At 41.8% G+C, this 190,837-nt stretch carries 175 protein-coding genes, 10 tRNA genes, 1 other RNA gene and 2 pseudogenes (1 of these 188 cut by a window edge); 91 read left to right on the top strand and 97 right to left on the bottom strand.

The annotated features are described in order from the left end of the window. Positions 1-443: 443 nt before the first annotated feature. The 6 genes and pseudogenes from rluB to FTT71_RS02750 all read right to left on the bottom strand — a co-directional run. Positions 444-1,316 (bottom strand): annotated as a pseudogene (gene rluB / locus FTT71_RS02775) (23S rRNA pseudouridine(2605) synthase RluB); the annotation flags it as partial. Between the two features lie 41 nt (positions 1,317-1,357). After that, positions 1,358-1,951 (bottom strand): SMC-Scp complex subunit ScpB, encoded by a 594-nt coding sequence (scpB, locus tag FTT71_RS02770; protein WP_168525103.1) that lies wholly within the window; start codon positions 1,949-1,951, stop codon positions 1,358-1,360. Further along, the gene (locus FTT71_RS02765; RefSeq protein ID WP_180158696.1) at positions 1,948-2,742 is read right to left on the bottom strand and encodes a ScpA family protein; all 795 of its coding nucleotides are present in this window, start codon (positions 2,740-2,742) and stop codon (positions 1,948-1,950) included. Before FTT71_RS02765 ends, scpB begins: the two co-directional genes overlap by 4 nt. Before the next feature lie 219 nt (positions 2,743-2,961). After that, entirely contained in the window at positions 2,962-3,243 is a 282-nt protein-coding gene (locus FTT71_RS02760; protein WP_004972337.1) for a hypothetical protein, read from the bottom strand. 68 nt (positions 3,244-3,311) lie between these two features. Continuing rightward, the gene (locus tag FTT71_RS02755) at positions 3,312-3,929 is read right to left on the bottom strand and encodes an L-threonylcarbamoyladenylate synthase (protein ID WP_004972336.1); all 618 of its coding nucleotides are present in this window, start codon (positions 3,927-3,929) and stop codon (positions 3,312-3,314) included. Between the two features lie 91 nt (positions 3,930-4,020). Continuing rightward, complete coding sequence (locus FTT71_RS02750; protein WP_154320993.1) at positions 4,021-4,683, bottom strand: elongation factor P hydroxylase; 663 nt, start codon at positions 4,681-4,683, stop codon at positions 4,021-4,023. Between the two features lie 98 nt (positions 4,684-4,781). On the opposite strand from FTT71_RS02750, the gene FTT71_RS02745 reads away from it, so the two are divergent. The 6 genes from FTT71_RS02745 (at position 4,782) to lysM (ending at position 8,564) form a co-directional block, all read left to right on the top strand. Then, positions 4,782-5,339 (top strand): DUF177 domain-containing protein, encoded by a 558-nt coding sequence (locus FTT71_RS02745; protein WP_131260705.1) that lies wholly within the window; start codon positions 4,782-4,784, stop codon positions 5,337-5,339. Positions 5,340-5,415: 76 nt separating this feature from the next. Continuing rightward, a complete protein-coding gene (gene rpmF / locus FTT71_RS02740; RefSeq protein WP_004972331.1) occupies positions 5,416-5,598 on the top strand; it encodes a 50S ribosomal protein L32 in 183 nt (60 codons plus the stop codon). 204 nt (positions 5,599-5,802) lie between these two features. Then, positions 5,803-6,789 carry an ACP S-malonyltransferase gene (fabD, locus tag FTT71_RS02735; protein WP_096902067.1) on the top strand — a complete coding sequence of 329 codons (987 nt, stop codon included), beginning with the start codon at positions 5,803-5,805 and terminating at the stop codon, positions 6,787-6,789. After that, positions 6,786-7,520, top strand: a complete 735-nt coding sequence (fabG, locus tag FTT71_RS02730) for a 3-oxoacyl-ACP reductase FabG (RefSeq protein WP_004972328.1) — start codon at positions 6,786-6,788, stop codon at positions 7,518-7,520. The genes fabD and fabG overlap by 4 nt, the downstream gene beginning before the upstream one ends. 83 nt (positions 7,521-7,603) lie before the next feature. Continuing rightward, the gene (gene acpP / locus FTT71_RS02725) at positions 7,604-7,840 is read left to right on the top strand and encodes an acyl carrier protein (protein ID WP_001279871.1); all 237 of its coding nucleotides are present in this window, start codon (positions 7,604-7,606) and stop codon (positions 7,838-7,840) included. Positions 7,841-8,090: 250 nt separating this feature from the next. Beyond that, on the top strand, positions 8,091-8,564 hold the full coding sequence (gene lysM / locus FTT71_RS02720) for a peptidoglycan-binding protein LysM (RefSeq protein WP_004972325.1): 474 nt from the start codon (positions 8,091-8,093) through the stop codon (positions 8,562-8,564). Between the two features lie 341 nt (positions 8,565-8,905). Here lysM and FTT71_RS02715 read toward each other — a convergent pair whose 3' ends face one another. The 4 genes from FTT71_RS02715 to FTT71_RS02705 all read right to left on the bottom strand — a co-directional run bounded on the left by FTT71_RS02715 (position 8,906) and on the right by FTT71_RS02705 (position 13,631). Then, entirely contained in the window at positions 8,906-10,189 is a 1,284-nt protein-coding gene (locus FTT71_RS02715) for a ribonucleotide-diphosphate reductase subunit beta (RefSeq protein ID WP_178319240.1), read from the bottom strand. A 139-nt stretch (positions 10,190-10,328) separates the two neighbouring features. After that, the gene (locus FTT71_RS13285; RefSeq protein WP_004972322.1) at positions 10,329-10,463 is read right to left on the bottom strand and encodes a hypothetical protein; all 135 of its coding nucleotides are present in this window, start codon (positions 10,461-10,463) and stop codon (positions 10,329-10,331) included. A gap of 62 nt (positions 10,464-10,525) precedes the next feature. Next, positions 10,526-10,720 (bottom strand): hypothetical protein, encoded by a 195-nt coding sequence (locus FTT71_RS02710; RefSeq protein ID WP_179988535.1) that lies wholly within the window; start codon positions 10,718-10,720, stop codon positions 10,526-10,528. Between the two features lie 88 nt (positions 10,721-10,808). Next, on the bottom strand, positions 10,809-13,631 hold the full coding sequence (locus FTT71_RS02705) for a ribonucleoside-diphosphate reductase subunit alpha (protein WP_180051977.1): 2,823 nt from the start codon (positions 13,629-13,631) through the stop codon (positions 10,809-10,811). 589 nt (positions 13,632-14,220) lie between these two features. Between FTT71_RS02705 and bfmR the strand changes: the two genes are divergently transcribed. Both bfmR and bfmS read left to right on the top strand, forming a co-directional pair. Next, the gene (bfmR, locus tag FTT71_RS02700; RefSeq protein WP_096902057.1) at positions 14,221-14,937 is read left to right on the top strand and encodes a response regulator transcription factor BfmR; all 717 of its coding nucleotides are present in this window, start codon (positions 14,221-14,223) and stop codon (positions 14,935-14,937) included. A gap of 62 nt (positions 14,938-14,999) precedes the next feature. Continuing rightward, positions 15,000-16,667, top strand: a complete 1,668-nt coding sequence (gene bfmS, locus FTT71_RS02695; RefSeq protein ID WP_096902056.1) for a sensor histidine kinase BfmS — start codon at positions 15,000-15,002, stop codon at positions 16,665-16,667. A 99-nt stretch (positions 16,668-16,766) separates the two neighbouring features. Here bfmS and putP read toward each other — a convergent pair whose 3' ends face one another. From putP to FTT71_RS02670, 5 genes are all read right to left on the bottom strand, one after another. Then, positions 16,767-18,257: a sodium/proline symporter PutP gene (gene putP / locus FTT71_RS02690; RefSeq protein WP_154320988.1), complete on the bottom strand. Its 1,491-nt coding sequence runs from the start codon at positions 18,255-18,257 to the stop codon at positions 16,767-16,769. 221 nt (positions 18,258-18,478) lie between these two features. Next, positions 18,479-19,336: an SPFH domain-containing protein gene (locus tag FTT71_RS02685; protein ID WP_004972306.1), complete on the bottom strand. Its 858-nt coding sequence runs from the start codon at positions 19,334-19,336 to the stop codon at positions 18,479-18,481. 1 nt (position 19,337) lies between these two features. Then, a complete protein-coding gene (locus FTT71_RS02680; RefSeq protein WP_096902094.1) occupies positions 19,338-19,823 on the bottom strand; it encodes an NfeD family protein in 486 nt (161 codons plus the stop codon). Between the two features lie 129 nt (positions 19,824-19,952). Continuing rightward, the gene (locus FTT71_RS02675) at positions 19,953-20,870 is read right to left on the bottom strand and encodes a patatin-like phospholipase family protein (RefSeq protein WP_096902052.1); all 918 of its coding nucleotides are present in this window, start codon (positions 20,868-20,870) and stop codon (positions 19,953-19,955) included. A 62-nt stretch (positions 20,871-20,932) separates the two neighbouring features. Further along, entirely contained in the window at positions 20,933-21,586 is a 654-nt protein-coding gene (locus FTT71_RS02670; RefSeq protein WP_180158695.1) for a 1-acyl-sn-glycerol-3-phosphate acyltransferase, read from the bottom strand. A gap of 227 nt (positions 21,587-21,813) precedes the next feature. Between FTT71_RS02670 and FTT71_RS02665 the strand changes: the two genes are divergently transcribed. Continuing rightward, entirely contained in the window at positions 21,814-23,097 is a 1,284-nt protein-coding gene (locus tag FTT71_RS02665) for an MFS transporter (protein WP_180158694.1), read from the top strand. A 270-nt stretch (positions 23,098-23,367) separates the two neighbouring features. Here the strand turns inward: FTT71_RS02665 and FTT71_RS02660 are convergent, their stop codons facing one another. After that, positions 23,368-24,045 (bottom strand): YetF domain-containing protein, encoded by a 678-nt coding sequence (locus FTT71_RS02660; protein WP_131260696.1) that lies wholly within the window; start codon positions 24,043-24,045, stop codon positions 23,368-23,370. Between the two features lie 149 nt (positions 24,046-24,194). On the opposite strand from FTT71_RS02660, the pseudogene FTT71_RS02655 reads away from it, so the two are divergent. Beyond that, a pseudogene (locus tag FTT71_RS02655) lies at positions 24,195-24,582 on the top strand (endonuclease domain-containing protein). A gap of 148 nt (positions 24,583-24,730) precedes the next feature. Here the strand turns inward: FTT71_RS02655 and FTT71_RS02650 are convergent. Then, a complete protein-coding gene (locus FTT71_RS02650) occupies positions 24,731-25,306 on the bottom strand; it encodes a hypothetical protein (protein WP_136144609.1) in 576 nt (191 codons plus the stop codon). 64 nt (positions 25,307-25,370) lie between these two features. Further along, positions 25,371-28,265 (bottom strand): valine--tRNA ligase, encoded by a 2,895-nt coding sequence (locus FTT71_RS02645; RefSeq protein WP_180160685.1) that lies wholly within the window; start codon positions 28,263-28,265, stop codon positions 25,371-25,373. A 251-nt stretch (positions 28,266-28,516) separates the two neighbouring features. On the opposite strand from FTT71_RS02645, the gene FTT71_RS02640 reads away from it, so the two are divergent. From FTT71_RS02640 to FTT71_RS02630, 3 genes are all read left to right on the top strand, one after another. Next, positions 28,517-29,185 (top strand): hypothetical protein, encoded by a 669-nt coding sequence (locus FTT71_RS02640; protein ID WP_004972289.1) that lies wholly within the window; start codon positions 28,517-28,519, stop codon positions 29,183-29,185. Positions 29,186-29,227: 42 nt separating this feature from the next. Then, a complete protein-coding gene (locus FTT71_RS02635) occupies positions 29,228-30,034 on the top strand; it encodes an SDR family NAD(P)-dependent oxidoreductase (RefSeq protein ID WP_096902729.1) in 807 nt (268 codons plus the stop codon). A gap of 114 nt (positions 30,035-30,148) precedes the next feature. Continuing rightward, the gene (locus tag FTT71_RS02630) at positions 30,149-30,883 is read left to right on the top strand and encodes a hypothetical protein (RefSeq protein ID WP_096902728.1); all 735 of its coding nucleotides are present in this window, start codon (positions 30,149-30,151) and stop codon (positions 30,881-30,883) included. A gap of 27 nt (positions 30,884-30,910) precedes the next feature. Here the strand turns inward: FTT71_RS02630 and FTT71_RS02625 are convergent, their stop codons facing one another. The 8 genes from FTT71_RS02625 to sdsA all read right to left on the bottom strand — a co-directional run bounded on the left by FTT71_RS02625 (position 30,911) and on the right by sdsA (position 41,627). Beyond that, positions 30,911-31,372 (bottom strand): YbjQ family protein, encoded by a 462-nt coding sequence (locus FTT71_RS02625; RefSeq protein WP_180160684.1) that lies wholly within the window; start codon positions 31,370-31,372, stop codon positions 30,911-30,913. Positions 31,373-31,403: 31 nt separating this feature from the next. Further along, positions 31,404-31,760, bottom strand: a complete 357-nt coding sequence (locus tag FTT71_RS02620; protein ID WP_004972285.1) for a YbjQ family protein — start codon at positions 31,758-31,760, stop codon at positions 31,404-31,406. A gap of 152 nt (positions 31,761-31,912) precedes the next feature. Beyond that, a complete protein-coding gene (adeK, locus tag FTT71_RS02615) occupies positions 31,913-33,358 on the bottom strand; it encodes a multidrug efflux RND transporter AdeIJK outer membrane channel subunit AdeK (protein WP_180072285.1) in 1,446 nt (481 codons plus the stop codon). Then, positions 33,358-36,537, bottom strand: coding sequence for an efflux RND transporter permease subunit (locus FTT71_RS02610; RefSeq protein ID WP_004972283.1), 3,180 nt, complete (start codon positions 36,535-36,537; stop codon positions 33,358-33,360). The genes adeK and FTT71_RS02610 overlap by 1 nt, the downstream gene beginning before the upstream one ends. A 13-nt stretch (positions 36,538-36,550) precedes the next feature. Next, positions 36,551-37,795, bottom strand: coding sequence for an efflux RND transporter periplasmic adaptor subunit (locus FTT71_RS02605; RefSeq protein ID WP_167845836.1), 1,245 nt, complete (start codon positions 37,793-37,795; stop codon positions 36,551-36,553). A gap of 21 nt (positions 37,796-37,816) precedes the next feature. Next, positions 37,817-38,434, bottom strand: coding sequence for a phosphatase PAP2 family protein (locus tag FTT71_RS02600; RefSeq protein ID WP_004972280.1), 618 nt, complete (start codon positions 38,432-38,434; stop codon positions 37,817-37,819). 142 nt (positions 38,435-38,576) lie between these two features. Next, on the bottom strand, positions 38,577-40,637 hold the full coding sequence (locus FTT71_RS02595; protein ID WP_167845837.1) for a site-specific recombinase: 2,061 nt from the start codon (positions 40,635-40,637) through the stop codon (positions 38,577-38,579). 12 nt (positions 40,638-40,649) lie between these two features. Beyond that, entirely contained in the window at positions 40,650-41,627 is a 978-nt protein-coding gene (gene sdsA / locus FTT71_RS02590) for an All-trans-nonaprenyl-diphosphate synthase (protein WP_104853134.1), read from the bottom strand. 472 nt (positions 41,628-42,099) lie between these two features. Between sdsA and rplU the strand changes: the two genes are divergently transcribed. From rplU to FTT71_RS02555, 7 genes are all read left to right on the top strand, one after another. Continuing rightward, complete coding sequence (gene rplU / locus FTT71_RS02585; protein ID WP_004972275.1) at positions 42,100-42,411, top strand: 50S ribosomal protein L21; 312 nt, start codon at positions 42,100-42,102, stop codon at positions 42,409-42,411. 19 nt (positions 42,412-42,430) lie between these two features. Continuing rightward, positions 42,431-42,685, top strand: a complete 255-nt coding sequence (rpmA, locus tag FTT71_RS02580) for a 50S ribosomal protein L27 (protein WP_004760935.1) — start codon at positions 42,431-42,433, stop codon at positions 42,683-42,685. A gap of 230 nt (positions 42,686-42,915) precedes the next feature. Further along, positions 42,916-43,614, top strand: coding sequence for an outer membrane lipoprotein chaperone LolA (gene lolA, locus FTT71_RS02575; protein ID WP_096902723.1), 699 nt, complete (start codon positions 42,916-42,918; stop codon positions 43,612-43,614). A gap of 459 nt (positions 43,615-44,073) precedes the next feature. Continuing rightward, entirely contained in the window at positions 44,074-44,871 is a 798-nt protein-coding gene (locus FTT71_RS02570; protein WP_131260689.1) for an RsiV family protein, read from the top strand. Between the two features lie 120 nt (positions 44,872-44,991). After that, positions 44,992-46,263: a serine--tRNA ligase gene (serS, locus tag FTT71_RS02565; RefSeq protein WP_179996285.1), complete on the top strand. Its 1,272-nt coding sequence runs from the start codon at positions 44,992-44,994 to the stop codon at positions 46,261-46,263. 63 nt (positions 46,264-46,326) lie between these two features. Beyond that, complete coding sequence (gene cysG, locus FTT71_RS02560) at positions 46,327-47,697, top strand: siroheme synthase CysG (RefSeq protein WP_004972262.1); 1,371 nt, start codon at positions 46,327-46,329, stop codon at positions 47,695-47,697. 92 nt (positions 47,698-47,789) lie between these two features. After that, positions 47,790-48,269 (top strand): tRNA (cytidine(34)-2'-O)-methyltransferase, encoded by a 480-nt coding sequence (locus FTT71_RS02555; RefSeq protein ID WP_136144597.1) that lies wholly within the window; start codon positions 47,790-47,792, stop codon positions 48,267-48,269. A 196-nt stretch (positions 48,270-48,465) separates the two neighbouring features. Here the strand turns inward: FTT71_RS02555 and FTT71_RS02550 are convergent, their stop codons facing one another. From FTT71_RS02550 to rpoD, 6 genes are all read right to left on the bottom strand, one after another. Then, a complete protein-coding gene (locus FTT71_RS02550) occupies positions 48,466-49,860 on the bottom strand; it encodes an APC family permease (RefSeq protein ID WP_004972258.1) in 1,395 nt (464 codons plus the stop codon). Positions 49,861-50,127: 267 nt separating this feature from the next. Next, positions 50,128-51,312, bottom strand: a complete 1,185-nt coding sequence (locus tag FTT71_RS02545; RefSeq protein WP_104853139.1) for an iron-containing alcohol dehydrogenase — start codon at positions 51,310-51,312, stop codon at positions 50,128-50,130. A 1-nt stretch (position 51,313) separates the two neighbouring features. Beyond that, the gene (locus tag FTT71_RS02540) at positions 51,314-51,847 is read right to left on the bottom strand and encodes a hypothetical protein (protein ID WP_026438100.1); all 534 of its coding nucleotides are present in this window, start codon (positions 51,845-51,847) and stop codon (positions 51,314-51,316) included. A gap of 75 nt (positions 51,848-51,922) precedes the next feature. Further along, positions 51,923-52,579 (bottom strand): lipoyl(octanoyl) transferase LipB, encoded by a 657-nt coding sequence (gene lipB / locus FTT71_RS02535; RefSeq protein ID WP_004972253.1) that lies wholly within the window; start codon positions 52,577-52,579, stop codon positions 51,923-51,925. Between the two features lie 152 nt (positions 52,580-52,731). Then, positions 52,732-53,025 (bottom strand): YbeD family protein, encoded by a 294-nt coding sequence (locus tag FTT71_RS02530; protein ID WP_019837061.1) that lies wholly within the window; start codon positions 53,023-53,025, stop codon positions 52,732-52,734. 113 nt (positions 53,026-53,138) lie between these two features. After that, positions 53,139-55,025, bottom strand: coding sequence for an RNA polymerase sigma factor RpoD (gene rpoD, locus FTT71_RS02525; RefSeq protein ID WP_004972247.1), 1,887 nt, complete (start codon positions 55,023-55,025; stop codon positions 53,139-53,141). Between the two features lie 373 nt (positions 55,026-55,398). Here rpoD and FTT71_RS02520 point away from each other — a divergent pair, with 373 nt between their 5' ends. Further along, positions 55,399-55,608 carry a PA3496 family putative envelope integrity protein gene (locus FTT71_RS02520; protein WP_004972246.1) on the top strand — a complete coding sequence of 70 codons (210 nt, stop codon included), beginning with the start codon at positions 55,399-55,401 and terminating at the stop codon, positions 55,606-55,608. Between the two features lie 68 nt (positions 55,609-55,676). Continuing rightward, positions 55,677-56,201, top strand: a complete 525-nt coding sequence (locus FTT71_RS02515) for a YecA family protein (protein WP_004972244.1) — start codon at positions 55,677-55,679, stop codon at positions 56,199-56,201. Between the two features lie 105 nt (positions 56,202-56,306). On the opposite strand, the gene FTT71_RS02510 is transcribed toward FTT71_RS02515, so the two are convergent. From FTT71_RS02510 to FTT71_RS02490, 5 genes are all read right to left on the bottom strand, one after another. Then, the gene (locus tag FTT71_RS02510) at positions 56,307-56,849 is read right to left on the bottom strand and encodes a hypothetical protein (protein ID WP_096901027.1); all 543 of its coding nucleotides are present in this window, start codon (positions 56,847-56,849) and stop codon (positions 56,307-56,309) included. A gap of 225 nt (positions 56,850-57,074) precedes the next feature. Next, positions 57,075-57,491 (bottom strand): ABZJ_00895 family protein, encoded by a 417-nt coding sequence (locus FTT71_RS02505; protein ID WP_004972241.1) that lies wholly within the window; start codon positions 57,489-57,491, stop codon positions 57,075-57,077. 48 nt (positions 57,492-57,539) lie between these two features. Beyond that, the gene (locus tag FTT71_RS02500; RefSeq protein ID WP_004972240.1) at positions 57,540-58,154 is read right to left on the bottom strand and encodes a DedA family protein; all 615 of its coding nucleotides are present in this window, start codon (positions 58,152-58,154) and stop codon (positions 57,540-57,542) included. A 75-nt stretch (positions 58,155-58,229) separates the two neighbouring features. Then, a complete protein-coding gene (locus FTT71_RS02495; protein WP_180043592.1) occupies positions 58,230-58,517 on the bottom strand; it encodes a hypothetical protein in 288 nt (95 codons plus the stop codon). 342 nt (positions 58,518-58,859) lie between these two features. Next, the gene (locus FTT71_RS02490) at positions 58,860-59,792 is read right to left on the bottom strand and encodes a rhodanese-related sulfurtransferase (protein WP_004972236.1); all 933 of its coding nucleotides are present in this window, start codon (positions 59,790-59,792) and stop codon (positions 58,860-58,862) included. Positions 59,793-60,010: 218 nt separating this feature from the next. Here FTT71_RS02490 and FTT71_RS02485 point away from each other — a divergent pair, with 218 nt between their 5' ends. After that, positions 60,011-60,496, top strand: coding sequence for a DUF1289 domain-containing protein (locus tag FTT71_RS02485; protein ID WP_180160683.1), 486 nt, complete (start codon positions 60,011-60,013; stop codon positions 60,494-60,496). 106 nt (positions 60,497-60,602) lie between these two features. On the opposite strand, the gene panD is transcribed toward FTT71_RS02485, so the two are convergent. The 11 genes from panD to FTT71_RS02430 all read right to left on the bottom strand — a co-directional run bounded on the left by panD (position 60,603) and on the right by FTT71_RS02430 (position 66,702). Continuing rightward, complete coding sequence (gene panD / locus FTT71_RS02480; RefSeq protein WP_168418022.1) at positions 60,603-60,983, bottom strand: aspartate 1-decarboxylase; 381 nt, start codon at positions 60,981-60,983, stop codon at positions 60,603-60,605. Between the two features lie 145 nt (positions 60,984-61,128). Further along, positions 61,129-61,710 (bottom strand): aminoacyl-tRNA hydrolase, encoded by a 582-nt coding sequence (pth, locus tag FTT71_RS02475; RefSeq protein WP_180160682.1) that lies wholly within the window; start codon positions 61,708-61,710, stop codon positions 61,129-61,131. Between the two features lie 18 nt (positions 61,711-61,728). Beyond that, positions 61,729-62,025: a 50S ribosomal protein L25 gene (gene rplY, locus FTT71_RS02470; protein WP_168418024.1), complete on the bottom strand. Its 297-nt coding sequence runs from the start codon at positions 62,023-62,025 to the stop codon at positions 61,729-61,731. 101 nt (positions 62,026-62,126) lie between these two features. Beyond that, positions 62,127-63,080 (bottom strand): ribose-phosphate pyrophosphokinase, encoded by a 954-nt coding sequence (locus FTT71_RS02465; RefSeq protein ID WP_004972226.1) that lies wholly within the window; start codon positions 63,078-63,080, stop codon positions 62,127-62,129. A gap of 36 nt (positions 63,081-63,116) precedes the next feature. Further along, positions 63,117-63,191: transfer RNA gene (locus FTT71_RS02460), tRNA-Gln, on the bottom strand. Between the two features lie 93 nt (positions 63,192-63,284). Further along, positions 63,285-63,359: transfer RNA gene (locus tag FTT71_RS02455), tRNA-Gln, on the bottom strand. Between the two features lie 19 nt (positions 63,360-63,378). Further along, positions 63,379-63,453, bottom strand: a tRNA-Gln gene (locus FTT71_RS02450). 27 nt (positions 63,454-63,480) lie between these two features. Next, a tRNA-Gln gene (locus FTT71_RS02445) sits at positions 63,481-63,555 on the bottom strand. After that, positions 63,554-64,384: a 4-(cytidine 5'-diphospho)-2-C-methyl-D-erythritol kinase gene (gene ispE / locus FTT71_RS02440; RefSeq protein WP_131260682.1), complete on the bottom strand. Its 831-nt coding sequence runs from the start codon at positions 64,382-64,384 to the stop codon at positions 63,554-63,556. Before ispE ends, FTT71_RS02445 begins: the two co-directional genes overlap by 2 nt. Before the next feature lie 19 nt (positions 64,385-64,403). Then, positions 64,404-64,982 carry a lipoprotein insertase outer membrane protein LolB gene (lolB, locus tag FTT71_RS02435; RefSeq protein WP_180061199.1) on the bottom strand — a complete coding sequence of 193 codons (579 nt, stop codon included), beginning with the start codon at positions 64,980-64,982 and terminating at the stop codon, positions 64,404-64,406. A 7-nt stretch (positions 64,983-64,989) separates the two neighbouring features. Next, positions 64,990-66,702, bottom strand: coding sequence for a tetratricopeptide repeat protein (locus FTT71_RS02430; protein WP_180061198.1), 1,713 nt, complete (start codon positions 66,700-66,702; stop codon positions 64,990-64,992). A gap of 78 nt (positions 66,703-66,780) precedes the next feature. Here FTT71_RS02430 and hemA point away from each other — a divergent pair, with 78 nt between their 5' ends. Further along, positions 66,781-68,055: a glutamyl-tRNA reductase gene (gene hemA, locus FTT71_RS02425; protein ID WP_179996888.1), complete on the top strand. Its 1,275-nt coding sequence runs from the start codon at positions 66,781-66,783 to the stop codon at positions 68,053-68,055. Positions 68,056-68,118: 63 nt separating this feature from the next. Here the strand turns inward: hemA and FTT71_RS02420 are convergent, their stop codons facing one another. Continuing rightward, the gene (locus FTT71_RS02420) at positions 68,119-70,089 is read right to left on the bottom strand and encodes a DNA primase (RefSeq protein WP_180061197.1); all 1,971 of its coding nucleotides are present in this window, start codon (positions 70,087-70,089) and stop codon (positions 68,119-68,121) included. 198 nt (positions 70,090-70,287) lie between these two features. Then, entirely contained in the window at positions 70,288-71,268 is a 981-nt protein-coding gene (locus tag FTT71_RS02415) for an outer membrane protein assembly factor BamD (RefSeq protein ID WP_180061196.1), read from the bottom strand. Between the two features lie 71 nt (positions 71,269-71,339). On the opposite strand from FTT71_RS02415, the gene rluD reads away from it, so the two are divergent. From rluD to FTT71_RS02400, 3 genes are all read left to right on the top strand, one after another. After that, a complete protein-coding gene (gene rluD, locus FTT71_RS02410; RefSeq protein WP_004972212.1) occupies positions 71,340-72,392 on the top strand; it encodes a 23S rRNA pseudouridine(1911/1915/1917) synthase RluD in 1,053 nt (350 codons plus the stop codon). A gap of 71 nt (positions 72,393-72,463) precedes the next feature. Further along, the gene (pgeF, locus tag FTT71_RS02405; RefSeq protein ID WP_167845845.1) at positions 72,464-73,207 is read left to right on the top strand and encodes a peptidoglycan editing factor PgeF; all 744 of its coding nucleotides are present in this window, start codon (positions 72,464-72,466) and stop codon (positions 73,205-73,207) included. A gap of 39 nt (positions 73,208-73,246) precedes the next feature. After that, positions 73,247-73,816, top strand: coding sequence for a flavodoxin family protein (locus FTT71_RS02400; protein WP_179988548.1), 570 nt, complete (start codon positions 73,247-73,249; stop codon positions 73,814-73,816). Positions 73,817-73,894: 78 nt separating this feature from the next. Here FTT71_RS02400 and smpB read toward each other — a convergent pair whose 3' ends face one another. Further along, positions 73,895-74,371 (bottom strand): SsrA-binding protein SmpB, encoded by a 477-nt coding sequence (smpB, locus tag FTT71_RS02395; protein ID WP_004972209.1) that lies wholly within the window; start codon positions 74,369-74,371, stop codon positions 73,895-73,897. Between the two features lie 179 nt (positions 74,372-74,550). Between smpB and coaD the strand changes: the two genes are divergently transcribed. The 4 genes from coaD to FTT71_RS02375 all read left to right on the top strand — a co-directional run bounded on the left by coaD (position 74,551) and on the right by FTT71_RS02375 (position 75,862). Next, on the top strand, positions 74,551-75,042 hold the full coding sequence (gene coaD, locus FTT71_RS02390) for a pantetheine-phosphate adenylyltransferase (RefSeq protein WP_004972207.1): 492 nt from the start codon (positions 74,551-74,553) through the stop codon (positions 75,040-75,042). 1 nt (position 75,043) lies between these two features. Further along, a complete protein-coding gene (locus FTT71_RS02385) occupies positions 75,044-75,307 on the top strand; it encodes a YfhL family 4Fe-4S dicluster ferredoxin (RefSeq protein ID WP_004972206.1) in 264 nt (87 codons plus the stop codon). A 27-nt stretch (positions 75,308-75,334) separates the two neighbouring features. Next, positions 75,335-75,712: RNase P RNA component class A (gene rnpB / locus FTT71_RS02380), an RNA gene on the top strand. A 73-nt stretch (positions 75,713-75,785) separates the two neighbouring features. After that, positions 75,786-75,862 (top strand) — tRNA-Met (locus tag FTT71_RS02375). 38 nt (positions 75,863-75,900) lie between these two features. Here the strand turns inward: FTT71_RS02375 and FTT71_RS02370 are convergent. Then, the gene (locus FTT71_RS02370) at positions 75,901-76,314 is read right to left on the bottom strand and encodes a hypothetical protein (protein ID WP_180061193.1); all 414 of its coding nucleotides are present in this window, start codon (positions 76,312-76,314) and stop codon (positions 75,901-75,903) included. 193 nt (positions 76,315-76,507) lie between these two features. Here FTT71_RS02370 and FTT71_RS02365 point away from each other — a divergent pair. After that, positions 76,508-76,584 (top strand) — tRNA-Met (locus tag FTT71_RS02365). 143 nt (positions 76,585-76,727) lie between these two features. Here FTT71_RS02365 and FTT71_RS02360 read toward each other — a convergent pair. The 3 genes from FTT71_RS02360 to gltA all read right to left on the bottom strand — a co-directional run bounded on the left by FTT71_RS02360 (position 76,728) and on the right by gltA (position 80,695). Next, the gene (locus tag FTT71_RS02360) at positions 76,728-78,353 is read right to left on the bottom strand and encodes an NAD+ synthase (RefSeq protein WP_004972204.1); all 1,626 of its coding nucleotides are present in this window, start codon (positions 78,351-78,353) and stop codon (positions 76,728-76,730) included. A 355-nt stretch (positions 78,354-78,708) separates the two neighbouring features. Next, positions 78,709-79,224 (bottom strand): hypothetical protein, encoded by a 516-nt coding sequence (locus tag FTT71_RS02355; RefSeq protein WP_004972203.1) that lies wholly within the window; start codon positions 79,222-79,224, stop codon positions 78,709-78,711. A 196-nt stretch (positions 79,225-79,420) separates the two neighbouring features. Continuing rightward, positions 79,421-80,695 carry a citrate synthase gene (gene gltA / locus FTT71_RS02350; RefSeq protein ID WP_004972202.1) on the bottom strand — a complete coding sequence of 425 codons (1,275 nt, stop codon included), beginning with the start codon at positions 80,693-80,695 and terminating at the stop codon, positions 79,421-79,423. A gap of 1,154 nt (positions 80,696-81,849) precedes the next feature. Between gltA and sdhC the strand changes: the two genes are divergently transcribed. From sdhC to sucD, 9 genes are all read left to right on the top strand, one after another. Next, positions 81,850-82,248, top strand: coding sequence for a succinate dehydrogenase, cytochrome b556 subunit (sdhC, locus tag FTT71_RS02345; RefSeq protein ID WP_143228670.1), 399 nt, complete (start codon positions 81,850-81,852; stop codon positions 82,246-82,248). After that, positions 82,248-82,613, top strand: coding sequence for a succinate dehydrogenase, hydrophobic membrane anchor protein (sdhD, locus tag FTT71_RS02340; protein WP_096901012.1), 366 nt, complete (start codon positions 82,248-82,250; stop codon positions 82,611-82,613). Before sdhC ends, sdhD begins: the two co-directional genes overlap by 1 nt. A 12-nt stretch (positions 82,614-82,625) precedes the next feature. After that, complete coding sequence (locus FTT71_RS02335) at positions 82,626-84,524, top strand: FAD-binding protein (RefSeq protein ID WP_004972199.1); 1,899 nt, start codon at positions 82,626-82,628, stop codon at positions 84,522-84,524. Between the two features lie 14 nt (positions 84,525-84,538). Continuing rightward, on the top strand, positions 84,539-85,249 hold the full coding sequence (locus FTT71_RS02330) for a succinate dehydrogenase iron-sulfur subunit (protein ID WP_004972196.1): 711 nt from the start codon (positions 84,539-84,541) through the stop codon (positions 85,247-85,249). Positions 85,250-86,133: 884 nt separating this feature from the next. Beyond that, positions 86,134-88,956 carry a 2-oxoglutarate dehydrogenase E1 component gene (locus FTT71_RS02325; protein WP_180160689.1) on the top strand — a complete coding sequence of 941 codons (2,823 nt, stop codon included), beginning with the start codon at positions 86,134-86,136 and terminating at the stop codon, positions 88,954-88,956. Positions 88,957-88,972: 16 nt separating this feature from the next. Further along, positions 88,973-90,187 (top strand): 2-oxoglutarate dehydrogenase complex dihydrolipoyllysine-residue succinyltransferase, encoded by a 1,215-nt coding sequence (gene odhB, locus FTT71_RS02320; protein WP_004972191.1) that lies wholly within the window; start codon positions 88,973-88,975, stop codon positions 90,185-90,187. 60 nt (positions 90,188-90,247) lie between these two features. Then, on the top strand, positions 90,248-91,681 hold the full coding sequence (lpdA, locus tag FTT71_RS02315; protein WP_004972188.1) for a dihydrolipoyl dehydrogenase: 1,434 nt from the start codon (positions 90,248-90,250) through the stop codon (positions 91,679-91,681). 174 nt (positions 91,682-91,855) lie between these two features. Beyond that, the gene (gene sucC, locus FTT71_RS02310; RefSeq protein WP_180160681.1) at positions 91,856-93,022 is read left to right on the top strand and encodes an ADP-forming succinate--CoA ligase subunit beta; all 1,167 of its coding nucleotides are present in this window, start codon (positions 91,856-91,858) and stop codon (positions 93,020-93,022) included. 11 nt (positions 93,023-93,033) lie between these two features. Then, positions 93,034-93,927, top strand: coding sequence for a succinate--CoA ligase subunit alpha (gene sucD, locus FTT71_RS02305; protein ID WP_179994691.1), 894 nt, complete (start codon positions 93,034-93,036; stop codon positions 93,925-93,927). Between the two features lie 594 nt (positions 93,928-94,521). On the opposite strand, the gene trpS is transcribed toward sucD, so the two are convergent. Then, the gene (gene trpS / locus FTT71_RS02300; RefSeq protein WP_004972183.1) at positions 94,522-95,535 is read right to left on the bottom strand and encodes a tryptophan--tRNA ligase; all 1,014 of its coding nucleotides are present in this window, start codon (positions 95,533-95,535) and stop codon (positions 94,522-94,524) included. Between the two features lie 206 nt (positions 95,536-95,741). Here trpS and FTT71_RS02295 point away from each other — a divergent pair, with 206 nt between their 5' ends. The 3 genes from FTT71_RS02295 (at position 95,742) to FTT71_RS02285 (ending at position 98,028) form a co-directional block, all read left to right on the top strand. Further along, a complete protein-coding gene (locus FTT71_RS02295; RefSeq protein ID WP_004972181.1) occupies positions 95,742-96,668 on the top strand; it encodes a DUF808 domain-containing protein in 927 nt (308 codons plus the stop codon). Between the two features lie 34 nt (positions 96,669-96,702). Continuing rightward, a complete protein-coding gene (locus FTT71_RS02290) occupies positions 96,703-97,608 on the top strand; it encodes a neutral zinc metallopeptidase (protein ID WP_096901006.1) in 906 nt (301 codons plus the stop codon). An 84-nt stretch (positions 97,609-97,692) separates the two neighbouring features. Continuing rightward, entirely contained in the window at positions 97,693-98,028 is a 336-nt protein-coding gene (locus FTT71_RS02285) for an MGMT family protein (RefSeq protein ID WP_004972177.1), read from the top strand. A 155-nt stretch (positions 98,029-98,183) separates the two neighbouring features. On the opposite strand, the gene FTT71_RS02280 is transcribed toward FTT71_RS02285, so the two are convergent. The 6 genes from FTT71_RS02280 to carA all read right to left on the bottom strand — a co-directional run bounded on the left by FTT71_RS02280 (position 98,184) and on the right by carA (position 104,858). Continuing rightward, entirely contained in the window at positions 98,184-98,624 is a 441-nt protein-coding gene (locus FTT71_RS02280) for a universal stress protein (RefSeq protein ID WP_004972175.1), read from the bottom strand. Between the two features lie 189 nt (positions 98,625-98,813). Next, positions 98,814-99,452 (bottom strand): CatB-related O-acetyltransferase, encoded by a 639-nt coding sequence (locus FTT71_RS02275; protein ID WP_096901002.1) that lies wholly within the window; start codon positions 99,450-99,452, stop codon positions 98,814-98,816. Positions 99,453-99,587: 135 nt separating this feature from the next. After that, positions 99,588-99,800, bottom strand: coding sequence for a hypothetical protein (locus FTT71_RS02270; protein ID WP_004972171.1), 213 nt, complete (start codon positions 99,798-99,800; stop codon positions 99,588-99,590). A 113-nt stretch (positions 99,801-99,913) separates the two neighbouring features. Continuing rightward, positions 99,914-100,390 carry a transcription elongation factor GreA gene (greA, locus tag FTT71_RS02265; RefSeq protein ID WP_004972169.1) on the bottom strand — a complete coding sequence of 159 codons (477 nt, stop codon included), beginning with the start codon at positions 100,388-100,390 and terminating at the stop codon, positions 99,914-99,916. 82 nt (positions 100,391-100,472) lie between these two features. Beyond that, positions 100,473-103,703 carry a carbamoyl-phosphate synthase large subunit gene (gene carB, locus FTT71_RS02260; RefSeq protein WP_004972166.1) on the bottom strand — a complete coding sequence of 1,077 codons (3,231 nt, stop codon included), beginning with the start codon at positions 103,701-103,703 and terminating at the stop codon, positions 100,473-100,475. 15 nt (positions 103,704-103,718) lie between these two features. Beyond that, positions 103,719-104,858, bottom strand: a complete 1,140-nt coding sequence (carA, locus tag FTT71_RS02255) for a glutamine-hydrolyzing carbamoyl-phosphate synthase small subunit (protein ID WP_154320968.1) — start codon at positions 104,856-104,858, stop codon at positions 103,719-103,721. A gap of 323 nt (positions 104,859-105,181) precedes the next feature. Between carA and FTT71_RS02250 the strand changes: the two genes are divergently transcribed. Continuing rightward, a complete protein-coding gene (locus FTT71_RS02250) occupies positions 105,182-105,664 on the top strand; it encodes a hypothetical protein (protein WP_180160680.1) in 483 nt (160 codons plus the stop codon). A gap of 125 nt (positions 105,665-105,789) precedes the next feature. On the opposite strand, the gene FTT71_RS02245 is transcribed toward FTT71_RS02250, so the two are convergent. Together FTT71_RS02245 and yhbY are read right to left on the bottom strand one after the other, a co-directional pair. After that, positions 105,790-106,329, bottom strand: a complete 540-nt coding sequence (locus tag FTT71_RS02245) for a DOMON-like domain-containing protein (RefSeq protein ID WP_154320967.1) — start codon at positions 106,327-106,329, stop codon at positions 105,790-105,792. A gap of 6 nt (positions 106,330-106,335) precedes the next feature. Then, a complete protein-coding gene (yhbY, locus tag FTT71_RS02240) occupies positions 106,336-106,659 on the bottom strand; it encodes a ribosome assembly RNA-binding protein YhbY (protein ID WP_004972158.1) in 324 nt (107 codons plus the stop codon). Positions 106,660-106,956: 297 nt separating this feature from the next. Here yhbY and rlmE point away from each other — a divergent pair, with 297 nt between their 5' ends. The 4 genes from rlmE to FTT71_RS02220 all read left to right on the top strand — a co-directional run bounded on the left by rlmE (position 106,957) and on the right by FTT71_RS02220 (position 111,067). Next, the gene (gene rlmE / locus FTT71_RS02235) at positions 106,957-107,607 is read left to right on the top strand and encodes a 23S rRNA (uridine(2552)-2'-O)-methyltransferase RlmE (RefSeq protein ID WP_004972157.1); all 651 of its coding nucleotides are present in this window, start codon (positions 106,957-106,959) and stop codon (positions 107,605-107,607) included. A gap of 136 nt (positions 107,608-107,743) precedes the next feature. Beyond that, entirely contained in the window at positions 107,744-109,633 is a 1,890-nt protein-coding gene (ftsH, locus tag FTT71_RS02230) for an ATP-dependent zinc metalloprotease FtsH (RefSeq protein ID WP_004972155.1), read from the top strand. Between the two features lie 174 nt (positions 109,634-109,807). Next, positions 109,808-110,662 carry a dihydropteroate synthase gene (gene folP, locus FTT71_RS02225; RefSeq protein WP_218946016.1) on the top strand — a complete coding sequence of 285 codons (855 nt, stop codon included), beginning with the start codon at positions 109,808-109,810 and terminating at the stop codon, positions 110,660-110,662. 90 nt (positions 110,663-110,752) lie between these two features. Beyond that, positions 110,753-111,067 (top strand): DUF5713 family protein, encoded by a 315-nt coding sequence (locus FTT71_RS02220; RefSeq protein ID WP_131260668.1) that lies wholly within the window; start codon positions 110,753-110,755, stop codon positions 111,065-111,067. Positions 111,068-111,092: 25 nt separating this feature from the next. Here the strand turns inward: FTT71_RS02220 and FTT71_RS02215 are convergent, their stop codons facing one another. After that, positions 111,093-111,518: a hypothetical protein gene (locus FTT71_RS02215; protein ID WP_167845853.1), complete on the bottom strand. Its 426-nt coding sequence runs from the start codon at positions 111,516-111,518 to the stop codon at positions 111,093-111,095. A gap of 119 nt (positions 111,519-111,637) precedes the next feature. Further along, positions 111,638-111,723: transfer RNA gene (locus tag FTT71_RS02210), tRNA-Leu, on the bottom strand. A gap of 209 nt (positions 111,724-111,932) precedes the next feature. Between FTT71_RS02210 and FTT71_RS02205 the strand changes: the two genes are divergently transcribed. Next, positions 111,933-113,705: an alkaline phosphatase gene (locus tag FTT71_RS02205; RefSeq protein WP_180043626.1), complete on the top strand. Its 1,773-nt coding sequence runs from the start codon at positions 111,933-111,935 to the stop codon at positions 113,703-113,705. Positions 113,706-113,775: 70 nt separating this feature from the next. Here FTT71_RS02205 and FTT71_RS02200 read toward each other — a convergent pair whose 3' ends face one another. The 3 genes from FTT71_RS02200 to FTT71_RS02190 all read right to left on the bottom strand — a co-directional run bounded on the left by FTT71_RS02200 (position 113,776) and on the right by FTT71_RS02190 (position 114,791). Then, positions 113,776-114,507, bottom strand: a complete 732-nt coding sequence (locus tag FTT71_RS02200; RefSeq protein WP_096900995.1) for a hypothetical protein — start codon at positions 114,505-114,507, stop codon at positions 113,776-113,778. 109 nt (positions 114,508-114,616) lie between these two features. Beyond that, positions 114,617-114,702 (bottom strand) — tRNA-Leu (locus tag FTT71_RS02195). Positions 114,703-114,717: 15 nt separating this feature from the next. Beyond that, a tRNA-Cys gene (locus FTT71_RS02190) sits at positions 114,718-114,791 on the bottom strand. A 152-nt stretch (positions 114,792-114,943) separates the two neighbouring features. On the opposite strand from FTT71_RS02190, the gene folD reads away from it, so the two are divergent. Next, positions 114,944-115,792 carry a bifunctional methylenetetrahydrofolate dehydrogenase/methenyltetrahydrofolate cyclohydrolase FolD gene (gene folD / locus FTT71_RS02185; protein ID WP_004972142.1) on the top strand — a complete coding sequence of 283 codons (849 nt, stop codon included), beginning with the start codon at positions 114,944-114,946 and terminating at the stop codon, positions 115,790-115,792. A gap of 270 nt (positions 115,793-116,062) precedes the next feature. Beyond that, the gene (locus tag FTT71_RS02180; RefSeq protein ID WP_004972140.1) at positions 116,063-116,731 is read left to right on the top strand and encodes a methyltransferase; all 669 of its coding nucleotides are present in this window, start codon (positions 116,063-116,065) and stop codon (positions 116,729-116,731) included. A 39-nt stretch (positions 116,732-116,770) separates the two neighbouring features. On the opposite strand, the gene FTT71_RS02175 is transcribed toward FTT71_RS02180, so the two are convergent. Together FTT71_RS02175 and FTT71_RS02170 are read right to left on the bottom strand one after the other, a co-directional pair. Beyond that, positions 116,771-117,205, bottom strand: coding sequence for a hypothetical protein (locus FTT71_RS02175; RefSeq protein WP_131260784.1), 435 nt, complete (start codon positions 117,203-117,205; stop codon positions 116,771-116,773). Between the two features lie 293 nt (positions 117,206-117,498). Then, entirely contained in the window at positions 117,499-119,328 is a 1,830-nt protein-coding gene (locus tag FTT71_RS02170; protein WP_180160679.1) for a phosphoenolpyruvate carboxykinase (GTP), read from the bottom strand. A 417-nt stretch (positions 119,329-119,745) separates the two neighbouring features. Here FTT71_RS02170 and FTT71_RS02165 point away from each other — a divergent pair, with 417 nt between their 5' ends. The 5 genes from FTT71_RS02165 to FTT71_RS02145 all read left to right on the top strand — a co-directional run bounded on the left by FTT71_RS02165 (position 119,746) and on the right by FTT71_RS02145 (position 125,027). After that, entirely contained in the window at positions 119,746-120,684 is a 939-nt protein-coding gene (locus FTT71_RS02165; RefSeq protein WP_180095982.1) for a diacylglycerol kinase family protein, read from the top strand. Beyond that, a complete protein-coding gene (locus FTT71_RS02160; RefSeq protein WP_180158684.1) occupies positions 120,665-121,438 on the top strand; it encodes a metallophosphoesterase in 774 nt (257 codons plus the stop codon). The genes FTT71_RS02165 and FTT71_RS02160 overlap by 20 nt, the downstream gene beginning before the upstream one ends. 185 nt (positions 121,439-121,623) lie before the next feature. After that, complete coding sequence (gene groES, locus FTT71_RS02155; RefSeq protein ID WP_004972131.1) at positions 121,624-121,914, top strand: co-chaperone GroES; 291 nt, start codon at positions 121,624-121,626, stop codon at positions 121,912-121,914. A gap of 59 nt (positions 121,915-121,973) precedes the next feature. Beyond that, entirely contained in the window at positions 121,974-123,608 is a 1,635-nt protein-coding gene (groL, locus tag FTT71_RS02150) for a chaperonin GroEL (RefSeq protein ID WP_154320958.1), read from the top strand. Between the two features lie 267 nt (positions 123,609-123,875). After that, positions 123,876-125,027, top strand: a complete 1,152-nt coding sequence (locus tag FTT71_RS02145) for a LuxR C-terminal-related transcriptional regulator (RefSeq protein WP_154320957.1) — start codon at positions 123,876-123,878, stop codon at positions 125,025-125,027. Between the two features lie 38 nt (positions 125,028-125,065). Here the strand turns inward: FTT71_RS02145 and FTT71_RS13280 are convergent, their stop codons facing one another. Then, the gene (locus FTT71_RS13280; RefSeq protein WP_257221874.1) at positions 125,066-126,934 is read right to left on the bottom strand and encodes a hypothetical protein; all 1,869 of its coding nucleotides are present in this window, start codon (positions 126,932-126,934) and stop codon (positions 125,066-125,068) included. A 282-nt stretch (positions 126,935-127,216) separates the two neighbouring features. Here FTT71_RS13280 and FTT71_RS02135 point away from each other — a divergent pair, with 282 nt between their 5' ends. The 3 genes from FTT71_RS02135 to FTT71_RS02125 all read left to right on the top strand — a co-directional run bounded on the left by FTT71_RS02135 (position 127,217) and on the right by FTT71_RS02125 (position 132,554). Further along, positions 127,217-130,318, top strand: coding sequence for a multidrug efflux RND transporter permease subunit (locus tag FTT71_RS02135; RefSeq protein ID WP_180160678.1), 3,102 nt, complete (start codon positions 127,217-127,219; stop codon positions 130,316-130,318). Positions 130,319-130,482: 164 nt separating this feature from the next. Continuing rightward, on the top strand, positions 130,483-131,817 hold the full coding sequence (gene mgtE, locus FTT71_RS02130) for a magnesium transporter (protein WP_180160677.1): 1,335 nt from the start codon (positions 130,483-130,485) through the stop codon (positions 131,815-131,817). A gap of 146 nt (positions 131,818-131,963) precedes the next feature. Further along, positions 131,964-132,554, top strand: coding sequence for a DUF4112 domain-containing protein (locus tag FTT71_RS02125; RefSeq protein ID WP_004972119.1), 591 nt, complete (start codon positions 131,964-131,966; stop codon positions 132,552-132,554). A 111-nt stretch (positions 132,555-132,665) separates the two neighbouring features. Here the strand turns inward: FTT71_RS02125 and htpX are convergent, their stop codons facing one another. Together htpX and FTT71_RS02115 are read right to left on the bottom strand one after the other, a co-directional pair. Further along, entirely contained in the window at positions 132,666-133,571 is a 906-nt protein-coding gene (gene htpX, locus FTT71_RS02120; RefSeq protein WP_004972117.1) for a protease HtpX, read from the bottom strand. Between the two features lie 189 nt (positions 133,572-133,760). Continuing rightward, entirely contained in the window at positions 133,761-134,648 is an 888-nt protein-coding gene (locus FTT71_RS02115; protein ID WP_096900985.1) for a lytic transglycosylase domain-containing protein, read from the bottom strand. A 557-nt stretch (positions 134,649-135,205) separates the two neighbouring features. On the opposite strand from FTT71_RS02115, the gene ttcA reads away from it, so the two are divergent. Next, positions 135,206-136,126: a tRNA 2-thiocytidine(32) synthetase TtcA gene (gene ttcA / locus FTT71_RS02110; RefSeq protein WP_104853169.1), complete on the top strand. Its 921-nt coding sequence runs from the start codon at positions 135,206-135,208 to the stop codon at positions 136,124-136,126. A gap of 248 nt (positions 136,127-136,374) precedes the next feature. Further along, a complete protein-coding gene (locus FTT71_RS02105; protein WP_004972111.1) occupies positions 136,375-136,758 on the top strand; it encodes an SCP2 sterol-binding domain-containing protein in 384 nt (127 codons plus the stop codon). A gap of 163 nt (positions 136,759-136,921) precedes the next feature. Here FTT71_RS02105 and FTT71_RS02100 read toward each other — a convergent pair whose 3' ends face one another. Next, a complete protein-coding gene (locus FTT71_RS02100; protein ID WP_004972108.1) occupies positions 136,922-138,037 on the bottom strand; it encodes a transglycosylase SLT domain-containing protein in 1,116 nt (371 codons plus the stop codon). A 363-nt stretch (positions 138,038-138,400) separates the two neighbouring features. Here FTT71_RS02100 and greB point away from each other — a divergent pair, with 363 nt between their 5' ends. Further along, on the top strand, positions 138,401-138,898 hold the full coding sequence (gene greB, locus FTT71_RS02095; protein WP_004972106.1) for a transcription elongation factor GreB: 498 nt from the start codon (positions 138,401-138,403) through the stop codon (positions 138,896-138,898). A gap of 86 nt (positions 138,899-138,984) precedes the next feature. After that, positions 138,985-139,074, top strand: a tRNA-Ser gene (locus tag FTT71_RS02090). Between the two features lie 104 nt (positions 139,075-139,178). Here the strand turns inward: FTT71_RS02090 and FTT71_RS02085 are convergent. Then, positions 139,179-139,601, bottom strand: coding sequence for a hypothetical protein (locus tag FTT71_RS02085; protein ID WP_179988560.1), 423 nt, complete (start codon positions 139,599-139,601; stop codon positions 139,179-139,181). A gap of 65 nt (positions 139,602-139,666) precedes the next feature. Here FTT71_RS02085 and FTT71_RS02080 point away from each other — a divergent pair, with 65 nt between their 5' ends. Beyond that, complete coding sequence (locus FTT71_RS02080) at positions 139,667-140,725, top strand: restriction endonuclease (protein ID WP_228291708.1); 1,059 nt, start codon at positions 139,667-139,669, stop codon at positions 140,723-140,725. Positions 140,726-141,050: 325 nt separating this feature from the next. On the opposite strand, the gene metH is transcribed toward FTT71_RS02080, so the two are convergent. Beyond that, the gene (gene metH / locus FTT71_RS02075; RefSeq protein ID WP_180160676.1) at positions 141,051-144,740 is read right to left on the bottom strand and encodes a methionine synthase; all 3,690 of its coding nucleotides are present in this window, start codon (positions 144,738-144,740) and stop codon (positions 141,051-141,053) included. 497 nt (positions 144,741-145,237) lie between these two features. On the opposite strand from metH, the gene FTT71_RS02070 reads away from it, so the two are divergent. Then, on the top strand, positions 145,238-146,854 hold the full coding sequence (locus FTT71_RS02070; protein WP_004972047.1) for an inorganic phosphate transporter: 1,617 nt from the start codon (positions 145,238-145,240) through the stop codon (positions 146,852-146,854). Positions 146,855-146,982: 128 nt separating this feature from the next. Here FTT71_RS02070 and FTT71_RS02065 read toward each other — a convergent pair whose 3' ends face one another. The 3 genes from FTT71_RS02065 to FTT71_RS02055 all read right to left on the bottom strand — a co-directional run bounded on the left by FTT71_RS02065 (position 146,983) and on the right by FTT71_RS02055 (position 149,912). Next, positions 146,983-148,530 (bottom strand): hypothetical protein, encoded by a 1,548-nt coding sequence (locus tag FTT71_RS02065; protein ID WP_004972044.1) that lies wholly within the window; start codon positions 148,528-148,530, stop codon positions 146,983-146,985. A gap of 252 nt (positions 148,531-148,782) precedes the next feature. Then, on the bottom strand, positions 148,783-148,977 hold the full coding sequence (locus tag FTT71_RS02060) for a hypothetical protein (RefSeq protein WP_004972042.1): 195 nt from the start codon (positions 148,975-148,977) through the stop codon (positions 148,783-148,785). Between the two features lie 317 nt (positions 148,978-149,294). After that, complete coding sequence (locus FTT71_RS02055) at positions 149,295-149,912, bottom strand: rhomboid family intramembrane serine protease (RefSeq protein ID WP_004972041.1); 618 nt, start codon at positions 149,910-149,912, stop codon at positions 149,295-149,297. 157 nt (positions 149,913-150,069) lie between these two features. Between FTT71_RS02055 and nfuA the strand changes: the two genes are divergently transcribed. Further along, positions 150,070-150,708 carry a Fe-S biogenesis protein NfuA gene (gene nfuA / locus FTT71_RS02050; protein WP_096900978.1) on the top strand — a complete coding sequence of 213 codons (639 nt, stop codon included), beginning with the start codon at positions 150,070-150,072 and terminating at the stop codon, positions 150,706-150,708. A 73-nt stretch (positions 150,709-150,781) separates the two neighbouring features. On the opposite strand, the gene FTT71_RS02045 is transcribed toward nfuA, so the two are convergent. Further along, a complete protein-coding gene (locus FTT71_RS02045; protein ID WP_180060790.1) occupies positions 150,782-151,795 on the bottom strand; it encodes a hypothetical protein in 1,014 nt (337 codons plus the stop codon). An 18-nt stretch (positions 151,796-151,813) separates the two neighbouring features. Then, the gene (locus FTT71_RS02040) at positions 151,814-152,875 is read right to left on the bottom strand and encodes an alpha/beta fold hydrolase (protein ID WP_026438298.1); all 1,062 of its coding nucleotides are present in this window, start codon (positions 152,873-152,875) and stop codon (positions 151,814-151,816) included. A 299-nt stretch (positions 152,876-153,174) separates the two neighbouring features. Between FTT71_RS02040 and FTT71_RS02035 the strand changes: the two genes are divergently transcribed. Next, positions 153,175-153,789, top strand: coding sequence for a carbonic anhydrase (locus FTT71_RS02035; RefSeq protein ID WP_180160675.1), 615 nt, complete (start codon positions 153,175-153,177; stop codon positions 153,787-153,789). Positions 153,790-153,828: 39 nt separating this feature from the next. Here FTT71_RS02035 and FTT71_RS02030 read toward each other — a convergent pair whose 3' ends face one another. Next, on the bottom strand, positions 153,829-154,458 hold the full coding sequence (locus tag FTT71_RS02030) for an arylesterase (RefSeq protein ID WP_004972029.1): 630 nt from the start codon (positions 154,456-154,458) through the stop codon (positions 153,829-153,831). Positions 154,459-154,470: 12 nt separating this feature from the next. Between FTT71_RS02030 and FTT71_RS02025 the strand changes: the two genes are divergently transcribed. Then, the gene (locus tag FTT71_RS02025; protein ID WP_004972026.1) at positions 154,471-155,220 is read left to right on the top strand and encodes an ABC transporter ATP-binding protein; all 750 of its coding nucleotides are present in this window, start codon (positions 154,471-154,473) and stop codon (positions 155,218-155,220) included. A gap of 1 nt (position 155,221) precedes the next feature. Further along, positions 155,222-157,711 (top strand): ABC transporter permease, encoded by a 2,490-nt coding sequence (locus tag FTT71_RS02020; protein WP_180160674.1) that lies wholly within the window; start codon positions 155,222-155,224, stop codon positions 157,709-157,711. 46 nt (positions 157,712-157,757) lie between these two features. On the opposite strand, the gene FTT71_RS02015 is transcribed toward FTT71_RS02020, so the two are convergent. Next, the gene (locus FTT71_RS02015; RefSeq protein ID WP_004972022.1) at positions 157,758-158,573 is read right to left on the bottom strand and encodes a rhomboid family intramembrane serine protease; all 816 of its coding nucleotides are present in this window, start codon (positions 158,571-158,573) and stop codon (positions 157,758-157,760) included. Positions 158,574-158,649: 76 nt separating this feature from the next. On the opposite strand from FTT71_RS02015, the gene mtgA reads away from it, so the two are divergent. After that, positions 158,650-159,324 carry a monofunctional biosynthetic peptidoglycan transglycosylase gene (mtgA, locus tag FTT71_RS02010; RefSeq protein WP_004972019.1) on the top strand — a complete coding sequence of 225 codons (675 nt, stop codon included), beginning with the start codon at positions 158,650-158,652 and terminating at the stop codon, positions 159,322-159,324. Between the two features lie 133 nt (positions 159,325-159,457). After that, positions 159,458-161,539, top strand: a complete 2,082-nt coding sequence (gene ppk1 / locus FTT71_RS02005; protein WP_180095997.1) for a polyphosphate kinase 1 — start codon at positions 159,458-159,460, stop codon at positions 161,537-161,539. 110 nt (positions 161,540-161,649) lie between these two features. On the opposite strand, the gene FTT71_RS02000 is transcribed toward ppk1, so the two are convergent. The 5 genes from FTT71_RS02000 to rubA form a co-directional block, all read right to left on the bottom strand. Continuing rightward, positions 161,650-162,285 (bottom strand): LuxR C-terminal-related transcriptional regulator, encoded by a 636-nt coding sequence (locus FTT71_RS02000; RefSeq protein ID WP_180095999.1) that lies wholly within the window; start codon positions 162,283-162,285, stop codon positions 161,650-161,652. A gap of 363 nt (positions 162,286-162,648) precedes the next feature. Next, a complete protein-coding gene (gene oxyR / locus FTT71_RS01995; protein ID WP_096900971.1) occupies positions 162,649-163,554 on the bottom strand; it encodes a LysR family transcriptional regulator OxyR in 906 nt (301 codons plus the stop codon). Between the two features lie 13 nt (positions 163,555-163,567). Next, positions 163,568-164,506 (bottom strand): alpha/beta fold hydrolase, encoded by a 939-nt coding sequence (locus FTT71_RS01990; RefSeq protein ID WP_207973523.1) that lies wholly within the window; start codon positions 164,504-164,506, stop codon positions 163,568-163,570. Positions 164,507-164,562: 56 nt separating this feature from the next. Next, positions 164,563-165,741 carry an FAD-dependent oxidoreductase gene (locus tag FTT71_RS01985; protein ID WP_096900969.1) on the bottom strand — a complete coding sequence of 393 codons (1,179 nt, stop codon included), beginning with the start codon at positions 165,739-165,741 and terminating at the stop codon, positions 164,563-164,565. Between the two features lie 72 nt (positions 165,742-165,813). Then, the gene (gene rubA, locus FTT71_RS01980) at positions 165,814-165,978 is read right to left on the bottom strand and encodes a rubredoxin RubA (protein ID WP_004972007.1); all 165 of its coding nucleotides are present in this window, start codon (positions 165,976-165,978) and stop codon (positions 165,814-165,816) included. A 484-nt stretch (positions 165,979-166,462) separates the two neighbouring features. On the opposite strand from rubA, the gene FTT71_RS01975 reads away from it, so the two are divergent. Continuing rightward, the gene (locus FTT71_RS01975) at positions 166,463-167,005 is read left to right on the top strand and encodes an adenine phosphoribosyltransferase (RefSeq protein ID WP_004972003.1); all 543 of its coding nucleotides are present in this window, start codon (positions 166,463-166,465) and stop codon (positions 167,003-167,005) included. A 110-nt stretch (positions 167,006-167,115) separates the two neighbouring features. On the opposite strand, the gene FTT71_RS01970 is transcribed toward FTT71_RS01975, so the two are convergent. After that, positions 167,116-167,622: a YqiA/YcfP family alpha/beta fold hydrolase gene (locus FTT71_RS01970; RefSeq protein WP_026438299.1), complete on the bottom strand. Its 507-nt coding sequence runs from the start codon at positions 167,620-167,622 to the stop codon at positions 167,116-167,118. A 316-nt stretch (positions 167,623-167,938) separates the two neighbouring features. Here FTT71_RS01970 and lysS point away from each other — a divergent pair, with 316 nt between their 5' ends. Beyond that, on the top strand, positions 167,939-169,465 hold the full coding sequence (lysS, locus tag FTT71_RS01965; RefSeq protein WP_096900968.1) for a lysine--tRNA ligase: 1,527 nt from the start codon (positions 167,939-167,941) through the stop codon (positions 169,463-169,465). A 73-nt stretch (positions 169,466-169,538) separates the two neighbouring features. Here lysS and FTT71_RS01960 read toward each other — a convergent pair whose 3' ends face one another. The 3 genes from FTT71_RS01960 to FTT71_RS01950 form a co-directional block, all read right to left on the bottom strand. After that, positions 169,539-169,820 (bottom strand): HigA family addiction module antitoxin, encoded by a 282-nt coding sequence (locus FTT71_RS01960; protein ID WP_004971994.1) that lies wholly within the window; start codon positions 169,818-169,820, stop codon positions 169,539-169,541. Then, the gene (locus FTT71_RS01955; protein WP_096900967.1) at positions 169,817-170,125 is read right to left on the bottom strand and encodes a type II toxin-antitoxin system RelE/ParE family toxin; all 309 of its coding nucleotides are present in this window, start codon (positions 170,123-170,125) and stop codon (positions 169,817-169,819) included. Before FTT71_RS01955 ends, FTT71_RS01960 begins: the two co-directional genes overlap by 4 nt. A gap of 126 nt (positions 170,126-170,251) precedes the next feature. Further along, positions 170,252-170,782: a hypothetical protein gene (locus FTT71_RS01950; RefSeq protein ID WP_096900966.1), complete on the bottom strand. Its 531-nt coding sequence runs from the start codon at positions 170,780-170,782 to the stop codon at positions 170,252-170,254. Positions 170,783-171,136: 354 nt separating this feature from the next. On the opposite strand from FTT71_RS01950, the gene cysD reads away from it, so the two are divergent. Together cysD and cysN are read left to right on the top strand one after the other, a co-directional pair. Continuing rightward, positions 171,137-172,045 (top strand): sulfate adenylyltransferase subunit CysD, encoded by a 909-nt coding sequence (gene cysD, locus FTT71_RS01945; protein WP_180043369.1) that lies wholly within the window; start codon positions 171,137-171,139, stop codon positions 172,043-172,045. A 144-nt stretch (positions 172,046-172,189) separates the two neighbouring features. Then, entirely contained in the window at positions 172,190-173,806 is a 1,617-nt protein-coding gene (gene cysN, locus FTT71_RS01940; protein WP_180043363.1) for a sulfate adenylyltransferase subunit CysN, read from the top strand. Between the two features lie 102 nt (positions 173,807-173,908). On the opposite strand, the gene FTT71_RS01935 is transcribed toward cysN, so the two are convergent. Continuing rightward, positions 173,909-174,376, bottom strand: coding sequence for a GNAT family N-acetyltransferase (locus FTT71_RS01935; RefSeq protein WP_167845868.1), 468 nt, complete (start codon positions 174,374-174,376; stop codon positions 173,909-173,911). 281 nt (positions 174,377-174,657) lie between these two features. On the opposite strand from FTT71_RS01935, the gene FTT71_RS01930 reads away from it, so the two are divergent. The 5 genes from FTT71_RS01930 to FTT71_RS01910 all read left to right on the top strand — a co-directional run bounded on the left by FTT71_RS01930 (position 174,658) and on the right by FTT71_RS01910 (position 177,507). Next, positions 174,658-175,134 carry a hypothetical protein gene (locus FTT71_RS01930; protein ID WP_167845869.1) on the top strand — a complete coding sequence of 159 codons (477 nt, stop codon included), beginning with the start codon at positions 174,658-174,660 and terminating at the stop codon, positions 175,132-175,134. A gap of 157 nt (positions 175,135-175,291) precedes the next feature. Next, positions 175,292-175,870, top strand: coding sequence for a nicotinamide riboside transporter PnuC (gene pnuC / locus FTT71_RS01925; RefSeq protein WP_004971981.1), 579 nt, complete (start codon positions 175,292-175,294; stop codon positions 175,868-175,870). Positions 175,871-175,882: 12 nt separating this feature from the next. Then, positions 175,883-176,167 carry a hypothetical protein gene (locus FTT71_RS01920; RefSeq protein ID WP_096900962.1) on the top strand — a complete coding sequence of 95 codons (285 nt, stop codon included), beginning with the start codon at positions 175,883-175,885 and terminating at the stop codon, positions 176,165-176,167. 165 nt (positions 176,168-176,332) lie between these two features. After that, complete coding sequence (locus tag FTT71_RS01915) at positions 176,333-176,830, top strand: DUF2505 family protein (protein WP_004971978.1); 498 nt, start codon at positions 176,333-176,335, stop codon at positions 176,828-176,830. Positions 176,831-177,087: 257 nt separating this feature from the next. Continuing rightward, positions 177,088-177,507, top strand: a complete 420-nt coding sequence (locus FTT71_RS01910) for a DsrE family protein (protein ID WP_004971976.1) — start codon at positions 177,088-177,090, stop codon at positions 177,505-177,507. Between the two features lie 60 nt (positions 177,508-177,567). On the opposite strand, the gene mobR is transcribed toward FTT71_RS01910, so the two are convergent. Then, entirely contained in the window at positions 177,568-179,241 is a 1,674-nt protein-coding gene (gene mobR / locus FTT71_RS01905) for a phenol degradation transcriptional regulator MobR (RefSeq protein WP_180160673.1), read from the bottom strand. Between the two features lie 417 nt (positions 179,242-179,658). Here mobR and FTT71_RS01900 point away from each other — a divergent pair, with 417 nt between their 5' ends. From FTT71_RS01900 to FTT71_RS01860, 9 genes are all read left to right on the top strand, one after another. Next, positions 179,659-179,952, top strand: coding sequence for a phenol hydroxylase subunit (locus FTT71_RS01900; protein WP_004971972.1), 294 nt, complete (start codon positions 179,659-179,661; stop codon positions 179,950-179,952). A gap of 19 nt (positions 179,953-179,971) precedes the next feature. Beyond that, the gene (locus FTT71_RS01895; protein WP_004971970.1) at positions 179,972-180,976 is read left to right on the top strand and encodes an aromatic/alkene monooxygenase hydroxylase subunit beta; all 1,005 of its coding nucleotides are present in this window, start codon (positions 179,972-179,974) and stop codon (positions 180,974-180,976) included. 11 nt (positions 180,977-180,987) lie between these two features. Continuing rightward, positions 180,988-181,254: an MmoB/DmpM family protein gene (locus tag FTT71_RS01890; protein WP_004971969.1), complete on the top strand. Its 267-nt coding sequence runs from the start codon at positions 180,988-180,990 to the stop codon at positions 181,252-181,254. A gap of 92 nt (positions 181,255-181,346) precedes the next feature. Next, positions 181,347-182,873 (top strand): aromatic/alkene/methane monooxygenase hydroxylase/oxygenase subunit alpha, encoded by a 1,527-nt coding sequence (locus FTT71_RS01885; protein ID WP_004971966.1) that lies wholly within the window; start codon positions 181,347-181,349, stop codon positions 182,871-182,873. Positions 182,874-182,990: 117 nt separating this feature from the next. Then, positions 182,991-183,353: a phenol hydroxylase subunit P4 gene (locus tag FTT71_RS01880; RefSeq protein ID WP_096901043.1), complete on the top strand. Its 363-nt coding sequence runs from the start codon at positions 182,991-182,993 to the stop codon at positions 183,351-183,353. A gap of 68 nt (positions 183,354-183,421) precedes the next feature. Then, positions 183,422-184,483 carry an NADH:ubiquinone reductase (Na(+)-transporting) subunit F gene (locus FTT71_RS01875; protein ID WP_004971960.1) on the top strand — a complete coding sequence of 354 codons (1,062 nt, stop codon included), beginning with the start codon at positions 183,422-183,424 and terminating at the stop codon, positions 184,481-184,483. Between the two features lie 200 nt (positions 184,484-184,683). Beyond that, entirely contained in the window at positions 184,684-185,604 is a 921-nt protein-coding gene (catA, locus tag FTT71_RS01870) for a catechol 1,2-dioxygenase (RefSeq protein ID WP_004971957.1), read from the top strand. Positions 185,605-185,759: 155 nt separating this feature from the next. Further along, positions 185,760-186,632: a transporter gene (locus FTT71_RS01865; protein ID WP_004971953.1), complete on the top strand. Its 873-nt coding sequence runs from the start codon at positions 185,760-185,762 to the stop codon at positions 186,630-186,632. Between the two features lie 240 nt (positions 186,633-186,872). Continuing rightward, on the top strand, positions 186,873-187,928 hold the full coding sequence (locus FTT71_RS01860; RefSeq protein ID WP_373424807.1) for an ArsO family NAD(P)H-dependent flavin-containing monooxygenase: 1,056 nt from the start codon (positions 186,873-186,875) through the stop codon (positions 187,926-187,928). 138 nt (positions 187,929-188,066) lie between these two features. On the opposite strand, the gene FTT71_RS01855 is transcribed toward FTT71_RS01860, so the two are convergent. Further along, positions 188,067-188,759, bottom strand: a complete 693-nt coding sequence (locus FTT71_RS01855) for a pirin family protein (RefSeq protein ID WP_004971950.1) — start codon at positions 188,757-188,759, stop codon at positions 188,067-188,069. 202 nt (positions 188,760-188,961) lie between these two features. Further along, positions 188,962-190,206: a L,D-transpeptidase family protein gene (locus tag FTT71_RS01850; RefSeq protein WP_004971948.1), complete on the bottom strand. Its 1,245-nt coding sequence runs from the start codon at positions 190,204-190,206 to the stop codon at positions 188,962-188,964. A gap of 272 nt (positions 190,207-190,478) precedes the next feature. On the opposite strand from FTT71_RS01850, the gene hemE reads away from it, so the two are divergent. Further along, a protein-coding gene (hemE, locus tag FTT71_RS01845; protein WP_104853196.1) for a uroporphyrinogen decarboxylase crosses the window boundary here: on the top strand, positions 190,479-190,837 show its 5' end (the start). 712 nt of this gene lie beyond the right edge of the window; 359 of the gene's 1,071 nt are visible here — the first part of the coding sequence; it begins with the start codon at positions 190,479-190,481; its stop codon lies off the right edge, out of view.

Below are 190,837 nucleotides of genomic sequence, written 5' to 3'. Positions count from 1 at the left end.
TTGCTATAGACCACATTTAAGTTTAAATATGAACACCCCGAATCAGATGTATGAGCAAACTAAAACCGAGCTAATTGCTTAACTCGGTTTGAAGTGGAATACTGTCAATCTATTTCAGGACAAGACATTAAGTTTTCAGTTTTGATATAGAAAGCTTAAAACTTTTTAAAGCTTTTATTGCCAAATGGTTTACGTGGTGCATTTTCTTCACGGCGTTCACGGTTGCCAAAACTGTTACCGTCTTGGCGCTGTTCACGATTGCCGTAGCTGTTGCCGTCTTGGCGACGTTCACGGTTGCCGTAGCTATTACCTTCTTGACGATAGTCACGGTTACCGTAGCTGTTGCCATCCTGACGGCGTTCACGCTGAGCATATTGGTTGCCTTCACGACGCTCACGGTTGCCGTAACTGTTACCTTCTTGGCGTGATTCACGTGGTGCAAAACCTGTGTTTTGTGCAGCTTCTTCGGTGTCACGACGTTGCTGACGCAAGAAACCACCACGACGTGCTGCTAATGGTTTTTCCTGCATACGTTCATTGCGGCGTTTTGCCATGCCATACAAACCTGTGCCTTGACGTGGTTTAAGTTCTACCGCTTTGGCAAGGTTGTCGATGTCATTTTTATCTAATTCCATCCAGCGACCTGTACGCAATTCACGCGGTAAAATGACGGTACCGTAACGAGTACGTAATAAGCGGCTGACTTTCAAACCTTGTGATTCAAAAATACGGCGAACCTCACGGTTACGACCTTCTTTAACCACCACTTGATACCAGCGGTTAATACCATCACCGCCAATTTCAGAGAAAGATTCAAACTTGGCAGGGCCGTCATCTAGCACGACACCGCGCAGCATGTTGTTTTTCAGTTGTGGCGTCACTTCACCCATAACGCGAACCGCATATTCACGTTCAATTTCGTTAGATGGGTGCATTAAACGGTTGGCGAGTTCACCATCATTGGTAAATAACAATAAGCCTGTCGAGTTAATATCCAGACGACCAACCATCACCCAGCGATCATTTGCAATTGCAGGTAGGTTGTCAAATACAGTTGGGCGCTGTTCTGGGTCATTGCGTGAGCAAATTTCGCCTTCTGGTTTGTAATAAATCAGAACACGACGACGAATTTCATCTTCAATTTGGAACTGAACTTTACGACCATCGATGCGAAGCTCATCACCTGGTTCGATTCGTTCACCCACTTGGGCAACTTGGCCGTTGACACTCACACGACCAGCGGCAATGACTTCTTCCATATAACGGCGAGAACCCAAGCCTACTCGTGCGAGTACCTTTTGCAACTTTTCACTCATGACAGCACAACCTTAGAAATGATCATCAACAGTTTACCTATTCAAGACACAGACGCAGATGCATCGAGTGCCATGAAAGCTTCCTTGGCATCCTGTAGGGGAGGCAATTGGCTTAAGGAATTCAAGCCAAACGCATTTAAAAATTGGGGCGTTGTAACTAACAACGCAGGTCTTCCTGGGAGTTCTCGAAAGCCAGATTCCTTAATCCAGTTCCAGTCAAACAATGTACGTAAAATTTGACTATTGTTTGATACTCCGCGAATTTGTTCAATATCTGCACGGGTCACAGGCTGGTGGTAGGCAATCACGGCCAATATTTCCAGCATAGAGGGTGAAAGTCTAGTCGGACGTTCAGGCCACACCTGTGTAATAATTGTACGATACTTTGCCCGTACCTGAAAACGAAAACCTTGAGCGGTTTCGATCAGTTCAATCGAGCGACCATGTTGTAGCATGGCAAGTTGTTGTAAAAACTGACGTAATTGTGTTTTGCTATATTTATCCTGAAAGGCTTCTTTTAGGCGCGCCAAAGACACTGCGCTATCACTGGCAAAAATAATAGCTTCAAGTTGCATTAGCAATTCATGCTGTTGCTCACCTTCAGACAGGTTTGAAACAATCTGTTCTGAGTTCATGCCTGCGCCCCTTGAATACTCAATGGTGCTTCAATACCACTGCTCACAATGCATACCTTCTGCTGGCGAGTCAGTTCTAAAATCGCCATAAAGGTCACAACCATGCCCATGCGTCCCTGACTTGGTTTTAGCAACGCATCAAAACTCAGTACTTCACCCGATGCGAGTTTGGCTTCAATAAATGCAATCCGTTCTTCAAGTAAAACAGGTTCTTGCAAAATTTGATGGGTGACAGGTTCAGGACGATTAAAAATGCAGAACAAGGCATCACGTAATTGATCGGCTGCATAGCCAACATTATTGACTGCGGTATGCCCTAAGCTAACATTGGTAGCAAAAGTATCGCGTTCTAAAACAGGCATTTGCCCCAAGCGTTCAGCTGCTTGTTTGACTCTTAAATAGGTTTCTAAACGGTCAATCAGCTCTTGTTTTGGGTCTTTTTCAATGCTGCTGATACTGGCAGGTTTAGGCAACAATAGGCGGGATTTTAAATCGGCCAGTAATGCCGCCATCACCATATAATCGGCAGTCAGTTCAATATTTAGCGATTTCATGGCATCCATATACGACAAATATTGCGATGCAATCGGGGCAATATCTAACTGAAGTAAATCGAAGCCATTTTTTTGAATCAGGTAAATTAAAAAGTCGAGTGGTCCTTCGAAATGCTCTAACAGAATTTCAAATGCTGCAGGAGGAATATACAAATCCTCAGGAATCGACTCTTGCCACTCATCTAACACACGAATGTGTTGGGCAGGTTCCATCGCATTGTGGAGGGATTGATTCATTACAGTGTTGGGCCACGCGAATTTTCAAAAGCATGCAAATGCTATTTCCGCTTCAGATAAGAAGGAGATGGAGAAATAGCTCAGAATTAATAGCGGCTAGTCTAAAGGATATCGTGATTGAAATAAATCTGTTCTACGACCAAATATCAAAAAAAGCCTAAAATAAATCGGGATTGAGGGAGATTTAAGGCAAGTTGTAAAAATTAACTCATTCAATCTTTAAGTATTTATTTCTGTTTTATTCTGTAATGCGTATTCAATCATTGCCATGCAGCTGTCTTGTAAACACAGATTACGAGTTTGCGATTGCGCTAAAAGTGCTTTACATAGTGCTGCATCTAAAAAGTAAGTATAAGAATCGGGAGGTTCAGGTATTGTTGCTGTGAATGCAGTTTGGGAACACACGATTGCATCGGACTCTAGCGTCCACGGATGTTGCACATAAATGTGCATCTCATCCGAAAACTGCTGCAAATTTAACAATACCTGAAATAAAGTCATGGGTTTAATTCGTGCAAGTAAGGCTTTTAAACCGTAGTGCTGTCAATCGCTTTGCAGGTGGTGAATGCTTATTCAAAAGCACTCACATCTCCCACACCACGACGCACAATTTGCGGGTTGTCGCCCGATAAATCAATAATACTGGTGGTGCTGAGTGTGCCTAAGCCACCATCAATCAGTACATCAATACGTTTGTTGAGTTGTAGATCAATCTCGTATGGATCATCTAAAGGGTCTTCTTGCCCCGGTAAAATCAGGGTGCTGGTCAGTAAAGGTTCGCCTAATTCTTTAAGCAGCATGCGACAAATGGGGTTGCTTGGAATACGCAAACCAATGGTTTTTTTATTGGGATGCATCAAGCGACGCGGAACTTCACTGGTCGCAGGTAAAATAAATGTGGTGACCGCAGGCGTATTGTTTTTCAGCAGACGATACATGGCATTGTCCACTTTGGCGTAGGTGGCAATATCCGATAAATCGGCACAAATAATGGCGTATTGGTGTTTTGCGCCTAAACCACGAATTTGTGAAATGCGCTCCATCGCGTTTTTATTACCAATTTGGCAACCAATCGCATAAGCAGCATCGGTTGGATAGACCACCACATCGCCTGCGCGTATGCGTTCAACCGCTTGGCTGATTAGACGCGGCTGTGGATTTTCAGGATGTACTCTTAAATGCAACATATGAATTCCTCAGTAGCGTAAATGTGACGTTAGGCTCATTATGAAAGGGGATTGATGTCAGTTGCAATCATTGCCTTGTGCTTTATTACATTTAATCCAAATTTTTTCGTTCAAACTCTGCAATTTGTAATGTTTTGCCACCTCGGGTGCAGTAACAAATACATTCAATAAAGCGTTTTGCATCGCGTGGTAATTTGGCTTCTCCGTTAAAATAACGCTGCACTTGGGCAAAGACATTGTCTTTAAATGTGCGGCCATCTCCACCTTCACCGGTCAGGTTATCTAAAGATACACGGAATTTTCGTCCAAACGCTTGAGCAAACAGCCATTCAATGGCTTGAGGTTTAATTTCAACCTGTTCAAATAAGGCTTGTTGTTCCTGAGTACGACCATCGGGAGCATACCAATAGCCTAAGTCTGGCAGTAAACGTCGTTGTTCGCCTGCGATGCTCCAATGGCTAATTTCATGTAAAGCGCTATTAAAGAAACCATGTGCAAATTGAATACGTGCAGGCTGTGTTGCCGTGGCAGGAAAGTACTCAGGTTCAAAATCACCTTTGACCAAGTTCACATTTAGGTGGGAAAACCAGTGATTAAAGTGTAAGATGAGCCAGTCCACCTGTTCCGTTTCTGTATTGAGTTTTGCCCAGTCCGAGAGTTGCACTTGGGGGGGCGAAGTGTCAGAATTGGTGGTTGGAAGTGTGCTCACAAGTGATGAAAAATTCACTTCTGTTTGCGGCTGCAACAGATGCATGACTGTGTTACCCAAAATTGGTCTGTCTAAATAAGTACAAAATTGTATCTTAATCTTTGACAGAGTACTGATGAATTTGTAGAATTGCCGCCTTAATTATGTCAGCAAATACCTTTCCGGCACAGATTGAGCCGTTTAAATGGGCTGAACAGGGCTTTACATGGTCAGGTAACCTGCCATTGTCTCGCTTTGCTCGTATCGCCCGTGAAGCTGTTGGATCAATTGATGATCAATTGGTTAACATAGACTGTAAGCTATCAATGGATGCGTATCATCGCATTGTATGGCTAGATGGTCATATTGAAACGAGAGTTCCAATGGAATGCCAACGCTGCTTGGGTTCTGTAGAAATAGACCTCGTTTCAGATTTTCATCTAGCTCTTGTGGATGATGAGTCACTGATAGAGCGCTTGGATGAGGATGCTGATTTCATTGTATTAGGTGAAAGTGAAGCCACCACCAAAGGCGATTATGATTCGCCTGCGACGGCTAATTTACTGTCACTTATAGAAGATGAATTGTTATTGTTGTTGCCTTTATCTCCTAAGCATGACGCTTGCGAGCATAAGCATCAACCTGCCATTCAGAACATTGCCGAAGAAAAACGTGATAATCCGTTTGATGTTTTGGCAAGTTTGAAAGGTAAACTTAACTGAAAATTATGTTATAATTTTTAGTTAAGACAACTCAATTTGTTCTGATCCATTTTTTCGATCTTTGTAAGGAGCCATCATGGCCGTTCAGCAAAACCGTAAAAGTCGCTCTCGCCGTGACATGCGCCGTTCACATGACGCTTTAACCGAGAATGCATTAACTGTAGACCAAGCTACTGGTGAAACTCATCGTCGTCACCACGTAACTAAAGATGGTTTCTACCGTGGTCGTCAATTATTCGCTAAAGCAGATGCTGAATAATTGGTGATGTATTAAGCGTCAAGCTTAGTAGAAAAAATGGGAGCGTAAGCTCCCTTTTTTTGTGCCCGATTTTTGTTGTATTTGGCAATTACTAAAAACAAAATTAAGTGTTAAATTTCCGCTCCATAACTGAGCTTACATGAGAAGGTGTGGGTTGTAGCTGCAAAAAACTACAATTTGCGCATCTTAATTAAAGGATTTTTTATGTCTGCTAAACGACTCGAGCAAGCAGCTCAAGCCACTAAAACTGCATTTGTCTTTCCTGGTCAAGGCTCACAAAAAGCCGGCATGTTGGCTGAGCTTGCAGAACAGTTTAGCGGTGTGCGCGAAACATTTGCAGAAGCCTCTGAAGCGATTGGCTTTGACTTATGGCACATTGCACAAAGTGGTGAAGGTTTAGACCAAACAGAATTTACTCAGCCTGTATTACTCACTGCAAGTATCGCTTTATGGCGTGTGTGGTTAGAGTTGGGTGGTGTTGCACCAAAATATTTGGCAGGACACTCATTGGGCGAATACAGCGCATTAGTAGCTGCAGGCAGCTTGAGCTTGGGCGATGCCGTTAAACTGGTAAACTTGCGCGGCAAATTAATGCAAAACGCTGTGCCACAAGGTCAGGGCGCAATGGCTGCCATTTTAGGCCTTGAAGATGCCAAAGTGCTTGAGCTATGTGAACAAGTGAATGTGCAAGGTCGTGGCTCGGTAGAAGCAGCCAACTACAATGCACAAGGGCAAGTGGTTATTGCAGGCGATAAAACTTTAGTCGAAGCAGTAATGGCATTGGCCAAAGAAAATGGCGGTAAAGCCATTGCCCTGCCTGTATCTGTACCTTCACACTGTTCATTGATGAAACCTGCTGCCGAACAGTTTGCACAAGCTTTGGAACAAACTGCCATTGAGCTACCGCGTATTCCTGTAATACAAAATGTCAACGCTGGAATCGCGGCAGATGTTGCGCAATTAGGTCAGGCACTCACTGCGCAATTGTACCAATCGGTGCAGTGGACACAAACCATGCAATACCTACAAGATCAGGGTATTGAATATATCGTGGAATGTGGCCCAGGCAACGTATTGGCGAATCTTGCGAAACGTTTACCGAATATCGAAAAAGCATTCCCACTCGACACACAAAGTCGTATGGAAGATGCACTAAATGCCATTTTAGTGGCAGAAGGGAAAATTGCATGACACAAGAACGTAAAGTTGCATTAGTCACAGGTGCAAGCCGAGGGATTGGTGCAGCCATCGCTCAGCAACTCATTCAAGACGGTTTTTTTGTGGTAGGTACTGCCACTTCTGAAGCGGGCGCAGAAAAATTATCGGCAAGTTTTGCAGAAAACGGTGCAGGTAAAGTATTGGATGTCCGTGATGGTGCAGCCATTGATGCATTGGTTTCTGAAATTGAACAAAGCTATGGTTCAGTTTTGGTTTTAGTTAACAATGCGGGCATTACCAAAGATAATTTGTTACTGCGTATGTCAGAAGATGATTGGGATGACATTCTCAACATTCACTTAAAGGCAGTTTACCGTTTATCTAAACGTGTCTTGAAGGGCATGACCAAAGCACGTTTTGGACGCATTATTAATATTAGTTCTGTGGTAGCACATTTTGCGAACCCAGGACAAGCGAACTATTCTGCGGCAAAAGCCGGTATTGAAGCATTCAGCCGTAGCCTTGCCAAAGAAATGGGCAGTCGTCAAATTACAGTAAACTCGGTTGCTCCGGGCTTTATTGCAACTGAAATGACAGATCAGCTAAGTGAAGAAATTCGCAAAAAAATGAGTGAGCAAGTGGCATTAAACCGTTTAGGTGATCCACAAGATATCGCAAATGCAGTGAGTTTCTTGGCTTCTGACAAAGCTGGTTACATCACTGGTACAGTGTTACACGTAAATGGTGGTTTATACATGAGCTAAGCTCAAGTATAAACTTTCAAAATTTTATAGATTCAATTAAACTAACGGCATTAAAAACGCCACAAGCAATGAGGAGAATTCCTGTGAGCGATATCGAACAACGCGTTAAACAAGCGGTTGCAGAACAACTTGGTCTTAAAGCTGAAGAAATCAAAAACGAAGCATCTTTTATGGATGACTTAGGTGCTGACTCTTTAGACTTAGTAGAGCTTGTAATGTCTTTCGAAAACGATTTTGACATCACAATCCCAGACGAAGATTCTAACGAAATCACAACAGTTCAATCAGCAATCGACTACGTAACTAAAAAACTTGGTTAATTGTTGATTTCAGCTCTGCTGAAATGAAAGCCACCGCAAGGTGGCTTTTTTATGCGCTGTCGTTTTTACAATCGAATATGAAAAAGGCGCATTTTGTTAAATGTGTGATGTAGCTTACATTTTGTTACCAGGCTAGTGTCTAATCACAACCGAAGTCGCTTATTTTTTTAGTTATAAATGAATGAGAACAGAAACGTGCTTATGTAAGTGAGCGACGCTTTATAACAGCAGAAAAAAATAGGAGTACCTCATGGGTCTTTTTGATTTTGTAAAAGGGATTGGTAAGAAAAATACAGCACCTGCAGAGCCACAAGCTGCACCAAGCACACCTGCAGAACCATCAGCACAAGAAATTGCCAATAAACTTTTGGGGCATGTGAAAAGTTTAGGCTTACCTGTGACAGGTTTATCGGTGAGTTATAACGCAACTACTGACTTAGCGACAGTGCGTGGACAGGTCAACAGTCAGGCAGACCGTGAAAAAATTATTCTTGCAGTGGGTAATATTGACCATGTTGCACAAGTAGATGATCAACTCACAGTTGCAACCCCAGAACCAGAAAGCAAGTTCTATACAGTAAAATCAGGCGATACCTTATCTAAAATTTCTAAAGAATTTTATGGGGATGCCAACCAATACAACAAAATCTTTGAAGCTAACCGTCCATTACTAAAAAATGCCGATGACATTTTCCCTGGTCAAGTGTTGCGTATTCCTGCTTAAATGTGAGCAGTCTGAATAAAAAAGGCGCGTGATGCGCCTTTTTTTATTTTGTTTTTTGTCGTTTTTGGGGTGTTAGATTATTGTCCTATTCTCATAATGAACAAAAGAAGTAAAAAAAGACTTTGTTGTATAAATATTTTGTAAGATAACGATTTTTAAAAGTTTGTGGAAATTTTAAAAAATAAATAAATTAAATAAAGCATAGTGTTATGTGTTTGTATAACCAAGCCATTAAATACTAGGTCGAATCTTTAAAAAAACCGCCATGAATGGCGGTTTTCTCAATGACAACTCATGTGTCGCACAATGACAGCATATGTATCGAGTGACGCAGCGCTGTATTACCAGCTCAACGCACCGCCCGTCTGATAATCAGTCACACGCGTTTCAAAGAAGTTCTTCTCTTTACGCAAGTCCATCATTTCAGACATCCATTGGAACGGGTTGTTTACGCCAACAAACTGTTCAGGTAAACCGAGCTGACTTAAACGACGGTTACAGATGAATTTCAAATATTCTTCCATCATACCTGCGTTCATGCCCAATACACCACGTGGCATAGTGTCACGTGCATATTCAATTTCAAGCATCGTGCCTTCAAGAATCATTTGAATCACTTCTTGCTGGAATTCTGCAGTCCACAAGTGCGGGTTCTCAATCTTGATTTGGTTAATCATGTCGATACCAAAGTTCAAGTGCATAGATTCATCACGTAAAATGTACTGGAATTGCTCTGCAACACCATTCATTTTGTTACGACGACCCATCGACAAGATTTGGCTGAAACCGCAGTAGAAGAAAATACCTTCAAGTACACAATAGAATGCGATTAAGTTGCGTAGCAAAATTTGGTCGTTTTCAGGTGTACCTGTTTTGAAAGTAGGATCGCTTAAAGATTGCGTGTACTTCAAGCCCCATGCTGCTTTACGTGCAACCGATGGTACTTCGCGGTACATATTGAAGACTTCGCCTTCATCCATACCTAAAGATTCGATGCAGTACTGGTAAGCGTGAGTGTGAATCGCTTCTTCAAAGGCTTGACGCAAAATGTACTGGCGGCATTCTGGGTTGGTAATGTGGCGATAAATAGCCAATACCAAGTTATTAGCAACCAATGAGTCTGCGGTAGAGAAGAAACCAAGTGAACGCATAACAATGGTGCGCTCATCTTCAGTTAAGCCATTTTCAGACTTCCACAACGCGATGTCGTGGTTCATGTTGACTTCTTGCGGCATCCAGTGGTTTGCACAACCATCTAGATATTTTTGCCATGCCCATTCGTATTTGAACGGTACAAGCTGGTTTAAGTCTGCACGACAGTTGATCATGGCTTTATCATCAACCTGTACGCGCGATGCACCCATTTCCAGTTCTTCAAGACCAGGAGCAACGTCCAATTGATCTAGAGCGTTAGATGCTCTTGCCAACGGATCGGTTGAATCTGTTGTTCTACTTCTAGGGGCTGCAGCGGGTTGTGCAGCTGCCACAGTCGTCTGTGGTTGCTCTGCATGAGATACCATCTGCGTATCATGCGCTTTTTGCGGCTCGACGGGCGCAGACTTGTGTTCAGGAGCAGCCGGTTTTTGCGAATCATCTTCGAAATCGTCCCAACTTAGGATAGACATATCAATTCTCTCTTCGTTGCTTTATATCTTTTATGGACATCCAGCTACGCTGAGATGTCTTAATATACGCTTAATTTGTGAAAGCAAAATTAAGTTTTGCTCATCTTGGTCTGAAAAATGTACATTCCGACCAATTTGCTCACGACTTATTTTGCTTTCGTTGTTGTTTTGCCGCTTGTACCCAAAAGTAAGCAATCGGTGCGTAAAACAACACTACAAAGGAAACCAGCAAGACCGCGAGTCCTAACATATAGTTGTGGGTCATGTGTGGCATGGTGATTTCCTTGGTTATTCAACTGGATTGGTTGCCCTAAGTTTTAAGACAACCAAAAAATCTTATAAATTAAAAGTTGAACTCAATAATTTTGTTACTAACTCATTCTCTAACAGAATATTAATCGCTAGCAAAAGGCTTGATGTTGCTTCTACTAAATTTGCACAACTGTTTAAAATATCAGCTAAAGCTAGTAAAAATGTAATGATTAATAAGCTCACGATAGCTCCATTTATATTGTAAGAAGCTACTTTCATGGCGATGTGCTAGTAAAAACATCTACTAGAGTCACATTATTTGCCACGTAGGTAGCTAATAATGTTTTCTGACTTCTAGTTATTTATTTTACTGACAAGCCTCACAATCAGGATTATCAATACTACATGCCATTGGCACTGGTGCTGCTTGAGCAAAATCTTCATCAACAGCTGCAGACGCTTCTGGTGTAACGGCTGCCACAGGGGCTGCTGTTACTGTTGCAGGTTTTACTGCGTTCAATGCGCCCGTGTTAATGGTCGATTTCTCTGCAGACGTTGCACCCAATGCACGTAGGTAATAAGTCGTTTTCAGACCACGTAACCATGCCATTTTATAAGTCAGGTCAAGTTTCTTACCGTTTGCACCTGCAATATACAAGTTCAACGATTGCGCCTGATCAATCCATTTTTGACGACGTGATGCTGCATCTACAATCCAGCGTGGTTCAACTTCAAACGCAGTCGCAAAAATCGCTTTCAATTCTTCAGGAATACGTGAAATTTTTTGTACTGAACCTTCAAAGTGTTTCAGGTCATTCACCATCACAGAATCCCACAAATCACGCTCTTTCAATGCACGAACGAGGTAAGGGTTGATTACTGTAAATTCACCAGACAAGTTCGATTTCACATACAAGTTTTGGAATGTCGGCTCAATAGACTGAGAAACGCCACAAATATTTGAAATGGTTGCAGTCGGAGCAATCGCCATCACGTTTGAGTTACGCATACCATCTTTTTGAACTTTGGCACGTAAGCTGTCCCAATCCAAACGCTGTGTACGGTCTACTTCAAACATACGTTCTGGACGCGATTTCGCCACAATGTCTAAAGAGTCAATTGGTAAGATGCCTTGATCCCACAATGAACCTTTAAATGTTTCGTAAGTACCACGCTCAACCGCTAAGTCGCTAGACGTTTGAATCGCGTAGTAGCTGATCACTTCCATAGATTCATCGGCAAATTCAACTGCAGCATCTGAACCATAAGCCAAGTTCATCTCATAAAGCGCATCTTGGAAGCCCATGATGCCCATACCTACAGGACGATGTTTCAAATTTGAATTGCGTGCTTGTGGTACAGCGTAGTAGTTGATGTCGATGACGTTGTCGAGCATACGTACTGCAGTTTTAATAGTACGTGCTAATTTTTCACGGTCTAACACACCACCTTGAACGTGTTGCACAAGGTTGATTGAACCCAAGTTACATACCGCAATTTCATCTTGGTTAGTATTGAGGGTAATTTCAGTACATAAGTTAGATGAGTGCACTACGCCAACGTGTTGTTGCGGTGAACGTAAGTTACATACGTCTTTGAATGTGATCCACGGGTGACCTGTTTCAAACAACATTGACAACATTTTGCGCCATAAGTCCTTCGCACGAAGTTTTTTATGCAGCATGTTAGTTTCTTTGGCAATGCTTTCGTAGTACGCATAACGCTCAGCAAAAGCTTCGCCCGTCAAGTCGTGCAAGTCTGGTGTTTCAGATGGCGTAAACAATGTCCATTCTGCATCTTCAAAGACACGTTGCATGAACAAGTCAGGTACCCAGTTGGCTGTGTTCATATCATGGGTACGACGACGGTCATCCCCTGTGTTTTTACGCAGCTCTAGGAATTCTTCGATGTCTAAGTGCCAAGTTTCTAAGTACGCACATACCGCACCTTTACGCTTACCACCTTGGTTGACCGCAACAGCTGTATCGTTAGCAACTTTAAGGAACGGAACAACACCTTGAGATTTACCGTTTGTTCCTTTGATGTATGAGTTCAAAGCACGTACTGGCGTCCAGTCATTGCCTAAACCACCTGCCCATTTAGACAGCATTGCGTTGTCACGCATTGCACCATAAATGTTGTAAAGGTCATCAGAAATTGTAGTTAAGTAACAGCTTGATAACTGTGGACGTAGCGTACCTGAGTTAAACAGGGTAGGCGTAGAAGCCATGTAGTCGAAGCTAGACAATAAGTTATAGAACTCGATTGCACGTGCTTCACGGTCATCTTCATTAAGCGCCAGACCCATTGACACACGCATAAAGAACAATTGTGGAAGTTCAAAGCGTACGCCATCTGAGTGAATGAAATAACGGTCAAATAAAGTTTGCAGACCTAAATAGGTAAACTGGTTTGAGCGTTCAGGCTGAATCGCTGCAGCAAGTTTGGCAAGGTCAAACTCAAGTAAGTCTGCAGAAAGCAAATCAAGTTCTACACCTTTTTTCAGGAAAGTTTCTAATGCTTCGCCTTCAGGTGTATCTGTTGCCAAACCTAAAAATTCTAAGCCTGTTGCTACCAAGTCATTACGCAATAAACGCGCAGTCACATAGGTATAGTTCGGCTCTTGCTCAATACGGGTACGAGTCGCCATCATCATGGTGGTTGAGATGTCAGACTCTTTTACACCGTTGTAGAGGTTTTTCACGGTTTCATCAATGATGGCATCTACATCAATGCCTTCTAAACCTTCTGCCGCTTTATTCACGGTTGCTTTTAACGCACCTAAATCTAGTGGTTTAAGCTGACCGTTTGCATCAGTCACTTGTAACGTCGGGTGATGGTTTTCACCTGCTTGCTTACGCGCTTCTGAGCGTTGTTCACGGTAGATGACATAAGCACGAGCAACTTTTTGCTCGCCTGTACGCATGAGCGCAAGTTCAACTTGGTCTTGAATTTCTTCAATGTGAATAGTTCCGCCAGACGGTAAACGGCGGTTGAATGTGTTCAACACCATTTCAGTCAGTTGTTCGATCCGATCATGAATGCGGCTTGAATCGGCGCTTTGTTGACCTTCTACAGCCAAAAACGCTTTGCCAATTGCAACTGCAATTTTTTCAGCATCAAAAGCGGCAACATCACCAGTGCGTTTAATCACTTGTAATTGACCAGGGGTTGAGGTGATTACGCTCATGTCAGCATAGCTCCATTGTCATCTATTGTTATGTTTATGGACCATTAAACTGGGCAAAACTTAGGCCGCAGTGATTGAGGAATAAACACAAGACTTAGTGGTTTAAAATTGAATTGAACACAAGATACGGGAAAATTGAGGGTAGATCAATATTGACTTTTTCTTTTAAATTTTGACTGATTTGGAATTAAGATTGTTCTCAAAAATACCGTTTTTTGTCCTTTGGGCTATAAGCCTTATCGGGCAAGGGCATAGCATAGCAAAGCTCGGAAAAACTGCTTATAGATAACCTTGTGGATAACTTGAAAAGTTAGGAGATAATTTTTCCAAAGGCGGCAAAGGCTTGATCTAGTGCAAAAAATACCCATTTTGTAACTTTATATTTCTTAAATATGTTTAAAAATCACCAAAACTAGAAAAGTGCTATAAATTCAATGCTTAATAAAAATATAACAAAATAATACGCAGATGTATCAGTTTGGTGAACAGTATCTTGTTTACAATGTAAACGTGTGTATATTGCAAATTATATCAAGACCTATCTCTCAGATTTTAAAAGGATAGGTCGAATCCAATAAAGGGACAGGTTATGAGTCAAGAAGAAAAGTTACCAAAAATTTTAATTGTTGAAGATGATGAACGCCTTGCACGACTTACGCAGGAATACTTAATTCGCAATGGTTTGGAAGTTGGGGTAGAACCAGATGGCAACCGTGCGATTCGCCGTATTATTGCCGAGCAGCCCGACCTTGTGGTGCTTGATGTGATGTTACCAGGTGCCGATGGTTTAACCATTTGTCGTGAAGTTCGTCCACATTATCATCAACCGATTTTAATGCTGACTGCGCGTACTGAAGATATGGATCAGGTGCTAGGTCTGGAAATGGGTGCAGATGACTATGTTGCAAAACCTGTGCAGCCGCGTGTGTTGTTGGCGCGTATTCGTGCTTTATTGCGCCGTACCGACAAAGTGACTGAAGATGAAGTGGCACAGCGCATTGAATTTGATGATTTAGTGATTGATAACGGTGGTCGTTCTGTAACTTTAAATGGTGAATTGGTTGATTTCACCAGCGCAGAATATGACTTGTTATGGTTATTGGCTTCAAATGCAGGGCGTATTTTATCTCGTGAAGATATTTTTGAGCGTCTACGCGGCATTGAATATGATGGTCAAGACCGTTCAATTGACGTGCGTATTTCACGTATTCGTCCAAAAATTGGCGATGATCCTGAAAATCCAAAACGTATTAAAACTGTGCGCAGTAAAGGTTATTTGTTCGTTAAAGAAACCAACGGCATGTAATACGCTTTTTTCTGAGTCAAATACTGGCTCACATATAAAATAAGTCACATAGGACGGATTTTGTGCTTAAACACAGTATATTCTTGCGCATATATGCAGGATTGGTGATCTTAGTTGCAGTAGTTGCCATTTTGGCGTACTTATTGGTGCAAATCATCAACTATCAGCGTGCGCAAGAATATCGTGAGTCTTTAACTGATGGTATGGCTTATATTATTAGTGAAGGGATTGCACGACAGCAAAACGAACAGCAAAAGAAAGACTGGATTTCTGATGCATCCGATTTGCTGGAATTGCCCATCTACTATGTGCAGGCAGACAAAGTAGATTTGTCGCGCGCAGAGCTTAGACGGATTAAAGAACGTAAAGCGGCTGTGCGCTATAATGCCGAAAATATGATTGCCTATATTATTTTGGGTATGAAAGATGATCCAAATCATTATTTATATATCAAGGCAGATAAAATTACAGAACGGCAAATGAAAGCTTTGCCGATTTTTGTTTTAGATTATTTGGTGTATTACCCGGGTCAGGAAAAAGAATATCTAGCCAAAATTCAGCAGCACTTTTCTTATCCGGTCAATATTAAAAATATTCAGGAACTGCCACTCGATTCTGAACAGATTGGGCGTTTAAGACTCGATCACAGCATTATTTTATATCGTGACAATGCCACCGTGCGTGGTACAACCATCTCGATTGTGTCACCGATGCCAAATTCACCCTCAGAAGTCTTGGTTTTAGGGCCTGTGCCGTTATTTAACTGGATGCCATTCCAGTTGGCAGCAGGCATTACCTTGCTCAGTATGTTTATGTTGAGCTTGGGGGTTTATGGTTTGATCTTGCCTATGCAACGTAAGATCCGCCAAGTGAACTATGCCTTAAACCGCACCAAATCGGGTGATTTAAACATGCGTTTGCCTGTAGATGGCACAGATGAAATGGCAAGTTTGGCATCTAGCTATAACAGCATGTCTGACCATATTCAGCGTTTGATTGAAGCGCAGCGTGAACTGATGCGCGCTGTATCGCATGAGCTGCGCACGCCTGTGGCACGTATTCGTTTTGGTATGGAAATGCTGGCAGAAGAAGATGATTACGAATATCGCTTACAGCAAGTCGAAATGATTGATAAAGATATTGAGGCTTTAAACACCTTGATTGATGAGATCATGACCTATGCCAAACTTGAACAGGGCATGCCATCTTTAGAAATTGAAAAGATCGTTTTGGTTGAAGTGCTAGAGCAGGTGGCTACGGAAACAGAAGCATTGAAAACCCAAAAAGATATTCAATTGCTTGCCCCACCTGTGACTTTGGAAGTGGAAGCTGAACGCCGTTACTTGCACCGTGTGGTACAGAACTTGGTGGGCAATGCAGTCCGTTACTGTGACCATAAAGTCTTGATCAGTGGCGGTATTAACGAACAAGGCATGGCCTATGTTTGTGTGGAAGATGATGGGCCGGGGATTCCCGAACAAGACCGAGAACGTGTATTTGAAGCCTTTGCTCGTTTAGATGACAGCCGCACCCGTGCTTCAGGTGGTTATGGTTTAGGTTTATCTATTGTGAGCCGTATTGCTTATTGGTTTGGTGGGAAAATTGAAGTCGATCAGAGTCCAAACTTGGGTGGTGCACGTTTTATGATGGTTTGGCCTGCCAAACGGTTTAGTAAGGCAAGAAAAAAAGTCGCAGCAGAGAAAGAGAAAACTACAGATTCATTGACTTGATTTGAGTGTACTAAAACTTTTCTCAGACATAAAAACCAGTGCAGTTCAAGGCACTGGTTTTTTATCGCTTTTTTATCTCTATGCAGATCAATCTACAGCTTAGTGCGATTCTTTATATTGCTGATCGGCCTGTTCAAAACGGTCTGTCACTTCATGACTTGGCGCTTTACCCAATAAACTCACCACGACAATCGCAATCCAAGAACAGACAAAGCCCGGAATAATTTCATAAATACCCGTATCTGCCCAAAGGTTTTTCCAAAGAATGACCATAAGTGCGCCGACAACCATCCCCGCCAATGCACCATTTAAAGTCATGCGTTTCCAGAACAAAGACAAAATGATTAGTGGACCAAATGCTGCACCGAAGCCTGCCCAAGCATAAGAAACCAATCCCAAGACTTTTGATTCAGGATTACCCGCCATCCAAATAGCAAGCAGCGCAATCATGAGTACCATGCCGCGTCCGACCCACACCAATTCATTTTGTGAGGCATTTTTACGCAGGAACGATTTGTAAAAATCTTCGGTTAAAGTACTTGAACAGACCAAAAGTTGACAGCTTAGGGTACTCATCACAGCAGCTAAAATTGCAGCCAGTACCACACCTGCCACCCACGGATTAAACAGGATTTTGGTCAATTCCATAAATACTGTTTCAGGATTGGCATTGACCACACTTGCCAGTTCAGGATGTTGCTGGAAGTAGGCGATACCAAAAAAGCCCGCAGCCACCGCACCGCCTAAACATAAGGTCATCCATGTCATGCCAATACGACGTGCATTCGGAATAGACTTGACTGAATCAACTGCCATAAAACGCACTAAAATATGTGGCTGTCCAAAATAGCCTAAGCCCCATGCCATGAGGGAAATGATCGCGACCCAGCTTAAATCTCCGACTAAATTCAGCGCCTGCGGACGAGCCGCTTCTAAAGCAAGTGTGACTTGGCTTAGGTCAGAAAAGCTGAGTAGGGTAATGATAGGGGTCAGCAAGAGCGCAAAAATCATCAAGCCAGCCTGAATGGTGTCCGTCCAGCTGACTGCCAAGAAACCACCAATAAACACATAGCTGATGGTGGCAATAGCACTAATCCACAATGCAGTGCTATAAGGCAGATCAAACATACTTTCAAATAAGCGCGCACCTGCAACCATGCCCGAAGCACAATAAATCGCAAAGAAAATTAGAATTACGCAGGCAGATACAATCCTTAAAATTTTTCTTTGATCATTAAAACGGTTAGAAAAATAATCAGGCAAAGTCAGTGCATTGTGCTGTACTTCGGTGTGTACTCGTAAACGACCTGCCACCAAAAGCCAGTTTAGCCATGCGCCAATAATCAGACCAACGGCAATCCACATTTCAGACAAACCTGAAAGATAAATGGCACCGGGTAAGCCCATCAGCAACCAGCCACTCATATCGGATGCGCCTGCAGAAAGTGCAGTGACAAAACTGCCAAGGCGACGACCACCTAAAATGTAGTCCGAGAAATTTCGAGTCGCGCGATAAGCTAATAAACCAATGACAATCATGGCGACAATATAAAACAGGAAAGTAATAATGGTGGGGTTGAGTGCGCTCATACAGTATCCATTTGGGTTTTGGACAGTCGATGAAAATACAGACTGCTGCTAGACGTGAGTCACTCAATTTTGTGAGTGCAGAGATCTCATCTGCGGTGCTGATTTCATCAAGAAACGCGAAATTTAACCATACATTAAAAAATATTTCAGATTTTTTTCTGAATGGGCATAAAATAGGCAGCTTGAAAGCTGCCTATCATCTTGATGTTTATCTGATTTGCTTATGGATTATTGCGACCCATAACACCACGAATGGTATTCAGGACATCTGCAGGTAAGACCACAGTTTTGGCATTGTTGGATTTCGCCATATCTTGCATGGCTTTTACATATTGCTCACCCAATAAGTACGCCACAGGAATTTCTTTATCACCTACCGCAGAGCTGACCATTTCAATGGCACGTTGAGAAGATTCTGCCAATACAACTTGCGCTTCTGCATCACGACGTGAAGCTTCCAAACGACCATCGGCTTCTAAAATAGCCGCTTGTTTTTCACCATCGGCTTTGGTTACGGTAGCACGACGCTGACGTTCTGCTGCAGCTTGTTCTTCCATAGCTGCCTGCATGGTATGCGATGGTTTAATATCCTGAATTTCTACAGTTTTAAGGGTAATTCCCCAGTCTGAAATATCATCAGAAATGGCTGCTTTGAGTTTGGCTTTGATGTGATCGCGCGAAGACAAGGCATCATCCAAATCCATTTCACCCACAATAGAACGCAATGAGGTTTGAACAAGGTTTTGAATCGCCCAAGTATAGTTTTCAATGCCATACACTGCTTTTTCAGGAGTCGTGAGATTAATGTACGCTACCGCATTCATGAGCAGAACTGCGTTGTCACGGGTAATGACTTCCTGAGATGGAATATCTAATACAATATCTTTGGTGGTGACTTTATAGGCCACTTCATCGACATAAGGAATGACGAAGTTAAGTCCCGGTGCAAGTGTGGTGTGGTATTTACCCAGACGTTGCACAATCCACTTATAACCTTGCGGAACAATTCGCACGCCTTTAAAAATGGTAATTCCAACAAAGGCTAAAATCGCTAAAACAATAATAGATCCACCAGACATTTTAATTTCTCACTTTTTCGTTGTCATGTGCGCTGTGATGCGGCTGCACCACCAAATCATTACCCAAAATATCAATCACGCGAATACGATCTCCCACTTGCACAGGGCTTGTGGTGCGGCAGTTCCATTCGTCTGAACCAAGTACGGGCATCGGGAAACGGACTTTAATTTGATCATGTTCCAAGTTGGTTTGAATAACCATGCCAATTTGTCCAATAGTGGCTTCGCGTGACAAGCCTGCTTTGGTTTTATCGGTAGATAAGGGTTTGATAAATTTAAACCACGCCAAGGTACACAGTACCGACAAGATAATCCACATCACCAATTGGGTGGTGGTACCCATCATGGGGAACATCCAGTATAAAATACCGACCATGACTGCCCCAATACCAAACCATAAAGCGGCAAACGCAGGCAAGACCAGTTCTGAAAGCATTAACAGAACGCCTAGTACAAACCAGTGCCAAGGTTCAAGAACGAATTCCATACATCTACTCGCGTATTTTTACGATTGGTTAATTCTAATTGCTTAGAGAAACGCATCGACTTAAAAAGATGCGCTCTCATCACTTTAACAGATCAATAAGTTTATGAATATTAAAAAAATCACTGAATCCTAAAATTTCGGACGCGGTGCAGGTTTCAGCGCGGCAGGTGATTTTTTAAAGTTATTGATGGCTTGCAGAATTGCTTTGACCTGTAATTGTGCGGCTTTTTCACCTTCTAAAATGGTTTGGTTACTGGCTTTTAAATCTAGAGTACCAATATGTCCAACTTTAGGTTGAATCACGATATTGGCCTGCGCCAATTCCTGATTGATGCTTTGCTGCCCCATAATATTGAGGGTTTGATCGAGTAAGCCCCACATGCTGACAGGTTGATTGCCTGTCGGACGTGCAGAAATATCCACTGCAATGACTAAGTCGGCACCCATCGCTTTAGCCGTCTGTACGGGAATTGGGCTGACCAAGCCGCCATCCACATATTGTGTTCCGCCAATGGTGGCAGGTACAAAAACATTCGGAATACTGCAAGAGGCACGTACGGCTTGACCAGCATTGCCTTTAATAAAGTCGGCTTTACGTCCATTATCTAAACGTGTGGCAACGGCAGCAAAACGAATTGGAAATTTTTCAATCGGTTTATTTGCCACGTGTTGATTGACAAAGTCTTGTAACTTTTGACCTGCAATAAAACCCTGACGGTTTAAGGTTAAATCACGAATGTCGGATTCTTTAAAGGTTAGGGCAATATGTTGGAGCTGATAAGGACTTTTACCACTGGCGTATAAACTGCCGACAAAGCTGCCTGCACTGGTGCCTGTGACAATTTTTGGTTTAATCCCGTGAGACTCTAAAACTTTAATGACGCCAATATGTGCAAAACCTTTAGCACCACCGCCACCCAGCGCCAGTGCAATTACAGGTTCACGTGCTTGGATAGGTGTGGTGCTTGGCGGTGTTTTTGTTGTTTTGTCGCAGCCAGCCAAAGTTAGAGCTAGTACGCCCACTAAAGAATAACGAATCAGTTGCATATCAAATCTAAATTTAGATCAAAGAATATTGCGCCCATCTGAACAAAAAATAGAAACTTTGACTAGCCCTTTTTCAAAAGCTTTTGTAACGGTTTTGCCAACCAATGTGGATTTTTAGCCGAAAACTTGCCGTGATATTGCGTATAAATTGCATCTAAATCTTGAGCATAATCGCCCGTAGGATGAAACACGCCCAAAATATGAATGGTTTTGTGTGCATAATCAAAAGAGAACATCACAATTGGGATATTGGCGCCGTAGGCAATATGGTAAAAGCCACTGCGGATATTTTCGGCTTGTTTACGTGTGCCTTCGGGCGCCATACCAATCCAGATTTTTTCTTTTTTTCGTACAATATCAATAATATCTTGGGTATGTCCTTGAGGAGAATGGTGCACCACAGGAATTACCCCAATCCAGTTTAAAAGTGGCTTGAGTGGGGTTTCAAATAAAGTGTGCTTACCAAAAATAGTAATTTGAATACCTAAACCGAGTAGGGCGGTAAAACCATGCCACGCATCAATATTTGACGTATGCGGTGAGATAATAGCAACTGCTTTGGGCAAGTTGGGAAATTCGCCCACCATTTGCCAGCCTTGCGCCAAAAAAATATTTTTAAATAAAGCACGACTGCTGGCTGTTCCACGTTGTGGAACTTGGTCGGGTAACTGTGGAAATTGCCGTGCACTGCGTGCAAAAGGATTGGTGATTTTCATGAATGCGATGTCATCCTGACGTGCGTGATTAACAACAATAAATACCCAATATCATGACGCATGAATCTAAATCTATTCAAGATATTAGACTTTCGCTTTGTCTGATTCATTGGCAAAATAGTCGAAATCTGAATGTGAAAGTGATGAAAAATAACAATCCATTATTCAAAATTTTAGTGTAGTACTGCGTTTTTTTGATCTTTTGCCCATATCTAAATTGAGATGCTATGCCCAATTTGCGCCAAACTTATTTGTTGTTATTTTCTCTGTATTGGGCGCAGGGCTTGCCTGTTGGTTTTATGACCCATGCCTTGCCTGTGATTTTACGTGCGCAAGGTGTGTCTTTGGCACATATTGGCGGTTTCGGTTTGTTAATGCTGCCATGGTCAATCAAAGTGTTTTGGGCACCTTTGGTGGATCGCTTTGGACATTCATATTTTGGGCATTATCGTAGCTGGATTTTGCCGTGCCAGTGGCTGAGTGTTTTGGTGCTGATTGGGCTGTCCTTTTTACCGATTGAGTCCTTAAATCATCCTATATATTTGTGGGTGTTTTTTGTGGCTTTGCTCGGTATGAACTTGGTCGGTGCAACCCAAGATATTGCCACCGATGGTTTGGCGGTCAATATTTTACAAGCCAAACAGCAACATTGGGGTAATATCTTTCAGGTGGTTGGTTCACGACTGGGCTTTATTGTGGGTGGTGGTGCAATTCTGTGGGCATTGGATTGGCTAGATTGGCAAAAAACTTTCTTAATTTTAGCGGGATTGGTGTTTTTAAATACCTTGCCAATTTTAATGTTTAAAGAGCCACAACATGCTGCTAAACAAGTGCTTGTTCAAGCTCAAAGTAAAATGTCATTTCACGCACGTCTTGCTGCGATTCGTGAATATCTGCGCTATTTTGTGGAAACGCCTGTACTGTACGCATGGCTATGGGTGTTACTCAGCTTTAAAATTGCCGATGGTTTGGCTGGCCCTTTATTAAAACCTTTAATGGTAGATTTAGGCTTAAGCTTTTCTCAAATTGGCATTTATGTGACCATGTTGGGAGCAATGGCCGCTTTGTTGGGTGCAGGCATCGCAGGGTTGATGCTGAAATGGTGGTCTAGAGCGCATGCCCTCATCATTTTTTCTGTGCTTAAAATTTTGAGTTTAGTGGCCTATGCTTATTTGGCTGAATTGTATGAACAGCAAGTTGATGTTGCACACTGGCTGATTTATAGCATTAATGCTGCAGAAGATTTGTGCTCTGCCATGTTACTTGTGGTGATGCTGACCTTGATTATGCAGTACAGCCGTAAACAATACGCAGGGACCGACTTTACATTTCAGGTTGCGATTATGGCGACTGTGAGCGGGGTACTTTATACCCTGAGTGGAATCTTAGGCGATGCTTTAGGCTACGCGAATTATTTACTGTTGATTTGTATTGTTGCGATTCTATGCTTTGTACTGATCTGGAAATGGGCAAAGCTTGCGAAAAGCGTTCAATCATCAGCACTTGAATAACAAGGTAGATCATCAAGACAGGATGACAGACCTAAACCACGTTAAAAAGTCATTGCGTGGAAAAAATAAAAGCGACCTTTAAAGAGTCGCTGGAGTATAAAAGGTATCCACATTAAAGCCAATACCGACCTCGTTTTTGTATTTTCAAAAATTATTATTTGCGCTTTCAGTGCTTCTCTTCTGCAGCGCAGGCAGTATAACGTTAAATTATGACAATCCTGCGACAATTTAAGTCGCATAGAGGTGTGTTGCAGCTAAAATCAACATATTCTAGCTGCGATATGCAGTATTGATTGCCAGTGTCCATTGTTGGTGATTACAACGCGGACAGACTTCATTGGCGTGTTCAAGTAAACGGACATGCCCACAATACATGCAGGCATAATACGTGTTTGGAGTTGTGCGGTTCACGGGTTGGTAAGCTTTAGGGAATAAGGGTAAACCATAGCGTGTGGCACCGCCATGAAAAAACAACATGCTGAATTTTCCATCACTTTCTAGTAAGCCAACACGTACTTGCCCTAAATGCTCCACGCCTTGTTGGCGCATTTCGGCAAAGAATTCATCATGCGACATTTTACCGTACTTAATTTTTTCTAAGACCAATTCACCATCTTCTACAATATATAGCGATTTACCTTCAATCAAATCTTCAAAGGGTTGGTATTTCATCATGAGCCATGTGGTCAGGCGATACATCCCAATCACCACTGTCATCACCACCAAGGCATGTACCAAGGGTAAATCTTCAGTGAACATAGGGTCGCCCGCAATAGAACCGAGCGATAAAATAATGGCCAATTCAAAAATAGAAAGCTGGCGTACTCCGCGTTTTCCTGTGAGGCGTAAAAATAGAATAATCATGCCAAACATGAGTGCAGCACGAATCATTAATTCTGCAACAAATGTCCATGTGGTGTCGTGAATGAAGATGGTGAACCAATCCATAGATTGTCTATTTTGTTATTTTGATGCTTGATACTATGCTTAAATTGAGTGGGTAAAATAGTGGTTTTGAGTAAAGAACTGCAATTATTTTAGTGGTTTAGAAACATAGAAATTTGTTATATTGCCTAAAAACTATAAATACAAAAATAATGAATCAGAAGATGAATTCACAACTATTACAATTTGCCAAATCTATGCGTCATGCTGCTACGGATGCTGAAAATTTGCTGTGGCAACTACTTAGTGCAAACGCTTTATGGTGCTCAAATTTAGACGTCCGTAGATGATTGAACCGTATATTGTAGATTTTTACTGTCATGAGATTGGCTTGGTCATTGAGTTGAATGGCGGTCAGCACAATACGGAAAATGGTCAGGCTTATGATGTCGAGCGCACTCAGTTTTTGAGACTTTGGGCTTAACTGTCGTGCAGTATTGGAATTCTGATGTGTTGGGAAGGGTGGATGTGGTGTTGGAGGATTTGTGGCAGGTGTGTTCTGAATTGAAAAATACCTCTTTTATTAAAGAGGTATTTTGAAAATTATCGACGATTGCTTGATTCAAAATCTACACGGGGATCAGCACTTTCCGTAGTTACTCTGTAATTTGACGGTAAATTAACAGAATCTTTAACCCATGTAGGTCTAGGACGGCTAGAAGCTGTTAGGGTTGTTAAAGTATTTTGATTATTTCTTGATGTAGAGTTTTGAGAGTTCTGTGTATGTCTGGACATTGCATTCTCCCGTTAACCATAAAATTAATAGATATAGACATAATATGCTAAAAATAGCTGCTGCACAATTAATCTCTGAATAAGCTTTTTCTAAAGCAATAACTTTGTCTTCAAGCATTTGGGCATTTCGAGAAATTAAATCCTGATAAATTTCTCCCATATACCACAGGCATGTTCTTTCGTCATTATCCATAAAAGTGTTAATTAAATTGGTGTCATCCAACGGAACTTTTTCTAGTGCAGAAAGACTAAGTACTTTTGCAATTTTATACCAACAGCTTAGAATTGCTATAAACAAGATTACACATAAAATATATAAAATCCATTTAGTTAATGAAGTGCAAGCATAAGCAGTAAAAGTTTCTAACTTGGTTAGTGCTGCTGAGTAGGCAACTATCACAATACCAACCATTGTTGAATATTTAATTGCTTTATCATCCAGTGATTTACTTCTATCGATCTCTAGTTGATATTCATGCTTGGAAACTTCAAATAGAATTTTATATTTATTGATGTCATCTTGGCTCATATTGAAAAACAAAGGGCTGAATAATCAGCCCTTTATACACAAATTAGATCAAACTAACAACACATTAAAGCGCTGCAATCTGCTCCATATTCGCTTTAATTTTCGCTAACTGATCTGCAAATTCAGCAAGTTTCACTTTCTCGCCTTCAACCACAGCCGCAGGGGCTTTCGCCACAAAACCTTCATTTGCAAGTTTAGTTGCAATTTGGTCATGCTGCTTTTGAACCTTGTCTAAGTCTTTTTGTAGACGACCCAATTCTGCTTTCGGGTCAATCAAACCCTTCATTGGAACGAATACAGACACGTGACCGACTACAGAAGAAGAAGACAATGGTGGTTGTTCACCATCTGCCAAGAAGGTAATGCTTTCAACTTTCGCCAATGCTTTAAACAACGGTTCAATACGAGAAATTTGTGCTTTTTCTGCTTCAGTCGTGTTCTGTAAAAGTACAGGCAATAAACGTGCATTACCTAGACCCATTTCACCACGAATGTTACGCACCGCACCAATCAAACCTTGTAGCCATTGCATATCTGCTTCGGCTTGTTCGTTGATTTTGGCTTCATCTGCAACAGGGTAGTTTGCCAACATAATGGTTTCGCCACCCAAGCCAATCATTGGCGCAAGGGTTTGCCAAATTTCTTCAGTTAAGTACGGCATGATTGGATGAGCAAGACGTAAAGAAGCTTCCATCACCGCAAGCAATACACGACGAACTTCGGCTTTGCGTTCTTCAGAAACAGACTCATCATTCAGAACAGGTTTGGTTAGCTCTACATACCAGTCGCAGTATTCATTCCAAATAAAGTCATAAATCGCTTGCGCAGCCAAGTCTAAACGGTAAGTTGCAAACGCTTGATGAACAGCTTGCTCTGCCTTTTGTAAACGGCTCACAATCCACTGTTCAGGCAATTCCCAAAGGTCTTGACGTGCCTCTTGACCAACCGTTTGACCTTCAACATTCATCAATACAAAACGGGTAGCATTCCAAATTTTGTTGGCAAAGTTACGATAACCTTCCACACGTTTCATATCAAACTTGATGTCACGACCTGTATTTGCCAATGCGCAGAAGGTAAAACGAACCGCGTCTGTGCCATAAGCCTGAATCCCTTCTGGGAATTCTTTGCGGGTCGATTTTTCAATTTTCGCTGCTTGTTTCGGGTTCATCAAACCCGTCGTACGTTTCTGTACTAAAGTTTCAAGATCTACACCGTCAATCAAGTCTAATGGGTCAAGCACGTTGCCCTTAGACTTCGACATTTTTTGACCTTCGCTGTCACGTACCAAACCGTGAACGTAAACTGTTTTGAACGGTACTTGTGGCGTGCCATCTTCATTCTTCATGAAGTGCATGGTCATCATGATCATACGCGCCACCCAGAAGAAGATGATGTCGAAACCAGTGACCAATACATCTGTTGGATGGAAGGTATTTAAGAAGTAGTTAGCTTTGTCTTTTTCAGCATCGCCTGTCCAGCCTAAAGTTGAGAATGTCCACAGACCTGATGAGAACCATGTATCGAGTACGTCTTCGTCTTGGTTCAATTCAACGTCAGCGGGGATGTTGTTTTTCGCACGAACTTCTGCTTCGTCACGACCAACGAATACGTTACCTTCAGCATCGTACCAAGCGGGAATACGATGCCCCCACCACAATTGACGCGAGATACACCAGTCCTGAATGTTGTTCATCCACGCCATGTACATGTTGCTGTATTGTTCAGGCACGAACTTGATGCGACCATCTTTCACTGCTTCAATTGCAGGCTGCGCCAACGGTGCAATTTTGACATACCATTGGTCGGTCAATAATGGCTCAACAATCACACCTGAACGGTCACCGCGAGGTGGTTTTAGCGTGTACGGTTGGATCTGATCTAACCAGCCTTCAGCTTCCGCTTGCTCAACCAGTTTCTTACGTGCTTCAAAACGCTCTAAACCGATGTAATCTGCAGGTGCAGGAATGGTTTTAGAAATTTGTTCGCCGGCTTTTGCGATATATTCAAACTCAGCCAATACTTCAGCATTTTTGTTGAAGATATTGATGATTGGCAATTCGCAGCGTTTACCCACTTCATAGTCATTGAAGTCGTGTGCAGGGGTAATTTTTACACAACCTGTACCGAATTCTTTATCGACATACTCATCTTTTACGATTGGAACGGCACGACCTGTAATTGGGAGGATGATGTTTTGACCAACAAGGTGCGAGTAACGCTCATCATCAAGGGCAACCGCAACCGCAGTATCACCCAGCAATGTTTCAGGACGAGTGGTTGCCACTACAATGTGATCTTTACCATCGTGAGTGCGTAGTGATTTATCTTCAAAGAAATATTTGAAGTGCCACAATGAACCTTGTTCTTCTTTATCCGACTCAACTTCTAAGTCAGAAAGGGCAGTTTGTAATTTTGGATCCCAGTTTACAAGGCGTTTGCCGCGGTAAATTAAACCTTCTTCGTGTAATTTCACGAAAACTTCTTTCACCGCATTCGATAAGCCTTCGTCCATAGTGAAGCGTTCACGTGACCAATCTACCGAAGAACCTAAACGGCGGATTTGACGGGTAATGTTACCGCCAGATTGTTCTTTCCATTCCCAGACTTTTTCGATGAATTTTTCACGACCTAAGTCATGGCGGCTGATATTTTGTGCGCCCAATTGACGCTCTACTACCATTTGTGTGGCAATACCCGCGTGGTCTGTACCCGGTTGCCATAAAGTATTTTTACCCGACATACGGTTAAAGCGCGTGAGGGCATCCATAATGGCGTTGTTAAAACCATGACCCATGTGCAAGCTACCTGTGACGTTTGGCGGCGGAATCATGATACAGAATGATTCGCCTTTTTCAGACGGCTTAAAGTAGCCGTTTTCTTCCCAAGTCTTGTACCATTTTTTCTCGATCTCGGTAGGATCGTAGGTTGTAGCAATATTTTGCGCTGAATCAGTCATAGTAAGAACAGGTTAAAAGTGAATAAAAAATTGCAACTATTGTAGCAAAAAAATTGCCCGCTAAGCGAGATTCAACTCAGCCAAACTTATCGCAATTGGCAGTTGGGCAAACTCATCGTATGATGGGCGACAAGTATGATAAAAACTTCAAGTTCTCCGTTGCCTGTAACACTGTTTTAAACTGGGTTTAAGCAATGGATTTTAAAATAGATGAAAACACATCAATACGGTCAAAATAGGCAAGTTCAGTTATGACTTATGCTGTATCTTTAAAATTAAAACCAGAAACATATCAAAGATTTCAACACATTCATCAACAACTCAATGCAGGTGAATCGGAAAGTTTATCTAAAGCTTTGGGGGCGGTACTGACCGATATTTCTTGTGAAATTATTGAGCAACTTTTTGGTGAATTGTCACGTTCTAGTCATTCACTGGATGGTGAATCTGAAAAAATTATTCAGCAAGTCATACAAACCATGCAAAAATATATGCCATGGTCGGTGTCGTTTTTTGGCAATGAACGCTTAACGCCTATGGTGAATTATCTGGCAAGCATGATGTATCAGCAGGAAGGGCAAGGTTTTGTGACTTATCCTGTCGATAGTATTGTTATGAAAGAAACGTTGGGTTGTATTGAGCAAATTCGGCAGGGCAACAGTGCATGTATTGCGCCTGCATTTAAAGGGTTTACTCAAATTATTGATCAGGGCGTGGGTTATTTAATTCGTGATCCGAAAAAAATGCTGAAATTTAATTTGGTGGTCGATAAAACTTTAAACGGCGTGATTCATTTGACTACGCAACTGGGGTATAAACGCCTAGAAAAAATGGGTGCGCAATTCGATTTGGAAAGTGCAGAGATATATTTAAACCATTTTCTTGGGTTTTTGCAGCATCCTGCAAAACCTAAGACTTAAATTTTGATGACTTAAATTTTTAAATAACGCGGACAAACGGTTATGGCAAAACGGGAAAACTTGGAACATAAAGTGGTGTGGATTACAGGTGCATCTTCTGGCATTGGTAAGGCATTGGCAAAAGAGTGTGCTTTACAAGGTGCACAAGTGATTTTAACCGCACGTCGTTATGAAGAACTTGAAAAAGTACGCGTGAGTTTGCTGAATCCTGAACGTCATCTTTCTGTATGTGCAGATATTACCAATGAAAGTCAGGTGTTACATGCGTATGAACAAGTTTTGGCACGTAAAGGACGCATTGACTGGCTAATTAATAATGCAGGTTTAAGTCAGCGCGCTTTAATTGCCGATACCACTATGCAGACTGAACGCACCATTATGGAAGTGGATTATTTCTCTCAGGTCTTTCTGACCAAAACTGTCTTGCCGACCTTTTTACAGCAAAAACATGGTCGCATTATTTTTGTATCTAGTGTTGCAGCATTATTGGGTACGCAATATCGCGCGTCATATTCTGCAGCGAAAAGTGCCATTCACATGTGGGCGAATAGTTTGCGTGCAGAAGTAGCAGAGCAGGGCGTACAGGTTTCAGTTGTTTTCCCAGGATTTGTGAATACCAAGGTGTCTTTTAATGCGTTGAATGGTGAAGGCAAACCACAAGGACATCAAGATGAAGCCATTGAAAATGGTTTAGATGCCGATGTTTTTGCTAAAAATACAGTTAAAGCACTCATGGCAGGCGATGAATATATCGTGGTCGGGGGCGCTAAAGAAAAACTGGGCGTGTTGGTGTCGCGTTTATCGCCAAGTACTTTATATAAAATGATTCGTAAAACCAAAGTGAAGTAATTTTTAATCAAAGTGACTTCAAAATAAAATAATAAAAACAAAAAGAAGGATGAGCCATGCGTTTAATAATGAAAGGTTTTTTTTATCAGCGCGTGGCTTTTCGCTTTCTTAGGGATGACTCAAACGACATTTGCCAAATTACAAACAAACGATGATTCGTTGTGTAAACAACCTGAATATATTGAAAAGATTTTACGACAGCACACAAATACAACCACAGTGAATGAGGACTTTTTGGCTTGTGCAGATTTCCCCAATGTTACTGAACAAACTTTAATTGCTTATGCTGAAACTCAGACAAAAGATGATCAACCTGTAGATGATTATCAGCTGACTTTTTTAACCGTAAATAGTAAAACGCAAAAGCTTCATTCAATCTATCACGTGAAAGAGCTTTTGCCTTCAGATGCAATTGAACTGCGTTCTATCCATTTAGATTTGGCGCCGTATCAAGTTTCTGAAAGCTTAAGGGCAATTGGTTTAAGAAGGAATTATGCAGGACGTTCAAGTGCCAATCCTTTTTCGGCGCAAGTACTCGATTTATATGATTTACAACATAACAAGAAAATTTTAAACGGCTTAATCGTAGCGCGCTATCAGGCAGAAACCGATACACGTTGTAATGCCAAAGTAATAGAAAGCAAAGCTATTTTAATGATCTTGCGAAATACAACTCGACAATATTTTGATATGCAATTACGTGATCGTATTCAACATTATGAAATGTCGGGCGATTTAGAAAATTGCAAAGAAACTAAACGAGTGTCTACTCAACAGCGTTTCACTTTAAAATTTGATGGTCGGCAATATCAAATTCCTCAGCCTTATCGAGATCAGTATTTATACTAAATTCTTTACAAACGCTGAAAGATGTACTCAGCGTTTTGCAGAGAATTGACTAACGCTATTTTGAACCGCAGTTCCATAAGCAAAGACTTCGACCATGCCGCCTTGCACCCCCAATTCTGTGGTGCTTAAACGCAGCCCCATAATATGATTTGCGCCCATTTTTTCAGCTTCTAATTTTAAACGGACGATGGCTTCACGACGCGCCCGCTCGACAATACTTTCATAACTGGTCAAACGCCCGCCAAAGAAGTTCTGAATATTGGCAATCACAAACTTAAAATAATCGTGAGAAATGACCACATTACTATGTATCAATTGCCCAAAATTGGGACTGGTCTGGAAGCGGTTATTATCAATCTGAATATAGCTTAAACGCAGTTCTTGCTCGGCTAAATATTTGAAATGCTTGCGTTCGTTGCGTCGCCCAAAACCAAAGCCTACAGCAAATAAAATCGCAAAGACAACAATTTGCAGAATTAAATTATCCATGTGATGTTATTCCTGTCCAATAATCTTTACTTTAGTGTGATGCTGGAAATGGGTCTGGAAGTTTAGGAATATCTGCCTCGACCACCACTGCTGTACCGTAAACAAATAATTCCGAAGCACCTTGGGCAATGTTCGAGGTAGAAAAGCGAATCCCAACAATAGCATTGGCACCTAAACCACGTGCTTTTGCAATCATACGATCCATCGCTTCTTGGCGTGATTCTTCTAGTAATTCGGTATAAGCCGTTAATTCACCACCGACAATATTTTTGAGTCCTGCCAAGAAGTCACGCCCCACATGCTTACTGCGTACGGTGCTGCCATAGACCACATCAATTTGCCGTGAAATACGATGACCTGGTACAGATTCAAGATTACTGAGCAACATAAGATTCTAATATTTAAAAACAAGACGTATTGAAGATATGAAATGTACTGGCAAAAAGCAATAAAAAAGCCCACCGAAGTGAGCTGATTTAGTCTGTATGTGTCTGTATGTATTGAGCTGTTAAGCAGCAAATTTAAGGTAGACGCAAAGGCTTATTGCGCTTTACGTTCTGCCGATGATGCAGGTTGCAAAGTAGCATCTGAAGTGTTGGCTTTCACACCGCCACCCAAAGATTTATACAACTCCACCTGATTGTTCAAATTGGCTTGTTCCAACAACAATAAACCTTGTTCTGCTGCATAAGACGTACGCTGTGCATCCAACACGGTTAAATAGTTGTCAATGCCTGCGCGGAAGCGTGCATTAGATAATTTATAAGTGGTATTGGTCGCATCAACCAAGCGTTTTTGTGCCGCTAAACGATCACCAATATTTTGACGAACTGCCAAAGCATCATTCACTTCACGGAATGCAGACTGAATTGATTTTTCATAGTCAGCCAAAGCAATTTGTTGATCCGTTTCTGAAATTTTGATGTTGGCTTGGCGTGTGCCCCAATCAAAAATTGGCAAGTCGATGCTCGGGCCCACTGCCCAAACAAAACTGCCTGATTTAAACAAATCACTCAAGTCAGTTGATGCATAGCCTGCATTGCCCGTGAGGCTAATGCTTGGGAATAAACGTGCTTTTGCTGCACCAATATTGGCACCCGCAGCCGATAGTCGATACTCTGCAGTACGAATATCAGGACGGTTATTCAGCAAGTCACTTGGTAAACCAGCGTCAATTGCGGTAGTTTTGGTAATGCGCGTCACACGTTGCGTTGGCAATAACGCACTTGGAACTTGTTCGCCCACCAACAAGTTCAGCAAGTTTTGTGCTTGCGCGACTTGGGTTTTGTAGTTGGCGACATCATTACGTGCAGTTTCAACTGAAATTTGTGCCTGACGGACAGGTAATTCACTATCAATGCCGACATCAAAACGCTTTTTGTTGAGGTTATAAGACTCAAGCTGTGTTTTTAAGGTTTGGTCTGCCAGTTTTAAATTGGCATTGGCAAAAGAATAGTTGAGCCATGCTTGCGCCACCTGACCAATCAAGGCAATTTGTGTGGCATCACGCGAGCTTTGAGTTGCCAAGAAGTTATCTAATGCATTGTCTTTTAAGCTGCGTACACGACCCCAAAAATCTAGTTCGTAGGCAGTTACACCTAAACCAACGTTATAGCGTGTGTGTGTGCCTAAAGCAGTACCTTGATCTTGACGCAGTACGCCACCGCTAGCACCAATGGTAGGTAACTGGTTGTTTTCGGTAATTTGATAGGCTTGTTGGGCACGTTGGATATTCAGCGTCGCTGTGCGTAAATCACGGTTATTGTTCAATGCCATATCCAAGACTTGTAATAAGCGTTGATCGGCAAAGAAATCTTTATAACCTTGTTCAGCCACTGAAGTACCCGATGCAGCAGCAGTATAGCTGCTTGGAATACTTGTCTGAGCGACGGGCTCTGGCCCACGCATACTTTGACAGGCTGTCAAAGCAAGCGCGAGGGCAGAAACCGCAATACCACGGCCTGTATGCGACCATAAGTTTTGCATCACGATACATGCTCCTGATTATTTTGTTGTTTTGGTTTGTATTTAAAGATACTTCTAATCCAGACATAGAATACAGGAATAAAGAAGATCCCTAACAAGGTTGAGCTAATCACACCACCTAAAACACCATAACCGACCGAGTGTTGGCTACCTGCACCTGCACCTGAAGAAAGTGCAAGCGGCAATACACCAAAACCAAAGGCTAAAGTGGTCATAATGATTGGACGTAAACGCATTTTTGCAGCATGCAAGGTCGCTTCAAACAGGTCTTCACCTTTTTCTTGTAGCTCTTTGGCAAACTCCACAATCAAAATCGCGTTTTTGGCAGATAAACCAATCACGGCAATAATCGCCACTTGGAAGTAAATGTTGTTGGATAGGTTCGGGTTTTTGAACAAGATCATGCCCCCGAAGGTAAGCAATAATGCTCCGACAATACCCAACGGTACCACCAACAGCACCGAGAATGGAATAGACCAGCTTTCATACAAGGCTGCCAAACACAAGAATACAATCAGTAATGACAGTGCATAGAGGAATGGTGCCTGATCGCCCGATTCACGTTCTTCAAGTGATAAACCTGTCCATTCATAGTCAAAGCCGTTTAAGCCCATAGATGGAAGTTTTGCGACAATTTCTTCCATCGCTTGCATGGCTTCACCAGAGCTGACACCTGGCGCAGGTGCACCCTGAATGTTCTTGGCAGATACGCCGTTATAGCGTTCCAAACGAGGTGAACCATAAGTCCATTCACCTGTTGCAAAGGCAGAGAATGGCACCATTTCACCACGGTTGTTGCGGACATACCACTTGTTCAGGTCTTCAGGCATCATGCGTGAATCAGATTCGGCTTGCACATAGACTTTTTTCACGCGACCACGGTCAATAAAGTCATTGATGTACGAACCACCCCAAGCCATGCCCATGGTGCTGTTGATTTCAGCAATGCTGACACCTGCCGCACCTGCTTGCGCTTGGTCAATAATAATACGGTACTGTGGTGTATCTTCTTGACCATTTGGACGTACGCCCATTAAGCGAGGGTCTTTAGATGCTTCACCCAACACAATATTACGTGCCATGGTGAGTTTTTCATGACCATTGCCCGCAGCATCTTTTAGTTGCAAGTTAAAGCCTGAGCTGACACCTAATTCTGGCATCGCAGGAAGCTGTAATGGCATGATGTAAGTGGCATCTTTCACAATCATGTTCAGTGCCATACCACGCTGGATAATTGCACCAACTTGAGATTCAGGGCTTGTACGCTCACTCCAGTCTTTTAACTTAATGAACGCCATACCTGCGTTTTGACCAACGCCTGAGAAAGAGAAGCCTGAAACACTAAATACCGACTGCACATGCTCTTTTTCATTTTCTCTGAAAAAGTTGGTCATGCTGGTCATGGTGGCGTCAGTACGTTCCAAAGTTGCATTTGGTGGGAGTTGTACCAATGTCATCACCACGCCCTGATCTTCATCAGGCAAGAATGATGATGGTAGTTTTTGGAACACTAGCACAATAATGCCCAGTACCACTGCATATAAAACCCCCGAGAAGATTTTATGATGCGTCATGCGGTTAACACCACCTTGATATTTAACCGAGAGCTTATCGAAACTGCGGTTAAACCAGCGGAAGAAACGCGCAAAAATACCGTTGCTTTCAGGCTTGTTTGGATCGTGTTGTTTAAGAATCGTGGCACATAGGGCAGGGGTAAAGGTCAACGCTACGACCAGTGACAACACCATTGCAGTCACAAGCGTAATTGAGAATTGACGATAAATAACGCCTGTAGTCCCACCAAAGAATGCCATAGGTACGAATACCGCAGACAATACCGAGGTAATCCCGATCAGTGCGCCTGAAATCTGTTTCATCGACTTTTCAGTCGCCGCCACAGGGTCAAGATGTTCTTCGACCATGACACGTTCTACGTTTTCCACCACGACAATTGCGTCATCGACCAATAGACCAATCGCCAGTACCATGGCAAACATGGTCAGGGTGTTAATCGAGAAGCCAAACATGTTGATCACGGCAAAGGTACCCAGTACCACCACAGGTACGGCCATAGTTGGAATAATTGTGGCGCGCCAGTTCTGCAAGAACAGGAACATCACAATAAAGACCAAAATGATCGCTTCAATTAAGGTTTTAACAACACTCTTAATCGAAAGTTCAATAAATGGCGTGGTATCAAAAGCCAACTCATCCTTTAAACCCGCAGGGTAGTTAGGACGTAATTGCTTGAGGCGTTCTTCCACAGCAGCAGCAGTATCTAGGGCGTTAGCACCTGTAGATAATTTAATTGCGACACCGCCCGCAGGCTTGCCGTTGTATTTAGAAATAAACTGATAGTTGTCTGCACCAAGTTCAATTCGTGCCACATCACCCAAGCGCACTTGAGCGCCTGAAGCGGTATTTTTTAGAAAAATATTGCTGAATTGTTCAGGTGTTTGCAGCAAGCTTTGCGCAGTTACTGTAGCATTCAAAGCCTGACCTTGAATTGCAGGTGCGCCGCCCAATTGACCTACCGCAACCTGTGCGTTTTGGGTACGAATCGCTTGAGCAATATCACTTGGTGTGACTTGCAAGCTCGCCATTTTGGCAGGGTCCATCCAAATACGCATCGCGTATGAGCCACCAAAGACTTGTACTTCACCCACACCTGCAACACGGCTCAGCGGTTCAGAAATGTTAGAGTTAACATAGTCTTTAATATCATCGGCAGACAGGCTTTCATCAGGTGAATAAAAAGCGAGAACCTGTAAGAAGCTCGCTCCTGATTTGGTCACTTTCACGCCTTGACGTTGCACATCATCAGGCAAGAGCGCCGTAGCAGATTGCAATTTGTTCTGTACTTGAACCTGTGCAATATCTGGGTCGATACCTTGTTCAAAGTTTAACGTAATGGATGCAGAACCGTTCCCCGCACTGTTGGATGAAATATAGCGCAGACCATCCAAGCCGTTCATTTGTTGTTCAATAATTTGCGTTACTGTGTTTTCCACAGTTTCAGCAGATGCACCCGGATAGGTTGCAGCAATGGTGACCGTTGGCGGTGCAATGGTCGGATATTGGGCAATTGGCATATTGGTGAGGGTAATAATCCCCGCCAACATGATTACCAATGAAATCACCCATGCAAAAATGGGGCGATGAATAAAAAAGTGAGCCATTAACGTCTACTCCTTATGTATTTGAAGTAGCTTTTGATTCAGTTGCTTGGGCTTCTGAGGCTGGTTTGGCATCCCCCGATTTTGCTGGTGCAGCAGCGCCTTGCGGTTGATACGGCTTAGCGACCACTTGCTGTTCAGGTTTTACTTTGGCAATACCTTCGACAATCACTTTATCGCCAGTTTGCAAACCTTCAGTCACAATCCAGTTGCTGCCTTGCGTACCAACTGTGGTCACAGGACGCGGTTCAACAATACCTTTGGCATTCACAATCATTGCCATTGCCTGACCTGTTGGGGTACGGCTAATCGCAGCTTGTGGAATTAAGATTGCGTTAGGAATCACACCTTGCACAATTTGCGCAGTGGCAAACATACCCGGCAATAATAAATGATTTGAATTTGGGAACACGGCGCGTAAAGTCACGGTGCCTGTTTCTGGGTTCACGCTGGCATCAGAAAAAGCCAAACGACCTTCAACAGGGTAGTAGCTGCCATCTTCAAGTTTTAATTTTACTTTGGTGTTGTTGCTGCTATTTAAACTACCTTGGCTCAATTGCTGACGTAAACGTAGTAACTCTGCGCTGGACTGATTGATGTCTACATAAATTGGGTCTAAGCGTTGAATCGTCACCAACGGTTCCGCCTGACTAGCCGTAACCAATGCACCTGCAGTCACAGTAGAGCGGTTAGTTTGCCCTGAAATTGGGGCACGTACAGTCGAATAGCCTAGGTTAATTTCGGCATTGCGTACTTCTGCTTGAGTCGCAGCAACATCGGCTTCGGCAAGTTTTACCTGTGCCACAATGTCATCATATTCTTGTTTAGAGATTGCATTGCTGCCTACCAACTGACGGTAACGACCTTCTTTAATGCGTAACACATTCAATTGCGCTTGCTGGCGGGTGAGTGCTGCACGGCTACTGTCTAGACTGGCACGGTTGGTACGTGAGTCAATTTCATAAAGCGCCTGACCCTCACGCACGTAGCTGCCTTCGGTAAATAAACGTTTCAGAACCACACCACTGGTTTGTGGGCGAACTTCTGAAATTTCAAAGGCTGTGGTACGTCCAGACAGTTCTACAGACTGTTCCACGCTTTGTGGCTGTGCCACCAGTACGCCAACCTCAGTCGGTGGCATTTGCTGAGCTGCACCTGCTTGCTGTGCATCTTTTGGATCTTTGCTACAACCCACAAGTGCTAAACTTGTGGCTAATGCGCAAGCAGTCAGGGCAGGAGCCCAAAGCTTTGCAGACATCATTCTTTCACCTCTATTAGATTTTTATCTAAACTTATGTATTGGTTTGTCTTGCAGATATTGAGCGCAAAACAGATACCACAATGTGATCCAAATAAAACTTATGCTCCAACCAGAGAGGACATCTGAAGGATAGTGCACTCCCAGATACACACGGGAAATGCCCATCAGCAACATCCATAACCACGCGCACACAGACAAAATTTTATGCGCTGGATGTTGCAAACTCAGGTAAATCACCAAACAACCTAAAGTTGCAGCATAAAAACTATGAGCGCTTGGAAATGATGCGCCAAAAGTTTCCACCAAATGCAATGCTTCAGGCGGGCGAGGTCGCGCGAATAGGTATTTGAGCAGCCATGAAAGCGCAATACTTACGACCAGTCCTACACTGATAAAAACAATTTTTGTGTATTTTTTATACCATGCCAAATAGAAACACCATAGGCAGGTTAAAAATAATACAAATGGCATGCCACCTAATACAGAAAGTGTGATTGCCAATTGATTCAAATGTGCGGTGCGCTGGGTACTTAAAAACTCCACACTGGCAACATCAAATTGTTGCCAACTTGGAATGTTTAGCACTAACACACTGATTATAAATAGTAAACTACCGAGATAAAGCAGTATTTTAGGCATGCTAAAAATCCCTGTAAGTTTAACCGATTTGAGCACGGTTGATGAATGGAATAAAGTGTACTAGTCAGTACACTTTATTTCAAGCCAATGTAAATGAGAAGAATTTCTTTTTTTGTTACTTTGTGCGCAATGTAAATGTGCACTAAATTTTAGCATTTCGTTCAGTATTTGAGGATGCATCGTCATCCACTGTAATTGGTTGTTTCGGTGGCCAAAAGAAATCACTTGGACGGGTTAAGAAGTGAGTCAGCACCAATTTTGCCAAAGGTTTCCACTGTTCAAAACGTACCCGACGCGCACGCAATGCCACAATAATGGTTAAAGTAAAGCTGACAAATAAGTTGGTTAAACCAATTAGCAGTACGCCTAAAAAGGACACAATAATCAGGCCAATTTCAGGTGAGCCATTAATATTCATTAAACCCTGAATAAAGTTGGCAGAAGCGAAGGCAATGTGGCGAATATCAATCGGTAAACCCAAAATATAACCCAGTGTGGCGGTACTGCCGAGCATAATCCCGAACAGGAAATTACCTGCCAAAGCCCCTAAGTTTCGTTCTATATAATTGGCAAATATATTGAGACGTTCTTGCCCGAGTAGCTTTTTTAAATGCAGATGGGCTTTTAGGCGTGGCCCGACTTTACGATACACGGCCATGTTATCGAAATAACCTGCAATCAAACCAGACAGAAATAAAAATACCCCTGCAATGGCGGCATGTGGAATGGCAAGTGAAGTAAACGGATTCAAGTCGTGCAGCATATTGGATGCTTTGGCATGTGACATCAACGGTTCATGCAACATGGCATCCCAACTAAAAGCAATTAAGGCTGCGACTGGAATGGCAATCGAGATATTGCCCAAAATGGCGACGAACTGCGTGCGGATAATATTAATAATTAAGGCAGCAAGTTCGGCAATTTGTGCCATTTTAGAGCCTTTACGATGCTGTACCGTAGAAGCCAATGCTGCAGCAGTCATTGCGGGTTGTTTGGTGGCAACAGTAAAGTGCAAGACATGAATCAGCATAAAACCAAATGAATAAATCATGCTGTTGATGATGGCCTGCATCATCGGAGCGAGCACTAAACGCGAGGCGAGGGTTTTTAAAGTCGCCATCGTGGCAATTAAAACACCTGCACCTGCCGCAGCTTTATACATGCCCCAAAAGCCGTCTTTGTCGGTACTTACATAATGCTCACCCGTTTTACTAGCATTTTCAGTGACTTGTAAGGCAATTAACTCACTGTTTTCTGCAAGCAAGGAGCGTACACTGCGTTCGCTATACAATGCCGCAGTTACATCTACCAGTAATTGTCCTGCCGAAACATAACGGACTTTGTCTTGCGCCACGATTAAATTCAGCAACAGTTCAATCCGCTCTAAACATTGTTCAAGTAAAGACAATAAGTAGGTCAGACTGATGCTGACGCCAGTTCGTTTGGTGGCACGACGAATTTTACTGCTGACATCATGACATTGGTCAATCATCACCAAAGCTTGAGAGGCATCGGGTGGTTGAATGGCACTGATTTGATCGTGTTGTTGATCGGCAACTTTATAAAGCTGAATAAACTCGTTGATTTCGCGGTTTTGTGCCAAAAAAGGTGAATCATATTCACTTAGTTCAGGATAGGCACTAATAAATTCAGGATATAAACCAATGCCGCTGACCCGATATGACAGCACTGTTAGAGCTTTAATAATTTCACTGCGAATCAGGCGTTTTTGTGTTTGTCCGCCATGTCCGCGATTCAGTAAAGTAAATAATTGCTGCCATTCGGTATCTTCAATATTGTCGAGCCAGTATTTATCACTACGTAGTGGAAAAACTCGACGGACTAAATCTTGCAGTTGGCTTTCATCATTAATCAGCGGTAAAAAGTGCGCGCCCAAACGCTGAAACAACTGATTCCAAAAACCATCGAGCGATAAAATTCCCGTGTCGGCATATAAACTGGTTTGTTTGTATTGATTGATTAGACGTAAAACAAAATGTTGCAAGGTTGAGCTGGCATCGGGTGTCAGCAGCAAGGCTTGTAAGAAAGCTTGAAACTTTTGATGAGTTTCTTCTAAATCTTGAGTGTCACTTGGACGGATACGATTGACCAGTTCAATCAGCAGATTTTCATCCAGAACAGCTTTTGGTGTATCCAGCTGTTCTTGCATTTTTCTAAATAAATCGTTGAGTTTTATATGCATAAGCTGCTTAAATTATTGAATGCGATGTAAAGCCAATAAGGCTAAATTCTTTAAGGCCTGACGATACTCCGAGTCTGGCAGTGCTTCTAAAGCGGCAATAGCGGCTTCTGTTTCTTCTGTGGCACGTTGGCGGCAATAATCGAGAGCGCCAGAGGACTGCACAATGGCAATAACCTGATCGAGGTCAGAAGTACCACCTGTCGCAATACTGCGACGAATAATTTGATGTTGTTCGCCAGTGGTATTTCTTAATGCAGAGATTAAAGGCAAAGTTGGTTTGCCTTCCATTAAATCATCGCCAATATTTTTACCTAATGTTTCAGCGTCTGATGTGTAATCTAAAATATCATCAATAATTTGGAAGGCATTGCCAAAGTGTCCTGCAAATAAACGCAACGGCTCACGGTACTGTGGCGTGCCTGTTAAAATTGCTGCACCTTCAGTGGCAAGTTCAAATAAACGTGAAGTTTTGCCGTGAATAATGTCTAAATAAATTTGTTCTGTAGTGTCAGGTTGATGCTGTGCCTGTAATTGTAAAACTTCACCTTCGGCAATTTCACAAGTCCCTGTAGAAAAGTCTTTTAGCAATACCAAATCGTTTAAATCGACCAATAAGTCAAAGGCGCGGGAGATTAAAAAGTCACCGACTAAAACCGCTGTTTGGTTATTCCAAGTGGCGTTAGCAGTAGGTCGACCACGACGTAAACCAGACTCATCCACCACATCATCATGCACCAAAGTTGCGGTATGCAGCATTTCAATAATTGCAGCCAGTTTACGTTGACGCTCTAAATCTTCTGCACCACAAGCTTTGGCAGCAAGTAAGCACATAATTGGACGCATGCGCTTACCGCCAGCTTCGACCACATGCTTACTAACCGCCATCACTAACGCGACTTTAGAGGTAATCCCTTCATTAATAAATGTATCCATCGCGGCAAAATCAGAAGCAACAGGGGCGAGAATGTCTTGCTTAAAGTCGATGGTCATGTGAAGAGAAACCTCAATAATATTGAATGACAACTTAGTTGAATCAGTTGTAACTTATGTTACAGCCAAGAAAACTGCTTAAGTCTGCGAAAATAACGCAATGAATGCAATAGTTAGGCACCTGCCAAATGCTGTAATTGTTAATTCTACTAGAAAACGAAGTCAATAACTTTGTGGGTAAATTCAGTTATTTGCTCAAGTTGGGCATGATTTTAACAAGCACAGCAGTTTACGCCAACACAATCTGTCTGTATTGATTGATCCATTGAATATGGATGAGGCTGCAGAAAGTCATTTACGCGGCTGGGTATTAAATAATCAACCTTGTTGTGCAATAATTGCCGTAAATGGCTTGTTGTTTGTGCGAATATCGCTTAAAATCTTTGCCCTTGAATAACCCCCAGTGGCGTTCGTTTTAAGATCGATATATCCCTTTATCGGCACGACGACACGGGCATGTTTGGAGTACATTATGTACGCAGTAATCCAAAGCGGTGGTAAACAGCACCGTGTTGTTGAGGGTGAAACCCTTAAAGTTGAATTATTGAAAGCTGAAACTGGCGCAACTATTACGTTTGATGACGTATTAATGGTTGTAAACGGTGACAACGTTCAAATCGGTGCTCCAGTTGTTGCTGGCGCTAAAGTAACTGCAGAAGTGGTTGGTCATGGTCGTCACGACAAAATCCGTATTGTTAAAATGCGTCGTCGTAAACACTACCGTAAGCAACAAGGTCACCGTCAATGGTTTACCGAGTTGAAAATTACTGGTATTGCAGGCTAATCACTAGGAGTAAATAGACATGGCAACTAAAAAAGCCGGTGGATCGACTAAGAACGGTCGTGATTCGAATCCTAAGATGTTAGGTGTTAAAGTTTACGGTGGTCAAACTGTAACTGCTGGTAACATCATCGTTCGTCAACGTGGTACAGAATTCCACGCTGGTGCAAACGTAGGTATGGGCCGTGACCATACTTTATTTGCTACTGCTGACGGCGTAGTAAAATTCGAAGTGAAAGGTCAATTTGGCCGTCGCTACGTATCTGTTGAAGCGTAAGCTGAAATAGTGAAAAAACCCACAAGTGATTGTGGGTTTTTTTATGCTTGTATGATGGAAAATTAGGGTCAAAGGATAACTTTTAGTTCTTCATCATGATGGATAAATTTCTACATTTTATATTAATAAGCATACAAAACTTCTTATTTTCTATCATATTAGCGCCAGAAATTGGTTTAAGATGGGACATCCAAAACATTGCGATTGAGCAAATATAAAAAGGTGAATCTATGAATATGCTTCGTAAAACGATGTGTGCTGTGGCATTGGGTGCAACCACTTTAGCGCCAATCATGAGTACTACAGTGTTTGCTGCGCCAGTGGCAGCATCGGAGCAACAAGCGACAGCAAACCTTGTTAAACAATTGAATGGTATTAAAAGTTTTACCGCCAATTTTGAGCAAACCACAAAAGTTAGCAACAATGGCAAGGCTTTGCCAAACCGTGGTTTATCGGCACAGCACATGAACCAGAATTTTAAAGGGGTTATGAAAGTTGAGCGTCCAGGTAAATTCTTTTGGGAAACCACCAGTCCAGCCAAACAAACAATTGTGACTACGGGTAAAACCGTATGGATTTATGACCCAGACTTACAACAAGCTGTACGCCAAAGCCTAGATGATCAAGTGGCAAATACGCCTGCGTTGTTGCTTTCGGGCAATACCAATCAAATCATGCAGTCGTATCGTGTGACCCAGCCGAATAAGTCAAAGACTTATTACACCTTATACCCAAAAAGTGATGATGGCGTATTTCAGAGTTTAACCATTAGTTTTGGTGCGCGTAACGCGCCAACCTTAATGATTTTACAGGACTCATTGGGACAAACCACGCATGTGCGCTTTAATAATGTAAAAGTCAATGCGGCGATACCAGCCTCAACTTTTAATTTTACTCCACCAAAAGGCACGGACATTATTGATCAATAATTGAATGTTTTCATACATTCTTTTAAAAGCATAATTTGTTATTCCTTATCCTAGCCTTCTCCCACAGGGAGAAGGTTTTCAGCTTCAGCATAGCGGAAATTTATTTGAATATTCTTCCCGAGAAATCCACAATTTCTGTGGATAAATCTTGGGATAATTCACATTTTGCAGTATGCAGGATATAGACTGAGTCATCACAGATCATCATTTTGCACTAATGATGTGTTATCAATATTTTGATTTATAATGAAAAAATAAAAATAATCATACAAAAATATGAGCATTAATTTTAAGCAACTTTATCCCCCGATTATTCCGTTACACAACTGCTCTAGGATTGAACAGCGAGAGTTATCTATAGTCTTGACTAATTCAATTGAAGCAATTTTATCGCAAGATTTGTGCAGGTTTGCATTTCTAATCATTGGACTGTATGAATCGTGGTAGAAGGGGAATTTAATGCAATATTTAAAATCACAGGTGTTTTTGGGTGCTGTCGCTTTAAGTTCGGTTCTGTTGTTGACTGCATGTCAGCCAAAGAGTGAGGCAACTTCTAAAACCGAAACTGAGCAAGCTGCGCCTGCATCTGTCACAGCCGAGATTCCTGTGATTCAAGCTAAAGTGGTGGCGCTTAAATTGCCACAACAGCAAATTTGTGATGAAGAAGGCTGTACTGCTTACGATATTCAGACAGTAAAAACCAATGTGGCGTGGATTGATGAATATTTTATGCAGCGTTTGCAAAAGGCAGACCCAATTGCATTTTCTGAAGCTGCGGCATCAACTGCAACGCCAAAGGTAGAAGAAACCGATCCTATGCGACTGAGTCAGAGTTCGAGCTATGTGCGTTATATCGGGCAACATGCCAATTTAGCGACGTTTAGTTTGCAAAGCTATAGTTACCCTGCGGGTGCAGCACATGGTATTCATCACCAAGAATTTGTGACTTTTGATTTAAAACAGAAAAAGCGTTTGGCGTTGCAAGATATTATGCTGCCCAATACGGAAGCCAAAATGACAGAAGAATTATTTAACCATAATTATAACTGGCTAGATGAACATGATATTTCCCGTGAAAAGTTTAAACTGAGCGATAATTTTTATTATGGCGCCAATGGTTTGGTCTTTGTCTACCCGTTGTATGAATTGGCATCTTATGCAGAAGGTATGCCTGAGTTGATTCTGCCTTACTACGCGACAGAAAAATTAATAAAGTCTGAATATTTGCCAAGTTTGCCGCAGTATCCTAGCCAATAAAATTGCACAAAAATACGCAGAGATTGCTGTAATAAGGTGCAGCCGTGAATCGGGTTACTGTATTTTTTAACCCGAAGCGCTTACACTATAGCCAGTTTTTTTCTTATTCCAAGATTGGCTATGATTGACCCGAAATTACTCAGAAATAATATTGAGGCTGTAAATTTAGCCTTGGCAAAACGTGGTGTGCAATTAGATGTGGCAGAGTGGGCAGCACTTGAAGCACGTCGTAAAGAATTGCAATCTAAAACCGAAGCATTACAGGCAGAGCGTAATTCGGGCGCAAAACAAGTCGGTCAGATTAAAAAAGCAGGTGGTGATGCTTCTGAAATTATGGCTCGCATGGCTGCTATTGGCGATGAAATCAAAGCCGCTGAAGTGGCTTTGGCAGAGTTACAAGATGAGTTAGAAGCTAAATCATTGTCTATTCCAAACTTGCCAGATGAGTCTGTGCCTGAAGGTAAAGATGAAGCTGATAATGTGGAAGTATTGAAATGGGGCACACCACGCCAGTTTGATTTTGAAATTAAAGATCATACCGACCTTGGCGAAATGATGGGTGGTTTGGAATTTGAAACTGCAACCAAATTAACAGGTTCTCGTTTTAGCGTTCTGAAAGGGCCATTGGCGCGTTTACAACGTGCGATTACACAGTTCATGTTAGATACGCATACTGTTCAAAATGGTTATACCGAAGCGTATGTACCGTATTTGGTCAATGCAGATTCATTGCGTGGTACTGGTCAGCTGCCTAAATTTGAAGAAGATTTGTTCAAGCTACAAGGTGAAAAAGAACACTATCTAATTCCAACTGCCGAAGTTCCAGTAACCAACTTTGTGCGTGATGAAATCATTGATCCTGAACGCTTGCCATTAAAATATGCCGCTCATACCCCTTGTTTCCGCAGCGAAGCAGGTTCTTATGGTCGCGATACTCGTGGTTTAATCCGCCAACACCAATTTGATAAAGTCGAAATGGTGCAGATTGTAAAACCAGAAACCTCAATGCAGGCTTTAGAAGAATTGACTGGACATGCAGAAGGTATTTTGCAGGCACTTGGTTTACCGTACCGTAAAATTATTCTATGTGGTGGCGATATGGGCTTTGGCGCAACCAAAACCTATGACTTAGAAGTTTGGGTGCCAAGTCAAAACACTTACCGTGAAATTTCATCATGCTCAAACATGGGGGATTTCCAAGCGCGTCGTATGAAAGCACGCTACCGTGCCGACCAAAAGAAAACTGAATTTGTGCATACATTAAACGGTTCAGGTTTGGCGGTAGGACGTACTTTATTGGCTGTTATGGAAAACTATCAACGTGCCGATGGTTCGATTGAAATTCCTGCAGTATTACGTCCGTACATGGGCGGTTTAGAGTTTATTGACTAAGTTGAGTGCAGGTCGACTTAGGATGAAATTGCTTACAATCAGATTTAAATATTGAGGTTTAGTGTGGATATTTTTCCAATCTCGTTAAAGTTGCAGCAGCAACCTTGTCTGATTGTGGGCGGTGGGCATATTGCTTATCGCAAAGCGGTGTTACTGGCTAAAGCGGGCGCAAAAGTTGATGTGCTTGCCCCTGAAATTGATGTCAATTTATTGCAACTGGTGCAACAAAGTCAGGGGCAGTATGTACAGGATGTTTTTAGTCCATCTACTGCGTTACGTCACTATCGTTTGGTGATTGCTGCAACGGATAACAATTTGGTCAATCAGCAAGTTTTTGCAGCTTGCGAAGCCGAAAATGTGCTGGTCAATAGTGTTGATGATCCACCACATTGCCGTTTTATGGTGCCTGCCATCATTGACCGTTCGCCTTTGGTGATTTCAGTCGCGAGTAATGGCACATCGCCTGTATTGTCACGTCAAATTCGTACACAACTGGAAAGTACCATTCCGCATGGTATGGGCAAACTGGCAGAGTTTTCAGGTCAGTGGCGTGCCGCAGTAAAACAGAAAATTGTAAATCCAGATGAGCGCCGTATTTTTTGGGAGGAGCTATATGCCAGTCCTCTTAAAGAACAGGTGTTCAACGACAATCTTGACGCTGCAAACCAAAGTATCCAACAGGCTTTAGCGGAATGGCAAACACCGAAAGGCGAGGTGTATTTGGTTGGTGCAGGGCCAGGTGATCCTGAGTTACTGACCTTAAAAGCCTTGCGTTTAATGCAGCAAGCCGATGTGGTGATTTATGATCGTTTGGTGTCTGCACCTATTTTAGAATTGTGTCGCCGTGATGCCGAAAAAGTCTATGTCGGAAAAGCACGTTCTAACCATGCTGTACCGCAAGAAGGCATCAATGCATTATTGGTGAAATATGCACAAGCAGGTAAGCGAGTTTGCCGTTTAAAAGGTGGCGATCCGTTTATTTTTGGGCGTGGCGGTGAAGAAATTCAAGAATTGTATGAAGCAGGTGTGTCATTTCAGGTCGTACCAGGCATCACCGCAGCCTCGGGCTGTTCGGCTTATGCAGGTATTCCACTGACTCATCGAGATTATGCGCAAAGTGTGCGTTTTCTTACTGGACATTTAAAAGAAGGTTCGCCTGAATTGCCGTGGTCAGAATTGGTGTATGAACAGCAAACTTTGGTGCTGTATATGGGCTTGGTTGGCTTAGAAAGCATTTGTGAAAAACTGATTGCACATGGACAACGGGCGGATATGCCTGTCGCCTTAATTTCTAAAGGCACGACACCTGAACAAAAAGTGGTGGTGGGGACGTTGGCGGATATTGCCAGTAAAGTCGCACAGCATCACATTCAGGCACCTACCTTGACCATTATTGGTGAAGTGGTCAATTTACGTGAACAGTTGAAATGGTAATGAATCTCCCCCAACCCCTCTTTTAAAAAGAGGGGAGTTCCCACATTTTCTAAAGGGAGCTGAGGAGGGATTGTGAAAAGTAGAGAAAATTTGTGATCCACGTTGTTTTATATGAGCCTGAAATTCCAGCCAATACAGGCAATATCATTCGTTTGTGTGCCAATACAGGTGCGCAATTGCATTTGATTAAGCCATTGGGTTTTGAGCTGGATGATAAAAAGCTGAAACGTGCAGGTTTGGATTATCATGAATGGGCACGTATGCAAATTTGGGACAATCTTGAGCAATGCTTGGCTAATTTAGACAGCAAAGGCGTGGGGTTGGATGCGATTTATCCATTAACCACCAAAGGCACAGAAACACCACATACTTCGGATTTAAACCGACCTGTTGCCTTGTTGATGGGGCCTGAAACACGTGGTTTGCCAGAAGCAGTACGCATGTTGTTTCCGCAGCAGCACTGGATTCGTTTACCCATGGCAGAAAACTCACGCAGTTTAAACTTGTCTAATGCAACGGCTGTGATTGTGTATGAGGCATGGCGTCAGCAAGGTTTTAAAGCATTGCTCTAATTTGAGCATCAATTCATTTCAAATTTAATGCGATCTTTAGCATCAATGCGTACAATTGATAGATAAAAAGCTGAGACAAAATTGTACTCAGCTTTTTTATTTTCGCTATTTTGCTGCTTTAAAGCTGAAACTCATTTGAGGCATAAGAAAAGGCGCATAAAGCGCCTGATCTTAAGAGGTTGAGATGCTATTTGTCTTAGCGATCATCAAACTCATTGTGCTGCGGAGCAGGGTGTTTAAAGCCTTTGGTTTTATAACCGAGGTATAAAACCCCAAACATCGCCCACCATAAGCCATACTTCAATGAAGTTTCATCGACTTCGAGCCATAAAGCAAAGACTGCAATAAAGCCGCACAACGGTACGATCACAAAATTGAGAAGGTCTTTAAAGCCTTTGGTGCGACCATCACGTAGCGCATAACGTGAAATCACCGATAAATTCACAAAGCTAAATGCGGTGAGGGCACCAAAACTGATTAATGAAATGACAAAATCCAAGTTCATAAAACCAGCAGTTAACGCCACAGCACCTACAATTAAAATATTGTATGAAGGTGTATAGCTACGTGGGCTGATATGACCAAAGATTTTTTTGTTGATCACGCCATCACGACCCATCACGTACATTAAACGCGATACGCCCGCATGAGCCGAAATACCCGATGCCATTACCGTTACAATAGCAAAGGCAAGCACATATGACTGGAACAACGAGCCGCCGACCAAGAGCAGAATTTCTGGCTGTGTTTCAGCAATATTTTTAAAGTAGCTGCCTGGTTCATTCGGGAAGAAAATCTGCATGAAATAGGTGCTGACAATAAAAATCACACCCGCAATCAGCGCAGTTAAGAACATTGCCTTCGGTAAGGTTTTTTCAGTGTCTTTGGTTTCTTCTGCAAGCGAGCTGAGTGAGTCAAAACCTGTAAATGAAAAGCAGAGTAGGGTTGCACCTGTAATCAATGCGCCTACCGAAGTCAGTTCATTCCAGAAAGGTTCTAAGCTCCATAACTGATAGCGTTGCTCGGCAGTGATTGGACCATCGGCATTGAAACCTGCCTGAAGTTTGGTGTACATCATCCATGTAAATACGCCAATGACCACCAACTGTACCAAAACGATCATACTGTTAAAGTTGGCGACAAAACGCGCACCACGCAAGTTGACACCCGTCATAAATGCCGTGAGTACCACTACCCAAATCCAGTGATTCACATCAGGGAATAAGGCTTCCAGATAAATCACCGCCAAGATGATGTTGACCATTGGCGAGAGTAAATAATCTAGCCAAGATGACCAACCCACCATAAAACCAACGTTGGGGTGAATCGATTTTTGTGCATAGGTATACGCCGACCCAGAAGAAGGATAACGACGAATCATATGACCATAACTTAAAGAAGTTAAAAGAATGGCAACCAGTGCAAAAATATAAGATGTGGGTACGTGAAAATGACTTTCTTCCGATACTAAGCCGAAAGTGTCGAATAACGTCATCGGTTGAATGTAGGCTAAACCAATAATAATAATGTGCCAGAGTCCTAGCGTTTTTTGCAGTTTAGCTGCCGATTGAGTCCCAGAGATATTTGTCAACGGCGTTATCCTCTTAATCGTTGATCAAGGATCAGTCATGTTTGTTCAGGATTGTTTGAGACGAACAATCCCCCCTACATAAAAAGTAAAAACGCGCCAATCTACTCCATAATGACGCGCCTTGTCAGTATCTTTGCTTTCTTTTTTAGCAGAAAAAACGCCATATTGATGAAAAAACATCAGACGCAGCAGTCTACCAATGAAAAGCCCGATGTTTAGAAAAACATCAGGCTAGATTTTCGGCTATGTTCGCCTATTTTGTAGGAATTACCAAGCCTTTTTTAAGATAGCTTTGAGTTCTTCTAAATTGGCTTCTTTCGGGTTGTAAATAATCGAACCATCGTTCAGGGCTTTTTCAGCGACTTCATCTAATTGTGCTTCGCTGACTTTACCAGTTTCTTGTAAAGTGCGTGGCAATTTGGTCAGTGCATATAAGCGGTCACGAATAGCTAAGAGTGTCGCAATGGTTTTATCGGCACGTAAATGTGCAGGGGTTTGCGCATAGACGTCTGCGCCTGCCAACGGTAATAGCAGCTCGGCAATTTTATCGGCATTGACGTCTTTGTTGTATTCCAACACGTATGGCAAGAATAAATTCATGCACAGTCCATGTGGCAAATGTGCCACAGCACCCAACGCATGACCTAGGGAATGCACTAAACCAACCATGGAATTTGAAAATGCAATGCCCGCCATAGTAGATGCTTGTGCCAATTCCAAACGGCCTTGTTCATCGCTTGGGTTGTCTAATACATTGAACAGGTTATTGCTGATTTTTTTAATTGCTGCAGTGGCATAAGCATCAGAAATTGGGTTGGCTGCCATGCAACTATAAGCCTCAATGGCGTGCGTCATGGCATCCATAGCCGTCATTGCTGTTAAATGTGGTGGCAAAGTTTGCGTCATACGCGGGTCTAAAATGGCTGCATGTGGCATTAAGTAATACGATGCAAATGGCATTTTGACGTTCTTTTCTGTGTCGGATACCACCGCAACCATAGTCACTTCTGAACCTGTTCCAGATGTGGTTGGAATCACAAAAAAAGGTTTCAGTGGGCGTGGTAAGTTATGCGCACCTGAATATTGCAATAAGTCATCACCGCCCTCGCTGACTAAAATATTGGTGGCTTTAGAAGTGTCAATGACTGAACCGCCACCCACCGCGATAATGGCATCACAGTTATTTTCACGGTACAACTGTGCCGCACGACGCACTGTTGCCACACTTGAATCTTGCGGGACATCATCAAAAACATAGCCAATCACGGCATCGGTAGATTCAAAAGCCGCTTCAATCGGTGCAAGCAAATTGTTGGAACGCACACCTTTGTCGGTAATGATCATTGGACGCTGCGAACCGAGTGTCGCCAATTCAAACGGAATATGTTCAAGCGCTGCATGACCTGCAATGACTTTGACTGGGCAAAAAAATTCGTAATAAGGCTTCGCCATGTTATGCACTCCGTTTGAAATAAGATTGGGCAACTTTTAGATAGATATTGGCTGCACCTGATAGTTTTTCTTTTAAGCTGAGTTCAGTCGGATATTGTTTTACCGCCAGTTCTGCCAGTAATTTAGGCAAGATCAGTGCTTCCATTTTATTCAGGCAACGTACCAAGCGAATTGCATAAGACACATCACCATCAGCAATCATGCGGTCATGCGCAAAGGCCTGTGCGGTACTTTCCTGAAATGAAAACACTAAAAATGCATGATTTAAGTGTTTGAAGGTAATGGTTAAATCGGGTTTTTGTGCCGTATTCTGTAACAGTTCTAATTGATGATCTGCAGTGACTTTGGCAACAAAGGCTGGACCATTCGGAAAAACTTTCATAGACAACACAAAGTTGCTGGGGAATTTTGCAACTTCCTGTTTAATTTCTTCATCGACCTGACTTGCCATGACTAAACCTCTGCCAATCACATCCATCATGAGTTTGACATAGGCCAGTTGCAAAGCGGGTTTCACAGATTTAGTTGAAATCACGCGCTGAATCCCTGTGTTATAAATCATTATTTAGAGTAAATACTCTATTTTATTTCTTATTGAAAAGAAAGCCATTTATACGTGAATGACTTGAACGTCATTAAAGTAACCGCTGTTTTGTAAAGTTTCAATGATATCTGCGCAGAAGTTTTCAAAATGTGGATAGTCATTGACTAAATCCATCACACGTACCATTTCCAAACCTGCATAGCCGCAAGGGTTGATACTTTGAAAACCAGTCAAGTCACAATCAATATTGAGGGCTAAACCATGATAACTACGGCCTTTACGAATTTTAAAACCAAGTGAGCCAATTTTCCGTTCATTGACATATACCCCCGGTGCATCGGCTTTGGCATAGGCTTCAATGCCGTATTTTTTAAGCAGCTCAATCATCAAGTTTTCAGCATAAGATACCAAAGTACGGACATTCCAGCCTAAACGGTTCAGGTCAAACATGAAGTAGGCGACCAATTGGCCTGGGCCATGCCATGTGACTTGACCACCACGATCAGTCTGTACCACAGGAATATCTGTCGCCATTAAAATATGTTCGGCTTTGCCTGCTTGCCCTTGGGTCAGTACATTCGGATGTTGCAAAATCCAGAGTTGGTCAGGGCTGTCTGCATCACGTTGTTCAGTCCAGTCTTTCATTTCCTGAAAGCGAGCTTGATAGTCAGTCAGGTCATGATATTGACGAATAATCAGGTTTGGCCGTTGTGCAGTATCCACAGTGATGCAGTCCTATCCATAAAAGCAAGAAATTGATTTTATTATACGAAAATGTGGCGGCTGTAGGGGATTTGTGGATTGAATAAGATTTTGGCAGCGCAGAAACAAAAAACACGCCCGAAAGCGTGTTATTTGAAAATCAATCTACAAAATTACAATGCAGTTTTAATCAGTGGGCAAGCTGCCAAATCTGCATAAATGGCATGCACTTGTTCCAATTCTTCAAAACGCAATTGTGCTGTAATTGAATGATACTTGCCTGTGCGTGATGGGGTAATGCTGATGCTTTGTGCATCAAACTCAGGGAAGTGCTTCACTAAAATTTCAACCACAGCAATACGCAGTTCATCACCCGCGTCACCAATGAGTTTAATTGGGTAATCCATTGGAAACACCCAAAGATGCTCTTGTAGTTCACGAGATGGGGTACGGTTGAATAACGTCATAAGCGTGTGTCTCTATCTCTATATCAAACGCCTGCATAGGGCAGGCGTTTTTTGTCTTGTTGAATAAATGAGGCTGAATTTAAAAATTTCAATAGCTCATTTATGCAGCAATCTTAGTCATTTTCCAAGAACGAGCGTAAGTGTTCAGAACGAGAAGGGTGACGAAGTTTACGTAAGGCTTTGGCTTCAATCTGACGGATACGTTCACGGGTCACATCAAACTGCTTCCCAACTTCTTCCAAAGTATGATCGGTTGGCATATCAATACCAAAACGCATTTTCAGAACTTTGGCTTCACGTTCAGTCAAGTTTTCAAGCACTTCACGGGTCGCTTCTTTTAAGCCTTCAGAGGTTGCCGCATCAACAGGTGAGGTGATGTTGCTGTCCTCAATGAAGTCACCCAAATGTGAATCTTCATCATCACCAATTGGCGTTTCCATAGAAATCGGCTCTTTGGCAATTTTCAGAACTTTACGAACTTTAACTTCATCCATTTCCAAGCGTTCGCCTAATTCTTCTGGAGTCGGTTCACGACCCATTTCCTGAAGCAATTGACGCGATACACGGTTGATCTTGTTAATGGTTTCGATCATGTGTACTGGAATACGAATGGTACGCGCTTGGTCGGCAATAGAACGGGTAATCGCCTGACGAATCCACCATGTTGCATAAGTCGAGAACTTATAACCACGACGGTATTCGAACTTGTCTACCGCTTTCATCAAGCCGATGTTACCTTCCTGAATCAAGTCTAGGAATTGTAAACCACGGTTGGTGTATTTTTTTGCAATCGAAATAACCAGACGCAAGTTGGCTTCAACCATTTCTTTCTTCGCACGACGGGCTTTGGCTTCGCCTACTGCCATACGCTTAGAAATTTCTTTGATGCCTTTAACATCTAAGCCTAACTCTTTTTCAATGTCGGCAATTTTTTGTTGGAACGCCAAAATATCTGGACGTACTTTTTCCAAATAGCCTTTTTGGTCGGCAGGTGCTTTGGCAATGTGCTCGTCTAACCAAGCAAAGTTAGATTCCTGACCTGGGAATGAGGTACGGAATTGAGTACGATCCATACGACCACGACGCACCGCATAACGCATCACTTCACGTTCAGCAGTACGAATTTGTTCATGTGTACCACGAATCATTTCCGAAATAATATCGAATAAACGTGGCGTAAATTTAAACATCATGAATACAGTCGCTAAAGCTTCTAAAGCCTCTTGAGCTTCGGCACTTTCACGACCATGTTTTTCAATGGCAGCAATTTTTGCAAGATAAGCCTGTTCCAATTCACCAAAACGCATTCTTGCAATTTCTGGGTCTGGACCTGAATCTGCTTCAGATTCTTCTTCGGCTTCAGCTTCTTCTTCCTCATCGTCATCATCAAGTTTGACGTCTTTGGTTGGTTTGTTGCTGGTGTCTTCTTCTTTGTCTAAATCGGCTTCGTCTTCTAAAACTTCTGGAATTTCTTCATCGGTTTCAGGGTCTAAATAACCTGATAAAATATCGGCAAGGCGACGTTCGCCTGCTTCATAATCTTTATATTCTTGCAGTACCACTTGCACTGCGTTTGGCCAGTAGGCAATCGAGTGAAGTACATCGCGAATCCCTTCTTCAATACGTTTCGCAATGCTAATTTCACCTTCACGCGTTAACAGCTCAACCGTACCCATTTCACGCATATACATACGCACAGGGTCTGTGGTGCGACCAGGCTCATTTTCTACAGAGGCAAGTACCGCTGCAGCTTCTTCTTCAGCAACTTCGTCGGCAGCTTCCGCATTATCCTCGAACATTGCATCATCAGATTCAGGCGCACGTTCATGCACAGGAATACCGACGTCTTGAAGCATTTGAATAATGTCTTCAATCTGCTCGCTTTCTGTGATTGAGTCCGGGAGATGATCGTTAACCTCAGCGTAAGTTAGGTAACCTTGCTCTTTGCCTCGGCTAATCAGAGCCGCTACTTGCGAAGTAGGGGAATTCATATCGCTCATCTTTGCTTACTCTTCGTTGAATCTGTGGCAGTGAAAAACCGTGCATGATAGCACAATTCGCTTTAAATAGGGGGTGAATTGATCAATCAAGCATGATTTTAAAATGATGTTTGAATGAAGAATGTGATAGGAATATGGGGCTTCATTACTGTTTTTCAAGTCAATTTCCTTTTTGCCCGCAAAATATTTTTATGATTGGGGCGAATCTCAAATAATGATACTAACTTGTTCATAAATACACAAATTTGCCGCAATGTTGCAAGCTGTCTATGTTGCAGTTTTTTGAAAAAAATAAATAAAACTTGACAATATTTATAAAGGCAGATAAATAGCGGCTAGACCCTTCACATTTTTTCATTCTGAGGTAGTTTTAGTGTCTTCTACAGATTTTGAACTAGATGATAACTACGGTGATGATGATGTTAATTTCGATGAGGCATCAAACAAAATAAGCGCGAAAGAATCTTTAGAAAAGCGCCGTTTGATTGATGATTTACTCGCACAACGTCGTTTGGAACGTGAGCTCAAAGATTTTGATTATGATTTTGACGATGACGACGATTTTGACGATGAAGATGACTAAAATCAGGTACTGTATCTGGCATTGAAAATGCTATGCTACACCCCTAAATTGACACCGATGGATTTGAAATGACTGCTTTAGATTTAGACCTGTTAAGTGAATATCTAGATGGTGACCAAAACGAGTATGGTCTAGACTTCGCTGCAACGCATGGTTTCTTGTGTGCCATTGCAGTTGGACCTCAATTTGACCCATGGTTAAATGAATTGTTTGAAGGCAACCAAAAGAAAGTGCCTGCTGAAATTATTGCGCAAATTCAGGCTTGGTTAGAAAGCATTCGCCAAAGTTTAGCCAATGAAGAAGGCATTGAGTTTCCATTTGAAATTGAAGAAGCAGAAGTTGATTCAAGTTTGGGTGATTGGAGCGTTGGCTTTGTCGATGCGATGTTCTTAAACGAAGAAGCATGGTTTACGCCTGAATTTGAAGAGCAATTGGTTGATTTAACTTTGCCAATGATGGTGTTTAGCGGCATTGATGAAGAAGATCCACAAATGGAATCTTTTCGTCGCAATGGTCAGTTAATGGACGAAATTGCAGAAGAAATTCCTGAAAACCTGAATGAATTATATTTGATGTACCACACGCCTGATTAATGGCTTGGTTTACATATTGTGTAATATGTAATCCTCATAAAAAAAACGCACTGCGCAAATCGCAGTGCGTTTTTTATTATGGCGCTTCAATGATCATGTTACCAATTAGCGTGTCGCACGATCCCAAGCATCTTTGACAGCAAATTTAGCTTGTTCCCACGTTAAGCGTGAACTGCCTTTAATTTGTTCCCATTTGCTTCTTAGATCGGGCTCAACATCTTCGAAACGTGTGTGCGTATCATAATGTGGGCGGTTTTCATAACCAATGCGATAGGCATTTTGATAGTCACGATCATAATCTAAATCATGATAATGGTTGCGTGTTTCTGTAAAGTAGGTTGTATTTAAGCTATTGGTACGCCAGTAAGCTTCTTCTTCGGTAGGGTTCACAACTTCTGCTGCACCTTTACCTGCCAAACCACCCACTACAGCGCCTACAGCACCACCGACCACAGCACCTACTGGACCACCCAGCGCACCTACTGTTGCACCAGTAGCCGCACCGCCAACAGCACCTAAACCAGTACCGACAGGGTGTGCACCAGGTTCTCCTGTAATTGGATCGGCATTTAAGCGATCACGTTCTTCTTTTGGTAAGTTCTTAACCACATCACGGTCAATTTTTTCATTGCGTTCAAAATCTGACATTCGAATCACCTTTTTATCTTTGTATGCGTTATAGCGTTCCTATATTCATAAATCGCTATGAATAGGCTTAATCTACGCTGCTACAATGTAGGCTTATAGCCTATTCAGAATGCATTTCAGTTACAGCGCATGTCAGACGTAAATTTATGTGTGATATATCAGCCTGATGTTGATTTTAAGTGTTTGATGTTGCGGTTCAGTGTGAAATACGTACTTTAGGTAAGCTTATAAGTACTTTTTTTGATAATAACGGTTCGCATACCAACCATAGGCAACATGAAAAACTGCACCATGAATCGCAATCAAACACAGCATCACCACCGCAGCCAGTGCTAGTCCTGCTTTATCTGCAGCTTTTAAAATGGCTTCTGCATTCGGATTCATCAGCACCAAGAAAAACACAAAGAAGCTACCAATAATAATTGCCACCGCACTTGAGCCCCAAACCAGTTGAATTTTTTCATCACTGCTCGGTAAGCGTTGTTCTTTTTTGACAAAATGTCCTGCGCTAATGAATGCTGCGGCAATTAATGCAGGGAGCAAGGTCAAGCCACCTAAGTTCAGACCAAAAATCAATACGGTAATGAGTAAGACCAGCGTAATACTGTAAACCGCAGCAAAAAATAATAAATATGGTTTCATGTCTGATTTTCCCCAAAAAATTGATTCAATTGCGCAGCAACACAAGCATTAGTCACGCATTTTACGGCGATGCCTACGGTATAAAATAATTGCGATGACTAAGAGCACCAAGCCTATAATGACATGGCTGACCTGACTGAAAATTTGCTGCATCAATTGTTGGTTTTCACCAAAATAATAACCCACGCAAGCTAAAAAAGTGGTCCAAATAATTGTGCCTAAACCACTATAAAACATAAATTTCCAAAATGGCATGTGGCTCATGCCTGCAGGAATACTGATGAGAGAACGAATAGCGGGAATCATGCGCCCAAAAAATACAATCCGATGTCCATATTGTTCAAACCAATGCAGGGAGTTTCGGACGTCTTGTTCTTTAATCCATAGATATTTACCGTAGCGATTGACCCAGTGGTAAATACTTTCATGTTTGCAGCGATAACCTACCCAATATAACACTGCCGCTGCGAACAACGAGCCGATACAGCCTGCAATGATGACACCCAATAGCAGTAATTGCCCTTGCGATGCAGAATAGCCTGCAGAGGGCATAATAATTTCAGAAGGAACGGGTGGAAAAACATTATCCAGAAACATTAACAGGGCAATACCAAGGTAGCCCAGTTGTTCCATAATGGAAATAATCCATTCAGTTAAGTTCATGCAAGTTGTGCTTTAGAAAAGTGCTTCTATCCTAAGCAGTATTGGACGAACAGTAAAGTCTTGCGCAATTTAGACTTAATCAAGCTCTGCATGGGTCAGGGTATAGATATATACACGTCTTAAGCTATATGCCACAAGTATAGGAATGGCACAGAGCAGGGCGTAATTCAAGAAATGCGCTTGTAGATGATAGCCAACAAATGCCGCAATAATACTGCCTAAAATTGCACCTAAAGCCACAATAAAAGTATGAGATTCATGTTCCAAACCATCTTGCATTGTTGCGCTATGCGTAGCAGTCACAGATTTTACAGGCGTAAAACGTAGTGTGTGCATTGAATTTGAAATTGTTGTTTTAGGCATAGCGTCACTCCTGATTGCGGCATATAAATTTAGGAATACATAACGATCCTTGAATTTTGGGTTATGGGAGATGTTGAGTTTGTGCTGAACATCTGCACCAATATAGCCACAGATTTTGTGGCTTATTTTGATTGAATGCTATCACCCAATCTGGGGATATTGCGCAATGCTTGGTAAACAAGCGTTGTATTTTTATGTTCTATGTAATCTTGCGTGAAGCATATATGTAGACATAAAAAATCCCCATACTGGATGAGGACTTTTTCAATATGATTAGAGTGGTCGATACAACATCAACATGGCTTTTGTTAGACCTTGTTGATGTGTATGAGCCTGTACGGATTACAGACGTTTACGTTTAGCTGCGGCAATTTGTGATTGGCGCATACGGAAACCTTCTTTTTGTTTCTCACTGGTTTTATCAATACAGTACACACAAGATACACCGTGTTCATAGCTTGGTAATTCAACTTCTTCAGGCAGTAATGGCCAACCGCAAGCATGACATTTGGTGTTTTGACCTTCTTGCATACCATGTGTCACCGCAGTACGGCCATCAAATACGAAACATTCACCTTCCCATAAGCTTTCATCTGCTGGTGTTTCTTCTAAGTATTTAAGTACGCCACCTTTTAAGTGATAAACCTCGGTAAAACCTTCTTGCAACAATAAAGAGGTCGATTTCTCACAACGAATCCCGCCTGTGCAGAACATCGCAATTTTTTTATCTTTATGCTGTTCTAGGTTTTGTTTCACATATTCTGGAAATTCACGGAACGTTTCAGTTTTCGGGTCAATTGCGCCCTTAAACGTTCCTGCTTTGTATTCATAGTCATTACGGGTATCAATCAGAATGACATCGTCACGGGCAATCAGTTCATTCCATTCTTTCGGGTCTAGGTAGTGACCGACTAAATCACGTGGTTTTACTTCTACACCCAAAGTCACAATTTCTTTTTTCAGCTTGATTTTCATTTTACGGAATGGCTTTTCAGAGCTATGTGACTCTTTGTATTCCATTGCGGTAAAGCCTTCATCCAACAGAAATTGGTGAACTTGATCAATCGCGGCACGATCACCCGCTACAGTTCCATTAATGCCTTCACCTGCCACAATGAGAGTACCGCAAAGGTTGATTGAATTTACCAAATCTAATAAGCGTTGTTGAAGATCGGCAGGATCTGCAACTTCTTTGAATTGATAAAGTGCGGCAACAACCCAAGTCGTGGTCGCTGGCTGTTCTACAGGTGCAAGCTGTTCTACAGTAGCGTTCATGGAGTACTCCAATAGATGAAAGACAAAAATTTAAGGCGCATATTCTAACCTGCTTTGTGTGAATATGCGAGAAAACCGAGTGCGGTACATGGTTTTTAAAGCACGACACAACATTTTAAAAATGTAGCAGAACGGGGTATGATGCCACTCGTTTCAAAGAAGAATGTTGTGTTCATGTTGATGCGCCAACAGGTGTTGTTAAATATTGGAGTGTTGTGTTGAGTAAGGATCGTCAAATTGCCACTTTAACCCCGTGTGCAGGTCGTTGTTCTACGGTGTTTGGTGATGCTGTCTGTCGAGGTTGCCGTCGCTTTAACCATGAAGTGATTCGATGGAACAGCTATACGCCTGAACAACACACTGCCGTTTGGCGTCGTTTAGATGCACAGCTCGATCAGATTTTAGTGCCTATGTTGCCGTTTGCCGACCTGCGTCATGTTGAGGGGTTTATCCGCTCTAAGCGTGTGCGTTTACGAGATGATGCTTCAAAAGGGCGTAAGCTGTACCATGCACTGAAAATTTGTGAAAAAAATCGACATTTTACCGATGAGAGCGGCTTGGGCATTCACTACAAAGAAGTGCGACCTTTGTGGCAGGAGTTTGAACGTCGCGTGTTGGCGCTTGCAACCGCAAGTTATGATTTTGCATTTTTAAGGGCTGATGGTATTAGCCATAGTCTGTTGCATAAACTGCAAGAAAGTTAATTGCTCATTCAAAAGCAATTCATGCTGTTGTCATAAAATGCCCCTAAATTTGGATATAAAAAAACTCGCAAAAATTGCGAGTTTTTTATTGCATACAGCAGGGGAATTACGCCACTTGTACTGGAATACAATTTGCTGTGTGACTGACTGTGTTGTCTGGGTTTGCATAAACCAAACGCGGTTGATGTGCATTGGCTTCTGCTTCAGTGAAATCACCAAAGGTTGCAATGATAATAATATCGCCTACATCGGCTTGATGTGCTGCGCCACCATTGACAGAAATGATCCCTGAATTGTCTTCACCACGAATGGCATAAGTCGTGAAGCGCTTACCATTGGTCACGTTCCATACGTGGATTTCTTCATATTCACGAATGCCAGCCAAATCCATAAGCGTTCCGTCAATTGCACAAGAACCTTCATAGTGAAGTTCTGCATGAGTTACAAAAGCACGGTGGATTTTGCATTTTAATAAACGAGATAGCATGGTGAGCGTCTCCTTAGTGGACCTAAGATTTTATCTTATGGTGAATTCAATCACTGCTTGACTGCGGTCAGTACTGAGCAGAAAGCGCATTTTGCTCTCAAAATAGCGACAAGGCAAGTGTGATTGTTCAACAATTGTAGATTTATTAGTTCGGTTTATAGGCATTGATTTGATTCATGGCTTGTTGTACGTCGCCATTGACCAGTAATTTGATGCGACCCAAGGCATGTGCAAGAGCATCGTCCATAAGGGTTTGTTCGCTACTTGATGCTTTGCTGAGTACATGGCCTGATACGCGTTCTTTTGAACCCGGGTGCCCAATACCAATGCGTAAACGATGAAAATTTGGACCTGTATGCGGTACGATGTCACGCAAACCGTTATGACCACCATGACCACCACCTGTTTTTAGGCGGATGATCCCTGGGTTCATGTCCAGTTCATCATGAGCAATCAGCATAGCTTCAGGCGCAATTTGATAGAATTTGGCGAAGGGAACAACACTTTGACCAGAACGATTCATAAAGGTTGTGGGTAATAACAGACGAACGTCTTGACCTTCGATATTACCGCGACCGCTGATCCCGTGAAATTTAGGATCGGCTTTTAACGTAATGCCATATTGATCTGCAAGCTGTTCTACAAACCAGAAACCTGCATTATGGCGGGTTTGGGCATACTCTTTACCAGGGTTGCCCAAACCAACAATCAGTGAAATATTAGCCACTAATTACACCGTAAACACTTATGCGCGTTTGAAGTCAGCGTGCATAGGTGTGTTTTTAGCAGGGTGACGTTGTAAAGCTTGGATTTTAACGCTTTCAACTTTGTCGCCTACTTTGATTTCTACAACTTCTTCAAAGAAAGCGTTGCTTTCTAAAGCTTTTACAAGCTCACGAAGTTCTAAAGTAACAGCTACTGGCTCAGCGTCGCCACCATAAATGATAGCTGGAACTAATGCAGCGTGACGAAGGCGGCGGCTCGCACCTTTCCCTTGGTTAGCTGCTTCACGCGCTTGAGCGTTTAATACGAAGTTTGCCATGATAGACATCCTTATTTTGAGTTTAAATAAACTAGATCTGCGACCAATCTAGTGATAGAAAACCCTGCCAATTGGCAGGGCTTTGAAAATTCAGCGCTCTATTATAGATAAGAATCGAACATTGCGCTAATAGATTCTTCGTTGTTAATACGACGAATTGTTTCTGCAACCATACTCGCAACAGACACTTGACGGATTTTGCCAAGCGCTTGCGCTTCTTCTGAAAGAGGAATAGTGTCAGTTACAACCAATTCATCAATTACAGAATTTTTAAGGTTTTCAATTGCTTTGCCTGAAAGTACAGGGTGGGTTGCATAAGCAACAACACGACGTGCACCAAAAGTTTTCAGTGCATCAGCGGCTTTGCATAATGTGCCCGCAGTATCTACCATGTCATCTACAATGACACAGTCACGATCTTTTACATCACCAATCAAATGCATCACTTGTGATTCATTCGCTTTTTGACGACGTTTATCGATAATTGCAAGATCGATATCACCCATTTGTTTTGCAACAGCGCGTGCACGAACCACACCACCAACGTCTGGTGAAACCACCATTAGGTTGTCGTGTGACTGTTGACGCAGGTCAGCCAATAGCGCAGGCGTACCATAAATGTTGTCTACAGGGATGTCGAAGAAACCTTGAATTTGGTCTGCGTGCAAGTCAATCATCACCACACGGTCAATACCCACAGTCGTTAGCATATCTGCAACCACTTTAGCGGTAATTGGAACACGTGTAGAACGAGGACGACGGTCTTGGCGGGCATAACCGAAGTAAGGAATAACGGCAGTAATACGACCTGCACTTGCACGACGCAACGCGTCAGCCATCACCAAGATTTCCATGAGGTTGTCATTGGTTGGCGCACAAGTAGGTTGTACGATAAATACGTCTTTACCACGGACATTCTCGGTAATCTCTACAGCGATCTCACCATCAGAGAAGGTAGAAACTGATGCAGCACCTAAAGGAATGTGCAAGTGGCTTACGACTTTTTGAGCGAATTGTGGATGCGCGGTTCCACTAAAAACGACAAGATTGGGCATGAAGCACCCTTGGCGGTTGGTGTATGTAAGAATAGATGGCAGGGGTAGCTGGATTCGAACCAACGGATGCCGATATCAAAAACCGGTGCCTTACCACTTGGCGATACCCCTAATGCGGCAGAACTTTAATATTTTTACTGCGTTCTGTCAAGGTAAATTAACAGGATAGCGGTAATATTGGGGGTTCTGTCTAATGCGAGAAAATGGCAGGGGTAGCTGGATTCGAACCAACGGATGCCGATATCAAAAACCGGTGCCTTACCACTTGGCGATACCCCTAGATTTGATCACTGTAAGATGGCAGGGGTAGCTGGATTCGAACCAACGGATGCCGATATCAAAAACCGGTGCCTTACCACTTGGCGATACCCCTAATACAGTAATCTACAGGTGAAAGAGATGGCAGGGGTAGCTGGATTCGAACCAACGGATGCCGATATCAAAAACCGGTGCCTTACCACTTGGCGATACCCCTATTGTACTGTGAAATGTCGTAATGGAGATTCATCTAAGCTGTTCACAACGTACGCAGTACATGGTGAGTGTGCCAAAATGTCGTCTACATTCATTTCTGCAGTCACTTCAGTAAAGACACAAGCACCTGTACCTGTAAGCTTTGCTTGACCAAATTGGTCTAAATAACGCATTGCTTCATCAACTTCGGGGTATAAATTTCGTGCCACAGGCTCAAAATTATTTCCAAAGTCAGATGGCTTTATCTGATAGCCGCAGAATTTAGTGGGCTTCGTGTTTCTTGTCAATGTTTTTTGTGAAAAAAGTAGTTGAGTGCTGATAAAACAGTCAGGTTTTAACACAATATATTGTTTTGGGGCTAAGTCTATGAATGTTAACTGTTCACCAATGCCTTCTGCCCATGCATTACGACCATGCACAAAGATCGGTACATCTGCTCCGAGCTGTAAACCAAGTTCAGCTAGTTTTTGAGTATCCAAGCCACATTGCCAAAGTTGATTGACTACAATTAAGGTGGTTGCGGCATTGGATGAACCTCCGCCAAGCCCTGCACCCATAGGGATGTGCTTCTCAATTTTAATATTTAAACCTGTGGCTTGTTTCGCGTAGGGTTTTAAAATTTGCGTGGCTTTGTAAATCAGGTTTTGCTCTAAATTGACACTGTTTAAACCCTGAATTTGAATGCTTTGAGTATCATTGACTTCAAATTCTAGCCAGTCGTATAAATCAATCAGTTGAAAAATAGTCTGCAATTCATGGTAGCCGTTGTCACGACGCCCAGTAATGTGCAAAAACAGATTTAATTTGGCAGGTGAGGGTACACGAATCATGGCGAAACTTGGCAAGTGATTAACGATTTTGGATGAGCATTGTAATACGGTTTTCTTGCCCTGATTCAAGTGCTTGTTTCAAAATCAGACGGTTTGGCAAACTGGCACTGTCGTTATAGCTCAAATCGACCGTCCAACCATCTTCAATAAATTGAGTCGGGCGCTGTTGGGGGTCTTTTTGAATTTGGGCATTGACCGTTGCAGGTCGGGCTTGTACCCAATCGACCAAGTGGGTGATGGGCGCTTGCCAACCTGTGGCTTGTTCTAACAGTTCTTCAGGACTTTCGGCATAAATTATCCCTGTTTTGGCACTGTTGAGGGTGACTTGTCCTGGTTGTCCGCTAATTTGCGTTTTACCAACGCCCAAAATGCCGCTCAGTTCAATATCAAACTGCTGTTGCTGCTGTACCCAAGTAAAAAAGGCACTGCCAGATTGCTGCGGAGTGCGCACACCAATTTTGCCTTGTAGGTTAAACTGATTTTCGGCTTCAACTTGCTGTGAAACATGGGCAGGAGATTGCACAAAAGGCTGACAACCTGTCAGCACAAGGCTACTGGTGGCAAAAAGGGTTAATCCTAATTTTGAAAATAAACGCATGAATCTTTTAACTCTTTTTAACTGGCTGCGCTAACAATAGCGAATTTAATTGTTGCAATTGCGGATCATTCGGATGATTTTGTTGTAATTGTTGTAACACTTGGCTGAATTTTTGAATATCTCCTTGCATATACAACGATTTTGCATAACGTGAGCCAATCGCGGCACTATGACTCAGCGCGTAGGCTTTTTCCAAAGCCTGTGCCGAAGCAGTGTAGTCATTTTGCAAATAGCTGACATAACCTAAAGTATCTAAAATAGAGGCCTGTTCAGGTGCAAACTCAAGTGCTTGCTCTACATAGCGACGCGCTTCATCCAAACGACGATTTTGCAGTGCAAGAGTATAGGCGTAGGCATTTAAATAGGTTGGGCTGTTCGGCTCAATTTCCAGTAACTTGGTGAGCAGTTGATCCAGTTTGTCTTTTTCCTGATGTGCATCCAATAGTAAGACTTCTGAATAGATCAGGTCAGGATCATCGGGCAGGTTTTTGATGGCTTCATCTAACAAACGCAGTGCTGCTTTTTTATTATCCATACGTTTTAAAATATCGGCCTGTGCCTGATATAAAAAACTGGCGTGCTGCGGATAGTTGACCCGTTCCTGCGTTAAAAAGCGCAGGGCATCGTTCAGTTTATCTTGCTGGGCAAAAATACTGATCATGTTGCGACGTGAAACCGTATAAAGGCTACCATCGACCAAACGATAATAGGCTTTGGCTGTTTCAAAGTGCTGTTTACGTTCGGCATTGACTGCCAAATAGAAATAGGCTTCGTTTTGATATTGGGCTGAATAGCGCAACTCTACTAAATATTTTTCGGCTTTTTCGTATTGTTTCAAGTCAATACTGGTCAAACCTGCAATAAATAAGGCTTCATCTTCCGTAGGCCATTTTTTTAAAATAGCTTCTAGCTTTGTTAGCGCCAAAGTTGCTTCATTTTTTTTGACCAAATATTTGGCTTCGGCTAAACGGACTTCAAAATTATTTTTGTGTTTACAGCTGGATTTTGCATACCAAGCTGCCGTTTCTTCTTCATTGCCAAGTACGCTCAACAAATTGGCTTTCATTAAAATATAGCCAGTGACTTTCGGGCGTTTGCGCAACGCTCTGTTAATGGTGTCGAGCGCGGCTTGATATTGTCCATTTTGCGCTTTTAAACCTGCAATCAATACCAAAATAGATGGATTGTCTTTGGCTTTGCTGGTGCGCAGGGCTTGAATCAGAAATTCACGGTCTTCTACAGATTCAGGGGAAATTCCCGCCAAAATTTGTTCTAAGTCAGCCGTGGCATCAATATTTAGAATTTTATCTAAGGTTTCTGCAGCCAAGTCATATTCATGCGCTTTGAGTGCAATGTGCGCCAAATAAAACAGTGCAGGGACATCGGATGGTTCTTGTACCACCCAATGTGTTGCAATATCTAATGCGGCACGTAGGTCATTTTGTTCAATGGCAATATTCAGGGCGCGTTGTTTAATGGAAGTCGAATTGTTCTTAATTGCCAAGACCGTGTAGTTGTGTAATGCAGTTGGAATATCGCCATAAGCCAAGGCAAATTCTGCCACCATGGTTTGTTTTACCGCATTATAATTTGAATTTGCATGATAAATTTCTTCAGATGCTCTAAGATGAGCAACTGAAGCCATGCTACCGACCAGTAAGAATGTGGTAGAATATTGCTTAATTGTCGCGCCGTATGGTCGGCTATTTGTTTGACGCAATTTTTCTTGATCCAAGTAATGCTTTTTATGACACCGTTATTGCACAATAGCATAAATTTAGCGAAATGATGATCTGATATGTCTTTCTTTGCATTGGGTGTCAACCATCAAACCGCCTCTGTAGAGTTGCGCGAGCAAATTGCATTTAACCCAGAAAAGTTAAGTGCCTTACTTGCTGAGCAAAGCCAACATCCCGAACTGAATGATTTGGTGGTGGTGTCTACCTGCAACCGTACCGAAGTCTACGCCATGTCTGAACATCCAGAACAGGTGTTGGATTGGCTTGCACACGTCAATGGTATTGATGCGAAGCAATTGAGTCGTCATGTTTATCGTTATGAAAATGCACAGGCGGTGTCGCATTTAATGCGCGTAGCCAGTGGGCTAGATTCACTCATGTTGGGTGAGCCGCAAATTTTAGGTCAGGTCAAAACTGCGCTGTCTTTAGCCAAAGACTCACATACGGTTTCGCAACAACTCAACCGAATTTTTGAATATGCGTTTTATGCTGCCAAACGGGTACGTTCAGAAACTGCCGTAGGCAGCCATGCCGTGTCTATGGGTTATGCGGTTGCGCAACTGGCGTTACAAGTATTTAGCCATCCTGAAAAACTAACCGTGATGGTGGTGGCAGCAGGCGAAATGAATAGCCTTGTAGCGAAGCATTTAGCTGAGATGGGCGTCGCTAAAATTTTAATTTGTAACCGTACCCGCGCCCGCGCCGAAACTTTGGCACAAGAAATTGCGCATCGGGTTGAAGTTGAAATTATTGAATTTGATCAGTTAGCAGCCAATTTACACCGCGCTGATGTAATTTCAAGCTGTACGGGTAGTTTGCATCAGGTGATTGCTTATCCTGAAGTGAAAGCAGCGTTAAAGAAACGTCGCTATCAGCAAATGTTGTTGGTCGATTTGGCCGTACCACGTGATATTGATCCTAAAATTGAAAATTTGGATGGCGTGTATTTGTACGGGGTCGATGACCTGCAAAGCGTGATTGATGAAAACTTGGCGCAGCGTCGTCAGGCGGCTGTGGAAGCAGAGCTAATGGTCAATCAGCTTGTGACTGAGTTGGTGACCCATCAAAAAGTTCAGCAAGCAGGTGCGACCATTCATGCTTACCGTGAACATGGCGAAAGCTTGCGTCAGGAAGAATTAAATTTGGCGATGGCGCGTATTGCCAAAGGTGAAGATGCTGCACAAGTTATGCAAGAATTTTCCTATCGTTTAACCCAAAAACTGCTGCATCCAACTTCTATTTTATTGCGTGAAGCAGCCAAAGGTGATGAGCCTGAATGTTTTGAGTTTATGCAGGAAAATTTAGCAGCGACTGCCAAACATCGTCGCAAATAAGCAAGATTAACGTGATTCACAAAAAAGATTTTTGATGATACAAACTTAATCTAATCAGATCGCTTATTCCTCTAACAAGGTCAGCGATCTTTTTTTATCAATTTCATAAATTTGATGTTTCAAGCGCTTCATTTCTTCAATGCTGCTGAATTTTTTGGAGCGAATTTTTTGCTGTAAGCAGTCGTATTGCAATTTGGTTGAAAAATCCTGCGCCAACTTATCAACATGCTCAGGAGAAGTTGTGTAATCACTGACATTGGCTTGTTGTAAAATGCGCTGTAATTCATAGTGATACGCTGAGCATGCACCCAAAATATAATATTTGGCTTGTTCAGGATCATCGGGTAGATCATCAAAAATAGTATTTAAAATATTTAAGATTTGGTGTAGCAGATGATCATTTGGAATCAGCGCACGTAACGGTTCAAAGTGAATATACAAATACGGGTGATTGATTAGAATCGCAATCACATATTCTTCGGCATCGACTTTGGTGCTAAAACTCAAAGATGCATCGTTATTGGTCTGTGCCTGCCATTTACGGTTAAAGCCTAACTTTTCACGGAAAAACTGTTGCAGCAAATAGCGATAAGAACCCGTTTTGGGCAAAAGTTCGGTCAACTGCCGCAGTTCACCCATGACCTGACTTTTGCCTTCAGGGGTACTGATATTATGGTTTTGGGTGAGATGCGCAAAGACAAAATCTGATAGCAAAGGTGCTTGATCTAATAAACGTCGGAAATTTTCGATGCCTTCACGACGAATAAGTGAGTCAGGGTCGTGCTCATTGGGCAAAACAAAGAACTTCAGTTCACGTCCATCATTGAGCAAAGGTAGTGCAATTTCTAGTGTGCGACGTGCGGCTTTTTGACCTGCGGCATCGCCATCAAACGCGATGGTAATGCGGTTGTTTTGGCGGAACAGAATGTTTAAATGATCGGTATTACTGGCTGTACCGAGTGTCGCTACAGCACCATGAACGCCGTATTGCTGCAAGGCAATCACATCCATATAGCCTTCGACCATTAAATAATCTTGGGCTTTTTGTTTGCGTCCTTCATATAAACCATAGAGCAATTGGTTTTTATGAAACACTTCTGAGTCGGGCGAGTTGATGTATTTGGGTTTGATTTCATCATTAAGTGCGCGACCACCAAAGCCGACCACACGTCCTTTGCTGTCACGGATTGGAAAAATCACCCGATCACGTAATAAATCGAAGTCACGTCCCTTGTCACTGGTACGAATTAAGCCTAGCAGTTTTAAACCTGCAATGTCTTGCGGAAAGGCTTTTTCTAAATGCTGCCAATCTTCGGGTGCGTAACCCAAGCGCCAAAACTGCAAGGTTTGTGCGGTTAAACCACGTTTTTGAAAATACTGTTGCGCGGCAGGGCTGTGCGGCAATTGCTGCTCATAATATTGCGCTATATTTTCTAGCAAGTCGTATAAGTTGCCTTCTTGTGCAGGTGTGTCCTGCATGGTGTCCCATTGCTCAAAACCTGCAAACGGGTCGGCATTGTTTTGAAATTCCGAGTTCTGAAATTCCGAGTTTGCGTATTCAGCACTTTGAAACTCGGCAAAAGGATCAAAGTCGATGCCCGAAGCTTCAAAAGTATGTTCGCTTGATGTGGTTTGAGCTGCAGAAGTTTCATTCTGGTCTTTTGCTGTTGGTTTGGGTTGAGCTATCGGTGTTGGCTTTTTGGCTTCACGTTTATAAGAGAGTTTTTTATTGTCGTGCTGATCTTTTGGGAGTTCGATGCCTGTTTGACTGGCCAAGTCTTTCATGACATCTACAAAATTGCGGTTATCAATATCCATTAAAAAACGGATGGCGTTACCATTTGCCTGACAGCCAAAGCAATGATAATACTGCTTGTCACGGTAAACGTGAAAAGACGGGGTTTTTTCCTGATGGAACGGGCAGCAGCCCGAATAGGTACGACCAGTTTTTTTTAATTTCACGCGCTGACTAATCAGATCGACAATATCAGTGCGATCTAAAATTTGATCAATCGTGTGCTGTGGAATGGCCATACGGTTTTGTCTGTTATCTCTTGGTAGTGAAAGGTTCGCCGAACAGGTTGAATACATCAGACTGTGCTGATTGACTCAATGAGTATTCTCTTTTGTATCTTTTTCTAGGACAGGAAACAAGCCCATAAAAGAACAAAGGGCAAGTATCATAACTTGCCCTTTGCATTTTTCAAAACTGAAAAATCAGTCGGAATGGTTTTATTCAGTGCTGTCGTTTTGAGATTTTGGACGATCGAGCAAGCCAAAACTCAAACGGTTGGTGAGGCTGCGTGATGGCTCTGCTTGTGCTTTAGTATCTGACTGTTGTGTTTCAGTGCTGCTTTGCGCTTCACGTCCGAAAATACCCAAAGTTGCACGGTTAATCCAGCTTGCGTCATGACGGGCAGCACGTAAATTCACGCTACCATCTGCTTTAACCAAATTTGGATAGTTCAGTTTCAACACATCAATATATTGCTGAGCTGTGGCTTGATCGCCCAGTTTGCCATAACCATAAGCCACCGTTGCCAATGCTTCTGGAATTTGTGGAGTTTGCGGATAATGCTCAACTACCCACAATGAACGCTCTACTGCAGCCACCCATGCTTTACGTTTAATGTTATAACGTGCTGCATTCATTTCGGCTTCTGCCAGTTCCTGACCAATAAACTGCATACGCTGTGCAGCATCTACCGCATAAGTGCTCGATGGATAGCGACGGATAAAATCGACAAAGTTTTGATACGCTAGTTTTAAATAGCTGACATCACGGTGCGCTTGCTTGAGCGAGGTATAACGCAACAAACCATCATAGTTTTGTTCCATATTCGCTACGCCACGTACATAGTAGGCATAATCGGCTTTAGGATGCTGCGGGTTCATGCGGATAAAACGATCTGCAACAGCAATTGCGCCTTCATAATCTTTTTGCTGGAATTTTGCATACAACAATTCAAGCTGCGCTTGCTGCGCATAATCACCCGTTGGATAATAGGTTTCTAAAGCTTCAAGATGCTTAACGGCATCGGTGTATTGACCACGATCCAGTGCTTTTTCTGCTTTTTCAATATAAACCTGTTCGCTAGATTGCGGACCAGTATCGACCACTTCTTTTTTTGGATTGCTGCTACAGCCCACAATTGCAGACGCAACGCCGAGTGAAAGAGCAAGCATTGTTATTTTATAACGTGGTAGCGACATAAAAATTCCTCTGTTAATACGGGCAATGAGCTACAATTGCGCTATTAAACCACTTTTGTCTGAATGAGCAAATGAGTCAAGCACAATCTACCCATTCCAATTTACCTGAAACTGAGTTCAATTTACTTGAAGATGCTGAGGATGCAGATAACCATACTTCAGACTCAACTGCAACACGTTTATCGTTGCAATTTCAATTGGATGACAGCCACTTAGGACTACGCATCGACCAAGTTGCAGCCATCATTTGGAGTGAATTTTCACGTGAAAAGCTAAAACAGTGGCTCAAAGACGGTCATTTGTTGGTAAATGGTAACACGGTCAAACCTAAATATAAGTGTGAAGGTGATGAGCTTCTTACCCTAGAAGTCGAGCTTGAAGCGCAAACCCGCAGCCTGCCTGAAGATATTCCACTGGATATTATTTATGAAGATGATGACATCATGGTGATTAATAAACCTGTGGGCATGGTGGTGCATCCGGGGGCGGGAAATAGCTCTGGAACTCTGGTAAATGCCTTGCTGCATCATTATCCAAAATCGGCAGAGTTAACTCGTGCAGGTTTGGTGCATCGTATTGATAAAGATACTTCGGGTTTGCTGGTGGTTGCCAAAAATCTGGAAGCACAGTTTGCCTTGACCAAGCAACTGGCGAAAAAGTCAGTTTATCGTTTATACGACTTGGTGGTGTACGGCAACATGATTGCGGGAGGCACTGTCGATGAGCCGATTAAACGCCATCCTGTAGATCGAGTGAAAATGGCTGTTTTGCCGGGCGGCAAAGACGCCGTCACACATTACAATGTTAAAGAACGCTTTCAGCATTTCACTCGTGTTCAGGCGCGTTTGGAAACTGGACGTACTCATCAAATTCGTGTGCATCTAAGTTATATTGGTTATGGTTTGGTTGGCGATCCTGTTTATACGCCACGTGTACGTGTGCCAGCAGGCGCATCGGCATTATTAAACGATACCTTGCGTAACTTTAAACGTCAGGCCTTACATGCCGTCAAACTCGGTTTGGTGCATCCACGTACTCAAGAAGAAATGATGTTTGAAGCGCCGTGGCCTGAAGACTTTAAACAATTGGTAGACGTGTTACGCAGTGAAAATGCTGCCTATTAATTGTTGCATAGACAGCATTAACAAGATCAACTCAGATACGGCAATGCCAGAAAACGACTAAGGATAGATTTATGCAATTTGTTCAAGGATTACCTGCAGGTGTGTATGTTGGGCAAACCCGCATACAACATGTGCAAGCTTTAGCGACAGACTGTGCCGATGTATCTGGTTTTAATCTGGCGCTGCATGTGCAGGATGATGCATGGCGTGTGCAGCAGCATCGTATGAGTTTACTGGCAGAGTTTGCTGAATATGGGGTCGATAAAATGACGTGGATGACGCAAACACATAGCGTGTTGTGTCAGACCATTAATGAGCAAATCACTTGTGAAGCTTTAGAAGGCGATGGTTTGGTCACTCAGCGTAAAGCGCATGCTTTAATGATGATGACCGCAGACTGTTTACCTGTGGTTTTGGGCAATGCCGAAGGCACTGAGGTTGCGAATCTGCATGCAGGCTGGCGTGGTCTTGCCAACGGTATTATCGAAAACACCATCGTCGAAATGCAAAGTGCTCCAACATGGGCGTGGTTGGGTGCGGCTATTAGTCAGCCGTGTTTTGAAGTTGGGGCTGAGGTGAAACAGGCATTTTGCGATAAATATCCTGAATTAGACACGGCTTTTATTGCAGGGCAGCAGCAAGGTAAATATCTTGCTGACTTGTATGCGATCGCGCGTTTTATTTTGCAGCAACATGGTGTTACAACGGTCTTGGGCGGTGATCAGTGCTCGTATCAACAAGCCGATGATTACTATTCTTACCGCCGTCAAGCACGTACAGGACGTATGGCAACATTCGTGTTTATGCAGGCTTAGTGTTAAACTTGACTTAATTATTTGGTTTTAAACATTCTCATGTTAGTGACTCATTCAACATCTTCTTGCGCTGCTATTCGTGTGGCGGTGGTTTATCACAGTCCTTATGGTCATACTGCTAAGGTGGCACAGCATATTGCACAAGGTGCTGCGCAAATGGATGCTCAGGTGACTTTGATGGATGTGGCTGAAATTGAATGGGATAGCCTAGATCAAGCCGATATTATCATTATGGGCTGTCCAACTTATATGGGCAGCATTACTTCGGCTTTAAAACAGTTTATGGAGCAATCGTCTAAGCGTTGGTTGGCCAGAACTTGGCAGGGCAAACTGGCGGCAGGTTTTACCAATGGCGGTGGTTTAAGTGGCGATAAACTGGCGGTGCTGCAACAAATTAATTTATTTGCGATGCAGCATGGCATGTTGTGGTCAGGTTTACCGTTTATGCCGACAGGGCGTAGTCCACACGATATTAACCGCATGTCGAGCTTTTTGGGTTTAATGACGCAGTCTGATAATGCCAGTGTTGAAGTTACGCCACCCGAAGGTGATTTGGAAACTGCAGTCAAATTTGGTAAATATTTGGTGGAATTAAAACTTAAAGACTAAGCATTTTTAGTTTTAAAACTTCCATAAAAAATGCTCGATGTTGATCTCGAGCATTTTTTATGGGCGGAATGTGCAAAATTATTTGTGCATCAAACGTGCTTTATCACGCTGCCAATCGCGGTCTTTTTCAGAAGCGCGTTTATCGTGCAATTGTTTACCTTTCACCAAAGCAATTTCAAGCTTCGCTAAAGGGCCTTTCCAATAACATGCTAAAGGTACGCAAGAATAACCTTTTTGATTGACTGCACCCATCAACTTTTCAATTTCACGTCGTGAAAGTAAGAGTTTGCGGGTACGGGTCGCTTCAGGCACTACATGCGTTGAAGCCGACAAGAGTGGTTGAATTTGTGCACCAAATAAAAAGGCTTCATTGTCACGAAACAGGATATAACTTTCGGTAATAGTCATACGTCCTGCGCGCAAAGATTTGACTTCCCAACCTTGCAAAGAAAGTCCTGCTTCAAATTTTTCTTCAATAAAATAATCGTGGCGTGCACGTTTATTCTGTGCAATTGTTCCGCCCGTATTTTTTTTAACTACAGTTAGCTTCGCCATATTCAATTACTTCCAAACTTATGACTATTGTGCCTCAAACCAAGGCTTGCTGACAAATCAAAATCATCACAACTGTTGGCTAAACTGCTTTGATATTTCATAATTTGGTAGACTTTAGTTCACTAAAATTTTTTGTATTTGTTAAACTAACTTTGACAAAACCAACTAGAGCATAATGGATGTCTAAAACTCGCGTAATTTATCCGGGCACCTTTGACCCGATTACTAATGGTCATATTGACTTGGTGACACGTGCTGCAAAAATGTTTGATGAAGTCGTGGTCGCAATTGCCATTGGACATCATAAAAATCCAATTTTTACTTTGGAAGAACGTGTGGAATTGGCACAGGCATCTTTAAAGCATTTGCCTAATGTTGAATTTGTCGGATTTGATGGTTTATTGGTTAATTTTTTCCGTGAGCAAAATGCGACTGCAGTTTTGCGTGGTTTGCGTGCTGTTTCAGATTTTGAATACGAATTTCAGTTGGCAAATATGAACCGTCAATTAGATGCGAAATATGAAGCGGTATTTCTGACTCCTTCAGAGCAATATTCATTTATTTCTTCTACATTAGTTCGTGAAATTGCACGCTTAAAAGGTGATGTGACTAAATTTGTTGCACCTGTTGTGGTCGAAGCCTTTGAGCGTAAATTACGACAAGGTTGGTAGCGTGTCTTTATATATTACCGATGAATGTATTAACTGTGATGTCTGTGAACCTGTATGCCCAAATGAGGCAATTTATATGGGTGAGCTGATTTATGAGATTAATCCAGCATTATGTACTGAATGTGTAGGACATCACGAGCAGCCGCAGTGTCAGTTATTTTGCCCAGTCGATTGTATTCCGCTCGATCCAGAGCATGTAGAAACACAGGAACAATTGCTGGAAAAATATAAAAAACTGATTGCTCAAAAAAGCGCAAGCAATTAACTTATAATTTTGCTAAGATGTGCCTTCGAAGTGAACCAGACGATCGCTGCTGTGGAGGTCTCCGTGACTGAAACAGGGGAGGAAAGTCCGGGCTTCATAGGGCAGGGTGCCAGGTAACGCCTGGGCGGCGTGAGCCGACGGAAAGTGCAGCAGAGAGTAGACCGCCTTCGTATGGTTTCTTTTTCGGAAGAAATTGAAGGTAAGGGTGAAAGGGTGCGGTAAGAGCGCACCGCATGGCTGGTAACAGTTCATGGCATGGTAAACCCCACCAGAAGCAAGACCAAATAGGAATCCTGAGGTACGGCCCGTACTGGATTCGGGTAGGTCGCTTGAGCGTATGAGTGATTGTACGCCTAGAGGAATGATCGTTCTCGACAGAACCCGGCTTATCGGTTCACTTCACCAAATTTTAAGCAATTGATGCGTGATAAGGCTTGACGTTACCTAGATTACAGCAGATAATGCGCGCACAGTTTTTGGCTATGTAGCTCAGTTGGTTAGAGCACCGCACTCATAATGCGGGGGTCACAGGTTCAAGTCCCGTCATAGCCACCATTTTTCAGACCACGTTCACTAACGTGGTCTTTTTTTGTTTAAAATTTGTCTGTGCAATCTATTTGAGCTGTATCCAGTTGAATCTGCATTTGTAGGTTTTGAATCTGTTGCCAATTGGCTTGTTGATCAGAGTGAGCAAAAATTTTGGCATCGACCTGATTTAATTTTTTTAGCGAAATGTGTTGTGATGCACAATAACGCCCTACAGCACGCTCATAAGCCAGTTGTTGCTGCGCTGCAGCATTCAGTTGATGCGCCGTTAAAATCTTTTGCTGTCCTTTGGCATAAGCAACCAAAACACGTCGGTCTGCGATGCTATAACTCATTTTAGAATTGATAAATTGCGCAACATCACGCCGTACGCCGTTGTAATCTACAAAAACAGGTGAAACCAAAGCGCAGGAACTTAAGCCAACAACAAGGCTACTCAGTATTATAGACTTCAAGATCATGGTTGAATTTATTCTCTTTTTTCTGTGTGACTTGATATAGATTTTGCTGCAAATATTTAAGAATCTCCGTAAGAAAATAGTAATTTGATTAAAATTAAACAAATTGCACTGTTTTTGCTTAAACTGTGAGCGTTTGTAAATTAAAATACTTGACGATGCAGGGCTAAGTTTAGATAATGCGCACACAGTTTATGGCTATGTAGCTCAGTTGGTTAGAGCACCGCACTCATAATGCGGGGGTCACAGGTTCAAGTCCCGTCATAGCCACCATTTTTATAGACTAAGCTCTCAGCTTGGTCTTTTTTTATGTCAAAATTTTAGGCTACTTTTTGCAGCATTGGTTTAATGGCAGGTACAAAAAAACCAAGCCGTAGCTTGGTTTTTTATATCTTTGTTTAAGCAATGCTTTAGCGTTAAATCCCTGCTTTCCAACCATTGACGAGCGGATAGCGACGTTCACGACCAAAAGCGCGTGAACTAATACGTGGTCCTAATGCACCTTGGCGACGCTTGTACTCGTTGCGATCAACCAATTGAATGACTTTCTCGACCATCGCGCGTTCAAAGCCTTTGCTAATGATGTCTTCTTGGCTCTGATCTTCTTCAATATACGCATACAAAATCGCATCGAGCACTTCGTATGGTGGTAAAGAATCTTGGTCTTTTTGGTCAGGACGTAATTCTGCTGAAGGTGGGCGCGTGATCACACGCTCAGGAATCACAGGAGTATCGGCAATACTGTTACGGTATTTAGCCAGTTCAAACACAATGGTTTTGTACACATCTTTGAGTACCGCATAACCACCGACCATATCGCCATAAAGCGTGCAATAGCCAACTGCTAACTCAGATTTGTTACCTGTAGAAAGCACGAGGTTACCAAACTTATTCGACAGACCCATTAAGATTGTGCCGCGGGCACGGGCTTGTAGATTTTCTTCTGTGGTATCGCTAGGGCTGTTACCAAAGAAAGGATACAGCGTTTGCATAAAGCTATTTACGATCGGGTGAATTTCGGCAATACCAAAAGTCACGCCTAAAGTTTTGGCTTGCTCTGCAGCATCTTCCACACTAATTTGCGCGGTATAAGTGTACGGCATCATTACCGCTTGTACCTTATCTGCACCAATTGCATCAACCGCAATAGCAAGAGTGAGCGCTGAATCAATTCCGCCCGACAAGCCAAGAATTACACCAGGGAAGCCAGAGCGTTGCACGTAGTCACGGGTTGCGAGCACTAAACCTTGATAGATTTCTGCAAGGGTGTCTAAAGCTGGGCTAATTTCGGCAGTTTTAAAGTGCTTCTGTGCAGCGTCATATTCTGCGTAGAATAAACCTTCTTGGTAGGTTGGGGCTTGTAATGCAACATTGCCTGCTTGGTTAATCACAAAGCTCGTACCATCGAAGATTAAATCATCTTGACCGCCAACTTGGTTTACATACACCACATTGAGATGTAATTGTTTTGCCAGTTCGGTCATGGTCTGTACACGATGCTGCGGTTTACCCACTTCATAAGGCGATGCGTTCAAGACCAATGCAGTTTCTACATTCAACTGTGCCAATTGCTGCACGGTTGGCAAAGACCATAAATCTTCGCAAATCAAAACGCCAAATTTATGACCAAGGTATTCAAAAACTAAGTGTTGATGACCTTCATCAAAATAGCGTTTTTCATCAAATACAGCATAATTTGGTAAATTTTGCTTGTTGTAAATACCTAAGATGTTGCCATCTTTCATGACGGCAGCCGAGTTAAAGCGCTGACCATCTTCAGTTTCATTGACAAAGCCGAAAACTAAAACAATATCTTTAATTTCACGTAATTGTTCAAATGCTTGTTGTGTGCGTTGATTCAAGCTTGGGCGCAGTAATAAATCTTCTGCAGGGTAGCCCAAAATTGAAAGTTCAGGAAAAATAATCAAATCTGCATGTTGTTTTTTCGCTTCATTTGCTTGTTCAAGCATTTTTTGCGCGTTTGCTTCGAGATTGCCAATGTGTGGAGAGAACTGTGCAAGGGCAATTTTAAAAGATTTCATTTAAATTAAGTCCTATTCCTATAGGTGTAGAATACACGTAAGTGGCTGATGATTATTGTTATAAAAATTTCAGCGTAGTGTATTGTGGATTAAACGACTGCCGAAAGGCACAAATAAAAACCATTTATTATCTAACAGATAAAGATCTTATTTTGCAGTGCAAAAATGGAGACTTTTGCTATTTTATCTTAATTTAGAATAGATGCTAGCATCGAATACACTTTATTGTCTTGTCTGCAAGAATATCATTGAAATGTGACAGAATTTTTATGCTATTTATTTGAAAAGCATTATATTTTTAGGTTGTATGATGCATGTGTTTTTCGTGAAATAAGCATGTACCAAGATGAGTGAGCTAAGTCGAGCGGTGCGGGCTGTTTAAAATAATATTGTCTATTTTTTTAAGAAAAATATCTTTGGCAATTTCACCTTGTTGCTCAATGTTGTAAGCAAAAAAAGGTTTCGCTTCAATTAAGCGATAATGATATGGATTGTAACGCTTAAAACTCAAAAAATACGCGGTTTGCAATACCGCACCACGCAGTAAGACATTGATGTGATGTTGATGCTGTAAAATGTGCGCCATCTCATGAATAAAGATCGCTTGATAGCCACGGTGTGCTTGGCTGTAGTCGGCTAGATAATGCCGATTACGCACATGAATATAGCCACAGGGGGCCATAAAAATGTGCTGTGGCTGCCAAGGCAAATAAGGATGGTTCATGACTTTGACTTGGCTGTAGTCAATCAGATTGCCAAACACAGATTGGCACAACTGTATTTCCATTGCAGTTAGGCTTCGACATCTAAACTGATCTAGTTTGAGCAGTCGCATCAATAAGCTGAGAATGAATAAATGCAGTTGTAGCATGGAAATGAGTCGTAAGTGGCAGACATCAAAAATATAGCCTAAATCCGCAATGATCTAAATTTTATTTTACGTTTTGGTTGTGGTTTAGGACAAACCAAACAGAAATGAGTTTGGTGAGCTAAATAAAAGCAATAAAAAAACCACCCGAAGGTGGTTTTTTTGTCGTGTCGTTTTACACGCTACAACGCAGACCGAATTAACGGTTGATGTCGCGTTGAGTGTGGCCAGTGTAAAGCTGACGAGGACGACCGATTTTGTAAGGACCGCTGTGCATTTCTAACCAGTGGCTGATCCAACCAACTGTACGTGCAAGTGCGAAAATTACAGTAAACATTTCTGTTGGGATACCAATCGCTTTAAGGATGATACCTGAGTAGAAGTCTACGTTAGGGTATAAGTTACGCTTGATGAAGTATTCATCAGATAACGCAATACGCTCAAGTTCCATTGCAAGAGCGAGTTGTGGATCGTTGATACCTAAGTCGTTAAGTACTTCGTCACAAGTTTGCTTCATTACAGTTGCACGTGGGTCATGGTTTTTATAAACGCGGTGACCAAAGCCCATAAGCTTCACTTCTTTAGTCTTCACTTTTTCCATGAACTCAGCAACGTGTTCTACAGAGCCGATTTCATCAAGCATCTTAAGAACAGCTTCGTTCGCACCACCGTGAGCAGGACCCCAAAGTGCAGAAATACCTGCAGAGATACATGCGTATGGGTTAGCGCCAGTAGAACCAGCTAAACGTACAGTTGAAGTAGACGCGTTTTGTTCGTGGTCAGCGTGAAGCGTGAAAATACGATCCATTGCGCGAGCGTGAACAGGGTTTACTTTGTAATCACGGTCTGCTGGTGTAGCAAACATCATGTACAAGAAGTTTTCTGCGTAGCTTAAGTCGTTACGTGGGTAAACAAATGGTTGACCAACAGTGTACTTGTAGCTCCAAGCCGCTAAAGTAGGAATCTTCGCGATTAAACGAATCGCTGTGATTTCACGGTGGTTAACATCTTCGATGTCTAAGTTGTTGTGATAGAACGCAGATAACGCACCAACAACACCTACCATGATTGCCATAGGGTGAGCGTCACGACGGAAACCGTTATAGAAACGTTTTACTTGGTCGTGAACCATAGTGTGGTTACGAACTTTAGCGTCAAAATCAGCTTTTTGTTCTGCAGTTGGAAGCTCGCCATTTAATAATAAGTAGCAAGTTTCTAAGTAGTCAGCTTTAGTCGCTAATTGGTCAATTGGGTAACCACGGTGTAAAAGAATACCTTTGTTACCATCAATGAACGTAATTTTAGACTCGCAAGACGCTGTTGCCATAAAACCAGGATCAAAAGTAAAGTGACCTGCCGCCAACACATCCTTAACGTCAATTACATCTGGGCCTAATGTGCCGCTGTAAATTGGTAATTCAATTTCTTTTCCATCAAGCTGTAATACGGCTTTTTTGCCAGTTGCTTCAGACATTCAATAGATCTCCTGTCCTGGTGAATGTTGATCTGACTCGAAGTATCAATCTTTTAATGCGCAAGTCAGACGGATTAAAAATTAGCTCTAAGATTAGAGAGTACTGAAATTTTGTCAATTATACTTATGGATTAAGCAGACGACTGTTTATAGAAAAAGTCGAAAAAATTCCAGTAAAAAAATCAATAAAATCACAGCACAGCCGCCGTATCATAAGTCAAAATTTGTCGGATGTGCAGAAAAAAATCATCAATACGGATTAATTGTAAGCAATTTTAAATGCTGGTTTTGGTGTGCTATTTCTTTGGCAGGATTCAGTCCAATACTTAAATTTATCTAATTCTCATAACTTACACGTTTTTATATACACGGTAGGGTAGTCAGATTAGTTGGAATAGGCAGTGAGTCTGGTATTTAAATTCGATATTGATTGATCAAAAAATGACTGATTAAACTCCTGAAAATAGCCATAACCCATCATATTTTGATTAAGAAATGACGAAATCTTTGTGAATAAAGCGCGGTTATTTATCCATACAGATACAAAAAATACTGGATAAGTCATTCATTCGCATGATGATTATCATTTTTAATATTTATTTAGGTGTGGTGTTTAAAGTAAATATAAGTTGTATAAATAGATTGAGGTATGTGCCGACATTAAAGTTTAATCCATGATCAGGTGTACCTTGACCAAAGCAAAGTGATGGGCTGTCTGGATCTAAGAGTCTTGTGTTGTGGTTGTAAATTGCTGCAAACAGTGGAGTACACACATATATAGTGCTGCTACTTATATATAAGTATGTGAAAACCCGAAGAACATCTGAAAAACAAAGTACAAATTTATCTTTAGTCTAAATATTCTAAAGCCACTGATTGTGTCATCAAGAGTTTTCACTTTAATAATTTATTTAAAAACATAGATTTATGTTTGATTGTGTGGTTGTGGATGGTAATTGGTTTGTCTTTATACTTGTTAATGATTCTTATTTAAGGGTTTTTTAGCCAAAAAGCCGAGTAGAGTTGTTTGTATTTTAACAGTTGACGTTTTATAATTCAGTGTCGTTTTAAGGTTAGGCATGAATTTGCCTAACAATGCCAGCTTTCCTTCGAATTTATTCCAACAAACTCCGGATGGAGTTTTTACTTACAGGATGCCCGCTGTGAAAAGCAACAGACCTGTCAATTTGTCCATGGGTCAAGTTTTAGAAGTAAACTTAAAATCGCCCGTGGCTATTGCATCAATTCTACACCGTCTTTCTGGTGTCATCGTATTTTTACTCGTACCGGTACTTTTATGGTTGTTAGACAAGTCATTGTCTTCACCTGAAGGTTTTGCTCAAGTTCAAGAAATTTTTAACGGTTTCTTTGTACGCTTTATCGTATGGGTATTTGTAGCCGGCTTAATTTATCACTTCATTGCTGGTATTAAGCACTTACTTGCTGACCTTGGTTTTGCAGAAGAACTGCAAAGCGGTCGCATTGCAGCTACTATTTCATTGATCTTGTCTGCAATTGGTATCGTTGCAGCATTTGTATGGATTGTAATCTAATGAAAAGTGCTACAGGTTTAACGGGTTCAGGTTCTCGCGATTGGTATATCCAACGTGTTAGTGCTGTAGTTCTTGCTGTTTATACCGTTGTGGTATTTGGTTGGATTCTTCTTAACGGTGGATTCAACTTTGAACAGTGGTACGGCTTTATGATGACATTACCAATGAAGATTATGTCTTTATTGGCAGTCTTATCTCTTGTTGCACACGCTTGGATTGGCATGTGGCAAGTATTCACTGACTATGTGACTACTCGTCAAATGGGTCCTTCAGCTTCAGGTTTACGCCTAGTGCTGACTTCAGCAGTGATTATTGCTGTTTTTGCATACGCAATCTGGGCTATCCAGATTTTCTGGGCGAATTGATAGGAAAATATCATGGGCGCGATTAACCCTAAAGAAGATTATACAAATATTCCACACCAATTTTTTGACGCAGTCATCGTTGGTGGTGGTGGTTCAGGTATGCGTGCATCTTACCAGCTTGCTCAAGCGGGTTTGAAAGTTGCGGTACTGACCAAAGTATTCCCAACACGTTCGCACACTGTTGCGGCGCAAGGTGGTATTGGTGCATCTCTTGGTAACATGCAAGAAGATAACTGGCACTACCACTTTTATGACACAGTAAAAGGTTCTGACTGGTTAGGCGACCAAGACGCGATCGAGTTCATGACGCGTGAAGCGCCACAAGTGGTTTATGAATTAGAACACTTGGGTATGCCATTTGACCGTAACGCAGACGGTACAATTTACCAACGTCCATTCGGTGGTCACTCTGCAAACTACGGTGAAAAAGCAGTTCCACGTGCATGTGCTGCAGCTGACCGTACAGGTCACGCACTTCTTCACACGCTTTATCAAAGCAACGTGAAAATGGGTACTCAATTCTTCGTAGAATGGATTGCTCTTGATTTGATCCGTAACGAAGCTGGCGATGTACTAGGTGTGACTGCAATTGACCAAGAAACAGGTAAAATCGCAGTATTCCAAGCGAAAGCGACATTGTTTGCTACAGGTGGTGCAGGTCGTGTGTACCGTGCATCTACAAACGCATATATCAATACTGGTGACGGTCTTGGTATGGCTGCGCGTGCAGGTATTCCATTACAAGATATGGAATTCTGGCAGTTCCACCCAACAGGTGTTGCGGGCGCGGGCGTATTGTTAACGGAAGGCTGTCGTGGTGAGGGTGGTATCCTTCGTAACGATTCAGGCGAACCGTTCATGGAGCGTTATGCACCAACTTTGAAAGACTTGGCGCCACGTGACTTCGTATCACGTTCTATGGACCAAGAAATTAAAGAAGGTCGTGGTTGTGGTCCAAACAAAGACTACATCTTGCTTGATATGACGCACTTAGGTGCAGACACAATCATGAAGCGTCTTCCATCTGTATTTGAGATTGGTAAGAAATTCGCGAACGTTGACTGTACTAAAGAGCCAATTCCTGTTGTGCCTACAATCCATTACCAAATGGGTGGTATTCCAACCAATATTCATGGTCAAGTGGTTGTTCCAGAAAGCCGTGAAACTCAAGAGTTGGTTGCGAACTACAACGCAGAAACTGATACATATACAACCAACGCGGGTGACCGTGACTTTGCTAAACCAGTAAAAGGTTTCTATGCAATTGGTGAGTGTTCATGTGTATCTGTACACGGTGCAAACCGTTTAGGTACAAACTCATTGCTTGACTTGGTTGTATTTGGTAAGGCTGCTGGTCAACACATCATTGAGTATGTGACTAAGCAACATGATGGTGAGTACGAACCACTTCCAACAACTGTACTTGAAAATACTGTGAACCGTATTCGTAAACTTGACGAATCGACTTCAGGTGAAAACGCTCAAGAAGTTGCTGATGCAATTCGTAACATCGTTCAAGACCACGCAGGTGTATTCCGTACTTCAGCATTGCTTGATGAAGGTGTGAAACAAATTCTTGCGCTTGAGCCACGTGTTCGCAACATTCATTTGAAAGACAAATCTAAAGTATTCAACACTGCACGTGTAGAAGCATTAGAAGTTGAAAACTTGTATGAAGTTGCTAAAGCGACACTAATCTCAGCTGCTGCACGTAAAGAATGTCGTGGTGCGCATACGGTTGTAGACTTTGAGTTACCACCAGATCACCCAACTTATTCTTATGGTCGTCGTGATGATGAGTGGATGAAGCATACTTTATGGTTCTCTACAGATAACCGTCTTGAGTACAAACCAGTACGTTACAAGCCGCTTACTGTAGCTGCTATTCCACCTAAACCACGTACATTCTAATTGGGAGAAGTAAGATGAGTAGAGGTACTCGTACATTTAATATCTACCGCTACGATCCTGATAAGGATAAAGCACCGTACATGCAAACTTTTAAGCTTGAATTGACTGATAAGCACCGTATGTTGCTTGATGCACTTCTTGAATTGAAAGTACAAGACGAATCTTTGACATTCCGTCGTTCATGTCGTGAAGGTATTTGTGGTTCTGATGGTGTAAACATCAATGGTAAAAACGGTTTAGCGTGTCTTTGGAACCTAAACGATTTACCAGAAGTGATCACAATTCGTCCACTTCCGGGTCTTCCTGTAATTAAAGACTTGGTTGTAGACATGAATCAGTTCTACGATCAGTATAACAAGATTCATCCGTTCTTGATCAACAACCAACCTGCGCCACCAAAAGAGCGTTTACAATCTCAAGAAGAGCGTGAACATCTTGATGGTTTGTATGAATGTATTCTTTGTGCATGTTGTTCAACTTCATGCCCATCATTCTGGTGGAACCCAGACAAGTTCTTGGGTCCTTCAGCGTTGTTGAATGCATACCGTTTCATTATTGATTCGCGTGATACAGCAACTCAAGAGCGTTTGGCTCGTCTTGACGACCCATTCTCTTTGTTCCGTTGTAAAGGTATTATGAACTGTGTATCTGTATGTCCTAAAGGCTTGAACCCAACTAAAGCAATCGGTCACATCCGTAACATGCTTTTAGATATGGCTGGCTAATAGACTGCGTGATCAGTTGAGAAAAGCACACCTAGGTGTGCTTTTTTTTTGTGCCAAAATTACGATAAAAGTCGTGTGATAAGTTGCTTGTTTTTGATGAGTACGTAAATGAAAAATGTTGCATGCAAAGAAGTGATTAAAAAGTGAGTATTTGATATTTTTTAGGTATAACTGTTGGATAAATAGACAAAAACAGCATTTAGCCGACTAAAGTTGCACACAATTGTAATCCAGTGCTGCTATTTTGTTGTAAAGCATGGGCAAATGCCAAGTTTAGCTGCAATATTTATTTTTAGATGTTATCATGTAACGTGTAAGTGAGAGGGCAGATTGAGAGATGTGCTCTCTTTTATTTTATCTGAAATAGCGGTGTTGGACTTTGGTCTAAATTGCATCTGTTTTTTAAATAAAGCACCATATGTTAGATGAAAATAGAATCAGTGTATTTCGCCAATTTATATGAGGTATGTGTCAAAAAAATCAATTGCATTTCTGAGATCATGTTACGATTAACAAATGACTATATCTGAAAAATGTTGAATTTTTATACATTTTATCAACATTTTAAGTGCAAATGATGTGTTATTAAATCAGGACTATTGCAGAAAAGTCGTATTAGAAAAGCTAAGACTGAGCACTTATTTTTTCTAAAACGATTTTGCAAAAAATTGCTCGGCTTGGGTCGAGTATATAAATGAGTGATGATGCCAATGAGGGCGTTATGATTCATAAATGACATTGGGTTTTCCTAATGTAGTGATAACGCCTCATGACATATGTCAACTGGGGACTAATGTCATGTTACCAATTTGACATTATCAATCATGGGTTTTGCTTAAAAAGCATCCTGGAAAATGTTTTTGCAATAGGAAATGGGTCCACAAATGCAAGAAGTTGCTGACGCACTGCGTCTTGACACTGAACTTTCCGCTGATAGTGCAGCGTATATTGAAGAACTTTACGAGCATTATTTGACGTCACCGGAATCAGTCGGTGCTGATTGGCGCGAATATTTCGATAAATTCCCGAAGGGTGATCAACCACACAGTAATGTACGTGAGCAATTCCTTTTATTAGGTCGTAATTCAAATCGCGTTCAAGCCATTGTTCAAGGGTCAGTGAGTTCTGAACATGAACAACGTCAAATTGGCGTGTTGCAACTGATTGCTGCTTACCGTAACCGTGGTCACCAAAAAGCAAAATTAGATCCACTAGGTTTGGCAAAACGTGAAGACGTGCCAGATCTTGATCTTGCTGCACATGGTTTAACCAAGTCTGATTTAGATACTGTTTTCCATACAGGTAATTTGGAAATTGGTAAGTCTGAAGCAACACTAGGCGAAATGGTTGATGCCATGCAGGCGATCTACTGCGGTTCAATTGGTGCAGAATACATGCACATTGTTGATACCAAAGAAAGACGCTGGATTCAACAACGCTTAGAAAGCGCACGTGGTAAGTTCACATTTACTGCAGATCAAAAGAAACACGTTCTTGAGCGCTTAACAGCAGCTGAGGGTCTAGAAAAATATCTAGGTAATAAATACGTTGGTGCGAAACGCTTTGGTGTAGAAGGCGGTGAATCATTTATCCCTATGGTGAATGAAATCATTCAACGTGCGGGTGCTGTTGGCTGTAAAGAAGTCGTGATTGGCATGCCACACCGTGGTCGTTTGAACCTGCTTGTGAACATCATGGGTAAAAACCCTGCAGACCTATTTGGTGAGTTCGAAGGTAAGAGCTTGCATAAAAAAGGTTCTGGCGACGTAAAATATCACCAAGGTTTCTCATCTAACGTGATGACTCCGGGTGGTGAAGTGCACTTGGCACTTGCGTTTAACCCATCGCACTTAGAAATTGTTGGACCTGTGGTTGAAGGTTCTGTACGTGCGCGCCAAGTACGTCGTAAAGACATTGGTGGTGATGACGTATTGCCATTAATCGTACATGGTGACGCAGCATTTGCAGGTCAGGGTGTGAACCAAGAAACCTTCCAAATGTCACAAACTCGCGGTTATACCGTAGGTGGTACAGTTCACATTGTGATTAACAACCAAGTTGGTTTCACAACTTCTGACCCACGTGACGCACGTTCTACAGAATACTGTACTGACATTGCAAAAATGATTCAGGCGCCAATTTTCCACGTGAATGGCGATGACCCTGAAGCTGTGATTTTTGTATCTCAATTGGCGCACGATTTCCGTCATACGTTCCGTAAAGACGTCGTGATTGATTTGTTCTGCTACCGTCGTCGTGGTCACAACGAAGCTGACGAGCCAGCAGCAACTCAGCCAATGATGTATCAAGTGATCAACAAAAAGACCACAACACGTACTTTATATGCTGACCAATTGGTGCAAGAAGGTGTGTTGGATCGTGCTGCGGCAGATCAAATGGTTGAAGACTACCGTTCTGATTTAGAAGCGGGTAATCACGTTGCGAATGCGTTGGTACTTGAGCCAAATACCAAAATGTTTGTAGATTGGTCTCCGTACTTAGGTCACGATTATACAGACGTTTGGGATACAACTTTCCCTATCGAGCGTTTGAAAGAACTTGGTCAAACCATGCGTAAACTTCCAGAAGGTTTCGTGATGCAGCGCCAAGTTGCCAAAGTGATTGACGATCGCTTGAAAATGCAAACAGGTGAAATGCCACTAAACTGGGGTGCAGCTGAAACTTTAGCTTACGCATCTTTGTTGGATGAGGGTTACCTTGTTCGTTTGACTGGTGAAGACGTTGGTCGTGGTACTTTCTCGCACCGTCATGCAAAACTGCATAACCAAGTCGATGGTAAAACTTATATTCCACTTTGCCACATCAAAGAGAACCAACCACGCGTTGCAATCTACGACTCATTATTGTCTGAAATGGCAGTATTGGCATTTGAATATGGTTATGCGACGACCCTTCCAAAGAGCTTGATTATTTGGGAAGCACAATTCGGTGACTTTGCCAACTGTGCTCAAGTGGTAATCGACCAGTTCATTTCATCTGGCGAAACCAAGTGGGAGCGTGTGTGTGGTTTAACGATGCTTCTTCCACACGGTTTTGAAGGTCAAGGTCCTGAGCACTCATCTGCACGTTTAGAGCGTTTCTTACAGCTTTGTGCGGAAGAAAACATGCAAGTGATGACACCAACAACACCTGCACAGATTTTCCACGCTTTACGTCGTCAGGCGATTCGTCCAATCCGTAAGCCAATGATCATCATGTCGCCGAAGTCTTTACTTCGTCACAAGTTAGCAGTGTCTAACCTTGATGAGCTTGCAACTGGTACATTCCAGACTGTGATTGATGAAATTGACAACATCAACAAATCAGACGTGACGCGTTTGGTATTGTGTGGTGGTAAAGTGTATTACGACTTGCTTGAAAAGCGTCGTGAATTAGAATTGAACAATACTGCAATTGTTCGTATTGAACAGTTGTACCCATATCCAGAACAACGTCTTGCTGAAGTTCTTGCTTCTTATCCAAACGTAAAAGAATTAGTTTGGACTCAAGAAGAGCCGAAGAACCAAGGTGCTTGGTTATTCATCGCGCCACGTTTATATGATGACGTAATGAAAACTGGTAAACAGATTCGCATTAGTTATGCGGGTCGTGAAGCATCTGCAGCACCAGCGTGTGGTTCACCATATTTGCATGCAAAACAACAAGCTCAGCTCATCAATGACGCGCTTGCGATCGTAGCTGAATAACAGGAGATTCGAAGTAATGGCAACCGAAATTAAAGCACCGGTATTTCCAGAGTCAGTTGCAGACGGTACGATTGCAACTTGGCACAAACAACCAGGTGAAGCAGTTTCACGTGATGAAGTGATCTGTGATATTGAAACCGATAAAGTTGTTTTGGAAGTAGTCGCTCCTGCTGATGGCACAATCTCTGCAATCATCAAAAACGAAGGCGATACAGTTCTTTCTGACGAAGTAATTGCTCAATTTGAAGCGGGTGCTGTTTCTGGCGCTGCTCAAACTCAAGCAGTTCAGTCTGAAGCACAAGTAGAGCAAGCTGCGGCGAAAACTGAAGCAGGCGCTGCGCCAGTTGTTGAGCGTGCACAACCAGTTGCTGACCAAGCACCAGCAGTACGTAAAGCGTTGACTGAAACAGGTATCAATGCTGCAGACGTTTCTGGTACAGGGCGTGGTGGTCGTATCACTAAAGAAGATGTTGCAAATCATCAAGCTAAACCTGCTGCTGCAGCTGCGCCATTAAGCGTTGCGGTAGGTGAGCGTATCGAGAAACGTGTTCCTATGACACGTTTACGTAAGCGTGTTGCAGAGCGTTTACTTGCAGCGACTCAAGAAACTGCAATGTTAACAACATTCAACGAAGTGAACATGAAGCCAATCATGGAAATGCGTGCACAATACAAAGACGCATTTGAAAAACGTCATGGTGCACGTTTAGGCTTTATGTCTTTCTTCGTGAAAGCTGCAACTGAAGCATTGAAACGTTACCCAGCAGTAAACGCTTCTATTGATGGCGAAGACATCGTATATCACGGTTACTACGACATCGGTGTAGCGGTTTCTTCTGACCGTGGTTTAGTGGTTCCTGTATTACGTGATACAGACCGCATGAACTACGCTGAAGTAGAAAACGGTATTCGTGACTATGCTTATAAAGCACGTGACGGTAAGCTAGGTATTGAAGATATGACTGGCGGTACATTCACCATTACTAACGGTGGTACTTTCGGTTCATTGTTATCTACACCAATTCTAAACACGCCACAAACTGCAATTTTGGGCATGCACAAAATCCAAGAGCGTCCTATGGCGGTAAATGGTCAAGTTGAAATCTTGCCAATGATGTACTTAGCGCTTTCTTATGACCACCGTTTAATTGATGGTAAAGAAGCTGTAGGTTTCCTTGTAACAATCAAAGAATTGTTAGAAGAGCCAGCTAAACTCATCCTTGACCTTTAATTCTAAAGAATAAATCAGTGGGCTTGGAGCGATCCTCTAAGCCCATTTTTGGAGATAAAAATGTCTCAACAATTTGATCTTGTTGTTATTGGCGGTGGCCCAGGTGGTTATGAAGCGGCAATTCGTGCGGCTCAACTTGGCTTTAAAGTTGCGTGTATCGAAAAACGTATTCACAAAGGTAAACCATCTTTGGGTGGTACATGCTTAAACGTGGGTTGTATCCCATCTAAAGCATTACTCGATTCTTCACATCGTTATGAAGATACGGTTCATCACTTGGCTGATCATGGTATCACTACAGGTGAAGTACAGTTTGACCTTGCGAAGCTATTAGCACGTAAAGACAAAATCGTTGACCAGTTAACTGGCGGTATTGATCAGTTATTAAAAGGTAACGGTGTTGAGTGGTTAAAAGGTACGGGTAAATTGCTTGCAGGTAAAAAAGTTGAGTTCGTTTCTCATGAAGGCGAAACTCAAGTTTTAGAGCCTAAGTATGTGATTCTTGCGACTGGTTCAGTTCCTGTAAATATTCCTGTTGCTCCTGTAGATCAAGACATTATTGTTGATTCTACTGGTGCATTAGAATTCCCAGAAGTGCCTAAGCGTTTAGGTGTGATTGGTGCAGGCGTAATTGGTCTTGAACTTGGTTCAGTATGGCGTCGTCTAGGTGCAGAAGTTGTTGTATTTGAAGCAATGGATGCATTCTTACCAATGGCTGACAAAGCTTTGGCAAAAGACTACCAAAAACTATTGACCAAGCAAGGTATGGATATCCGTATTGGTGCGAAAGTTTCAGGTACTGAAGTTAATGGTCGTGAAGTGACTGTTAAATATACCCAAGGCGGCGAAGACAAAGAACAAACTTTCGATAAATTGATCGTTTGTGTAGGTCGTCGTGCTTATGCTGAAGGTTTATTGGCAGATGACTGCGGTATTAAACTGACTGAACGTGGTTTGGTTGAAGTAAACGATTGGTGTGCAACTTCTGTTGAAGGTGTATATGCAATTGGTGACTTGGTACGTGGTCCAATGCTTGCACACAAAGCAATGGAAGAAGGCGTAATGGCAGTTGAGCGTATTCACGGTCATGCTGCACAAGTCAACTACGACACAATCATTTCAGTAATCTACACACACCCTGAAGCGGCGTGGGTTGGTTTAACTGAAGAGCAAGCGAAAGAAAAAGGCCACGAAGTGAAAACTGGTCAATTCGGTTTCGCGGTAAATGGTCGTGCTTTAGCTGCAGGCGAAGGTGCTGGTTTCGTGAAGTTTGTTGCAGATGCAAAAACAGATCGTTTATTGGGTATGCACGTGATTGGCCCTGCTGCGTCTGACATCGTTCACCAAGGTATGATTGCACTTGAGTTTGTATCTTCAGTTGAAGATTTACAATTAATGACATTTGGTCACCCAACCTTCTCTGAAGTGGTGCATGAAGCCGCTTTAGCTGTAGATGGGCGTGCGATTCACGCGATTCAGCGTAAACGCAAATAAAACTAAAAAGAGCGGCTTAGGCCGCTCTTTTTGCATTTGATGGTTGTATTTATGGGAATAATCATCTAAAAGTAAAGAGCATAGGAAAAACACCACACAAGGAAAGCAATATTAAAACTTCGGTTTGATATTAGTGGTGATAACTGAATAAAAGAAGTAGTAAAAGGTTAGTCAATGAATCTACATGAGTATCAAGCAAAAGCGCTATTAAAAAAATATGGTATGCCAGTACAAGAAGGCATTTTGGCAACTACAGCCGTAGAAGCAGTGCAAGCTTTCGAGCAACTGGGCGGTAAATTTGCGGTGATGAAAGCTCAGGTGCATGCAGGTGGTCGCGGTAAAGCGGGCGGCGTGAAGGTCGTAAAATCTGCACAAGAAGCAGCAGACTATGCCAACCAAATTCTTGGAACACGTTTGGTCACCTATCAAACCGACGCCTATGGTCAGCCTGTAAATAGTATTTTAGTGGCTGAAGATGTTTATCCTGTAGAGCGTGAACTGTATTTGGGTGCAGTGGTAGATCGTTCTAGCCGTCGCGTCACTTTTATGGCATCTACCGAAGGTGGTGTTGAAATTGAGAAAGTGGCTGAAGAAACCCCAGAAAAAATTATTAAAGTAGAAGTTGATCCTTTGGTGGGTTTATTGCCATTTCAGGCACGTGAAGTGGCTTTTGCATTAAAACTCAAAGACAGTCAAATCACGCAGTTTGTGAAGATTATGACAGCGGCTTATCAGGCATTTATCGACAATGATTTTGCCTTATTTGAAATTAACCCATTGTCTGTACGTGAAAATGGCGAAATTTTATGTGTGGATGCCAAAGTTGGTATTGATTCCAATGCGTTGTATCGTTTGCCTGAAGTCTTAGCACTGCGCGATAAAACACAAGAAAATGAACGTGAATTGCGTGCATCAGAATTTGACCTGAACTATGTTGCCTTAGAAGGTAATATTGGTTGTATGGTGAATGGTGCAGGTTTGGCGATGGCGACCATGGATATTATTAAACTCTATGGCGGTCAGCCTGCGAACTTCTTGGATGTAGGTGGTGGTGCAACCAAAGAACGTGTGATTGAAGCCTTTAAAATTATTTTGGTAGATCACTCGGTTAAGGGCGTATTGATTAATATTTTTGGTGGAATTGTACGTTGTGACATGATTGCAGAAGCAATTATTGCAGCGGTTCAGGAAGTAAATGTGACAGTACCTGTAGTGGTTCGCCTAGAAGGGAACAACTCGGAACTTGGTGCAAAATTACTGGATGAATCAGGATTAAAACTTATTTCTGCTAATGGCTTATCTGATGCCGCAGAAAAAATTGTTGCTGCAGTGAAAGCTTAAGGAGAATCAGGATGAGCGTATTAATTAATAAAGACACCAAAGTATTGGTACAAGGTTTCACTGGTAAAAATGGTACTTTTCACTCAGCACAAGCACTTGATTATGGAACCAAAGTGGTGGGTGGGGTAACGCCAGGAAAAGGTGGTCAAACTCACTTGGAATTACCCGTATTTAACACCATGAAAGAAGCCGTACGTGAAACAGGCGCAGATGCATCGGTGATTTATGTACCTGCACCGTTTGTTTTAGATTCGATTGTAGAAGCAGTCGATTCAGGCGTGGATTTGATTGTGGTGATTACGGAAGGTGTGCCAACCATCGACATGCTCAAAGCCAAACGTTATTTAGAAACCAATGGCAATGGTACACGTTTAGTGGGTCCAAACTGCCCAGGTGTGATTACACCAGGCGAATGTAAAATTGGCATCATGCCAGGGCATATTCATCAACCAGGACGAATTGGCATTATTTCACGTTCAGGTACTTTGACCTATGAAGCTGTGGCACAAACCACCAAATTAGGCTTAGGGCAATCGACCTGTATCGGGATTGGTGGTGACCCAATTCCAGGTATGAACCAAATTGATGCTTTAAAATTGTTCCAAGACGACCCAGACACCGATGCGATTATTATGATTGGTGAAATTGGTGGTACGGCAGAAGAAGAAGCTGCGGAATATATCCAGTCGAATGTTAGCAAACCTGTGGTGGGTTATATTGCAGGAGTGACAGCACCTAAAGGTAAGCGTATGGGACATGCGGGTGCAATTATTTCAGGCGGTAAAGGCACTGCGGAAGAAAAATTTGCAGCCTTTGAGCGTGCTGGAATTGCTTATACGCGTAGCCCTGCAGAACTGGGTTCTACCATGTGGCAAGTATTAAAAGATCAAGGTATGCTTAAATAAGTCAAATTTTGAAGAGCTTGATTTTATTCTGCGCTCAATCCCCAATATTGGGGATTTTCTTATGCTGAAAAATTAGCCATACTTAAAAGATAAAGTATTTGTTATGAGTTAATTTGGTATTGCTTTGTTGCATAAATATGTAAGCATCTGATTTAAATAAATTTAATTTTGTATCAAAAAATAATCAAAACTTTTAAATCATATAGTTATGAAATCTTTGTGCGACAAAGCCGTTCAAGTAGTTTTTGCATCTAGGGAAATGATTTTTTATTGTTGAACAAGCTGTATAAACAGCTGATTCAAATAAAAAAAATACGCAATGATTGGGGTGATCATTGCGTATGAAAACGAATCTGCTTTCACAGCTTCGATAACGGAGAAATGTTATGAAATTAGGATTACTCCTAAAGCATGTAAGTATACTAAACTGAGAAGAAATACTAATCCGCAGTATTCAGGTTACGTGATGTTAAATCACGTAAGTAATAAGTGTTTTTTGTGAATCACGTCATCTTATGTTGATTTTTCACTCAAATAAAAAGTCTCTTATTCATGTGAATAAGAGACTTTAAAATATTTGTATCTACAAAATGCTTAGAAGCGGAATACACCCAAGCCAGCTTTCACTTCATCTAAAGTTTGCTGGGTAATATCACGGCATTTGTCGGTGCCTGTTTTCAAAATATCCATAATGTAGTCAGGATCTTTAGCAAGTTCGATACGACGTTCACGGATCGGCCCAATCAATTCTTTTAGAATGCCTTCCAAACGCTTTTTCACCGTACCATCGCCCAAACCACCACGACGATAATGCGCTTTCAGTTCTTCAAGTTCTTCTTTGTTGGTATCGAAGGCATCTAAATAAGTAAATACTACGTTGCCTTCAACCTGACCTGGGTCTTCGATACGCAGGTGATTTGGGTCGGTGTACATTGCATTGACAGCTTTTTTAATGTCTTTGTCTGTGGCATCTAACACAATGGTATTGCCCAGTGATTTTGACATTTTCGCTTTACCATCAAAACCAGGTAAACGTCCGACATTTGACAACAATGCCTGACATTCAGGTAGCAAGTCATGACCAATTTGACGATTCACCCGACGCACAATTTCATTGGTCTGTTCAATCATTGGAATTTGGTCTTCACCTACAGGAACGACCGTTGCTTTAAATGCAGTAATATCGGCTGCTTGAGCTACAGGGTAGCACAGGAAACCTGCAGGAATATCACGCTCAAAACCACGCATCTGAATTTCAGATTTAATGGTTGGGTTACGCTCCAAACGTGCCACAGTCACGAAGTTTAAATACAACATGGTGAGTTCGTTTAATGCAGGCAGGCAAGATTGCACGCAAATGGTGGTTTTTGTTGGATCAATCCCCACCGCTAAATAATCGGTTGCTACCTCAATAATATTACGACGGACTTTTTCAAAGTTATCGGCATTGTCAGTTAAGGCTTGAGCATCGGCAAGTAACAGATGTTGATGATGTGAGTCTTGTAAACCTACACGTGAACGTAAAGAACCCACAAAGTGACCTAAATGTAGTTGTCCAGTTGGACGATCGCCTGTCAAAATCACAGGACGATTATCTTGATTACTCATTTTTTATTCCAAGTCGTATCTACGACATCTATGTACCGATGAATTGCTACATTGTAAGGCATAACATTTTTCAATGTCACTTCCTTAAGTGAGTTGAATAGAATTTACTGTAAAAAATTTTGCTGTAAAAATTAATGAAGTAAATACAGACCCTATATAAATTCAGTTTTAAAATAACTTGAAAATCATATAAGGATAACAACGCAATGGCGAGCAGCTTATTACTTTTATTAGATGACATTGCAACAGTTTTAGATGATGTGGCAGTTATGAGCAAAATGGCTGCAAAAAAAACCGCAGGGGTTTTGGGCGATGATTTGGCGTTGAATGCGCAGCAAGTCAGTGGTGTACGTGCAGAGCGTGAGTTGCCTGTGGTATGGCGTGTGGCTAAAGGTTCATTCATCAATAAGCTAATTTTAGTACCGCTCGCGTTATTAATTAGTGTCGTTGCGCCGTGGTTAATCAATCCTTTATTGGTGGTTGGTGGTCTATTTTTAAGTTATGAAGGTGTGGAAAAAATCATGCACACCTTACAACACAAAAAAGCCCAAACGGCTAAAGAAGCGCAACTTGAGCTAATTCAAACTGAGCAAGACCTTGCGGCTTATGAAACCGAAAAAATTAAAGGTGCTGTGCGTACTGACTTTATTTTATCGGCGGAAATTGTGGTGATTTCTTTGGGGACTGTAGCTGCGGCAGGCTTTCTAACCAAAGTGACAGTATTAAGTTTAATTGCGATTGCCATGACGGTGGGTGTCTATGGGTTCGTTGCGTTAATTGTCAAAATTGATGACATTGGTTTATACCTCACAGAACAAGCTGCCAATTTTAAACAACGTATTGGGAGTGGTTTACTGGCATTTGCTCCAATTTTAATGAAGACTTTATCTGTGGTGGGTACTGCAGCGATGTTCTTGGTTGGTGGAGGAATTATCAATCATGCTATTCCTTTTGTGCACCATTTCACAGAAGATACGGTAGAGTATGTACAAGACATCCCAACGATGGGCAGTATTGTAGGTTCAGTCACGCCAATGTTGATGAACCTTGTCGTGGGTATTTTGGCAGGCATCTTGGTGGTGATTGTGGTCGCACTTGTTCAAAAAGTGTGGTCAAAGTCTAAATCGGCTTAATCTATTATCAGAGTTTAAGAGAAGGATAAGAATAATGCGTTGGAAAGGTCGTCGAGTTAGCACGAATGTAGAAGACCGCCGTGGTGGCGGTGGAGCAAAAGCGGGCGGTATCAGTATTTTGGGCTTAGTGGTGGCCTTTGTTGCATGGAAGTTCTTTGGCATCGATCCGCAATCGGCTTATCAAGCGACCAAGCAAGTCACCTCACATGCGCAAAGTGCTGAAACTAAAGGTTTAGATAATCCAAGTCCTGAACAACAAGAGGCGATGGAGTTTGTGGGCACTGTTTTGGCCGATACAGAAGATACGTGGTCACAAGTGTTTCAGCAGCAGTTAAATAGCCAATATATACCACCTAAACTGGTGTTATTTACAGGTGTGGTCAATTCTGGCTGTGGTACGGCACAATCGGCAATGGGGCCATTTTATTGTCCTGCCGATCAAAAAGTATATATTGATACTTCATTCTTCCAAGCCATGCGTCAGCAAATGGGCATTGGTGGTGAACAAAATCAGACTGAATTAAGCCGAAATGATCAGGCGGGCGATTTTGCTCAAGCCTATGTGGTGGCGCATGAAGTTGGGCATCATATTCAGACCATTTTAGGGATTTCAGAACAAGTGCATAAAGCACGTCAGCAAGTCAGCGAAGTACAGGGTAATCAGCTTTCGATACGTCAGGAATTACAAGCGGACTGTTTATCGGGAGTGTGGGCGCATCATAACCATCAACGTACTCAATTCCTCGAACAAGGTGATATTGAAGAAGCAATGGATGCGGCACATAAAATTGGCGATGACTATTTACAAAAACGTGCACGTGGGCAAGTCGTGCCTGATAGCTTTACGCATGGTACCAGTGCACAGCGCGTACAATGGTTCCAGACTGGCTTAAAATCAGGCTTGATCAGTGATTGTGATACATTCAATGCCGCAATTTAACTGACTTAAAAATCAAGTTTTATAAACAAAAGGAGTGCTGCCAGTCGCTCCTTTTTTATAGGCTAAATGAATGCGAGTGGATAGATGCAAACAACGTTAAGCCGTAAACCGAGTGATGAATTAGCACACATGATTTTGAACGTGGTGTGTTTGATTCCAGCAGGTCAGGTTGCGACCTATGGGCAAGTGGCACGCCTAGCGGGTCTGCCCAAACATGCACGTTTGGTCGGTTATGTCCTCAGGCATTTATCGGCAGAACATACTGTGCCGTGGCATCGGGTGATTAATGCGCAAGGAAAAATTAGCCTAAGCAAACTAAACGCCCAAGGAGAAAATATACAAACTTTAAAATTACAGGAAGAAGGGATTGTGGTAATTGCAGAAAAGGTGAATTTAAAACAATACCAATGGCAGAATTAAACTGAGCTGCTAAATCGAGCGTTTAATATTGAGATATGGTGATACTGAGAAAATTTGCTGAATAGAGTGCTGCAAATAAAAATTTTAGAACAAACAAAGAAATCTAAATGAGAGGGGAAGTTCCTCACTTCCGTAGAAATGAGGAACACGCAATCTTATTGACGTACAACCAATACAGGTGTTGTACCTTCACTTAGGATGCTTTGCGCAACGCTACCTAAGAATAATTTTTTCAAGCCAGTGCGGCCATGTGAACCAATCACGATAAGGTCAGCATTTAAGTCTTTTGCAGCATTGGTAATTTCGCGTGCAATTACTTGACCTTCAAGTAGTTTAGTTTCAGCTTCAACACCTTGTTCAGTGAATTTTTGCTTTGCTTCTTCTAAAGTTTTTACGATAGAAGCGCGAGCGCGTTCAATCAAGTCATTGGTTTGGTTTGCAGTGATGTATTCTGCAGCAATATACGGGTCAAGTGTAAGTACTTGTACCACAGTGATTTTACTACCAAATGCTTTTGCAAGTTCAGCAGCTTTTGCAACAGCGGCAAAAGAAGTTTCAGAACCGTCCACTGGTACGAGGATGTTTTGGTAAGCCATGAGTGTTTCTCCTTATTGTAATTTCAATACTTTAATAAAATATTCGCTCTGAGTCCTGTCTTATCTTACGCTGAATTCATATAGAATAAAACCCAGTAATTTCATAAAGATAATTGAGTGCTGTAAGTCCTTATTTCACCTTAATTTAGCATGAAATTATGAAGCTGTGCTTTCAATTCAACTAAAGTTTTAGTCATTTTTTGTTTGCGTGTTTGTCAAAAAATCGATCAGTTGATTGACATCATTACTCTGCAATTGTTCGCGGATTTTCAGTAAATATTTTTCATCAAAATCATACAGTTTTAGCGCCAAAAGTTGAGCAATCTCTGTTTCACTAAAGCGGTATTTAATTACTTTGGCAGGCACACCTGCCACAATAGCGTAAGGCGGTACATCTTGCGTAACCACTGCACCTGTCGCCACAATTGCACCTTCGCCTAGTTCAACACCTTGCATAATCATGGCGCGACTGCCAATCCAGCAGCCATCGCCAATTGTGGTATCACCTGCCGCAACAAAACTGCGAGTATCAAACGGAAAAGCCGAAACCCAGTCACTGCGATGCAATTGATTGCCACCCATCATAATCACGCATTCCGCACCAAAACAGACAAAATTGCCAATATGTAATTGATCAATTGGCTTGTCTGCTGTTGCAGGTTTGTCATGTAAATAACGCACCACACAACGTTCAAAACCCTGATCCCAATAGGCTGAATAATAAGAGTAATTGCCTTTGATGTGGATGTTGGGGTTTTTCACAGTTTTGGAGATGAACTCAAATTCGCACCAGTGTTTAACAGGGGAATTAATCAGCGTTTCGGACATCGTTTTTTCGTGTGGAGAGATGATGGGATTATATCTGAAATTTTGAACCTCTCCCTAGCCCTTTCCTAGAAGGAGAGGGAATGTTCAAAATATTAGTTGACCACTACACTTTAGTGATTTGAAAGCTTAAAGTATCTATCTTAAAAAATTCCACAAATACATAAAAACATTTTTAACACTGTTTGGAAATAAGAATCCCCAAATAGCAAAAAAGAGTGATGATGCCAATACGATACTGACAGGACTGGTTTGTGTATTGATAAAGAGTCCCCAGACTGGAATTAAAATCAGTCCTAACACAGCCCCAGAAAGCGCATAAACAAATGCATGAATGATGCGATTTTCCATCTTATTTTCCTCTATTTTTATCGCAGTATAATCTATAAGCTCGGCTGTATGATTTATAGGCAATAAAAAACCCCTCAAAGAGGGGCATCGCGTGTAGTCATCTTTATTAAAACTTAAAGATATTCTACATTCACAATTTCATATTCCACTTCGCCTTGCGGAGTGACAATTTTGGCTTCATCGCCTTCATTTTTGCCCAACAAACCGCGTGCAATAGGCGAATTCACTGAAATTTTATTGATTTTAAAATCAGCTTCATCATCACCTACAATTTTGTAGGTTTTTTGCTCTTCGGTGTCTAGGTTTTCAATGGTCACAGTCACACCAAAAACCACACGTCCGTTTTGTTCCAATTCTTTAACATCAATTACTTGGCAAGCGCCTAATTTACCTTCGATGTCTTGGATACGACCTTCGCAGAAACCTTGCTGTTCACGTGCGGCATGGTATTCAGCATTTTCTTTTAAATCGCCATGTTCACGCGCTTCTGCAATCGCTGCAGTAATACGTGGACGTTCAACCGATTTAAGTTGTTGTAATTCTTGCTCTAAAGCGTGTTTACCTTCAGGCGTCATAGGATAACGTTGCATGTTGTCCCTCTTTAAAAATATTGAAGTCTATAAATGAAAAAAGCCCGCCACCCGAAAGGTGACGGGACTTTATTGAAATGTATTAACCTACAGTAAGATCTTGCAGGCGATATACATCCATTGGTAATTTAATCGCTAAGGCTTGGCATACAGCATCTGCGCCATTCAAGGTCGTGGTGTAATACACTTTACCTTGCAATGCAGAACGACGGATTGAGAATGAATCCTGCTGAGCTTGTTTGCCTTCAGAAGTATTGATGATGAGGTGAATCTCACCATTTTTCAAGCGGTCTACAATGTGTGGGCGACCTTCAGTCACTTTATTCACACGTTCACACTCAATACCTGCATCGGTGATGACTTTATGCGTACCACCCGTTGCAACAAGTTTGAAGCCAAAATCAGCCAATTGTTTTGCAATACGCGCCACATGCGGTTTATCTGACTCACGTACAGATAAGAATGCATGTTTTACTTCGCCTTCAGTTGGGATTCCTGGTAAGCGATCATTCGAGCCTAACACAGCTTTATAGAATGCTTCACCAAAAGTTTTGCCCACACCCATCACTTCACCTGTAGATTTCATCTCAGGCCCAAGCACAGGGTCTACACCAGGGAACTTGTTGAATGGGAACACAGCTTCTTTCACAGAGAAGTGTTGCGGAATAATTTCTTTAGTAAAGCCTTGTGCTTCTAAAGATTGACCTGCCATACAACGTGCTGCAACTTTAGCCAATGATTCGCCAATACACTTAGAAACGAACGGAACAGTACGTGATGCACGTGGGTTCACTTCCAAGATATAAACGTCATTGCCTTTCACTGCAAACTGTACGTTCATTAGACCAATAACGCCCAACTCTTTTGCCATTGCAACAGTTTGACGACGCATTTCGTCCTGTACTTCATCTGACAATGAATAAGGTGGAATTGAACATGCTGAGTCGCCAGAGTGAATACCTGCTTGTTCGATGTGCTGCATAATACCGCCAATCACCACATCTTTACCGTCAGATACGCAGTCTACGTCAACTTCAATCGCATCATCCAAGAAACGGTCTAACAGTACAGGTGCATCGTTAGATGCTTGAACTGCATCACGCAAGTAGCGTTTCAATTCTTCTTCGTTATACACGATTTCCATTGCACGACCACCCAATACATAAGATGGACGAACAACGAGCGGGTAACCCACTTTCGCTGCTTCTGCGATACCTTCTTCAGCAGATTTTACAATGCTGTTGTTAGGCTGACGCAATTGCAGACGTTGAATCATTTGCTGGAAACGCTCACGGTCTTCTGCACGGTCAATTGCATCTGGTGATGTACCAATAATTGGCGCACCTGCCTCTTCTAAAGCGCGTGCCAATTTCAATGGAGTTTGACCACCGTACTGTACGATAATGCCTTTTGGCTTTTCAGTACGTACGATTTCAAGTACATCTTCCAAAGTAATTGGTTCAAAGTACAAACGGTCTGAAGTGTCGTAATCGGTAGATACTGTTTCAGGGTTACAGTTCACCATGATGGTCTCAAAACCATCTTCACGCATTGCAAGCGCAGCGTGTACACAGCAGTAATCGAATTCGATACCTTGACCAATACGGTTTGGACCACCGCCAATCACCATGATCTTGTCTTTCGCTGAAGGATTTGATTCACACTCTTCATCGTAAGTTGAATACATATATGCTGTGTCAGATTCAAACTCTGCAGCACAGGTATCCACACGTTTGTAAACTGGGGTTACGCCCAAGTTCCAACGGTGTTTACGGAATTGCTTTTGTGAAATTCCCATCAAGTTCGCAATACGCAAGTCAGATAAACCTTTACGTTTGAACGAACGGATGTTGTCAGCGTTTAGATCGCCAAAACCTAAAGTTTTGATTTCATTTTCAGTGTTCACGATGTCTTGAATTTGAATTAAGAACCAACGGTCAATTTTGGTCGCTTCAAAAACTTCGTCCAAGCTAAAGCCATGACGGAATGCGTCAGCCACGTACCAAATACGCTCAGGGCCTGGAACTTTTAATTCAACTAAAATTTTGTCGCGTGCGCCTTCAGCACCCACTTCAATTTGTTCGTCAAAACCACACGCACCAGTTTCTAAACCACGAAGCGCTTTATTTACAGACTCTTGGAAATTACGGCCAATTGCCATGACTTCACCTACAGATTTCATCTGTGTGGTTAAAGTCGCGTCTGCTTGCGGGAACTTTTCAAAGTTGAAACGTGGAACTTTAGTGACAACGTAGTCAATTGATGGTTCAAATGCCGCAGGAGTGGTACCGCCTGTGATGTCATTTTTCAGTTCATCAAGGGTATAACCCACAGCCAATTTCGCTGCAACTTTTGCAATTGGGAAACCAGTGGCTTTAGATGCAAGTGCAGATGAACGAGATACACGTGGATTCATCTCAATCACAACCATACGACCAGTATTCGGGCAAATACCGAACTGAACGTTAGAACCACCTGTTTCTACACCAATTTCACGAAGTACCGCTAAAGATGCATTACGCATCAATTGGTATTCTTTGTCCGTCAAAGTTTGCGCAGGAGCAACGGTGATTGAGTCACCAGTGTGCACGCCCATTGGGTCAAAGTTTTCGATTGAACATACGATGATACAGTTGTCGTTTTTATCACGTACAACTTCCATCTCATATTCTTTCCAACCAATAAGTGATTCATCAATCAATAATTGTTTGGTTGGAGAAAGATCGAAACCGCGTTCACAGATTTCAAGGAATTCTTCTTTGTTATATGCGATACCGCCACCAGAACCACCCATGGTGAATGATGGACGAATAATCACAGGGAAGCCAAAGCGAGATTGAATCTCAAGTGCTTCTTCCATAGATTCAGCAATTGCTGCTTTTGGACACTCAAGACCAATTTTGCGCATTGCTTCATCAAACAATTTACGGTCTTCGGCTTTTTCAATCGCGTCTTTGGTTGCACCAATTAATTCAACATTGTATTTGGCTAAAATACCGTTGGCATCTAATGCAAGCGCACAGTTCAATGCAGTTTGACCACCCATGGTCGGAAGTACTGCATCTGGACGTTCTTTTTCAATGATTGCTGCAACAGTCTGCCAAGTGATTGGCTCGATATAAGTTGCATCTGCCATTGCAGGGTCAGTCATGATGGTCGCAGGGTTCGAGTTTACCAAAATAACGCGGTAACCTTCTTCACGCAGCGCTTTACATGCTTGAGCACCAGAATAGTCAAACTCACAAGCCTGACCAATAACAATAGGACCAGCACCAATAATTAAGATGCTTTTAATATCCGTACGTTTAGGCATTATTTCGCTCCTTAATTACTTCTTAGCGGCTTCAATAAGTTCGATGAAATGATCGAACAAGAGTGCGCAGTCATGTGGACCTGAACTTGCTTCTGGGTGACCTTGGAAGCTAAATGCAGGCTTGTCTGTACGATGAATACCTTGGTTTGTGCCATCGAACAATGAACGATGCGTTGAACATACATTGCTTGGTAAGGTGCTTTCATCTACCGCGAAGCCGTGGTTCTGAGAAGTAATCATCACTGTACCAGTTTCTAAGTTCTGTACAGGATGGTTTGCGCCGTGGTGACCGTGTGGCATTTTCATTGTTTTTGCACCTGATGCAAGTGCAAGAATTTGGTGACCTAAACAGATACCAAATACAGGAGTATTCGTGGTTTCTACAATTGTTTTTACAGCTTCAATTGCGTAGTCACATGCAGCAGGATCGCCAGGGCCATTTGACAAGAAAATGCCATCTGGGTTTAACGCAAGGACTTTTTCAGCAGGGGTTTGTGCAGGAACAACGGTTAATTTGCAACCGCGGTCTGCGAGCATACGCAGGATGTTGGTTTTGACACCGTAATCGTATGCAACCACATGATATTTAAGTTCAGGTTGAGTAAAGCCTTTGCCAAGTTCCCATGAACCTTCAGTCCATTCAAAACCTTCAGGGTCGCAGCATACTTTTGCAAGATCTAAGCCGTTTAAGCCGCCAAATGCACGTGCTTTTGCAATTGCTTCTTCTTCAGTGATATTTTCACCAGCAAGAATACAACCGTTTTGCGCACCTTTGGAACGTAAAATACGGGTCAATTTACGGGTATCAATATCGGCAATTGCAACAACATTGTGTTGTTGTAAGTATTCGCCTAAAGATTGAGTAGAACGGAAGTTACTGTGTAATAAAGGCAAATCACGGATAATTAAACCGTTTGCCCATACTTTATGAATTCGACCTGACTCAACATCTTCATCATTGCAACCAGTGTTCCCAATATGTGGGTAAGTTAAAGTCACAAGTTGTTGTGCATAACTCGGGTCGGTCAAAATTTCTTGATAGCCAGTCATGGCAGTGTTAAAAACGACTTCACCAGTCGTGCTTCCCGTTGCACCGATAGACGTACCTTTAAAGATTGTACCGTCGGCGAGGGCTAAAATGGCGGGGGTGCTCAAACCAAAGCTCCTGAACTAAAACCACAAAAATAGGGCTGTAAAAAAGCGAGTAGACGAAAAAAAAGGAAGGTCAATATTTAAACCTACCCTCCTATGTCTGCTCGCTTGAACTTAACATTGCATTATACGCATGAGCTCGCCAAAAGTCCATTGTGAATCTAACGAATATGTAAGATAAAAGACTTGCTTTTTTTGCTAGGTTTATGTTTTAGCGTGTAGTCCAAATGTAAGCAATCTACGATTGTTAGACAATCCAAAACCCATTTGAGTCTAAATTGCCTTATGCTTAATTTATAAACAACAACGACCTTGGGTAAAAGCGAATGACTGAACAAGATAAATCAGCCACTGAACCACAAAACAGTGCAATCAAAGCAGTAAGTGAAGGCGCTGAAAAGCTTGAAAAAGTAACGCATGATGCCAAAGAGCAGGTGCTTGATGTGGTTGGAGAAACGCAAGAAAAACTTCAAGCCGAAGCAAAACAACTCAATGCCAGCGTGCAAGAGCAATTGGGTCAGTTAAAGCAAGATGTGTTGCAAAAAATTGAAGCTTTAAAAGCACAATTTGGCAGTTCACCTAAAGATTTGGGCGAATTAAAAGACTTTGTAAAAACTGAATTTAGCGCAATTATTGAAGATCTTTCTAAACTTGGTAAAGAGTTGAAAGAAGATGTCAGCAGCATTTCAGTAAAACACAAAGATCAATTGGCTGAAACTTTTAAGCGTTCTAAAGAGCACACACTAGAAGCGTGGAAAAAAGTAAATCCATCAAAAACTGAAACTAATGATGAAACTGATCAAGCATAATCCAGTTTAATCTGTTGCTGATTCAGCCATAAAAAAAAGTGAGGTCATGCGCCTCACTTTTTTATTTAAATTTCTTGCTCAAACCAAAAACTAGTTGTTTCAATCTAAACTACTATTAATCACAGTTAGAACTGATGTAGCCAATCGCGCTTATTGTGAAAATCGGCGGCAGGGCTGCTGTGTTGCATGGCATAAAACTGCTCGCCCTGACTGGTTTTTAATACAGCTGTGAGCCCAATAAACAAATCTGTCCATTTCAGTTTATGTTTCAGTATAAATTCGGTTAAATCCAAACTGACATTTAAACCGTAATGCGTACGTTTTAGCTGATTCAACTCAATATCATAAGCGGCCACAGGTGGCATTTGCTCAGGATAACGATATTCTTCAAAGGCATAGGCTTGCCAAGCTTGAGAAGGGGAGAGATTGATTTCACGATAAAAATCTTCGCCCTGAACGCCAATGAAAATTTCAAAGCAGGTCTGTTTCCACAAAAAGTCCTGACGTGGATGTGAAGCTACCAATGCAGGCCATTCGACCCATTGATTCGGATCACGCAGCCAATAACCTACATTTAAGCTAAACGGACTTTGTTGTTCAATTGCACCGACCAAAGAAATCGCTTGAAACTGACGATCAAAGGCGCTGAGTTCGTAACTTGCCATATAAGCTTAGTTAGACAAATGAGCGTGACGAACTAAATTTGACAACTTGGCATTTTGTTTTGCTGCTTTTTTATAAAGTAAAGCAATTTTACCAATTGTTTGTACCACTTCAGAACCTGTTGCTGCAGCAATTTCAGTAATTACAGCTGCACGTACTTCACGGTCTTCACCACCAATTTTAACTTTAATCAATTCGTGATCGTTTAAAGCACGGTTGGTTTCTTCAATTACATTTTCAGTCAAACCTTGACCGCCAACCATCACTACAGGGTTAAGTGCATGACCAATTTGACGTAAACGCTTGCGTTCCTGAATAGAGAGAGCCGCCATAAAGATAACCTAATTTTAAAAACGGCTTAGTATAACAAAAGCCAATTTGAAACGCTGTAAATTCTATGCAAATAATCCGCGATCTTGCAGCAGTACAAAAATATCAAAATTGAACATTTGCTTAGGTTTATCCATTAGTGATGAGTGTGGTTTTTTATGCCACAGTACAGAAATAAGCGATGGATTTAATAGAAAAAACTTGTCAGTTATTGGCATTTAGATACAGATGTCTACTGCAAGCTTGCTAATTTTCACGTACAATCGCAATTTAGATGGCTATTCGTTACTAAGAGAGTTATGGCAACACGCATTACCAACCAAAAGTTATCCAAAAGTAGTCGTGCGTGGATGAGAGAGCACCTAGATGATCCCTTTGTGAAAAGAGCGCAAAAAGAAGGGTATCGTGCACGTGCTGCATACAAACTACTTGAGATTCAAGAAAAATATAAACTGATCAAACCTGGCATGACGGTGGTGGACTTGGGAGCAGCACCAGGCAGTTGGTCGCAAATCGCAGGGAAACTTGTCGGCGACAAAGGTTTGGTGATCGCTTCCGATATTTTGGAAATGGACGCATTACCAGATGTGACCTTTTTACAAGGTGACTTCCGCGAAGAAGAAGTGTTCGAAAAATTGTTAAATATTTTAAACGGACGCACGGTAGACGTTGTAATTTCCGATATGGCCCCCAATACATCAGGTAATAAAGCTGTAGATCAACCGCGTCAAATTTACTTATGCGAGTTGGCGCTCGATTTTGCCAACCGTGTATTGGGACCCAATGGCCAGTTTGTGGTCAAAGTGTTCCAAGGTTCGGGGTTTGACGAATTTCGTAAACAGGTCGTGGACAGTTTTGATGTTCTAAAGACAGCAAAACCCGCTGCTTCACGGGCGCGTTCCAAAGAAGTATTCCTTATTGGACAAGGACGTAAAAAAGCGTCTAAATAAAGTTTACTTGCCAAGCCGTTAAAAATTGTGCATTTTGTACGTTTTTAATGAATTGTCTAGCTGATCTTCAGCTTTTTGAATGAAAGGTCACCCAGTAACGGGCATGATCAAATTAGATTGATATGGGAATAAAGCTTTGAGCGATCTCTTCAAGAATGCCGTATTGTGGCTGATTATACTTGGTGTGCTGATTCTAATTTTCAGCAACATCAATAACAGTGAAAAGCCAACTGCAATGAACTATTCAGAGTTCGTTACAGCGGTGAATGCTGGTCAAATTAAGCAAGTCACAATTGATGGCGAAAGAATTAGTGGCGAAAAAGTCAACGGCTCGTCCTTTGAAAGCATTCGTCCAGCAGTTCAAGATCCTGAACTGATGCCGAATCTGATTAAAAACAACGTTGTTGTTGAAGGTACTGCACCTCAACGTCAAGGTTTGTTAATGCAACTATTGATCGCAAGTTTCCCTGTACTTTTAATCATTTTGTTATTCATGTTCTTTATGCGCAACATGGGTGGCGGTGCAGGTGGTAAAAACGGCCCGATGAGCTTTGGTAAATCTAAAGCCAAAATGTTGTCTGAAGACCAAATTAAAGTCACATTTGCCGATGTAGCAGGTTGTGACGAAGCAAAACAAGAAGTGGTTGAAATTGTAGATTTCTTAAAAGACCCTGCTAAATTCAAGCGTTTAGGTGCAACTATTCCTAAAGGTGTGTTGATGGTAGGTCCACCGGGTACAGGTAAAACCTTATTGGCCAAAGCCATTGCAGGCGAAGCCAAAGTTCCATTCTTCAGCATTTCTGGTTCTGACTTCGTTGAAATGTTCGTGGGTGTAGGTGCTTCTCGTGTTCGTGATATGTTTGAGCAAGCTAAACGCCATGCACCATGTATCATCTTTATTGATGAGATTGATGCGGTAGGTCGTCACCGTGGTTCAGGTACAGGTGGTGGTCACGATGAACGTGAGCAAACACTTAACCAAATGCTTGTTGAAATGGATGGTTTTGAAGGCAATGAAGGCATTATTGTTATCGCTGCGACAAACCGTGCCGATGTACTGGATAAAGCTTTATTGCGTCCAGGTCGTTTTGACCGTCAAGTAATGGTTGGCTTGCCAGACATTAAAGGTCGTGAGCAAATTCTGAATGTTCACTTGAAAAAACTGCCTTCAGTTACAGGTGTAGATGTCAAAGTCTTGGCACGTGGTACACCAGGCTTCTCTGGTGCGCAATTGGCGAACCTTGTGAATGAAGCTGCATTGTTTGCTGCCCGTCGTAATAAAAATACGGTGGATATGCACGACTTTGAAGATGCTAAAGATAAGTTGTATATGGGCCCTGAACGTAAGTCGATGGTGCTGCGTGAAGAAGAACGTCGTGCAACGGCTTATCATGAAGCAGGTCATGCGATTGTTGCTGAAATGCTGCCGGGTACAGACCCTGTGCATAAAGTAACGATTATGCCGCGTGGCTGGGCATTGGGTGTGACATGGCAATTGCCTGAACATGACCAAACTAGCCATTATAAAGACAAAATGCTGAACGACTTGTCTATCTTGTTTGGTGGTCGTATTGCAGAAGAAGTCTTTATTAATCAAATGTCGACAGGTGCATCGAATGACTTTGAGCGTGCGACTAAATTAGCACGTGCGATGGTGACCAAATACGGTATGTCTGACAAGTTAGGCGTAATGGTCTATGAAGATGATACACAACAATCATTCATGGGTAGTTTAGGCAGCCGTACCATTTCTGAAGCCACCCAGCAACAAGTGGATGCTGAAGTTCGTCGTATTATTGATGAGCAATATAAAGTTGCCCGCGATATTTTGGAAAATAACCAAGACATTGCCCACGCAATGGTAAAAGCATTGTTGGAATGGGAAACCATTGATCGTGACCAAATCCGTGACATTATGGAAGGTCGTGAGCCACAGCCACCGAAGGTGTATATTGCAGACAATCCTGTGATTGATGTAACACCAACCGATGGTCCAAGCACACCGCCACCATTACCAGCGAGCTAATCAGTTCACATAATGTTAAAAAGAGTCTTTGTATAAAGGCTCTTTTTTTATTCGTGTGGTTTATGCGCCGTTGCAACAGGAATATTGGTAATGTTGAAGCGCACTGAAAAGAATTCCACATCTTTAAAATTAGCCTTGTTAAAATAAGCTTTTCAAATTGAAAGGAAGACCAGCATGCAGCTAATGCCATTACCCAAACGTGTATTGCAATGTGGACGTTTGCGTTTAGATTTATCTCAGCCGCATGTGATGGGAATTCTAAATGTGACACCAGACTCGTTTAGTGATGGTGGGCGACATAATGAAAAAGATGCTGCTGTGGCGCGTGCTTTGGAAATGATAGCCGAAGGTGCAACCGTGATTGATATTGGCGGTGAGTCTACACGTCCGGGGGCAAGTCCTGTGAGTGTAGAAGAAGAAATTCGTCGTGTGGTTCCTGTGGCGGAAGCCTTATCTGCTTATGATGTGGTACTTTCGATTGATACGTCACAGCCCGAAGTGATTCGTGCTGCCGTAGCTGCGGGGGCGCATATCTGGAATGATGTACGTGCGCTGACCCGTCCAAATGCGTTGCAAACAGCTGCTGAGTTAAATATCCCCGTGATTATTATGCACATGCGTGGTGAACCGACCACCATGAACAATTTAGATCAATATGATGATGTCACTGCAGATGTGATTGCAGAATTGCAGCAACGTGTCGCTGATGCTTTGGCGGTAGGGGTCAAGCCTGAAAATATCATGATTGATCCAGGTTTTGGTTTTGCGAAAAATGCACAACAGAATCTGAAATTGTTAAATGAGTTGCATCAACTTAATGGTATGGGGTATCCAATTTTATCGGCATTGTCCCGTAAACGCTTTATTGGTGAAGCTTTGGGTGGGGCAGAGCCAACACAGCGTGCAGTTGGTTCTGTAGCGGCACATTTACTCAGTATTCAGCAAGGTGCTTGTATGGTGCGTGCGCATGATGTGAAAGCCATGTCTGACGCCATTAAAGTCTGGCAAGCAATGCAGTTGGCAAATTAATCGCAGTATGCAAATTGGGGCGAAGCTAGAATTAAAGCCTTGCTTATGCTATATAGGCACGCTTGAATCTCTGTATTTTTGAGTGCCTGTATGTTTGCAGATTTACTTCTCCCGATGTTTGATGATGAGTTTTATCCTGATATTTTAGTTGCTGAGTTAAAACAACTGATTCAACAGTTTGCAAAACACGTGTCTAAATCCAATTTATCTGAAACCGATATTTATCATTTTGCAGATCAGACCGTGCAAGCCATTAATAAAATGAAACCACAATTTGAAGATCTGGATTCAGATTTGGACGATACCGCAGCAGATTATATTGCTGAGGCGATGATGATGGTGCTGCAAGATCAAGGCTATTTCGAGATTGAAATGGAAGAGTTGATTGCAACGAGAGAGTGGTGATAGGTCACTCTCTTTCAGCTTTAATTTATGGGTGATTCAATAAATCATCTAAAACATCATCCAAATGGCAACTTTGCTGTGTATGTAGTTCTGCAATTTCCCGAACATTCAACGTATATAGCCCATTATGTTCATTCGGCTGTGCAATTAAATTGACCCAAAACTTTGTATTTTGTTGCAGCAAAGTTTTGAGTTGCTTTTCTTCTTCAGGATTTTGGAAATTTAATAAATATAAATTGTTGCCTAAGCTGCAACGACGTAATTGTAATTCTTGATTTTTATATTGCAATGTTCCTGCAAAAACATCATAAAATTCTGCATCAGTTTCAATTGGGTTTACGGATTCGGTTGCTGACTCAAGGCTGGGATTTTGTGCATGGCTTGCAAAACTGAGCAAGCAGCATAAACAGATCACCCATTTGAAAGAGAAGATAAAGCGTTGTAGAGACATTTCAAATCATCGGCACATAAATGTTATTGTTTTCAATATTATATTTTTTAGGCATAAAAAAACCAGCTTAATGCTGGAGTTCTTTATTTGCACCATTTGAATGATTTGATTCATTAGAATGGTGCCCGAGGCCAGACTCGAACTGGCACGCTTTGAGGGCGGGGGATTTTAAATCCCCTGTGTCTACCGATTTCACCACTCGGGCATGTGCGCAATAATAGAGGACGAAATAAAACTTGGCAAGTAAATTTATTTACAATTGCTTTCTTTTCAATCAATTCAACTTATTAGCTTGAAAAAAGTTCGGTTTGAAGCATATTTCTGCTGTTTGTCATCAATATTTCATGAATTTGAGATCAAAGCGAAATCATAAATTTCTATGTTGAGCGCTCAAGAAAAATAAAAGGAATATTCATGAACATTCGCTTAACTCGCCGAGAGCTGATTCAAAAAAGTTTGGCTGGTTTTGGGGCGTTGTCATTGCCAGTCGCATTAACTGCATGTGGTGATGACAATGAAAATACAGCAGAAAATGCATTAAAGGTGCAGTTTTTGCATGGTGTCGCCAGTGGTGATCCGCTGCATGATCGTATTATTTTATGGACACGTGTAACGCCAAGTGACATGGCAGCATGCATTGAAGTGGTTTGGGAAATTGCCAGCGATGAGGCGTTTAAGCAATTGGTAAATACTGGCAAAGTACAAACCAGCGCAGCGCAAGATTTTACTGTTAAAGTGGACGCAGATCGTTTACAGGCAGGGACTAAATATTATTACCGTTTCCGCTTTGGTAATACGGTTTCTGCTATAGGACAGACCAAAACCTTGCCACAACGCAGCGATCAAGTGAAATTTGCGGTCTGTTCTTGCTCGAACTATCCCGCAGGTTATTTTCATGTGTATAAAGAAATGGCACAGGAAAACAATCTGGATGTGATTATTCACTTGGGTGATTATATTTATGAATATGGACAAGGTGGCTACGCGACTGACGATGCAAAACAGTTAGGACGTACCTTTGCTGCAGACAATGATAAAGAAATTATCAAGTTAGATGATTATCGTAAACGTTATGCTTTATATCGTACCGATGCTGATTTGCAGACTGCTCACCAACGCCATCCATTTATTGTCATTTGGGATGACCATGAACTCAGTAATGATACTTGGGAAGCGGGTGCAGATAATCATCAAGAAGGTGAAGGCAGCTTTATAGAACGTAAAATTGCGGCATTACAGGCTTATTTCGAGTGGATGCCAATTCGTCCAGTTGCAGAAAATGATCATTTGAATATTTATCGCCAGTTTGATTTTGGTGGTTTGGTGAATCTGATGATGCTGGATACGCGTATTTTGGCGCGTCATAAGCAATTAGATTATGCTAACTATATGACGGCAGAAGGTATTGATGCTGCTAAATTTCAGGCAGATTTATTTAGTGATCAACGCACATTGATGGGTGGAGTTCAACGAGAATGGTTGCAAAAGCAGTTGGGGCAGTCTAGGGCTACTTGGAATGTTTTGGCTCAACAAGTGTTGATGGCGAAAATACTGATTCCACAAGAACTGTTATTGCCTTTAGCGAAAATCACCAATGGTGATCAGCAACCTGAAACACTTGCACAAATGAAGCAGAAAATTACAGAATTGGTCACGCTGAAATTGCGTTTAAAAGCGAATGATCCAACTTTGACAGCAGTAGATAAGGCACGTTTGTATGCGGTTGCACCTTATAACCTCGATGCTTGGGATGGTTATGCCTACGAGCGAGAAGTTGTGTATGGGACATTGCAGCAACTTGGGAAAAAAGCAGTGGTGTTGGCAGGTGATACTCACAATGCTTGGGCTGCAACCTTGCATACACATGAAACAAATCATGAGGTTGGGTTGGAATTCGCGACCAGCTCGGTATCATCGCCCGGAATTGAGTATTACTTAAATGTGCCTGCAGACGAAATGGCAGCGTTGGAATATGCCTTTCAAGAACTGATTGATGAACTGGATTATTGCAACTTAAATCAACGTGGTTATTTAACGGTGACTTTTGATCGTGCGCAAGTGGTTGCAGATTGGAAGTTTATAGATACGGTTAAGGCACGTGAATACAAACTCGATGATACGCGTGGTCATCAACAGAAGTATGGTGTAGACTTAAAACCAATCATTGATGTCGCTAAAACTACTTAAAATTGGTGTGATATTTACAGAAAACCGAGTCTAAGTTGCTCGGTTTTTTTTGATGATTAAGCGGAGGTTTTTAATCGAGTTTATCTTGAATATAACTGTCTAAATCTATGTATTTAATGCTTTTACATAAATTGTGTTCAACCTGCATCAGTTGTTGGTGTAACTGAATTGCATGTTGATATTGCTGATTCAATTGGGCAAAACGAGGGCTATTTTTATTGGAAAAATACATCCGATATTGAATTTTAGCAGCTTGACGATATGACCAATACGCAGCACGGCGAAATTGCGTTAAGCAATATTTTTGTTCAAGGCTTATGTGGTCACGGAACATATTCTCTTTATAGAAACGTACAAAACCAAAACTGATGCAGAAAAAGAATAAAATCCCTTGCAGAATTGCACTCTGAAAATAGGCGAAATTTACCGCTTGTAGCAGAATCAATACTGCTATTTTTATGGTGGCATGTTGCTGTAGTTGATACCACGATGCCGAACTGTGTTTAATTTGATACAACACATAAGGTAGAAGCAGCATAAAACCTAACATGATGGCTAAAATCGCCAATGCCTTGGCTTGAAAGGCATCGTACTGCGGTGCAAAGTTTTGAATCCCGTGCGCCAGACTGATTGAAATAGGAATAAAAATCAGGCAGGCCAAGACCCATGGAATCATTTCTTTCCAATCATCCAGCATGCCTTTGCTTTGAATAAAACCATAAAACAAAATATTTCTTTTAAATGCAGCAGGGTATTGTTGTTGCAATTGCTGCAAATCAAGAAGCGCTTGTTTAGGGTTCATAGAGGCATCATTGAATATTGAATAAAGAGGGGAAAACCTAAAATTTAGGCATAAAAAAACCAGCTTAATGCTGGGTTCTTTATTTGCACCATTTTAATCTATTTTAAAATGGTGCCCGAGGCCAGACTCGAACTGGCACGCTTTGAGGGCGGGGGATTTTAAATCCCCTGTGTCTACCGATTTCACCACTCGGGCATAGTTTTACAAGATTGGAGGCGGAGGTCGGAATCGAACCGGCGTCCACGGAGTTGCAGTCCGCTGCATGACCACTCTGCCACCCCGCCGCGTCTTGTGATGCGTATATTAGCAAGCTCTGAAAAAAAAACAATACTATTAAATGAGCAGATGCACATTAATTCGACATATAGAATAAAATAGTCTAAATAATCATGTATTATTTGCAAAATTGATTCATATCAACATTTGGAGATGTGCCGTGGCATTAATTTTAGACGGTCGTGCATTGGCAAAACAAATTGAAGCTGATCTGTTAACACGTGTAGAAGCGTTAAAAGCAAAATCAGGTCGTACCCCAATTCTAGCGACTATTTTGGTCGGTGATGACGGTGCATCTGCAACTTATGTACGCATGAAGGGCAATGCTTGCCGTCGTGTGGGCATGGATTCTTTAAAAGTAGAATTGCCAACAGAAACCACCACAGAACAATTATTGGCAGAAATTGAAAAATTGAATGCCAATCCTGATGTGCATGGTATTTTGTTGCAACACCCAGTTCCTGCGCAAATTGATGAGCGTGCTTGTTTTGATGCGATTTCACTTGCAAAAGACGTAGATGGTGTGACCTGTTTAGGTTATGGTCGTATGGCAATGGGCGAAGCTGCATATGGTTCTGCAACACCTGCAGGCATTATGACCATTCTTAAAGAAAAAAACATTGAAATTGCAGGCAAACATGCCGTTGTTGTGGGGCGTTCGGCAATTTTAGGTAAACCAATGGCTGCGATGCTTCTTGAAGCCAATGCAACAGTAACCATTTGCCATTCACGTACCCAAGATCTTGCAAGTTTTGTGAAACAAGCGGACATTATTGTTGGTGCGGTTGGTAAAGCTGAATTGATTCAAAAAGACTGGATCAAACCAGGCGCTGTGGTTGTTGATGCAGGCTTCCATCCACGTGATGGCGGTGGTGTTGGAGATATCCAATTGCAAGGCATTGAAGAGATTGCTTCTGCATATACGCCTGTACCAGGTGGCGTTGGCCCAATGACGATTACAACTTTGATTCGTCAAACGGTTGAAGCGGCTGAGAAAGCGTTAGGTTGATGAAGACCTCTCCCTAACCCTCTCTTGCGCTTCAATTTAAAAGCAGTGCTTTAAATTTTGCTCAGGAGAGGGGAAATTCATTGTGAAAATAATGGATGCTCCTTCTCTTGCGCCGTATACGGCTCAGGGAGAAGGCTGGGATGAGGGCTTAAAAATTCTCTCCCTAACTCTCCTAAAAAAGAGTGGGGAATTCATTGTAAAAATAATGAATGCCCCCTCTCCTTTAAAAAAGCAGAGGGAACTTTTTAAATTAGAACGAATAAAAATCCAATGAGCTGTACCTTTCAATTTCCTAAAGCCCCTGAACATCTTTTAGATGCTTTACATGATGTAATTCCAAATTGTGAATTACTGGCACAGCAATTGCCTGAAACGCCTATTTCACTTTGGCTTATTCCACCAGTATTTCCTACCGACAAGCTAGATGATGAAGTGATTCGTCGTATTTGGAATGATACGCCGTACTGGATTTTCTGTTGGGCTTCAGGACTTGCAATGGCGCAATGGTTATTGGCAGAACCGCAGCAAGTAAAAAATAAAGTCGTTTTAGACTTTGGTGCAGGTTCGGGCGTGGTGGCGATTGCTGCAAAAATGGCAGGTGCCAAACGGGTAATTTGTTGTGATATTGACCCCATTAGCCTTGCAGCCTGTCGAGCCAATGCTGAATTGAATGATGTGGTGCTTGAATATTTAGATGATCTATACAAAGCAGAACAAGTGGATGTATTGTTGGCTGCCGATGTACTTTATGATCAATGCAATCGCTTTTTTTTAGATGAGTTCTTAAAGTTCGCCCCAGAAGTTTGGGTGGCAGACAGCCGAGTGAAAAACTTTAGTCATCCACAATATATAAAAATAGATGAACGCAGCGCGACCACATGGCCAGATTTGGATGAAGCCAAAGAGTTCCGTAATGTGAGTTTTTATAAGACGCGATAACTCATCACGTCTTATAGGAAGCCAGTTTTGTGGCGCGAATTAATTGCAGCTATAACGCACAATGCGCAGTGTGCTTGGGCGAGCATCTAAGGCCTGACGTGTAGCATAGTTTTCACTGCTATGTAGCTCAGGTGTGTTCGATAAGCCAATAGAGGTGCGGCTTTGCCCAAGTTGGCGACCATACGGGTCTTGTTGGTTGGCTGCAGGATTCACCACTTCATTAATACTTAAAATCCGCAATTGATAAGTTTTATGCGCACCAAGTTCTTTTTGGCAGGCACGCTGTAATTTACTTTCATCGCGCTGTTGGTTTTGACGTCCTGCAAGAGTGTAGGCTAATACTGCGTTGCGATCAGTTTTGCTTTCGACTTTATAGCCAATAAAACTATTCTCGTTTTGCTCAGGCAAACTTTGACAAGCGGATAAACCTAACCCAAGTCCCGTCATAGCCAAAATAATCATTGTATTCTTCATGGTTTTATTCATGATCATGTCTCATGTTTTGATGTCATTTCATTCTTGTTTTAAGTATGCCATAGCTGAGTGGACAAAGCATGGCTTTGTTGGTGATGTGGTAGGCTGTCTATATTGGGGGTGATAAGTGTGTTTTGATGATGTCATGTTTTTACTTTGAATCTTCGTATTATTTAGTATTTACACATCAGGTGGGATTGTTGAAGAGCGGATTTCGGTGCTTTTAACACATAAAATATTAGGGCAATAAAAAAGGTCACCGAAGTGACCTTTTTTTAGCCATCAGCGTTGAATTACGCAGACTTAACCGCTTCAAGTAAAGCAGCTTGACGTGCTTTCAATGCAGCAGGTAAGCGCTCACCAAGTTTGTTGAATAACTCAGTGTGGCTTTCTAACTCTTTGATCCATTGTTCTTTGTCTTGCGCTGTTACAGTTTCAAATTGCTCTTTAGAGAAATCTAAACCAGTCCAGTTCAATTGCTCATACTTTGGAACGAAACCAATTGGAGTTTCAATAGCTTCTGCACGACCTTCGCAACGATCAATGATCCACTCAAGCACACGCATGTTTTGACCAAAACCAGGCCATACGAAGTTGCCTTCTGCATCACGACGGAACCAGTTTACATTGTAGATACCTGGTAATTTGTTGCCTGCAGCTTTTGCTTTCTCGCCAACTTGCTCACCCATCTCTAACCAGTGAGAGAAGTAGTCTGCCATGTTGTAACCAGCAAACGGAAGCATTGCAAATGGGTCACGGCGTACAATACCTTGTTGACCAACGGCTGCTGCAGTCGTTTCAGAACCCATCGTTGCTGCTTTATATACGCCATCTACCCAGTCAAATGCTTCTGAAATTAGAGGCACTGTGTCTGCACGACGACCACCGAAGATGAACGCTGAAATTGGAACACCTGCTGGATTTTCCCAGTCAGCATCGATAGAAGGGCATTGACCCGCTGCAACAGTGAAGCGCGCATTTGGATGAGCTGCTTTTTCTGCGCCAGTATGTGGTTGACCTTTCCAGTTGGTTAAGTTTGCAGGAACTTCTTTAGATAGACCTTCCCACCATACTTCGCCGTTGTCAGTCACAGCAACGTTGGTATAAATCACGTCTTTGTGCAGAGTTGCCATACAGTTCGGGTTAGTCTTGGTGTTTGTACCAGGAGCAACACCGAAGAAACCAGCTTCAGGGTTAATTGCATATAAGCGACCATCTTCACCTGGTTTGATCCAAGCAATATCGTCACCTACAGTTTCAATTTTCCAGCCTTCATAACCTGCAGGTGGAATTAACATCGCAAAGTTGGTTTTACCACATGCAGAAGGGAATGCTGCTGCGATGTAGTGTTTTTCGCCTTGTGGGTTGGTCACGCCTAAAATAAGCATGTGTTCAGCTAACCAGCCTTGTTCACGACCCATTGCAGAAGCAATACGAAGCGCTAAGCATTTTTTACCCAATAATGCGTTACCGCCGTAACCAGAACCATACGACCAGATTTCACGAGTTTCTGGATAATGTACGATGTATTTTTCTTTGTTACATGGCCAAGCAACGTCTTTCTCGCCTTCAGCCAATGGTGCGCCCACAGTGTGTACGCAAGGAACAAATTCGCCATCTGTGCCCAATACGTCATAAACAGCTTTACCCATACGAGCCATTTTAGACATGCTGACAGCAACATAAGGAGAGTCAGTTAATTCAATACCGATGTGAGCAATGTGGCTACCTAATGGGCCCATAGAGAATGGAACCACATACATGGTACGACCAGCCATTGAACCGTCGAATAAACCGTTTAATTTAGCGCGCATTTCAGCTGGCGCTTCCCAGTTGTTCGTCGCACCAGCATCTTCTTTGTTTTCAGAGCAGATGTAAGTACGGTCTTCAACACGAGCAACGTCAGAAGGATCTGAATTTGCAAGGTACGAACCAGGGTGTTTTTCTTGGTTTAATGCTTGCATGGTGCCGTTAGCGATCATCAAGTCGATTAGACGTTGATATTCTTCTGCGCTACCGTCACACCATTCAATTTTTGCTGGTTTCGTTAACTTTGCAATTTCTTCAACCCATGCAATAAGCTTAGGGTGACGAACGAATTCTGGTGCGTTCACTTGGGTCATGGTGAGGCCTATCTTAAATGTGTACAAATCGTGTACAAAGTACAATCTGAACGATGGGGTACATGGTTCAGATGAAATATGAAAAAAAAGTGGCTGTATTAAAGCACAAAAACATAAAAAAAATAAGACATAGGCTTGATTTAGCTTTATGTGAAAAATACCCATATAAATAATGAATAACATATATGAAACATGGGCTTACAACTTTTTTGTGTTCCATTTATCATTATTTAAAAAAATTATGGGCATTATTTATTTTAATTATTTTTAATTAAAACATGTACTTATATCTTAAATTTTATAAAGAATGATTATTGATTTAATGAATGGTCGTCATTCGATTTTTACATAAAGCTGCTTTTCATTCTGCATCAATTGGTCGAAATTAGAGCAAAAGCTTTAAAATGATTGAAGAAAATGTCGACAACATTACAGCCTTTATCTCTTATTTATAATCAAAAATCAGGATTTCATGCCACACAGCAAGAAGGTGTCTATGAAGAGTTGCTGCATGTTTTGTCACAGCATGGTTTTGAAATCCAATTGTTTGAAATGGGTGAAATCGCCAATTTTGATCAACTGATGCAACAGGTGTTAGCACGGCATCAAGCAGCGCAGTTAAGCGGTGTTGTGGTTGCAGCGGGTGGAGATGGTACTTTAAATGCGGTTGCTGCAAAGTTAAAAGGGACATCTATCCCCATGGGTATTTTGCCTTTGGGCACGTTTAATTATGTGGCGCGCTTACTGAATATTCCACTGGATTTAATTGAAGCCGCACAGGTCATTGCCACAGGCACGACGCGAGCTGTGCATGTGGCACAAATCAATCAACATATTTATTTAAACAATGCCAGTTTGGGTTTGTATCCTTTATTCATTCAAAAGCGCGAGCGTTATAACCAATATTTAGGACGTTTACCTTTGCATGCCTATACTTCAGGTTTGGATGTGCTGATTCGTGACCGTAAAGAGTTAAAATTAAAAATTGCAATCGATGGCACACTTTATCCCTTAAAAACCCCGTTGATTTTCTTTGGCAATAATCAATTGCAATTATCTGAAATGAATTTACGTATTGCGCAAGCGGCAGAACAGGGCAAAGTTGCGGGTGTCGTGGTTGCCAAAAGCGATAAGCTGACTTTATTTAAAATTTTATGGCAAATGATTCAGGGCAAACTAGATCAAGCCAGTGATGTTTATAGTTTTGCTGCAGATCAGGTGGTAATTCACAGTACACAGACGCAGCTGACCGTGGCGATAGATGGGGAAATTGTCAAAATGCGTCCGCCATTACATATTTCGGTGCAGAAGAATGCACTCAACATTAAGGTGCCGCATGTTATTGCATCTGTCTGATTTGCATTTCGGCACCGAAAATATCGCGTGTATGCAGGCGATTCAACAGTTGTGTGCATCATTGCAGCCTGAAGCGGTAGTGGTGAGCGGCGATTTAACTCAACGCGCACGTTATGCACAATTTTATGCCTGTAAGCATTTTTTAGACAGTTTAGATGTGCCGTATTTGGTAGTACCAGGTAATCACGATATTCCGCTGTATCATCTCTGGAAAAGGTTTTTGAGTCCATTCGCCCGTTATCAGTTGTTTTTTGGGCGCATGGAAAGTGTGTTGGAAACGCAACATTTTTATCTGATAGGCGTAAATAGTATTCGACGCCGTTTTCATACTCGCGGGCATATTTCTTTAAGTCAAATTCAGGAAGTTGAAGCTTTGCTACAAGTTGCGCCAAGTAATAAGTTTAAAATTTTGGTGGCGCATCAACCATTTTATACACCACCAGATGATCGCCACAGCATTAAAGATTGCCCAGTGTTGGGGCGAATTGCCTTAGAGCAGTGGAGCAAAAATGGTTTGTATGCCTTGCTGCATGGGCATTTACATCAACCAGCCGTGTATGACTTAAATCAAATTTATGCCTTAGGTGTAGCGCATCCTGTGCTGGATATTCATGCAGGTACTGCAATTTCATATCGTTTGCATCAAGGTATGCCGAATAGCTTAAATGTATTGTGTAACAATGGTGATGTGCAGCATTACATTTTTGATGCTGAAAAAAAGCAATTTGTGTTGTGGCAACAAAATGCAGAATAAAACACCGACCTAGCCAATTTGTCTAAAAAAACAACAAAAACTGAAATATTTTTATCTTTCCCCCTTGAAGCGTTTATTTCCATCCCCACAACAGTGTCATCTAAAATTTATTTTGATGATGACCAAAGGAATAATTAAGTCGTCATCAGGAATCTATACATTGACTTAGTCTAATGGAGTTATTTATGAGCAACATTCGTCCATTACATGACCGCGTAGTTATTCGTCGTGTTGAAGAAGAAACAAAAACAGCTGGCGGTATCTTGCTTCCAGGTTCTGCTGCAGAAAAACCAGCCCAAGGTGAAGTGATTGCAGTAGGTAATGGTCAAATTACAGACAATGGCGTACGCGCTTTAGACGTAAAAGTGGGTGACAAAGTCTTGTTTGGTACTTATGCAGGCACCACAGTTAAAGTAGACGGTGAAGAACTTCTAATTATGAAAGAGTCTGATATTTTAGCGGTACTTGAAGGCTAATTTCAGAACTCATATTCAAAGCAAATTTGAACATTATTTAAAAATATTTGGAGTTAGACATGTCAGCTAAAGACGTAAAATTTGGTGATTCAGCTCGCACAAAAATGATTGCAGGTGTAAACGTACTTGCAGACGCAGTTAAAGTAACTTTAGGCCCTAAAGGTCGTAACGTAGTGATTGACCGTTCTTTCGGTGCGCCGCACATCACTAAAGATGGTGTATCTGTTGCGAAAGAAATCACCTTGAAAGACAAGTTTGAGAACATGGGTGCTCAGCTTGTACGTGAAGTGTCTAGCAAAACCAATGATATCGCAGGTGACGGTACGACCACTGCAACAGTACTTGCACAAGCCATTTTAAATGAAGGCATCAAATCTGTAACTGCGGGCATGAACCCAATGGATTTGAAACGTGGTATCGACCTTGCTGTTAAGGCAGTCGTTGCAGACATTAAAGCAACGGCTAAACCAGCATCTGATACTAAAGCGATTGAGCAAGTGGGTTCGATCTCTGCAAACTCTGATGAAACAGTAGGTAAACTCATTGCACAAGCAATGGAACGCGTTGGTAAAGAAGGCGTAATCACTGTTGAAGAAGGTTCAGGCTTTGAAGACGCGCTTGACGTTGTAGAAGGTATGCAGTTTGACCGCGGTTATATCTCGCCATACTTCGCGAACAAACAAGATACTTTGACTGCAGAACTTGAAAATCCGTTCATTCTTCTAGTTGATAAAAAAATCAGCAACATTCGTGAACTGATTGCTGTCCTAGAAGCGGTTGCAAAAACAGGTAAGCCACTTCTAATCATTGCTGAAGATGTTGAAGGCGAAGCGCTGGCAACGCTTGTTGTGAACAACATGCGTGGTATCATCAAAGTATGTGCGGTGAAAGCGCCTGGTTTTGGTGATCGTCGTAAAGCAATGCTTCAAGATATTGCAATCTTGACAGGCGGTACGGTTATTTCTGAAGAAATTGGTATGTCTTTGGAGCAAACATCACTAGAGCATTTGGGTAGCGCGCACAAAGTTACAGTCTCTAAAGAAAACACCGTGATTGTGGATGGTGCTGGTGATGCAAATCAGATTTCTGAGCGTGTTCAGCAAATCCGTGCGCAAATCGAAGAATCTACTTCAGAATACGACAAAGAAAAACTTCAAGAACGCGTTGCTAAATTAGCAGGCGGTGTTGCAGTCATCAAAATTGGTGCTGCAACTGAAGTTGAAATGAAAGAGAAGAAAGACCGTGTGGATGATGCGCTTCACGCAACTCGCGCTGCGGTTGAAGAAGGTGTTGTTGCAGGTGGTGGTGTTGCACTGGTGCGTGCTGCATCTGCACTTGATGGTCTGACTGGTGCTAACGATGACCAAAACGTAGGTATCAACATTCTTCGTCGTGCAATCGAAGCTCCGCTTCGTCAAATCGTAGCCAATGCTGGTGATGAGCCATCTGTAGTAATCAATGCTGTGAAGAACGGTGAAGGTAACTATGGTTATAACGCTGCGACTGGTGAATATGGCGACATGTTGGAAATGGGTATTCTTGACCCTGCAAAAGTAACTCGTTCTGCACTTGAGCATGCAGCGTCTGTTGCTGGCCTGATGTTAACAACAGAATGTATGATTACTGAAATTCCAGAAGACAAGCCAGCAATGCCAGATATGGGTGGCATGGGTGGTATGGGCGGCATGATGTAATTATCAGCGGACCCAAACTTCAAAAACCTCGTATCGTCAGATACGGGGTTTTTTTATGGCGTGGTTTTTATAATTCAGAGTTTGCACGCATGAAAAAGCAAAACTGCCTAGCCATTTTCCATTTATTTATTTATTTATTAAATGCGTGATATGTATTTAAACTGCTTTTTTTTGTGAATAAAACCCACTATGCTACTTGGAATAATAAGAAAAACAAATGATTAAATAAGTGTAATGCAGGCTGGAGTAGGCATAAAGGGGATAAAAATGGATAACCGAGAACACGAAATTATAGGCAGTATTTATGATGCCGCTGTAGATGTGAATTTATGGCCGCAAGTAATTGAAAAAATTGTTCAATATACAGACAGTAAAACCGCCATTTTTACTGCCTTAGATCAATTTAGCCCAAGTTACGATTTTTTATTTAGTCACAATATTCCAGATGAAGCTTTGCATGCCTATCGTGATGAGCGGATTCGCGTGATTGACATGCAGTTACACCGAGTATTGTGGGAAAATTTAGGTGTGGGACAAGTAGCGAGCTCGGATTTATCGCATTATGGGGAAAACCCTGAAAGTGATGAATATATCTTTTATGAACGGTGTTTGAATCCGACGGGAATTAGTTATATCTCGGCTGTTTTGCTCGATCAGGGTTCACATCGTTGGGCAGTTTTAGGATTACATCGTGCGCCAGATGTAGCGCCGTATCAACAAAAAGAGTTGGATTTTTTAAAGCATTTGGGTGTGCATTTGCGCCGTGCCTTACAAATCCATCGTCAATTTAGTTTGGTTAAACAAGAAAATTTAAGTTTGTATAGTGTGCTCGATCATTTAAAAACAGGTGTAATTTTGCTTGATCATCAGCTGAGTTTGATTTATTCAAACCCTTTAGCTCAAAGCATGCTGGAACACGATTCATGTTTAGATTTGGACTTGTATAATCGTTTAAAAACCCATGCTTATGATCAAAGTCGTTTAGATCAATTATTACATTCAGCGTTGTTGGGACAGTCGGCATTAAACGCAGATGTAGGCGGTGTATTGTCTTTGTCAGATGCGAAAGGACAACAATTAATGCTGACTATCGTACCTTGTTCTAAATTAAAAAATATGCAGCATCAAAATGCAAGACAACATCAAATTGCGGTATTTCTGACCGATATGCATCAGCACTATGCCTTGTCACAAGCCTATTTGCAGCAAGCTTATCAATTGTCTAAACGCGAGTTTGAGCTGTGTGAGTTGTTGTTGAATGGTTATAAGTTAGAAGAAATTGCGGAACATTGCGGGATTACCCTCAGTTCCGTGCGCACTTATTTTAAAAATATTTATGAAAAAACCCAATGCAACTCGCAAATTGAACTTATGCATTTATTAATGAGCTGTACCATTCATTTTGAGCATATTGGTTAAAGCTGCCTAAATTTTGCTTAGGCAGCTTTAAAATATGTTTAGTTACTACGTTGTAGGGTAATAGTGTCTTCGCCTTGTGGATGCAAGGTTAGACTTGTTCCGGAGATGCTATAAGTTGCATTAACTTTAGCGCTATCCGAAGTGTCATGTAATCCACCGCAACCGTTGGTGTCATATAACACTTCTGTTACGGCAAGTGTATTGGATGTTATTGAATATTTACCATATTCAATTCCTGGGTTATCGCAATCACCTTCGGTGTCTAACAAGAAATAGAATCCTGTGTCAAAGAAAGCAAACAAGTGAGTTTGATTAAATTGCCAAGTGCCAACTAGACCTGATGATTGTTTTACTTTAGTTAAAATATAGGTGCTATTACTTCCTACATCAGTCAGCACTAGATCTGTGCCATTATAACTTAGGCGGTGGTGACCATCATTGTCAGGATGTGAAAGCCCGTAGTCACCGTTTGTATCTATGGAAATTACAGGGTTCAGCGCTGAGGTTAAAGCATTCCAATTTAATTGTCCGATTTCAATACCAGGCTTCCCTGTTTCATCAGCTACATCTGCTTCACCCAGAGCATAACGTCCATCGGGTAAAATATGTAATAAAACAGCAGATGCATTGGTACGTCCAATTTCCCAAGTTCCAGCAATATCTTTATAGAATTGGCTTGCGCTACTTGTGGTAGTACCTTCTGTATTGGGTCTTGTGAGTATAAATGTACCTTCATTTGGTTCGTGGAGTGTAAGTGATGTCGAATTAACCGTGACTGGTAGACCTGAGCTTGAGTTTGCACTATTGTCAGATAAGCCTGCACAGCCATTTGTATCGATCAGGATATTATCTACGAATAACTTTCCATCTTGAACACGATATTTACCATATTCGATACCTGGTCCACCACAAGGCATTTCTCCAACTTCCACTTGATCGTCCCCAACAGCATCAACCATGATATAGGTATTATTATCCGGATTGAAAACAAATAGTTGCTTGCCTGAACTTGAGTTCCAAGCACCGGCAATGCTCGAATTGTTTTGAGGGACTTTAGTAAATGTTGCACTTTCATTAGGGTTTTGAGCTTCAGAAATTTTTAACTGCGTACCATCAAATGATATTTTCATATCACGTGTTTTTCCAGAATCAGTTAAGCCCCAATCTTCATTTGTATCAATTGAAGATTGCGCCCATAAATCTCCAGCAACAGCATTTACCGATAATTCACCATACTCCATGCCATTTGCACTATCAGATGGTGAGCTAACAATAGGTTCGCCAATCAGGTATTTCCCGTCTGAGGTTACTTGAAGTACGATTTCTGAGTCAGCATTTTTCGCATACCAAACCCCAACGATATCTTTGAGTAGTGTTTGGTTAAAGTTAGCTTGTGCTTCTGTTGCGCTAACTACGACTTTATCTTTAAAATCTTCTATTGTTTGTAGAACAGGTTGAAAGCTTGTAATAAATTCAGTTGTTGGTTTAGAGAGGTCAATTGAGTTTGCAGGGAGTTGACTCACTGAGTCAGGGATTTGAATACCATCGTCATGCCCCCCCTGAGAATCTAAAGATTGTAAAAAAATAAGTAAATTTGTTCGTGTTGTTACATCATCAGCTAACTCCACAGGGGTAATACGATCAGCACCAATCACTGTGCCAATTTCAATATTTCCGATGGAGAAAGTGATTTCATCACCCTCTTGATATTCAAACTCCCCTTGAGCATTTGTACGTTTAGAGACACCATTAATTGTATAAGTTGCACCACTCACAGGCCCATCGGTCAGTACGCCAGTTTTTGTGGTGTTTGATGGTGGGGGAGCAGAACTACCAGAATCATTGTCTGAACCACCACATGCACTGAGTAAGCCTGCTAAAGTTAAGCATAATAAGGTTTTTTTCATCATGAATTCCTTGTCATCCAAATTGTTATGTCAGAAGTATAGAAATAAGATGAATCTAGGAGCTATCCCAAAATTGGGAGGTCAAATACTAAATCTGTGAGAAAAAATGAAGACCAATCAATATTTTTGTGACAAAACTAGATTTTTTGATATGCAGTCATCGAAGTTCTATTTTGCTGTGTTAATTTGAAAAACGGTTTCAAGTTTTTTTGATGATCTTCATCCACTTGATTCATTTCATATTTAAATATCAACATTGCCATCTATAAGTGATCCAGTTTTATGTTGTCTAAATTTTTTATTGAACGTCCTATTTTTGCAGGTGTGCTCGCCATTGTGGTGATGGCACTCGGGATTTTTTCAGTATTAAATTTACCTGTAGAACGCTACCCAGACATTGCACCACCTCGTATCACCGTCAGCGCAACGTATACAGGAGCTTCGGCAGAAACTGTTGAAGAAAGCGTCACACAGGTTTTGGAACAGCAAATTAAAGGCTTAGATCACTTACTGTATTTCAGTTCTAGCAGTGATTCTTCAGGACGAAGTCGCATCAGCATTAGCTTTGAAAATGGTACCAACCCCGATACCGCACAAGTCCAGGTACAAAATGCGATTAATGGCGCAATTAACCGCTTACCTGAAGATGTGCAGCGTCAGGGGGTAAATGTCTTTAAATCATTGGGTGATACCCACATGGTCATTGGGCTGTACGATGCCACAGCCAAAAGCAGCAATATTGCCTTGTCTGACTATATGATGAGTCATTTAGAGCAAGAGTTGGCACGCATTGAAGGTGTGGGTGAGGTCGATGTTTTTGGTGCACAATATGCAATGCGGATTTGGCTGAATCCGTTAAAGTTAAAACAATACGCACTCATGCCAAGTGATGTACGTGCTGCAGTATTGGCACAAAATACCCAAGTCGCAGCAGGCGCAATTGGTGAATTACCCACAGCACAAGAACAATATCTCAATGCCAAAGTCACCTCAGGTTCACGCTTAAAAACGGTAGAAGAATTTGAAAATATTATTTTAAAAGCAGATCAGGCAGGTGGCTTTGTTTATTTAAAAGATGTGGCACGTATAGAACTCGGTGCAGAAAATTATCAAAACTTTAATACCATTAATGGTTTTCCATCGGCAGGGATGGGGATTTCTTTATCGTCTGGTGCCAATGCGTTACAAACTTCAGCCTTAATTCAAAAACAAATTGAGCATTTAAAACAACAATTGCCCGAAGGTTACCAAATTGTCTATCCACGAGATAACACGCCTTTCGTGCAGGAATCAATTAATGAAGTGGTGAAAACTTTAATTGAAGCGGTGATTTTAGTTGTCATCGTGATGTTCTTGTTTTTACAAAACTGGCGCGCGACGCTCATTCCTACCGTAACCGTGCCTGTGGTGATTTTAGGCACTATGGCCGTGTTGCAACTCTTTGGCCTAAGTATTAACACGCTGACCTTATTCGCTTTGGTTTTAGCGATTGGTTTATTGGTGGATGATGCGATTGTCGTGGTCGAAAACGTCGAGCGTTTAATGCACGAACAGCAGCTCTCGGCTAAACAGGCATCTATCGCATCTATGCAGGAAATTAGCGGTGCTTTGGTCGGCATTACCTTGGTTTTGACCGCAGTATTTATTCCAATGGCATTTTTTGGTGGTTCGACTGGAGTAATTTATCGCCAGTTTTCCATCACCTTAGTCACTGCGATGGCACTGTCTTTAGGCGTGGCCTTAATTTTAACGCCTGCCTTGTGTGCCTTGATTTTAAAACCCAATCCACAACCAGCCCAATGGGCCATCTGGTTTAATCAAAAACTGGAACGCTTAAAACAACACTATCTCAAATTATCAGGCTGGACGATTCAGCATAAAGCGATGTGTCTGGTTATTTTTGCAGGTTTACTGACGGTGTTTGCCTTGTTTTACCGTGCCTTACCTACCAGTTTTATCCCGAATGAAGATCAGGGCATGTTGTCGGTGCAATTTAAATTACAGGAAGGTGCGCCGTTGTCTAAAAGTCGTGAAGTGGGCGAAAGCATACGCGAATACTTTATGCAGCATGAAGCCCACAATGTTGATTTGGTGATGATTCGTTATGGACGTAATTTTTCGGGAACAGGGCAGAATTTAGGTCAGGGTTTTATTGCGCTAAAACATTGGGATGAGCGTCAAGGGCAGCAACATACTGCACAAGCCATTCGTGAACGTGCCATGCAGCATTTTCGACAGCACCCCAATGCACAAATTACCATTGGTATGCCCGCGGCAGTCCGTGGTTTGGGACAAACCGATGGCTTAGAGTTTTGGATGCGAGATGTGAATGGTACAGGACGTGATTTTTTAACCCAGCAATTTCAAAATTTACAGCAGCAAGCCGCTCAATATCAAAGCTTTAAAAATTTAGATCAACGTGCCAATCCTGAAAAAGCGGAGTTAAACGTCACGATTGATCAGAAACAGGCGATGGCAGCAGGTTTAAATCAAACGGCGATTAACAGTACCTTAGCGGCAGCTTGGGGCGGTAGTTATATCAACGACTTTATTGACCGTGGTCGAATTAAACGTGTGATTATGCAGGGTGATGCCGAATTTCGTGGTAAACCTGAAGATTTGAATCAATGGTCGGTACGCAGTCAGCAAAATCAAATGGTACCTTTTAGCCAGTTTGCTCAACTCAGTTGGAGCGGTGGGCCAGAAGTCGTCAATCGTTTTATGGGGTATAGCGCCGTGCAAATGGAAGCCGATACTGCCGAAGGATATAGCTCAGGGCAGGCGATGCGTGATTTAGAACAGATGGTGGCGCAGCAGGGCATTGACTTGGCATGGAGTGGGTTGTCTTTTGAAGAAAATCAGTCCAGCAATCAGGCTTTGTTACTGTATTTGATTTCCATCGGATTTATTTTCTTATGCCTTGCTGCCTTGTATGAAAGTTGGAGTATTCCAACAGCCGTGATGAGTGCCATTCCTTTAGGAATTGGTGGAAATATTATTTTCAGCTATTTGGCAGGTTTCCCGAACGACATTTATTTCCAAATTGCCTTGCTTACCACCATTGGTTTGTCATGTAAAAATGCCATTTTAATTGTGGAGTTTGCTTCGGCTGCACAGCAACAAGGCAAACAGGTGATTCAAGCCGCTTTAGAAGGTGCAAGCTTACGGCTCAGACCTATTTTAATGACCTCATTGGCATTTGGTGCAGGTATTTTGCCGCTAGTATTTGCCTTTGGTGCAGGTGCAGCAAGCCGTCAGGAAATTGGGGTGAGTGTTTTAGGTGGAGTTATTTTTGGCACAATTTTAGTGCTTGTTTTTATTCCGTTTATGTATGTGCTGGTTCGTTCTATATTTCAAGTGAATCGTTCATCACCCATAAACTAAAGATGTTTTTTATTAGGCACTTAGCAAAATTATAGGCTATGATATGAAACGCTAAAAATCTTGTATAAATCTACAGATTTTCGGGTTTTTAAGGGTTGGTTTGGGCTGAGAAACTTTGCCCATTCTTCATTTTACGTTTTGGAATGATGGAGTGGGTGAGATTAATGACCAATCTGCACGCTGAACAGTTAGAACAAGCCTTGCAATTACATCAGTCAAGTACAGTGCGCAGCTTGATCGATGGTATCAACCCTGCCGATTTAGCCGACTTAATGCAGCACTTGAGTCTGAAAGCACAGCTGAGTTTAATTGAACAAATTGACAGTGCTGCCTTGGTGATGGAGTTTTTACCACTGCATTCGCAACATCAAATTGCAGAGGCGATGGCACCGCAGCAATTGGTCAAACTGATTTCAGCCATGCATTCAGATGACCGCACCGACTTATTTAAGTTACTTTCTCCGCATTTACAGCGTTTTGTCAGCTTACACATTACGGAAGAAAAACGCGCACAGATTCAGACTTTAGCGCGCTATCCTGAAGAATCTGCGGGCGCGATTATGAGTTCGGATTTCGTGGTGCTCTCGCCAGAACTGAACATGCAGCAAGCTATAGATGAATTGCGCAGAATGACCACAGATCGGGAAACTTTGTACCTGATTTATATTGTCGATGAACTAATGAAACTATTGGGGGTTATTTCTTTAAGGGAAATTATTCAAAACCCGCCTGAACAAAAAATTAAAAATGTGATGTGCACCGATTTGGTCACAGGTTTGGTGACTGAAGATCAGGAAAGTATCGCGCAAAAACTCAGCCATTATGATTTTTTGGCCTTACCGATTGTAGATGATGCACAGCATTTACTGGGGATTGTCACCTATGATGATGCGATGGACGTGGTACAGGCAGAAACTACAGAAGACTTTTTAAAATCAAGTGCGGTAGCGTCTTCACCTGGCATGAGTATAAAAACTGCGCCAATTTTATTTTTATATCGCAAACGTGTGTTTTGGTTGGTGATTTTGGTATTTGGCAGTTTATTGTCTGGAATTGGCATTGCGCATTATGAAGACATTATTGCAGCACATATTGTACTGGTTTTTTTCTTGCCGCTTTTGGTCGGTAGTGGTGGTAATGCGGGTTCTCAGTCTGCGACCTTAATGGTACGGGCACTGGCTACAGGTGATGTGCAATTTAAAGATTGGCTGCATTTACTCGGACGTGAAAGTTTGGTGGCGCTATGTTTGGGTGGAACTATGGCTTTTGCGGTTTCAATTTTAGGCTATTACCGTGGCGATATGATGGTGTCTGTGGTATTGGCACTGAGTATGCTGGGCATTGTGCTGATGGGCTGTTTAATTGGCATGAGTTTGCCTTTTATTTTGCATCGCCTGAAACTAGACCCTGCCAGTGCCTCTGCGCCTTTGGTAACCTCGATTTGTGATGCAACGGGCGTGGTGGTGTACTTATTTATTGCTTCACAGTTGTTACTTTAAACACTGTCGGTGATGATGACTTATTCAAGACCTCATCTTAAAACTTTTTGCATTGATCAAAATTCTGTTTATAAAATCATAACAGACCTGAGTAAAAAACTGCTTTATTCTCAAGTAGATTGCATTTACCCAACGATACGTTTTCTATGCCAGAACCTGCATCTTCAAAAAAACTTAGCCAGCAAGAGGTGATTCGCTTAGAGCGCGATTTAGCCAAGTTTGCCAATATGATGGATTCTGTGGTGCGTATTCCATTTACCAAGCAGGGCGTGGGAGCAGATGCCGCATTAGGCACTGTACCTGTCGCGGGGGATGTCGCAGGTTTTGCACTGACCTGTTATGCGATTTATAAAGCCAAACAAATTGGTGTACCACAAACCAAACTCACTCCCGTGATTAAACTTGCTGTGATGGATGCAGTAGTTGGTTTTGTGCCAATTGTCGGCACAGTATTTGATGTATTTATTCGTCCAAGCCGTAAAGCTTTAGATGTAGTGCATACGCATATCCGTGAAGAATATCAGATTCACAGTGAGCATCATGTGGTACATCCTTTTTTACATGAGCGATTGGAACGTAAACAGCAGCAGTCAGCATTTTGGCGTAATCCTGTAGTGGCATGGCTGTGGCTACATTTGCCTGATTTGCTTGGTGTGATTTTTCTTATTTTCTTTATTTGGGCAGCATGGCTCGGTGCAAGTTGGTTGTGGCACTGGTCACAAAGTTTTGCTGTTTAAATGAACCTGTTTAAAGTACAAAACCATCTGGCAGATCTAATTTACAGACATGAAAAAAGCTTCCCTGAGGAAGCTTTTTGGTGTCGCTGTTACAATATCTTGCTAGCAGTATTAAGGTAAATTTAATTGCTGTAAAGCTGCAACACGTTGTTCAATGCTTGGGTGAGTTTGGAATAACGCTGCCAAGCTAAAACCTTCTTCTTTACCTGCAGAAATCGCAAAAGCTTTCATTTCTTTTGGCATTGCATCAGGCATTTCAGATTCTGCCTGTAAACGTAATAATGCAGAAATCATGGCTTGCTTACCTGCCAAACGTGCACCTGCTTCATCGGCACGGTATTCACGTTGACGCGAGAACCACATCACGATTGAAGAGGCCAAAATACCAAATACGATATCCAGTACAATGGTAATTGCAAAATAAGCCAAGCCAGGTGCTTCGCCGTCTTCACGACCAAATACGTTACGGTCAATGAAGTCACCTGCAACACGGGCAAAGAACATGACGAATGCGTTGACCACACCTTGAATGAGTGCCAAGGTCACCATGTCGCCATTGGCAACGTGACCAATTTCGTGTGCCAAAACTGCTCGTAATTCATCTTTGTTCATACGCTCAAGCAGCCCTGTAGATACAGCCACTAAAGCATCGTTTTTATTCCAACCTGTTGCAAAAGCATTCGATTGGTAAGAAGGGAAAATACCCACTTCTGGCATTTTGATACCAGCACGTTGCGACAACTGCGCGACTTCATTTAATAACCACGCTTCAGCTTGGTTACGAGGTGCATTCGGGTCAATTAATTCAGTCCCAGTTGTTTTTTTCGCCATCCATTTAGACATGAATAGTGAAATTAAAGAGCCAACCATACCAAAGACAAAACAGATGACCAACAGGTTGCCTAGGTTTAAGCCACCCGCGCCATGGTAACTACCGACACCGAAGAGTGACAAAATTATGCCAGCTACAACCAGTACCGCGAGGTTGGTTAGCAAGAACAAACCAATCCGCATCATTGAGTAAATCCTCTTATATTAAAAATGTAATCTGATTTATTAATAAACCATGCCGTAAATATGCGGTGTATGTATTAAAAATTCAAGAAAAAATAATAAAACTGTACTAAAAATATTTTGCGCTGATACTGCAATTGGCATTTCAAAAAGGCTTGCGTTGCCGCAAGCTCAAATGAAGTGCTGCAGCTTTTATTCTGAAATAAAAATACGTGCCGAAGCCGTGGCATTCCCTGTCGCGTATGAACCTGCAGGTGCATCGGTAAAGCGACCATCGGCGGCCATAATAATTTGACGTTGTGGGCGTTTGTTTGCCGCCACTTGATGATTACTGGCAGTGTAATTGTCTGACTGCGCAATCACTTGTGCATTTTGACTCTGAGTATTGCTATTGTTATTTGCCGTAATCGCATTGTTATTAGCACTTGCACTAACACCGTTGGCATACAGGTTGCTATAACGACTGGTCACACGACGTACATAGTCCTGAGTTTCACGAAAAGGTGGTACACCGCCGTATTTTGCAACATTGCCTTCGCCCGCGTTATAACCCGCCAAAGCTAAAGTGGTGTTGCCATTAAAGCGTTTGAGTAACCAAGCCAAGTATTTTGCACCCGCCATAATGTTTTCATGCGGGTCATAAGCGTTGCTGACATTAAAACGTCGTGCTGTCGCAGGCATGAGCTGCATTAGACCTTGTGCACCGACAGGCGAGCGGGCGTTGACATTAAAACCTGATTCGGTATGCATCACTGCTTTAATTAGACCTTCTGAAACACCGTGTTGTTGTGCTGCTTGCTGAATAATGTGGTCAAAGGCGTTTTTATTGCGGCTATAACTTGGCAATACCGACGCTTCGGAATTGCCCCAGTTGCGATAACTGTGAATATTGCTGTCTGGATAATATGTGACTTTTACTTTTGTCAGTGAACGATCTGCACTTTTGCGGTTAGTCAGCAAGGTACTGCCATTGCTGTCCTTATACATATAAATTTGACCTGCGTGCGTTGTCGTTGCCAAAGGCATGATGCTGGCAGTCCCCAAAATATACAGTAAAAAGGCATTAATTTTATTGTTCATGCTGTGAATACACTAAAAGCTGTCCCCAAACAGTTAATAGGAGTTTAACAAAAATCTCACAGATGAAAAGGCTTTGTACAAATTCATTTACAGTAGTGTCGAAAAAAATCAAGCTTAATTGCTGACAGAGTAATCAAAAAAAATATTTATTTTTTTTTAATTGGATCAGCTTGACACACTTAAGTGTATGATTTTAAATTAAAATAAAATCGATCAAAAAGTAATCAATTTAAAGAGAAGCCTTAGAATAACGGCAAGAGGCGTTGTCAAGTTGTTTTAAATCCACAAAGTTATCCACAGCTTTTGTGGAAAACTGTGGAAAAGTCCAAAAGATAAGCATCTTGGCGAAAAAGTGAACCTGAGGGTTCAAACTTGCCACAGAAAAAAACGATCTGCGCAGATAGAAATAAAGTGTGTAAACAGAAATGAACGCGCAGTCAGAAATTAAGTTCTTTGACGAAAAGGAAGATTGCGATGAAATTACATTCTTTTGATGCGGGATTGGTCTGAATCGGCTAAAATTGCGCGGTAATTTTTTTCATGGGTTAATCGCGTCTATGTTCTCACCAGTTGAGTCCGATCAAGGCTTTAATTTCAAACCAGAACTTCCAACCAGCTCTGCGTATTATCGTTTGTTGAAAAAGCTGCGTCGTCAAGTCGGGCATGCGATTCGTGACTTCAACATGATTGAAGATGGCGATAAAGTCATGGTGTGTATTTCTGGTGGTAAAGACAGTTATACCTTGTTGGACATTATGTTGCAGTTCAAGCGCATCGCACCCATCAATTTTGATGTGGTGGCTGTGAACTTAGACCAAAAGCAACCAGGCTTCCCTGAAGATGTATTGCCGCGTTATTTAGAAGAAAATAACATCCCATATTACATATTAGAAAAAGACACCTATAGCATCACCAAGCGTTTAACGCCTGAAGGTAAAACTTACTGTGCAGTGTGTTCGCGTTTGCGTCGTGGTTCTTTGTATGGCTTTGCGCAGGAAATAGGGGCAACCAAAGTGGCGCTTGGGCATCACCGTGATGATATTTTGGCGACTTTTTTCTTAAACTTGTTCCATGGCGGTAGCTTAAAAGCCATGCCACCGAAGTTGTTGTCATCAGACAAGAAAAATATGCTGATTCGTCCACTGGCTTATGTGGAAGAAAAAGACATCATTAAATATGCAGAAATGCGTAAATTCCCAATTATTCCGTGTAACTTGTGTGGTTCACAGGAAAACTTACAGCGTGCCATTATTAACGACATGTTACGTGAGTGGGATAAAGCACATCCTAAGCGTTTGCACAGTATTTTTGGCGCATTACAGAATGTATCGCCATCGCAGTTGGCAGACCGTGAATTATTCGACTTTGAAGCGTTAGACAGCCAGCGCGTATTTGATTTTGCCGATCAGGCCGAACAAAACGCAGCAGAGCAAAACAAACGCATCAATATGGTCAATTTAGGCTACGCTGCAGACTAAGCGATAACAGCCTGTCAATCCCTTTAAAATGTAATCAACACCAAGCCAGAGCTTGGTGTTTTTTTATGAATTTGATTTATTTGAGAAAGTCGTCATTTCGACTAAAAATACAAAAACTGAACGTCCCGTACAAAATTTCTTAGCCTTTCACGAAAGGTTCATGCTATAACAATCAGCAAGCAAAACAGCTTAATAATGATGGTGTCTGGATAGACAACACACATGCACAAATATATTGAGGAAAAATCATGCCTGCTTTTTTAACTGATGATTGGTTTGCAACTGTAGAAAATTTAACGGCTCAAGCTGGTGATTTAAACCTACCTCCAGCACTTGCAAATCTGGCAATTAACTTAGTGGTGACTGATGCTGCAGGCAACACAGAATTGTCTTTAGATGGCGGTAAAATCCAAAAAGGTTTGGCGGACAACGCAAAAACAACATTAAATATGGATGCGGAAACTTTACGTAAAGTATTCCTAGAGTTTGACATGGCGGCTGCTATGCAAGCCTTTATGACAGGTAAAATCAAAGTACAGGGCGATATGTCACAATTAATGGCATTACAAACTGCAAAACCAAGCCAAGAACAAAAAGACTTATTTAAGAAGATTCTTGAGCAATCTGCTTAATTCAAGCGATTTACGCTGTAGCAGGCGAATTTCCCGCTATAGTACAAAAAAGCCTAGCTGAAGTATCAACTAGGCTTTTTTATGCACTGCAGCTTTAACAGCGCATTATTCATGTTTGAATTGCAGCTGATATACACTGCAACTCAATCACGCGAGGTAAATTTTAGATATTCACCAATTGCGGTGTGGTCTTAATATGCTCAAGGTAGGCGCGAATACGAGTCACATATTGCACTGCTTGACGATAACGACCGTTGCTCGCTTTGTTACGGTCTAAATACGCATATAGGTTAACCCAATTGTTCGGGTTTTTGCCTTGTGAGCGAATACGCTTCTGAATTTGACTGACTGCACCAGGACCCATGTTATAAGCGACTAGGGCATACCAGTTACGATCAGGAAATGGAATATGCTCATAACGGCTCAGCATTTGGTCATAATACTTAGCACCACCCTGAATACTTTGTGCAGGATCGGTACGGTTGCTTACGCCCATCGCTTTGGCTGTATTATTGGTCAGCATCATAATACCGCGCACACCTGTTGGCGAAACCGAGTTGGGTTTGAGGTAAGATTCCTGATAACCAATTGCCGCCAAAAGATGCCAGTCTAAATCGTACTGCGTGGCAGTCTTTTTAAAGTTGGCCTTATATAAAGGTAAACGATTACGCAAATCCCGCTGGATTACATCCCACGATTCTTGTTTGACCACATTACGATTATAAAATGAAGCCAATTGGGTAATTGAGCCGTTTTGCTTGCCACGACAAACAAAGTTGCTTGCGGTTTGGCTAAGAGGATCATCTGCGTGTTTAAACACCCAGTTCAGCTCACTATTTAAACCATTACGCTTTAAAGTATTTAAATCGCCACAACTGGCAGAAAATGCCGTGAGTTGCTGCTTTTCGATGCTTTGGATACTCGACGTGGTCATGGCAAAGTTCGCTTTACCAGAAGACACCCATTTTAAAGCGGTCGCATTGTCGCTTACCGTTTTAAATTCGAGTTTCACATTCATGCTGTCGGCATAGTTACGCACAAGGTCATAACCAAAGCCATGTAAATGTTGTCCATCTTTAAACACTGTGGTTGGATTTTCCACAGACACAACGGTCAATTTGTTCTGATTGACGACGCTGTCAAATTGATGAACGGCTTTGCCTGCGTTAATACTGTGGAATGGGAGAAGAACAGTACTGAAAGCGAGGACTTTGAATGGGAGGCGATTAAAAAATGAGTGAAGGCTAAGCCTAGACCCAGACGTTGAACTACTGTGCATGTTGGCTCCGCTACAAGTAATTTATGCCCTAAAAAGCAAAGGCAACACACCTTAAACTTTTTCAAGTTTGATAAATTCAATAAGGGTTGGGCAGTCATGACGTCATTCAAAATGACTTGGGATTAAAGGGAAAATGTGTAAAATTTATACACAGGTTAAAAAGTGATCAAAACTAAAAGATGTGCGAATAATAAAGATGAAAATTTTGGATGTCAAATTTTGTACATAAATTTTTTGAAAAATGTAACATAAGATATTCATTTCATTGAGAAATAAATTTTATAAATTTTTATTGTGTATAAAAATGCAATAAAATATAGGATTGATGTTAACCAAATGTAAAAAATCGGCTGCAAAAACACCATGAAATCTAACTTAATTACACGTTCTGGACACGATAAACTCGTGGCAGAGTTACAGCATTTGTGGCATGAAGAACGCCCTGAAATCACCAAAAAAGTAAACTGGGCGGCAAGTCTCGGCGATCGCTCTGAAAACGCAGATTACCAATATAACAAACAGCTTTTGCGTAAAATTGACCGTCGGGTACGTTATTTGGGCAAGCGTTTAGAAGAGCTGCGTATTGTCGATTTTGCACCAGAACAAGAGGGTAAAGTATATTTTGGCGCATGGGTCGAAATTGAAAATGAACAAGGCGAGCAAAAGACCTTGAGAATTGTGGGCGTGGATGAAATTTATGATCATCATCCACAACATATTTCGATTGATTCACCTATGGCTAGAGCTTTGTTGTCTAAACAGGTAGATGATGAGGTGGAAGTGCAGACGCCGTTAGGCAAAAAGAGCTGGTTTATTAATTCGATACGCTATGAAAAGCCTGAAATTGCAGAAAATGACTGATTTTTGATTTTATTTTGAACATTTGGATCATAATTTTTAGAAAATATTTGCCAAGCTGAATTTTTCTTTATATGATAGCCGCCATTGGAAGCGTGGCAGAGCGGTTTAATGCACCGGTCTTGAAAACCGACGAGGGTGTGAGTCCTCCGTGAGTTCGAATCTCACCGCTTCCGCCAAATATCAATGACTTAGCCCTGACATACTCAGGGCTTTGTTGTATTTGGGGTTTATGCAAGGTAAGCCTGTAGTAAGCATAATAAAAACTTGGTTTGAGTTTAAATTATTGTTCAAGACTAAATACAATCTCAAATTGGATACCATCCCAAATAGTTAATTCACCGATCCAATTGGTTTTTGCATTAAATCTTTTAGGGTATTGGCTGCCATCTTTGCCATCTAAAATATTTTGAAAATCCGAGCTTTTATCGAGCATAGCTATAATAGGTCTAATTTTTAATTTTTCTTCTAATGCAAGATCAAGGTTTTTCTTAAATTCATTACGTCCATTACCAGACCATCTATCAATACGGTCACGATAAACCTGTTTTCTTTCAGTTGGATGTTTAGATAATAAAGGTTTATGACCCCATAAACTAACAATTAGCTCATTATTAGAGCTAATTGAAGATACTGACCAGTTCGGATTTTTAAGATCAGCATCAAATTTTTTAAACTCAGAAACGATACCCACAATAATACTCATATTCAAATTAATCCTTATTTAAGATATGCTGAACGGCATAAATTACAAGTATTTAAGGTTAATAAATGTCTGATACTCCGACTGTTTGGGGTGTACACATGGGCGTACATGTTGGAACTGAGCCAGTTGAAAAAAATTACATTGGAGTTGGCTGGTCAGAGTTAGGTGATTTAAGTCAGATTGATGCTGATAGGGAAGCCTTTAAATTTGCTTTGCAAGCAAAGCAACCTGATTCTTCAATGCCTTCTATCCGAACTCAGGTAGCCACAATTTACAGATTTATGCATGTGGTAAAAACAGGAGATTATGTGGTATACCCATGCAAATCGGATAGATTGGTCTATATTGGTATTATTAGTGGAGATTATGAGAGAGCTAATTCTGAAGACGAAGATGCTTATTTAAATCGTCGTCCTGTAACATGGCTAACACCTAATGGAGTCCCACGTAACAATTTTTCTCAAGTAGCGTTATATGAAATTGGTGCTTACATTACGTTGTTTGAAATTAAGAAAACAGCAGGTGATTTTTTAAATGCTGTAGGTATTGAATACCAAGCTACAATAAATAAAGACCCAATAGTTGAGTTACAAGAGCAAGAATTAGAACAAGAAGAAATACCCGATGATGAAACAGTAACTAAAGTAATTAATGAAACAGCAAAATATTCAACTGAAGATTTTATTATTCGCAGATTACATCAACATTTAAACGGTTATCAGTTTGAAGAATTTGTCGCTCATTTGCTTGAATGCATGGGGTATGTTGCTAGGGTTACTCAGAGGTCGGGTGATGGCGGTGTTGATGTTATTGCTCACAAGGATACACTTGGCTTCGAACCCCCTATTATTAAGGTTCAATGTAAAAAAACTTTAACATCTAATGGCTTACCTGAAATAAATCAACTTTTAGGTACTCTTGAAGATGGCGAATATGCTTTATTTGTTAATCTTGGAAGTTATAGTAATCAAGCAAAGAGTAAAGCTACGAATAAATCACGGTTAAGACTTATTGATGGTAAAGAGATTGTAGAGTTAATTTATCGTTATTATGAAGATTTTAAACCACAATATAGAGCTTTAATCCCTTTAAAGCAGGTTTTTATTCCTGATATTGGTGACTAATTCCTGGTATCGTCAGGATTTGTTGCCTAAACATTCAGAAGCCGAATTTTCCGAAATCCATTCAAATTTAAGTAACAACTCGGATATGTGGTCTGTCTAAGTCCGTAAATTTATTTAATGTAGTCATACGTACATGAATCTTAAAAGAAAATTCTACTTTTAGATTATTTTATTTTAGGGGGATTACGATCTTCCAATAATTTGATGCAATTTAGCTAAAACTTCCTTTTAACAAAAAACCAGTGAATTTTACAATTCACTGGTTTTTGAAATGACATTATGTAGAGCGCATGGGCCGATGTACTACCCAAGCGGCATAAAGCAATTAATTAATCGAATCATCCAAGTTTGGAGCTAACCAACGCTTCGCTTCATCTAAACTCCAGCCTTTACGCTGTGCGTAATCTTCAAGCTGATCTAACGAGATTTTACCTGCGTTAAAGTACTCAGAAGCAGGGTTGGCATAGTAGAAGCCACTCACAGATGAAGGCGGCCACATCGCAAAGCTGCTGGTCAGCTGTGTGCCAATCTTTTCAGTCGAACCTAACCAGTTAAACAGTGTGGCTTTTTCAGAGTGCTCAGGGCACGCAGGATAGCCCGGTGCAGGACGAATCCCTACATATTTCTCTTTAATCAGCTCTTCATTGCTTAGCTGCTCATTCGGCTGATAGCCCCAGAATTCTTTACGAATACGCTCATGCAAATGCTCTGCAAATGCTTCTGCAAAACGGTCACCCAAAGACTGCACCAAAATGGCAGAATAATCATCCCCTTTGGCTTTAAACTCATTGGCCATTTCCTCCGCACCAAAAATCGACACGGTAAAGCCGCCCAAGTAATCTTGCCCTTGCTCTGCAGTTGCAACAAAGTCTGCCAAAGACAAGTTTGGTTTGCCTGTGACTTTGTCAGACTGTTGGCGAATATGATGGAAGGTGTGCGTTACTTGATTACGTGCTGCATCATATACTTGTACTGAATCTGCCGCAGAACGGTTGGCAGGGTAAATCCCAAAGACTGCACGTGCATCAAAGCGATTATTTGCAATAATATCTTTGAGCATGGCTTGCGCTTGGTTATATAAGTCGGTTGCAGCTTCGCCCACCACTTCATCTTCCAGAATTTTCGGGAATTTGCCCGCCAAACTCCAAGAAATAAAGAATGGTGTCCAGTCAAAGTATGGCAACAAGGTTTCAAGCGGGTAATTGGTCAGCACTTGTGTACCAATTAATTTTGGTACTGCAGGCGTGTAGTTGTCCCAATCAATTTTTAAACCATTGTCGATGGCTTCTGCATACGACAATTTCGCAGCTTTTGGTTGCTTATTGGCAATACGTTCACGAATTTTAGCGTATTCCGCACGATGCTCTGCAACAAAAGCAGGTTTCATTTCAGGGGAGAGTAAGGTTGTCGCAACACCAACGGCACGCGAAGCATCGGCAACATAAATCACTGCATCATTTGAGAACTGTGGATCAATTTTAACTGCAGTATGTGCTTTAGATGTGGTTGCGCCACCAATCAACAATGGAATGTTAAAGCCTTTACGCTGCATTTCTTTGGCAACAAAAACCATTTCATCTAAAGATGGGGTAATCAGACCAGACAAGCCAATGATATCGACTTTTTCGTCAATGGCAGTTTGCAGGATTTTTTCTGCAGGTACCATCACACCGAGATCGACAATATCGTATCCATTACAGCCCAAGACTACGCCCACAATATTTTTACCAATGTCGTGAACGTCGCCTTTTACCGTTGCCATCAAAACTTTACCTTTAGACTGACCTTCGGTTTTTTCAGCTTCGATGTACGGGTTGAGCCATGCAACGGCTTGTTTCATCACACGTGCAGACTTCACCACTTGTGGCAGGAACATTTTACCTGCACCAAACAAGTCACCAACTACGTTCATGCCATCCATCAACGGGCCTTCAATTACATCTAATGGACGTTTGGCTTTCAGGCGCGCTTCTTCGGTGTCTTCATTAATAAAGGTGGTGATGCCTTTAACTAAAGCGTACTCAAGACGTTTTTCGACAGATTCACTACGCCATTCTAAGTTTTCTTCGGCTTTTTGTGCGCCTGATTGACCACGATATTTTTCTGCCACTTCTAGCAGTTTTTCTGTGGCATCCTGACCGCTTTCACCTTGGTTCTGGTTCAGAATAACGGCTTCAACCGCATCTTTCAGTTCTTTTGGAATGTCATCGTAAATGGCCAACTGACCTGCGTTGACAATCCCCATGGTCATGCCTTGCTGAATTGCATGATAGAGGAATACAGCGTGAATGGCTTCACGTACAGGTTCGTTACCACGGAAAGAGAAGGATACGTTCGACACACCACCCGAAATCATGGCGTGTGGCAAGTTTTGTTTAATCCAGCCTGTGGCTTCAATGAAATCAACAGCGTAGTTGTTGTGTTCTTCAATACCAGTAGCAACTGCAAACACGTTCGGGTCAAAAATAATGTCTTCGGCAGGGAAGCCAACATCATTGACCAACACATCATAAGAGCGTTTACAAATTTCACGTTTACGTGCTGCTGTGTCGGCTTGTCCCACTTCGTCAAAAGCCATCACAATAACGGCTGCACCGTATTGGCGGCAGAGGCGGGCTTTTTCGACAAACTCATCATATCCTTCTTTTAAGGAAATGGAGTTAACAACGGCTTTACCTTGTACGCATTTTAAGCCTGCTTCAATGATTTCCCATTTAGATGAGTCAATCATGATGGGTACACGGGAAATATCAGGCTCAGAGGCTACCAAATTCAGGAAGTGCACCATCGCACCTTCTGAATCGAGCATGCCTTCATCCATGTTGATATCGATGATCTGTGCACCACTTTCAACTTGTTGACGTGCAACATCCAAAGCTTCGGCAAAATTTTCTTCACGAATTAAACGTAGGAATTTTTTAGAGCCTGTGACGTTGGTACGCTCACCCACGTTCACAAATAATGAGTCGTCATAAATGTTAAATGGTTCTAAACCACTTAAACGACAGGCAGGTTTAATTTCTGGAATTTTACGTGGTGGAATGTCTTTTACTGCATTGTAAATTGCACGAATGTGGTCAGGCGTTGTACCACAACAACCACCTGTAATATTGATGAGACCACTTTCTGCAAATTCTTTTAAGAAGGCTGCAGTTTGTTCAGGGGTTTCATCATAACCACCAAATGCATTTGGCAAGCCTGCGTTCGGGTGGGCTGAAACAAATACATCGGCCACGTCTGAAACAGTTTTGACGTGCGGACGCATGGCATCTGCACCTAAGGCACAGTTAAAACCAATTGAAAGTAAATCGCCATGACGTACTGAGTTCCAGAACGCTTCCGCAGTTTGACCCGTTAAGGTACGGCCTGAGGCATCGGTGATGGTGCCAGAAATCATTAATGGCAACTCACGACCGAGTTGTTTGAATACTTCTTTGACCGCAAAAATGGCAGCTTTACAGTTTAAGGTATCAAACACAGTTTCAATGAGCAGAATATCTGCACCACCTTCAATTAAGGCGTGCGCAGCCTCAATATAATTTTCTTTGAGTGCATCAAACGTAATGTTACGGAATGCAGGGTCATTAACATTGGGTGAAATTGAACAAGTACGAGATGTCGGGCCGAGTACACCTGCCACAAAACGTGGTTTGTCTGGGGTTGAATATTTTTCGCAGGCCGCTTTGGCCAAACGTGCTGCTTCACGGTTAATTTCAGGAACTAAATCTTCCATGTGGTAGTCAGACATAGAAACCCGAGTGCCGTTAAAGCTGTTGGTTTCAATAATGTCTGCGCCTGCATCTAAATAGGCTTCGTGAATGCCCTGAATAATTTGCGGTTGGGTCAGTACCAATAAGTCATTGTTACCTTTAAGGTCATGTGCCCAATCTGCAAAGCGTTCACCACGATAATCGGCTTCTTCCAATTGATGGCGTTGAATCATAGTACCCATGGCACCATCGATAATTAAAATTCTTTGGGCAAGAAGCGCTTTCAGGGTGGTAAGCGTGGACATAAAAAACCCTTTATGACTAAATCCGAAATGAGCGCTATTTTAGCAGAGTTCGCACGGCTTTCGTGCACTTGAAGCGACTAGAGAGAGTGGAAGTCGTAAAAATAGTGCATAAAGCAGTATTTTTAGGATTTTGCTGTAGCTTTTGAACCTAAATAAAAGTTGTGATGAGGAACATTCTAATTTTGATTTTACTTTGATGCGTCATCGCTTTGTCATATTGCTCAGGCAAAATTGGCTCACGGTAAATTTTGTCTGAAATTTTAGGCAAATATGACAAAGGTGTAACAATCTAAATTTGAGAGAATGGCATAAGAAAAGTAGGTTTATTTATTCTAAGTGTTTAAATTTAAATGTTAATTTTAATTTTATGCACAAAAAAAACAGCTTAAAGTGTGAAAATAAAGTATGAAAGTTGCTTTATATAGCAGCTCTTTGTCATATAATTGTCACAATTTAATTGAACAATAAGGGGATTTTAAATCCTCTTTTCTGCTTGCATGAATTCTAATCCAACTCCTGTAGATTCAGCACACAAGTCGACCACTAAATCGACCAATGTTCATGTGCCTACACCGAAATTTTTTATGCCGGTGTTTTTAACGATCATCGTTTCTACCCTTATTTATATTGGTTTCCAATTGTCTGCGGACTTATCCCACGTGCCTGCGCTAAGCATGTACTCGGTGATTTTATTGGCGACCGCTTTATTCATTGCCTTAGGCTTTGAATTTGTGAATGGTTTCCACGACACAGCTAACGCAGTGGCAACGGTTATTTATACCAATGCCCTGTCTGCACCTGTGGCAGTAATGTGGGCGGGTTTCTGTAACTTCCTTGGGGTGATGGTCGCCAGTGGCGCAGTTGCCTACGGTATTATTGCCTTACTTCCAGTCGAATTGATTATGAATGTCGGTTCAGGCGCAGGCTTTGCCATGGTTTTTGCCATGTTGATTGCCGCGATTGTCTGGAACTTAGGAACGTGGTTTTTCGGTATTCCTGCTTCAAGTTCGCACACTTTAATCGGTTCGATTTTAGGTGTGGGGATTATGAACTACTTGCTGAACTCAGGTGCGGGTGCAAGTGGCGTAGACATGGAACAAGTCATGAAAGTGGGCAAGGCTTTATTGTTCTCGCCACTGATTGGTTTTGCTTTTGCTGCGATTTTGTTCTTCTTGGTGAAAAAAATCTTCAAGAAACAAATGGAGTTGTTCCAGCCGCCTGAAGGCAATAAGCCACCACCACCACTGATTCGTGCCATTCTAATTTTTACTTGTACTGGGGTAAGTTTTGCGCATGGTTCAAACGATGGTCAAAAAGGCATGGGTTTAATCATGTTGATTTTGATCGGGATTGTACCGTTGGCGTACTCGTTAAATAAAGAGTTAGACCAAAACCACATTCAATCGTTCCAACAGCTTTCAACGCAAACAGCTGATGTGATTTATGCACAACATGTCGATATGCCAGATGAAAAAGCACGTCAGGTCATCACTAGCTATATTCAGACCAAAGAAATTACCCCTGAAGTCGTGCCTGCTTTGGCAAGCTTAACTGACCATTTGGGTGAGCGTGTGGGTCAATATGGCAACTTGAAAGATGTGCCTGAAGCTGAAGTAGCAGAAATGCGTAATGATATGTATTTAAGCACGACTTCATTCAAGCGTTTAGACAAAGCCAATGCCTTGCCTGAAATGTCGGAAGAACAGAAAAAAGTGGTTAAAAGCTACCGCAGCCATTTAGATTCATTCTTACAATACATTCCAACTTGGGTCAAAGTTGCCGTTGCCTTAGCACTAGGCTTGGGTACGATGGTCGGCTGGAAACGTATTGTGGTGACTGTTGGTGAACGTATCGGTAAGCAGCACATGACTTATGGTCAAGGTATGTCTGCCGAGCTTGTGGCAATGTCAACTATTGCTGCTGCAGATGGTTTGGGGATGCCAGTTTCAACTACACACGTACTGAACAGTGCGGTGGCAGGTACCATGGTGGCAAATAAATCGGGTCTGAATTTCCAAATGGTGCGTACAATTCTTTCGGCTTGGATTTTCACTTTACCTGCGACAATTTGTTTATCGGGTAGCTTGTTCTGGTTGTTCTTAAAAGTGTTTTAATCCATTCTCAACTTTTTTGAGTGGTTGAAAAAAGCGCTGTGATGATACAGCGCTTTTTTTATACCTGCAGATCAGTCTAGAGAAATATTTGCAGGCAAGTTTTTGAATAGATAGATTAGCGGTTTACATTACTTTTTAAATTTTTGGATGACTTTGTCCAGCGGTAATTTATCTGCAGCAAAGCCATAGAGCGCAGCGAAAGGTAGGGCCGTTCGTGCCAAATACGCCACGCGCCACAATCCACCATGGTTCGCACCTTCCATCATCAATTCGAGCGGATGCTCAAGTTTCACTTCAGGATTGGCTGCCGAGTTTGGATTGCGTAAGTCATGAATCCACAATGCCGCCATAATCGCATTGGTGGTTTCAGGACTAAATGCTTCAACATCAAACAAACTTGCGCCACTAAATGCTGCTTTGAGTAATGGATTTTTGGTCACAGAGTGTGTGGTGGTCGAAGGTGCAATATTGATGCTGACATGCTGTCCTTGATGACGCGCTAAAATTGCACGCCATTGCTGGATGCGTTTTGCTAAAGCATAGTTTGGCCCTTGTTCAACCACCAAACAGTCGGCAATACCATAATGTTGACCATTGTCTGAAGCAATTAAATTATGCAGATTCTTTTGGAAGAAATGACTGCGTGAAATGGTTTCAATACTTTTGGTGAGTAGCTTTTGCCCTTGTGAACGCTGCTGAAACTTCTCTGCCGATGCGCTAATCACTTCTTCAGGAACGGCATAAACATCGGTTGGGGTACACATAAACATAAGGCTGCTATCAGCTTTGTGTTCGCTGACATATTGCATAATGGCATCCATCGCCATCGCAACACGCACGTGTTTTTCACCATCTAAATAGGCAATGGCTGCTAAATCTAGCGTTTCAGGTTTTTGAGCTAACCATTGTGCAATTTCTGGGGTTTGTGTCAGTAGATTTGCACCCAACTGTTCTGTTAAAATATCAAGTGGGGTATCTGCCGCGAGTTGTGTTGTACTGGGTGCATATAAGGTGGCATTGCCTTGTTGCACAGTGCTTAAAATTTTATTCCACACACGGCTATTTGGTAAATCGACTGCAATAATATTGGCTTTCCATTTGGCTAACCATGTGAGTGGCCCTGCTTCTGAAGCTGCACCAAATAGCACCATGTTACGGTCAGACAAATCAAACCATTCAGGATGCGCCATTGCAGCATTTAACGCTTCGGCATGACTTGGTTCAATAATGCCTGCTGCTAGCCAAATTGCAATTTGATCTAGTAGAGCTTGACCTTGTAACTTTTGCCCACGATACGGCACATACCATTCGGGTGCTGCTTGGCTGCTGCCTTGTAATTTAAAGGTATGTAAAGTTTCAGTAGGCAAGAGCATGACATCTTTCAGCACATATTTTTGCTCATGACGATAAAACTCAAAACTTTGATGCGCTTTTCTTAAACCATCTTCTGCAATTTGAATTGCGTTAGCTTGTTCACGAATACCATTGGTCACGAGGGCTTTAAAGTATTTTGGATAGTGTTTACGCCAGTTTTTTTCTGCCAAAGCATCGACTGAGCTTTGATGATCGACTGTGGCTAAGGCTTCGGCAATAATTTGTTTGCCCGTGCTTGAGGTGCTGGGTTTATGATTTTCTGGATGAATTGGAAACTGTAAGCCATCGTAAGAAGTGGACATGCAAAAACTCGCAAACTAAATTGAAATTAATATACAGATGTATACATTATCTATGCCAAGTTGCGATATGGGGTAGCAAAAACTACCAAAATTGAGTGAAATTTGAATAAAAAAACCTTCACGAAGTGTAAAGATTTTTAATGTGAATGAAATGTTGTTGAGATTTAAAGGTTAGTGTTTAAATGTCTAGGTTCGAATCATAAATGAGTCTGATGCTGTATCAACAATGTTTTATTCACTCAGACCAACAGCTTAACAACGTCCTTTTTTCGCCTGACCTGGAGGACAAAAATCACCATCACCATGCGGATGTTGGTGTGGATAATAGCCTTTCGGGTAGATCGTGCGGTCAGGATCAATCACCACACTGCCTTCAGGGGTATGTACGGCACAGGCGCTTAATCCTAGACTGAGTAACAGGGCGCTTAGAAGTGCAAACTTTTTCATGGCTGACTCCTGATTGCTTGATAGTTTTAGTCTTTATATTCTTAGTATAAGTGCTTGTCGAGTAACTGCATGTTATTTGTTGTGTGCTTTATGCTGTATTGGATCATTCAGATGCTTTCATCAATCAAAAATACTTATCAGCAGTTCATAAAATGACGATTGAAAGTCGTTTTTCCCAATGAGAGAGGCTGAAGATGAGAGGCAATAAATGATGGTGTTAAGCGGATTTATGAAAGCAGTCTATTGACGGATTTGAAAATTCTTTAAAGTAGCAACGACTCAGTGGTAGATGTACCGAGTCGTTATAGTTTTAAAAGTTAAAACGGCAGTTGCGCCAGTTTATTCAGGAAGTGAGGCAAGATGCGTGGTTCAATTAAAATAGTCACAATCACACCATAGGCCGCACCCCATAAATGCGCACTGTGATTAATATTGGAATTGCCGCGTTTACCCGACCAAATGCTATACGCTACATACAGTATTGCAAAAATAATGGCAGGCACTGGAATAAAGAACACGAAAATCAACTTCCACGGCTCAAACAAAATATAGGCAAACAACACCGCAGATACAGCACCAGATGCGCCTAAGCTGGCCCAACGATGGTCATTTTTATGCTTTAAATAACTTGGAATAATCGCGGCGATTAAACCACCCAAATAGAATAAAACAAAGCCTAAATCATAGACGTATTGGCGATAAAAACTTTCAATAATGCTGCCAAAGAAAAACAGGGTAATCATATTGAACAGCAAATGCGCACCATCGGCATGCACAAAACCATGGGTAATGAAGCGGTCATATTGACCACGTTGCATAGCAGGCGGCCAAAAAATCAGACGATTCATTAATTCTTGTTTGGAAAACGCCAACATAGACACAATGACCGTAATAATGATAATGGTCACGGTATGATTAAAAGGTAAATCGAGCATAAACGCCTATTCTTTTACTTGAATTCTGCTGTAATAATGCATCAAAACTGAGTTTGAGTCGAACTTTAGGAATAAATCCGACAATTTTGGTTGATTTTTTTTTATTCCCCCGCATCTTCAGTTAAAATAGCCACTTCAGCTTGAGGAAATTATTGTTATGTCGACTGAGAACAGCAGCACAGCAGTTGTAGATGAAATTCCAAACTTATTGATTACGCCAACTGCTCAAGAGTATTTGAAGGATTTATTGGCAAAGCAAAATACACCGGGTATTGGTGTGCGTGTTTTTGTGGAAAATCCTGGTACACCGCGTGCTGAATGTTGCATGGCTTATAGTGCGCCCGATGAAGTTGTACCTACAGACTACAAACAGGAATATCCAGACTTTCCTGCATTTATTGATACGCCGTCTATTCCGTATTTATTGGATGCCGTAATTGACTACAACAAAGACCGTTTTGGTGGTCAATTGACTTTCCGTGCACCGAACTCAAAAGTGCCACGCGTAGGCCCAGATGCTTCGGTAGAAGAACGCATTACTTATGTTTTACAGTCTGAAATTAACCCAGGTTTAGCAGGGCATGGTGGTAACTGTGCTTTGGTTGAAGTGGTTGAAGATGAAGAACACGGCTTAACTGCAGTATTGAAATTTGGTGGCGGTTGCCAAGGATGTTCAGCGATTGATGTGACTTTAAAGCAAGGTGTTGAAACAACCTTGAAACAACACGTACCTGAATTGATGCGTGTGGTGGATCAGACTGACCACAGTCAATCTGAAGGTGCTTATTTTAAATAAGCTCTAAGCCTCGCTTAAAAATAACCTCCTAAATTTTAGGAGGTTATTTTTTATCTGAAATTGTCAACAGACCCTATTCATTCGTTTGTAGATTTAAAATTTGTTGTGTTTTTTCAGAATAATAAAATTCCTCTAAATAATGGCGCGCACGTTGCTTTAAATAGCCTTCAGCGATCATTTTTTGAATGACTGGATTTAACAGTTGTTGTAATTGATGTTGGACTAGCGCTTCATCAATATTTAAGTCGTGCAATAACAAATCAAAAGGTCGTGCTTGATTGCGTACATACCACGCATACACACCATCATGCACTTGCTGTTTCAAATAGTCACTTTGGCGTAAATGATCCCAAATTTCATGTCCTAAATTGACAGTTTGAGATAGGTCTTGCACTTCAATATAGTTTTTTAAAACGGAAAGTGGCAAATCTTTAATTTTGTGCCATAAATTGGCTTGGAAGTGATACAGTTTTTCATCGTCAAAATGTTGATTAAGCACCGACTCGCTCATTTGAGTCAGCTTCTGCACATTTTTTTGCAAATAATGCTGAATGGTCTGGTCTAAATTGGTATCGGTAACACTTTCCAAAACCGATTTACCCATTTTCATAAAACGCGATACGCCAGGCACGCTTTTGGCGATCACCGAATTATCCATATAATCCTGAATGGAGTGTTGAATGAGTTGGGTAATCATGGCGGCAAAGGCAGGATTATTCACCACGGCTTTAATCAAACGCTGACGATGTCCACTTTTACTTGCAACATATTGTGCAATTTTGTCGATGGTCAGCACAGGTATCACATCGGCAATTTTACTGCTGTCATTAACAGGGTGTACCAGTGCAAAACGAATATGCTCAGCAATTTGTTCCACTAAAAATGAACTGGCAGGTGTATTTAAAATTTGATGTTGAATCAGTTGATGAATGGCTTCAGATGTCCATAAATCTTGTAAGCTTTGTTTGCGAAACCATTGGTAAAACTGCATAAATTCAGTTTGTACCATTTCACTTTGGTTAAATTCTTGATCTAAAAAATCAAGCTGAGCTTCAATTAGTTGCTCAATGATGGGATGTTTCTGCATGAAGGTTTTATATAATAATTAATTTAGAGGAATCAGTTTATCAGCAAGTGGGTTTTTTAGGTTCTGAGTTTTAGCCAGAAACGGCAAATAATATTGTGCGACTTGTTTTTCAGCTTCCAATAACGGCATGTGTCCAACATTATTAAGAATCACAGGTGTTTCGGCGCGTTTGAGTAAAGATTGTAATTCCTTCGCCACTTCAACATTAATAATGCGATCTTGCTTACCCCATAAAATCAGGGTCGGTGCTTCAATTGATCCTGCTAAACGTGCAAATGAGTCTGGAGTATAAATACGGTTGAGTTTGACAATTTGCTCAATTGCTTTACGGGTTTGTTCTGAGCGAGAAATCAGGACTTCTTCTTGCGCATGTTGAATTTGTGAGGTCATGGCAGGCGGGCTTTGCATGATTTGTTTGGCGACGTCGGCTAAATCGCCATGTTTGCTCACAATTAAGTCATTTAAAGATAATGGATTTTTGGTGTAAGGCGTATTAGCAAGTTTATAAATGCCTGCACTATTGAGTAAAAATAAACTTTGCGTATCAAAAGGATATTGCGAGGCATACACGGTTGCAATTGAGCCGCCTAAAGAATGTCCTGCCACGTGTAAGTTTTCTTCACAGTCAATTGCTTCAATAAATTGACGCAGTTGTGAAGTTACATTCGGAACTGAATTATCAAAATTGCTTGGAGTTTTGGTGTCACCGCTATTGGGTAAATCTGGAATAATCACATGATAATGTGGGGTTAAAAATTGCGCGACACGGTTCCAATTATCACGTGTGCCTGCCAAACCATGAATCAATAAAATTGTGGGTTTGCTGTGCGAGCCACCTTCGTTATAGCTCCAGACGACATCTCCAACACGAATGCTTTTAGAGCTTAGTCCTGCTTGTTTGCGCTGTTGCTGAAAATGATTTTGTAATAGTTTAAGTTCAGTTGCGTTGCTGTTACTGGCGTTATTGTTTTTTGTGAAGGTATATGGATTGGGCGCAGCGCTTTGCACAAGGCAAGATGTACTTAGTCCCAAAGCCAATAAAGTCGTATGTAGATAACGTGATCGAATAAATTTCATCATGAAAACGTCTTCCCCTGACGAACCCAAAACAGGCTCCAATAATGATAGGCACTAGCTCTTAGGTCTAATTGCACAAGTGTATTCTGTCTATTGTAGGCGTTTAAAAATGAAAGTCATCCCTTGCTTTTTTGATCAAAGCTTTGAAATTGGTAGAAAATGTGACCTATCTCAATAAAAAGTGAAAAAATTTATAACAAAAATGAATAAAGAAAAGCGCAGCTGCATATTTTTTTGCAAGTGACATTCATAAAAACTGGCTTTAGAATATCGCAACTTCAAAGATCGGTGGTAAATCAAGAATGCTAACAGCTCAAGAAGCTTTAGAACGTCTTAAACAAGGAAACCAACGTTTTGTTTCTGGTGATACCAGACATCCGAAGCAATTGTCGCACCAACAGCGTGCAGAAATGGCAGAAGACCAAAATCCATTTGCCATTATTTTAGGATGTTCAGATTCACGTGTTCCTGCAGAAATGGTATTTGACCAAGGATTGGGTGATCTTTTTGTAATTCGTGTTGCGGGCAACGTGGTTGCGCCATCACAGGTAGGTAGTGTTGAATTTGCGGCAGAGCGTTATGACTGTGCTGTGGTTGTTGTCTTAGGACACAGTCACTGTGGTGCAATTCAAGCGACAATTGATACTTTAATGTGCCCAGACTGTCCACCATCGGCAAATTTAATGTCGATTGTGAACCGTGTTCGCCCTTCAGTTGAAACCTTAATGCAGACTGAACTGAAAAATGATTTGGCGAAATTGTCTAAGCATGCAGTACGTTCCAATGTATTTGCATCGGTAAATCAATTGCGTCATGGTTCAGCAGTTTTAGAAAACCTGATTGAACAAGGTCAGTTGAAAGTAGTCGGTGCAGAATATTCACTGGAAACAGGTGAAGTGGTTTTTTTGGATTTTTAATCCGAACCGCACAGCAATTAGATTTTCCTCAAAGGCGCTTTATAAAGCGCCTTTGATATATGGATAAGCATTATTTAGCAAAATAGGCTGAGCTTTGGCATTTGGATGAATTAAATCTTTTTGCATCAATTGCTTATTGCCCGCAATACCTTCCATAAAAAATGGCAGTAATTTGACTTTATATTGCTGACTCACCACTTTATAGTTATTTTCAAATGCTTTGCTATACGCCGAGCCGTAATTTGGCGGCATTTTCATCCCAAAAATCACCACTTTCGCTTTGGCTTTTTGGCTATGCTGAATTAAGTTCGCTAAATTTTTTTGAATCATTTGTGGCGGTTGTCCACGCAAGCCATCATTTCCGCCTAACTCAATGACTACAACGTCTGGACGATGGGTCTGCAGCAATTTAGGCAGACGCGCCAAAGCACCACTGGTGGTTTCGCCACTGACACTTGCATTGACCACTTTATGCTGTTTCGGATACTGTTGTTCTAAACGTTTTTGCAATAAGTGAACCCAACCTTGTTGTGGTTGTATGCCGTAACCTGCACTTAAGCTGTCACCTACAATCATAATGGTTTTTGCAGATACCACGAATGGGCTGAAACATAGTCCAAGCAGCAACACACGCGGGAAGACACGACTAGTTAGATTGCGATTTTGCATAATGGGAAACGTATGACTCAAAACACTAAAGAATCTAATATCATGCCACAAACGATTATTTCTGCCCAAAATTTGACACAAAAGATACAACTTGCACAAAAACAATTGACCATTTTTGAGAATTTAAACTTCGATATTCAGGAAGGTGAACAAGTGGCCATTACAGGTCGTTCGGGTTCAGGAAAATCGACCTTATTGGGTATTTTGGCAACATTAGATCAGGCCAGCAGTGGAAAATTGGTGGTATGTGGTGAGTCAATTGCAGAATTAAACGAAGAACAACGTGCAGAAGTTCGTTTAAAGCATATTGGTTTTGTGTTCCAGTCATTTCAGTTATTGCCGCATTTGACGGCACTGGAAAATGTGATGTTGCCACTACGTTTGCAGGAAAAATTTAAATATGCAGAGGCAGAACAAAAAGCCCTCAACTTGCTGAAACGTGTGGGTTTAGAACGACAAGCACAGCAAACGCCGAAAGTGCTTTCGGGAGGTGAGCAACAACGTGTCGCCATTGCACGCGCTTTAATTCGTGAACCTAAAATTATTTTTGCCGATGAACCGACAGGAAACTTGGATGGGGAAACTGCAACTGAAATTGAGCAATTGTTATTTGAATTGAACCGCGAGTTGGGCACAACCTTGGTGTTGGTCACGCACGACCCGAAACTGGCGGCACAATGTCAGCGTCACTATGCCTTAATTGATGGGCAATTGGTTGAGCAATTTGCAGCTAAGCCAACTGCTGCCATAACAGGAGGATGAAATGAACGCATTATTTCATCCGCTGTTAAAGCAGAGTTTTAAAAGCAGTGGTGTATATTTACTGATTATTGCGCTGACTTTAGCGATTAGTGCGACCACGGCCTTAAAGTTTAGCAATGAACAAATTCAAAATGCGGTAGCGTTGCAAGCGGCAGAAATGTTGGCGGGTGATTTAGTCCTGAGTGACAATGAGCCCATTGCGCAAGACTGGCAGGATCAGGCGACTGCACATCAGTTACAACAGTCGCATGTGACTGTATTTAGTTCGATGGCACATACTCAAGCGCAATTTGTGATGGTGAATGTCAAAGCGATTGAGCACAATTTTCCGTTACGTGGTGAATTGAGGGTGAGTCCTGCAGCGGACAAGATTCAATCTGGTGAAATTTGGCTCAGCCAACGTGCCATGGATTTGCTTCACGTTAAACTTGGTGAAACGGTGAATATTGCCGATGCAGCATTTACCGTGACTGCCAAAATTGAACATGATTCTAATCAGGAACTCGGTTTTTCAGGTTTTTCGCCGACAGTAATTATTTCACAGGCCGATGTGGCACGTACCCACGCGATTCAAGTGGGTAGCCGCATAGATTACCGTTTGTTGTTGGCAGGCAGCGCCAAAGATACACAAAATTTTGAGCAGTATTTTAAAACACATACACAACAGCCTGCACAGGCACAGCAAACGGCCAGCCCTGAACAAAACTTTGAAGAACAAAGTAGTTTAAGACTACGCAATGCCAGTGAAGGCAATACTCGCTTAATGCGCCCAATTGCCAATTTAGACACCTTTTTACAGTTAGCGAATATCCTGACCATTTTATTGTGTGGGATTGCGATTGGTTTGACCAGTCAGCGCTATGTGCAACAAAATCAGGATCATATCGCCTTATTACGTTGTATTGGTGCAAGTAAACGACAAATTTTAGCCGCTTATTTGGCTTTGCTTGCTTTGGTCTTAATTATCGCTATGGGCATTGGCAGTATTTTGGGCGTGACGTTGGGCTATGCTTTGTTGCAAATCATGCTGCAACTGATTCCGCACCTGGAAATTCAATTTTCAGCCATGGCAATGTTGCTTGGGCCATTGCCAATCGCCATGCTCACCAGTGCTGTGGTGTTGTTGGGTTTTGTGCTGCCTAATTTATTGCAATTGCTGAATACCGCACCGATTCGCGTGATTCGCCAACAAGACAAAAGCATGCGCGCTTGGTGGTGGATGTTGCTTACAGGGACGCTAAGTCTAATCGTATTTTATGTGGTCTTGACCGAAAGTTTAGTGCTTAGTACATGGGTGATTGGTGCGATTATTGCGCTGTGCGTATTGCTGTATGGAGTGGTGTGGAGTTTATTAAAATTATTGCGTCATTCTAAAGGCAGACTCGCAGCGTATATTCGTGCGCCTGCTGTCACGGCATTTCAAATTACTGCATTGGCTTTAGGATTAAGTTTAATTACGGTACTTGCAGTGTTGCGTACCGACCTGCTAGATCGTTGGCAGCAGCAATTGCCCGAAGGAACACCCAATCAGTTTGTTTACGGCTTGCCACCGTTTGATATGCCTGAGTTTCAACAACAATTAACGCAGCAGCAGTGGCACAGCACGCCACTTTATCCAAATATACGCGGGCGTTTGGTCGCCAAAAATGATCAACCTTTTGCCGACGCCTTAATTCAGCAAAGCAATACGTTAAGACGCGAACTCAACCTGACACAGTCTGACCGTTATCCTGCCGATAATATCATTGTAAATGGGCAAGCCAATTTCAGTGCAGTGGGACAAGTGTCAGTAGAAGCAGATACGGCTGCCGAGTTGGGCATTCAAATTGGTGATCGACTCAGTTTTAGTTTGCCTGAAGGCATACTTGAAGCCGAAGTGATTAATCTGCGTACGGTGGAGTGGGAAAGCTTTAGTCCAAATTTTTTCTTTATTTTTTCACCGCACACTATGGATGAAAATGCAGGCAGTTATTTGGGCAGTTTCTATGTGCCTGAAGCAGATAAACCGAAACTAATTCAATTGATTCAGCAATTTGCCAACACAGTGTTTATTGATGTCAGCCTAATTTTGGATGAAATTAAACGCATTGTGAATGTGTTGGTGCAGATCATCACCATTTTAGCCATTTTGGTGAGTGTGTCTGGGCTGTTGGTATTAATCGCGTGTTTAAACTTGCTGATGGATGAGCGCAAACGCGAAGTCGCATTACTGCGTTCTTTTGGTAGTTCTAAACAAAAACTCAAACGTATGTTGAGTCTGGAAATCGGTTTTATGGGCTTTATAGCGGGAATAGTGGCGTGTTTATTTGCCGAAGTCATTAGTGCTGTTGCCAGTTACCGCATGGATTTAATGCTGCAACCACATTGGGAAATCTGGCTGATTTTGCCTGTATTTATGACCGTGCTGTGTGCCTTGATTGGACGTTATCGTTTAAGTTATTTATGCGATATTCCGCCACTGCAAAGTTTAAGGGAGATGAATCAGTCCTGATTCATCTCTAGTTGATGTTGTTTTACTTGCTGTAAAGGTTGATTGTTCAACCCAGACTGCGTTGCATCATGCTAAGCAGTTCTTGCCAAAGGGGTTGAATTGGAGCAAGCAGTTTATGGCAATACCAGTAAAATGCAGCACAACCCAATGGTGCAAGGAGCATCGCAAAACTGTTCACTAAGTTACTGTGTTTGCTGCGTTGTCCAAGGTACCAAATGAGTGTCATGGCTGCGCCCATGAGCATGCCGCCAATATGTGCAGCATTATTAATGCCACTGATCATAAAGCCCATACCTAAGTTCAGTGCCATCACCATCACCAAAGTCTTGCCATCCAACAGAAATTTTTGGCGAGGTAATTGGGGCAATAACGCCAATACCGTCAGTGCAGCTCCAAGTCCCATCACTGCACCCGATGCACCTGCACCCACGCTAGGTAACAGCTTTGGATTAGCGACACCTTGTTCGAGCAGGGTATAGCTGTCTTGAATGCTGACATAGCCACTGAGCAGGCTACCCATCAAACCCGCGCAAACATATAACACTATAAAATAGACACGCCCAAACAACTGTTCACTGACGCTGCCAAAAATATACAAGGCCCACATATTTAACATTAAATGTACTAAACCGAAATGAAAAAACATGCTGCTGAACAGGCGAATGGGTTCCGCCAAAAAGGTTAAAGGTGCATAATCAGCACCCCAGCGTATTGCATCTTGCGGGCTAGGATTGCTAATGTTCATGCCGTTGAGCACTTGCCATGCAAACAAAGCCACGTTTATTGCAATCAGGGCTGCGGTAATCCACCACAGGTGAATTTCAACTTTATTGTTGCGCAGGTTTGGGGGATGTTGGGACATATATTTGAATATTGTGTCGTAGTGATCAATCTAAGCTTAACACGAAAAAATAACGCTTCAGGAGCCATGCACCAAGATGAAAGCTTTTTTTATACGAACTTTGTTAATTCTTGTCAGTGTGGTGCTTTTGGTTCAATTATGGATTTTTAGCAGCTTGGTGTGGTGGCGTACGCAGCCTGTGCAATCGACCATGATGATGCGTTTAGATTATTGGGCTGAACCGAGTAAGCCTATACAACATCAATGGCGCGACTATGACCAACTCAGTGATAATTTAAAGCGAGCTGTGGTGACTGCCGAAGATGGCAAATTTATGCAACATCATGGCTTTGACTGGGAAGGTATTCAAACTGCGCTGGAACGGAACAAAGATGAAGGCAAGGTTGTTGCAGGTGGTTCCACAATTTCTCAGCAGCTCGCCAAGAATTTGTTTTTATACAATAAGCGATCTTTTTTGCGTAAAGGGCAAGAAGTTGTGGCGACATGGATGATGGAACGCATGTGGTCAAAGCAGCGTATTTTAGAGGTCTATCTCAACTCGGTAGAATTTGGCGATAATATTTATGGTGCCGAAGCTGCGGCACAGCATTATTTTGGCAAAAGTGCAAAAAGTTTAAGCCGTGATCAAGCAATTTTCTTGGCTGCGATTTTAACCAATCCAAAATATTTTCAGGAACATCGTAATGCGGGGGCATTAAAAGCCCGTAAACAGATGGTGCAGCGCTATATGCGTTATGCGGAAATTCCCTAAATTGAGCGAAAACAAACTATAAAATGTGAAAATATCCACAAAGCCTAATTTTTTAGGCTTTTTTTATGAAAATGTCACAAAATTGAAGCATACTTGTAGCAGTGCCAAACATTTTAAAAAAGCATAGGTGGGTATGAATACGGCAACAGGCGCGACTCCTGCGCAAACAGAATATACATATAATGATCGCTACATTAACCGCGAACTGTCTATTTTAGATTTCCATTTGCGCGTGCTTGAGCAAGCTGTCGATCCGTTGCATCCTTTGTTGGAACGCATGAACTTCCTGCTGATTTTTTCACGTAACTTGGATGAGTTTTTTGAAATTCGTGTTGCGGGCATGATGGAACAATTGGACTTGGGCAATGAAAGCCGTAGTCCAGATGGTTTAACCCCTAAGCAGGTGTTAGATCAAATTTCTAAAACAGCACATGCTGCTATTGAACGCCAGTACCGTATTTTAAATCAGGAAATTTTGCCAAAATTACGTGAAGAAGACATTTGTTTCTTACGTCGTGGTGAATTAACCCCTGCACAATCGGCATGGGTGAAAAAATATTTCCAAGAGCAAGTTGCCCCTGTATTAACCCCAATTAGCCTAGACCCTGCACATCCATTCCCACGTTTGGTCAATAAAAGCCTGAACTTTATTGTGACTTTGGAAGGGAAAGATGCTTTTGGTCGTCAAATTGATTTGGCGGTTGTTCCTGCTCCTCGTTCATTACCACGTGTAGTGCGTTTACCCGATGAACTTACAGGCGGTAAAGAGCACCACGTCATGCTTTCAGCAATTATTCATGAGCATGTGTCTGACTTATTCCCAGGCATGACTGCGACTGGATGCTATCAATTCCGCGTGACCCGTAATGCAGATTTGGCCTTAAATGAAGATGTTGAAGACTTGGCTAAAGCCCTAAAAGGCGAATTAAACTCACGCCGTTTTGGTCGTGCGGTACGTTTAGAAGTAACGCAAAACTGCCCGAAAGCCATTTATGATTATTTGCTAGATGAGTTCGATCTTGAAGAAGAACAACTTTATAAAGTAGATGGCCCAGTGAACTTGGCGCGTTTATTGTCTAATTTTAAACGTCCACATTTACGTTATGATTCACATACACCCGCCATTCCAAAGGTGTTAAAAAAGTCTGAAAATATTTTTTCAGCGATGCAAAAGCAAGACATTTTATTACACCATCCGTTTGAATCTTTTGCACCCGTGATTAACTTGCTGCGTGAAGCTGCACGTGATCCACAAGTCTTGGCAATCAAACAAACTTTATATCGTAGTGGCGCAGATTCTGAAATTGTACAAGTGCTTGCAGAGGCTGCACGAAACGGTAAAGAAGTGACTGCGGTGATTGAACTGCGTGCACGTTTTGATGAAGAATCTAACATTGCTGTGGCTAACGTGTTGCAAGAAGCGGGCGCTGTGGTTGTGTACGGTATTGTGGGGTATAAAACCCACGCCAAAATGATTTTGGTGGTGCGCCGTGAAAATAATAAATTGGTGCGTTATGTACATTTAGGCACAGGTAACTACCACGCAGGCAATGCGCGTATTTATACCGACTATGGTTTACTGACCACAGACAAAGAGCTGTGTGAAGATGTGCATCGTATTTTCCAAGAGCTAACAGGCATGGGTAAAATGGCAAAACTGAAAAAGTTGTTGCATGCACCATTTACCCTGCACGCACAGTTGGTGAATTATATTGATGAAGAAATTGCCAATGCTAAAGCAGGTAAGCCCGCACAAATTATTGTGAAAGTGAATGCACTGACTGAAATGCAATTGATCAATAAATTGTACGAGGCGTCTCAGGCGGGTGTGCAAATTGATCTCATCATCCGTTCAATTTGCTGCTTACGTCCAGGTTTGCCAGGCTTATCGGAAAATATCCGTGTGCGTTCGATTGTCGGACGTTTCCTTGAACATACCCGTGTCTATTATTTCTCTAATAATGGCAATCCACGTATTTATTGTTCAAGTGCTGACTGGATGGATCGTAACTTATTTAACCGCGTTGAAGCGTGTTTCCCAATTGAAGATCCAGCTTTGAAAAAGCGTATTTATGAGCAAGGCCTATTGACCTACATGCAAGACAATCAACAGGCGTGGTTGTTGCAGGGTGATGGAACTTGGGTGCGTGTAAAAGCAGCTGAGGGTGAAGAACCACACAATGCGCAGCGTATCCTGACCGATAGTATTGTTTAGTTTCAAACATTTATAACAGGTAAAAAGAGCGATGCCAGACATCGCTCTTTTTTTGTTTCTAATATTTATTTAAGACTTATATTTTTGATTGATATTTATTGATCAATAATTTAAGAAAAACAGCACATCGCATCATCCGCATTCATAATTTTCCGATAAATACTTTTCACATAACCATGCACCAGTTGTTCTGAAGCATTCAGGTTGGCAGCAACTTGTTGTGAAGGTAAACCTTGTCCTGAAAGCGCCAATATTTCATGTTCAGTTTTAGAGAGTGCCAAAGAATGACCATGTGCGACAATGGATTGTTCGCAGGCTAAAATTTCATTGGCCAAGTTGACATCTAGCGGTGAGCCACCACGTAAAATAGTGCGAATCTGGTTTTGCATGCCTGTAGCAGATTGGTCGCTAAAGACATAGGCTGAAATGCCTAAATGGATGGCTTGTAGCAATTGTTTGGGCATACTGGAAGGCAGCACTGCCACAATTAAGGTGTCTTTACGGAAATGTTTGAGATTTTGAATAAAATCAATTTGAGCTTTTGACCAAGACTGTAAATTGATAAATACCAAATTAGGTAAATGTTGCTGCACCATCAACACTGCATTTGCGAGCGATGAGCTACAAAGCAAAACCTCTTTAGGGTAGCCAAAATTTTGTAAAATGTGGCTTAAATTTTTTAGTGCTTCTACCTGATCATCAATCAGCAGAACAGGTACAGGTAAAATGAGATCTCTGTGAATCATGGCAATTACTCCTGTGCTGTTCTATAAATAATTTTGATAAATAGATTGTGCGTGATATTGCTGTAACTGAATATCCTTAAATATAGTGATTTTTATATAAAAATGGTAAATATAAGTAATTGTTGCTGAATATTTTTTTTGAAATGTGTTGAAAACGTGAGTAATGTAACTCGATACCGTTCTTTCGTTCAGTGGTAAGAGTGAATTGTTGAATTTGTGATGAATCTCACATTTTAAAACTTATTCATATTTATAAGTCACTTAAATCATAGTGAACTGCAAAAACAATACGCATTTTTGAACGAAAAATAAAAAAGGAGCCATGTTGGCTCCTTAATGAAATGTTGGATCGTGTGTCTAAATTTAGACTGCGTTTTGAGTGATTTTCTGTAAAATCTGCAGCAAAACGTCAAATTCACTTTGTAATGGCGTGCTTTTACGCGTCACTAAAGCCAAAGTACGGCTTGGTGCAGCCTCAATACTTTTGATCTGTAAATCTGGATTCGATTTGATCATGGCATTATGAATTGCAATTTCAGGCAATAGGGTAAAGCCTAAATTTGCAGACACCATTTCAACCAAGGTCGGCAAAGAGCTGGCTTTTAAACGATGATCGTTTTTGCGTTCACCAATCGGGCAAGCACTTAAAGTGTGATCACGTAAGCAATGACCTTCTTCAAGCAGCATTAAACGCGATAAATCCAAATCATCTAAAGAATTGGCCTGCGCCGATTTTTGATCGCCCTTGTGATAAACCAAGAACAAATCTTCTTTAGAAATTTCAGCCACTTTCAAACCACGCGTATCGAATGGCAGGGCTAACACCACCATATCTAAATTGCCGTGTTCCAGTTTTTCGACAATTTTTTCACTTTGCGCTTCGTGTAAATGCAATTGAATTTTAGGTAGCTGCTTATGCACTTCATCTAACAGTTGCGCCAAAATAAATGGGGCAATGGTTGGAATCACGCCTAAGTGTAAATCACCTGTGAGAGGCTCACTCATTTCACGGCTTAAACGCATTAAGTCCTGTGCATCTGCTAACAGAACACGGGCGCGTGCTACGACTTGTTCACCCAATGGGGTTAAACGTACATTCTGTCGATCACGTTCTACCAGTACGCCGCCAAGCAGGCGCTCCAGTTCCATGATCCCGCCAGACAAAGTCGACTGAGTTACAAAAGAACGGCGAGCCGCTTCTGTAAAATGTAACGTTTCAGACAGTGTAACGAGGTATGACAGCTGTCTTAAAGATGGTAATGCAGCCATAGTGTCCTAATGATTATGATTTAAAGTGGTGAGCAAACAGTTCGCTAAGATGAGGAATAAAGTGTGGAGGAATATCATGCCCCATTCCTTTGATTAATTCAAACTTAGCGCCCGGAATCGCTTTCGCAACAGCCTTACCATGCCCTGGTGGGAGCAAACGATCTTGCGAACCATGTACCACAAGGGTAGGTTGCTGAATTTGTTTGTCCAGTTGTAGCAACGAGCCTGTACATAATATTGCTAAAAACTGTTGAAGTACACCCGCAGGGTAATAACTTCGCTGATATAATTTGCGTGCAGTTTGCATCGTTTCGAGTTGATTCACATAGCCAGGTGAGCCTATCACCTTAAATAGTTTTAAACTATGATCAACAATGCCATTTTCATCTTGTGATTTTGGTCTTTCTAGCAAGCTGAACAGTTGTTTCGGAAATGGTGGTGGTAAAAAAGGCTGGTTATTACTGGTAAATAATAAGCCTAAATTATTCACGCGATCTGCATATTTGGCTGCCAAAATTTGTGCAATCATGCCGCCCATAGAAGCACCAATCACCTCGGTCTTTTCAATGCCTAAGCGCTCTAATAGCAATGCAGCATCATCCGCCATATCAAATAAGTTATAAGGCGCACCGTGGTTTTGCAGACCTAAGCTAAAACGCCCCATCATTTTATAGGTGTTCAGACGCGGGCCTTTGTGGCGAATTTTGGATGACAAACCAATATCGCGGTTGTCATAGCGAATGACACGATAGCCGTGATCAATCAGTGATTTACAAAAGAAATCGGGCCAGTACAACATTTGTGCGCCTAAACCCATAATCAGCAAAATAGGTGGATCTTCAGTTTTGCCGCCCACTTCGACATGCAGCTGAATTCCGTTGCCTAAATCGACTTTGGTTTCGTGCATAAATGCCGTATAGGGCGATGTGGTGAACTGAAGTGCACTATTCATGTTGTGATCCTCATGTCAGGCAAGGGCGAAATCAATCGCCCTTTATTGTTTTTATTTTATTCCGATACAGGCAATAAGTCTGGCACTAATTTGGTCAAACTCAAGCGTTGTTTGGCCGCTGTTGCGCCTAATAGGACAAAGCCACGTAAGGTATCGGTTTGGTCATAGGCTCTGGCAATCATGCCATCGTCAAATTCTTCGGTATGCCAGTTGACATCTACCCCTAGTGGCGCAGGTAAAACGGTCAGTGGTGCAGCAGGTGTTTTCACTGCAACAGGCATGGCAGGGTAGTGTACCTGAGTAGTTTCACCATTTAAGGTTTTGGCTAAGGCACGTGCTTGCTGCATGATTGGCATCACATACGGCAATAAAATACCATTCACTTCCGCACAGTCACCTACTGCATAGATATCAGCTTGGCTGGTTTCAAGTTGCGCATTGGTTAAGACCCCACGACTGGTTTCGATGCCTGCTGTTTTAGCCAAAGCAATGTTTGGTTGTAAACCAATGGCAGACAGTACCACATCGGCAATTAAAGACTGACCACTGGTAATGGTCACTAAATAGTCGTCATTTTTAATTTTCGAAACTTTTTCAACGGTTGTACCCAATACAAAATGGATACCCGTTTCTTCTAGGTTTTGTTTAAAAGCACTGGCTACATAATCCGGCAATAAACGACCTAGTGGTTGTGGTGCAAGGTCAATCACCGTGACTTGGTGTCCTGTTTGCTGCAAGTCATTGGCAAATTCACAACCAATTAAACCTGCACCTAAAATCACCACACGTTTGTCTTGACGTTGTTCAAGCTGTTGGCGAAATGCGGTGTAATCACTTAAATTATTTACCACATGAATGTCATCACTGCCATCGCCCGCAATGGCTAAACGTACAGGATTCGCACCCACTGCCAAAACCAATTTAGAATAAGGTTGTTGGCTGCTTACACCCTCTTTTTCTAATTCAAGTACATGCGCTTCTGCATCAATTGCTTTAACCCAAGTGTGGGTTTCAATACGCATATTGAGTTGGCTTGCCATTTTAGCTGCATCGCCCAATGCAATTTGAGCAGGGGCTTTATTGCCCGCCAATGCGTTAGATAAAGTTGGTTTGGCATAATTGGCAGCATCATCTGCACAAATCATGACTAACTCTTGTTCTGCATTTAGCTTACGAAACTCGCGTGCAACAGTATAACCTGCCATGCCTGAACCAATAATAACGATAGGATGCATAAGGTGAACTCCAAATGAGGGCATAGAAATTGGCGTTAAAAAAAGACCATCGGACATGGTCTTTTCGTGGTCTTAAACTTCAATCATTTCAAAATCAGCTTTTGAAACGCCGCAGTCTGGGCAAGTCCAGTCATCAGGAATATCTTCCCATAATGTACCTGCCACAATACCATCTTGAGGCCAGCCTTCTGCTTCGTCATAAATCCATCCACAAACGATGCATTGATACTTTTTCATTCAATTCTCCATAAACCGATCTTTAAATTTCCAGATCAGCAAAAAACTTATCTACGACTAGTTGTATGATATATCTATTTGATTAAATTTTTACGCAGTTATACGGCTAAAGTAAAGTAAATAAGCGATTTTAATCTGTGCTTTTATAGAATGAATAGCTGCATGGGACATAACCGCGCAGAAAAGACCTCTTTTGATATAGATACGGCATTGTAATGAGAGAATGGCTGCAGGAAAAATCACGTTTTTATGCGTTTAAATGCCATTTAAGACCTTGGTCGTACAGTAAAAGTCTTATATTTTTGCTATTTTATTATGGAATAAATATATATTAATATTTTTAAGTATATTAAAGTTTATAAAAATCAAAACCTTGTAGTGTTTTGATGCGTGATTGATGGCAGTCTTGCCGATTCGATCACTAGCCTTATGTGAAAATAAACGGTAAAATTCAACCATTCTTTAGTCACATTTCTGATCTTCCATGAGCAATTTGTCTACTTTTTTGTGGTCGCATATTCGTACAGTTCCTCATTTTCCAAAACCAGGCGTAGATTTTTATGATTTAACGCCTTTGTTTATGAATAATTTGGATTCATTAACAGATGCTTTAATTGCCAGCATTCCTGCAGAAAAATTAGCTGAAGTTGAAAGCTTTATTGCAGTAGAAGCACGTGGTTTTGTATTGGCGAGCCTTTTGGCACAGCGTACAGGCAAAGGTTTGGTACTTGTGCGTAAAGCAGGTAAATTGCCACCACCAGTTGTGGGTGTGGGTTATAGCTTAGAATACGGTTTAGACCGTTTAGAAATGGCTGCCGATGTGCAAGCGCAAAAAGTCATTATTGTAGATGATGTATTGGCGACAGGTGGCACTTTAAAAGCAGTGAAACAATTGGCTGAAAAATGTAATCATCAAGTTTTAGGTGCAAGCATTTTCCTAGACTTACCAGATTTACACAAAAATTTAGGTTTAGATATTTGGTCCGTATTGGACAATAAATCTAAACCAGAACAAGCAGTGGCTTAATCCTTTTAAGTTATTGTAACTGCTGTAAAAAAGCCTGATCTCCATAGTTGTGATCAGGCTTTTTTAATGGGTGATGTTTAATTGATTATTTTTAATGGATAGCTTTGACTTTATTTGGCAAGATAAGCTTGTTCGATTTGCTGAATACAAGAATTAATATTTTCTGGATGCAATAAGCGATGATGCCCAGACTCAAAAGTAGAGGTCTGCATATAGTTTTCTAAAAATGCTTGCGCGGCATGCATATCCAAAATTTCATCGCCCAATTCTAAATAAGCCAATTGTGGAATATCGTGCTGCAAGTCATCATCTGAAATTGCAGGATAGTCATTGCGAAACGTGGGAGCTAAACTTGGATTTGCCACCACACACGGAATATGGTGCGACAAAGACATTTTGAGTGCCCAATAGCCGCCTAGACTATGTCCCACCAAAATTTCAGGCTTAATTTTTTGAATGATATTGTGATAAAAATCGGCAACAGTTTGATAATTTAAGTTGCGATAATCGACATTGATACAAAATTTTTGTTTTGCATCTATGGCATGGAATTTAGTCGACTCCCGCGAGGAATCTAATCCATGTAAAAACAAGACTTTTAAAGCACATGTATTCATTGCCAGATTCACAAAGTTAAACATCTTGAGTCAAACTGAGCCTAAAGATAAAGTGGATAGAAAATAAAATATTTAGACTGATACATCAGTAGGTTTAAAAACAGCAAAATACGGTCTTTTTCATCTATTTTCTGAACAATATTGTAGTGCGCTTAGCCTGAGAAAGAAGTTAGCTTTTGGTCTAAGTCTACAAAAAATCACAAAAGCAAGTGGCAATTTAAAAAATAAATTGCTCGAGTCAGAGAAGGCATACGAAATCGTGTCTAAATCTGCTATTCTATTGAACTTCTTTTTTTAGTAATTATTCGAGGCAGAGATGACGCAACATAACGCTCAATCGACTTCTGAACCCACTATTTCCGAAAACGATTTAATTGCGCAGCGTCATGCCAAGTTAAAGCAAATTCAAGAACAAGCGCAGGCGAAGGGAACTAGCCCTTGGCCAAATACGTTTAAGCGTGAAAACTACGCAGAAGATTTGCAGGCACAATTCGCAGAAGTTTCTAAAGAAGAAATTGAAGCAGGCGAAAAAGTGTATGTGTCTGTAGCAGGTCGTGTGATGTTGAACCGCGGTTCATTCATCGTAATTCAAGACATGACAGGTCGTATTCAGTTGTATGTGGCGCGTAAAGAACTTAGTGCTGAAACATTAGAGACGATCAAGAGCCTAGATTTGGGCGATATTATCGCAGTGAAAGGCTATATTGGTCGTTCAGGCAAAGGCGATTTATATGTTCATATTCAACATTTTGAATTGTTGACCAAATCTTTACGTCCATTACCAGACAAATATCATGGTTTAAGCGATACCGAAGCGAAATATCGTAAGCGTTATTTAGACTTAATCGTAAATGAAGACACCCGTAAAACCTTTGAAATTCGTGCCAAAGTGGTTTCGGGTATTCGTGCATTTTTAACTGAACAGCGTTTTATGGAAGTTGAAACGCCAATGATGCATGTGATTCCTGGCGGTGCATCGGCACGTCCATTTGAAACGCATCATAATGCTTTAGATATGCCGTTATTCTTGCGTATTGCGCCTGAATTATATTTAAAGCGTTTAGTGGTTGGCGGTTTTGAACGTGTGTTTGAAATTAACCGTAACTTCCGTAATGAAGGGGTGTCTACACGTCATAACCCTGAATTTACCATGATCGAATTCTACCAAGCTTATGCCGACTATAAAGATTTGATGGCATTGACTGAGCAAATGCTAGAAAAACTGGCTTTGGATATTTTGGGTACTACCGATGTGCCGTATGGCGATGAAGTGTATAGCTTCAAAGGCCCATTCAAGAAAATTTCTATGTTTGATGCCATTCTTGAGCATAATCCACAATTCACGCCAGAAAATGTTAATGACCGTGATTTCTTGGCTAAATTTGTGCAGGAAGAATTGAAAGAACAGGTGAAGCCTGGTTTTGGTTTGGGCAAACTACAAACCATCGTGTTTGAAGAAACCGTAGAAACTCAATTACGTCAGCCGACTTTCATTACAGAATATCCTGCAGAAACGTCGCCTTTGGCACGTCGTAATGACGATAACCCACACATTACTGACCGTTTTGAGTTCTTTATTGGTGGTCGTGAATTGGCGAATGGTTTCTCAGAATTAAATGACCCGATTGACCAAGCTGAGCGTTTCCAAGCACAGGTTGCAGAAAAAGACGCAGGCGATGATGAAGCGATGCATTACGATGCAGACTTTGTTGAAGCTTTGGAATACGGCTTACCACCAACTGCAGGTGAGGGCATCGGGATTGACCGTTTGGTAATGTTGTTTGCCAACGCTGCGAGTATCCGTGATGTGATTTTATTCCCACACATGCGTCATAAAAACTAAGTTTTAGCGCATCGTTGACGACATAAAAAACAACCTGCAGAAATGCAGGTTGTTTTTTTGTTGTAACTTAAAGTTAAACACTTGCCACCAATTTTTTGATCATAGGTCGCTGGCGTTGACTGGCAAGCCATAAATCATGCTGCATTTGTAAATTCAACCAAAACTCTGGTGAGGTTTCTAAGGCTTCACTCAAACGAATCGCCATATCTGCAGAAATTCCAGTATGACCATTCAAAATGCGAGATAGGTTTGCACGTGTCACTCCAAGTGCTTGAGCCACTTCAGTCACAGAAGTTTCACCAATATATTCGCGCAACATTTCGCCCGGATGAGGTGCATTAAACATCATATTCATCTTTGTACTCCTGCGCTAGAAGCTATGTGATAATCCAAATAATCTACAATGTAGACATCACCATCTTCAAATTTAAAAATTACACGCCAATTACCATTTACTGTTAGTGACCATTGATCTTGTAGATTTCCACTCAATTTATGTAAACGCCAATTGGGTGGAGTTCGCAAATCATTCACCGTAGATGCAGCATGTAGTGCTGCAAGTATTAAACGTAATTTTGTAGAATGCGCTGCTTGAATACCTGCTGTTGAACCAGTTTGGAAAAAAGCCTGAAGACCTTTATGTTTAAAACTCTTAATCAAGCCTTAGTATCCAAGTGTATTGTGTATATGTACAGTATACGATAATTTCGAGTTTAATCAATCAACCAGTTTTGGCGGGGTTTAAGTGCATCTTGCGTAATCCGCAGAAACTTAAAGTGATGATGCTTATAACAACGCCGTTTGAATCCGTACTTTCATCTCTAAAGCTTGCTGTAAAATATGCGCTTTCATCCAAGTTACTTGTGTACCCATGGGGTTGGTTTTAATAGCAGTGTTTAAGAAATCCAGTTTTTCTTGCGAAAATAATTGCGTTTCAATCGCTTGATGCAGTTCTGCCGTGGTTGCATTTAAAGGCACATCTACCAAATAAAAACCTTTAGGATAATTATAAAATGCATACATTAAGTTAAAGGCTTTTTGTTCGGCCTTTAAATTGCCCGCACCAATTTCATAGCTGCGGTCTTGATTGCTATGCGTCACGCCTATTAAAAAGGAGAGTTGTTGATCACGGCAACGCAAACCAAATTGCAGCCCAATCTGATCTGCACTGAGTTCATGTTGCACAAAAACATTCAGCATTGAAGCATCATCGTTTAAAGGCTCTTGTAGGACGAGTAGCTCAGGGCTGTGCTGATACAAAAAACCAGCCAGCTGCGCCTGTTCAAGTTTGGATTTGATCTGTTCAATCTGTGGCATGGGAGCATCTTAAAAATAAAAAAATATGTTTTTACTTTAAGCATTTTTTGTTCATGCTTGAAGCACTGAATTAGATGAATAATCTATGAAGTTATTCAAAAATGAGCAGCTTGTAAGCGCGATTTGTATGTATCAAACGTAGCGAGAATGACGTTAAATTTCAATATATGATGGAATAAACTATTGATTAAATGAAACTTATACTGCTTATTGGTTTTCTTTTATATGAGCTTTTTGCATATAAATATAATAAAACAAGCAATAGTCTGCATAACTAAGTCACTATAATGAAAATCAAATTCTATCTGTGTTATTCGTACACAAGTTTAAGTACATCTGGTGTGATCAATGTCAATAAATCAGGAAAGACTTACTCATCTTAAACAGCTTGAAGCTGAGAGTATTCATATTATCCGTGAAGTTGCAGCCGAGTTTGAAAATCCAGTCATGTTGTATTCGATTGGTAAAGATTCAGCGGTAATGTTGCATTTGGCTTTAAAAGCATTCTATCCAGCGAAACTGCCATTTCCACTGTTACATGTGGATACAGGCTGGAAATTCAAAGACATGATCACTTTCCGTGACAACATGGCAAAACAGCACGGTTTTGACTTGATTGTTCATCAAAATAAAGAAGGGGTAGATGCCAACATTAACCCATTCGATCATGGCAGTTCTAAATATACCGACATCATGAAAACCCAAGGCTTAAAACAAGCTTTAGATAAATACGGTTTTGATGCGGCATTTGGTGGCGCGCGTCGTGATGAGGAAAAATCACGTGCCAAAGAACGTGTTTATTCTTTCCGTGATGCAAAACATCGTTGGGACCCGAAAAATCAGCGTCCTGAATTGTGGAATTTGTATAATGGCAAGGTCAATAAAAGCGAAAGTATTCGTGTGTTCCCATTGTCTAACTGGACTGAATTGGATATTTGGCAATACATTTACCTCGAAAGTATTCCATTAGTACCGTTGTATTTGGCTGCAGAACGTCCTGTCGTTGAGCGTAGCGGCACTTTAATTATGGTCGATGACGAACGCATGCCGTTGCTAGAAGGTGAAGTTCCACAAATGAAATCGGTACGCTTCCGTACTTTAGGTTGTTATCCACTTACGGGTGCAGTCGAATCAGAAGCGAATACCTTGCCTGAAATTATTCAGGAAATGCTATTGGCAACCAGTTCAGAGCGTCAGGGTCGTATGATTGACCACGATGAAGCTGGCTCGATGGAAAAGAAAAAGCAAGAAGGTTACTTCTAATCTCTCCTGAAAAATCTCCCCAAACCCCTCTTTATAAAGAGGGACTTATAAAAAGCGGAGCAAAGCCTCCCTTTATAAAAGGGAGATTTAGAGGGATTAAAGATTAAAAAACCGATTTCTAAAAAATATGTGGAGCTTTGAGCAATGTCTCATCAATCGAATTTAATTAGCCAAGATATTTTGGCGTATTTAAAACAGCACGAAAACAAAGATCTACTGCGCTTTTTAACTTGCGGTAACGTAGACGATGGTAAATCGACATTAATTGGTCGTTTGTTGTATGACTCAAAATTGATTTATGAAGATCAATTACAAGCCGTGACTCGTGACTCGAAAAAAGTCGGCACTACGGGCGATGCACCTGATTTAGCTTTATTGGTCGATGGTTTGCAAGCCGAGCGTGAGCAGGGCATTACCATTGATGTGGCTTATCGTTATTTTTCTACTGAAAAGCGTAAGTTCATCATTGCCGATACACCTGGGCATGAGCAATATACACGTAACATGGCAACAGGTGCATCGACTTGTGACTTGGCGATTATTTTGATTGATGCGCGTTATGGCGTACAAACTCAGACCCGTCGTCATACTTTTATTTCTAGTTTATTGGGCATTAACAATATTGTGGTTGCTATCAATAAAATGGATTTGGTGGATTATTCAGAAGCACGATTTAACGAAATTCAGACGGAATATGCGAACTTTGTGAATCAACTGGGTGATCGTAAACCATCGAATATTATTTTCACGCCAATTTCTGCCTTAAATGGCGATAACGTGGTGAACAAGTCTGAGCATACCCCTTGGTACACAGGCGATACTTTAATGGGAACATTGGAGTCGGTAGAAATTAACCGTAACTCGGCTCAAAATGATTTCCGTTTCCCTGTGCAGTATGTCAACCGTCCAAACCTTGACTTCCGTGGTTTCTGCGGCACGATTGCTTTGGGCGATATTCATGTGGGTGACCGCATTGTGGCATTGCCATCGGGCAAAAGCTCGACAGTAAAAGAGATTGTGACTTTTGATGGCAATCTTGAACATGCAATTGCAGGTCAAGCAGTTACCCTAACACTGAACGATGAAATTGATATTTCACGTGGTAATGTGTTGGTGCGTGAAGATCAAGTGCGTCCTGAAATTTCACGTGCTGTAAATGCCACTGTGGTGTGGATGGCTGATCAGCCACTATCTATTGGCAAGCTGTATAACTTAAAAGTGGGTACACAAACTGTGCCTGCAAAAGTCACAGCCATTCATTACCGTACCAATGTGAATACTTTGGAACAGGTGCAGGTTGAACAGCTTGAACTGAATGCAATTGCCAATGTCACCATCGAATTTGATGCGCCTGTGGTATTTGACCGTTATCAAGACAGTCGTTATACGGGTTCGTTTATTTTCATTGATCGTTTAAATAACGTGACCATTGGCGCAGGTATGGTTGAAGCTTGCGTAGAATGGACTGCACACAGTACACCTGTAACAGCCGAAGACCGTGCTGCACGTTTGGGTCAAAAACCTGCAGCGGTATGTGTACCAAGCCAAGCACTTGAACAGGCACAAGCACTTGAAAGCTTGCTGATTCATCAGGGTATTGTTGCCATTGCCAAAGCAGGTTTAGATGCTGCGCAGGTTGCATTACTCCGCGAAACGGGCATTGTGGTCATTAGTGATGTAAACAGTGGTGCAGATGCAGAGTTGACTGCGACAGCTACAGAAGAACTGGCAGAAAAAATTATTGCCCTAGTTCGCTTATAAAATTAGATTCGTTTATAAAATCGAATCCACATCCAATAAAAAACCGCTTTCACCTGAAAGCGGTTTTCTTATGTGCGTTCACTATATTGGAAAGTTTGTTTTTTAAGTGCGATCTAAGGGTTCGCTATTGAGATGTTTGAGCATGGGCGTGAAGTGTCCATAGTTAATTTTTTGAGGTTGTATTTCAAAGCCATTTTTTTCATAAAAACTTAAAGCAGTCTGCGTGCTAAATACACTTATATGCGATACATTTTTGCGCTGTAAATCGCTCATTGCTTCAAATAATAAGGCTTGACCAATACCGCGTTGTTGTACTTCGGGGGCAATGGCATGTTGTAAAATTTGCCCGCGATCACTCATCATAATAAAGCCAACCACCACATGCTGTAAGACATAGACCCAACAATTGTTGTAATGCAGCAGCATTAAAATATTTTCATAGCTTTTATTTTCTAGCCATGCCTGAATTTTGGCTTCATTGCGTTGATGATCTTGAATACAAGAGCGAATACTGGCGTGTAATACCGCAACCAAATTGGCGACATCTTGAATTTGTGCAGCTCTAATCATCTAGGCTTAGGGTGATAGATAAAAACAAGGCTCTATTGGAAGCGAAAAGTGTTTAAAGAAATAGCAGAAAATTGTTGTGTTTTACTGCGTTATGCTGCAGCACAAGTCCTATTTTTAAGGCAATCGGTATCATTGTGTAATTGAGCATTGCACTTTTTAGCGATGCATGGATGGAATCATCTGTTAAAGCATAAGCGTTGAAGCGTGCAGCAGCGAATAGACGCTAAGCCCTGAAATGGTTATACTTTATTGAAACGCCTGAAATAAGAGCGAAGACCAAGATGGCAAAACTATTGTTATGGATTTTGTTGTTGATTGCCGTATATGCAGTCTGGAAAGTCTGGTTCAAAATAAAAATTAATCGTACTTTTCAGCAAAGCTGTCAAGATATTGCCAATATTGTCCAAGACCCGATTACCCACAAAGCACCGCGCCCTGTAGAAGAGGTGGTGGAAGAAGTTGCCGAATACGAACAGCAATTATTTGATGATATCGCAGAAATATTTTTAAGCTTAAAAGTATCTAGTCGTGACCCTGAAGATGCCGAAACTATTCAACAAGAAGTGCTGAATAAAATGCCTGCCAAAGCACATACGCAAATTCGTCAGTTAGACTTGGGGGAGTGGTCAATTTACTGGAGTTTTTACGAGCAATCCCTTGAATATTTTGTCGGCAAATACGGAGTTTTTATTACCCATGTAGACCGCTTTGGGCAAGAGCATAAATACAATAATTCAGAGCAGTTTCAAACAGATTGATTTTCATGCCTGATTTTCTGTTTATGATTTTACAGAGGTTTCTTGAAAATTAATTGCAGCATCTTCTTGTCAGTTAAGTGTTTGGTTAAATGTTGAGTTTTGCGCTATTTTCCCGAAAAGAGGTATCATGCCTTTTTCTTTTACATAGGCAGCATCAATGTCAGTTTTAGAAATCATTGCTGTGTTGATTAGTGTTTTAGGCGTGACCTTAACCATTAAGCGACATATAGCTTGCTGGGTGGTGAATTTTATTGCCTGTTTGCTGTATGCCTATTTATTCTTTGAATATCAATTGTATGGCGAAACGGTATTACAAACCCTATTTATGGGCATGGCTGTTTATGGTTTTTTCCAGTGGAAAACTGCACAGCAGCAAAAACAACATATCATCATTCAAAGCTTGCCACTCTCTAAAATGTGGCTGCAAATTGCACTGAGTAGCATACTGGGTTTACTGTTTGGGCTAAGTTTAAAGTGGTGGACGCAGGCTTCACTGCCTTTATTGGATGCACAACTGGCAGCTATGAGTCTATTGGCAACCTATTGGACCAGTCGTAAATACTTGGCTACATGGGTGTTATGGATTGTGGTCGATCTGGTGTATATCGGCATGTTTATTTACAAAGAGTTGCTGTTAACGGCTGTGTTATATGCAGGTTTTGTGGTTCTTGCTTATTTGGGCTGGCGTGAATGGCATAAAATCCGACAACAACATGCGGCACATTCTGCGGTGTGATGGCGTGTAGCGATGAGCAATTTAATTGATTTTAAACAGGCGCAGCTTAAACAATTTGATTTATTGGCATTGGATATTTTAGCGTATCCTGAGCGTTATTTACAGTTTGATTCGATTGCAGATTTTTACCAAGCCCAGTGGTTAGATGATTTCCCCAAAGGGACGACATGGTGTTCCACAGGACTAGATGATGGCGCAGAACATTTTTATGCCAAAATTGAATTTTATGGGCATTATTTAACTATTTATAGCCATGAAACCTATGCCGCTGAATTTGGCATCATTCACACAGAATAGACAAAATAGAGTCAATGACAGCAGGCGGAAAAAACACTTTAATAGCCTGAAAATAAAGTTGTATTTAGGATATAAAACAGCTTATACCCGTTGAGCATCAGCCAAATTATATTGCACGATGATGCTAGACCTACTCCATCAATAAACAAAATAAAAGGAACTCAAATGGCTCATCAATTTACTGTAAACGCCACCATTCATGGCGTTTCAATTGACGAATTTAAGCGTTTAGTGGCAGATGTTGCTTTGCATGAAGCAGTCTGCAAGCGTATTCCTGGTGAAAATTTGGAAATTTTAGAATCTAAAAAGAACGGTGATATTTACACTTTACGCCGTGCTTATAATTTAGATGTGAATATTCCAGATATGGCTAAAAAATTATTAAAAGATGCATTTCGTTTAAAACGCAATGATGTGACCCATTTAACGGCGCTTACTTCTACCGTGGAGCTTGGTGCAAACTTGCCTTTAGAAGCTAAAGGCGAGCGTAGTGTGACAGGCAACCATGAAAAAATTGATATTCAATTAAACTGGACAATTAAGGTTAAAGTGCCATTGATTGGCGGCATGTTGGAAAAACATGCAGAAGGGGAAATCCGTCGTTTCAGTGAGTTGGAAATTGGTATTGTAGAAGATGAACTCAAGAAAAATTTAGCGGCTTAACCCTTCATTTCTACTAGAAAAGATTGCTCTTAAATACATGCTTGGCGCTGCCGTTTTCGGTGGCGCTTTGTTTTTTGGACGTATTGAATGTGATTGTTGATGCTGGGGTCATTTTACAGTGATCAATTTTTGATTTTTGAAAAAGTTTAGTGCTTGGCTTTATTGCATACAGACTATCGTCTTAATTTATTATTTAAATATATTATATTTATTATGCTAATATTTTGACCAGATTTAAATTGAGTGTGAGTTCTGCCATGAAATTGATTCAGTTGTTATGTTTATCGGTTTTGCTGACCTTTGCCAGTCTATCTCCAGCAATGGCAGAGAGCAAAAAAGATCCACTTTTTGTCTTGCTTACCAGCAGTGATGCGCACCGCACCAAAATGGCAATTGGCATGAGCAATAACCAATTTGGCAAAGGTCATCCACTGACGATTTATTTGGTCGATCAAGGCGTAATGTTGGCATCTAACCGCTTTGAACATAAATATGCAGAGCATCAGAACATGCTGAAAAGTATTATCGCCAAAGGTGGTGATGTGTATATCTGCAAAATGTGTATGGAGCAGTACGGTGTTGTTGAAGGTGACTTAATGAAAGGTCTGAAATATGCCAATCCAGATGCTATGGGTGAAGCAATTTTCCGTCCAGGCACTCAGACACTGAGCTGGTAATTCGGCTGCTTGAAATGCAAAAGCCTTGTTGAAAAACAGGGCTTTTTTATTGCGGAATTTCTAGCGCATGGCGTATTTTTTTAAACGATAATCCAGTGCAGCGCGGGAAATTCCCAATAAGCGTGCCGCTTCAGATACATTGTGTTTGGCTTTTTGCATCGCGGTGATAATCAGTTGTTGCTCATGCTGTTCTAAATCAAAACCTTCGGTTAAAAGCGTGTCTAAATCTACGCTGTCTTGCTCATCTACAGTATGGTCGCTGTGCATTTGCGGAAACAGGGCATTCAGTTTAATCAGTTGTTGATCTTCCGTCAGTAGTACCGCACGTTCGAGCAGGTTTTCCAGTTCACGAATATTGCCAGGCCACGCATAGCTTTGCATAAAGTCAGTGGCTTTTTCACTGACGCCTTGAATTTGTTTGTCATACATTTTTTCAAAGCGTTTTAAGAAATGCGCAACCAATAGCGGTAAATCTTCACGGCGTTCACGCAGTGGTGGAATTTGCACAGGAAAAATATTTAAACGGTAATATAAGTCGGCACGGAAACGACCTGCTTTAACGGCTTGTTCTAAATCTTCATTGGTTGCAGCAATTACACGAACATCAATATGACGGGTTTGTGAATCCCCAACACGTTCCACTTCACCTTCTTGTAGCACACGCAGTAAAGCCGCTTGAGCGCGTGGTGAAAGCTCAATCACTTCATCTAAAAAAATAGTGCCGCCATGGGCGCGTTCGAATTTACCTAAGCGTGATTGATGTGCACCTGTAAATGCACCTTTTTCAACACCAAACAGTTCAGATTCAATCAGTTCAGGCGGAATTGCCGCACAGTTGACCGCAACAAAAGCATGTTCTTTACGTTGACTGAGTTCATGCACACCACGGGCAAAGGCTTCTTTCCCGACCCCTGTTTCACCTTGCAGCAAAATCGACACTTTTGCACCTGCCGCTTTTTTGAGTAAGTCACACACCCGTTGATAAGCTGCAGATTGTCCGACTGAGCTGAACATGCTGTAGTCATTTTTACTGGTGGTATAAATCGACTTTTTCAGTTCATACAGTTCTGCTTGTAGCGCAATGAGTTCCTGTTCCATCGGTTCAGGCGACATGAATTGAATCAACTCATCGGCATTTTCCCATTCACTGAGTTGTTTACCAATAATGCGGCAATGCTCACGCCCGCAGGCTTTACATTCCACTTCCTGATAAATAATGGTCATGCCTGTGGCAAAACTGCTGTAACCGCAAGCATAGCCCAGCAGCATCCAGCAGGAAGGTTCGTGACTCAGTCCAAATTGCTCAACATGCACATCGGCTTCGAAGGAGTTATGCCAGTTTAAGTCTGCATAAAACTGTTTTTTCTTTTGATTTAAAATCAGTTGGTTGGCAGAAACTTGCACCATGCCACGAATACCGTGCATTTGCGGCCCTGCCATAAAAGCCTGCTCTTCATTTAAGCCTGGACGCATTTTGGTGGTGACTTCGGCATCTTTCAGACCTGCCTGATAGCCCAAACGAATAAAAAAGCGTTTGGTGCGTTCCATCCCAATCATATTGGCAAGGTCTTTACGCAAATAGCCCATGATGCTGGTATGCATCAGCAACATGCGATACTCATCAAACCAGATTTGTCCACGCTCGGTGTCAAAATGTAGTTTGGAAAGCAGGTCGTGAATTTCCTGAGGATGACCTGCATATTTGCCGCTGCTGTCGTATTTTACTTGTACCATGCGCCGTGTTTAATCCATTAAATTCGAGGCTATTTAGCCATCTTATGCAAATTCGTGAAAATTCAATAATACCTAAACAGCATCATGCCAAACCTTAAAGGTATTCGGCTGTATCTCTATGTTTTTGTTGTTTTTATTTCATCTTTATCATAAGCGAATTGCATAAAGCCCAAGGGTAAATTTTTGTATCTGTACGGGCTGTATTTCATCAAATCATGAAATCTTAAATTTTTTAAACATCAAAATTCATCAAATCATGAAATCCAAATTCTTATAAAAACACTCAGATTTTTTAAGTTGCTGTTTTTCAATGTTTTTATAAAGTTGGCACGCTTGTTGTAATAGTAAAAGTAAGCAACAGATGCATGAAGCAACTGAAGCAAGTTCTGAATGAATCAGATCTTGTAGGAGAACAATATGAAGGATGCAACAGGCGCATTGCCCTTAACCAAATATATTCGGGTAACGGGCGATATTAATGCCGCATTTGTCGAGTTCGACTTTGCCATTCACGATCCCACTTTATATGTGGAGTTGGTGTTACCGCAGCAAGCATTCCGCGAGTTCTGCGCAACCAATCAAGTGGTGGAAATGAGCGAACAACAGCAAGCCGTGAATGATGCTGAAGAAGATAAATGGCGTTACGGCATTGAACACGACACTTTAGTCGGTGCACAGCGATACAACATTGATCATGAAGATCAACACTGAATGCTTAAGGAGATAAGCGATGACTTTAGAAATTAAAACAGCGGGTATTGAGCCAATTCGTCAAAACTATGCCTATATTGAGCGCCGTTTTGGCAACAAGCCAGCCACCCGTTATCAGGAAGTCAGTTTTGATATTCAGGCGGAAACCAACTTTCACTATCGTCCGCTGTGGAAACCTGAAAAAACCTTAAATGATAAAACCCATACTGCAATTGAAATGCAGGATTGGTATGCATTTAAAGACCCGCGTCAGTTTTATTACGGAACTTATGTGCAGCATCGTGCGCGTTTGCAGGACATTGCCGAAAGTAACTTTAGCTTTTTTGAAAAGCGTCAGTTGGCAGAGCATATTTCTGAAGATGTCAAAGCCAAAGTGATTGCCTTGTTTTTGCCGTTTCGTCATATCGAACAGACTGCCAATTTACACATGATGTCGGGCAGTGCTTATGGTTATGGCACGGTGCTGACCCAAGCCTGTATTTATGCTGCGATGGATCGTTTAGGGATGGCGCAGTACATCTCACGGGTTGGTTTGGCACTCGATGGCAACACGGGCGAATCTTTAATTCCAGCCAAACAAGCATGGATGCAGGATGAAGCATGGCAAGGACTGCGCAAGTTGTGTGAAACCAGTTTGATCGAGCAGGACTATTTCAAACTGTTTTTATTACAAAACTTGGTGATTGACAGCTTTATGAGCGAATTGGTTTACACCCAATTTGATCAATGGCTGGCACAGCATCAAGCACGTGACTTGGCGATGCTGATGGAATTTATGCAGGAAGCCATGGCAGATTTACGCAAATGGTCAGACAGCGTATTTAAAACCGCAGCTGCAGAATCTGCACATAACAAACAATTGTTGAGCCAGTGGTTAGCCGAATATTTACCTGAAGTGAAAGCGGCATTTGCAGCGTGGGCAGCTGAGGCGTTGTCTGCAGATGCAGTCGACATTGCAGAACAAAAACTGCTGGAACGCAGTAAAAAAATTGGCATCGAACTCGAACAAATTTTGCAGGCTTAAGGAGAAGCAGCATGTCTAAGGTTTATCTCGCATTACAGGACAATGACACGTCGCGCTACATCATTGAAGCGATTGAAGAAGACAACCCAGATGCCACGATTCAATATCTGCCAGCCATGATTCGGGTAGAAAGCGAAACAGGTCTGATTGTTAAAGCAGAAACGGTATCTGAAAAACTTGGACAAGATTGGGATATTCAGTCTTTACAACTCAACATGATTACGTTGGGCGGCAACGTCGAAGAAGATGATGACAGTTTCCGTTTGCACTGGAACTAGGAATAAGGATGTGCACTGAGCCAATTTGAGTACAGTGCCGCCAGAACATATTGCTGCATAGATTGCCGCTAAAAAATTTAAGGATGATGAGCATGAATTCACAAGTTAAAACCCCAGCAAAAAAACTGAATGCCAAAGACCGTTATCGCGCACTTACTCGTGACTTGGATTGGGACTTTTCTTATGCAGACCGCAAAGAAGCCTTTCCATACGAAGAATTTGAAGGCATTAAAATTACAGACTGGTCTAAATGGGAAGATCCATTCCGTTTAACCATGGATGCTTACTGGAAGTATCAGGCAGAAAAAGAGAAAAAACTTTACGCCATTTTTGATGCTTTTGCACAAAACAACGGTCAAATGAACGTGACCAATGAGCGTTATTTGAATGCCATCAAACTGTTTTTAACTGCGGTAACTCCGCTTGAATATCAGGCATTCCAAGGTTATGCACATGTAGGGCGTCAGTTCAGTGGTGTAGGTGCACGTATCGCATCACAAATGCAGTCGATTGATGAATTACGTCACGTGCAGACGCAAATTCATGCCATGAGCCATTACAACAAATTCTTTGATGGTTTTCAGGATTGGTCGCACATGCATGACCGCGTTTGGTACTTGTCTGTACCAAAATCTTTCTTTGAAGATGCGCGTTCAGCAGGGCCGTTTGAGTTCTTGTTAGCCATTAGCTTTGCCTTTGAATATGTATTGACCAACTTGTTGTTCGTACCGTTCATGTCAGGTGCAGCACACAATGGCGATATGGCAACGGTCACCTTTGGTTTTAGTGCACAGTCCGATGAAGCACGTCACATGACTTTAGGTCTAGAAATCGTGAAATTCTTGTTAGAACAACACGAAGATAACGTGCCAATCGTACAGGAATGGATTGATAAGTGGTTCTGGCGTGGGACTCGTCTGTTATCTATAGTTGGCATGATGATGGACTACATGCTGCCAAACAAAGTCATGTCGTGGAAAGAAGCGTGGGAAACCTACTTTGAAGAAGCGGGCGGTGCGTTATTTAAAGACTTGAGCCGTTACGGTATTCGTATGCCGAAATATTCAGAAGTAATTACCAAAGAAAAAGAACACGTGTCGCATCAAGCGTGGTGGATTTTCTATAACTTCGGTCATGCAGCAGGTTTCCATACTTGGATTCCAACCGATCAGGAAATGGATTGGTTATCTGAAAAATATCCAGACACCTTTGACAAATACTACCGTCCAAAGTGGGAGTTAGCACGCAAGATGGAAGCAGAAGGCAAGCGTTTCTACAGCGCAGGCTTACCGCAATTGTGCCAAATTTGCCAAGTGCCAATGACTTTCACCGAAATGGATGGCGATCCGACCATGTTTACGTATCGTGAGTCTGTTTATAAAGGCGAGCGTTACCACACCTGTTCAGATGGTTGTCACGATATTTTTGAACGTGAACCTGAAAAATATGTGCAGGCATGGTTGCCAGTGAACCAAATTCTACAAGGCAACTGTGGTGGCTTAGATTTGGAAAACATGCTGCGCGAATATTATCGCTTCAATGTCGGTGCAGATAACTTGGATATTGAAGGTTCACCAGACCAGCAACGCTGGAAAAAATGGAAAGGTGATGCGGCTTAACGCTCATTCACTATCTAAAGTAAATATCTAAAATTTAAGTTATTTCAAGATTCAAATTTAAAAGGATTTCGGTTTGAGTCATTTGCGGCTCAAACCACCCCAATACGGAGAATGACCATGTCAGTACGCGCTATTCGCCCAGATTACGACTTTGAACCACGCGACCTACAAAAACACTATGGCGACAACATTTTGGTGTATGTGGGTTGGGATCATCACACTTTATATTGTTCTGCACACGCCATGTTGGTTTCGCCGCAGCAAACCTTTCAGGAATTTTTGGATCAGCAAATGCAGGCGGGTTTCCATCAACATCCTGACTTTGAAAACATTAAATGGGATGAAGTGCAATTTACTTTAAACAAACAGGTAATTCAGCCACGCCCTGAACAGACCTTGGCAGAAATTGGCTTCGATCAAAAATCACTACTGCGTTTTGTGACCCCAGGACTGAATGGGTACAAGAGCGCACACGTTTAAAACAGTAAGATCACAACAAAATAAAGACAGCAAAGCACAGTCAGTAAGTACAAGACAGGAGGTCGCAGATGAGCTATCAAGTCACAATTGAGCCAATTGGCACAACCATTGAGGTTGAAGAAGATCAAACCATTTTAGATGCCGCGTTACGTCAAGGCGTGTGGTTGCCATTTGCTTGTGGGCATGGCACTTGCGGCACTTGTAAAGTCCAAGTCACCGATGGTTATTATGATGTCGGCGAAGCGTCACCTTTCGCGCTGATGGATTTGGAACGTGAAGAACACAAAGTGTTGGCGTGCTGCTGTAAGCCTGAATCAGACATGACCATTGAAGCCGATGTTGATGAAGACCCAGATTTCTTGGGATATTTGGTTCAGGATTATCAGGCCAAAGTCCTTGAGGTAAAGGACTTATCTCCAACCATTAAAGGTGTGCGCTTGCAGTTAGACCGCCCGATGGAGTTTCAGGCAGGGCAATACATTAACGTGCAATTCCCGGGTATTGAAGGCACTCGTGCCTTCTCAATTGCCAATGCACCAAGCGAACTAGGCATTATTGAATTGCATATTCGTCATGTTGTGGGCGGCAGTGCTACGACCTATGTGCATGAGCAGCTTGCGGCAGGCGACGCACTGGAAATTTCAGGGCCATACGGACAATTCTTTGTACGTAAATCGGATGATCAGGATGCGATTTTTATTGCAGGTGGTTCAGGTTTATCTAGCCCGCAATCTATGATTTTAGACTTACTAGAGTCGGGTGATACCCGCACCATTTACCTATTCCAAGGTGCGCGTGATGTTGCGGAATTATATAACCGAGAACTGTTTGAGCAGTTAGTCAAAGACTATCCAAACTTCCGCTACATTCCTGCATTAAATGCACCTAAAGCAGAAGACCATTGGACAGGATTTACAGGCTATGTGCATGAAGCGGTTGCCGATTATTTTGAGCAGCGTTGCGGTGGACACAAAGCCTATTTATGCGGCCCACCAGTCATGATTGATGCAGCAATTTCGACCTTAATGCAAAGCCGTTTGTTTGAACGTGATATTCACACTGAACGCTTCTTGAGTGCTGCCGATGGTGCAAGTGGTCAGTCACGTTCAGCATTGTTTAAACATATTTAACACATATTTAAAAGTGGATAGGTGCTGCAATATTGTACTGAGCCTATCGAATTGCAATAGATAAAAAGTTTCCAAGGAAGTCGGTCAGTGTTGAGGCATTTAGCTCAGCACTGACACCATCATCAACACAGTAAGGCAGTGTCAAAAGCCAAAATAGCAATGCGACAACCAGCAAAGCCAAAATAGCCAAGGAGAGTTACATGGACCGTCAACAAATTGATACTTTAGTGAAGGAAATGAACGTAGACACCGCTACACGCCCTGTCGATCAGCGTGTGCAGCAAATAGTGGTGCGTTTAGTGGCAGATTTATTTCAAGCCATTGAAGATTTAGACATTCAGCCTTCAGAAGTGTGGAAAGGTCTGGAATATATTACCGATGCAGGCAAAGCCAATGAACTTGGTTTACTTGCAGCAGGTTTGGGTTTAGAACATTATCTAGATTTACGTGCCGATGAAGCCGATGCCAAAGCAGGCGTAACAGGCGGTACACCACGTACCATTGAAGGGCCACTTTATGTTGCAGGTGCGCCTGAATCAGTCGGTTTTGCGCGTATGGATGATGGTTCAGAATCAGACCATTTAGATACGTTAATTATTGAAGGTACAGTCACTGACACCAATGGCAATATCATTGAAAATGCCAAAGTCGAAGTTTGGCATGCCAACGGTTTAGGTAACTATTCATTCTTTGATAAATCTCAGTCTGACTTTAACTTACGCCGTACTATTTTCAGTGATGCCAATGGTAAATATGTGGCGCAAACGACCATGCCAGTCGGTTATGGCTGCCCACCAGACGGCACGACTCAAGCTTTATTAAACAAACTAGGTCGTCATGGCAACCGTCCATCTCACGTGCATTACTTCATTTCTGCACCAGGTTACCGCAAACTCACTACGCAATTTAACATTGAAGGTGATCAATACCTGTGGGATGACTTCGCATTTGCGACCCGTGAAGGTCTGGTTGCAACAGCGGTAGATGTGACCGATGCTGCAGAAATTCAGCGCCGTGGTTTAGACAAACCATTTAAGCACATCACCTTTAACTTTGAATTAGTCAAAGACACTGCAAATGCACCATCGACTGAAGTTGAACGTCGTCGTGCAAGTGCTTAATCCCACACCTTAAAACACAAAGTTTTAACACGTTCGCCAATACAGCATCAGCAAGTTCTTTGTTGATGCTGCCCTTAAAAGTCGGCTGTTCGCGCATGAATGATTCAGGCGCAGCAGGCAGACTTCATCAAAATTTCTATTGAATAGGATGTTCTATGAATAACAAAATTTGGGCACTCATGCTTTTGGGTGTCATGGCGACACACGTCAATGCAACAGAAAACGGTTTAGATACATTTGGATTAGGCGCAGAAGGCATTGCAGCAGGGGCTTTACCACCAGCTGGGGTATACTTACTCAACTACTATCAGAACTATCATGCCAGTGAGTTTAAAGACGGCCCAGACAATTTCCATGCCGATGTGAATGTCTATATTCCACGTTTGGTATGGATGACCCCCCAACACATTGCAGGCGGTCAGTTGGGTTTATATGCTGCACAGCCTTTGGTCGATTTGCGTTTAAATGTGATGGGCATGTCAGACTCTAACAGTGGTTTGGGCGATTTGATTATTGGCAGCATGTTGGGTTGGCATAAAGGCAATCATCACAGTGTAGCTGCTTTAGAAGGTGTGCTCGCAACAGGCGATTATGAAGATGCCAATCCACAACGTCCTGTAGTTGCCAACTTAGGTAAGAACTACAACACCATTCGTCCTATCTTTGCGTATTCTTATTTGCAGCCGCAAGGTTGGGAGTTTTCCACCAAAATGTCTTATAGCTTCAACAGTGAAAATGACGACACAAATTATCAGTCGGGGGATTATTTCGCTGGAGATTATGCAATCGGTTATCAATTGAATGATCAAGTCAAATTGGCACTCGAAGGTTATGTATTTAAACAAACCACAGATGATGAAGTGAATGGTGTCAGTATTGGCAATAAAGGACAGGCTCTATCTTTTGGTCCCGCGATTCAATACAAACGTGATAATTGGTCTTTGGAAGCAAAGTTTTTGAAAGAAACCGAAGTGGAACATCGTCCTGAAGGACACTCTTCGACTTTGAAATTGGTTTGGGCTTTTTAAAGCCCGAACCTGATTCTGCAGTGTTGCACATCAAGCTATCTTACAAAACAAAGTCAAGTTGAAAGACTTGGCTTTTTTGCAGCATCATTTTTCAAGATGGCTTGCTTCTAATTACGTGCTTCCATAAGTTGAGTTTGGTGGACTGAATTTTTAATCTCTCACGTGTTGCACTTATGCGCTAAGATTAGGCATAGCAACAGGGTGCGTATTGCGAGCAGGAGAGCCATTTTGAATCAAATAATGGATGCCGATGTAATTATTATTGGTGGCGGACAAGCAGCATTGGCCACGGCTTACTTTTTAAAACGGCAAAAAATCAATTTTCTGATCTTGGATAATCAAACGCAGTCGGGCGGTGCGTGGCAACATGCGTGGGATTCTTTACAGCTGTTCTCTCCAAATACATGGAGTTCTTTGTCCGGCTGGTTAATGCCAAAAACCGAACAGGAATATCCGAAACGATTAGAAGTGATTGACTATTTAACAGCGTATGAAACACGCTATCAATTTCCTGTGCTGCGTCCTGTGCAGGTCGAAAAAGTCCTGAAGGAAGGCAATGATTTAATTGTGTGTTCGGCACAGCAAAGCTGGCGAGCCAAAGCCGCTGTGAGTGCTACTGGAACGTGGAGTCAGCCTTTTATTCCTGCTTATACAGGACGCGAACGCTTTTTAGGCACACAAATTCATTCGGCTCATTACCGCAATGCCAATGCTTTTCAGGGCAAAAGAGTCATGATTGTCGGCGGGGGTAACTCAGGCGCACAAATTTTGGCAGAAGTGTCTAAAGTGGCCGAAACTTTTTGGGTTACACAGCAACCGCCAAGTTTTTTAGCCGATGATGTAGATGGACGGGTTTTATTTTTACGTGCCACGGAGCGCTTAAAAGCCCAGCAGGAAGGTCGCAGTATTGAACAACCGATCGGTGGTTTGGGCGATATTGTGATGATTCCAAGTGTCAAAGAAGCACGGCAACGTGATGTATTACATGGTCTGCCGCCATTTGACTATTTAACCGAACATAGTGCAGTTTGGGCAGATGGGCGCGAACAGGAAATTGATGCCATTATTTGGTGCACAGGTTTTAAGGCAGCATTGTCGCATTTACAAAGTTTGAATGTGGTTAATGCACAAGGCACAGTCGATGTGTTAGAAAATCGAGCGTTACAACAGCAAAATTTATGGTTGGTTGGTTATGGCGATTGGACAGGCGCAGCCTCGGCAACTTTAATTGGTGTTTCCCGAACCGCACGGAATGTGGCAGAGCAAATTGCTGCGTATTTGCAGACAACAGCGTAAAGTCATTAACGTGACAAAAACTGTGTTTAAAAAATGAATCATGCAATTTCAGCCATAAAAAAGCCCTCTGTAGAAGAGGGCAAGAGGGTAACTCAAAAAATTAAAGATGCTCAATCATAATAAGGTGACAGTCAGGACTTACTGTTTTGGTAAATCAAACCAAATGAACTGGCTGTCTTCTTTTGCTTCAATCACAGCATTATCAGCAAATAACAAAGCATCGCCCGCTTTAACTGTTTGCTCGCCAATGGTGATTTCACCACGAATTACATGCACATAGTTTACCGCTTGTGTTGCTGTAACTTCTAAACGATGTCCAGTTTCTAAAACAGCTGCTTTTACTTCTGCCTGTTGACGAATGTGCATTGGGGCATTGTCATTCGGGCCGACAATTAAATGCCACTGGTTGGGTGCTGTATTTGGGTCACGTTGAATTTGCTGATACGTCGGCTCTGCATCGCGTACATTCGGCTGAATCCAAATTTGCAGCATGTGTACTTCTTCATCACCATTGTTAATTTCGCTGTGCTGAACGCCTGTACCTGCGCTCATTAACTGCCATTCACCTGCAGTAATATGGCGTTCATTGCCCATGCTGTCGCGGTGGGAAATCGTACCACTTAATACACAAGTCAAAATTTCCATGTTGTCGTGTGGGTGAGTACCAAAACCATTATGTGCGGCAATACGGTCATCGTTAATGACACGTAAGGCACTAACACCCATATATTTCGGGTTATACCAATTACCAAAAGAGAAACTATGTTTGGTGTCTAACCACCCCATTTTCACATGACCACGATCTTCACTACGGTGTAAATAAGCATTCATGATAATGCTCCTATCATTTTTTTAACTTGAACTCATCTTAATCTTTTCACCGCAGCCGACCTAGAGGCGAACTGCAACATGCCGTTCTAAAATTGCAACATGTGTAGATTTTTTGCAGAACCTAGACATTTTAGAGTTTTATCGCGGCATTAAAAAACCCACGTAAAAACGTGGGTCTTTTGCGGTTTAAAGCGATCACTGATTATTCAAGGAATTTTACAGTCACGCCAGAACGTACTTTACGACCTAAATCGTTTGCATCCCAGTTGGTTAAACGGATACAACCATGCGACGCCGTTTTTGAAATGGTCGATGGGTTTGGTGTGCCGTGAATACCGAATGATTTTTTACTTAAACCAATCCAGATATTCCCCACAGGGCCGTTAGGGCCTGGTGGTAAAGACAGCGGTTTTAAGTTTTTGCCCTGAATAAAGTTACTTGGTGAATAGCTGTACCATGGGTTTGGTGCAACACCTGTCACTTTATAAGTACCTGTTGGCGATGGAGTATCTGCACTGCCAATGGTTGCTGGGAATGAGCCGACCATTTGGTTTTGTTTGTTGAACAAATACAGTTGTTTTGCACCTTTGTGCGCCACAATCAGGTGAATGTCTTCAGGTAAGTCATTGCGAACGTTGGTCACCAATAACTTTTCACCCACTTTATTAAATGTTGCATTCGGATTTAATTTCTTTAAGAAATTTTCATCCATGTGGAATTTTTCACCTAACATTTCACTTACGCGGGTGTAGTACAAGCCTTTCATTTTGGCTTGTTCTGCATAGTCATGCGGAATAGATTTCGCATAAGGACCTTTTAAGTCCGCTTCAGTAACCGTGTATTCTACAAATGCAGGACGTGAACCTTGACGTGCAACCAACGCATCCCAAGTTTCTTTGGTTAAAATACCCGTTGGGCTAATGCCATTCATTTGCTGGAATGATGCAATTGCTTTTAGGGTGTTCTTACCACTAGTGCCATCAATTGCACCTGGAGAAGCATGTGAATTGTTCAGCATCACGTGTGCACGTGCATACACAGGGAACTGACCTTTACCAATATTTTCATACCAAGTGGCATTATTTAAACCATCTAAAGTCCATGAAGCTTTTGGTGCTGCTGTGTTGGATGTAGCAGTTTGGCTTGCAGAGCTTTTTGTTGGTGCAGTGCCTACATCGGCAGTGGTATCTTCAGTTTTGTGTAGATCATCTAAGGTTTTTGAAGCCTTATTTAAATCATTTTGTTCTTGTTGCGTAATAGCAGTGTCTGTTGCATTTAGATTATTTTGTGCAGCCGATGCTTCTGTCGCTAAAGGATCAATCGGATCTTCAATAGCGGTATTGCTAATCACTTGTGGATTTAACGGTTGTTCAGCAGTAGATGCAGCAAAAGTAGTCCCTGCAAAAATGCAACTTAAACTCATTGCGAGTATTGTGCGAACCAACATGTAATTCAACCTTGAGAATTATTCATTTACATAGATAAAAACTAGCCAAGTATTGCAGAAAAACTAAGGAGATGCAGTAGTTGTTTTGTGTAAATATGCAAGATAACCCCAATTTTACAGTGACTTTTGTTTGTGTGATGTATTTCACATAAACGTAAGCTGAATTTGAACACTGAGAATAAGCTAAAAAAGACGAGCAAGAAATGAAGTTATTAAAACTTCAACCTTTTTGATATGATGGCTGCAAGATTGAAAATGAGTTGGGAAAGTAAATGACGACCTTAAAAAATGATCGTTTTCTTCGTGCCTTATTACGTGAGCCAGTAGATTGCACGCCCGTATGGATGATGCGTCAGGCAGGACGTTATTTACCAGAATATCGTGCTACACGTGCGCAGGCAGGAGATTTTCTTTCTCTATGCAAAAATACTGAATTTGCCTGTGAAGTGACTTTACAGCCTTTGCGTCGTTATGAATTAGATGCCGCTATTTTATTTTCAGATATTTTAACTGTACCCGATGCATTAGGCTTAGGTCTGTATTTTGAAGTAGGCGAAGGGCCAAAGTTTCATAAAACGGTGCGTACCGAGCAAGACGTTGCCAATTTACCTAAATTTAATGCCAAGTCAGA

The organism is Acinetobacter sp. YH01004 (assembly GCF_013420455.1).
Taxonomy (GTDB): domain Bacteria; phylum Pseudomonadota; class Gammaproteobacteria; order Pseudomonadales; family Moraxellaceae; genus Acinetobacter; species Acinetobacter towneri.
Note: the sequence above shows the minus strand (reverse complement) of the source record. Positions and strands in the feature narration are given on the sequence as shown.

Coding starts and splice junctions, on each gene's coding strand:
- scpB (WP_168525103.1), bottom strand. CDS start 1,951: ATGAACTCAGAACAGATTGTTTCAAACCTGTCTGAAGGTGAGCAACAG.
- FTT71_RS02765 (WP_180158696.1), bottom strand. CDS start 2,742: ATGAATCAATCCCTCCACAATGCGATGGAACCTGCCCAACACATTCGT.
- FTT71_RS02760 (WP_004972337.1), bottom strand. CDS start 3,243: ATGACTTTATTTCAGGTATTGTTAAATTTGCAGCAGTTTTCGGATGAG.
- FTT71_RS02755 (WP_004972336.1), bottom strand. CDS start 3,929: ATGTTGCATTTAAGAGTACATCCTGAAAATCCACAGCCGCGTCTAATC.
- FTT71_RS02750 (WP_154320993.1), bottom strand. CDS start 4,683: ATGCATCTGTTGCAGCCGCAAACAGAAGTGAATTTTTCATCACTTGTG.
- FTT71_RS02745 (WP_131260705.1), top strand. CDS start 4,782: ATGTCAGCAAATACCTTTCCGGCACAGATTGAGCCGTTTAAATGGGCT.
- rpmF (WP_004972331.1), top strand. CDS start 5,416: ATGGCCGTTCAGCAAAACCGTAAAAGTCGCTCTCGCCGTGACATGCGC.
- fabD (WP_096902067.1), top strand. CDS start 5,803: ATGTCTGCTAAACGACTCGAGCAAGCAGCTCAAGCCACTAAAACTGCA.
- fabG (WP_004972328.1), top strand. CDS start 6,786: ATGACACAAGAACGTAAAGTTGCATTAGTCACAGGTGCAAGCCGAGGG.
- lysM (WP_004972325.1), top strand. CDS start 8,091: ATGGGTCTTTTTGATTTTGTAAAAGGGATTGGTAAGAAAAATACAGCA.
- FTT71_RS02715 (WP_178319240.1), bottom strand. CDS start 10,189: ATGTCTATCCTAAGTTGGGACGATTTCGAAGATGATTCGCAAAAACCG.
- FTT71_RS13285 (WP_004972322.1), bottom strand. CDS start 10,463: ATGCCACACATGACCCACAACTATATGTTAGGACTCGCGGTCTTGCTG.
- FTT71_RS02710 (WP_179988535.1), bottom strand. CDS start 10,720: ATGAAAGTAGCTTCTTACAATATAAATGGAGCTATCGTGAGCTTATTA.
- FTT71_RS02705 (WP_180051977.1), bottom strand. CDS start 13,631: ATGAGCGTAATCACCTCAACCCCTGGTCAATTACAAGTGATTAAACGC.
- bfmR (WP_096902057.1), top strand. CDS start 14,221: ATGAGTCAAGAAGAAAAGTTACCAAAAATTTTAATTGTTGAAGATGAT.
- putP (WP_154320988.1), bottom strand. CDS start 18,257: ATGAGCGCACTCAACCCCACCATTATTACTTTCCTGTTTTATATTGTC.
- FTT71_RS02685 (WP_004972306.1), bottom strand. CDS start 19,336: ATGTCTGGTGGATCTATTATTGTTTTAGCGATTTTAGCCTTTGTTGGA.
- FTT71_RS02680 (WP_096902094.1), bottom strand. CDS start 19,823: ATGGAATTCGTTCTTGAACCTTGGCACTGGTTTGTACTAGGCGTTCTG.
- FTT71_RS02675 (WP_096902052.1), bottom strand. CDS start 20,870: ATGCAACTGATTCGTTATTCTTTAGTGGGCGTACTAGCTCTAACTTTG.
- FTT71_RS02670 (WP_180158695.1), bottom strand. CDS start 21,586: ATGAAAATCACCAATCCTTTTGCACGCAGTGCACGGCAATTTCCACAG.
- FTT71_RS02665 (WP_180158694.1), top strand. CDS start 21,814: ATGCCCAATTTGCGCCAAACTTATTTGTTGTTATTTTCTCTGTATTGG.
- FTT71_RS02660 (WP_131260696.1), bottom strand. CDS start 24,045: ATGGATTGGTTCACCATCTTCATTCACGACACCACATGGACATTTGTT.
- FTT71_RS02650 (WP_136144609.1), bottom strand. CDS start 25,306: ATGAGCCAAGATGACATCAATAAATATAAAATTCTATTTGAAGTTTCC.
- FTT71_RS02645 (WP_180160685.1), bottom strand. CDS start 28,265: ATGACTGATTCAGCGCAAAATATTGCTACAACCTACGATCCTACCGAG.
- FTT71_RS02640 (WP_004972289.1), top strand. CDS start 28,517: ATGACTTATGCTGTATCTTTAAAATTAAAACCAGAAACATATCAAAGA.
- FTT71_RS02635 (WP_096902729.1), top strand. CDS start 29,228: ATGGCAAAACGGGAAAACTTGGAACATAAAGTGGTGTGGATTACAGGT.
- FTT71_RS02630 (WP_096902728.1), top strand. CDS start 30,149: ATGACTCAAACGACATTTGCCAAATTACAAACAAACGATGATTCGTTG.
- FTT71_RS02625 (WP_180160684.1), bottom strand. CDS start 31,372: ATGGATAATTTAATTCTGCAAATTGTTGTCTTTGCGATTTTATTTGCT.
- FTT71_RS02620 (WP_004972285.1), bottom strand. CDS start 31,760: ATGTTGCTCAGTAATCTTGAATCTGTACCAGGTCATCGTATTTCACGG.
- adeK (WP_180072285.1), bottom strand. CDS start 33,358: ATGCAAAACTTATGGTCGCATACAGGCCGTGGTATTGCGGTTTCTGCC.
- FTT71_RS02610 (WP_004972283.1), bottom strand. CDS start 36,537: ATGGCTCACTTTTTTATTCATCGCCCCATTTTTGCATGGGTGATTTCA.
- FTT71_RS02605 (WP_167845836.1), bottom strand. CDS start 37,795: ATGATGTCTGCAAAGCTTTGGGCTCCTGCCCTGACTGCTTGCGCATTA.
- FTT71_RS02600 (WP_004972280.1), bottom strand. CDS start 38,434: ATGCCTAAAATACTGCTTTATCTCGGTAGTTTACTATTTATAATCAGT.
- FTT71_RS02595 (WP_167845837.1), bottom strand. CDS start 40,637: ATGCATATAAAACTCAACGATTTATTTAGAAAAATGCAAGAACAGCTG.
- sdsA (WP_104853134.1), bottom strand. CDS start 41,627: ATGACCATCGACTTTAAGCAAGACATTCTCGCCCCTGTTGCTTCTGAT.
- rplU (WP_004972275.1), top strand. CDS start 42,100: ATGTACGCAGTAATCCAAAGCGGTGGTAAACAGCACCGTGTTGTTGAG.
- rpmA (WP_004760935.1), top strand. CDS start 42,431: ATGGCAACTAAAAAAGCCGGTGGATCGACTAAGAACGGTCGTGATTCG.
- lolA (WP_096902723.1), top strand. CDS start 42,916: ATGAATATGCTTCGTAAAACGATGTGTGCTGTGGCATTGGGTGCAACC.
- FTT71_RS02570 (WP_131260689.1), top strand. CDS start 44,074: ATGCAATATTTAAAATCACAGGTGTTTTTGGGTGCTGTCGCTTTAAGT.
- serS (WP_179996285.1), top strand. CDS start 44,992: ATGATTGACCCGAAATTACTCAGAAATAATATTGAGGCTGTAAATTTA.
- FTT71_RS02545 (WP_104853139.1), bottom strand. CDS start 51,312: ATGGCGAAGCCTTATTACGAATTTTTTTGCCCAGTCAAAGTCATTGCA.
- FTT71_RS02530 (WP_019837061.1), bottom strand. CDS start 53,025: ATGACGTTATTCAACCGTACCCCATCTCGTGAACTACAAGAGCATCTT.
- rpoD (WP_004972247.1), bottom strand. CDS start 55,025: ATGAGCGATATGAATTCCCCTACTTCGCAAGTAGCGGCTCTGATTAGC.
- FTT71_RS02515 (WP_004972244.1), top strand. CDS start 55,677: ATGACTGCTTTAGATTTAGACCTGTTAAGTGAATATCTAGATGGTGAC.
- FTT71_RS02510 (WP_096901027.1), bottom strand. CDS start 56,849: ATGTCAGATTTTGAACGCAATGAAAAAATTGACCGTGATGTGGTTAAG.
- FTT71_RS02505 (WP_004972241.1), bottom strand. CDS start 57,491: ATGAAACCATATTTATTATTTTTTGCTGCGGTTTACAGTATTACGCTG.
- FTT71_RS02500 (WP_004972240.1), bottom strand. CDS start 58,154: ATGAACTTAACTGAATGGATTATTTCCATTATGGAACAACTGGGCTAC.
- FTT71_RS02495 (WP_180043592.1), bottom strand. CDS start 58,517: ATGCCTAAAACAACAATTTCAAATTCAATGCACACACTACGTTTTACG.
- FTT71_RS02490 (WP_004972236.1), bottom strand. CDS start 59,792: ATGAACGCTACTGTAGAACAGCTTGCACCTGTAGAACAGCCAGCGACC.
- panD (WP_168418022.1), bottom strand. CDS start 60,983: ATGCTATCTCGTTTATTAAAATGCAAAATCCACCGTGCTTTTGTAACT.
- rplY (WP_168418024.1), bottom strand. CDS start 62,025: ATGGCAAACTTCGTATTAAACGCTCAAGCGCGTGAAGCAGCTAACCAA.
- FTT71_RS02465 (WP_004972226.1), bottom strand. CDS start 63,080: ATGCCCAATCTTGTCGTTTTTAGTGGAACCGCGCATCCACAATTCGCT.
- ispE (WP_131260682.1), bottom strand. CDS start 64,384: ATGATTCGTGTACCCTCACCTGCCAAATTAAATCTGTTTTTGCACATT.
- lolB (WP_180061199.1), bottom strand. CDS start 64,982: ATGCGTTTATTTTCAAAATTAGGATTAACCCTTTTTGCCACCAGTAGC.
- hemA (WP_179996888.1), top strand. CDS start 66,781: ATGTCTTTCTTTGCATTGGGTGTCAACCATCAAACCGCCTCTGTAGAG.
- FTT71_RS02420 (WP_180061197.1), bottom strand. CDS start 70,089: ATGGCCATTCCACAGCACACGATTGATCAAATTTTAGATCGCACTGAT.
- FTT71_RS02415 (WP_180061196.1), bottom strand. CDS start 71,268: ATGTCGCTACCACGTTATAAAATAACAATGCTTGCTCTTTCACTCGGC.
- rluD (WP_004972212.1), top strand. CDS start 71,340: ATGAGTCAAGCACAATCTACCCATTCCAATTTACCTGAAACTGAGTTC.
- pgeF (WP_167845845.1), top strand. CDS start 72,464: ATGCAATTTGTTCAAGGATTACCTGCAGGTGTGTATGTTGGGCAAACC.
- FTT71_RS02400 (WP_179988548.1), top strand. CDS start 73,247: ATGTTAGTGACTCATTCAACATCTTCTTGCGCTGCTATTCGTGTGGCG.
- smpB (WP_004972209.1), bottom strand. CDS start 74,371: ATGGCGAAGCTAACTGTAGTTAAAAAAAATACGGGCGGAACAATTGCA.
- coaD (WP_004972207.1), top strand. CDS start 74,551: ATGTCTAAAACTCGCGTAATTTATCCGGGCACCTTTGACCCGATTACT.
- FTT71_RS02370 (WP_180061193.1), bottom strand. CDS start 76,314: ATGATCTTGAAGTCTATAATACTGAGTAGCCTTGTTGTTGGCTTAAGT.
- FTT71_RS02360 (WP_004972204.1), bottom strand. CDS start 78,353: ATGAAATCTTTTAAAATTGCCCTTGCACAGTTCTCTCCACACATTGGC.
- FTT71_RS02355 (WP_004972203.1), bottom strand. CDS start 79,224: ATGCTACAACTGCATTTATTCATTCTCAGCTTATTGATGCGACTGCTC.
- gltA (WP_004972202.1), bottom strand. CDS start 80,695: ATGTCTGAAGCAACTGGCAAAAAAGCCGTATTACAGCTTGATGGAAAA.
- sdhC (WP_143228670.1), top strand. CDS start 81,850: ATGCCCGCTGTGAAAAGCAACAGACCTGTCAATTTGTCCATGGGTCAA.
- sdhD (WP_096901012.1), top strand. CDS start 82,248: ATGAAAAGTGCTACAGGTTTAACGGGTTCAGGTTCTCGCGATTGGTAT.
- FTT71_RS02335 (WP_004972199.1), top strand. CDS start 82,626: ATGGGCGCGATTAACCCTAAAGAAGATTATACAAATATTCCACACCAA.
- FTT71_RS02330 (WP_004972196.1), top strand. CDS start 84,539: ATGAGTAGAGGTACTCGTACATTTAATATCTACCGCTACGATCCTGAT.
- FTT71_RS02325 (WP_180160689.1), top strand. CDS start 86,134: ATGCAAGAAGTTGCTGACGCACTGCGTCTTGACACTGAACTTTCCGCT.
- odhB (WP_004972191.1), top strand. CDS start 88,973: ATGGCAACCGAAATTAAAGCACCGGTATTTCCAGAGTCAGTTGCAGAC.
- lpdA (WP_004972188.1), top strand. CDS start 90,248: ATGTCTCAACAATTTGATCTTGTTGTTATTGGCGGTGGCCCAGGTGGT.
- sucC (WP_180160681.1), top strand. CDS start 91,856: ATGAATCTACATGAGTATCAAGCAAAAGCGCTATTAAAAAAATATGGT.
- sucD (WP_179994691.1), top strand. CDS start 93,034: ATGAGCGTATTAATTAATAAAGACACCAAAGTATTGGTACAAGGTTTC.
- trpS (WP_004972183.1), bottom strand. CDS start 95,535: ATGAGTAATCAAGATAATCGTCCTGTGATTTTGACAGGCGATCGTCCA.
- FTT71_RS02295 (WP_004972181.1), top strand. CDS start 95,742: ATGGCGAGCAGCTTATTACTTTTATTAGATGACATTGCAACAGTTTTA.
- FTT71_RS02290 (WP_096901006.1), top strand. CDS start 96,703: ATGCGTTGGAAAGGTCGTCGAGTTAGCACGAATGTAGAAGACCGCCGT.
- FTT71_RS02285 (WP_004972177.1), top strand. CDS start 97,693: ATGCAAACAACGTTAAGCCGTAAACCGAGTGATGAATTAGCACACATG.
- FTT71_RS02280 (WP_004972175.1), bottom strand. CDS start 98,624: ATGGCTTACCAAAACATCCTCGTACCAGTGGACGGTTCTGAAACTTCT.
- FTT71_RS02275 (WP_096901002.1), bottom strand. CDS start 99,452: ATGTCCGAAACGCTGATTAATTCCCCTGTTAAACACTGGTGCGAATTT.
- FTT71_RS02270 (WP_004972171.1), bottom strand. CDS start 99,800: ATGGAAAATCGCATCATTCATGCATTTGTTTATGCGCTTTCTGGGGCT.
- greA (WP_004972169.1), bottom strand. CDS start 100,390: ATGCAACGTTATCCTATGACGCCTGAAGGTAAACACGCTTTAGAGCAA.
- carB (WP_004972166.1), bottom strand. CDS start 103,703: ATGCCTAAACGTACGGATATTAAAAGCATCTTAATTATTGGTGCTGGT.
- FTT71_RS02250 (WP_180160680.1), top strand. CDS start 105,182: ATGACTGAACAAGATAAATCAGCCACTGAACCACAAAACAGTGCAATC.
- FTT71_RS02245 (WP_154320967.1), bottom strand. CDS start 106,329: ATGGCAAGTTACGAACTCAGCGCCTTTGATCGTCAGTTTCAAGCGATT.
- yhbY (WP_004972158.1), bottom strand. CDS start 106,659: ATGGCGGCTCTCTCTATTCAGGAACGCAAGCGTTTACGTCAAATTGGT.
- rlmE (WP_004972157.1), top strand. CDS start 106,957: ATGGCAACACGCATTACCAACCAAAAGTTATCCAAAAGTAGTCGTGCG.
- folP (WP_218946016.1), top strand. CDS start 109,808: ATGCAGCTAATGCCATTACCCAAACGTGTATTGCAATGTGGACGTTTG.
- FTT71_RS02220 (WP_131260668.1), top strand. CDS start 110,753: ATGTTTGCAGATTTACTTCTCCCGATGTTTGATGATGAGTTTTATCCT.
- FTT71_RS02215 (WP_167845853.1), bottom strand. CDS start 111,518: ATGTCTCTACAACGCTTTATCTTCTCTTTCAAATGGGTGATCTGTTTA.
- FTT71_RS02205 (WP_180043626.1), top strand. CDS start 111,933: ATGAACATTCGCTTAACTCGCCGAGAGCTGATTCAAAAAAGTTTGGCT.
- FTT71_RS02200 (WP_096900995.1), bottom strand. CDS start 114,507: ATGAACCCTAAACAAGCGCTTCTTGATTTGCAGCAATTGCAACAACAA.
- FTT71_RS02180 (WP_004972140.1), top strand. CDS start 116,063: ATGAGCTGTACCTTTCAATTTCCTAAAGCCCCTGAACATCTTTTAGAT.
- FTT71_RS02175 (WP_131260784.1), bottom strand. CDS start 117,205: ATGAAGAATACAATGATTATTTTGGCTATGACGGGACTTGGGTTAGGT.
- FTT71_RS02170 (WP_180160679.1), bottom strand. CDS start 119,328: ATGACCCAAGTGAACGCACCAGAATTCGTTCGTCACCCTAAGCTTATT.
- FTT71_RS02165 (WP_180095982.1), top strand. CDS start 119,746: ATGTCGACAACATTACAGCCTTTATCTCTTATTTATAATCAAAAATCA.
- FTT71_RS02160 (WP_180158684.1), top strand. CDS start 120,665: ATGTTATTGCATCTGTCTGATTTGCATTTCGGCACCGAAAATATCGCG.
- groES (WP_004972131.1), top strand. CDS start 121,624: ATGAGCAACATTCGTCCATTACATGACCGCGTAGTTATTCGTCGTGTT.
- groL (WP_154320958.1), top strand. CDS start 121,974: ATGTCAGCTAAAGACGTAAAATTTGGTGATTCAGCTCGCACAAAAATG.
- FTT71_RS02145 (WP_154320957.1), top strand. CDS start 123,876: ATGGATAACCGAGAACACGAAATTATAGGCAGTATTTATGATGCCGCT.
- FTT71_RS13280 (WP_257221874.1), bottom strand. CDS start 126,934: ATGAAAAAAACCTTATTATGCTTAACTTTAGCAGGCTTACTCAGTGCA.
- FTT71_RS02135 (WP_180160678.1), top strand. CDS start 127,217: ATGTTGTCTAAATTTTTTATTGAACGTCCTATTTTTGCAGGTGTGCTC.
- mgtE (WP_180160677.1), top strand. CDS start 130,483: ATGACCAATCTGCACGCTGAACAGTTAGAACAAGCCTTGCAATTACAT.
- FTT71_RS02125 (WP_004972119.1), top strand. CDS start 131,964: ATGCCAGAACCTGCATCTTCAAAAAAACTTAGCCAGCAAGAGGTGATT.
- htpX (WP_004972117.1), bottom strand. CDS start 133,571: ATGATGCGGATTGGTTTGTTCTTGCTAACCAACCTCGCGGTACTGGTT.
- FTT71_RS02115 (WP_096900985.1), bottom strand. CDS start 134,648: ATGAACAATAAAATTAATGCCTTTTTACTGTATATTTTGGGGACTGCC.
- ttcA (WP_104853169.1), top strand. CDS start 135,206: ATGTTCTCACCAGTTGAGTCCGATCAAGGCTTTAATTTCAAACCAGAA.
- FTT71_RS02105 (WP_004972111.1), top strand. CDS start 136,375: ATGCCTGCTTTTTTAACTGATGATTGGTTTGCAACTGTAGAAAATTTA.
- FTT71_RS02100 (WP_004972108.1), bottom strand. CDS start 138,037: ATGCACAGTAGTTCAACGTCTGGGTCTAGGCTTAGCCTTCACTCATTT.
- greB (WP_004972106.1), top strand. CDS start 138,401: ATGAAATCTAACTTAATTACACGTTCTGGACACGATAAACTCGTGGCA.
- FTT71_RS02085 (WP_179988560.1), bottom strand. CDS start 139,601: ATGAGTATTATTGTGGGTATCGTTTCTGAGTTTAAAAAATTTGATGCT.
- FTT71_RS02080 (WP_228291708.1), top strand. CDS start 139,667: ATGTCTGATACTCCGACTGTTTGGGGTGTACACATGGGCGTACATGTT.
- metH (WP_180160676.1), bottom strand. CDS start 144,740: ATGTCCACGCTTACCACCCTGAAAGCGCTTCTTGCCCAAAGAATTTTA.
- FTT71_RS02070 (WP_004972047.1), top strand. CDS start 145,238: ATGAATTCTAATCCAACTCCTGTAGATTCAGCACACAAGTCGACCACT.
- FTT71_RS02065 (WP_004972044.1), bottom strand. CDS start 148,530: ATGTCCACTTCTTACGATGGCTTACAGTTTCCAATTCATCCAGAAAAT.
- FTT71_RS02060 (WP_004972042.1), bottom strand. CDS start 148,977: ATGAAAAAGTTTGCACTTCTAAGCGCCCTGTTACTCAGTCTAGGATTA.
- FTT71_RS02055 (WP_004972041.1), bottom strand. CDS start 149,912: ATGCTCGATTTACCTTTTAATCATACCGTGACCATTATCATTATTACG.
- nfuA (WP_096900978.1), top strand. CDS start 150,070: ATGTCGACTGAGAACAGCAGCACAGCAGTTGTAGATGAAATTCCAAAC.
- FTT71_RS02045 (WP_180060790.1), bottom strand. CDS start 151,795: ATGCAGAAACATCCCATCATTGAGCAACTAATTGAAGCTCAGCTTGAT.
- FTT71_RS02040 (WP_026438298.1), bottom strand. CDS start 152,875: ATGATGAAATTTATTCGATCACGTTATCTACATACGACTTTATTGGCT.
- FTT71_RS02035 (WP_180160675.1), top strand. CDS start 153,175: ATGCTAACAGCTCAAGAAGCTTTAGAACGTCTTAAACAAGGAAACCAA.
- FTT71_RS02030 (WP_004972029.1), bottom strand. CDS start 154,458: ATGCAAAATCGCAATCTAACTAGTCGTGTCTTCCCGCGTGTGTTGCTG.
- FTT71_RS02025 (WP_004972026.1), top strand. CDS start 154,471: ATGACTCAAAACACTAAAGAATCTAATATCATGCCACAAACGATTATT.
- FTT71_RS02020 (WP_180160674.1), top strand. CDS start 155,222: ATGAACGCATTATTTCATCCGCTGTTAAAGCAGAGTTTTAAAAGCAGT.
- FTT71_RS02015 (WP_004972022.1), bottom strand. CDS start 158,573: ATGTCCCAACATCCCCCAAACCTGCGCAACAATAAAGTTGAAATTCAC.
- mtgA (WP_004972019.1), top strand. CDS start 158,650: ATGAAAGCTTTTTTTATACGAACTTTGTTAATTCTTGTCAGTGTGGTG.
- ppk1 (WP_180095997.1), top strand. CDS start 159,458: ATGAATACGGCAACAGGCGCGACTCCTGCGCAAACAGAATATACATAT.
- FTT71_RS02000 (WP_180095999.1), bottom strand. CDS start 162,285: ATGATTCACAGAGATCTCATTTTACCTGTACCTGTTCTGCTGATTGAT.
- oxyR (WP_096900971.1), bottom strand. CDS start 163,554: ATGGCTGCATTACCATCTTTAAGACAGCTGTCATACCTCGTTACACTG.
- FTT71_RS01990 (WP_207973523.1), bottom strand. CDS start 164,506: ATGAATAGTGCACTTCAGTTCACCACATCGCCCTATACGGCATTTATG.
- FTT71_RS01985 (WP_096900969.1), bottom strand. CDS start 165,741: ATGCATCCTATCGTTATTATTGGTTCAGGCATGGCAGGTTATACTGTT.
- rubA (WP_004972007.1), bottom strand. CDS start 165,978: ATGAAAAAGTATCAATGCATCGTTTGTGGATGGATTTATGACGAAGCA.
- FTT71_RS01975 (WP_004972003.1), top strand. CDS start 166,463: ATGAGCAATTTGTCTACTTTTTTGTGGTCGCATATTCGTACAGTTCCT.
- FTT71_RS01970 (WP_026438299.1), bottom strand. CDS start 167,622: ATGAATACATGTGCTTTAAAAGTCTTGTTTTTACATGGATTAGATTCC.
- lysS (WP_096900968.1), top strand. CDS start 167,939: ATGACGCAACATAACGCTCAATCGACTTCTGAACCCACTATTTCCGAA.
- FTT71_RS01960 (WP_004971994.1), bottom strand. CDS start 169,820: ATGAATATGATGTTTAATGCACCTCATCCGGGCGAAATGTTGCGCGAA.
- FTT71_RS01950 (WP_096900966.1), bottom strand. CDS start 170,782: ATGCCACAGATTGAACAGATCAAATCCAAACTTGAACAGGCGCAGCTG.
- cysN (WP_180043363.1), top strand. CDS start 172,190: ATGTCTCATCAATCGAATTTAATTAGCCAAGATATTTTGGCGTATTTA.
- FTT71_RS01935 (WP_167845868.1), bottom strand. CDS start 174,376: ATGATTAGAGCTGCACAAATTCAAGATGTCGCCAATTTGGTTGCGGTA.
- FTT71_RS01930 (WP_167845869.1), top strand. CDS start 174,658: ATGGCAAAACTATTGTTATGGATTTTGTTGTTGATTGCCGTATATGCA.
- pnuC (WP_004971981.1), top strand. CDS start 175,292: ATGTCAGTTTTAGAAATCATTGCTGTGTTGATTAGTGTTTTAGGCGTG.
- FTT71_RS01920 (WP_096900962.1), top strand. CDS start 175,883: ATGAGCAATTTAATTGATTTTAAACAGGCGCAGCTTAAACAATTTGAT.
- FTT71_RS01915 (WP_004971978.1), top strand. CDS start 176,333: ATGGCTCATCAATTTACTGTAAACGCCACCATTCATGGCGTTTCAATT.
- FTT71_RS01910 (WP_004971976.1), top strand. CDS start 177,088: ATGAAATTGATTCAGTTGTTATGTTTATCGGTTTTGCTGACCTTTGCC.
- mobR (WP_180160673.1), bottom strand. CDS start 179,241: ATGGTACAAGTAAAATACGACAGCAGCGGCAAATATGCAGGTCATCCT.
- FTT71_RS01900 (WP_004971972.1), top strand. CDS start 179,659: ATGAAGGATGCAACAGGCGCATTGCCCTTAACCAAATATATTCGGGTA.
- FTT71_RS01895 (WP_004971970.1), top strand. CDS start 179,972: ATGACTTTAGAAATTAAAACAGCGGGTATTGAGCCAATTCGTCAAAAC.
- FTT71_RS01890 (WP_004971969.1), top strand. CDS start 180,988: ATGTCTAAGGTTTATCTCGCATTACAGGACAATGACACGTCGCGCTAC.
- FTT71_RS01885 (WP_004971966.1), top strand. CDS start 181,347: ATGAATTCACAAGTTAAAACCCCAGCAAAAAAACTGAATGCCAAAGAC.
- FTT71_RS01880 (WP_096901043.1), top strand. CDS start 182,991: ATGTCAGTACGCGCTATTCGCCCAGATTACGACTTTGAACCACGCGAC.
- FTT71_RS01875 (WP_004971960.1), top strand. CDS start 183,422: ATGAGCTATCAAGTCACAATTGAGCCAATTGGCACAACCATTGAGGTT.
- catA (WP_004971957.1), top strand. CDS start 184,684: ATGGACCGTCAACAAATTGATACTTTAGTGAAGGAAATGAACGTAGAC.
- FTT71_RS01865 (WP_004971953.1), top strand. CDS start 185,760: ATGAATAACAAAATTTGGGCACTCATGCTTTTGGGTGTCATGGCGACA.
- FTT71_RS01860 (WP_373424807.1), top strand. CDS start 186,873: ATGGATGCCGATGTAATTATTATTGGTGGCGGACAAGCAGCATTGGCC.
- FTT71_RS01855 (WP_004971950.1), bottom strand. CDS start 188,759: ATGAATGCTTATTTACACCGTAGTGAAGATCGTGGTCATGTGAAAATG.
- FTT71_RS01850 (WP_004971948.1), bottom strand. CDS start 190,206: ATGTTGGTTCGCACAATACTCGCAATGAGTTTAAGTTGCATTTTTGCA.